Origin of the sequence: Bradyrhizobium barranii subsp. barranii (assembly GCF_017565645.3) — a bacterium.
GTDB classification, from domain to species: Bacteria; Pseudomonadota; Alphaproteobacteria; order Rhizobiales; family Xanthobacteraceae; genus Bradyrhizobium; species Bradyrhizobium barranii.
The window spans coordinates 6,316,051-6,537,167 of record NZ_CP086136.1; the positions used below are offsets into that span (position 1 = coordinate 6,316,051).

236 protein-coding genes, 2 tRNA genes and 12 pseudogenes (2 of these 250 only partly in view) are annotated in these 221,117 nt (G+C 63.6%); 103 read left to right on the top strand and 147 right to left on the bottom strand.

Translation table 11 applies throughout. The features are described from left to right. Positions 1-518 carry the final stretch of a lytic transglycosylase domain-containing protein gene (locus J4G43_RS30605; protein WP_208087255.1) on the top strand. The gene continues 1,879 nt to the left of window position 1, outside the view, so only the last 518 of its 2,397 coding nucleotides appear in the window; its start codon lies beyond the left edge, outside the window; the stop codon is at positions 516-518. Positions 519-983: 465 nt separating this feature from the next. Here J4G43_RS30605 and J4G43_RS30610 read toward each other — a convergent pair whose 3' ends face one another. The 10 genes from J4G43_RS30610 to J4G43_RS30655 all read right to left on the bottom strand — a co-directional run bounded on the left by J4G43_RS30610 (position 984) and on the right by J4G43_RS30655 (position 11,550). Then, positions 984-2,555 carry a porin gene (locus J4G43_RS30610; RefSeq protein ID WP_208087256.1) on the bottom strand — a complete coding sequence of 524 codons (1,572 nt, stop codon included), beginning with the start codon at positions 2,553-2,555 and terminating at the stop codon, positions 984-986. A 576-nt stretch (positions 2,556-3,131) separates the two neighbouring features. After that, positions 3,132-3,225: transfer RNA gene (locus J4G43_RS30615), tRNA-Ser, on the bottom strand. A 443-nt stretch (positions 3,226-3,668) separates the two neighbouring features. Beyond that, the gene (locus J4G43_RS30620) at positions 3,669-3,935 is read right to left on the bottom strand and encodes a hypothetical protein (protein WP_014494734.1); all 267 of its coding nucleotides are present in this window, start codon (positions 3,933-3,935) and stop codon (positions 3,669-3,671) included. A gap of 1,507 nt (positions 3,936-5,442) precedes the next feature. Next, positions 5,443-6,921 (bottom strand): Asp-tRNA(Asn)/Glu-tRNA(Gln) amidotransferase subunit GatB, encoded by a 1,479-nt coding sequence (gene gatB / locus J4G43_RS30625; RefSeq protein ID WP_063982826.1) that lies wholly within the window; start codon positions 6,919-6,921, stop codon positions 5,443-5,445. After that, positions 6,918-7,220: a hypothetical protein gene (locus tag J4G43_RS30630; RefSeq protein ID WP_208087258.1), complete on the bottom strand. Its 303-nt coding sequence runs from the start codon at positions 7,218-7,220 to the stop codon at positions 6,918-6,920. Before J4G43_RS30630 ends, gatB begins: the two co-directional genes overlap by 4 nt. Next, positions 7,211-8,686, bottom strand: a complete 1,476-nt coding sequence (gene gatA, locus J4G43_RS30635) for an Asp-tRNA(Asn)/Glu-tRNA(Gln) amidotransferase subunit GatA (protein ID WP_208087259.1) — start codon at positions 8,684-8,686, stop codon at positions 7,211-7,213. Before gatA ends, J4G43_RS30630 begins: the two co-directional genes overlap by 10 nt. Further along, positions 8,683-8,898 (bottom strand): hypothetical protein, encoded by a 216-nt coding sequence (locus J4G43_RS30640; RefSeq protein ID WP_014494728.1) that lies wholly within the window; start codon positions 8,896-8,898, stop codon positions 8,683-8,685. The genes gatA and J4G43_RS30640 overlap by 4 nt, the downstream gene beginning before the upstream one ends. A 79-nt stretch (positions 8,899-8,977) precedes the next feature. Further along, positions 8,978-9,265, bottom strand: a complete 288-nt coding sequence (gene gatC / locus J4G43_RS30645) for an Asp-tRNA(Asn)/Glu-tRNA(Gln) amidotransferase subunit GatC (protein ID WP_063982824.1) — start codon at positions 9,263-9,265, stop codon at positions 8,978-8,980. Positions 9,266-9,342: 77 nt separating this feature from the next. Further along, positions 9,343-10,419 carry an NAD(P)H-dependent flavin oxidoreductase gene (locus tag J4G43_RS30650; RefSeq protein ID WP_208087260.1) on the bottom strand — a complete coding sequence of 359 codons (1,077 nt, stop codon included), beginning with the start codon at positions 10,417-10,419 and terminating at the stop codon, positions 9,343-9,345. Positions 10,420-10,524: 105 nt separating this feature from the next. Beyond that, positions 10,525-11,550, bottom strand: coding sequence for an NAD(P)H-dependent flavin oxidoreductase (locus J4G43_RS30655; RefSeq protein WP_208087261.1), 1,026 nt, complete (start codon positions 11,548-11,550; stop codon positions 10,525-10,527). 97 nt (positions 11,551-11,647) lie between these two features. On the opposite strand from J4G43_RS30655, the gene J4G43_RS30660 reads away from it, so the two are divergent. Both J4G43_RS30660 and J4G43_RS30665 read left to right on the top strand, forming a co-directional pair. After that, positions 11,648-12,538, top strand: coding sequence for a LysR family transcriptional regulator (locus J4G43_RS30660; protein ID WP_208087262.1), 891 nt, complete (start codon positions 11,648-11,650; stop codon positions 12,536-12,538). 187 nt (positions 12,539-12,725) lie between these two features. After that, positions 12,726-13,661 carry a cyclase family protein gene (locus tag J4G43_RS30665; RefSeq protein ID WP_071913117.1) on the top strand — a complete coding sequence of 312 codons (936 nt, stop codon included), beginning with the start codon at positions 12,726-12,728 and terminating at the stop codon, positions 13,659-13,661. Between the two features lie 68 nt (positions 13,662-13,729). Here J4G43_RS30665 and J4G43_RS30670 read toward each other — a convergent pair whose 3' ends face one another. Further along, positions 13,730-13,945 carry a hypothetical protein gene (locus J4G43_RS30670; RefSeq protein WP_208087263.1) on the bottom strand — a complete coding sequence of 72 codons (216 nt, stop codon included), beginning with the start codon at positions 13,943-13,945 and terminating at the stop codon, positions 13,730-13,732. A 46-nt stretch (positions 13,946-13,991) separates the two neighbouring features. Between J4G43_RS30670 and ruvX the strand changes: the two genes are divergently transcribed. Both ruvX and J4G43_RS30680 read left to right on the top strand, forming a co-directional pair. Beyond that, positions 13,992-14,477 carry a Holliday junction resolvase RuvX gene (ruvX, locus tag J4G43_RS30675; protein ID WP_208087264.1) on the top strand — a complete coding sequence of 162 codons (486 nt, stop codon included), beginning with the start codon at positions 13,992-13,994 and terminating at the stop codon, positions 14,475-14,477. Positions 14,478-14,480: 3 nt separating this feature from the next. Then, on the top strand, positions 14,481-15,404 hold the full coding sequence (locus J4G43_RS30680) for an AEC family transporter (RefSeq protein WP_208087265.1): 924 nt from the start codon (positions 14,481-14,483) through the stop codon (positions 15,402-15,404). Between the two features lie 15 nt (positions 15,405-15,419). Here J4G43_RS30680 and J4G43_RS30685 read toward each other — a convergent pair whose 3' ends face one another. Both J4G43_RS30685 and J4G43_RS30690 read right to left on the bottom strand, forming a co-directional pair. Continuing rightward, positions 15,420-16,184 (bottom strand): CPBP family intramembrane glutamic endopeptidase, encoded by a 765-nt coding sequence (locus J4G43_RS30685; RefSeq protein ID WP_208087266.1) that lies wholly within the window; start codon positions 16,182-16,184, stop codon positions 15,420-15,422. 54 nt (positions 16,185-16,238) lie between these two features. After that, positions 16,239-16,988: a M15 family metallopeptidase gene (locus tag J4G43_RS30690; protein ID WP_208087267.1), complete on the bottom strand. Its 750-nt coding sequence runs from the start codon at positions 16,986-16,988 to the stop codon at positions 16,239-16,241. 205 nt (positions 16,989-17,193) lie between these two features. Between J4G43_RS30690 and J4G43_RS30695 the strand changes: the two genes are divergently transcribed. The 4 genes from J4G43_RS30695 to J4G43_RS30710 all read left to right on the top strand — a co-directional run bounded on the left by J4G43_RS30695 (position 17,194) and on the right by J4G43_RS30710 (position 21,505). Further along, on the top strand, positions 17,194-18,141 hold the full coding sequence (locus J4G43_RS30695) for an aspartate carbamoyltransferase catalytic subunit (protein ID WP_014494716.1): 948 nt from the start codon (positions 17,194-17,196) through the stop codon (positions 18,139-18,141). A 5-nt stretch (positions 18,142-18,146) separates the two neighbouring features. Then, the gene (locus J4G43_RS30700; protein ID WP_208089455.1) at positions 18,147-19,448 is read left to right on the top strand and encodes a dihydroorotase; all 1,302 of its coding nucleotides are present in this window, start codon (positions 18,147-18,149) and stop codon (positions 19,446-19,448) included. 47 nt (positions 19,449-19,495) lie between these two features. After that, positions 19,496-20,092 carry a glycerol-3-phosphate 1-O-acyltransferase PlsY gene (gene plsY / locus J4G43_RS30705; RefSeq protein WP_208087268.1) on the top strand — a complete coding sequence of 199 codons (597 nt, stop codon included), beginning with the start codon at positions 19,496-19,498 and terminating at the stop codon, positions 20,090-20,092. Positions 20,093-20,302: 210 nt separating this feature from the next. Further along, positions 20,303-21,505 carry a patatin-like phospholipase family protein gene (locus tag J4G43_RS30710; protein WP_208087269.1) on the top strand — a complete coding sequence of 401 codons (1,203 nt, stop codon included), beginning with the start codon at positions 20,303-20,305 and terminating at the stop codon, positions 21,503-21,505. On the opposite strand, the gene J4G43_RS30715 is transcribed toward J4G43_RS30710, so the two are convergent. Next, positions 21,497-22,741: an amidase gene (locus tag J4G43_RS30715; protein ID WP_208087270.1), complete on the bottom strand. Its 1,245-nt coding sequence runs from the start codon at positions 22,739-22,741 to the stop codon at positions 21,497-21,499. The two genes, J4G43_RS30710 and J4G43_RS30715, sit on opposite strands and share 9 nt — an antisense overlap. A 313-nt stretch (positions 22,742-23,054) precedes the next feature. Between J4G43_RS30715 and J4G43_RS30720 the strand changes: the two genes are divergently transcribed. The 4 genes and pseudogenes from J4G43_RS30720 (at position 23,055) to dprA (ending at position 25,688) form a co-directional block, all read left to right on the top strand. Then, on the top strand, positions 23,055-23,480 hold the full coding sequence (locus J4G43_RS30720; protein WP_408581447.1) for a DoxX family protein: 426 nt from the start codon (positions 23,055-23,057) through the stop codon (positions 23,478-23,480). A gap of 106 nt (positions 23,481-23,586) precedes the next feature. Beyond that, a pseudogene (locus J4G43_RS55385) lies at positions 23,587-23,700 on the top strand (DNA-processing protein DprA); the annotation flags it as partial. 210 nt (positions 23,701-23,910) lie between these two features. Further along, a complete protein-coding gene (locus J4G43_RS30725) occupies positions 23,911-24,615 on the top strand; it encodes an ABC transporter substrate-binding protein (protein WP_208087271.1) in 705 nt (234 codons plus the stop codon). Next, a complete protein-coding gene (gene dprA / locus J4G43_RS30730; protein ID WP_208087272.1) occupies positions 24,561-25,688 on the top strand; it encodes a DNA-processing protein DprA in 1,128 nt (375 codons plus the stop codon). Before J4G43_RS30725 ends, dprA begins: the two co-directional genes overlap by 55 nt. Here the strand turns inward: dprA and J4G43_RS30735 are convergent. Beyond that, positions 25,685-26,095, bottom strand: a complete 411-nt coding sequence (locus J4G43_RS30735; RefSeq protein ID WP_028152772.1) for a winged helix-turn-helix transcriptional regulator — start codon at positions 26,093-26,095, stop codon at positions 25,685-25,687. The genes dprA and J4G43_RS30735 overlap by 4 nt on opposite strands. Positions 26,096-26,179: 84 nt before the next feature. On the opposite strand from J4G43_RS30735, the gene J4G43_RS30740 reads away from it, so the two are divergent. Beyond that, positions 26,180-26,788 carry an FMN-dependent NADH-azoreductase gene (locus tag J4G43_RS30740; RefSeq protein WP_014494708.1) on the top strand — a complete coding sequence of 203 codons (609 nt, stop codon included), beginning with the start codon at positions 26,180-26,182 and terminating at the stop codon, positions 26,786-26,788. 58 nt (positions 26,789-26,846) lie between these two features. Here the strand turns inward: J4G43_RS30740 and J4G43_RS30745 are convergent, their stop codons facing one another. Both J4G43_RS30745 and J4G43_RS30750 read right to left on the bottom strand, forming a co-directional pair. Beyond that, on the bottom strand, positions 26,847-27,029 hold the full coding sequence (locus J4G43_RS30745) for a hypothetical protein (RefSeq protein WP_208087273.1): 183 nt from the start codon (positions 27,027-27,029) through the stop codon (positions 26,847-26,849). A gap of 175 nt (positions 27,030-27,204) precedes the next feature. Then, a complete protein-coding gene (locus J4G43_RS30750; protein WP_208087274.1) occupies positions 27,205-27,978 on the bottom strand; it encodes a glucose 1-dehydrogenase in 774 nt (257 codons plus the stop codon). Between the two features lie 123 nt (positions 27,979-28,101). On the opposite strand from J4G43_RS30750, the gene J4G43_RS30755 reads away from it, so the two are divergent. Both J4G43_RS30755 and J4G43_RS30760 read left to right on the top strand, forming a co-directional pair. Beyond that, positions 28,102-28,569: a winged helix-turn-helix transcriptional regulator gene (locus tag J4G43_RS30755; RefSeq protein WP_071913095.1), complete on the top strand. Its 468-nt coding sequence runs from the start codon at positions 28,102-28,104 to the stop codon at positions 28,567-28,569. Between the two features lie 170 nt (positions 28,570-28,739). Continuing rightward, complete coding sequence (locus J4G43_RS30760; protein ID WP_208087275.1) at positions 28,740-29,294, top strand: flavodoxin family protein; 555 nt, start codon at positions 28,740-28,742, stop codon at positions 29,292-29,294. 247 nt (positions 29,295-29,541) lie between these two features. Here the strand turns inward: J4G43_RS30760 and J4G43_RS30765 are convergent, their stop codons facing one another. Continuing rightward, positions 29,542-29,781, bottom strand: a complete 240-nt coding sequence (locus J4G43_RS30765; RefSeq protein ID WP_071913093.1) for a hypothetical protein — start codon at positions 29,779-29,781, stop codon at positions 29,542-29,544. A gap of 226 nt (positions 29,782-30,007) precedes the next feature. On the opposite strand from J4G43_RS30765, the gene topA reads away from it, so the two are divergent. Genes topA through J4G43_RS30785 form a run of 4 tightly spaced genes read left to right on the top strand, consistent with a single transcriptional unit; the run spans position 30,008 to position 36,345 of the window. Further along, positions 30,008-32,752: a type I DNA topoisomerase gene (gene topA, locus J4G43_RS30770; RefSeq protein ID WP_208087276.1), complete on the top strand. Its 2,745-nt coding sequence runs from the start codon at positions 30,008-30,010 to the stop codon at positions 32,750-32,752. A 19-nt stretch (positions 32,753-32,771) separates the two neighbouring features. Further along, positions 32,772-35,129: a ribonuclease R gene (gene rnr / locus J4G43_RS30775; protein WP_208087277.1), complete on the top strand. Its 2,358-nt coding sequence runs from the start codon at positions 32,772-32,774 to the stop codon at positions 35,127-35,129. Next, positions 35,123-35,563 (top strand): DUF983 domain-containing protein, encoded by a 441-nt coding sequence (locus J4G43_RS30780; RefSeq protein ID WP_208087278.1) that lies wholly within the window; start codon positions 35,123-35,125, stop codon positions 35,561-35,563. Before rnr ends, J4G43_RS30780 begins: the two co-directional genes overlap by 7 nt. 32 nt (positions 35,564-35,595) lie before the next feature. Beyond that, complete coding sequence (locus tag J4G43_RS30785) at positions 35,596-36,345, top strand: NUDIX hydrolase (RefSeq protein WP_135215733.1); 750 nt, start codon at positions 35,596-35,598, stop codon at positions 36,343-36,345. Between the two features lie 27 nt (positions 36,346-36,372). Here J4G43_RS30785 and J4G43_RS30790 read toward each other — a convergent pair whose 3' ends face one another. Together J4G43_RS30790 and J4G43_RS30795 are read right to left on the bottom strand one after the other, a co-directional pair. Beyond that, the gene (locus tag J4G43_RS30790) at positions 36,373-37,731 is read right to left on the bottom strand and encodes a metallophosphoesterase family protein (protein ID WP_208087279.1); all 1,359 of its coding nucleotides are present in this window, start codon (positions 37,729-37,731) and stop codon (positions 36,373-36,375) included. A gap of 77 nt (positions 37,732-37,808) precedes the next feature. Continuing rightward, positions 37,809-38,351: a hypothetical protein gene (locus J4G43_RS30795; RefSeq protein ID WP_208087280.1), complete on the bottom strand. Its 543-nt coding sequence runs from the start codon at positions 38,349-38,351 to the stop codon at positions 37,809-37,811. A 222-nt stretch (positions 38,352-38,573) separates the two neighbouring features. Between J4G43_RS30795 and J4G43_RS30800 the strand changes: the two are divergent. Both J4G43_RS30800 and rpmG read left to right on the top strand, forming a co-directional pair. Then, positions 38,574-39,898 (top strand): annotated as a pseudogene (locus J4G43_RS30800) (LLM class flavin-dependent oxidoreductase). 207 nt (positions 39,899-40,105) lie between these two features. Then, positions 40,106-40,273, top strand: a complete 168-nt coding sequence (gene rpmG, locus J4G43_RS30805) for a 50S ribosomal protein L33 (RefSeq protein ID WP_007603295.1) — start codon at positions 40,106-40,108, stop codon at positions 40,271-40,273. A gap of 94 nt (positions 40,274-40,367) precedes the next feature. On the opposite strand, the gene J4G43_RS30810 is transcribed toward rpmG, so the two are convergent. The 4 genes from J4G43_RS30810 to J4G43_RS30825 form a co-directional block, all read right to left on the bottom strand. Continuing rightward, positions 40,368-40,709 (bottom strand): c-type cytochrome, encoded by a 342-nt coding sequence (locus J4G43_RS30810; RefSeq protein ID WP_225005768.1) that lies wholly within the window; start codon positions 40,707-40,709, stop codon positions 40,368-40,370. Beyond that, a complete protein-coding gene (locus J4G43_RS30815) occupies positions 40,709-41,527 on the bottom strand; it encodes a c-type cytochrome (protein WP_225005217.1) in 819 nt (272 codons plus the stop codon). The genes J4G43_RS30810 and J4G43_RS30815 overlap by 1 nt, the downstream gene beginning before the upstream one ends. Positions 41,528-41,609: 82 nt before the next feature. Continuing rightward, a complete protein-coding gene (locus J4G43_RS30820) occupies positions 41,610-43,388 on the bottom strand; it encodes a GMC family oxidoreductase (RefSeq protein WP_208087281.1) in 1,779 nt (592 codons plus the stop codon). A 1-nt stretch (position 43,389) separates the two neighbouring features. After that, positions 43,390-44,139, bottom strand: a complete 750-nt coding sequence (locus J4G43_RS30825; protein ID WP_225005218.1) for a gluconate 2-dehydrogenase subunit 3 family protein — start codon at positions 44,137-44,139, stop codon at positions 43,390-43,392. 530 nt (positions 44,140-44,669) lie between these two features. Here J4G43_RS30825 and J4G43_RS30830 point away from each other — a divergent pair. Together J4G43_RS30830 and J4G43_RS30835 are read left to right on the top strand one after the other, a co-directional pair. Beyond that, positions 44,670-45,221, top strand: coding sequence for a hypothetical protein (locus J4G43_RS30830; RefSeq protein ID WP_208087282.1), 552 nt, complete (start codon positions 44,670-44,672; stop codon positions 45,219-45,221). A 340-nt stretch (positions 45,222-45,561) separates the two neighbouring features. Next, complete coding sequence (locus J4G43_RS30835) at positions 45,562-45,888, top strand: BA14K family protein (protein WP_063982797.1); 327 nt, start codon at positions 45,562-45,564, stop codon at positions 45,886-45,888. Positions 45,889-46,057: 169 nt separating this feature from the next. Here J4G43_RS30835 and J4G43_RS30840 read toward each other — a convergent pair. Then, positions 46,058-46,195 (bottom strand): annotated as a pseudogene (locus J4G43_RS30840) (MFS transporter); the annotation flags it as partial. Positions 46,196-47,061: 866 nt separating this feature from the next. On the opposite strand from J4G43_RS30840, the gene J4G43_RS30845 reads away from it, so the two are divergent. Next, the gene (locus tag J4G43_RS30845; protein ID WP_208087283.1) at positions 47,062-47,613 is read left to right on the top strand and encodes a hypothetical protein; all 552 of its coding nucleotides are present in this window, start codon (positions 47,062-47,064) and stop codon (positions 47,611-47,613) included. Positions 47,614-47,815: 202 nt separating this feature from the next. On the opposite strand, the gene J4G43_RS30850 is transcribed toward J4G43_RS30845, so the two are convergent. The 3 genes and pseudogenes from J4G43_RS30850 to istA (J4G43_RS30860) all read right to left on the bottom strand — a co-directional run bounded on the left by J4G43_RS30850 (position 47,816) and on the right by istA (J4G43_RS30860) (position 50,870). Further along, positions 47,816-48,511 carry a hypothetical protein gene (locus J4G43_RS30850; RefSeq protein WP_208087284.1) on the bottom strand — a complete coding sequence of 232 codons (696 nt, stop codon included), beginning with the start codon at positions 48,509-48,511 and terminating at the stop codon, positions 47,816-47,818. Further along, positions 48,508-49,371: an IS21-like element helper ATPase IstB gene (gene istB, locus J4G43_RS30855; protein ID WP_208083951.1), complete on the bottom strand. Its 864-nt coding sequence runs from the start codon at positions 49,369-49,371 to the stop codon at positions 48,508-48,510. Before istB (J4G43_RS30855) ends, J4G43_RS30850 begins: the two co-directional genes overlap by 4 nt. Continuing rightward, a pseudogene (gene istA / locus J4G43_RS30860) lies at positions 49,331-50,870 on the bottom strand (IS21 family transposase). Before istA (J4G43_RS30860) ends, istB (J4G43_RS30855) begins: the two are co-directional and overlap by 41 nt. Before the next feature lie 743 nt (positions 50,871-51,613). Here istA (J4G43_RS30860) and J4G43_RS30865 point away from each other — a divergent pair. Next, positions 51,614-52,468 (top strand): SDR family NAD(P)-dependent oxidoreductase, encoded by an 855-nt coding sequence (locus J4G43_RS30865; protein WP_210387372.1) that lies wholly within the window; start codon positions 51,614-51,616, stop codon positions 52,466-52,468. A 350-nt stretch (positions 52,469-52,818) separates the two neighbouring features. Then, entirely contained in the window at positions 52,819-53,949 is a 1,131-nt protein-coding gene (locus J4G43_RS30870; protein WP_208087286.1) for a L,D-transpeptidase family protein, read from the top strand. A 41-nt stretch (positions 53,950-53,990) separates the two neighbouring features. On the opposite strand, the gene J4G43_RS30875 is transcribed toward J4G43_RS30870, so the two are convergent. Both J4G43_RS30875 and J4G43_RS30880 read right to left on the bottom strand, forming a co-directional pair. Continuing rightward, entirely contained in the window at positions 53,991-54,347 is a 357-nt protein-coding gene (locus J4G43_RS30875; RefSeq protein WP_223154002.1) for a hypothetical protein, read from the bottom strand. A 333-nt stretch (positions 54,348-54,680) separates the two neighbouring features. Further along, positions 54,681-55,810 (bottom strand): IS3-like element ISRj2 family transposase gene (locus J4G43_RS30880; RefSeq protein WP_085967151.1). Its coding sequence is split into 2 segments (ribosomal slippage): positions 54,681-55,558 and positions 55,558-55,810, totalling 1,131 coding nucleotides; the frame shifts between segments, so codons are not numbered across the junction. Positions 55,811-55,956: 146 nt separating this feature from the next. Between J4G43_RS30880 and J4G43_RS30885 the strand changes: the two genes are divergently transcribed. Then, the gene (locus tag J4G43_RS30885) at positions 55,957-56,364 is read left to right on the top strand and encodes a hypothetical protein (protein ID WP_135217314.1); all 408 of its coding nucleotides are present in this window, start codon (positions 55,957-55,959) and stop codon (positions 56,362-56,364) included. 191 nt (positions 56,365-56,555) lie between these two features. Here the strand turns inward: J4G43_RS30885 and J4G43_RS30890 are convergent, their stop codons facing one another. Further along, positions 56,556-57,794 carry an MFS transporter gene (locus J4G43_RS30890; protein WP_208087287.1) on the bottom strand — a complete coding sequence of 413 codons (1,239 nt, stop codon included), beginning with the start codon at positions 57,792-57,794 and terminating at the stop codon, positions 56,556-56,558. Between the two features lie 129 nt (positions 57,795-57,923). On the opposite strand from J4G43_RS30890, the gene J4G43_RS30895 reads away from it, so the two are divergent. Beyond that, the gene (locus tag J4G43_RS30895; protein ID WP_208087288.1) at positions 57,924-58,532 is read left to right on the top strand and encodes a TetR/AcrR family transcriptional regulator; all 609 of its coding nucleotides are present in this window, start codon (positions 57,924-57,926) and stop codon (positions 58,530-58,532) included. 338 nt (positions 58,533-58,870) lie between these two features. On the opposite strand, the gene J4G43_RS30900 is transcribed toward J4G43_RS30895, so the two are convergent. Beyond that, entirely contained in the window at positions 58,871-60,244 is a 1,374-nt protein-coding gene (locus J4G43_RS30900; protein ID WP_028150565.1) for a PleD family two-component system response regulator, read from the bottom strand. Between the two features lie 14 nt (positions 60,245-60,258). Further along, positions 60,259-60,624: a response regulator gene (locus J4G43_RS30905; protein WP_008566616.1), complete on the bottom strand. Its 366-nt coding sequence runs from the start codon at positions 60,622-60,624 to the stop codon at positions 60,259-60,261. 228 nt (positions 60,625-60,852) lie between these two features. On the opposite strand from J4G43_RS30905, the gene J4G43_RS30910 reads away from it, so the two are divergent. Beyond that, entirely contained in the window at positions 60,853-61,164 is a 312-nt protein-coding gene (locus J4G43_RS30910; protein WP_208087289.1) for a DUF3572 domain-containing protein, read from the top strand. Next, positions 61,161-62,453, top strand: a complete 1,293-nt coding sequence (locus tag J4G43_RS30915) for a DNA polymerase IV (RefSeq protein WP_208087290.1) — start codon at positions 61,161-61,163, stop codon at positions 62,451-62,453. Before J4G43_RS30910 ends, J4G43_RS30915 begins: the two co-directional genes overlap by 4 nt. A gap of 16 nt (positions 62,454-62,469) precedes the next feature. On the opposite strand, the gene J4G43_RS30920 is transcribed toward J4G43_RS30915, so the two are convergent. Beyond that, entirely contained in the window at positions 62,470-62,625 is a 156-nt protein-coding gene (locus tag J4G43_RS30920; RefSeq protein WP_166097113.1) for a hypothetical protein, read from the bottom strand. A gap of 202 nt (positions 62,626-62,827) precedes the next feature. Here J4G43_RS30920 and J4G43_RS30925 point away from each other — a divergent pair, with 202 nt between their 5' ends. Then, complete coding sequence (locus J4G43_RS30925) at positions 62,828-63,229, top strand: ACT domain-containing protein (RefSeq protein ID WP_208087291.1); 402 nt, start codon at positions 62,828-62,830, stop codon at positions 63,227-63,229. An 89-nt stretch (positions 63,230-63,318) separates the two neighbouring features. On the opposite strand, the gene J4G43_RS30930 is transcribed toward J4G43_RS30925, so the two are convergent. Together J4G43_RS30930 and J4G43_RS30935 are read right to left on the bottom strand one after the other, a co-directional pair. Further along, the gene (locus J4G43_RS30930) at positions 63,319-63,720 is read right to left on the bottom strand and encodes a RidA family protein (RefSeq protein WP_166342131.1); all 402 of its coding nucleotides are present in this window, start codon (positions 63,718-63,720) and stop codon (positions 63,319-63,321) included. 74 nt (positions 63,721-63,794) lie between these two features. Continuing rightward, positions 63,795-64,640, bottom strand: coding sequence for a cell envelope integrity EipB family protein (locus J4G43_RS30935; RefSeq protein WP_208087292.1), 846 nt, complete (start codon positions 64,638-64,640; stop codon positions 63,795-63,797). A 233-nt stretch (positions 64,641-64,873) separates the two neighbouring features. On the opposite strand from J4G43_RS30935, the gene J4G43_RS30940 reads away from it, so the two are divergent. The 4 genes from J4G43_RS30940 to J4G43_RS30955 all read left to right on the top strand — a co-directional run bounded on the left by J4G43_RS30940 (position 64,874) and on the right by J4G43_RS30955 (position 68,023). Continuing rightward, positions 64,874-65,341: a RidA family protein gene (locus tag J4G43_RS30940; protein WP_014494672.1), complete on the top strand. Its 468-nt coding sequence runs from the start codon at positions 64,874-64,876 to the stop codon at positions 65,339-65,341. A gap of 16 nt (positions 65,342-65,357) precedes the next feature. Then, the gene (locus J4G43_RS30945; protein ID WP_208087293.1) at positions 65,358-66,104 is read left to right on the top strand and encodes a glycerophosphodiester phosphodiesterase; all 747 of its coding nucleotides are present in this window, start codon (positions 65,358-65,360) and stop codon (positions 66,102-66,104) included. Between the two features lie 197 nt (positions 66,105-66,301). Continuing rightward, positions 66,302-67,543 (top strand): GNAT family N-acetyltransferase, encoded by a 1,242-nt coding sequence (locus tag J4G43_RS30950; RefSeq protein ID WP_208087294.1) that lies wholly within the window; start codon positions 66,302-66,304, stop codon positions 67,541-67,543. Positions 67,544-67,594: 51 nt separating this feature from the next. Further along, positions 67,595-68,023, top strand: coding sequence for an HIT domain-containing protein (locus J4G43_RS30955; protein WP_208087295.1), 429 nt, complete (start codon positions 67,595-67,597; stop codon positions 68,021-68,023). A gap of 121 nt (positions 68,024-68,144) precedes the next feature. On the opposite strand, the gene tsaA is transcribed toward J4G43_RS30955, so the two are convergent. The 4 genes from tsaA to J4G43_RS30975 all read right to left on the bottom strand — a co-directional run bounded on the left by tsaA (position 68,145) and on the right by J4G43_RS30975 (position 70,901). Then, on the bottom strand, positions 68,145-68,636 hold the full coding sequence (gene tsaA / locus J4G43_RS30960; RefSeq protein WP_014494668.1) for a tRNA (N6-threonylcarbamoyladenosine(37)-N6)-methyltransferase TrmO: 492 nt from the start codon (positions 68,634-68,636) through the stop codon (positions 68,145-68,147). Positions 68,637-68,667: 31 nt separating this feature from the next. Then, complete coding sequence (locus tag J4G43_RS30965) at positions 68,668-69,018, bottom strand: AzlD domain-containing protein (RefSeq protein WP_208087296.1); 351 nt, start codon at positions 69,016-69,018, stop codon at positions 68,668-68,670. Then, positions 69,015-69,755 (bottom strand): AzlC family ABC transporter permease, encoded by a 741-nt coding sequence (locus J4G43_RS30970; protein ID WP_208087297.1) that lies wholly within the window; start codon positions 69,753-69,755, stop codon positions 69,015-69,017. Before J4G43_RS30970 ends, J4G43_RS30965 begins: the two co-directional genes overlap by 4 nt. A gap of 105 nt (positions 69,756-69,860) precedes the next feature. Continuing rightward, on the bottom strand, positions 69,861-70,901 hold the full coding sequence (locus tag J4G43_RS30975; RefSeq protein ID WP_155795150.1) for a transglycosylase SLT domain-containing protein: 1,041 nt from the start codon (positions 70,899-70,901) through the stop codon (positions 69,861-69,863). A gap of 281 nt (positions 70,902-71,182) precedes the next feature. Between J4G43_RS30975 and J4G43_RS30980 the strand changes: the two genes are divergently transcribed. Both J4G43_RS30980 and J4G43_RS30985 read left to right on the top strand, forming a co-directional pair. Next, positions 71,183-72,247 (top strand): IS630-like element ISRj1 family transposase, encoded by a 1,065-nt coding sequence (locus J4G43_RS30980; protein ID WP_011084514.1) that lies wholly within the window; start codon positions 71,183-71,185, stop codon positions 72,245-72,247. Between the two features lie 8 nt (positions 72,248-72,255). Beyond that, a pseudogene (locus J4G43_RS30985) lies at positions 72,256-73,059 on the top strand (TRAP transporter substrate-binding protein); the annotation flags it as partial. Positions 73,060-73,141: 82 nt separating this feature from the next. Here the strand turns inward: J4G43_RS30985 and J4G43_RS30990 are convergent. From J4G43_RS30990 to J4G43_RS31010, 5 genes are all read right to left on the bottom strand, one after another. Continuing rightward, positions 73,142-73,336, bottom strand: a complete 195-nt coding sequence (locus J4G43_RS30990) for a hypothetical protein (RefSeq protein WP_063982779.1) — start codon at positions 73,334-73,336, stop codon at positions 73,142-73,144. A 42-nt stretch (positions 73,337-73,378) separates the two neighbouring features. Beyond that, positions 73,379-73,621: a hypothetical protein gene (locus J4G43_RS30995; RefSeq protein ID WP_063982778.1), complete on the bottom strand. Its 243-nt coding sequence runs from the start codon at positions 73,619-73,621 to the stop codon at positions 73,379-73,381. 59 nt (positions 73,622-73,680) lie between these two features. Continuing rightward, positions 73,681-74,979: a glycoside hydrolase family 130 protein gene (locus J4G43_RS31000; RefSeq protein WP_085405552.1), complete on the bottom strand. Its 1,299-nt coding sequence runs from the start codon at positions 74,977-74,979 to the stop codon at positions 73,681-73,683. 34 nt (positions 74,980-75,013) lie between these two features. Then, positions 75,014-77,299 (bottom strand): glycosyltransferase family 4 protein, encoded by a 2,286-nt coding sequence (locus J4G43_RS31005; RefSeq protein WP_208087298.1) that lies wholly within the window; start codon positions 77,297-77,299, stop codon positions 75,014-75,016. Between the two features lie 419 nt (positions 77,300-77,718). Next, a complete protein-coding gene (locus J4G43_RS31010; RefSeq protein ID WP_208087299.1) occupies positions 77,719-77,913 on the bottom strand; it encodes a hypothetical protein in 195 nt (64 codons plus the stop codon). A gap of 298 nt (positions 77,914-78,211) precedes the next feature. Between J4G43_RS31010 and J4G43_RS31015 the strand changes: the two genes are divergently transcribed. Together J4G43_RS31015 and J4G43_RS31020 are read left to right on the top strand one after the other, a co-directional pair. Further along, a complete protein-coding gene (locus tag J4G43_RS31015) occupies positions 78,212-78,850 on the top strand; it encodes an HAD family hydrolase (RefSeq protein ID WP_208087300.1) in 639 nt (212 codons plus the stop codon). A gap of 42 nt (positions 78,851-78,892) precedes the next feature. Next, a complete protein-coding gene (locus J4G43_RS31020; protein ID WP_026192128.1) occupies positions 78,893-79,957 on the top strand; it encodes an IS630-like element ISRj1 family transposase in 1,065 nt (354 codons plus the stop codon). 9 nt (positions 79,958-79,966) lie between these two features. Here J4G43_RS31020 and J4G43_RS31025 read toward each other — a convergent pair whose 3' ends face one another. After that, positions 79,967-81,007: a phenylacetaldoxime dehydratase family protein gene (locus tag J4G43_RS31025; protein ID WP_208087301.1), complete on the bottom strand. Its 1,041-nt coding sequence runs from the start codon at positions 81,005-81,007 to the stop codon at positions 79,967-79,969. A 28-nt stretch (positions 81,008-81,035) separates the two neighbouring features. Then, the gene (locus J4G43_RS31030) at positions 81,036-82,052 is read right to left on the bottom strand and encodes a carbon-nitrogen hydrolase family protein (RefSeq protein WP_208087302.1); all 1,017 of its coding nucleotides are present in this window, start codon (positions 82,050-82,052) and stop codon (positions 81,036-81,038) included. A 213-nt stretch (positions 82,053-82,265) separates the two neighbouring features. On the opposite strand from J4G43_RS31030, the gene J4G43_RS31035 reads away from it, so the two are divergent. The 5 genes from J4G43_RS31035 (at position 82,266) to J4G43_RS31055 (ending at position 86,890) form a co-directional block, all read left to right on the top strand. Further along, positions 82,266-83,222 carry an AraC-like ligand-binding domain-containing protein gene (locus tag J4G43_RS31035; RefSeq protein ID WP_135216955.1) on the top strand — a complete coding sequence of 319 codons (957 nt, stop codon included), beginning with the start codon at positions 82,266-82,268 and terminating at the stop codon, positions 83,220-83,222. 178 nt (positions 83,223-83,400) lie between these two features. Then, a complete protein-coding gene (locus J4G43_RS31040; RefSeq protein WP_225005220.1) occupies positions 83,401-83,556 on the top strand; it encodes a hypothetical protein in 156 nt (51 codons plus the stop codon). A 116-nt stretch (positions 83,557-83,672) separates the two neighbouring features. Further along, the gene (locus J4G43_RS31045; RefSeq protein WP_208087303.1) at positions 83,673-84,698 is read left to right on the top strand and encodes an aldo/keto reductase; all 1,026 of its coding nucleotides are present in this window, start codon (positions 83,673-83,675) and stop codon (positions 84,696-84,698) included. 183 nt (positions 84,699-84,881) lie between these two features. Then, complete coding sequence (locus tag J4G43_RS31050) at positions 84,882-86,303, top strand: MFS transporter (protein WP_208087304.1); 1,422 nt, start codon at positions 84,882-84,884, stop codon at positions 86,301-86,303. Positions 86,304-86,431: 128 nt separating this feature from the next. Then, entirely contained in the window at positions 86,432-86,890 is a 459-nt protein-coding gene (locus J4G43_RS31055; RefSeq protein WP_208087305.1) for a PEGA domain-containing protein, read from the top strand. A 71-nt stretch (positions 86,891-86,961) separates the two neighbouring features. Here the strand turns inward: J4G43_RS31055 and clpA are convergent, their stop codons facing one another. Together clpA and clpS are read right to left on the bottom strand one after the other, a co-directional pair. Continuing rightward, complete coding sequence (gene clpA, locus J4G43_RS31060; protein ID WP_208087306.1) at positions 86,962-89,376, bottom strand: ATP-dependent Clp protease ATP-binding subunit ClpA; 2,415 nt, start codon at positions 89,374-89,376, stop codon at positions 86,962-86,964. 291 nt (positions 89,377-89,667) lie between these two features. Beyond that, on the bottom strand, positions 89,668-90,000 hold the full coding sequence (gene clpS / locus J4G43_RS31065; protein ID WP_014494655.1) for an ATP-dependent Clp protease adapter ClpS: 333 nt from the start codon (positions 89,998-90,000) through the stop codon (positions 89,668-89,670). Positions 90,001-90,450: 450 nt separating this feature from the next. Between clpS and J4G43_RS31070 the strand changes: the two genes are divergently transcribed. Then, positions 90,451-90,693, top strand: coding sequence for a hypothetical protein (locus tag J4G43_RS31070; protein WP_208087307.1), 243 nt, complete (start codon positions 90,451-90,453; stop codon positions 90,691-90,693). Between the two features lie 146 nt (positions 90,694-90,839). Here the strand turns inward: J4G43_RS31070 and J4G43_RS31075 are convergent, their stop codons facing one another. Beyond that, positions 90,840-91,178, bottom strand: coding sequence for a phasin family protein (locus J4G43_RS31075; protein ID WP_208087308.1), 339 nt, complete (start codon positions 91,176-91,178; stop codon positions 90,840-90,842). Between the two features lie 389 nt (positions 91,179-91,567). On the opposite strand from J4G43_RS31075, the gene J4G43_RS31080 reads away from it, so the two are divergent. Next, complete coding sequence (locus tag J4G43_RS31080; protein ID WP_208087309.1) at positions 91,568-93,418, top strand: D-alanyl-D-alanine carboxypeptidase; 1,851 nt, start codon at positions 91,568-91,570, stop codon at positions 93,416-93,418. Positions 93,419-93,636: 218 nt separating this feature from the next. Here J4G43_RS31080 and J4G43_RS31085 read toward each other — a convergent pair whose 3' ends face one another. From J4G43_RS31085 to J4G43_RS31100, 4 genes are all read right to left on the bottom strand, one after another. Beyond that, positions 93,637-94,362 carry a DnaJ domain-containing protein gene (locus J4G43_RS31085; RefSeq protein WP_208087310.1) on the bottom strand — a complete coding sequence of 242 codons (726 nt, stop codon included), beginning with the start codon at positions 94,360-94,362 and terminating at the stop codon, positions 93,637-93,639. Between the two features lie 59 nt (positions 94,363-94,421). Beyond that, entirely contained in the window at positions 94,422-95,165 is a 744-nt protein-coding gene (locus J4G43_RS31090) for a vWA domain-containing protein (RefSeq protein WP_208087311.1), read from the bottom strand. A 145-nt stretch (positions 95,166-95,310) separates the two neighbouring features. Continuing rightward, positions 95,311-96,171: an alpha/beta fold hydrolase gene (locus tag J4G43_RS31095; protein WP_071913021.1), complete on the bottom strand. Its 861-nt coding sequence runs from the start codon at positions 96,169-96,171 to the stop codon at positions 95,311-95,313. A gap of 342 nt (positions 96,172-96,513) precedes the next feature. Continuing rightward, the gene (locus J4G43_RS31100; protein WP_063982760.1) at positions 96,514-97,437 is read right to left on the bottom strand and encodes a division plane positioning ATPase MipZ; all 924 of its coding nucleotides are present in this window, start codon (positions 97,435-97,437) and stop codon (positions 96,514-96,516) included. Between the two features lie 280 nt (positions 97,438-97,717). Between J4G43_RS31100 and panC the strand changes: the two genes are divergently transcribed. Continuing rightward, entirely contained in the window at positions 97,718-98,569 is an 852-nt protein-coding gene (panC, locus tag J4G43_RS31105) for a pantoate--beta-alanine ligase (RefSeq protein ID WP_208087312.1), read from the top strand. Between the two features lie 76 nt (positions 98,570-98,645). Further along, complete coding sequence (locus J4G43_RS31110; protein WP_208087313.1) at positions 98,646-99,395, top strand: hypothetical protein; 750 nt, start codon at positions 98,646-98,648, stop codon at positions 99,393-99,395. Between the two features lie 9 nt (positions 99,396-99,404). Here J4G43_RS31110 and J4G43_RS31115 read toward each other — a convergent pair whose 3' ends face one another. From J4G43_RS31115 to J4G43_RS31135, 5 genes are all read right to left on the bottom strand, one after another. Then, entirely contained in the window at positions 99,405-99,845 is a 441-nt protein-coding gene (locus J4G43_RS31115; RefSeq protein ID WP_028155001.1) for a DUF1489 family protein, read from the bottom strand. A gap of 43 nt (positions 99,846-99,888) precedes the next feature. After that, positions 99,889-100,881 (bottom strand): hypothetical protein, encoded by a 993-nt coding sequence (locus J4G43_RS31120; protein WP_208087314.1) that lies wholly within the window; start codon positions 100,879-100,881, stop codon positions 99,889-99,891. A 156-nt stretch (positions 100,882-101,037) separates the two neighbouring features. Beyond that, a complete protein-coding gene (locus J4G43_RS31125) occupies positions 101,038-101,229 on the bottom strand; it encodes a hypothetical protein (protein WP_014494643.1) in 192 nt (63 codons plus the stop codon). Between the two features lie 205 nt (positions 101,230-101,434). Next, positions 101,435-101,803 (bottom strand): YidB family protein, encoded by a 369-nt coding sequence (locus tag J4G43_RS31130; RefSeq protein ID WP_208087315.1) that lies wholly within the window; start codon positions 101,801-101,803, stop codon positions 101,435-101,437. Positions 101,804-101,892: 89 nt separating this feature from the next. Further along, entirely contained in the window at positions 101,893-102,555 is a 663-nt protein-coding gene (locus J4G43_RS31135) for a glutathione S-transferase family protein (protein ID WP_208087316.1), read from the bottom strand. 124 nt (positions 102,556-102,679) lie between these two features. Between J4G43_RS31135 and J4G43_RS31140 the strand changes: the two genes are divergently transcribed. Next, positions 102,680-103,396: a DUF599 domain-containing protein gene (locus J4G43_RS31140; RefSeq protein ID WP_208087317.1), complete on the top strand. Its 717-nt coding sequence runs from the start codon at positions 102,680-102,682 to the stop codon at positions 103,394-103,396. A gap of 515 nt (positions 103,397-103,911) precedes the next feature. On the opposite strand, the gene J4G43_RS31145 is transcribed toward J4G43_RS31140, so the two are convergent. Further along, positions 103,912-104,061, bottom strand: a complete 150-nt coding sequence (locus tag J4G43_RS31145; protein WP_161495942.1) for a hypothetical protein — start codon at positions 104,059-104,061, stop codon at positions 103,912-103,914. Between J4G43_RS31145 and J4G43_RS31150 the strand changes: the two genes are divergently transcribed. Continuing rightward, positions 104,051-104,449, top strand: a complete 399-nt coding sequence (locus J4G43_RS31150) for a hypothetical protein (protein ID WP_135214881.1) — start codon at positions 104,051-104,053, stop codon at positions 104,447-104,449. The genes J4G43_RS31145 and J4G43_RS31150 overlap by 11 nt on opposite strands. Positions 104,450-104,694: 245 nt before the next feature. Here the strand turns inward: J4G43_RS31150 and J4G43_RS31155 are convergent, their stop codons facing one another. The 4 genes and pseudogenes from J4G43_RS31155 to mgtE form a co-directional block, all read right to left on the bottom strand. Next, positions 104,695-105,690 (bottom strand): hypothetical protein, encoded by a 996-nt coding sequence (locus tag J4G43_RS31155; RefSeq protein WP_208087319.1) that lies wholly within the window; start codon positions 105,688-105,690, stop codon positions 104,695-104,697. 49 nt (positions 105,691-105,739) lie between these two features. Next, positions 105,740-106,435, bottom strand: a pseudogene (locus tag J4G43_RS31160) (aldo/keto reductase); the annotation flags it as partial. Between the two features lie 101 nt (positions 106,436-106,536). Further along, positions 106,537-106,872, bottom strand: coding sequence for a helix-turn-helix domain-containing protein (locus J4G43_RS31165; protein WP_208087320.1), 336 nt, complete (start codon positions 106,870-106,872; stop codon positions 106,537-106,539). Between the two features lie 227 nt (positions 106,873-107,099). Further along, a complete protein-coding gene (gene mgtE, locus J4G43_RS31170) occupies positions 107,100-108,521 on the bottom strand; it encodes a magnesium transporter (protein ID WP_028150524.1) in 1,422 nt (473 codons plus the stop codon). Between the two features lie 82 nt (positions 108,522-108,603). On the opposite strand from mgtE, the pseudogene J4G43_RS31175 reads away from it, so the two are divergent. Beyond that, positions 108,604-109,409: pseudogene (locus tag J4G43_RS31175) on the top strand (polysaccharide deacetylase family protein). A 161-nt stretch (positions 109,410-109,570) separates the two neighbouring features. Then, positions 109,571-110,884 carry a polysaccharide deacetylase family protein gene (locus J4G43_RS31180; protein ID WP_208087321.1) on the top strand — a complete coding sequence of 438 codons (1,314 nt, stop codon included), beginning with the start codon at positions 109,571-109,573 and terminating at the stop codon, positions 110,882-110,884. A gap of 3 nt (positions 110,885-110,887) precedes the next feature. Here J4G43_RS31180 and J4G43_RS31185 read toward each other — a convergent pair whose 3' ends face one another. Continuing rightward, positions 110,888-111,262, bottom strand: a complete 375-nt coding sequence (locus J4G43_RS31185) for a hypothetical protein (RefSeq protein ID WP_063982749.1) — start codon at positions 111,260-111,262, stop codon at positions 110,888-110,890. A gap of 215 nt (positions 111,263-111,477) precedes the next feature. On the opposite strand from J4G43_RS31185, the gene J4G43_RS31190 reads away from it, so the two are divergent. The 3 genes from J4G43_RS31190 to J4G43_RS31200 all read left to right on the top strand — a co-directional run bounded on the left by J4G43_RS31190 (position 111,478) and on the right by J4G43_RS31200 (position 113,357). Next, a complete protein-coding gene (locus tag J4G43_RS31190; RefSeq protein ID WP_225005221.1) occupies positions 111,478-111,735 on the top strand; it encodes a hypothetical protein in 258 nt (85 codons plus the stop codon). 225 nt (positions 111,736-111,960) lie between these two features. Then, complete coding sequence (zigA, locus tag J4G43_RS31195; protein WP_208087322.1) at positions 111,961-113,175, top strand: zinc metallochaperone GTPase ZigA; 1,215 nt, start codon at positions 111,961-111,963, stop codon at positions 113,173-113,175. Next, complete coding sequence (locus J4G43_RS31200) at positions 113,172-113,357, top strand: hypothetical protein (protein ID WP_208089619.1); 186 nt, start codon at positions 113,172-113,174, stop codon at positions 113,355-113,357. Before zigA ends, J4G43_RS31200 begins: the two co-directional genes overlap by 4 nt. Positions 113,358-113,402: 45 nt before the next feature. On the opposite strand, the gene J4G43_RS31205 is transcribed toward J4G43_RS31200, so the two are convergent. Continuing rightward, positions 113,403-114,578 (bottom strand): lipase family protein, encoded by a 1,176-nt coding sequence (locus J4G43_RS31205; protein ID WP_208087323.1) that lies wholly within the window; start codon positions 114,576-114,578, stop codon positions 113,403-113,405. Positions 114,579-115,334: 756 nt separating this feature from the next. On the opposite strand from J4G43_RS31205, the gene J4G43_RS31210 reads away from it, so the two are divergent. After that, positions 115,335-115,964 (top strand): DUF1326 domain-containing protein, encoded by a 630-nt coding sequence (locus J4G43_RS31210; protein ID WP_208087324.1) that lies wholly within the window; start codon positions 115,335-115,337, stop codon positions 115,962-115,964. Positions 115,965-116,013: 49 nt separating this feature from the next. Further along, the gene (locus J4G43_RS31215) at positions 116,014-116,835 is read left to right on the top strand and encodes a DUF2182 domain-containing protein (protein WP_208087325.1); all 822 of its coding nucleotides are present in this window, start codon (positions 116,014-116,016) and stop codon (positions 116,833-116,835) included. 288 nt (positions 116,836-117,123) lie between these two features. Here the strand turns inward: J4G43_RS31215 and istB (J4G43_RS31220) are convergent, their stop codons facing one another. From istB (J4G43_RS31220) to J4G43_RS31240, 5 genes and pseudogenes are all read right to left on the bottom strand, one after another. Further along, complete coding sequence (gene istB / locus J4G43_RS31220; protein WP_011090937.1) at positions 117,124-117,885, bottom strand: IS21-like element ISFK1 family helper ATPase IstB; 762 nt, start codon at positions 117,883-117,885, stop codon at positions 117,124-117,126. Between the two features lie 18 nt (positions 117,886-117,903). Continuing rightward, positions 117,904-119,325: pseudogene (istA, locus tag J4G43_RS31225) on the bottom strand (IS21-like element ISFK1 family transposase); the annotation flags it as partial. A 29-nt stretch (positions 119,326-119,354) separates the two neighbouring features. Beyond that, entirely contained in the window at positions 119,355-119,801 is a 447-nt protein-coding gene (locus J4G43_RS31230; RefSeq protein WP_208087326.1) for a hypothetical protein, read from the bottom strand. A 137-nt stretch (positions 119,802-119,938) separates the two neighbouring features. Continuing rightward, complete coding sequence (locus J4G43_RS31235) at positions 119,939-121,207, bottom strand: IS256 family transposase (RefSeq protein WP_038952271.1); 1,269 nt, start codon at positions 121,205-121,207, stop codon at positions 119,939-119,941. A 151-nt stretch (positions 121,208-121,358) separates the two neighbouring features. After that, positions 121,359-121,697 carry a hypothetical protein gene (locus J4G43_RS31240; RefSeq protein WP_225005222.1) on the bottom strand — a complete coding sequence of 113 codons (339 nt, stop codon included), beginning with the start codon at positions 121,695-121,697 and terminating at the stop codon, positions 121,359-121,361. 88 nt (positions 121,698-121,785) lie between these two features. On the opposite strand from J4G43_RS31240, the gene J4G43_RS31245 reads away from it, so the two are divergent. The 3 genes from J4G43_RS31245 to J4G43_RS31255 all read left to right on the top strand — a co-directional run bounded on the left by J4G43_RS31245 (position 121,786) and on the right by J4G43_RS31255 (position 124,460). After that, complete coding sequence (locus tag J4G43_RS31245) at positions 121,786-122,856, top strand: ComEC/Rec2 family competence protein (RefSeq protein WP_208087327.1); 1,071 nt, start codon at positions 121,786-121,788, stop codon at positions 122,854-122,856. Next, on the top strand, positions 122,840-123,532 hold the full coding sequence (locus J4G43_RS31250; RefSeq protein ID WP_208087328.1) for a hypothetical protein: 693 nt from the start codon (positions 122,840-122,842) through the stop codon (positions 123,530-123,532). The genes J4G43_RS31245 and J4G43_RS31250 overlap by 17 nt, the downstream gene beginning before the upstream one ends. Before the next feature lie 592 nt (positions 123,533-124,124). Next, positions 124,125-124,460 (top strand): hypothetical protein, encoded by a 336-nt coding sequence (locus tag J4G43_RS31255; RefSeq protein WP_028152676.1) that lies wholly within the window; start codon positions 124,125-124,127, stop codon positions 124,458-124,460. Here J4G43_RS31255 and J4G43_RS31260 read toward each other — a convergent pair whose 3' ends face one another. From J4G43_RS31260 to J4G43_RS31450, 39 genes and pseudogenes are all read right to left on the bottom strand, one after another. Continuing rightward, entirely contained in the window at positions 124,461-124,658 is a 198-nt protein-coding gene (locus tag J4G43_RS31260; RefSeq protein ID WP_028152677.1) for a hypothetical protein, read from the bottom strand. An 11-nt stretch (positions 124,659-124,669) separates the two neighbouring features. Next, the gene (locus tag J4G43_RS31265; protein WP_208087329.1) at positions 124,670-125,965 is read right to left on the bottom strand and encodes a hypothetical protein; all 1,296 of its coding nucleotides are present in this window, start codon (positions 125,963-125,965) and stop codon (positions 124,670-124,672) included. 15 nt (positions 125,966-125,980) lie between these two features. Beyond that, positions 125,981-126,121 carry a hypothetical protein gene (locus J4G43_RS31270; RefSeq protein ID WP_208087330.1) on the bottom strand — a complete coding sequence of 47 codons (141 nt, stop codon included), beginning with the start codon at positions 126,119-126,121 and terminating at the stop codon, positions 125,981-125,983. Next, the gene (locus J4G43_RS31275; protein ID WP_028152680.1) at positions 126,121-126,372 is read right to left on the bottom strand and encodes a spike base protein, RCAP_Rcc01079 family; all 252 of its coding nucleotides are present in this window, start codon (positions 126,370-126,372) and stop codon (positions 126,121-126,123) included. The genes J4G43_RS31270 and J4G43_RS31275 overlap by 1 nt, the downstream gene beginning before the upstream one ends. Before the next feature lie 62 nt (positions 126,373-126,434). Next, positions 126,435-126,653: a hypothetical protein gene (locus tag J4G43_RS31280; RefSeq protein ID WP_028152681.1), complete on the bottom strand. Its 219-nt coding sequence runs from the start codon at positions 126,651-126,653 to the stop codon at positions 126,435-126,437. Further along, positions 126,650-127,942, bottom strand: a complete 1,293-nt coding sequence (locus J4G43_RS31285; protein ID WP_208087331.1) for a hypothetical protein — start codon at positions 127,940-127,942, stop codon at positions 126,650-126,652. The genes J4G43_RS31280 and J4G43_RS31285 overlap by 4 nt, the downstream gene beginning before the upstream one ends. Further along, the gene (locus J4G43_RS31290; RefSeq protein ID WP_208087332.1) at positions 127,939-128,274 is read right to left on the bottom strand and encodes a hypothetical protein; all 336 of its coding nucleotides are present in this window, start codon (positions 128,272-128,274) and stop codon (positions 127,939-127,941) included. The genes J4G43_RS31285 and J4G43_RS31290 overlap by 4 nt, the downstream gene beginning before the upstream one ends. Before the next feature lie 198 nt (positions 128,275-128,472). Continuing rightward, a complete protein-coding gene (locus J4G43_RS31295; RefSeq protein WP_208087333.1) occupies positions 128,473-128,979 on the bottom strand; it encodes a hypothetical protein in 507 nt (168 codons plus the stop codon). Beyond that, positions 128,976-129,875 (bottom strand): N-acetylmuramoyl-L-alanine amidase, encoded by a 900-nt coding sequence (locus J4G43_RS31300; RefSeq protein ID WP_208087334.1) that lies wholly within the window; start codon positions 129,873-129,875, stop codon positions 128,976-128,978. The genes J4G43_RS31295 and J4G43_RS31300 overlap by 4 nt, the downstream gene beginning before the upstream one ends. Positions 129,876-129,943: 68 nt before the next feature. After that, entirely contained in the window at positions 129,944-131,014 is a 1,071-nt protein-coding gene (locus J4G43_RS31305; protein WP_225005224.1) for a phage late control D family protein, read from the bottom strand. Continuing rightward, positions 131,011-131,205: a tail protein X gene (locus J4G43_RS31310; protein ID WP_225005225.1), complete on the bottom strand. Its 195-nt coding sequence runs from the start codon at positions 131,203-131,205 to the stop codon at positions 131,011-131,013. Before J4G43_RS31310 ends, J4G43_RS31305 begins: the two co-directional genes overlap by 4 nt. 11 nt (positions 131,206-131,216) lie before the next feature. Then, a complete protein-coding gene (locus tag J4G43_RS31315) occupies positions 131,217-131,603 on the bottom strand; it encodes a phage tail protein (protein WP_166342171.1) in 387 nt (128 codons plus the stop codon). 2 nt (positions 131,604-131,605) lie between these two features. After that, positions 131,606-134,164: a phage tail tape measure protein gene (locus tag J4G43_RS31320; protein ID WP_208087336.1), complete on the bottom strand. Its 2,559-nt coding sequence runs from the start codon at positions 134,162-134,164 to the stop codon at positions 131,606-131,608. Positions 134,165-134,323: 159 nt separating this feature from the next. Beyond that, on the bottom strand, positions 134,324-134,602 hold the full coding sequence (locus J4G43_RS31325) for a phage tail assembly protein (RefSeq protein WP_225005227.1): 279 nt from the start codon (positions 134,600-134,602) through the stop codon (positions 134,324-134,326). A gap of 69 nt (positions 134,603-134,671) precedes the next feature. Continuing rightward, a complete protein-coding gene (locus J4G43_RS31330; protein WP_028152691.1) occupies positions 134,672-135,175 on the bottom strand; it encodes a phage major tail tube protein in 504 nt (167 codons plus the stop codon). Positions 135,176-135,187: 12 nt separating this feature from the next. After that, positions 135,188-136,597 carry a phage tail sheath C-terminal domain-containing protein gene (locus J4G43_RS31335; protein WP_208087337.1) on the bottom strand — a complete coding sequence of 470 codons (1,410 nt, stop codon included), beginning with the start codon at positions 136,595-136,597 and terminating at the stop codon, positions 135,188-135,190. A gap of 84 nt (positions 136,598-136,681) precedes the next feature. Continuing rightward, on the bottom strand, positions 136,682-137,164 hold the full coding sequence (locus J4G43_RS31340; protein ID WP_208087338.1) for a hypothetical protein: 483 nt from the start codon (positions 137,162-137,164) through the stop codon (positions 136,682-136,684). Between the two features lie 21 nt (positions 137,165-137,185). Beyond that, positions 137,186-137,806: a hypothetical protein gene (locus J4G43_RS55390; RefSeq protein WP_208087339.1), complete on the bottom strand. Its 621-nt coding sequence runs from the start codon at positions 137,804-137,806 to the stop codon at positions 137,186-137,188. After that, positions 137,803-138,696 carry a hypothetical protein gene (locus J4G43_RS31350; protein ID WP_208087340.1) on the bottom strand — a complete coding sequence of 298 codons (894 nt, stop codon included), beginning with the start codon at positions 138,694-138,696 and terminating at the stop codon, positions 137,803-137,805. The genes J4G43_RS55390 and J4G43_RS31350 overlap by 4 nt, the downstream gene beginning before the upstream one ends. A 6-nt stretch (positions 138,697-138,702) precedes the next feature. Beyond that, complete coding sequence (locus J4G43_RS31355; RefSeq protein ID WP_208087341.1) at positions 138,703-141,909, bottom strand: DUF4815 domain-containing protein; 3,207 nt, start codon at positions 141,907-141,909, stop codon at positions 138,703-138,705. Positions 141,910-141,911: 2 nt separating this feature from the next. Continuing rightward, positions 141,912-142,430, bottom strand: a complete 519-nt coding sequence (locus tag J4G43_RS31360; protein ID WP_208087342.1) for a BW3TFN family phage tail fiber component — start codon at positions 142,428-142,430, stop codon at positions 141,912-141,914. A 17-nt stretch (positions 142,431-142,447) separates the two neighbouring features. Continuing rightward, complete coding sequence (istB, locus tag J4G43_RS31365; protein WP_208083951.1) at positions 142,448-143,311, bottom strand: IS21-like element helper ATPase IstB; 864 nt, start codon at positions 143,309-143,311, stop codon at positions 142,448-142,450. Beyond that, positions 143,271-144,810 (bottom strand): annotated as a pseudogene (gene istA / locus J4G43_RS31370) (IS21 family transposase). Before istA (J4G43_RS31370) ends, istB (J4G43_RS31365) begins: the two are co-directional and overlap by 41 nt. 92 nt (positions 144,811-144,902) lie before the next feature. Continuing rightward, entirely contained in the window at positions 144,903-145,751 is an 849-nt protein-coding gene (locus tag J4G43_RS31375) for a hypothetical protein (protein WP_208087343.1), read from the bottom strand. 94 nt (positions 145,752-145,845) lie between these two features. Continuing rightward, positions 145,846-146,607, bottom strand: a complete 762-nt coding sequence (locus J4G43_RS31380) for a baseplate J/gp47 family protein (protein ID WP_225005230.1) — start codon at positions 146,605-146,607, stop codon at positions 145,846-145,848. After that, on the bottom strand, positions 146,607-147,020 hold the full coding sequence (locus tag J4G43_RS31385; RefSeq protein WP_208087344.1) for a GPW/gp25 family protein: 414 nt from the start codon (positions 147,018-147,020) through the stop codon (positions 146,607-146,609). Before J4G43_RS31385 ends, J4G43_RS31380 begins: the two co-directional genes overlap by 1 nt. A 56-nt stretch (positions 147,021-147,076) precedes the next feature. Further along, on the bottom strand, positions 147,077-147,913 hold the full coding sequence (locus J4G43_RS31390; protein WP_145832158.1) for a phage baseplate assembly protein V: 837 nt from the start codon (positions 147,911-147,913) through the stop codon (positions 147,077-147,079). Position 147,914: 1 nt separating this feature from the next. Next, positions 147,915-148,442 (bottom strand): hypothetical protein, encoded by a 528-nt coding sequence (locus J4G43_RS31395; RefSeq protein ID WP_208087345.1) that lies wholly within the window; start codon positions 148,440-148,442, stop codon positions 147,915-147,917. Position 148,443: 1 nt separating this feature from the next. Further along, the gene (locus J4G43_RS31400) at positions 148,444-148,797 is read right to left on the bottom strand and encodes a head-tail joining protein (RefSeq protein ID WP_208087346.1); all 354 of its coding nucleotides are present in this window, start codon (positions 148,795-148,797) and stop codon (positions 148,444-148,446) included. Further along, positions 148,797-149,240: a hypothetical protein gene (locus tag J4G43_RS31405; protein WP_208087347.1), complete on the bottom strand. Its 444-nt coding sequence runs from the start codon at positions 149,238-149,240 to the stop codon at positions 148,797-148,799. The genes J4G43_RS31400 and J4G43_RS31405 overlap by 1 nt, the downstream gene beginning before the upstream one ends. A gap of 1 nt (position 149,241) precedes the next feature. Beyond that, the gene (locus J4G43_RS31410; RefSeq protein WP_166342921.1) at positions 149,242-150,300 is read right to left on the bottom strand and encodes a major capsid protein; all 1,059 of its coding nucleotides are present in this window, start codon (positions 150,298-150,300) and stop codon (positions 149,242-149,244) included. A 38-nt stretch (positions 150,301-150,338) separates the two neighbouring features. Then, a complete protein-coding gene (locus tag J4G43_RS31415) occupies positions 150,339-150,701 on the bottom strand; it encodes a head decoration protein (RefSeq protein ID WP_208087348.1) in 363 nt (120 codons plus the stop codon). Between the two features lie 11 nt (positions 150,702-150,712). Next, a complete protein-coding gene (locus J4G43_RS31420) occupies positions 150,713-152,038 on the bottom strand; it encodes a S49 family peptidase (protein ID WP_208087349.1) in 1,326 nt (441 codons plus the stop codon). Further along, a complete protein-coding gene (locus J4G43_RS31425; protein WP_225005231.1) occupies positions 152,035-153,645 on the bottom strand; it encodes a phage portal protein in 1,611 nt (536 codons plus the stop codon). The genes J4G43_RS31420 and J4G43_RS31425 overlap by 4 nt, the downstream gene beginning before the upstream one ends. Then, positions 153,642-153,848 (bottom strand): DUF6148 family protein, encoded by a 207-nt coding sequence (locus J4G43_RS31430; RefSeq protein ID WP_028181390.1) that lies wholly within the window; start codon positions 153,846-153,848, stop codon positions 153,642-153,644. The genes J4G43_RS31425 and J4G43_RS31430 overlap by 4 nt, the downstream gene beginning before the upstream one ends. A gap of 52 nt (positions 153,849-153,900) precedes the next feature. Continuing rightward, a complete protein-coding gene (locus J4G43_RS31435) occupies positions 153,901-154,173 on the bottom strand; it encodes a helix-turn-helix domain-containing protein (protein ID WP_038952973.1) in 273 nt (90 codons plus the stop codon). A 15-nt stretch (positions 154,174-154,188) separates the two neighbouring features. Continuing rightward, positions 154,189-156,135, bottom strand: a complete 1,947-nt coding sequence (locus tag J4G43_RS31440; RefSeq protein WP_208087350.1) for a phage terminase large subunit family protein — start codon at positions 156,133-156,135, stop codon at positions 154,189-154,191. 171 nt (positions 156,136-156,306) lie between these two features. Then, positions 156,307-156,885, bottom strand: coding sequence for a terminase small subunit (locus J4G43_RS31445; protein ID WP_208087351.1), 579 nt, complete (start codon positions 156,883-156,885; stop codon positions 156,307-156,309). Between the two features lie 2 nt (positions 156,886-156,887). Then, complete coding sequence (locus J4G43_RS31450; RefSeq protein ID WP_038952976.1) at positions 156,888-157,469, bottom strand: nucleoside/nucleotide kinase family protein; 582 nt, start codon at positions 157,467-157,469, stop codon at positions 156,888-156,890. Between the two features lie 972 nt (positions 157,470-158,441). Here J4G43_RS31450 and J4G43_RS31455 point away from each other — a divergent pair. Further along, the gene (locus J4G43_RS31455; protein ID WP_143279769.1) at positions 158,442-159,536 is read left to right on the top strand and encodes a hypothetical protein; all 1,095 of its coding nucleotides are present in this window, start codon (positions 158,442-158,444) and stop codon (positions 159,534-159,536) included. On the opposite strand, the gene J4G43_RS31460 is transcribed toward J4G43_RS31455, so the two are convergent. The 4 genes from J4G43_RS31460 to J4G43_RS31475 form a co-directional block, all read right to left on the bottom strand. Then, complete coding sequence (locus tag J4G43_RS31460) at positions 159,483-159,776, bottom strand: hypothetical protein (RefSeq protein ID WP_208087352.1); 294 nt, start codon at positions 159,774-159,776, stop codon at positions 159,483-159,485. The genes J4G43_RS31455 and J4G43_RS31460 overlap by 54 nt on opposite strands. A gap of 99 nt (positions 159,777-159,875) precedes the next feature. Next, entirely contained in the window at positions 159,876-160,517 is a 642-nt protein-coding gene (locus tag J4G43_RS31465; protein ID WP_060910687.1) for a hypothetical protein, read from the bottom strand. After that, on the bottom strand, positions 160,517-160,894 hold the full coding sequence (locus J4G43_RS31470; RefSeq protein WP_166342941.1) for a VRR-NUC domain-containing protein: 378 nt from the start codon (positions 160,892-160,894) through the stop codon (positions 160,517-160,519). The genes J4G43_RS31465 and J4G43_RS31470 overlap by 1 nt, the downstream gene beginning before the upstream one ends. Positions 160,895-161,021: 127 nt before the next feature. Beyond that, entirely contained in the window at positions 161,022-161,831 is an 810-nt protein-coding gene (locus J4G43_RS31475; RefSeq protein WP_060910685.1) for a DUF2971 domain-containing protein, read from the bottom strand. Between the two features lie 782 nt (positions 161,832-162,613). Between J4G43_RS31475 and J4G43_RS31480 the strand changes: the two genes are divergently transcribed. Beyond that, positions 162,614-163,195, top strand: coding sequence for a hypothetical protein (locus J4G43_RS31480; protein ID WP_208087353.1), 582 nt, complete (start codon positions 162,614-162,616; stop codon positions 163,193-163,195). A gap of 31 nt (positions 163,196-163,226) precedes the next feature. Next, the gene (locus J4G43_RS31485) at positions 163,227-163,583 is read left to right on the top strand and encodes a hypothetical protein (protein WP_208087354.1); all 357 of its coding nucleotides are present in this window, start codon (positions 163,227-163,229) and stop codon (positions 163,581-163,583) included. Here the strand turns inward: J4G43_RS31485 and J4G43_RS31490 are convergent. After that, a complete protein-coding gene (locus tag J4G43_RS31490) occupies positions 163,559-164,410 on the bottom strand; it encodes a hypothetical protein (protein ID WP_208087355.1) in 852 nt (283 codons plus the stop codon). The genes J4G43_RS31485 and J4G43_RS31490 overlap by 25 nt on opposite strands. Before the next feature lie 601 nt (positions 164,411-165,011). Between J4G43_RS31490 and J4G43_RS31495 the strand changes: the two genes are divergently transcribed. From J4G43_RS31495 to J4G43_RS31550, 12 genes and pseudogenes are all read left to right on the top strand, one after another. Further along, complete coding sequence (locus J4G43_RS31495) at positions 165,012-165,311, top strand: hypothetical protein (RefSeq protein WP_210387373.1); 300 nt, start codon at positions 165,012-165,014, stop codon at positions 165,309-165,311. Positions 165,312-165,322: 11 nt separating this feature from the next. After that, complete coding sequence (locus J4G43_RS31500; RefSeq protein ID WP_208087356.1) at positions 165,323-165,598, top strand: hypothetical protein; 276 nt, start codon at positions 165,323-165,325, stop codon at positions 165,596-165,598. Between the two features lie 45 nt (positions 165,599-165,643). Then, positions 165,644-166,111: a hypothetical protein gene (locus J4G43_RS31505; protein WP_208087357.1), complete on the top strand. Its 468-nt coding sequence runs from the start codon at positions 165,644-165,646 to the stop codon at positions 166,109-166,111. Between the two features lie 2 nt (positions 166,112-166,113). Then, positions 166,114-166,374 carry a hypothetical protein gene (locus tag J4G43_RS31510; protein ID WP_060910680.1) on the top strand — a complete coding sequence of 87 codons (261 nt, stop codon included), beginning with the start codon at positions 166,114-166,116 and terminating at the stop codon, positions 166,372-166,374. Continuing rightward, the gene (locus J4G43_RS31515) at positions 166,371-166,628 is read left to right on the top strand and encodes a hypothetical protein (protein WP_060910679.1); all 258 of its coding nucleotides are present in this window, start codon (positions 166,371-166,373) and stop codon (positions 166,626-166,628) included. Before J4G43_RS31510 ends, J4G43_RS31515 begins: the two co-directional genes overlap by 4 nt. Further along, positions 166,615-166,866: a hypothetical protein gene (locus tag J4G43_RS31520; protein ID WP_038945744.1), complete on the top strand. Its 252-nt coding sequence runs from the start codon at positions 166,615-166,617 to the stop codon at positions 166,864-166,866. The genes J4G43_RS31515 and J4G43_RS31520 overlap by 14 nt, the downstream gene beginning before the upstream one ends. Continuing rightward, complete coding sequence (locus J4G43_RS31525) at positions 166,866-167,072, top strand: hypothetical protein (RefSeq protein ID WP_038945745.1); 207 nt, start codon at positions 166,866-166,868, stop codon at positions 167,070-167,072. Before J4G43_RS31520 ends, J4G43_RS31525 begins: the two co-directional genes overlap by 1 nt. 10 nt (positions 167,073-167,082) lie before the next feature. Further along, positions 167,083-167,429, top strand: a pseudogene (locus tag J4G43_RS31530) (HNH endonuclease signature motif containing protein). 12 nt (positions 167,430-167,441) lie between these two features. Next, the gene (locus J4G43_RS31535) at positions 167,442-167,852 is read left to right on the top strand and encodes a lytic transglycosylase domain-containing protein (RefSeq protein ID WP_038945746.1); all 411 of its coding nucleotides are present in this window, start codon (positions 167,442-167,444) and stop codon (positions 167,850-167,852) included. 136 nt (positions 167,853-167,988) lie between these two features. Then, the gene (locus tag J4G43_RS31540; protein WP_129557523.1) at positions 167,989-168,399 is read left to right on the top strand and encodes a hypothetical protein; all 411 of its coding nucleotides are present in this window, start codon (positions 167,989-167,991) and stop codon (positions 168,397-168,399) included. A 116-nt stretch (positions 168,400-168,515) separates the two neighbouring features. Beyond that, positions 168,516-168,767, top strand: coding sequence for a hypothetical protein (locus tag J4G43_RS31545; protein ID WP_060910677.1), 252 nt, complete (start codon positions 168,516-168,518; stop codon positions 168,765-168,767). A 255-nt stretch (positions 168,768-169,022) separates the two neighbouring features. After that, positions 169,023-169,349: a hypothetical protein gene (locus J4G43_RS31550; RefSeq protein WP_060910676.1), complete on the top strand. Its 327-nt coding sequence runs from the start codon at positions 169,023-169,025 to the stop codon at positions 169,347-169,349. Positions 169,350-169,365: 16 nt separating this feature from the next. Here J4G43_RS31550 and J4G43_RS31555 read toward each other — a convergent pair whose 3' ends face one another. From J4G43_RS31555 to J4G43_RS31605, 11 genes are all read right to left on the bottom strand, one after another. Next, entirely contained in the window at positions 169,366-171,873 is a 2,508-nt protein-coding gene (locus J4G43_RS31555; protein WP_208087358.1) for a bifunctional DNA primase/polymerase, read from the bottom strand. Between the two features lie 12 nt (positions 171,874-171,885). Beyond that, the gene (locus tag J4G43_RS31560; protein WP_208087359.1) at positions 171,886-172,284 is read right to left on the bottom strand and encodes a hypothetical protein; all 399 of its coding nucleotides are present in this window, start codon (positions 172,282-172,284) and stop codon (positions 171,886-171,888) included. Beyond that, entirely contained in the window at positions 172,271-172,549 is a 279-nt protein-coding gene (locus J4G43_RS31565) for a hypothetical protein (RefSeq protein ID WP_225005233.1), read from the bottom strand. The genes J4G43_RS31560 and J4G43_RS31565 overlap by 14 nt, the downstream gene beginning before the upstream one ends. Beyond that, positions 172,549-174,492: a DEAD/DEAH box helicase gene (locus J4G43_RS31570; RefSeq protein ID WP_208087360.1), complete on the bottom strand. Its 1,944-nt coding sequence runs from the start codon at positions 174,490-174,492 to the stop codon at positions 172,549-172,551. The genes J4G43_RS31565 and J4G43_RS31570 overlap by 1 nt, the downstream gene beginning before the upstream one ends. Beyond that, positions 174,492-175,127, bottom strand: coding sequence for an MT-A70 family methyltransferase (locus tag J4G43_RS31575; RefSeq protein ID WP_208087361.1), 636 nt, complete (start codon positions 175,125-175,127; stop codon positions 174,492-174,494). Before J4G43_RS31575 ends, J4G43_RS31570 begins: the two co-directional genes overlap by 1 nt. After that, positions 175,124-175,381 carry a hypothetical protein gene (locus J4G43_RS31580; RefSeq protein ID WP_208087362.1) on the bottom strand — a complete coding sequence of 86 codons (258 nt, stop codon included), beginning with the start codon at positions 175,379-175,381 and terminating at the stop codon, positions 175,124-175,126. The genes J4G43_RS31575 and J4G43_RS31580 overlap by 4 nt, the downstream gene beginning before the upstream one ends. Positions 175,382-175,386: 5 nt before the next feature. Continuing rightward, on the bottom strand, positions 175,387-176,160 hold the full coding sequence (locus J4G43_RS31585) for a hypothetical protein (RefSeq protein WP_225005235.1): 774 nt from the start codon (positions 176,158-176,160) through the stop codon (positions 175,387-175,389). Further along, the gene (locus tag J4G43_RS31590) at positions 176,103-176,498 is read right to left on the bottom strand and encodes a hypothetical protein (protein WP_225005237.1); all 396 of its coding nucleotides are present in this window, start codon (positions 176,496-176,498) and stop codon (positions 176,103-176,105) included. Before J4G43_RS31590 ends, J4G43_RS31585 begins: the two co-directional genes overlap by 58 nt. A gap of 104 nt (positions 176,499-176,602) precedes the next feature. Then, entirely contained in the window at positions 176,603-177,193 is a 591-nt protein-coding gene (locus tag J4G43_RS31595; protein ID WP_208087363.1) for a DUF669 domain-containing protein, read from the bottom strand. Positions 177,194-177,236: 43 nt separating this feature from the next. Then, positions 177,237-178,019, bottom strand: coding sequence for an ATP-binding protein (locus J4G43_RS31600; RefSeq protein ID WP_208087364.1), 783 nt, complete (start codon positions 178,017-178,019; stop codon positions 177,237-177,239). A 12-nt stretch (positions 178,020-178,031) separates the two neighbouring features. Continuing rightward, positions 178,032-178,526: a helix-turn-helix domain-containing protein gene (locus J4G43_RS31605; protein ID WP_225005238.1), complete on the bottom strand. Its 495-nt coding sequence runs from the start codon at positions 178,524-178,526 to the stop codon at positions 178,032-178,034. A 134-nt stretch (positions 178,527-178,660) separates the two neighbouring features. Here J4G43_RS31605 and J4G43_RS31610 point away from each other — a divergent pair, with 134 nt between their 5' ends. From J4G43_RS31610 to J4G43_RS31655, 10 genes are all read left to right on the top strand, one after another. After that, complete coding sequence (locus J4G43_RS31610; RefSeq protein ID WP_225005240.1) at positions 178,661-179,356, top strand: XRE family transcriptional regulator; 696 nt, start codon at positions 178,661-178,663, stop codon at positions 179,354-179,356. 130 nt (positions 179,357-179,486) lie between these two features. Then, entirely contained in the window at positions 179,487-179,864 is a 378-nt protein-coding gene (locus tag J4G43_RS31615; RefSeq protein WP_456298901.1) for a DUF7768 domain-containing protein, read from the top strand. Between the two features lie 76 nt (positions 179,865-179,940). After that, positions 179,941-180,222, top strand: a complete 282-nt coding sequence (locus J4G43_RS31620) for a hypothetical protein (protein WP_208087366.1) — start codon at positions 179,941-179,943, stop codon at positions 180,220-180,222. Next, positions 180,219-181,373 (top strand): beta clamp domain-containing protein, encoded by a 1,155-nt coding sequence (locus J4G43_RS31625; RefSeq protein ID WP_208087367.1) that lies wholly within the window; start codon positions 180,219-180,221, stop codon positions 181,371-181,373. The genes J4G43_RS31620 and J4G43_RS31625 overlap by 4 nt, the downstream gene beginning before the upstream one ends. After that, the gene (locus J4G43_RS31630; RefSeq protein ID WP_028153232.1) at positions 181,366-181,857 is read left to right on the top strand and encodes a hypothetical protein; all 492 of its coding nucleotides are present in this window, start codon (positions 181,366-181,368) and stop codon (positions 181,855-181,857) included. Before J4G43_RS31625 ends, J4G43_RS31630 begins: the two co-directional genes overlap by 8 nt. Beyond that, on the top strand, positions 181,844-182,056 hold the full coding sequence (locus tag J4G43_RS31635; protein ID WP_028153231.1) for a hypothetical protein: 213 nt from the start codon (positions 181,844-181,846) through the stop codon (positions 182,054-182,056). The genes J4G43_RS31630 and J4G43_RS31635 overlap by 14 nt, the downstream gene beginning before the upstream one ends. Next, positions 182,056-182,295 carry a hypothetical protein gene (locus tag J4G43_RS31640; RefSeq protein ID WP_028153230.1) on the top strand — a complete coding sequence of 80 codons (240 nt, stop codon included), beginning with the start codon at positions 182,056-182,058 and terminating at the stop codon, positions 182,293-182,295. The genes J4G43_RS31635 and J4G43_RS31640 overlap by 1 nt, the downstream gene beginning before the upstream one ends. Continuing rightward, positions 182,292-182,510 (top strand): hypothetical protein, encoded by a 219-nt coding sequence (locus J4G43_RS31645; protein WP_155258084.1) that lies wholly within the window; start codon positions 182,292-182,294, stop codon positions 182,508-182,510. The genes J4G43_RS31640 and J4G43_RS31645 overlap by 4 nt, the downstream gene beginning before the upstream one ends. Then, positions 182,503-182,748 (top strand): hypothetical protein, encoded by a 246-nt coding sequence (locus J4G43_RS31650; protein ID WP_028153229.1) that lies wholly within the window; start codon positions 182,503-182,505, stop codon positions 182,746-182,748. Before J4G43_RS31645 ends, J4G43_RS31650 begins: the two co-directional genes overlap by 8 nt. Further along, positions 182,745-182,972, top strand: coding sequence for a hypothetical protein (locus J4G43_RS31655; RefSeq protein ID WP_049831936.1), 228 nt, complete (start codon positions 182,745-182,747; stop codon positions 182,970-182,972). The genes J4G43_RS31650 and J4G43_RS31655 overlap by 4 nt, the downstream gene beginning before the upstream one ends. Here J4G43_RS31655 and J4G43_RS31660 read toward each other — a convergent pair. The 3 genes from J4G43_RS31660 to J4G43_RS31670 form a co-directional block, all read right to left on the bottom strand. After that, entirely contained in the window at positions 182,962-184,317 is a 1,356-nt protein-coding gene (locus tag J4G43_RS31660; RefSeq protein WP_028153227.1) for a DUF6538 domain-containing protein, read from the bottom strand. The two genes, J4G43_RS31655 and J4G43_RS31660, sit on opposite strands and share 11 nt — an antisense overlap. Positions 184,318-184,462: 145 nt before the next feature. After that, a tRNA-Leu gene (locus J4G43_RS31665) sits at positions 184,463-184,547 on the bottom strand. Between the two features lie 219 nt (positions 184,548-184,766). Next, complete coding sequence (locus J4G43_RS31670; RefSeq protein WP_015685538.1) at positions 184,767-185,009, bottom strand: FliM/FliN family flagellar motor switch protein; 243 nt, start codon at positions 185,007-185,009, stop codon at positions 184,767-184,769. 82 nt (positions 185,010-185,091) lie between these two features. Between J4G43_RS31670 and lipB the strand changes: the two genes are divergently transcribed. Then, complete coding sequence (lipB, locus tag J4G43_RS31675; protein WP_208087368.1) at positions 185,092-185,829, top strand: lipoyl(octanoyl) transferase LipB; 738 nt, start codon at positions 185,092-185,094, stop codon at positions 185,827-185,829. Positions 185,830-186,029: 200 nt separating this feature from the next. After that, positions 186,030-186,743: a DNA helicase gene (locus J4G43_RS31680; RefSeq protein ID WP_208087369.1), complete on the top strand. Its 714-nt coding sequence runs from the start codon at positions 186,030-186,032 to the stop codon at positions 186,741-186,743. 45 nt (positions 186,744-186,788) lie between these two features. Here the strand turns inward: J4G43_RS31680 and J4G43_RS31685 are convergent, their stop codons facing one another. Continuing rightward, positions 186,789-187,211 (bottom strand): tautomerase family protein, encoded by a 423-nt coding sequence (locus tag J4G43_RS31685; RefSeq protein ID WP_208087370.1) that lies wholly within the window; start codon positions 187,209-187,211, stop codon positions 186,789-186,791. A gap of 113 nt (positions 187,212-187,324) precedes the next feature. Here J4G43_RS31685 and J4G43_RS31690 point away from each other — a divergent pair, with 113 nt between their 5' ends. Next, the gene (locus J4G43_RS31690; RefSeq protein WP_208087371.1) at positions 187,325-188,176 is read left to right on the top strand and encodes a LysR family transcriptional regulator; all 852 of its coding nucleotides are present in this window, start codon (positions 187,325-187,327) and stop codon (positions 188,174-188,176) included. Here J4G43_RS31690 and J4G43_RS31695 read toward each other — a convergent pair. The 4 genes from J4G43_RS31695 to J4G43_RS31710 are packed head-to-tail and all read right to left on the bottom strand — an operon-like array spanning position 188,173 to position 191,283. Continuing rightward, complete coding sequence (locus tag J4G43_RS31695) at positions 188,173-188,601, bottom strand: hypothetical protein (protein WP_208087372.1); 429 nt, start codon at positions 188,599-188,601, stop codon at positions 188,173-188,175. The genes J4G43_RS31690 and J4G43_RS31695 overlap by 4 nt on opposite strands. Positions 188,602-188,610: 9 nt before the next feature. Further along, on the bottom strand, positions 188,611-190,047 hold the full coding sequence (locus tag J4G43_RS31700; protein ID WP_208087373.1) for a TIGR01777 family oxidoreductase: 1,437 nt from the start codon (positions 190,045-190,047) through the stop codon (positions 188,611-188,613). Beyond that, positions 190,044-190,709: a DUF4166 domain-containing protein gene (locus tag J4G43_RS31705; RefSeq protein ID WP_208087374.1), complete on the bottom strand. Its 666-nt coding sequence runs from the start codon at positions 190,707-190,709 to the stop codon at positions 190,044-190,046. The genes J4G43_RS31700 and J4G43_RS31705 overlap by 4 nt, the downstream gene beginning before the upstream one ends. 16 nt (positions 190,710-190,725) lie before the next feature. Further along, positions 190,726-191,283 (bottom strand): GbsR/MarR family transcriptional regulator, encoded by a 558-nt coding sequence (locus J4G43_RS31710; protein WP_208087375.1) that lies wholly within the window; start codon positions 191,281-191,283, stop codon positions 190,726-190,728. Positions 191,284-191,434: 151 nt separating this feature from the next. Between J4G43_RS31710 and J4G43_RS31715 the strand changes: the two genes are divergently transcribed. Beyond that, complete coding sequence (locus J4G43_RS31715) at positions 191,435-192,955, top strand: PAS domain-containing sensor histidine kinase (protein WP_208087376.1); 1,521 nt, start codon at positions 191,435-191,437, stop codon at positions 192,953-192,955. Between the two features lie 67 nt (positions 192,956-193,022). Here J4G43_RS31715 and J4G43_RS31720 read toward each other — a convergent pair whose 3' ends face one another. From J4G43_RS31720 to J4G43_RS31735, 4 genes are all read right to left on the bottom strand, one after another. Beyond that, the gene (locus J4G43_RS31720; protein ID WP_014494616.1) at positions 193,023-193,322 is read right to left on the bottom strand and encodes an acylphosphatase; all 300 of its coding nucleotides are present in this window, start codon (positions 193,320-193,322) and stop codon (positions 193,023-193,025) included. After that, the gene (locus J4G43_RS31725; protein WP_208087377.1) at positions 193,319-194,185 is read right to left on the bottom strand and encodes an isocitrate lyase/PEP mutase family protein; all 867 of its coding nucleotides are present in this window, start codon (positions 194,183-194,185) and stop codon (positions 193,319-193,321) included. The genes J4G43_RS31720 and J4G43_RS31725 overlap by 4 nt, the downstream gene beginning before the upstream one ends. Before the next feature lie 157 nt (positions 194,186-194,342). After that, a complete protein-coding gene (locus J4G43_RS31730; protein WP_208087378.1) occupies positions 194,343-196,358 on the bottom strand; it encodes an acetyl-CoA carboxylase biotin carboxylase subunit in 2,016 nt (671 codons plus the stop codon). A 176-nt stretch (positions 196,359-196,534) separates the two neighbouring features. Beyond that, positions 196,535-197,605: a zinc-binding metallopeptidase family protein gene (locus J4G43_RS31735; protein ID WP_208087379.1), complete on the bottom strand. Its 1,071-nt coding sequence runs from the start codon at positions 197,603-197,605 to the stop codon at positions 196,535-196,537. A gap of 212 nt (positions 197,606-197,817) precedes the next feature. Between J4G43_RS31735 and J4G43_RS31740 the strand changes: the two genes are divergently transcribed. The 5 genes from J4G43_RS31740 (at position 197,818) to J4G43_RS31760 (ending at position 203,704) form a co-directional block, all read left to right on the top strand. After that, positions 197,818-200,295 carry a PAS domain S-box protein gene (locus tag J4G43_RS31740; protein ID WP_208087380.1) on the top strand — a complete coding sequence of 826 codons (2,478 nt, stop codon included), beginning with the start codon at positions 197,818-197,820 and terminating at the stop codon, positions 200,293-200,295. Positions 200,296-200,305: 10 nt separating this feature from the next. Next, on the top strand, positions 200,306-200,746 hold the full coding sequence (locus J4G43_RS31745; RefSeq protein WP_208087381.1) for an EamA family transporter: 441 nt from the start codon (positions 200,306-200,308) through the stop codon (positions 200,744-200,746). 68 nt (positions 200,747-200,814) lie between these two features. After that, positions 200,815-202,101, top strand: coding sequence for an MFS transporter (locus J4G43_RS31750; protein ID WP_208087382.1), 1,287 nt, complete (start codon positions 200,815-200,817; stop codon positions 202,099-202,101). A gap of 25 nt (positions 202,102-202,126) precedes the next feature. Then, complete coding sequence (locus tag J4G43_RS31755; protein ID WP_208087383.1) at positions 202,127-203,377, top strand: arsenic transporter; 1,251 nt, start codon at positions 202,127-202,129, stop codon at positions 203,375-203,377. A 93-nt stretch (positions 203,378-203,470) separates the two neighbouring features. Next, positions 203,471-203,704 carry a hypothetical protein gene (locus J4G43_RS31760; RefSeq protein WP_208087384.1) on the top strand — a complete coding sequence of 78 codons (234 nt, stop codon included), beginning with the start codon at positions 203,471-203,473 and terminating at the stop codon, positions 203,702-203,704. Between the two features lie 46 nt (positions 203,705-203,750). Here J4G43_RS31760 and J4G43_RS55670 read toward each other — a convergent pair. Then, positions 203,751-205,115 (bottom strand): annotated as a pseudogene (locus J4G43_RS55670) (MFS transporter). Positions 205,116-205,140: 25 nt separating this feature from the next. Then, positions 205,141-205,908 (bottom strand): GntR family transcriptional regulator, encoded by a 768-nt coding sequence (locus J4G43_RS31775; RefSeq protein ID WP_028152288.1) that lies wholly within the window; start codon positions 205,906-205,908, stop codon positions 205,141-205,143. A gap of 174 nt (positions 205,909-206,082) precedes the next feature. Between J4G43_RS31775 and J4G43_RS31780 the strand changes: the two are divergent. The 3 genes and pseudogenes from J4G43_RS31780 to J4G43_RS31790 all read left to right on the top strand — a co-directional run bounded on the left by J4G43_RS31780 (position 206,083) and on the right by J4G43_RS31790 (position 209,095). Continuing rightward, positions 206,083-207,258: pseudogene (locus J4G43_RS31780) on the top strand (mandelate racemase/muconate lactonizing enzyme family protein). A 12-nt stretch (positions 207,259-207,270) separates the two neighbouring features. Beyond that, the gene (locus tag J4G43_RS31785) at positions 207,271-208,038 is read left to right on the top strand and encodes an SDR family oxidoreductase (RefSeq protein WP_208087385.1); all 768 of its coding nucleotides are present in this window, start codon (positions 207,271-207,273) and stop codon (positions 208,036-208,038) included. Positions 208,039-208,063: 25 nt separating this feature from the next. Beyond that, positions 208,064-209,095: an L-idonate 5-dehydrogenase gene (locus J4G43_RS31790; RefSeq protein ID WP_208087386.1), complete on the top strand. Its 1,032-nt coding sequence runs from the start codon at positions 208,064-208,066 to the stop codon at positions 209,093-209,095. Positions 209,096-209,109: 14 nt separating this feature from the next. Here the strand turns inward: J4G43_RS31790 and J4G43_RS31795 are convergent, their stop codons facing one another. Further along, positions 209,110-209,976 (bottom strand): DUF3280 domain-containing protein, encoded by an 867-nt coding sequence (locus tag J4G43_RS31795; RefSeq protein ID WP_208087387.1) that lies wholly within the window; start codon positions 209,974-209,976, stop codon positions 209,110-209,112. A gap of 188 nt (positions 209,977-210,164) precedes the next feature. Here J4G43_RS31795 and J4G43_RS31800 point away from each other — a divergent pair, with 188 nt between their 5' ends. Both J4G43_RS31800 and J4G43_RS31805 read left to right on the top strand, forming a co-directional pair. After that, positions 210,165-211,550, top strand: a complete 1,386-nt coding sequence (locus J4G43_RS31800; RefSeq protein WP_208087388.1) for a HAMP domain-containing sensor histidine kinase — start codon at positions 210,165-210,167, stop codon at positions 211,548-211,550. After that, on the top strand, positions 211,547-212,233 hold the full coding sequence (locus J4G43_RS31805) for a response regulator (protein WP_063982664.1): 687 nt from the start codon (positions 211,547-211,549) through the stop codon (positions 212,231-212,233). The genes J4G43_RS31800 and J4G43_RS31805 overlap by 4 nt, the downstream gene beginning before the upstream one ends. Here the strand turns inward: J4G43_RS31805 and J4G43_RS31810 are convergent. The 3 genes from J4G43_RS31810 to J4G43_RS31820 form a co-directional block, all read right to left on the bottom strand. Then, on the bottom strand, positions 212,214-213,056 hold the full coding sequence (locus J4G43_RS31810) for a hypothetical protein (protein ID WP_208087389.1): 843 nt from the start codon (positions 213,054-213,056) through the stop codon (positions 212,214-212,216). The genes J4G43_RS31805 and J4G43_RS31810 overlap by 20 nt on opposite strands. 203 nt (positions 213,057-213,259) lie before the next feature. Next, a complete protein-coding gene (locus J4G43_RS31815; RefSeq protein ID WP_208089467.1) occupies positions 213,260-213,751 on the bottom strand; it encodes an SRPBCC family protein in 492 nt (163 codons plus the stop codon). Next, positions 213,751-214,140, bottom strand: coding sequence for an ArsR/SmtB family transcription factor (locus tag J4G43_RS31820; protein WP_166097165.1), 390 nt, complete (start codon positions 214,138-214,140; stop codon positions 213,751-213,753). The genes J4G43_RS31815 and J4G43_RS31820 overlap by 1 nt, the downstream gene beginning before the upstream one ends. Before the next feature lie 281 nt (positions 214,141-214,421). Here J4G43_RS31820 and J4G43_RS31825 point away from each other — a divergent pair, with 281 nt between their 5' ends. Beyond that, positions 214,422-215,477 carry a serine hydrolase gene (locus J4G43_RS31825; protein WP_208087390.1) on the top strand — a complete coding sequence of 352 codons (1,056 nt, stop codon included), beginning with the start codon at positions 214,422-214,424 and terminating at the stop codon, positions 215,475-215,477. A 67-nt stretch (positions 215,478-215,544) separates the two neighbouring features. Here J4G43_RS31825 and J4G43_RS31830 read toward each other — a convergent pair whose 3' ends face one another. Together J4G43_RS31830 and J4G43_RS31835 are read right to left on the bottom strand one after the other, a co-directional pair. Beyond that, positions 215,545-216,372, bottom strand: coding sequence for an outer membrane protein (locus J4G43_RS31830; protein ID WP_208087391.1), 828 nt, complete (start codon positions 216,370-216,372; stop codon positions 215,545-215,547). Positions 216,373-216,651: 279 nt separating this feature from the next. Then, a complete protein-coding gene (locus J4G43_RS31835) occupies positions 216,652-217,356 on the bottom strand; it encodes an SDR family oxidoreductase (protein ID WP_208087392.1) in 705 nt (234 codons plus the stop codon). Positions 217,357-217,456: 100 nt separating this feature from the next. On the opposite strand from J4G43_RS31835, the gene J4G43_RS31840 reads away from it, so the two are divergent. Further along, a complete protein-coding gene (locus tag J4G43_RS31840; protein ID WP_208087393.1) occupies positions 217,457-218,299 on the top strand; it encodes a GNAT family N-acetyltransferase in 843 nt (280 codons plus the stop codon). A gap of 18 nt (positions 218,300-218,317) precedes the next feature. Here J4G43_RS31840 and J4G43_RS31845 read toward each other — a convergent pair whose 3' ends face one another. Further along, positions 218,318-218,767 carry a hypothetical protein gene (locus J4G43_RS31845; protein WP_208087394.1) on the bottom strand — a complete coding sequence of 150 codons (450 nt, stop codon included), beginning with the start codon at positions 218,765-218,767 and terminating at the stop codon, positions 218,318-218,320. Between the two features lie 520 nt (positions 218,768-219,287). On the opposite strand from J4G43_RS31845, the gene J4G43_RS31850 reads away from it, so the two are divergent. Next, on the top strand, positions 219,288-221,117 hold the 5' portion of the coding sequence (locus tag J4G43_RS31850; RefSeq protein ID WP_063982655.1) for an alkaline phosphatase family protein. 24 nt of this gene lie beyond the right edge of the window; the window shows 1,830 of its 1,854 coding nt (coding positions 1-1,830); the start codon lies at positions 219,288-219,290; its stop codon lies beyond the right edge, outside the window.

The window sequence follows — 221,117 nt, forward strand, 5'->3', positions numbered from 1 at the left end:
ACGGCATTCCGCAGTTCACGCCGATCGGCCCCGAGGTCGAGCGCAGCATCGTCTATGCGATCGCGCGGCAGGAAAGCGCGTTCAACCCCTCCGTGGTCTCGCCGGCGCAGGCTTACGGCCTGATGCAGGTGACGCCGGACGCCGCGCGCTATGTCTGCAAGCGGCACGGCGCGACCTACGATCTGGGGCGGCTGAAGAACGATTCGGTCTACAACGCCACGCTCGGCTCGGCCGAGCTCGGCGGACTGCTCGAGGACTACCGCGGCTCCTACATCATGACCTTTGCCGCCTACAACGCCGGCCGCGGCAGCGTGAAGAAATGGGTCGACCGCTACGGCGACCCGCGCGATCCCAAGGTCGACGCGGTCGACTGGGTCGAGCTGATTCCGTTCTCCGAGACGCGCAACTACGTGCAGCGGATCATGGAGAATCTTCAGGTCTACCGCGCCCGCTTCGGCGGCGGCACACGGTTGCAGATCGAAGCTGACCTGCGCCGCGGCACCGGCAGCGTGGAATAGAGCCATCCTCCTGTGCGCTCCCGATTGACCGCCGAGAGCGTCGGCGGCGAGTGCCGCAGCGCGTCCGGACGTGAGCTGCTGAAGAAGAGCTGAAGCTCGCGCGTGATCTTCAGGTAAGCCTTGCTCGACACTGAGCCCCGAGCGCTCCCTGGTCGCAGTCCGATCGGCAAGCTCGCCGTTCCACCTCCTCGAGGATGAAGGCGTCGATTGCCGCCTGCTGCAGCGTCAGGACGATGGGGCGATTGCAAGGCCATGCCGTCAACGGCAGTCGGCCCGTTGCATACATTGCGCGGAGATGCCCGCAGCGCAGGGGCCCCTCCTCCGTAACAGCCTCGTCCAGATCGTCACGGACGATGGAGCACGGGAGCAACGCCAGCCCTCCGCGGCGTTAGAACAGCCATGCCGCCAAAAGAAAAGCCCCGGCGGTTTCCCGCCGGGGCTCTCTGTCAGGTCGTTAGACCAAACTTACCAGTTGCGCTGAGCGCGGAGCAGCAAGCTGACCGTGTTCTGATCCTTCAGCTCGTACACAGCACCCGGCTTTGCGACAACTGCCGCAGGGCCAGCAGCGAGCGTGCTGATCGTGCCCGCGAACTTCTGGTCGAGCATGGTGTAAGCCACGTCCGCCGAGAAGGTCAGGTTCTTCACCGGCGTCCAGCGGGTGATCAGACCGATCGTGCCGATGTTGAAGTTCGGGTTGCAAGAGGTGATACCCGCAGTGGCGGCACCCAACGTAGCGAGTTGGTTGCAAATGAGAGTCGCACCACCGTTGCTGTACGTCAGCTGAGCGTACGAACCGTAGATCGCGGTGTTCCAGTACGGATCCCAGTTGTGGGTGTAGGCGCCGCGCATACCCCAGCTCGTAACCGTGTTGATACCGGTTCCGTTGGCGAACACACCGTCAGCCGCACCGGCAATGCCAATGCTCTGATAGGCACCAGCCAGGTTGGTACCGCCGAACATTGCATAGTTCTGCGAAGCCAAGCTCTGGAAGTTGTAGCGGGTCGCACCGTCGGTGTAGACCGCCTGGACGTTGATCACGTCGCCCGCACCCGTCGGAATGTTCTTGATGGACAAGGCCGCCTGGACAGCCCAGCCCCACTTGTCGCCCGGATGACCGGCTGCTTCGGTTCCGACAAGCCCCGGAGTCGCGTAGTACGCTACGTGGTTGTTATGCGCCGCGGCAGACAACTGGAACAGACCCCAAGCCTGGTCAATACGGACCATACCCTGGATGTCAGGAGCCCGCGTGCCGCCGAAGGCATTGATGCCGTAGCCGCCGGTACCAACGTTCGCGACCGAAAAGCCGGCGCTGGTGTTGTACAGGTTGCTCTGATAGTAGGCCGTCGGATCCACCGCCGAAATCGCGGCAGTGATGCCCTGACCGAAGTCGGCAGTATAGGTGAACTGGTTCACACCAGTGACCGTGCCGCCGCCGCCGGTCAGACCGTCGAAGTTGTTACCCGGATAGTTGGTCCAGGGGGCGTCGAACTGGGCAACAGCTTTACCCATCGTGAAGCCCGCGAACTGGATGAAGGCGTAGTACACGCCGAGCGTACCGCCGGCGATTGCGCCTGCGTTGGCATTGTTGGGTCCGCCAACGCCCGTAGCGCCGAGCTGCGAGTAAACGGTGGAGCCGTTGCCGGTGCCGTTGCCCGTGTAGTTATCCGTCGTCCACGAGAACACCACGTCGGCGAAGGTACGAACCACGCCGTATTCGGTCGCGGTGCGCGTGTCGACGTTGAAGTCTTCACGGGCACGAGTGACGTAGTAGTTCGTCAGACGGTTCGCAGAACCGTTAACACTGCTGAAGTTACCGTTGAAATCGGTAGCGTTGATCGCGACTTCAGCACGCAGGTAACCACCCAGCTTGATGCAGGTGTCAGTGCCCGGGATGTAGTAGAATCCGGCACCGTACAGGGAGCAGATCTTCACGTATTCGACCGCTTTGGCCTTCACGGGGAGATCGGCTGCCTGTGCTCCGCCAACGGCAATCAGACCTGCCGCTGAACCGAGCAAAAGGCTCTTAACCAACTTCATGTTAAACCTCCAAGTTTGCTCTATAGGGAAGGTTCCGGATCCGCTGGGTGACGACACCCTAAGGTTGGTTCCCTTGTCCCTTAACTTACCGCTTAGTCGCTTCGCGCCTTCGGACACACCCGCTGAACGCGAGGGACTTAAGCGAACCACCTAAAACGGGACGACCTCGGGATGCCCCCCTCCGTCGCTCAGTCACAATTACCGAACGTCTTTGCACACACAACAAGAGAACGCTCCGTAGCGAGCCCATGACGTTTGTTTTCCGAAGGGTGTTGCACAAATAACACGCAGATGTGATCGAAGCGCTCTCGCAACATATTGTTTTTGCTTAGTTTTCTAGGACGGTTCCGTCTGCCGTCAAAATTCCCCACCTGAGGCGCTGTGGACGGAACTCCAGCCTGAACAGGCTTTGACGCGCACGAATCGTGGAATCAGAAGGAGACTCAAGGAGAAGGCACACAGGTCTTCCCGCGACTCTCCACCAGGCGCAGACATGGTCGCGGCAACGCTGAAGGCGCGCTGCGAAGGCTCTTTATCGATGGTGGGGATGATTGAGACCGGAGCGGACAGCTCGGCTGGCGGAGACGGAGGGATTCGAACCCTCGATAGGCCTTTACAAGCCTATAACGGTTTAGCAAACCGCCGCCTTCAGCCACTCGGCCACGTCTCCAATATGCCGGGTATGCCCGACACGGCGGCGAGCCGCAAGCGGCAGAATCAAGGTCTGTGCGTTCTTTCACCTGAAAGCGACCGCCGGACGACCGCGAAAGCCTGGCGCATGGATCAGCGCGGCACGCGCAGCCGATTCGCGCTCTCTATATATGTGTGCATCCATCCACGGGATTGCCGGATCCGCCGCTGCGAGGGCGCATTCAGCACCACCTCGCCGGCTCAGATATTGAACCAGACGCCGGAGCTGCGCCGGGACGGAAGGCCCAAGACCTCTATATCCCCGGCAAGAGGCCCGTCTTGTGCGGCCGTCCGGGTTCCAGAGCGGAATCGTCGGGCGGCGGCTCGGTCATGCCGCGCGGGTCGATGCGGCGACACGACGAAGGAACTTGATTGAGCGCAATCCGTCCCCGTGAAGACAAGGGTGTGGATGCGATTCTCGGCTCAGTGAGCCGAGACCCACGCCCTCGCCTCGCGCTGCGCGGCCGAGATCTCGGCGTCCGACATCTGCCCGGCGACTTCCTGGCGCAGCGCCACGGCGTCCTTGCGGCCCTTCAGCGCGGCGAGGTTGAACCATTTATGTGCGGCGACGAGGTCGACGAGGCCGGAGCGGCCGCTCGCCCAATAGATCCCGCGCTCGAACAACACGTCCGACAGCGCGCTCGCGTCGATCGGCGTCGCCGTCTCCAGATCGAAAGTACCCTGAAACATAACGCATCCCCTTTTTTTCTGCCGCCTCGTTCCCCCGAGCGCGGCTCCCGTCCAAAGACCTGTTCAACTCATCCCCATGCCGTTTGCCGGCTTGTTGGAGGCGATGATGGCGGGCAAATTTGAATGGCAGTTTAAGTATCGCGATGAAGCAGACGTAAACGCACCCGCACGGGGCGCGCGCGACGAATGCAAGAAGTCCCCACTTTGCAGGCACTTCTGCGATTCGTCAGATTCGGTTTACCCTGGGATTTTGGGAGAACGATAACCATCGCGCGCGGTGACGCGCGCCCTGCGGTTACAATTCGTGGGAGGGGCGCGTTGTGGGAGGGGCGCGCCGGCAAGGCCACACGGGCGCCTCGCGTGGCCACCCCGTGGCAGACAAGGCCGCGCAGCGCGAAGCGCGCGACTTTAGGAATCGGAGCGACGGCCTCGCATTGCGCCTGCGCGGCGCGCCGTCGCGGCAAACGACAGTTCGCCGCAGCCCTCGCCTGCCCCAAGGCAGCGCGGCCACGTCACGGTCAGATCAGCAATGTGGGAAAAGGGAATGCCAATACCCCGGCCTCAAAAGAACGAGGGCGTCGGCGAACACGTCAGGACCAGATTCCACGTTGGCCCGAAGGCCGCTTGTGAAATTGCGGAGCCCTTGAGAAGGAGAACCGCACCGAACGAAGAAAACTTGTTTCTTCTGCCGGACCGTACTTTGGCGAGCGAACCCGCGAAAGAGAACGATCCGACCGTTGGCCTGATGTCTCGCCGACACCCTCTATCGCCGACCAGAACCTGTTAGAAGGCGCTGATGACGTGCCGGCTCTCTAGGAGCCGGCAACTTCAGAAGCGAAGTTACTTCTTCTTCGCGACCTTGCGGGTCTTCTTCGCAGTCTTCTTCACTGCGCTCTTCGCCTTCTTCGCCTTCTTCGCCTTCTTCGCTTTCTTGGCCATGTTGCCCTCCGATGTGTGAGATGGCTGTAATCGCTGCATGCAGTCGGGGATCGAATGCACACTCATCCCGAATACACCAACACGACGAAAAAAACAGCTTCTCGCTTAAAGAAGTGTTGACGGCACAACGCGCCTGCGCTTGGCGAGCGCGATGCGGGCGCAGTGCATGACGCGTGCTTGCGATCGCGGGGAGTGCCCGCATCGTCGATGTTTGCGCGAGATGCGATTGCAGAAAAACACTACACGGCAAGTATTTTTCTGCACGCGCGCATCGCGCATGCGCGATGCGATGATGTGCATCGTCGATCCCGCGATCGCCGCGCAAGGGCGCTTCGCGGACTCTGAGTCGCGAGTTTTGGCAACGAAAATATTTTCATGCTTAACGGCGCAAGCGCTCGTCAGCGCGTGTGGAAGCCGCCGTTTTGCGCGAATCGCGTGGCGGCGATTCGGCCGCCGCATCGCCGTCGGTCGGGATGGAGTTTGCCGCCGAGGGTGCGCGCGAGCGTCGCAGCGCGAACCGGAAGCGAGGTGACGAAGCGTATCCGTCACCTCGTTCGAACGTGTGACGTCAGATGCCGAGCTTCGACTTCAAGAGGTCGTTGACGCTCTGCGGGTTGGCCTTGCCGCCGGACGCCTTCATCACCTGACCGACGAACCAGCCGAGCGACTGCGGCTTGTCCTTGACCTGCGCGGCCTTGTCGGGATTGGCCGCGATGATGTCGTCGACCACCTTCTCGATCGCCGAGAGGTCGGTGACCTGCTTCATGCCGCGGCTTTCGACCAGCGCGCGCGGATCGCCGCCCTCCTGCCAGACGATCTCGAACAGATCCTTGGCGATCTTGCCGGAGATCGTGCCCTCGCCGATCAGGTCGATGATCGCAGCCAACTGCTCGGCGTTGACGGGAGAGGCCGTAATATCCCGGCCTTCCTTGTTGAGACGGCCGAACAGCTCGTTGATCACCCAGTTCGCCGCCATCTTGCCGTCGCGGGCGCGGTTGCCGAGCGTGTCCAGCACCGTCTCGTAGAACACCGCGCTCTCGCGCTCGGCGACCAGCACGCTCGCATCGTAAGCCGACAGGCCGAAGTCGGCGACGAAGCGCGCCTTCTTCTGGTCCGGCAGCTCCGGCAGCTCTGTCTTCAGCTCGTCGACGAAGCTTTGCGAGAATTCGAGCGGCAGCAGGTCGGGATCGGGGAAGTAGCGGTAGTCGTGCGCCTCTTCCTTGGACCGCATCGATCGCGTCTCGCCCTTGTTGGGGTCGTAGAGCCGCGTTTCCTGGTCGATCTCCCCGCCGTCCTCGAGGATCTCGATCTGGCGCCGCGCCTCGTACTCGATCGCCTGGCCGATGAAGGTGATCGAGTTCATGTTCTTGATCTCGCAGCGGGTGCCGAGCGGCGCGCCCGGCTTGCGCACGGAGACGTTGACGTCGGCGCGCAAGGATCCCTTCTCCATGTCGCCGTCGCAGGTGCCGAGATAGCGCAGGATCGAGCGCAGCTTGGTCACATAGGCCTTGGCCTGCTCGGCGTCGCGGATGTCGGGCTTGGAGACGATCTCCATCAGCGCCACGCCGCAACGATTGAGATCGACATGGGACATGGCCGGCGACTGATCGTGCAGCAACTTGCCCGCGTCCTGCTCAAGATGAAGGCGCTCGATGCCGATGGTCGCGGTCTTGCCGCCATCCAGTTCGACCACGACCTCACCTTCGCCGACGATCGGCGACTTGTACTGGCTGATCTGGTAGCCCTGCGGCGAGTCCGGATAGAAATAGTTCTTGCGGTCGAACACCGAACGCAGATTGATCTGCGCGTTCAGCCCGAGCCCGGTCCGGACAGCCTGTCTGACGCATTCCTCGTTGATGACGGGCAGCATGCCTGGCATCGCGGCATCGACCAGCGACACGTGGCTGTTCGGCTCGCCGCCGAACGTGGTGGACGCGCCCGAGAACAGTTTTGAGTTCGACGTCACCTGGGCATGGATCTCCATGCCGATGACCATCTCCCAGTCACCGGTGGCGCCCTTGAGAAGCTTGTGCGTGGCCGTGCTCATGTCCTGCTCCCGAGCAGCGTGGCAGCGATCCGCTCCCACTCCGCCTCCAATGAATCCTTTGCCGTGGGTTGGCCGGCCTGGCGATACCAGTAGCCGGCATTGCCGAGATCGCCTTCGACCCGGTGCAGATAGGCGTGCACCCAGGCGGCGTCGCGGCTGCTCTCGTCCTGAACGATCTTGTGCGCCTGATCCCAGTCGCCCTTCGCGGCCCACCAGAGGCCGGCGAGCGGCGCGTTCAGATCCGGCGCGGGCGCCGCGCCGTCGAGGCTCGCGATGAACGCGGCGACATTCACCACCACCTCGCGGGCGTGAAGCGGCCGGCGGCCTGCTCGATCACCTCGCCGAGCGAGAACAGCGTCTCCTCGTCGAACGGACGTCCGATCAGCTGCAGGCCGAGCGGCAGGCCTTGCGCGTCCTTGCCGGCGGGCACGGCGATGCCCGGCAGACCCGCCATGTTCACAGTCACCGTGAAGATGTCGTTGAGATACATCTCGACGGGATCCGCCCCGCCCTTCTCGCCGATGCCGAAGGCTGCCGACGGCGTCGCCGGCGTCAGGATCGCGTCGACGCCCTTGGCGAAGCAGTCCTCGAAATCCTTCTTGATCAGCGTCCGCACCTTCTGCGCACGCAGATAATAGGCGTCGTAATAGCCGGCCGAGAGCACATAGGTGCCGATCATGACGCGGCGCTTCACCTCGGCGCCAAAACCCTCGGCGCGGCTGTTCTCGTAGAGCTCGATGATGTTCTTGCCCTGCTCGCGCAGTCCGTAGCGCACGCCGTCATAGCGCGCGAGGTTGGAGGACGCCTCCGCCGGCGCCACGATGTAATAGGCCGGCAGCGCGTATTTGGTGTGCGGCAGCGACACTTCGACGAGCTCGGCACCGGCCGCCTTCAGCCAGGCCGCGCCCTCGCTCCAGAGCTTCTCGATCTCGGCCGGCATGCCGTCGAGGCGATACTCCTTGGGGATGCCGATCCTGATGCCCTTCACGGACTTGCCGATCGCGGCCTCATAGTCCGGCACGGCAATATCGACCGATGTCGTGTCCCTCGGATCGTGCCCGGCCATCGAGCGCAGCAGCATCGCGCTATCGCGCACGCTGCGCGCGATCGGACCGGCCTGGTCGAGCGAGGAGGCGAAGGCGACGATGCCCCAGCGCGAGCAGCGGCCGTAGGTCGGCTTGATGCCGACCGTCGCGGTGAACGCCGCCGGCTGGCGGATCGAGCCGCCGGTGTCGGTCGCGGTCGCGCCCATGCACAGCAACGCCGCCACGGCCGAGGCCGAGCCGCCGGACGAGCCGCCCGGCACCAGCGTCGTGTTGCTTCCCTCACGCCGCCAGGGATTGCCGACGGGGCCGAAGCACGAGGTCTCGTTGGCCGAGCCCATCGCGAACTCGTCATTGTTGAGCTTGCCGAGCATCACCGCACCATCGCGCCACAGCTGCGAGGTCACGGTGGATTCATAGGTCGGCACGAAATTGCCGAGAATCTTCGAGCACGCCGTGGTGCGCACGCCCTTGGTCGCGAACAGATCCTTGATGCCGAGCGGGATGCCGGCGAGCGGGCCGCCCTCCCCCTTGGCGATCTTCTCGTCCACGGCCTTCGCCATGTCGCGCGCGCGATCGGGCGTCTCCATCACGAAGGCATTGAGCACGCGCGCGGCTTCGATCGCGTTCAGATGCGCGTCGGTCAGCTCGAGTGACGTGAAAGTTTTTGCCGCGAGACCCTTGCGGGCCTCGGCGAGCGTCAGCGATGTCAAATCGGTCATTTATTGATCGGGCTGCAGAAGAACGGAGACAGGGTTTTGTCGTTGGCCGGGTCGTCTTTTTTCTTGGCGGCGGCGTTCGCGGCGGCCTCGATCTCGTCGAGCACGGCATTGACGGCGACGTTGGGATCGGCAGCCTTGCCCTGCCGCTCCATCTTGTCGAGATAGTTCATGTAGGCCTGATAGGCCTTCTCATCGTCGCAAAGCATGCACATCGGACTTGGTCCTAAGGCTCTTTAGTTTGACGCGTTTTCTTGACGCGAACCGGCTTCCACTTCGCTCGAAAACGCCACGTCACTCGACCACCTTGGGCACAAGAAAGAAGTGACCTTCGGTCGCGGGCGCGTTGGCAACGATATCGTCGGCGATCTCGCCGTCATTGACCACGTCCTGCCGCTTCTTCATCTGCATCGGGGTGACCGAGGTCATCGGCTCCACGCCCTCGACGTTGACCTCCGAGAGCTGCTCGACAAAGGCGAGCATGGCGTTGAGCTCGCCCTGCAGATGCGGAACCTCGCCCTCGGAAACCGCAATGCGCGCCAGATGCGCGATGCGGCGGACGGTAGCGTCGTCGACGGACATTATATAAGGCCTCTCACGGCAAAATCTAACTGCCGTATAGCAGAGGCCGGTTTTGCGCCGCAACCGGCGGCGCGACCTTAGCCAGCCAGTCCCTTCATGCGGGCCAGGGCCGATTTGGCAAAATCCCGGGTCAATTCGGCCGCGGGGACCTCACGGCCCAGGGCCACGGCCTGGCCGGCCCAGAGATTGGTGAAATCCACCCTGCCCTGCTTTTCGGCAGCTGCCTTGAGCGGCCCCAGCGCGGTCGCGGCATGGGGAAACGGCGGCGCCTCGGGCGAGATCGGGCCGGCTTCGCGCATCAGGCGGTTCTGGACGCCGCGCGCCGGACGCCCGGTCATGACATTGGTGATGACGGTGGAATCGTCCCGCGCTTCAGCCAGCGCCTTGCGCCCGCCCGCGCTGACCTTGGATTCCGGGCAGCGCAGATAGGCGCTGCCGATCTGCACGCCGGATGCGCCGAGCGCAAAGGCTGCGGCGATGCCGCGCCCGTCGGCGATACCGCCGGCCGCGATGACAGGCACCTTCACGGCGTCGGCGACCTGCGGCACCAGCGCAAAGGTGCCGGGCTGCTCGGAGATCTTGTCGGTCAGGAACATGCCGCGATGGCCGCCGGCCTCGGCGCCCTGCGCAATGACGGCATCGACGCCGCGCTCTTCCAGCCAGACTGCTTCCTTCACCGTCGTAGCGGACGAGATGACGAGGCAGCCGGCAGCCTTGACGCGCTTGAGCAGCGCCTGATCCGGCAGGCCGAAATGAAAGCTGACGATCTCCGGCCTCAGCTCCTCGACGACCTCGCAGAACGCGGCGTCGAACGGCGCACGGTTCGCGGCGTTGATGGGCGCGGCGGGATCGAGGCCGTGCTCGGTGTAATAGCCCGTGAGCCGCTGCTTCCAGCGCGCTTCGGCTTCGGCCGTGAGGTCAACCGGCGTGTGGCAGAAGAAGTTCATGTTCACCGGCGCCTTCACGCGCTGGCGAATGATGTTGACCTGCTCGCGCGCCTTCTCCGGCGACAGCATCGCGCTCGGCAGCGAGCCGAGCCCGCCGCCCTCTGCCACGGCGATCACCAGTTCGGCATCCATCACACCGGCCATCGGCGCCAGCACGATCGGGAATTCGGTCTTGAAGAGATCGATCAGTCGACGGTCAGGCCACATAATTCTTGCCTCATGTTCGCTCTTCCCTCTCCCCTTGTGCGAGAGGGTGGATCGCCGCGCAGCGGCGAGACGGGCGAGGGGTTTGCATCCGCGGAGACAGACCCCTCATCCGGCGCGGATTGCATCCGCGCCACCTTCTCCCACAAGGGGAGAAGGAAAAGAAGAAACCGAGTTGCGCCTGCCGGCGAGCAATTGCTCCGCTTCAATCGCAATCCGCTCCACGATCTCGGCGGCCGGTGCAATATCATGAATCAATCCGACCGCCTCGCCCGCGATCACCGCCGCGACGTCGAAATTGCCGGCGGCCTTTGCCGCGACATAGTCCGCCGCGACTGCGGCAACATTCTGCATCAGCTCGACCTCGCGGCCGATCCAGCGCCTGGCGTGGTCGTTGATGAGACACCTTCCCGTGAAAGGCGCCGGCCAGACATTGTTGCGCGAGAGATCGAAGATGATGCTGCGCACGGTCGTGCCGCTGTTCGCTGCGCAGATACGCCGCTTGGCCTCCTCCGCGCCATCAGCCTCCCGGCTCGCATAGAAGCGCGTGCCGAGCAGCACGCCGCTCGCGCCCAGCATCATCATGGCGGCGAGACCGCGCCCGTCGGCGATGCCGCCGGCCGCGACGACAGGCACGTGGCCCGCGGCAAGATCGACGATTGCAGGCACGAGATCGACGGTGGTGCGGGAGGCGCCGTGACCGCCCGCCTCCGTGCCCTGCGCGATCAGGATGTCGGCGCCGGCATCGAGCGCCTGCCGCGCCATGGCTTCATCCTGCACCTGGCAGATCAGGCGTGCACCTGCGGACTTGATCTTCGGCGCGAACGGCGCGGGATCGCCAAACGACAACATGATCGCAGACGGTCTTGCGGCGAGTGCGACATCGAGAAGCTCGGGCCGCTTGGCGAGGCTCCAGGTGATGAAGCCGATCCCGAATGGCGCCGACAACCCCGCGAGCTTCGCAGTCTCCTGCTCCAGCCACACCTTCTCGCCATAGCCGCCGCCCAGAATGCCGAAACCGCCGGCACGGCTCACAGCCGTCACAAGCCGGCTGCCGGCAACGATGTCCATCGGCGCCAGTAGGATAGGATGCTCAATCTCCAGCAGCCTGGTCAGCGACGTCTCAATGGGCATAGCCCCTCCCTGATCTGGACAGGGAGACTAGGCGCGACTAGCATTCTCGAAAAATGAATTGTTGCGAACGCTGCCATCACAAAAGCGAAACGACGCCATGGAACTCAGCGATATCCAGACCTTTGCCGCCGTCGCCCGCACCGGCGGCATCACCCGCGCCGCCGAAGAGCTGAACACGGTGCAATCCAACGTCACCCAGCGCGTGAAGGCGCTGGAAGCGGAGATCGGCACACCGCTGTTCGAACGCCACAGCCGCGGCATGACGCTGACCGGCGCCGGCAAACGCCTCCTCCCCTACGCACAGCGGATGGCCGCGCTATCGCGGGAGGCCGTGCTCGCCGCGCGTGACGACGGCGAGCCGAAGGGACCGCTCGCGATCGGCTCGATGGAGACGACGGCAGCCGTGCGCTTGCCGTCCCTCCTCGCCGATTTCCACCGCAGCTTCCCTGCCGTGCGGCTGAGCCTGCGCACCGCGACCACCGCCGACCTCGTCGCGGGCGTGCTCGAAGGCGCGCTCGACGGCGCCTTCGTCGCGGGTCCCATCGCACATGCCGACCTCACTGCGACGAGCGCGTTTCGTGAAGAGCTGGTGCTGGTCAGCGCGCGGCGCTGGGCCTCACTTGCCGAGCTGCGCGCCGGCACGCCGGAGTCCGGTCCGACCGCGCTGGTGTTCCGCACCGGCTGCACCTACCGCCAGCGTCTCGAACAGATCTTTGTCGAGTTCGGCTGGCCGTCGGCGGCGCGCTTCGAGCTCGGCACGCTCGACGGCATGATCGGCTGTGTCGCCGCCGGCATGGGCGTGACGCTGCTGCCGCGCGCCGTGGTCGAACGCAGCGCGATGGCCGGCAGCGTGTCGATCCACGCGCTGGGCCCGTCACATGCGCGCGTCGAGACGCTCTTCATCCAGCGCAGCGCCGGACATCAATACAGCGCGCTTCAAGGTTTCATGTCCTGCCTGAAGAAAGACAACGACGTCATCGCGGCCTGACACCGGCGCAGCGTTCCACGCGGCGAAATTCGTCACAAATCCATCGCGCTTGAATTAGTCTGCGCTGCGTTCAGCCGCCGCAGCGCAGCAGCTCGAAATGCTTTGAAGCACGCATCCGTTCTACGTTAGGATGTGTCACTGGCCAGCGCAAAAACACAACGAAGCCAAAACATCGGGAGGACTATCGATGCGCAATACGCTCGTGTTGTGCTGTGTCGCCGCGTTGTCGGCGATATCAGGAACTGCAAGCGCACAAGACTGGACCAAATCGAAATGGGGACCGAACGACGAGATCGGTGCCGCCAATTACATGACGCCGGAGCTGGTGGTGAAGGCCGCCTCGCTGGTGAAGACCGGCAAGACCTACGCCCTCGGCATTCCCGTCACGCCACAGACACCCGCCTATCCGCCACGCACATTCAAGCTCACCATCGTTCAGCCCGGACAGGCCGGCAGCCCGGGTCTCGGTCCAAACAAGGCGACCTATAACGACGACATCCTTGATACGTGGGTCGGCATCGGCAGCCAGCTCGACGGCCTCGGCCATCTCGGCGTCGAGCACGTCTATTACAACGGCAACAAGCTCGCCGATTTCGCCGATCCGAATGGCTTGAAGAAGCTCGGCATCGAGAAGGTCCCACCGATGGTCACGCGCGGCGTGCTGCTCGACATGGCCGCCTATTTCAAAACCGACATCGTGAAGGAAGGCACCGCCTTCAACGTCAAGGAGATCGAGGAAGCCGCCAAGCAGCAGAACGTCGAGATCCGCCAGGGCGATGTCGTCATCTTCCACACCGGCTGGCTCAGCCTGATCGGCAAGGACGACAAGCGCTACTCGGCCGGCGAGCCCGGTCTCGGCGTCGAAGGCGCGAAGTACCTGACCGGCAAGGGCGTGGTCGCCATCGGTGCCGACACCTGGGCGCTCGAGGTGCTGCCGTTCGAGTCCAAGAACGTATTCGAAGTGCACCAGATCCTGCTCGCGATGAATGGGACCTACATTCTCGAGAACATGGACACCGCCGCGCTCGCTCGCGACAAGGGTTACGAATTCCTGTTCGTGCTCGGACAGCCGCGCTGGACCGGCGGCGTGCAGGCGATGATCAACCCGATCGCGATCCGCTGATCGGCGACGTACTCAGCGGGCGAGGATCGGCCTGCCGCCCCGGCAGGCGCCCTCGCCCGACCTGTCCGTCATCGCGGCCTCAGATGCCATCGCCGCAATGCAACGAAGGCCCAGATGGCTTCGACGAGGCCAAACGGCCAAGCGCCCTGCAGGAAGCCGTAAGCCGAGCCGAACGCGCAGGACGCCGCGAACAGCAGCACGAACCAATGGCTGCGATCCTCAAGGGCATAGCAGACCAGCATCGCCGTCACGGCAAACAGGCCGAATAGTGTCAGTGCATCCATGTTCCGGGTTCACTCCGCGGCGCGACGCGTGATATGCGCTAACACCATGCCGGCTCTTATCCTGCCTCTCGTCGATGCTGCAACCCACTGGCCCGAACGCGGCGGGTTGGTCGGCCTTGACCTCGGCACCAAGACCATTGGTGTTGCCGTGTCCAATCCGGACCGGCGCCTCGCGACGGGCGTCGAGACCATCCAGCGCAAGGCGTTCAAGCAGGACGCGGCGCGGCTGCTCGCGATCGCGGCCGAGCGCAAGGCGGTCGGCTTCGTGCTCGGCCTGCCCATCAACATGGACGGCAGCGAGGGCCCGCGGGCGCAATCGACCTGCGCCTTCGCCCGCAACCTTGCCGGGCTGACCACACTCCCCATCGGCCTCTGGGACGAGCGCCTGTCGACCGCAGCGGTCGAGCGCGAGCTGATCGGCATGGATGTCAGCCGCGCCAAGCGCGCCGAAGTGATCGACGAGCACGCCGCGATCTTCATCCTGCAAGGCGCGCTCGACCGCCTCGCCAATCTTCGCGCGGCATCGGGCTGATCCATGGCCGTCGTGATCGCGGCGCTGCTGCCGGTCTTCATCCTCATCGTGCTCGGCGTGGTGCTGAGGCGCACCCTGATGCGGCTCGACACGCAATGGCATGGGCTGGAGCGGCTGACCTATTTCGTGCTGTTCCCGATGCTGCTGATCCAGACGCTGGTGAAGGCCGACCTCTCCAGGGTGCCGGTCGCCGGCGTCGGCGGCGCGCTGTTGCTGTCGGTGCTCGCGATGTCACTGCTCTGCCTCGCGCTCCGCCCGGCGCTCGCGCGGTTCGACGTCGACGGTCCCGCCTTCACCTCGATCTTCCAGGGCGCGACGCGCTGGCAGACCTATGTCGCGCTCTCGGTGTCCGCCAACATGTTCGGCGATGTCGGACTGGCGCTGGCGTCGGTGGCGATGGTCGCGATCATTCCGCTGGTCAACGTGTTCAGCGTTGCCGTGCTCGCGCACTATGCTTCGCCCGAGAAGCAGTCCGCCCGCGCCATCGTCATGACGGTGGTCCGCAATCCCCTGATCTGGGCTTGCGTGATCGGCCTCGTCATCAACGTCATCCATCTGCCGCTGCCAAAGATCTGGCACGAGGTCGCGGATGCCCTTGGCCGGTCCTCGCTCGCCATCGGTCTGCTCGTCACCGGCGCCGGCCTGCAGCTCAAGGGCCTGCTCCGCCCGAGCGTGAGCGCAACCATCGGCGTGGCGTTCAAGCTGGCACTGATGCCCGTGCTCGCGCTGGCGCTCGCCGCCTGGTTCGGGCTCTCGGGCGACAGCCTGGCGATCGTCGCAATCTGCGCGGCGGTACCGACCTCGCCCAGCGCCTATGTGCTGGCCCGCCAGATGGGCGGCGATGCGCCGCTGCTGGCGCAGATCATCACGCTGCAGACGATCTTGGCGGCGGTCACGATGCCGATCGCGATCGCGCTGGTGGCTTAGGCCTCGTGCGAGGCCTCAGCTCCCCAGCCACATCGTCAGCACCACCGCCGTCAGATTGTTCAGCGCATGCAGCACGATGGTGAGCCAGAGCGAGTTGGCGCGATAGCGCATGTAGCCGAACCACAGGCCGATGGAGAAGACCTCCGCGAGGAAGTACATGTCGTACTGCAGGTGCACGACCGTCCACACCAGTGACGACAGGATGATCGCGCCGGGCACGCGCAGGAAGCTCGCCGACCAGCCGCGAAACAGGAAGCCGCGCGCCAAAACCTCTTCCGACATCGGCGCAGCGACACTGAACGCGAACAGCAGCATCACAGCCGCGCCCTTGTCGCGGCCCGATTTCAACAGATCGGTCATGAAGCCCGGCGTCGCCTCGCGGCCGAGGCTCCGCGACATCGTCTCCCAGGCGACCACGATCAGGACAAGCCCGATGGCGCCGAACAGCATTTGCTTCCAGGACGGCCAATGCAGCGCGAGGTAATCGACGAACGAGGCCTTCTTGATGCGGATGGCGAGCCATACCGCGGCCAGCGTCGCCGGCAGGCCCATGGTCACCGACAGCGCGAGCGCCGCGGGCTCGCGACCGACACGCTGGATCGACATCAGGTCGAGGGGATCGCCACGGTCCCAGGCCAGATAGAGGATGGCACCGATCTGGCCGACAAACATCGCGACGAAGATGAGCAGGCCCCACACCGCCGTGCCCCAGAACTTCCAGACGCGCGGTGCGGCTGGCGTCACGGTCATCGGCGGGAGATCGGGATTGAGGGAGTCCATTCAAGCGCTTTCGTTGGGACGGCACCGTCATTCCGGGGCCGTTCGCACGACGATCTACTTCGTTCGCGGCGGAATCGGGAAATCATAGGCCGCCCCGCCCGCCCCCGGCAGGGAAAAATGCCACCACTCCTTCGCATAGTTCACAAAGCCTTGCTTCGCCATCGCGGCCACCAGCCGCTTGCGCCAGGCGCGCTGGTCCGGATTGATCGACGGTGCCGCAGTGTGCCCCTTCGCGTCCGTGCAGTCGTAACCCGTGCCCATGTCGACGCTGCCCTCCGGCAATCGCGCGTCGACCGGCGCCGTGCAATCGGCATAGGTTTTCGACGGGTCGTATCTGGCGGAATTGTCAGCCTTGAGATCGACCAGCGTGAGATCGAGCGCCGCGCCCGTGGAATGCTGCGAGCGGCTCGCGATGTAGCCGAGGCGGAACAGCTCGGTCTTCGAGATCTTCGGATTGTAGCGCCGCTCGGCCGCCGTCTCGAAGCCGTTCTGCGACCACCTCACCATGTCGAGCGAGGCCCGCGCCGGCCGGTAGCAGTCGAACATCTTCAGCGACAGGCTTTGCGCCGCCAGCTCCTGCTGAACCGCCTTCAGCCGCAGCCCCACCTCCCGCTTCACCACGCATTCGCCGGCGCCGTAACCGGCGAGCGGACGGCCGACGAAATTGTTCGAGGTGGCGTAGCGGATGTCCTGGATGATGCCGGGATCAATGTCGCGCAAATAGACGAAGCCGCCGGGGAGCGATTGGGCATGGGCGGAGCTGATAACGGTTGCTGCCAAGAGCACGGTCAAAATTGTTTTCAACTGGAGCTCCCCACATCGTCATGGCCGGGCTTGTCCCGGCCATCCACGGCCTTTTACGTCAAATGCGAATGAAGCACGTGGATGCCCGGGACAAGCCCGGGCATGACGGAGAGGATGAGCCCAGACCGACAGATCAGGGGATAACTCCCCGCCCCGGCATTGGCCCTTGCCCCCCCAGCCATCCCCGCCTATAGCTCTCGTTTTAATGACATCGAAATCGACCTTCGTCCTCGGCCACCGGCATTTGCTGGGCATCGAGGGCCTTTCCGCGGCCGACATCACCGGCCTCCTCGACCTGTCCGAAGAATATGTCGAGCTCAACCGCCAGGTTGACAAGAAGCGCACCGTCCTGCGTGGACGGACGCAGGTAAATCTGTTCTTCGAGGCCTCGACCCGGACCCAGTCCTCGTTCGAGCTCGCCGGCAAACGGCTGGGCGCCGACGTCATGAACATGTCGGTCTCCTCCTCGTCCATCAAGAAGGGCGAGACGCTGGTCGACACTGCGATGACGCTCAACGCCATGCACCCGGACATTCTGGTGGTTCGGCATCACGCGTCCGGCGCGGTGGAACTGCTGGCGCGCAAGGTCGACGGTTCCGTGATCAATGCCGGCGACGGCGCGCATGAGCATCCGACGCAGGCGCTGCTCGACGCCCTGACCATCCGCCGCAACAAGGGCCGGATCGAGGGCCTCGTGGTCGCGATCTGCGGCGACGTGCTGCATTCGCGTGTGGCCCGTTCCAACATCATCCTGCTCAACACCATGGGCGCCCGCGTCCGCGTCGTCGGCCCCTCCACGCTGCTGCCGCCCGGCATCGAGCGGATGGGGGTCGAGGTCGCGCGCGACATGCGCGAAGGGCTCAACGGCGCCGATATCGTCATGATGCTGCGGCTCCAGCGCGAGCGCATGAACGGCTCCTTCGTGCCGTCGACCTCCGAATATTTCAACTATTTCGGGCTGGACCAGAAAAAGCTCGCTTACGCCAAGCCGGACGCTCTCGTCATGCATCCCGGTCCGATGAACCGCGGCGTCGAGATCGACACCGCGGTCGCCGACGGCGCGCAATCGCTGATCCGCGAACAGGTCGAGATGGGCGTGGCGGTACGGATGGCCGTACTCGAAGCGCTCGCCCGCAACTTGCCGAACGCGTGATGCTCATGCTGACTGACCGCCGTCCCATCCTGCTTGCCAACGCCCGCGTCGTCGATCCCAGCAGGGATTTCGACGGCCCCGGCGATGTCCTGATTGCCGATGGCATCATCCGCGAGACCCGCCGCGGGATCGGAGCGGCCGGCGTCCCCGAGGGCACCGACGTCGTCAACTGCGCCGGCAAGATCGTGGCCCCCGGCCTGGTCGACATGCGCGCCTTCGTCGGCGAGCCCGGCTTCAGCCATCGCGAGACCTTTGCCTCCGCGAGCCAGGCGGCTGCGACCGGCGGCATCACCACCATCATCTGCCAACCCGACACGTCTCCGGTGATCGATAATTCGGCGACCGTCGACTTCGTGATGCGCCGCGCCCGCGACACCGCGATCGTCAACATCCTGCCGATGGCGGCGCTCACCAAGGGAATGCACGGCGAGGAGATGACCGAGTTCGGCCTCCTCAAGGCCGCCGGCGCGATCGCCTTCAGCGACAGCGACAAGAGCGTGATCAACGCGCAGGTGATGCGCCGCGCGCTGACCTACGCGCGCGATTTCGACGCGCTGATCGTGCATTACACCGAGGATCCCGATCTCGTCGGCGAAGGCGTGATGAACGAGGGCGAGTTCGCCTCGCGGCTCGGCCTGATGGGCATCCCGAACGCGGCGGAGGCCGTGATGCTGGAACGCGACATGCGTCTCGTCGCGCTCACCGGCGGGCGCTATCACGCGGCGTCGCTGACCTGTATCGACTCGCTCGACGTCCTCAAGCGCGCCCGCGACGCCGGCCTCGCCGTGACCGCCTCGGTCTCGATCAATCATCTTGCGCTGAACGAGAACGATATCGGCCCCTACCGATCGTTCCTGAAGCTGTCGCCGCCACTGCGGACCGAGGACGACCGCCGCGCGCTGGTCGCGGCGGTCGCCTCCGGCCTCGTCGACGTCATCATGTCCGACCACAATCCGCAGGACGTCGAGGTCAAGCGCCTGCCGTTCGCGGAAGCCGCACCCGGCGCCATTGGGCTCGAGACCATGCTGCCGGCGGGCCTTCGCCTCGTGCACAACGAGGAACTCGACCTGAAGACGCTGATCCGGGCCATGTCGACGCGGCCGGCCGAGATCCTGGGCCTGCCGGGTGGAACCCTGCGCACGGGCAGCCCGGCCGATGTCATCGTGATCGATCCCGATGTGCCCTGGATCGTCGATCCCGCCGACCTCAAATCGCCCTGCAAGAACACGCCGTTCGACGAGGCCCGCTTTACAGGCCGCGTGGTGCGCACCATTGTCGGCGGACGGACGGTCTACGAACATGTCTGACGGGCAAATTCATGCGTGGCGTCGCAGTTCAGCATGGAGATGCGGCCATGGGGCTTGAAGCCTTCCTGCCGGTGGCCTTTGTCATCGGCTACCTCCTCGGCTCGATTCCGTTCGGGCTGGTCCTGACCAGGCTCGCCGGCACGCAGGATATTCGCTCGATCGGCTCCGGCAGCATCGGCGCCACCAACGTGCTGCGCACGGGACGCAAGAGCCTTGCCGCGGGCACCCTGCTGCTTGACGCGCTCAAGGGCACGGTCGCGGTGGTGATCGCCGGCTACATCGCGGGACCCGATGCCGCCATGGTGGCCGGGCTCGGCGCCTTCCTCGGCCATCTCTTCCCGGTCTGGCTGAAGTTCAAAGGCGGCAAGGGTGTCGCCGTCTATATCGGCATCCTGCTCGGCCTGTTCTGGCCCGGCGCGATCGTGTTCTGCCTGCTTTGGCTCGCCACCGCCTTCACCACCCGCTACTCCTCGCTGTCCGCGCTGGTGGCGGCGTTCATCACCCCGATTTTCCTGTGGTGGTTCGGGCACCTCGCGCTCGCATCGCTGTTCGCCGCGCTGACGCTGCTCTTGTTCTACGCGCATCGCGAGAACATCAAGCGACTGCAATCCGGCAAGGAAAGCCGGATCGGCGAGAAGGCCTAGAGCGTTTTCGAGCGAAGTGGATACCGGTTCGCGTCAAGAAACGCGTCAAAACAAAATCCAAGGCCGGAAAAAGTACGGATATCGCCGCACCGCCTCCGCATTATGTGCCAATTCCTGTTCGCAACTCGGAAGCTGCTCGCGGCCGGAGTGGCGAACGAGTTCCACGCCTGTCATCCTGACAGCGGAAATGGCGTTACGCGGTTGCTCAGAATGAGCGAGAAGATTGTCGGCACGCATGACGGGTCCGGTTCGCACGGTGCTTCCAGCACCGCAGCAAGCCGGCTGCTCTCGATGACCAATGTCTGGTCCGATGCGCCATCGCCGCTGCCCGCGCCCGAGCCTGCTCCCGTACCCCCGCCAGTGACCCGGCCTGCGCCCGTCGCGCAATCCGCCGCGCCAGTCGAGATCGTGACCATTGCCGCGCCGGTCGCGCCCGTGCAGCCGCACTCCGGCCAATGGCCGCCGCAAAGATTGTCGCTGGCCCTTCAGGGCGGCGGCACTTTTGCAGCCTTCACCTGGGGCGTGCTGGAGCGGTTGCTCGAAGAGCCCTCAATCGAGATCGACACCATCAGCGGCGCCAGCGCCGGCGCCATCAATGCGCTCCTGCTCGCCACCGGCCTTGCCGAAGGCGGACGCGAAGGCGCCCATTCGCGGTTGAACCGGTTCTGGGCCCGCCTGATGCACGAGGCCTCGTTCCGCTCCTTGATGCTGGTCGGCGGATTCTCGCCGGCGGGAAGCTCGGTCGCGTTCGGTCCGACGCTGCGCTCCGGCCAGTTCGATCCGTTCGATCTCGATCCACTGCGGCAGGCGCTGTCGCGCGACATCGATTTTGCCGCCTTGCGCGACGCGGCCTGCCCAAAACTGCTGATCGCCGCGACGCGAATCCGCGATGGGCAGCAGCAGATCTTCCGCAACGATTGCATTACCGCCGACGTCGCGCTGGCCTCGACCTGCCCGCCTTTGGTTCACTGCGCCGTCGAGATCGACGGCGAGGCCTATTGGGATGGCGGCATTGGCGGCAATCCGCCGCTGGTGCGCCTGGCGCAGGAATCGACAGCCTCCGATCTGCTGCTCGTCCAGGTCACGCCCACGCGCGACAGCTACGTGCCGATCACGCTCGCCGCGATCGACCGCAGGCTCGACCAGATCGCAGCCAACGCCGCCCTCAACGCCGAGATCGCGGCACTCGAATGGGCGCGAGCCACGGCTGCACCTTCGCTGCGGCTCTCCAGGATCGCGGCCGAAGACTCCGTTGAGGGCCTGGCGCAGCGCTCATCCACGGATCTCGGCCGCGGCTTCATTCGTACGCTGCACCGGAGTGGCCGCGAGGCCGCCGAGCGTTGGCTCGGACAAGGCGCGACAGGCGCCGAGGCCGAACGCGTGCTGCCCGCCGCTGAGCCTGCGCTAGCCTGATTTCGCCAGCGCATCCTCCAGGAACCACGCCGCCGCAAGCGCGCCCAGATCGTTGCCGAAGCGCGCGATCACCTGCACGCCGATCGGCAGGCCTCCGACCTTCAGCACCGGCACGTTGACGCAAGGATTGCCCATCAGCGTCCAGAGCCGGTTGTAGCGGGGCGAGCCGGTCGAGGCGAGCTCCTTGGCCGGCGCGGTGCCCGCCGCCGAATAGGTCAGCAGCACGTCAAAACCCTCGAACAGCTCGCCGAGCTCGCGGCGGCCACGGCGGGCGATCCGACGCGCGTCGTCATATTGCTTCGGCGTCAAGCCGACGGTGTCATCGAGGCTGGCACGCAGCATCGGCGCGATCTCGTCGTGATGCTCCGAAAACTCCCAGGCCAGCGCGCGATGCGCCTCGAAATCCTGGATGATCGGGTGGATGCGCCAGGCTTCCTGCACCGACTCCGGCAGATCGATGGTCTTGACACTGGCACCGGCCTTCTCGGCCGCCTTGATCGCAGCCTGCAAGCCCTCTTCCGCCGCCGGCTCCACGGCCTCGGCAAACTCCTGCCTCACCACGCCGATGCGCGGCGCCTTGGCCGCGGCGATGCCATCGAATTCAGTGCGGCCGGTGATCGCCAGCAGCCCGCGCGCGAGATCTTCCGCGCGCGATCCGAACAGGCCGACAGTATCAAGCGCCCATGAGTAGCACTTCACGCCGATGGTCGGCAGCATCCGGAACGACGGCTTGATCGCGGCAGCCCCGCAATAGGCGGCGGGCCGGATCACCGATCCGCCGGTCTGGGTGCCGAGCGCCAGCGGAATCATGCCGGCGCCGACGGCCGCGGCCGAGCCCGAGGACGAGCCGCCCGGCGTATGGCCGAGATTGTGCGGATTGAGCGTCGGGGTCGGATCGCGCGAGGCGAACGCCGTCGTGGTGGTCTTGCCGATGATGGTGGCGCCTGCCCGCTTCAGCATCATCACGACCGGCGCGTCGGAGCGCGGCTGCCAGCCGCGATAGATCTCCGAGCCCATCTCGGTCGGCATGTTGGCGGTGTCGATGATGTCCTTGATGCCGACGGCGATGCCGCGCAGCGGGCCGGAGGCTTGCGCCTTCGCGGATTTGTCGTGACGGACGAAGGCGTGGACGTCCTTCTCCCTGGCCTCGATCGCCGCGTGCGACTGGGCGATTGCGTCATCGGGCGAAAGCTCGCCCGCTTCGATGCGGCGCTGGAGGTCGGCGAGTGAGATCATGGCAATACCCTTCTTATTGCCATCGCTTTTAGCATCGGGACGAGGTCGCGCAAGCGCACGTGGACGCGGTCGATCCATGCGTGCAGTCGACCGGGACCAGCGGCTCGACCAGAGCATCCGCGTCCGCGGGCGCCGCGCGGATGAGATCAAAAATGGAAACAGTATCTTTCAATTATTTCTATTTTTATCGCGATTCAATCGAGCCAGTGTGAGGTCACAACGCAAGGGCCCTGCGGCGCGCACTCTCTTACGAACCACAAACGCCTGGTGCGTCACCGCCGTCGGACCTCAACCAAGCACAGGAGCGATGACCATGGATACGACCCGTTATGCTTCCCTCGTTGGCCGCCTGCTGATCGGCCTCCCGTTTGCAATGAGTGGCTTCAGCAAGCTCACCGCTTATGGTGCGACGACCGCTTACATCGCCGCTGCGGGATTGCCGGTGCCCCCGTTGGCATATGCGATCGCAGTTCTCGTCGAGCTCGGTGGCGGTCTCCTGCTGATCGCGGGCTATCAAGCCCGCTCGGTCGCGCTGGCGCTCGCCATATTCTCGCTGGCCGCGGCAGTCTCGTTCCACAACAACTTTGCCGACCAGAATCAGATGATCCACTTCCTCAAGAACGTGATGATGGCAGGCGGCCTGCTCCAGATCTTTGCCTTCGGTGCCGGTGCGCTCAGCCTTGACGCTCGCGTCTCGCGGAGCGGCGTCGCTGTCGCTCGGGCGGCCCACGCGCGTTGAATCGACGACCTTGCGGAAGACCCGTCGACCACGTCGGGTCTTCCTGCAGCGCCTTTGAAGCCCGATCAAGCGCACGCAACTGTTGTCCACGCCCTCAGGTTGTTCCATGCTGCCTCCACAAGGAGACGCCGTGGACGCCATCAATCCGAGCGTTGAGCTGACCGAGGCTGAGCGGATCGACCGCCTGCGGCTGATCCGCTCTGACAATGTCGGGCCGCGTGGCACTAACGCGGAAACGCCGCAACCTTTGCGTTAGTTCTAAATTGCCCCGACAATCAAGGCGATGAGATTCGAATTGCCGGACTGTTGGACGCTCACGCCGTCTCGGCTTAGGCTGTGCGCCTTCTGACCCAACCTGTTCATTGACGCGGCTGGACCAATGTCGAAAAATGCTTACTCTCTGCCAGAGGATAAGCGATTTAGCGGTGCTATGAAACGACGCGGATTCATCACTTTGGCTGGCGGGGCGTTGGCGTGGGCAACGGCCGCACGCGCTCAGCAAGTGAAGCGCGTCTCGCGGATCGGCCTTTTCCTCCCCCCACCGCGAAATTCGGAGGTCGATGCGTTCCTCGTTGCGCTTCGCGGTCTCGGTTGGGTTGAGGGCGAGAACGTCCACGTTGAATATCGCGACGCCGACGGCGACGATAACCGACTTCCGGCGCTGGCTGCTGAACTGGTCGCCCTCGGCGTCGACGTCCTCGTGACAGCCACATTTCCCGGGGTTCTTGCCGCGCACCGTGCGACGACCACAATTCCAACCGTGATGATCGTGGGTCCCGATCTGGTGACCTTGGGCCTTGCAGCCAGCATGGCTCATCCCGGTGGCAACATTACGGGACAGACCTTTTTCCTTACAGAACTAGCTGCGAAGCGGTTAGAGGTGCTTGCGAGCATAGCTCCCTCGATGACCCGCGCAGGGGTGCTCATGCAACGAGGCACCCCCCTGAACAACGGCACAATGAATGCCATGACGAACGCCGCGCGGGCAATGAAGGTTGAGCTGCGACCGATCGAGCTTGACATCCCCGGCGACCTCGACAACGCGCTACGCCACTGTTGCCCACGCCCTCAGGTTGTTCCATGCTGCTCCCACAAGGAGACGCCGTGGACGCCATCAATCCGAGCGTTGAGCTGACCGAGGCTGAACGGATCGACCGCCTGCGGTTGATCCGCTCCGACAATGTCGGGCCGCGCACCTTCCGTTCGCTGGTCGATCATTTCGGCACGGCGCGCGCCGCGCTGGAGCGGCTGCCCGATCTGGCGCGCCGCGGCGGCGCGGCCCGTTCCGGGCGCATCTGTAGTGCCGATGAGGCGAAGGCCGAGCTCGCCGCGAGCCGCAAGTTCGGCATAGCTTGGCTCGCGCCCGGTGAGGACGGCTATCCATCGCGGCTCGCCACGCTCGACGATGCGCCGCCGCTGCTCGCCGTGCGCGGCGACACCACGACGCTGATGCGTCCGATGATCGCGATCGTCGGCTCGCGCAATGCCTCTGGCGCGGGACTGAAATTCGCCGGTCAGTTGGCCCGTGAGCTTGGCGAAGCTGGCTTCATCGTCATCTCGGGGCTCGCCCGCGGCGTCGATCAGGCCGCGCACCGCGCCAGTGTCGAGAGCGGCACCATCGCGGTGCTCGCCGGCGGACATGACTGCATCTATCCGCCCGAACATGGCGACCTGCTCGCCTCTATCCTCGATCACGCGGGCGCTGCGATCTCGGAGATGCCGCTCGGCCATGAGCCGCGCGCCCGCGACTTCCCCCGCCGCAACCGGCTGATCTCGGGCGCCGCGCTCGGCGTGGTCGTGGTCGAGGCGGCGCATCGCTCGGGCTCGCTGATCACCGCGCGCATGGCGGCAGAACAGGGCCGCGAGGTGTTCGCGGTGCCCGGCTCGCCGCTCGACCCGCGCGCCGCCGGCACCAACGATTTGATCAAGCAGGGCGCAACGCTCGTCACCGAAGCGTCCGACATCATCAACGCAGTCGCACCGATCATGGAGCGGCCGCTGATGCATCGGGCGAGCGAGCCCGATAGCGAACCGTTCGAGAGCGATCCGCAATCACACGACCGCGACCAGATCACCGGCCTGCTCGGCCCTGCCCCGATCTCGATCGACGATCTGGTGCGGATGTCCGGCGCATCGCCAGCCATCGTGCGCACAGTGCTGCTGGAGCTCGAGCTTGCGGGGCGGCTTGAACGCCACTCTCTTCTCTAGGTGTCGTTGCGCTCATCGAACCGCGTGCGTGCCGCCGCGATCTGCGCCTGGTGCTCCTTCGCCCATAGCCCAAGCGCCATCACGGGCTGCTGGAGCCCGCGGCCAAGATCGGTCAGCTCATAGTCCACACGCGGCGGAATGGTCGGGAAAATCGTGCGCGTGACGAGGCCGTCGCGCTCCAGCCCGCGCAGCGTCAAGGTCAGCATCCGCTGCGAGATGCCGTTGATCATCCGCTTCAGTTCATTGAAGCGCTTGGGCCCGTCGCTCAGCATCATGATGACGAACACGCTCCATTTGTCGCCGACGCGCGCCAGGATCGAGGCGACCCCGCGGCAGTCCGCGTGGTCGCGATCCGGCATCTGGGGCGCAGGAAAATCGGTGTGTGCAGGTCTCAAAGATGTGCCCATGGCTCAAAAAAGTGCGTTCTTGCGGGGGAATCGACAGTCACTCATGTAGTGCGGGTTACAAATCTATACCATAGGTAAACCCCAATGAAACTCCTCCATATCGACTCCAGCGTGCTCGGCCCCCACTCCGTCTCACGGCAGGTTTCCGCCGCCATCGTCGACCGTCTCAGGCAGGCGACACCGTCGCTCGACCTCGTCTATCGCGATTTGACGCAGATCCCGCTCGCCCACCTCTCCGGCTCGCACCTCGCGGCCGCGCAAGGCGCGCCGGCGCCGGCGGAACTCGGACCCGACCTTGCCGCGAGCGCGGCCGTGCTCAACGAGTTCCTCGATGCCGATATCGTCGTGATCGGCGCGCCCATGTACAATTTTACGATCCCGAGCCAGCTCAAGGCCTGGATCGACCGCGTGCTCGTGGCGGGGAAAACGTTCAAATACGACGCGAACGGCCCGCAGGGTCTTGCCGGCAACAAGCGCGTGATCGTGGCGATCTCGCGTGGCGGCTATTACGGCCCGGGCACGCCGGCCGCCTCGCTCGAGCACCTCGAAACCTATTTGCGCGGCGTGTTCGCGTTCATGGGCATCACGAGCCCCGAATTCATCGTCGCCGACGGCATCCAGGTTGGCCCTGAGCATCGTGAGAAAGCGCTGGCCGGAGCGCTTCAGGCTGCCACCAGCCTGCAGGCGGCGTAACACTTACGCCAACGCCAGCCGCTGCCGGACTCCGGCGGCGGCTGAGAGTTCGACAGCGCTAAAACCAGGCGCCCTGAACGCCAAGAATGACGGCGACGAGCGAAATGAAAAGCCCGATGCCTGAGAAAAGTGCCACCCCGATGAACTCGGACGTGTCGGAGCGCTTGGCGGGAATGGCGGAACGTTCGGTGTAAATACGCGGTTCTGAAATCGACGAAGAAATACGAGCTGCTTTTGACATCGCGGGCTCCCTGAAAGTGAGTCTTATGACCCCTGCCCGCAAAAGTGTCTTGGCAGCGCAAGCGAAGGTTCAACACCTCACGCAAGGTTCAGAGGAATACAGCCACCGAGGTGTAGGAACCGGCCGGCGCAACCGATGTCATCGCGCCGACCGATTCAATTTTCGCAAACGTTGATCAGCCGCGATAGATCGGTGCGCCGCTCGGAGACGCCACCGCGCCGCCGTCGACGAAGATCTCCTGGCCCTGGATGTGCGCTGAATCATCCGAGGCGAGGAACAGCACCGTCTTCGAGATGTGATCTGGTTCACCAATGCGCCCCAACGGGGTCGACAGCGCGATGCGCTTCTCGAACTCCTTCTCCGCTTCGGGCGTTGCGATCGCGGCGCCCCAGATCGGCGTGCGGATCGCGCCGGGCGCGACGACGTTGACGCGAATCCCGCGCGGCGACAGTTCCGACGCCATGATCCGCGCCATCGCGCGCACGCCGGCCTTGGCGGCGCCATAGGCCGAATAGCCGGGAATGCCGAGCACGGAGATCACCGAGCCGTTGAGGATGATCGAGGCATTGTCGTTGAGATAAGGCAGCGCCGACTGCACCGTGAAGAACACGCCGGTGAGGTTGGTGCGGATGACCTTCTCGAAAACCTCCAGTGTCGCCGAACCGAGCGGCGTGCCGCCGGGAATGCCGGCATTGGCAAACACGATGTCGAGCTTGCCGAATTTTTCGGCGCCTTGCTTGATCGCCGCATCGGTCGCGGCAATGTCGGTGGCGTCGGCTGCGACCGCGAACCCGTTCGGGCCAAGCTCCTTCGCCGCGGCCTCCAGCGTCTCCTTGTTGCGCCCGGTGATGATCACCTTCGCGCCCTCGGCCACGAACAGCTTTGCCGTTGCCAATCCAATTCCGCTGTTGCCGCCGGTGATGAGTGCCGTCTTGCCGCTCAGTCTCATGCTCGCCTCTCCAATAGTTTCATTATGAAACCATATTGCAATCTAGGCGGATGGTTTTATGATGCAACCACACAAGCGCGTGATTGGCGCCGACATCGTGCGAATGTGAGGGGACCTCAGACGATGGTGAAACGAACGAGTTTTGAGGGTGACGGCTGCCCGGTCGCGCGGTCGCTGGAGGCGATCGGCGACTGGTGGACGCTGCTGATCATCCGCGAAGCGATGCTCGGTGTGCGCCGCTTCGGCGAGTTTCAGGGCAAGCTCGGCATGGCCAAGAACATCTTGTCGGCGCGCCTGCGCTCAATGCTCGAACACGGCATCCTGGCGACCGCCCCCGCCTCCGATGGCAGCGCCTACCAGGAGTATGTGCTGACGCCGAAGGGACTTGGCCTCTTCCCGATCCTGGTCGCGCTCCGGCAATGGAGCGAGGAGTTCGACGACACGCCCGAGGAGATCGACACCGTCATGGTCGATCGCGTCAAAGGCCGCCCGGTGAAGAAGCTCGAGTTGCACGCCGAGGATGGACGGTTGCTCAGCCTGGCCGACATCACGCTGAAGCCACGGCCGGCCCCGCGACGGCGGTCAGCCTGATCGCGGCACGCTGCCACCACACCGTCATTGCGAGCGCAGCGAAGCAATCCAGGATTTCACCGCGGAGGGATTCTGGATTGCTTCGCTGCGCTCGCAATGACTGCGTTGGGGGACTTGTACAAAATATCGACGGCGTCAAAGATGGCTGAACACCCCCAAGTGGCACCGCCATGCCCCTGCTCGCTATCGTCTATTTTTCCATCTCCGGCACCACTGAGAAGCTGGCGCATGCATTGGCGCGCGGAGCGGATGGCATGGCAGACGTCGCGCTTTGCCGAATCACAGGCAACGACATCGTGTCAGGCCGGTTTCAGAATGAGAGGTTCCTGGAAACGATTGACGGCGCTAGCGCCGTTGCATTTGGCAGTCCCACCTACATGGGCGGACCTGCGGCCCAATTCAAAGCTTTTGCGGACGCTTCGAGCGACAGATGGAGCCAGCAAGCCTGGGTCAACAAGATCGCAGCCGGGTTCACCACGGGCGCCTGCGCAAGCGGCGATCAACTCCACACATTGACCTACTTCTCGATTCTGGCCGCGCAGCACGGCATGCTCTGGTGCGGACTGGATATTCCGGGTGGGGAGGATCTGAGTGGCCGGAATCGCTTAGGCAGCCAGCTTGGCCTGGCGACACACTTGGTCGACGCCTCGTTACCGCAGAGCGACCTCAGCACGGCCGAATATCTCGGCCGGCGACTGGCGAGAATGGCGGGCCGTAGCGGCTGATCCCCTTGTCATTGCGAGCGCAGCGAAGCAATCCAGAGTCTTTCCGCAGAGGGATTCAGGATTGCTTCGCTGCGCTCGCAATGACGACGTTGATGCGGCGCGCCTCCATGTATCGCCGTCACCCTGAGGTGGCCGCTTCTTCAGCGGCCCTCGAAGGGCGACGGCCCGGCTGCGGCATCTCGGCCGCTCATCCTTCGAGGCTCGCTACGCGAGCACCTCGGGATGACGGATTGGATAGTGAGCGCCGCTACGACAGCTTGCGCTTGCTCCGCAGCCGCAGATGCTCGTCGGCCTCTAGCTTGGTCATCCCCAGGAGATAATGCAGCACATCGAGCTTGTGGCGCTCGGCGAGCTTGCGCAACGCCCCGACCTGCTCGGCAATGAAGGCAACGGCCTCATCGACGCCGCCCTCCCCTGGTTCCTCACCGCGCGAGCCTCCCGCCACGCCTGACGCGGCGCGCGCCCGTTTCTTTCCTGGCTTAGTCACCAGACCCCACCCGAATCCATGCCCCGGGCGACTCTACGCTGACATTGACCGCAACTCCAAGGTGGTATTCTGCAACTTTCTCGATATGAAACTTTTCCCATTCGGGGTGCTTTCAACACCCCTCGATTTGACAGCGAGGGCCTCACCACCCATGTTCGGGTCGAAACGGCCGATCCGAATCTCATCGAAAGCGGCTCGTAATTTCCCCGTAAGTTACTGGAACTACATGAATATCGTCATTGTGGAGTCGCCGGCGAAAGCCAAGACGATCAACAAGTATCTGGGCTCGTCCTACGAGGTTCTGGCCTCGTTCGGCCATGTCCGCGACCTCCCGGCGAAGAACGGTTCCGTCGATCCGGACGCAAATTTCAAGATGATCTGGGAGGTCGACCCCAAGGCGGCCGGCCGGCTCAACGATATCGCCAAGTCCCTGAAGGGCGCCGACCGCTTGATTCTGGCGACCGACCCTGATCGCGAGGGCGAGGCCATCTCCTGGCACGTTCTGGAGGTGTTGAAGGAAAAGCGCGCGCTGAAGGATCAGAAGATCGAGCGCGTGGTGTTCAACGCCATCACCAAGCAGGCCGTCACGGACGCGATGAAGAATCCGCGCCAGATCGACGGCGCGCTGGTCGACGCCTACATGGCGCGCCGTGCGCTGGACTATCTGGTCGGCTTCACCCTCTCCCCCGTGCTCTGGCGCAAGCTGCCGGGCGCCCGCTCGGCCGGCCGCGTGCAGTCGGTGGCGCTGCGGCTGGTCTGCGACCGCGAGCTCGAAATCGAAAAGTTCGTGCCGCGCGAGTACTGGTCGCTGATCGCGACCCTGCTGACGCCGCGCGGCGAAGCCTTCGAGGCGCGGCTCGTCGGCGCCGACGGCAAGAAGATCCAACGGCTCGACGTCGGCAGCGGCGCGGAAGCCGAGGACTTCAAGAAGGCGCTGGAAGCAGCCGCCTATGCCGTGACCGCGGTCGATGCCAAGCCGGCCCGGCGCAATCCGCAGGCCCCTTTCACCACCTCGACGCTGCAGCAGGAAGCCAGCCGCAAATACGGTTTTGCGCCGGCGCACACGATGCGCATCGCCCAGCGCCTTTATGAAGGCATCGACATCGGCGGCGAGACCACCGGACTCATTACTTATATGCGTACCGACGGCGTGCAGATCGATCCGTCCGCGATCACCCAGGCGCGCAAGGTGATCGGCGAGGATTACGGCAACGCCTATGTGCCGGAGGCCCCGCGCCAGTATCAGGCCAAGGCCAAGAACGCCCAGGAAGCGCACGAAGCGATCCGCCCGACCGACATGTCGCGCCGCCCCGACAGCATGAGCCGCAAGCTCGATGCCGACCAGGCGCGACTCTATGAGCTGATCTGGAAGCGCACCATCGCGAGCCAGATGGAATCGGCCGAGCTCGAGCGCACCACCGTCGACATCACCGCGAAGGCAGGCTCCCGCACGCTGGAGCTGCGGGCGACGGGTCAGGTCGTCAAGTTCGACGGCTTCCTTGCGCTCTACCAGGAAGGCCGCGACGACGAGGAAGACGACGATTCGCGCCGCCTGCCCGCGATGAGTGCGGGCGACGGCTTGAAGCGGCAGTCGCTCGCCGTCACCCAGCACTTCACCGAGCCGCCGCCGCGCTTCTCGGAGGCCTCGCTGGTCAAGCGCATGGAAGAGCTCGGCATCGGCCGTCCCTCGACCTATGCCTCGATCCTCCAGGTCCTGAAGGACCGCGGCTACGTCAAGCTGGAGAAGAAGCGCCTGCACGGCGAGGACAAGGGCCGCGTCGTGGTCGCCTTCCTCGAAAGCTTCTTCAGCCGCTACGTCGAATATGACTTCACCGCCAATCTGGAGGAGCAGCTCGACCGCATCTCCAACAACGAGATCTCCTGGCAGCAGGTGCTGAAGGACTTCTGGACCGGCTTCATCGGCGCCGTCGACGAGATCAAGGATCTGCGCGTCGCCCAGGTGCTCGACGTGCTCGACGACATGCTGGGCCAGCACATCTATCCGCCCCGCGCCGATGGCGGCGATATCAGGCAGTGCCCGAGTTGCGGCAACGGCCGGCTGAATCTCAAGGCCGGCAAGTTCGGCGCCTTCGTCGGCTGCTCGAACTATCCGGAATGCCGCTATACCCGCCAGCTCGCCGCCGACAGCGAGACCACCGCCGACCGTTCGCTCGGCCAGGACCCCGACACCGGTCGCGATGTCTGGGTCAAGGCCGGCCGCTTTGGGCCCTACATCCAGCTCGGCGAGCAGAAGGATTATGAGGAAGGCGAGAAGCCGAAGCGCGCGGGCATCCCGAAGGGCACCTCGCCGGGCGACGTCGAGCTCGAGCTTGCGCTGAAGCTGTTGTCGCTGCCGCGCGAGATCGGCAAGCATCCGGAGACCGGTCAGCCGATCACGGCAGGATTCGGCCGTTTCGGGCCGTTCGTGAAGCACGAGAAGACCTACGCCAGCCTGGAGAGCGGCGACGAGGTCTTCGATATCGGCCTCAACCGCGCGGTGACGCTGATCGCGGAAAAGGTCGCCAAGGGCCCGAGCCGCCGCTTCGGCGCCGACCCCGGCAAGGCGATCGGCGATCATCCGACGCTGGGCACCGTCACGGTGAAGAGCGGCCGTTACGGCGCCTATGTCACGGCAGGCGGCGTCAACGCGACGATCCCGGCCGAGTTCGAAAAGGACACCGTCACGCTGCCGCAGGCGATCGCGCTGATCGACGAGCGCGCGGCCAAGGGCGGCGGCAAGAAGCCGAAGAAGGCGGCGAAGCCGGCCAAGGCCAAGAAGGCTACAGAGAAGGCCGCCGACGGCGATGACGCCGCGCCGAAGCCGAAGAAACCGGCCGCCAAGAAGGCGGCCAAACCCAAATCCGAATCCACCAGCAAGGCGCGCGCCGCCGTGTCGTCGACCGCAAAAACGTCGCCGACCAAGGCCGCCGCCCCCAAGGCTCCGGCCAAGAAGAGTGCCGGCAAGACCTAGATCAAGAATTAGAGGTTAAGTGAAACGCAAGAATGACCATGGCTTTCCCGACCGGAGCGCCATCGTCGCCTTCATCAAGGCAAATCCCGGAAAGGTCGGGACCCGCGAAATTGCGCGCGAGTTCGGCCTGAAGAACGCCGATCGCATCGAGCTCAAGCGCATGCTGCGCGAGCTCGCCGACGACGGCACCATCAAGAAAAAACGCCACAAGGTTTCCGAGCCGGACGCGCTCCCGTCGACGCTGGTCGCCGACATCACCGGCCGTGACAGTGACGGCGAGCTGATCGCCTCCCCCACCGAATGGGACGAGGTCGAAAGCGGTGAACCGCCAAAAATCCTCATCGTCATGCCGCGCCGGCCAAAGCCCGGCACCGCGGCCGGTGTCGGCGATCGCGCGCTGCTGCGCGTCGAGCGCTCGGATGAGAACGAAGGCCCGGCCTATCGCGGCCACATCATCAAGGTCTTCGACAAGACGAAGAGCCGCATCCTCGGCGTGTTCCGCGAGCTTCCCGAAGGCGGCGGACGGTTGGTCCCGGTCGACAAGAAGTCCGCCGACCGCGAGCTGAACATCGCCGCGGCCGACACGCACGGCGCCCGGGACGGCGACCTCGTCAGTGTCGATATCGTCCGCACCCGCAGCTTTGGGCTGGCCTCCGGCCGGGTCAAGGAGAAGCTCGGCTCGGTCAAGTCGGAGAAGGCGATCAGCCTGATCGCGATCTACGCGCACGACATCCCCCTGCAATTCCGGCCCGCGGCGGAGCGTGAAGCCGAAGCGGCGGAGCCGGCCAATCTGAAGGGACGTGAAGACTGGCGCGACGTCCCGCTCGTCACCATCGATCCGCCGGATGCGAAGGATCACGACGACGCGGTGCATGCGCAGCCCGATCCTGATCCGAACAACAGACGCGGCTTCATCGTCGATGTCGCCATTGCCGATGTGAGCTTCTACGTGCGGCCGGGCACCGCGCTCGACCGCGACGCGCTCGATCGCGGCAACTCGGTGTATTTCCCGGACCGCGTCGTGCCGATGCTGCCCGAGCGCATCTCCAACAATCTCTGCTCGCTGGTGCCCGGCGAGCCGCGCGGCGCGCTCGCAGTGCGCATGGTGCTCGGCTCCGATGGTCGCAAGCGCTCGCACAGCTTCCACCGCATCCTGATGCGCTCGGCGGCGAAGCTGAACTACGCGCAGGCGCAGGCCGCGATCGACGGCCGGCCCGACGACACCACCGGCCCGCTGCTCGATCCGATCCTGAGGCCGCTCTACGCCGCCTATGCCTGCGCCAAGCGCGCCCGCGACGAGCGCGATCCGCTCAATCTCGATCTGCCCGAGCGCAAGATCCTCTTGAAGAGCGACGGCACGGTCGATCGCGTCGTCGTGCCTGAACGTCTCGATGCGCACAAGCTGATCGAGGAGTTCATGATCCTCGCCAACGTCGCGGCGGCCGAGATGCTGGAGAAGAAGTCTCTCCCGCTGATCTACCGCGTGCATGACGAGCCGACGCTGGAGAAGGTCCACGCGCTCGCGGAGTTTCTGGAGACGCTGGACGTTCCGTTCGCGAAAGGCGGCGCGCTGCGGCCCGCTTTGTTCAATCGCGTGCTGGCGCAGCTCGAAGGCCACGACCACTTCCCGCTGGTGAGCGAGGTCGTGTTGCGCGCCCAGGCCCAGGCCGAATATTCCGCCGAGAATTACGGTCATTTCGGCCTGAATCTGCGCCGCTACGCGCATTTCACCTCGCCGATCCGCCGCTATGCCGATCTCGTCGTGCACCGTGCGCTTGTCCGCGCGCTCGGCCTCGGCGAAGGCGCCCTGCCCGACAGCGAGACGCCGGAAAGCCTCGGCGAGGTCGCAGCCCACATCTCCGTGACTGAGCGGCGCGCGATGAAGGCGGAGCGCGAGACCGTCGACCGCCTGATCGCCCATCACCTCGCCGACCGCATCGGCGCGAGCTTCCAGGGCCGCGTCTCCGGCGTCACGCGCGCCGGCCTGTTCGTGAAGCTAGCAGAGACCGGCGCCGACGGCCTGATCCCGATCCGATCCCTTGGCACGGAATATTTCAACTATGACGAGAGCCGGCACGCGCTTGTCGGCACGCGCAGCGGCACCATGTATCAACTCGGCGACGTCGTCGACGTCCGCCTGATCGAAGCGGCCCCCATCGCGGGCGCGCTGCGCTTCGAGCTGCTGTCGTCCTCCAGCGAGACCGCGCCGCGCGACCGCAGGCGTCCCGGCCCGCAACGCCGCCCCTCGTTCAAGGCACATCCTGGACGCAGTCCGGATAAAAAACGCAAGCCGCCGAAGCAAAAGTCCGGCAAACCCAAGAAGGGCAAGGGCAAGAACAAAGGAAAAGGCGGGGGTCAGAAGGGCAAGGCATGGTGACGACGAGCACGGCCCCAAAGATCTGGACGCGCGAGACCGGTCTCGTCGAGAAGCGCGACGTCTGGACGGCCATGAAGCGCGGTTTCCGCAGCCGCTGCCCGCGCTGCGGCCAGGGCAAGCTGTTCCGTGCCTTTCTCAAAACCGCGGACAATTGCTCGGTCTGCGGCCTCGATTTCACGCCGCACCGCGCAGACGATCTGCCGGCCTATCTCGTGATCGTCATCGTCGGCCACATCGTGGTGCCCACGATCCTCTGGATCGAGACCAACTACACCACGCCGGTCTGGCTCAGCTTCGCGGCTTATCTGCCCTTCACCTTCGTCGCCTCGCTCGCGCTGCTCCAGCCGGTCAAGGGAGCTGTGGTCGGCTTGCAATGGGCTCTGCGCATGCACGGCTTTGACGACAACCCTCCGGATGGTATTCCGCCGGTCTAAGCAAATAATCAAAAAGCGGTTTGGGTGAGGACATGACGGATACGTCGCAGGGAGCCGAGAAGGCCAAGATCCACGAGGGCAAGGAAGCCGACCACCATCCCTATTTCCGCCCCCGCGATGCGGCGACGCTGATCCTGGTCGATCGTAGCGGCAACATTCCAAAAGTCCTGGTCGGCAAGCGCCACGACAAGGTGGTGTTCATGCCCGGAAAGTTCGTCTTCCCCGGCGGTCGTGTCGACAAGGACGATTACCGCGTACCGTGTGCTGCACCCATCACCGCCGAGCTGGAAGCCAATCTCGCCAAGGGCAGCCCGAAGACCCCGGCCTCGCGCGCCAAGTCGCTGGCAATTGCAGCAATTCGCGAGGCCTGCGAAGAGACCGGCCTCTGCCTCGGACGCAAGACCGAGGGGAAAGCAAAACTCGAGGGTGCCTGGAAGCCGTTCGCGGATGCGGGCCTGCTGCCCGACCCCTCCAGCCTGTTCCTGATCGCACGCGCGATCACCCCGCCCGGCCGCGTCAAGCGCTTCGATACCCGCTTCTTCACCGCGGACGCTTCCGCGATCACCCACCGCGTCGAGGGGGTGATCCATGCGGATGCCGAACTGGTCGAGCTGGTCTGGGTCGAGCTCGGCTCAAAGCCGCTCGCCGATCTGCATCCGATGACACGCAACGTGCTCAACGAGCTCGACACGCGCCTTGCCACAGGGCCGCTCCGCCACGATGCGCCGGTGCCGTTCTTCCATTTCTACGGCGGCAAGATGCAGAAGGATATTTTGAGCTGATCCGGCCACCGAACTCTCCAGGCTCGTTCACGCGATCAGCAAACTCAGCGCGGCACCTCTGAAGGCGCGGTCTTCGCTGCCACCTTGTCCGTGACCGATCGCCCAGTGCTGTGGCCACACCAGCTGCTCCAACCCTCGCGCCGTCGCAGACGTGAAGGACGACCAACGCGTGGAATCGTGACGACGATACAAGAGACCGCCCGGGCCCATGTCCGGGTAGATCGCGACGTGAATATCGAAACCCTCGCCCGCCGGAAGATCAGGTCCAAACCAATAGGTTGGGCTTCGCCCCGGCTCACGAGCAACGATGGCTGTCAGGGTTTGCCTCGGTCCCCGAAGCCCAAGCCAGAACGGCGCGATCGAACCCGGCGCGAAAGCCGTGAAAATCGTCTGGGCCGCTGCGACATCGGTCGCAGCACTTTGCCCCACGAGCCTCAGCTCGATCCGGCGCCCGCTTTCCACACGTCCGCTGAACGGCGCTTCGACATCTCCGGGCCGCAGCTCTCTCCATTTGGCGGGATCAGGATCCGGTAGCGGCCATTCCATCCTCTCCCTGACAACGCCGTCAGTATCGAGCACCTGATAACGCAGGCCTTCCTCGTCAAGCGCGGCCTGAATGCAATGCAGATACTCGACGCCTTCCGGCATCCTGTGAGCCGTTCCCGCGCCGGCAGTGCAGATCTGCAGGACACCGCGATGCGCCTGGACGTCGAAGGCGAGGATGTGGCTGCACAGATAGGCGAGCACGTTTTCGTTCACCAGGATGTCCCAGAACGGGCGAGCATATTCGTGGCCGATCTCGCGCTGATACGTCCCGGTAAAGCCGTTGACGGGAAACACCGGGTGATGACCAAGGACGAGCTTGTGCCGGGCGTCGCCATGCGCTCTGAGCGTTGTTTCGAGCCACGCGAGCTCGACATGGCCCTCACCTCCCAGGCCGCTCCAGAGCGTGTTGACGAACACCATCAGGAGGTCGCCGCGTCGCACGAAGTAGGAGAGGCCCGCCTGTCCCGGCGGCCCATTTTTCGGCAGCTCGAGCACGGCGCGAAACACCGCCTCGCTCATCAAATCATAGGTCGTGTGGTTGCCGGTTGTATGCCACATCGGAATGGCCGCACGGTCGAGCCATGCCATTTCCGTATCCAGCCAATAGCGCCACTGCGCGCGGAGCGCGTCGGGATCCGGCGTCAGCCCGATAATCTCATCGCCCGGAAAGAGAATGAATTCAGGCTGAGGTCTCAAGCGCTGAACGACCGCGTTGACCGAGGCGAAGGTCTTTTCGTGCAAGGCACCCGGCACACCCGAGCAGGAGTCGCCATACAAGAGAAACTGATGGCCCTTGCCGCGCGGCAGAAGCGCGGGAATGGAGTTATTCGCTGAGGTCATGGCCTTCCATTGCGGTGTTCGGCCGCGAGGATGGCAATTTCCGCAACGGGTAGCAACAGGTCGTGGCTGGACCTCAATCAGGAAGCATCAGGCTCGGTACCGACATAGTCGCGCGCCGGCAATTTCAGGACGCGGCCGATCTCGCTTGCGAGCCTGTCCGCCTCCTCGCGCCTGGTGAAGCTCTGAAGCGTGATCGGCTCGGTGCCCCTGTTGCCGCAGAGATTGACGTCGTAGGTCGTCAGATCCGCATCATAGTCGTCGGTGATGCTGACGAAGTGATAGTCGGCGAGATCGCGGTGCTTGCGAATATTGAGCGGGCCGAACTGCCTGGTGATGACGATCTGGCGCAGCGTCTCGTTGAGCACGACGAAAGTGCGGTACGTCAGCAGGATGATTCCGGGGATGCCCACGAGCAGTCCCAACCCCGTGAACACCAGCACCGGTACGAGGTCATCGGCGAGCCGGCCGAAACCGGAAAAATCCTGGCGCAGGCCGAGCGCGACATTCCACAAGAGATAACCGCTCGCGGCCAGCAGCGGCAGCGACAGCAGGCGGCCGACCCAGGGCATGGGCCGGTCGATGCGAACGGCGCCGCCGTCCACGGTCATTGCGCCTGCCATTGAAGGTCTCCTCACGGGTCCTGGCTTGGTCGGGGCGAGCGCGGGATTGGTTCGATGGTTCCCCCTTGTCATTCCGGGGCGCCGCGGAGCGGCGAGCCCGGAATGACGGAAACATGCTGAGCGTGTCGCGAAAAACGAAAAAATCTTCCCGCCTCCCCCAATGGCGGAGTTCCCGCGCGCACCTATGTCTTCCCTAACGACACCCAGAACGGATACGGGGCGATGGCACAACGGCAACTCAAGCTTGGCGCGTTCATGCGCCCGATCAGCATCCACACCGGCGCCTGGCGCTATCCCGGGGCTTGGCCGGACGCAAATTTCAACTTCGGCCATATCAAGACGCTGATCCAGAAGCTCGAGGCCGGCAAGTTCGACGCCTTCTTCATGGCCGATCACCTCGCCGTGCTGAACATGCCCGTCAATGCACTCAAGCGCAGCCACACCGTGACCTCGTTCGAGCCGTTCACGCTGCTGTCGGCGCTGTCCGCCGTCACCGAGCGCATCGGCCTGATCGCGACGGGCTCGACGACGTTTGACGAGCCCTACCACGTGGCGCGCCGCTTCGCCTCGCTCGACCATCTCAGCGGCGGGCGCGCGGGCTGGAACATCGTCACCACCTCGAATCCGGACGCGGCGCTGAATTTCGGCCTCGACGACCACATGGAGCATGCCGAGCGCTACAAGCGCGCCCGCGAGTTCTACGACGTCGTCACCGGCCTCTGGGATTCCTTCGCCGACGACGCCTTCGTGCGCGACGTCGAAAGCGGCGTGTTCGTCGATCCCGCGAAGATGCACGTGCTCGACCACAACGGCAAATATCTGAAGGTGCGCGGCCCCCTCAACATCGCGCGGCCCGTGCAGGGCTGGCCGGTGATCGTGCAGGCCGGCGCATCGGAGGACGGCAGGCAGCTTGCGGCAGAGACGGCGGAAGCCGTGTTCACCGGCGGCGGCCCCCTCGCCGACGGCCAAAAACTCTATGCCGACATCAAGGGCCGCATGGAGAAGATCGGCCGCGATCCCGAACATCTCAAGATTCTTCCCGGCGCCTTCGTCGTGGTCGGCGACAGCGTCGATGAGGCCAAGGAGAAGCGCGCGCTGCTCGACAGCCGCGTGCATTACGACAGCGCCATCGCCTCGCTCTCGGTCATCCTCGGCACGGACGCCTCGGGCTTCGATCCGGACGGGCAACTGCCGGAGATTCCGGAGACCAACGCCAGCAAGAGCGGCCGCCAGCGCATGGTCGACCTCGCCAGGCGCGACAAGCTCACGGTGCGCCAGCTCGCCCAGCGCGTCGGCGGCTATGGCGGGCTGTCCTTCGTCGGCACCGCCAAGACCATCGCCGACCAGATGGAGGAATGGCTGGTCGGGCGCGGCTCCGACGGCTTCAACATCATGTTCCCGTTCCTGCCGCCGGCCTCGACGATTTCATCGACAAGGTGGTGCCGGAGCTGCAGCGTCGCGGGATTTTCCGCAAAGAGTATGAAGGGGCCACTTTGAGGGAGAATCTGGGCCTGCCGCGGCCGAAAAACCGGTTCTTCGAGGCGTAATGGGACCGTTTTGGGTGGTTTTCCGCCCTAGAGCCCCGTTCGGGGCTCTAGGTTGTTGTTTTTGACGCGTTTTCTTGACGCGAACCGGTGCCCACTTCGCTCGAAAACGCTTCGAAACCTTGACATCAGGCGGTTTCTGGCTAGGTTGCCGGCCAACGCGGGCCGTTTGGCCGGCTCCAGATTCCCTTCATTCCTGAGGTTCTGAACATGGCCAAAGCGGTCACCATCAAGGTCAAGCTCGTGTCCTCGGCTGACACCGGCTTCTACTACGTCGCCAAGAAGAATTCGCGCACCATGACCGACAAGCTGGTCAAGAAGAAGTACGATCCGGTCGCGCGCAAGCACGTCGAATTCCGCGAAGCCAAGATCAAGTAAGAAGATCAAGTAAGATCGCGGAATAAGCTACGGACTTTTGACGGGGCCTCACGGCCCCGTTTTTATTTTGCGGCTCACGTCTCGGACGGCCGGCTCAGTCGTTGCGTAAAGCGGTGTCGGACCGAACACGCGTCACTTCGGCTGCATCGATCGGGGCAGCGGCACCACCCCAGCTATTTCTGACAAAGCTGAGCACCGCCGCGACCTGGCGATCATCGAGCTGCCAGCCGTAGGACGGCATGCCGGGTGCCGTCGGCTCGGCCTTGGTGCCGACGCTTCGCGCACCACGGAGCACCATTCGGATTGCCGTTGTGGGATCATTTGATTGCACCATCGTAGACTCTGCGAGGGCGGGAAACAGGTGTGGAACGCCCTTGCCTTCGATCCCGTGGCAGGCGGAACATTGGTCTCGGTAGATCGCGCCTCCGGCCGCCATCACGTTCGCACCCCCGGGGCAAGCCTCGCCTCATCCTTGTTGCCCGGCAATGATTTCAGATACGTCGCAATAGCCTTCGTATCCTCATCCTTCATCCTGGACGTCGACAGCTCGACGGCCTCCGCCATCGGCCCTGTCGCAGCGGTAGCGCGATTGTGCCCCGTCTTGAGGTAGAGCGCGACATCGTCTGCCGTCCAACTGCCCAGTCCTGTCCGCCGGTTGTTGGTGATGTCAGGCGCCGACCAGCCCTGGAGATTTGCGCCCTGCAAGTATTGATCGGTGCGATCGCCTCCGAGCAGCGTCTTTGGCGTATGGCAGGCTCCACAATGCGCTGGCCCATCGACGATGAACTTGCCGCGATTCCATTCGCCGGATTTCGTCGGATCCGGTTTGTATTCACCCGGCGTGAAGTAGAGTGCGTTCCACACAATCATCGCTGAGCGGATATTGAATGGGAACGGAAGCGTATTTGCATTGCGTGAACTCCGAACCGCCTCCAGCGAATTCAGATAGGCCCGGATCGCCATCACATCATCGCGCGACAATCGGGTGTACGCGTTGTAGGGCATGGCTGGATAGAGGTGCGCGCCTGTTCGGCCGATACCCTTTCTCACCGCGACATCGACTTGATCGTCGCTCCAGGCTCCGATGCCCGTGTCCAGATCGGGCGTGAGGTTGGGCGACACGATGTTGCCGAACGGCGTCTCAATCGGCCGCCCGCCCGAAAACGGTTTGCCCCCGGGAACGGTATGGCAACCCGCGCAGTCCGACAGGATCGAAAGATATCGGCCTCGTTCGATCTGAGTGAACTCTTGCATGTTGGCGGAACCGGCATATGCACGGCAAACCGCCGACGCCGAAAGCAGCACTCCGTAGACGAGCGTGCGTACGTGAGGACTCCTACGCATCGACCAGCCTTCCAGGATTCTTAAGGTACTGGTTCCGGATCGCGGCCGCCGACCAATAAGCGAGCGCGCCGACCGTGAGCGTCGGATTATAACCGGCGTTCTGCGGGAATGCGCTTGCCCCCATCACGAACAGATTCGGGACATCCCAGCTCTGCAGATATTTGTTGAGGACGCTTGTCTTGGGATCGGCCCCCATGATCGCACCGCCGTTGAGATGCGTCGTCTGGTAGGTCGTTATGTCGTATGGCGCGGTCCGATACTGCACGGCGAGCTTTTCAGCGCCCATCGCCTTGATGATCTCGGCGAACTTGTCGGTGAGAAACTTGTTCTGCTTGATCTCGTTCTCCTTGAGATCCATCGTGATCCGCATCAGCGGACGCCCGAACCGGTCCTTATAGGCGGGGTCGAGATCCAGGTAGATATCGCGGTAGGCGTAGAAGCTGCCATGCACACCGGTGCCGGGCTTGACCGTGCTGAGATAATTGTCCTTCACCGCCTTCTTCCAGTCGGCGCCCCATGCCGGCGTTCCCGGCGGCACCAGGGTGCTTTCGATCGGACGAGCACCTGTCTGCACCTGGCCGACATAGCCGCCGCCCACGAAACCATGCGGCCCGTGATCGAAATTGTCGCCGTTGAACTCGTCGACGCACATCCCGATCGAGCCTGACGCGATGAACGGGTTGAAGTTGAACTTCTTGTTGTCGAAAAAGCCGTTGACCGACGAGATCGTCTGGTGGGTGTAGTTGCGGCCGACGACCCCAGTGTTGGTGACGGGGTCGTAGGGCTGCCCGATTTGCGAATGCAGGAGAAGCTGGACGTTGAACATCGTGTAAGCCGACAGGATCACGAGGTCGGCCTGCTGCTCCCATTCTTCGCCGCTCGAGTCCACGAATGTCACGCCGGTGGCGCGCTTGCCTGAACGATCGACATTGATCCTGACAACCTCGGAATTGTCGCGGAGGCTGAAGTTCGATTTTCGAATGAGATGCGGCAGGATGGTTGTTTGCGGGCTGGCCTTGGAATAATTGCCGCAGCCAAACCACTCGCAGAAGCCACAATAGGTGCAGGGGCCAAGGCGCATGCCCAGCGGGTTCGTATAGGCTTGCGAGAGATTGCCCGAAGGCTGCGGGAACGGCTTGTAGCCGAGCTCGCGCGCGGCTTTCCCGAACAGCGTATGGCTGAACGGCTGGGCCTGCGCCGGGGTCGGATAAGGACGGGACCGCGGCCCTTCGAACGGATTGCCGCCGTCCATGATCTTGCCGCTCAGATTTCCGGCCGTCCCCGACGTACCGCACAGATATTCAAAGCGATCGTAATGCGGCTCGAGCTCGTCATAGGTCACGCCCCAATCCTGGATCGTCATATCCAGGGGCAGGAACGCCGCGCCATAGCGTTCGGTCAGATGTGTCTTCAGCACGAAATCCGACGGGAGAAACCGCCACATTTCGGCATTCCAGTGCACGCCCCCGCCGCCGACGCCGTTCGGCGGCATGAACGCGCCCCAGCTCCGGATCGGCAGCGCCGTCTGGTCCATCTTGTTGCGGAACGTGAACGTCAGCTGGTCCGGACGCAGGAACAGCTCGTGCCGGATGCGATAACGAAGTTCGTCCTGCATGTAGCCCGGCGGAAAATCCGTCGGCGCGTCGCGCCATGGACCGCGCTCGAAAGCGATGACCTCGAGCCCCTCGTCGGTCAGCTCATTAGCCATGATCGCGCCGGTCCAGCCGAAACCGACGATGACGACGTCTTTCCTGGGAAGCCTTCGGGACATGCTACGACCTCGTCCATTGCGCGTTGCCGGTCATGCCAACCGGCGGCAGCGGAAAGCGCTCGTTGTGGCGGTTCACCCAATCGAGATAGTTGTAGCGCGCGCCCGGATAGCCGATCATCTTCCACGCGACCATGTCGCGGTTCCCGCCATAGATCGGGTCCGCGAAAAATCCCATCTGGGCGTCCTTGACGAGTTGCGTGAAGAACGCCTTGCCGTCGACGCCGTCGAGCTTGAGCTCGCCCTTGTCGACCGCCTTCAGAAGCGCGATCCTGTCGTCGCCGAAGAGCTCGGCGAAGGGCTTTCCACCACTGTGCTGCTTGCACGCACGATCGAATGCAGCGAGACCGTCCCGATAATCCTGTGCCGGACCGTTCGCCGACTGATGGCCCTGATTCTTCAGGCCGGCCTGAAACGGTGGGCGCACATACAATCCCTCCTGCCGGCCGTAAGGCCCAGCCAGCTGCCGGTCGATGAACACGGCGCAGCCGGCATCCTTGCCGCCCGGCGTCTCCGGATCCGGCGGGATGATGCAATCAACGAGTGCCTCCATGGCTCTGCCTTCTTCGCCGTTGAAGAACTCCCACGGCCCAAGCTTGATTGGCGGCGGCGGATTTCCCGCATTTGGAGCCCAGGGCAACCTCCCTGCGATTGTGGCGGCTTTGACGGTCGTCGCGCTGAACAGCAGCAGGGCCGTCCCAGCAAGAAATTCCCTGCGTCGCAGGCCGATCATTGTGGGCGTCCCCTGTTTCATTTTTTCTTCCTCGTCGGTCCACCGCGCTGGAACTTCGATGAGCTTTCGGAGGAGTGAAACGCCTCCACGTCGCTCACGACCTGCATCTATCGGTCATGATCGACAACAATTGCCCGTGAACACCTCACCGACTCTCAACGCGCGGCTTCTCGTTGTACGATCGCAAATTGATCGCGTATTTCACGAAGCCGGCGCGTTTCCAAAAAAACACGGAGCCGATTGCTGCGAGCAGGCAGCGGAATCTCGCGGCAAGTCTCCTGTGTCCCGGACGCGCTGCAGTGCGCAACGTTGCTGCGCTGCGTCCGGGGCACGAGACCGAAGTTGACGCGCTGCTCTTTCTCCACGCCGTCGTTGCGGGGAGTTCTTGCGACGGAGCAATCCAGAGCCGTTCCGCCGAGGGCCACGCTTTGTGTGGATGGCGAGTTTATAGGCAGATGCCCCCTCAACCCTCGGTTGCCCAATCCGAAATGTATGTTACCGTGCATTTACCGGGGCGGCATCTCCGTCCCGAATTTGGGAAGGACATGCTCATGAAATTCTCGTCAAGCTTTGTCGTGCCCTCAGCCGTCGCTGTCTTATCAACTGCCTTGCTGTGCGCCCCGGCAGCGTCGCAAATCCCGACTGGCTCCGCCGCCACGATTCCCCCTGTCACGGTCGACGCGCCGAAACAGGTGGCAAAGCCGCACGTGTCGGAGCGGGGAGCAAACACAACGGCGCCGCGTCGGACTGCGCCAACCGCTCGAACGTCAACCGCGAACACGCCTTCGTATGCGCCGGGTTCGGTGATGGGGAGGCTTGCCAGCCTGGAGAAAGTCGCCAGCAGCTGCAACGGTGGCTGTGCATCAAGCTTCCCAAGCGGCAAAGATCCCTGGGTCGGATGCAGCGAGTCGGGCGGCGGTACGGACTATGGACCTTTCTCGCCAACGTGCCGAGACACCATCACCCATAAATCCTACCTGGATTGCGTTGAAACCAAGGTGTTCCTGGGCGAAAACCGAAACAAGGCCCACTGGTTTTGCAGCAGCCTGGCCGCCGGCAACAGGTTTAAGGTCGCCGAACTCAAGCGATCAGGACGTCGCTAGTCCATACCGCCCGCTGGCTTTCTGTTTCAGTTGAACCTGGACCCGATGTCGGCCAGCGCTGGCCGCTGCTAGCCCCAGCGTCGCCCGCCGGTCGCGCGCAAGCGCACCGTCGAGGTGACGCTGCGCTGTGTCCGGGGCACGAGAGCAAAGACAGGCGCGCTGCTGGCGGCCGTGGCCCATTCTTTTGCGTTCCACAAGCAAACGATTCTTTCTGCATTTGAACGACGAGACCGCGTCAGGTCGCGGGTATGCGATCAAGCGCGCTTGTTCAGCGCAGATGTCGATCCAACTCCTCTCGCACCGGCAGCACGATTGCACCGGGCAATGATGGAGATGGATCATGACTGGACTTAAAATTCTTGCTGCCGTGGCTTTGTTGTCGGGCCTGACCGCAAGCGCCGCCTACGCGCAATCCGGCTTTGCGAGCAGCCATCCTGATACGTACGAGGCCGAGAACCCCAATCGCAACCTGAACGGCACGCTGACGCCGGCCGGTCGGCTGGGCCTCGAGTTGCCGGATGGCGCAGCTCCTGCGCAAGGCGCGGACAGCGCCATGGCTCGCGCAGATGGCACTGCTTCACGTTCCTGCGCGGAGCGTTATCGATCCTACGATCCGGCGACGAGCACCTACCTCGGGTGGGACGGCAACCGCCATATTTGCAGGTAACGCAAAGCCGCAAGCCCGGTTGGATTCGAGGCGCCGTCGAGATGGCGTCTCGAACTTTCCTTGACGCGTTGCGCATCACGATCAACGCGTGACTCTCCTCGGGTCCTCATGCTCATCGTTCTGCCGGAGGAGACGCCTCGGGTGCCGACGCTCGTGACAGCGCGCCCCGCTACGCCGTGCGCAGCACCGGCGGCTGCGACGGCCGGATCAGCGCGAACGCGACCTGGATGATGCCGCCGGCAAGACCGAGCGCCACGCCGATGCGCCAGGCCATCGTGTAGGAGCCGAGCGCTTCGTACACCGCCCCGTCGCAGACGCGCCGCGTTGCGTTCAAGGCACGAGCGGCTCCTGAATTGTCGCGCCCGCCACGCGCATAGAAGACTACGTGACACCTAGTCGTTCCATGTCAACGATGGGCCAGGAGCTGCAATTTGAGAATGGCACCGCACCGCCAAATCTATTGGGCGACGCCCATCTGATACCTAGAATGTAAGACCACACCTAACGTGAAGATCGCCCCGGACGATCTGAATGATGACGTTCTGCGCCACGGGGACTGGGCCGTCTTTCGTAACCCATGTAAGCGTAACGCTATCGGGCCGATAACGGTTATCAAATGTCGGTTTACCGAACCGCTCAATATAGGCATTTCTGGTATCTTGGATGGCATTCGGGCCTGCCGCCCTCGGTTTCTTCACCTGATAGGCTTGGTCAAGGCCATCGACGTGAGTGCAGATGCCGCTCTCGGATATAGGGAGCGCCATGATTTTGCTTGGCAGTAGCGCAAAAACAAGCGCGCATTTCAGATTACGAGTTATGACCACGAGAGCCAACCTGTTGATTCGATGCATTGAACTAAGATCGACACGTCACGAGCTAGTCTAACAAGAATACTGCTCAATGTCCTTTATGGGTCACAAGCGGCGGTCGATGCCTGCACGAGACAGGTTCAATTTACCGGTGATAGCTGACGTGCGGAGAGCTCAGAGCGTCTTCGGGTCAGGGCCACAACCCGGCATCCTGCCCACCGATGAATTTCGGCGTTTCGGATAGGCCGAGGGAAACCGGAAAATTACCCGTCACGCTAGGCTTTTTGAACCGCCCGCGGTGTCAACAATACCAATTGTAATTATCGTGCATTGCAACTAGTGGAGAACACTAAGAGGTACGGGCATGAGCACTCAGTCAGGCAACGGTACTGACCTAAAATGGTCCTCCCCTGTGCTGGATCTCCTTCTCAAGTATGGGCCAGTCGCCGTAGTAGTTGTCGGCGCCGCTTGGGCCGCATTCACGTGGATTGCTCAAAGATCGGATCAAGCCGGGCGAGAAGAAACGCGACAAGCGGAGGCGGCGCGAGTCGCAATTCGTGAATCTCAGAAGCCGTTTCTAGAGAAGCAATTGGCCTTTTATTTTGAGGCCGCGAAGGCGACAGCCGCGCTGTCTACAAGGGACCCGAAGGATCAAGAGTGGGCTTCGGCTCGCAAGAGATTTTGGGAGCTCTATTGGGGCGAACTAGGTGTGGTGGAAAGCCCGCAGATCGCCAGTGGTATGGTCGCCTTCGGGCAAACTCTAAGGGAGCTAGAAAAGTGTGTTGACGATGGTAAGACCTGCGACGGCTTGCAGAGACCACTTACCGGAGCCTCTTTAGCGCTAGCGCATAGCATCCGGGAATCTATTGAAGCAGGCTGGGGCTATCGACTTGACGAGCTACCTGCCAAGAAATAGTTGGCGCACGAAAGCGTCTCGGCGCTTCCGGCCCCCATCGGAGCGGATCACAACTCCAGAACCTGAACTCAGCAGCTTCCGGCCGAATGTCCGCTGAGGGGGCAAAGGCAGTCCCCGACCGAATCGACCCGGCAGGCCAGCTTTGGGCCATAAGCGGAAGTCGAAACGTGAAGCTTCAAGACGCGACGTCGGTCACCGAAACTCAGTCGAAGACTGCCAAAGTCCTGTCATCGCGGACCTCGAAGAACCGAGCCGCGATGACCTCACGCTCCGAGCCGCGGGCCTTTGTCGCCAGCATACAGGCGACATAGTCGGGACGTTTCGCATCCGACTGCGACATCATCGATTCGACCCAGGATGCCGCTAGAATGCGGCACACTTTGCGGGAGAGCAGACGCACCCAGAAACTGGCGTCGACGCGCGCAAAGCCGACCAACGCGGTATGCGGGCTCCGATCTGATTGCATCAGGCAAATCGAGCTCGTATCGACACGAAGGTCCGAAGCGTACAACGGAAACCCGAACTCAGGTGGTTTGGGGGAATGGCAGTGAGCCGGCCGCCATTCACGGTTGCCGAATTCAAGCGCCTCCGCCGGGGCCGTCTTCGCGAAGCTAGCCTTGACCTTGTCGACAGTCTTGTCCGGCTTAACAGGATCTTTTGGTTCGATCGAAAGCTCGAACGGAAAGCTCTCCACGTTCGACACCATGAACACGCCAAGAAAGCCGTAAACGGAAAATCCAAAGGGACGTGTTTCGACAACCTTGTCTCCGACACGGGCCACCCATGTCAGCCCATGGGAAGACATCAACGCATATGTCGATGCATCCGGTCCATACTTGGCTTTGGCCGCGCGATTCCATTCGTCGATGTGTGAGAGGTCCGCCTTTTCCGATGTCAATCGGCGTTGGACTGGGACCCCCGATCGGCGTCCAAAGGGGACCCCTTTGATCGGCGAGTCTTGATGGTAGCGCTCGCGGCGTCGGAGCTGGCCGGGGTTGCGGAGACGGCGCGAGCGCGGGTTGTTTGATCGTCGTCGCGGCTTTTAAAGCGCCAGCTGTCGTTACCGGTCTCGACGATGTCGCAGTGATGAGTCAGCCGGTCGAGCAGCGCGGTCGTCATCTTGGCATCGCCGAACACGCTCGGCCACTCGCCGAATGCCAGATTGGTGGTGACGAGGACGGAGGCGCGCTCATAAAGCCGGCTGACGAGGTGGAAGAGAAGCTGACCGCCGGACTGGGCAAAGGGCAAATATCCGAGCTCGTCCAGGACAATGAAGTCCATGCGGGTTAGGTGCTCGGCAAGCCGGCCCTGTCGCCCGTTGCGGGTCTCGGTCTCGAGGCGGTTGACGAGGTCGACCACGTTATAGAAGCGGCCACGGGCGCCGGATCGGATGCAGCTTCGCGCGATAGCGATGGCCAGATGGGTCTTGCCGGTGCCCGTTCCACCGACCAGGACGACGTTGCGTTGCTGGGCGATGAAGCCGCCGCCGGCGAGATCATTGACAAGCGTCTGGTTGATCGGCGTGGCGTCGAACTGGAAGTCTGCGATGTCCTTTGCAAGCGGCAACTTGGCGATGGTGAGCTGGTATTTGATCGAGCGGGCCTGCTTCTCGTTGATCTCGGCGGAGAGCAGATCGCCGACGATGCGCTGGGGTTCGTGCTGGCGTTTGACGGCGGTCGCCATGATCTCGTCGAAGGCGGCCTTCATGCCGTAGAGCTTAAGCTCGCCCATGAGATCGAAGATTTGGGTTCGTTCCATCAGTTTGTCCTCCGGAGGTTGTCGTAGCGGGCACAATCGGCGATCGGCGCATGGCGAAGCGTCAAGGCGGCCGGCGTCATGATGTTGGCCGGTGGGGCAGGTTCACGTTGACGAGCCAGGATGTTGAGCACGACATCGGCGGAATGAACGCCATGAGCGACCGCCTCGGCGCAGGCGGCTTCCACCGCGGGCAATCCGTCTGTCAGCACCGCATTGAGGATATCGACCATCTGTCGATTGCCATCGTCGGCACCGGCGAGTTTGCGCCGTACACGCTCAATCGCTGCGGGCAGCACCCAGTCCTTGAAGGGAGCGCCATTACGCAAGGCACCGGGCTTGCGCACAAGCACGGGCACATAGTGCCAAGGGTCGTAGACCGTCTCGCCGCGACCGAATGATCGCGGATGTTCGGCAACGACCCGGCCGTCCTGGCGGATCACGATGCGGTCCGCATAAGCCTGGACCTCAATGGGCCGCCCGACCGCGCTTGCCGCAACCGAGTACTTGTTGTTGTCGAAGCGCACCAGGCAGGTCTTGGAGACCGAGGCCGGGACGGCATGGAAGCCATCGAACCGACCTGCATAAGGCACGAGATTGGGTCGCTCGGCCTCGAAGATCTCCCAGACAGTCCGGTCGGCGAACTCTGGATGCCGATGCGCCTTGGCGTAGGCGATACATTTATCGAGCAACCAGGCGTTCAGCTCGTCCAATGTCTTGAAGCGCAGTCGCGGGGTGAAAAAGCGTTCGCGGACCAACCCGACCTGGTTCTCGACCTGTCCCTTCTCCCAGCCCGACGCTGGCGTGCAGGCAACCGGATCGACCAGATAATGGCTACACATCTGCAGGAAGCGCTGATTGTAGAGGCGGCCTTTGCCGACAAAGATCGTCTCCACCGCCGTCTTCATGTTGTCGTAGATGCCGCGCCGGCAAGTCCCCTTGAACAGTGCGAACGCCCGGTCGTGGGCGTCAAACACCATCTCCTGCGTCTCGCGCGGATAGGCCCGAACAAACAGCATCCGACTGTGGCAAAGCCGGACATGCGCCGCCTTCACGACCACCGTGGTTCCGCTCAACAGGACGACTTCGTGGCTCCAATCAAACTGGTAGGCTTCGCCGGGCGCAAAGCTCAACGGCACATAAGCTGAGGTCGTCGAGGCGCCACGCTCTCGGCTCCACCGCCGCGCATAGCGACGAACCGCGTCGTAGCCGCCGGCATATCCGAGGCCGCGAAGCTCTTCGAACAAGCGAATCAGCGTCAGCCGTTCGCGCGTCGTCTTGCTCTCGTTCGCCGCCAGCAACCGGTCAAGCTCGGCACTCCACGGGCCCATCTTCGGAAGCGGCTGCGTCTCTCGCTCGTACCGGAACTCCGTCGCCTCCGAGCGGATGACCTTGCGGACCACCTTGCGCGATACGCCAAGCTCCCGGCAGATCGCCTTGATCGGCTGACCATGAACAAAATAAGCGCGACGGATCTTCGCAATCGTCTCCACCACCAGCATCCCAACCTCGGCTTCCATGACTTGATGGAAGCCACTGTGGACCCTTGTCCCGGGGTCCCGATTGGATGCCGATTACCCCGAATACGGGGTCCTTATTCCATGCCGAAACACATTTTCCGATGTTGTAACATCGAAATAACCAGTCCGGCGCGAATGCGGGACAGGCCAATCCGTCACCAGGAGGGCAGCGGAGATTGCTGCCGCCCCGCAAAGCGCTGCCGCCACGATCACTTTCTTAAGCACCGGCGTCACCGATTGACTGAGCGACAAGACCATTGCGGCAGCTGAGATTCCCGCCGAACGTTGCATGCCCCTTTCGTTGATTGAATCCGTCAACCTAGGCAACCAAAGGTTAAGGTCCGGTATCTGCAGCATGTGACGGTGCTGATGGCCGCTCTGGCTCACAAGCTGCCATCGCGAAGAACCAGCACGGCGTCCGCTGTAAGCTCCCAAGCTGAAGTTAGTGAGCACCGCCCCGCCTCCGCCGTCGGCAACACCGGCGCCGGCGGCCGCGACGGCCGGATCACCGTGAGCCAGATCCCGGAGATATTGAACGCATTTTAGAAGCTCTCAGCGAAGCAGGAATTTGGATTGAGGGAGAGTGAAACAGGTGACCCTGGCGATGTAGACAGTTGACCACGAACGGACATCCGGCACGCTTCCCAATCGCTCGGAAACGCGGTCATATGGCGTCCGGGGACACTTGGCGTTTTCGCGCGAGGGTGTCCGCCTGCACAGGGAGAATGCGCGTGAAGGAACTCGCTGGAAAGACTGTGTTCGTGACCGGTGCAGCGTCAGGCATTGGACTGGGGATCGCGACCGCCTTCGCCCAAGCGGGGGCGAAGGTCATGCTTTGCGACATTGAAGAAGCGGCTCTGTCCGCAGCGCTCGAGCAACTGAGGCTCACCAACGTCGATGTCGACGGCGTGAAAGCAGACGTTTCGCTCAAAGCCGAACTCGTGGCGGCCGCCGAAGCCACGACTGCCCGTTATGGCAAGGTGCATATCCTCGTCAACAACGCGGGCGTCGGCGCCGGTGGGCCTTATGGCGCCTGGACCGAGGCGTCGTGGAGCTGGACCATGGGCGTCAACCTGATGGCGACCATTTGGGGGATCGAGATTTTCGGGCCGTTGATCGAGCAGCATGGCGAGGGTGGACACATCGTCTCCACAGCCTCGATCGCTGGCCTCATTTCAGGGGAGAGCAATGCATACAACGTCTCCAAGTATGGCGTTGTCGCGCTGTCCGAGGGCCTGCGGCGTGAACTCGCGCCCCGAGGGATTGGCGTATCGGTGCTGTGTCCAGGGATCATCCGCACTCAAATCATGAACTCGAGACGCAATCTCCCCAAGCGCTTCGAGGGGGCGCTCCCTCCCTTGCCGACTTCGGGCCCACGTGCCGAGTGGATCAATATGCTCCGGGAACGCATCTCTCAGGGCATAGAACCCAACTATGTCGGTGAACTCGTCCGCGAAGGCGTCGAAAAGGACTTGCCGTACATCTTCACCGACCTCGAATTTGAGCCGATGATCGAAGCGCGCTTCGCCGCAATCAAGCAAGGCTTCGACCACATCCGCGGGCGCACCCCGAAACGTTGAGCGCGCAGCCCTTCCACCAGCCTTAGCGGCTAACACGAATATTCGGATAGGGCTGAAACCGGCTTCAAAGCCGTTGCGCAGTGGACCGCCAATGTCTCAGTTGGATCAAAATGCGAAGAACTCAGAGTGAGCAAAGTCAGTCCGCTCTACCTCACCAGGCGGACCTCAATGAAAGGTGTCGCCACTTCGCTGATGGGCCAGAAGCGGACGACGAGACCGAGCGTCTTGGCATCCCCAAGGCCAACGATAAGCTCGAACTTCTCCGGTGACTGCGTCCATCTGGGCTTGCCTTACGAACCCACTGACTACACGCTACCCAAATGAGCAGATTCCACGCCCGAGGTAAGGTCATGATCGGCGCCACGGCACTCCGTGCGCTTGTGCTGACTGCAGCTTTTTTCGCGACGTTGTCGCCGGCCACCTGCCTTGGCGAAAACAGCAACCGCTTGCCGGCCAAGGCTACAAAGGAGCTACCACCCGAGTTGCTCTCGCTGCTCCGACAAAAGAAGATGCCAAAATACTCGCCCATCCTTGTGCGCGTCTTCAAGCAAGAGGCGGAGCTCGAAGTCTGGAAACAGGACACCACCGGCCTCTTCAAAATCCTCAAGGTGTACCCGATCTGTCGGTGGTCGGGGGATCTCGGGCCGAAACTGAAGGAGGGTGACCGTCAGGCTCCAGAGGGGTTCTATACGATTACTCCCGAGCTGATGAATCCCAACTCCGATTACCATCTCGCGATCAACGTCGGCTTTCCCAACAGCTTCGACAAGGCAAACAATCGCGACGGCAGCTTACTCATGATCCATGGCGACTGCTCGTCGAGCGGTTGCTATGCCATGACCGACGAACAGATAAGCGAGATCTATTCGCTAGCGCGGGACTCCCTCGGCGGCCGACCGTCCTTTCAGGTCCAGGCTTATCCATTCCGCCTGACGCCGGCAAACCTGGCGCAGCATCGAAATAGCCCGAACCTCTCCTTCTGGAAAATGCTCAAAGTCGGCAACGATCACTTCGAGACGACGCATCTCGAACCTAAGGTGGACGTGTGCAATCGACGCTATGTGTTCGATGCGCAAGCTCCACCAAATTCGCCGTATCCTCTCGTGTTCAGTCCCACCGATAAATGCCCCGCGTTTGTTGTGGATTCCAAAATTGCGCGGCGGGCGCTTGAGAAGCAACGTACCGACGAACTCGAGTTCGCGCGATTGCTCAATGACAACGTGCCGGCAGCCCCGATCTATAGCGGACTGGACGGCGGAATGAACGAGGCTTTTCTAGCAAAGTATCTGGTCAGAGTGACGCTTGCGAAAGTGATGCCGTATGCATCTTATCTGCCGCAACTGCCGCCAATCCCCTGGGTCACCAACGATGGTTCGTTGACGAGTAGATGGTTTGGCACCTCGTTCTCGAAACCGATTGCATGTGATCTGGCTCGTTCCAGCTTCCTGTCGACCGTCGTGGAAGGAGACGACGGGTGCTAGAGCGCCCGGTCTACTTCAGGCATGCATCCCTGCGCTCGCTATCAGCCCATGCTCCCCGGCATGAAGCAGCGCGGCTTCGGATGACCATCTAGGTAGTAAGGCCAGACCATCGTACGGCCAGCGCGGTTCGGTCCATCCACGACAGCTTCGTTCGGAACATCAACCCACTCGCCATCAAGGCGTACGCGATAGTGACCGTCCTTAGTTTCCCAATCGGCGTCATCAACTCGCTTCGCATCACTGCCATCGCAGCAAGGCCCTTTGCCACTGTGCAAGCTCTCATACCAGCTGTTCAACTCGGGGTGCTGATAATCGTGGGCGCGAGCGTGACCGATTGTAAAGATCGGCAGCATGACAGTGAATACAGCAAGCGCTGCATGCCGAAGGTGATTGTTCATCTTACTCCTAATCCCGCAGTGGAAGTCCCACACGCCGAACACGTCAAGGCACGCCAAACTTTGGCCCGTAGTAGCCACTCCAGGGCCACACACATCGCCGCCCCGGTACCGCAGAGTTTAAGCTTGCTCACTCACCACCGGAATGAAAGGCCAACAGTGCTTGTGTTCTCTATGGAGATGGAGAATCAGAGCTGGCCCCGGTTGTTTGGACAGCGCCCCGCTGGATTTAAGTGGATTCCTGCCGGGTTATGCTGAACGCGGGGCTTTACGGTTTTGTCGTTGCGTCGGGAGGGCGTAGCCCGACCAGAGCGACGACAAAACCGTCGGCGACGGTCATGCGGCCATCACCATAGCTTGCGTGCCGAAGTAAGCCTCGTCGGGCGTGCGCCCGTCAAGGCTCGAGTGAGGGCGTCCCTGATTGTAGAAGGCCAGATACTTGGCAATTGACGCTCGCGCCTCGGACACGCTGTCGTAGGCGCGGAGATAAACTTCTTCGTATTTGACCGTGCGCCAGAGCCGCTCGACAAACACGTTGTCGCGCCAGGCGCCCTTGCCGTCCATGCTGATGGCGATCTTCGCGTCCAGCAGCACATCGGTGAACTCGAGGCTGGTGAACTGGCTGCCCTGATCCGTGTTGAAAATCTCGGGCCTGCCGTGCTTCGCCAACGCCTCCTGGACCGCTTCGACGCAGAAGGCCGCCTCCATTGTGATCGAGACGCGATGGGCCAGGACCCGTCGGCTGAACACATCGACGACCGCCGCGAGATAGACGAAGCCACGCCGCATCGGAATGTAGGTGATGTCCATTGCCCACGCATGGTCGGGCCGCTCGATCTTCAATCCGCGCAACAGGTACGGGTAGATCTTGTGACCCGGAGCCGGCTTGCTCGTGTTCGGGCGACGATAGACCGCCTCGATCCGCATGCGCTTCATCAGCGTCGCGATGTGGCGGCGACCGGCGTATACGCCCTCCCGCCGCAGCAACGATCGCAGCATACGCGCTCCCGCGAAGGGATAATCGAGATGCAGCTCATCGAGCCGACGCATCAAGGCAAGGTCCTCGGCCGAAACTGGCCGAGGTTCATAGTAGACCGTGCTGCGAGCCAGCTTCAGGACCTTCGCCTGGCGCACGATAGAAAGATCATGATCGCGGTCGATCATCGCTTTGCGCTCAGCAGGCCCGCCTTGGTGAGCGCGCCGGACAAAAAATCGTTTTCCAACGCCAGCTCGCCGATCTTGGCATGTAACGCCTTCAAATCGACCGGCGTCTCGGCCGATGTCTTGTCATGCCCAAACACGCCGGCGGCGCCTTCCAGGAGCTGGTTTTTCCAGATCGTGATCTGGTTCGGATGAACATCAAACAGTTGCGCCAGCTCCGCCAGTGTCTTGTCGCCTTTGACCGCAGCCAAAGCAACCTTCGCCTTGAATGCCGGAGAATGCGTCCGGCGGCTCTTCTTCGTCATCTTCGCTCCTGATTCGCAGCGAGAATCCTCGCCGCTGTCAGGCAGAAAATCCACTCAAGCTACTGTCCGAATTTGCGGGGCCAGCTCTCCACGAACTTTGCGCGCTGCTTATGCGGCGGCTCGTTCGGTAACGTCGGGAGAAAGCGATGAGCAAGATCGATCGAAGGTCCGCACTGGGAATCGCGTTGGCAGCGGCTTCGGCTGCCATGGTCAGGCCAGCCGCCGCTCAAGCCACAGGCTACAAGGATATGACGCCTTGGCCAGGTGTCGTGGTGCGTGAATATGAAGGCGAGACACCATCCCTGATCCCAGGTTTTAAGACCGTCTCAATGCGCGATGTCATCATGCAGCCGGGGGCGAAAACCATGGGGCCCCCGATGATGAATGCCATGATCTGCCATATCACCGAAGGGGAGCTTCGGCTTGAGCAGGACGGAAAGACCTTTACGGGCAAGAAGAATTTTGTCTGGACCTGCAACAAGGAAACAAAAGAACAGGCGTACAACGACGGGAATGTGGTCGCGATTATGCGGATCACGGACCTGAAAGCTTAAGGCCCATGAGGAGGAGCGGATGGCGCACGCGACGACGCGCCATCCGCCTGCAGGATCATGGATTGTTGCAATGTCACAGCCGGAGAAAAGTTCGTCCGCGCGCCAAGCTTCGGGTCACACGCTGCCATCACGACGAAACAGCACGGCATCCGCTGCAAGCTCCCAAGCTGACGTTCGCGAGCACCGCCCCGCTACGCCGTCCGCAGCACCGGCGCCGGCGGCTGCGATGGCCGGATCAGCGCGAATGCGACCTGGATGATGCCGCCGGCCAGACCGAGCGCCACGCCGATGCGCCAGGCCATGGTGTAGGAGCCGAGCGTGTCGTAGAGCACCCCTCCTCCGTAGGCGCCGAGGAAGCTGCCGATCTGGTGGCTCATGAAGGCGAGGCCCTGGATCATCGCCTGCCAGCGCAGGCCGAACATTTCGGCGACGGCGCCGGCGACCAGCGGGCCGACCCCCATCCAGAGGAAGCCCATGATGGCGCCGAACAGCAGCGTCGAGGACGACGTCGCCGGCAGCGTGAAGTACCAGGCAAGCGCGAGCGACCGCAGGATGTAGATGCCGCCCAGCAGCGCCAGCTTGTTCCAGCGCTGGCCGGCCCAGCCGAAGAACAGCGAGCCCAGCACGTTGAAGCCGCCGATCATGCCGAGCGTCTGCGCACTCAGCATCGGATCGAGGCCGCAGATCGCCAGATAGGACGGCAGATGGGTGGTGAGAAACACGAGCTGCATGCCGCAGACGAGATAGGCGCAGGTCATCACCACGAAGGACGCGTTGCCGAACGCCGTCTTCGCAGCCGTCGCGGCGGTGGCATCCCCGATGTCGTCGGCGGCCGGCTTCGGCAGCGGAATGGTGTCGATACGGCCGGCATACCAGGCCGCAGGGATCATCAGCACCGACATGATCACGAAGCCGGCGAGCCCGACGCGCCAGCCAAATCCTTCGTTGAGCAACTGCCCGAGCGGCGCCGACAGCAGCGCGCCGAGCGAGCCCGCGCCGGAGACGATACCGAGCACGGTGGAGCGGACGGTCTCGGGCACAGCGCGCGCGGCCACCGACATCGCGATCGCCGCCGCGGTGCAGGCGAGCGAGGTGCCGATCAGCGCGCCGGCGCCGATCATGATGCTGACGAGCCCGTTCGCGGTCGCCATCAGAATGAGGCCCGCGATGTACATCAGCGCGCCCACGATCATGATCGGGCGGAAGCCGTAGCGCACCGTCATCGCGCCGGCGAGCGGCTGGAGAAAGCCCCAGGCGAGGTTCTGCACGGCGAGCGCCAGCGTGAAATCCGAGATCGAGATGTGGATGTCGTGCGTCAGCGGCTGCATGAAGATGCCGAGGCTCTGCCGCAGCCCCATGCTCAGCGTCAGCATGATCGAGGCGCCGATCAGGATGGGCAATGTCGGACGCAGGACCTGCAAAAGGGGCATATTTTTCTCCCTCGTCGGCGCGACGCGCGTGCCGGCGTCTGCAATTCTCGATGTTTTTAGTTACACAGACCTGTGTACTTAGGCTATGAAAGGTGCACGCTGTCAAGCGAACAGGACGCACGCTGCCGCATGGCTCCCCCGCCCACACCACAGACGATGAAGGAGCGGATCCTCGAGACCGCCGACAAGCTGTTCTATCTGCAAGGCATTCGCGCCATCGGCGTCGACACCATCGCGGCTGAGATCGGCATCTCCAAGCGCACGCTCTACAACCACTTCCCTTCCAAGGACGCGCTGATCGCGGCCTATCTGGAGCGGCGCTTCGTCAAGCCGCGCCCCTCCGACAAGCCCCCGGCCGAGCAAATTCTTGGCACCTTCGATTCGCTGGAGCGGCGCTTTGCGGCCAAGGATTTTCGCGGCTGCCCGTTCGTCAATGCGGTCGCCGAGCTTGGCCCAAAGGACCGCGCCGTGAAGAAGATCGCAATCGCCTTCAAGGAAAGCCGCCGCGTCTGGTTTCGCGAGCGGTTGAACGAGCTAGGTGTTGCGGATGCGGATGCGCTCGCGACACAGCTCGTGCTCCTGGTCGACGGCTCGATCGCACAGGACCTCGTGCGCGACGACCCCGCGATGGCGCGTGCCGCGAAGGAAGCGGCGAAGGTGCTGTTGCGGAATGCGGGCGTGGATCTGGGTGATGCGGAGAAGCAAGTCGCGACGCACAGCAAGCGCACGCCGCACTAATCACCATGGCCGTATCGTTCGGTGTCATCACCCGCGAAAGCGGGTGATCCAGTATTCCAGAGGCGGTTGTGATTGAACCGAGAGGCCGCGGCGTACTGGATTCCCCGCCTTCGCGGGGAATGACAGCGGAGCGTGTGGAACAGCGGAGTTTGGGGAGAGGGCTTCGCGCAACAACCGCGCCCTGCCCGATCCTATCAAAATGCTCCTGTTTTGCCCGACGTGTCAAACGCCCGGGCAATCGGCTTAGCCCGCCTAGCTCTACCCGCATAAGCCATTGATCCGGCTAACGCCGGCTACTGTGCATGGGGTTGTTTTCGCAGTTTTTGTTGCAGGCGGCCTCACGCCGCCTGCGACACCACGCGATTGCGGCCGTCGTGCTTGGCGCGGTAGAGCGCGGTGTCGGCGCGCTTGAGGACGTCGGCGACCGCCTCGCCCTTCTGCTCCAGCGTGGTGAGGCCGATCGAGATCGTGACCTCGATGCGCTTGGTGCCCTTGTGGACGGCGAACGGCTCGCCCGCGATCGAACGGCGCAGGCGCTCGGCGACCATGCCGGCGACGTGGAGATCGGTCTCCGGCATCACGATGACGAACTCCTCGCCGCCGTAGCGGCAGGCCAGGTCGATGCCGCGGATCGACTTGCGCACGCGCACCGCGAACTCGCGCAGCACGTCGTCGCCGGCATCATGGCCGTAGTTGTCGTTGATCGACTTGAAATAGTCGATGTCCAGAATCATCAGCGCCAGGGGCTTGCCGCGGGTCGAGGCTTGGTCAGCGAGCGTCGCCAGATGGCTCTCCATGTAGCGGCGATTGTGCAGGCCGGTGAGCGCGTCCGTGATCGCCATCTCGATCGAGTTCTGCACGTTGTCGCGCAAATGATCGGTGTAACGGCGGCGGCGGATCTGCGTGCGGGCGCGGGCCAGCAGCTCGGTCTTGTCGATCGGGCGCAGCAAATAGTCGTTGACGCCGATCTCGAGGCCGCGGAGCAGCCGCGTCGAGTTCTCGGGGTCCGCGATCGCCAGGATCGGCACGTGGCGCGTGCGCTCCAGCGAGCGCGCCTGGCTGCACAGCCGCAGACCATCGAAATTGTTGAGATCGAGCGAGACGATCAGCAGATCGTAATTGCCCTCGGCGGCGTGGAACAGCGCCTCTGTCGGGTTCGGCTCGACGTCGATGGTGTGCTCCGCGGCGAGGATCGTCGCCAGCCGCTCATAGGAGGACTGACGGTCGTCGACCAGCAGAATGCGGCCGCCCCGGCCGGTGTCGGCCACGGCGCTGCGTTCGGGCGCCTGCATGCCGATCTCGAGCGAGGTGATGGCGCGCATGCGCAGCTCATCGGTCATCATCTTCAGCCGCGTCAGCGAGCGCACGCGCGCGATCAGCACGACGTCGGAGACGGGTTTTGTCAGGAAATCGTCGGCGCCGGCTTCCAGCCCGCGATTGCGGTCGGCGGGACTGTCGAGCGCGGTGACCATCACGACGGGGATGTGGTGCGTCGCCGGATCGGTCTTCAGACGGCGGCAGACTTCAAAGCCGTCCATGTCGGGCATCATCACGTCGAGCAGGATGATGTCGCATTCGGCGCGGCTGGCCAGCGCCAGCGCCTCGGTGCCGTTCGAGGCGGTCATAACGTCGAAATATTCGGCGGACAGGCGAGCTTCGAGGAGTTTGACGTTAGCGGGAACGTCATCGACAACCAGGATACGCGCGGACACTTTGAACTCACTTCCTATCCGATAAAACGCCGGACCGTCTCAATGAATTTGCCGACCGAGATCGGCTTGGACAAATAGGCCTCGCAGCCGCCCTCGCGGATGCGCTCTTCGTCGCCCTTCATCGCGAACGCCGTGACCGCGACGACGGGAATGGCGCGCAACTCCGGATCGTCCTTGATCCAGCGCGTGACCTCGAGGCCCGAGACCTGCGGCAATTGGATATCCATCAGCACGAGGTCGGGCCGCATCTTGCGAACGAGGTCGAGCGCCTCGTAGCCGTTGCTGGTGCCAGAGGTCTGGTAACCGTGCGCCTCCAACAGGTCGCGGAAGAGCTTCATGTTGAGCTCGTTGTCTTCCACGATCAGGACGGTCTTAGCCATCCCGCCCTCCTGATTGGCACGAAGCCCTATACATGTGACGCCTCAGGCGCCGCTCGCCGGCGCTTCGAAAACTGGATTCAAACTAGCCTCAGATTCGCTTGAGTTTCGTTAAACTCGAGGGCCGACTTTCTGCGATGTGGTTTCCAGTTGCTTGTCGGCGGTCTTGAGACTCGGGCATGATGGTTTCAAAGTAGACACCGAAAGTTAACGGAAAGGCAAACCGAACCGTTGAAAAAGCCTGTTCACAACCCTCGCGAAGTCGCTGAAATCGTTGCGATTCAGGCGCTCTCCTTCGTGGCCGGCGATCCGGAGCGGCTCGGCCTGTTCCTGGCTGAGACAGGCGTCGGTCCGGAGACCCTGCGCAATGCCGCCTCGGACCCGAATTTCCTCCTCAGCGTACTCGATTTCGTGATGCGCGATGACGCCACCGTAAAGGCCTTTGCCGCGACCGCGGAGCTGCATCCGACCAACGTTGCTGCGGCGCGGCAGGTGCTGGGCGACGCGCTCGGCGACCCCTCCTGGGAGCGCGACGTGCCGTGACCGTCCCTGATACGGCCGGACCCCGCTGCTTCTGCCGGGATTGTCTGGCCGATCTGGATATGGGCGTGCGGCGCTGCTCCGCCTGCGGTTCCCCTCGCCTCGTCCGCCACCGCGCGCTCGCAGGCCTGACCATCGCCCATATCGACTGCGACGCCTTCTATGCGACGGTCGAGAAGCGCGACAACCCTGATATCGCCGACAAGCCCGTCATCATCGGCGGCGGCAAGCGCGGTGTGGTGTCGGCCGCCTGCTACATCGCGCGGACCTATGGCGTGCGCTCGGCCATGCCGATGTATAGGGCGCTCGAGGCCTGCCCGCACGCGACCGTGATCCCGCCCGACATGGCCAAGTACGTCCGTGTCGGCCGCGAGGTGCGGCAGGCCATGCAGGCGCTGACGCCGCTGGTCGAACCGCTCTCGATCGACGAGGCCTTCCTCGATCTCTCCGGCACCGAGCGGGTGCACGGCATGGTTCCGGCCAAGGTGCTCGCGCGGTTCGCACGCAACATCGAGCGCGACATCGGCATCTCTGTCTCGGTCGGCCTGTCCTGCAACAAGTTCCTGGCCAAGATCGCCTCCGACCTCGACAAGCCGCGCGGCTTTGCCGCGCTCGATCAGGAGGAAGCCCGTTCGATGCTGGCGGAGAAGCCGGTCGGCTTCATCTTCGGCGTCGGCCCGGCCACGCAGGAGCGCCTCGTGCAGCGCGGCTTCCGCATCATCGCCGACCTGCAAAAGGCCGACGAGATCGAGATGATCCGTCAGTTTCCGAGCGACGGCCGCAGGCTGTGGCGGCTCGCCCGCGGCATCGACGACCGCCGCGTCGAGCCCGATCGGGGCGCCAAGACGATTTCGAGCGAAACCACCTTCGAGACCGACATCCGCGATTTCGCGACGCTGGAGAAGATCCTGTGGCGCCTCTGCGAGAAGACGTCGTCGCGGCTCAAGAGCAGCGAGCTTGCCGGCTCGACCGTGACGCTGAAGCTGAAGACCGCCGATTTCCGCCAGCGCACCCGCTCGCAGTCGATCGCAGGCCCGACGCAGCTTGCCGCCAAGATCTTCTCGATCTGCCGCGAGATGCTGGCGAAGGAGATCGACGGCACCGCCTTCCGCCTGATGGGCGCCGGCGTCAGCGCGCTGCGCGAAGGCTCGCCCGCCGACGACACCGACATGCTCGACCGCCGTGCTGCGCATGCCGAGCGCGCGGTGGACAGTCTGCGCAAGAAGTTCGGTAACTCCGCCGTCATTCGCGGCATCGCGTATGATGGCCCTGAAACAGGACAGCAGGAGTGATCGAGTCCTGCTCAATTCAGTCGCGTTCGAAGATCCGTGCACCCGGATAGACACGCCGGGCATACTGAATGACCAACTGCCGATCCTGACTCGCCAGGAACGGCGTTCGGATCTGACAAGACCCGACGATGAGGTGCCACAGGCCGTTGAGCTTTCCAATCATGACGTTCATTTGAGCTTCCTCGCAGTGACCCGAGTAGACTCAAATTGTAAGAATCTCCGGCCGTCGCTCAATTGTACCAGCGTAAGGTCAGCGTATGAGAAGGATTGGAAGAGATATACAAAGGTATGTTGGCGAGGCCCCTGTCAGGTTCCGGCGTTGATGGGTTTCGCAAGGGCTGTACCCATCCGAACGCGCTGAGAGGCTGGCCATCGTGACAGGCGAACGCGACCTCGACACGCTGTTGAGAAACATGAAGCCGGAGCTGCTGGACGGCACCTTCGTGTTTTGCACGATCCCACCCAGCGAGCCCGTTCCCGCAGCGGTCAACCCGCTGCTGACGTTCCGCGAGCAGGAAGGAACCACGCTGGTGATCCCGCGCGAAGAAGCCGAGGCGTCAGGCTTACGCTACGCGTTCGCCTCTCGCCTGATCACCCTGACGGTTCACTCCGCACTCGATGCGGTGGGCTTCCTGGCTGCGGTGACGGCCCGCCTGGCCGAAGCCGGCATCGGCGTGAATGCGGTTTCGGCCTTCCACCACGATCATCTTTTCGTGCCTGCTGAGCGTGCCGATGAGGCGATGACAGTTTTGCGAGCTATGTCCGCGGCAAAGTAGGATGGGTAGAGCGAAGCGAAACCCATCGAGCTCTTCCCGCGCAACAAGGGTGATGGGTTTCGCTTCGCTCTACCCATCCTGCGGTCGTCTCAATCCGCGACTGCGATCGCCTCGATCTCGATCAGCCATTCCGGCGCAGCGAGCGCGGAGACGCCGACAAGGGTGCTGGCGGGCGGCTCCATGCCCTCGAAGAAGGCCGAGCGGGCCTTGCCGATGATCGGGCGCAGCTCCGGCTTGTAGTTCACCACGAAGGTCGTGATCTTGACGATGTTGGCGTAGGTCGCGCCGGCCGCCTTCAGCGCATGGCCGAGATTCTGCATCACCTGCGTCGTCTGCGCGGCAATATCGCCCTCGCCGACGATCCGCCCTTCCTCGTCCACCGACACTTGGCCGGAGATGTAGATGGTGCGCGCACCGGAAGCGGTGACGACGTGGGAATAGGCCGGGTTGTGATGCAGGCCGCTGGGGCGGAGATGGTCGAGCTTGGGCATGGTGCTTGCCTCCCGGAAGTTTGTGGTTGGGAGGGAGCGTAGCTGGAGAGCGAGCGGAGGGCTAGCCTCGCCCCTCAATTACAGGGCTTGCTGTCCTTGGCGTCGAACTTGCCCATCGCGCCGGAAATCACGAAATCGTTGTAATCGAGCACGAGCTGGCGCGAAACGCCGTTTTCGTAGAGCTCGAACGCCATCGCGTAGACCGGCGTCTGCTCGCCTTCCTTCTGCTGGGACTCGCGGTCGAAATAGCTGACGGTAACCGGCCAGCGCTTGAGCGGCTTCATGTGCTCGTCCGTGGTCGATGCATCGGGCGAAGCAGTGCGGTCGGCGGGAATCGGCTGACCGATCACGGTCAGCGTGTTGTAGACCTTCTGGCCGTCGTCGGAGCCGTCATAGACCGACAGCTCGAGCAGCGACTTGCCGTCCTTGGCGGCGGCAATGATGCGCTGGATCTGCTCGGTCGGGAACACGATCTTGCCGTCGAGCGTGAAATTCTTCGGCGCCGGCAGCTTCAGCTTGACGTTGATGTGGTCGCCGTCGCGCTCGGCCGAACCGTCGACCCGGCCGGCATCTGTCTCGTTCATCCGCGTCTCGATCTTGAAGCGGTAGCTTTTTCCCGCGGCGTCCTCCCAGGAGTTCGAGCGGAGGTCGCTCAGCGTGATCTTGCCCTCGCCGCTGTCGAGCTCGGAAACCTGGCGGAATTCGGAGGTGTAGCCCTCGCACGAACTTCCCGTGAAATTGTAGAGGATGCGGCCGCGCGCGCTGTTGATCGAATTGGAGCGCGATTTGACCAGGCTGAGGTCATAGAGCGCCTGGTGCGCAAGGAACGGACCGCTGGCCGCCTGCGCTCCACCGCCTGCGCCGAAAGCAGCCGCCGCGAGCGCCATCACACCGATCGAAGTCCGGAAAAGGTGCACCATGTGTCATCCCTGGGGAAAGCGCAGATTCGACATTTTAATGACCGTTCCATTGCGTCGCAACTGAGGCCGTTTCACGTAAAGTTGCGGCCCCCGCCTTGAACCTGCTGCCTGGCCACAACAAAATGCAGTCGCTCCGGTTGCTTGCATGTGACGGCACGATGGGCGAAACAGGGCGCGCCCGGCCTCCAAACGGACGCAGCCGGGCGGATGAAATTTGGACAACGAGGTCGAACATGGCGGGCACGGTCGAGCAGAAACTGGCGGAACAGGGCATCAAGCTGCACGAGGCCCCTACCCCTGTCGCCAATTACGTGCCGTTCGTGCGCACCGGTAACCTGCTGTTCGTCTCCGGCCAGGTCTGTTTCGACCCCGCCGGCAAGCTGATCGCCAAGGGCAAGCTCGGTGCCGGCGTTTCGATCGAGGACGGTGCCGCGGCGGCGCGCGGCTGCGCCGTCAACCTGCTGGCCCAGGTCAAGGCGGCGCTCGGCGACCTCGACAAGGTCGTGCGCGTGGTGCGCCTCGGCGGCTTCATCAACTCGGCGCCCGACTTCCTGGACGGGCCGAAGGTGCTCAACGGCGCCTCCGACCTGATGGTTGCCGCCTTCGGTGACAAGGGCCGCCATGCCCGCACCACCGTCGGCGTCGCCTCGCTGCCCGCGGATGCGGCGGTCGAGGTCGAAGGCGTGTTCGAGGTCGCCTGACACGGAGCTGACGGCGTTGCGCGCTCCTGATTGGCTGACAGCCCGGCCGGTCGCCCATCGCGGCCTGCATGACATTTCCCGCGGTGTCGTCGAGAACATGCCGGGCGCGATGCAGGCGGCGATCGCAGGCAATTTCTCGATCGAGGTCGACATCCAGCTCTCCGCCGACGGCGAGGCCATGGTGCACCATGACCACGCGCTCGGCCGCCTCACCGAGGCCACCGGCGAGGTGGTCGATAAGACCGCGGCCGAGCTAAAGGCGGTCAAGTTCAAGGACACGGACGAGCGGATGATGTCGCTGTCCGATCTCTGCGCCATGGTCGCCGGGCGCGTGCCGCTGGTGATCGAGGTGAAGAGCCATTTTGGCGGCGACCGCAAGCTGGTGAAGCGGATGGCCGAGGTGCTGGCGTCCTATCAGGGGCCCGCCGTCGGCATGTCGTTCGATCCCGACCAGGTGCTGGCGCTGCGTGAGCTGTTGCCGTCCCGCCCGCGCGGCATCGTTGCGCAGCGGACCTACGAGGACGAGTACTGGGCGAAGCTGACGCAGGCGCAGCGCGACAGCATGCTGTATCTGCGCCACGGCTTTCAGACCCAGCCGCATTTCGTCGCCTTCAAGGTCGACCACCTGCCGGCCCCCGCCCCCTGGATCGCCCGCAACGTCCTCGGCTGTGCCCTGCTCGGCTGGACCGTGCGCACCCCGGAGCAGCGGACGCGGGTCGGACAATATGCGGATCAGATGATCTTTGAGGGGTTCGTGCCGTAGGGCTTGCGCACGCCCGCTCTCGTGTCCCGGACGCGCAGCGTTGCTGTGCAGAGCCGGGACCCAGAAGGCGGCACGCTATGCGGAGAGATGGGCCCCGGCTCTGCATCGCACCGCTGCGCGCTGCGCTGCGTCCGGGGCACGAGAGAGCCAGTTCCCGCCTCTTGAAGTCGCTGCTGCAATGCACGATCTTGGGCACGATGGCATCATCTGAAATCACACTCGAGGCTGTACCCTCGATTGGCGAGGTATCTGCCGAGGATTGGGACGCCTGTGCCAATCCCGACAAGGCTTGCAACGGGCATGGCGCGGGAACTTCATCCGGGCCTCCAGGCGATTCCCTCGGCCTCTCAAAACCCGCTTATAACCCGTTCGTCTCGCACGCGTTTTTATCCGCGATTGAGAAATCGGGTTCAGCAACCATCCGCACCGGCTGGGGGCCCCGGCATCTGGTGGCCAAGGTCGATGGGCGCGTCGCCGGGGTCGTGCCCTGCTATCTGAAATCGCATTCCCAAGGCGAGTACGTCTTCGACCGCGGCTGGGCGGACGCCTATGAGCGCGCAGGCGGACGGTACTATCCGAAACTCCAGGTCTCGGTTCCCTTCACCCCGGCCACAGGGCCCCGGCTGCTGGTCCGCGACGGCGTCGATCGCGAGCGCATCGCGGAGACGCTAGCGAGCGGGCTGGTGGCGCTATGCGGCGTCAGCGAGGCCTCCTCGGTGCACGTCACCTTCGCGCGCGAGGCGGAGTGGAAACTGCTCGCCGGGCACGGTTTCCTCCAGCGCACCGATCAGCAGTTCCACTGGCACAACGAGGGATTTGCGACCTTCGACGATTTCCTCACCACGCTCAATTCGCGCCACCGCAAATCGATCAAGCGCGAGCGGCGCGATGCGCTTGCCGGCGGCATCACCATCCACTGGCTCACCGGCAGCGACATCACCGAGGATGCCTGGGACGCCTTCTTCGAATTCTACATGGAGACCGGGTCGCGCAAATGGGGCCGGCCTTATCTCACGCGCGAATTCTTCTCGCTGATCGGCGAGACCATGAGCCAGGACGTGCTGCTGGTGATGGCCCGCCGCAACGGCCGCTGGATCGCTGGCGCGATCAACTTCATCGGCTCGGATACGCTGTTCGGCCGCAACTGGGGCGCGGTCGAGCATCATCCGTTCCTGCATTTCGAGGTTTGCTACTATCAGGCGATCGATTTCGCGATCAAACACGGCCTCGACAACGTCGAGGCCGGCGCGCAGGGCGAGCACAAGATCGCGCGCGGCTACCTGCCGCGGACGACCCATTCCGCCCACTTCATCGCCGATCCCGGCCTGCGCCGCGCCATCGACGATTACCTCAAGCGCGAGCGCGCCTATGTCGCCGAGGCCGGACGGGAGCTGGCCGAGCTCGGCCCGTTCCGCAAAGGCGTCGACGAGGCGCCTTGACGGTTTGCCACGGCTGATGACAGTAAGCGCAAAATTCGAGGAGCCGCCGCCATGACCGCCTACGACCCCAACAACATCTTCGCGAAGATCCTGCGCGGCGAGTTTTCCTGCCAAAAGGTCTATGAGGACGAGCATGTGTTTGCCTTCCTCGACATCATGCCGCGGGTATCGGGCCATACGCTGGTGATCCCGAAGGCCCCTGCCCGCAACATCCTCGACATCAAGCCTGACGACTACGCCCACGTCGCCCGGGGCGCGCACAAGATCGCGGCCGCTGCAATGAAGGCGTTCGAGGCCGACGGCATCACCGTGCAGCAGTTCAACGAGCCCGCCGGCGGCCAGGTGGTGTTTCATCTCCACATGCACGTGATGCCGCGCCACGACGGCGTGGCCATGCTGCCGCCCGCCAGCCGCAAGGAAGACGTCAAGGTCCTGGAAGAGAATGCGGCCAAGCTGATCGCGGCGCTGAAGGCGGGATAGCGCCAGATACACTCCGTCATTGCGAGCGCAGCGAAGCAATCCAGACTGCCTCCGCGGAAACAGTCTGGATTGCTTCGTCGCAAGAGCTCCTCGCAATGACGAGGTCAGGGCGGCGCGCCCCTCACTCCGTCTGAAAATCCCCTGCCTGCGGGGCGGCCAGCGGCGTGAATTCGCAACGATCTGGCTTGATGTCGATCAGCGGCGTGTTGTCGATGCAGTCGAGCCCGCGCACCAGAATGGCATTGCCCTCGATGCCGACGAGCTTGACGATCGAGGTGCCGATCGGGTTGGGCCGGACCGGTGAGCGCAGCGAAAACGTGCCGCGGGTCTTCTCGTTGTTCTTCGGGCTTTGCAGGACGATGTCGCGGCGCGACTTGTCGAGCCAGTAGAGCACCTCGAGATTGCTGTAGAAATCGACGCCCTTGATGGCCGGCACGAACGGCTCGAAGATCTCGAGCCGGCACACCGGGCCGTCCTGACGCCCCTGTCGCGGCGTCTCCATCCGCGAGGTCCAGGGCGTGCGGATGCGGCCGATGAAGACGAGGCCGGCATCCTCCGTCGACGGCAGCTCGATGGCGACCTCGCCCTCGCGGAGCTCGTTTTCGCGAACCATATTTCCCGTTCCTTGCTGTTCGCCGGTGGTTTTAGCCTAACCACCACTTTCCGGCCAGCATGAAGACTTCGCCTGTCACCACGCCTGCGAAGATCGAGCGGCGGGTCAGCAGGAAGGCGACGAGGCCTGCGCCGACCGCGCCATAGCGCAAGACGTCCGGCACGCTGGCGAGCGCCCCCGGCGGGTCCACCACGATCTGGGCGATGACGCCGGCCAGGATGGCGGTGGCGACCGCCCTCACCCAGACCAGCAGCTCCGAGCCCTCGTCGATGCCGCCGCCGAACCACAGGCCCAGCATGCGCCATATCTGGTTGGGAACAACGCCCGCAACGAACAGCACGACGAGTGCGTGCCAGTCGCCGATGAGCTGCGCAAAGCTCATGCGCGCACCTCCCGCCACCAATGCACGCCATAAGCGATCGTGCCGGCCACCAAACCGCTGACGAGAATGTCGAGCCCGGAGTTCATCTTCGCGGCCAGCGGATAGAGCAGAACCCCGAGCGTCAGCGCGACGACGTCGGCGACCTCGCGACTGTTGCGCGCGGTCGAGAACAGGAACGACAGCGGCGTCAGCATCAGGATCGCGGCGCCGAGCGTCTGCGTCAGGTTGGCGGCAAGGAAATAGCCGACCGTGTTGGCGGTGAGACACACGGAGACCAGACCAAAACCAAGTCCGTTGACGAAGGCGATGCGCCGCTCGCGCGGCACTTGCGGCAGGAAGCGATGGCATTCGACCCACAGTGTCACCGCCGTAAGATGCGCGGCGAAGAACAGCTCGCGCCGCTTGGTCGTCGACGTGCGCATCAGGGGCAGCACCGAGACCACCATGGGAAACAGCCGGATCGCGCTGACGGTGACCGCGATCGCCGATTGGATGATGGTCGCGCCGGAGCCGAGCGTGGTGATCAAAATGATCTGCGCGGGGCCGGCCCAGACGAACAGCGTCGAGCAGAGCGCCCAGAGCAGGCTGAAATGGGTGTCATGGGCGAGCGCGCCGATGCCGAGATAGGTCGCGAACAGGACAAGCGTGAGGATCGTCTGCGTGATCGAACGCAGTCCCCACGCAAACGCGCGCCAGGAACTTTGCCATTGAGGGGAATCGAGCGGAGGAAGCGCCACGGGAGTCTTTGGCCGGATTGCGGAATCGTGCCCGCATAACGGGCAATGCTGTGGCTGGCGTCAAGGAAGCGCGCGGCGGGCTGGCATGCGCGCGCGCAGACGCGCCTACCCGCTCACACCCCGGTTCTTCAGCACGAAGCAAGCACCGCCGGCCTTGCGGATGCGGTTGCACAGATCATCCGCCTCACTCCTCGTGTCCGCGCCGATGCGCACCTGGTAGAAGGCGCGCGTACCACGGCTGCGCATCACCGAGCTTAGCAGGCTCGGATCGCGGTCGCCGATCACGGTGTTCAGCCGCGTGACGGCGCGGGAATACATCGCCAGCGCCCTGTTGCGGTCGAAGCCGGCAGCGAGCTGTACGCCCCAGACCTTTGCGGCGGCGAGCTCCACATGCTGCTCAAGCTCGGCGACGAAGGCATTCGGCGCGCGCTTCAGAAGCGCCATGAGATCGCGGCAGCTCGTCGGCGGCGAACTCGGCGGTCCCTTGCCGGTCGCTCCCGCCTTGGCCCACGCGTCAACGCTCGTGCCGGTGATGGCATAGACGTAGTTGCGGGTCTGCTCCGGCATGCCGCCGGTGCCGGCGAGCCATTCCTGCACCCGGCGCGGCCCGGCGTTATAGGCGGCTGCGGCCAGACCGAGATTGCCGAACTGGTTGCGCAGCTCGTTCAAAAATTCGGCCGACTTCGGCAGCGCCTGCACCGGGTTGAAGGGATTGAGCAGCCCGCGCTCGCTGGCAGTGCCCGGCATGAACTGCGCGATCCCCTGCGCATGCTCGCCGCTGCGCGTCATCGGCCCCACGGCATCGGCCTGGAATCGGCTTTCCTGCCAGATCACGCGGGCGAAGAATTCCAGCGGCAGATTGGCATCCCGTGCGGCGGCCTCGACGATCAGGCAGATCGATTCCCGCGTATCGCTCTCGCGCGCAGCGACCGGACTCGCCGGTGGCATCGCAAGCTCCTCGACGCTGGGGACAGCAATATTGGTCTTCGCGGGCGAACTGTCCCACGCCGCCACCCGTGTCGCCGAGACGAGCAGTGCGGCGATGATGAGTGATGCAGTTCGCGTCAGCCGTGCCCAAGCATCGCTGTGGCGTGCTCCGGCGCGGCATGCAACAAGATGATCTGCCATGTTGTGGCATCGTGCCATGGTTCGACGAGTTGCCAATATATGCTGTTTGACCCGCTTCTCCCAATGCGCTGCCCCGCCCCAGGGATCCGCGCGATCCTCGTCCTCGTAGCCCTCGTCCTGTCCGCCGCGCCCGCCATGGCGCAAGTCAACTGGCGGATGACCACGGAATATCCGCAAAACAACATTTCCGGGATCGGGCTCACCAGTTTCGCCGATCGCGTCGCGGCGCGCACAAACGGTTTCGTGACCGTAGCTAGTACCCACTTTTCTTGGAACGTGAGTCGTGATTCAAGGTCGGGATGATACCCGAAGCAAGAGAAGTCCACCTTTCGAGGAAAGATCGCAAGGTGCTTGAGGCGTGCTGTCGCTCACCGGTGACGTTGCAGCGCGATTTGAAGCGGGCGCGGATAGTTCTGTTGGCGGCGGATGGGCGCAGCACCCGGTCGATCGCCAAGGAAGTTGGGGTCCAGCCGCGGATTGTCAGCCTTTGGCGGCATCGCTATGCCGACCATGGCCTTGAAGGGCTGCAAGACAAGCCGCGGCCTGGCAAGCAGCCGATCTATACGAAGACGACCGACAAGCGGATTCTGAAGCTGCTGGATAAGCCGCCACCGCAAGGGTTTGCGCGCTGGACCGGCCCCCTGCTGGCCGAGGCGCTGGGCGATGTCGATGTCCAATATGTCTGGCGGTTCCTGCGCAGCCACAAGATTGACCTGGTGGCTCGCAAGTCCTGGTGCGAGAGCAACGACCCGAACTTTACGGCCAAAGCCGCCGATGTTGTCGGCCTCTATGTCGCGCCGCCGGCGAAGGCCATTGTGCTGTGCGTGGACGAGAAGCCCTCGATCCAGGCTTTGGAGCGAGCGCAGGGTTATCTGAAGTTGCCCAATGGCCGCGCCTTAACCGGCCAAAGCCACGATTACAAGCGGCATGGCACCACAACATTGTTTGCGGCGCTCGAAGTCGCCACCGGAAAGATCATCGCGACCCATTCAAAACGCCGGCGCCGCGTCGAGTTTCTCGATTTCATGAACAGCGTCACCGCGACTTTTCCGAACCGCAAGCTTCACGTCATCCTCGACAACCTCAACACCCATAAAAAGAACGAGGACTGGCTCAAGGCCCACCCCAACGTGCAATTTCATTTCACGCCGACAAGTGCGTCATGGCTCAATCAGGTCGAAGTATGGTTTTCCATCTTGCAGGGGCAGTCGCTCAGCGGCACCTCCTTCACGAGCCTCAAGCAGCTTCAGGAACACATCGATGCCTACGTCAACGCATACAACGACAGAGCCGAGCCCTTCGTCTGGACCAAGAAAAAGGTCCGTCAACGCCGTTTCAAAGGCCGCCGTATCACTCAGCTCTGATTCCGGGTACTAGCGCTTTCGACAACGAGCTCAAGATCAACTCGGGCGAAATGCCGGGCGCCGCGCTGGATGGTCGCATCGCCGGCGGCGACGCCTTCGCGGGCGCGCTTTCGGGCCTCGACCCGGTGCTCGGATTGTCCACCCTGCCCTTTCTGGTGCAGTCCGTCGACCTCGCCCGCGCCACCAATCTGCGGGCGCGCCCGCTCTACGAGAAGGCGCTCGCGGCGCGCGGCCTGAAGCTGCTCTATGTCACGATCTGGCCGGCCACGGGCCTCTGGTCGGACCATGCGCTCGAAGGCGCCGACGCCCTGCCGAAACTGAATTTGCGGGCCTACGACGCCAACTCCGGCGAGGTCATGCGCGCGGCCGGCGCGAATGCACAGTTCCTGCCGATGGACGCGGCGCTCGCTGGCCTCAGGGAGCACCGGCTGAATGCGTTCCTCACCTCCGGCGACGGCGGCGCGGGACGCAAGCTCTGGGACTTCCTGCCCTACTTTACAGCGATCAACTACGCGATGCCGGTCTCGATCGCCTTCGTCCGCAGCGACGCATTTGCCGAACTGTCCGAGCCGATGCAGCGCGAGGTGCTGGCCGCGGCGGCCGAGACCGAGCAAAGCCAATTCGCGCTATTGACCCATCGCACCATCGAAAATTATGCGCGCATGCGCGACAACGGCGTCCGCATCGCCGAGCCGGCGCCGGCGTCCCTCGTCGCCGCGCTCCGGAAAGCGGCAACGCCCGCGATCGCCACCTGGGAGACGCAGGCGGGCGCCGATGCCGCGGCGATCGTCGAATGGGCGAGACAGCAATAGGGCGAGCCGTGGCGGCCGCCGGCTTGCCACAGCGGTGCTGCGTTGAAATGTCCGCCAGCCCCGCCCTTCACTCGCTTCGGTCCTATGCCGAGGCCGGCTTTTCTGCGCTGATTGCGCGGTCCAGGGCATCGATCAGCGTTTGAAGCTCGACGAATTTGTTCCGTGCTCGCTCGGCATTGTCGCGATCAAAGGGAGCGGCCAGCACCTTCGCATGCGTGTCTCTGTCCTCGATCATGCGATCGCGGGCCTTCTTCAATATGTCCAGTCGCTCGTTCATCTGTGCCTCTCCGCCAATATCTGCTCGACCACGATCAGGGCCTCAGTCGAAACCAGCCGGAAGCTCGCCCTTTCGGAAGAACACCGTAGGCTCATCGTCATAGTCGCCCATTTCGGGATCGCCGCTGGACGAGAACGCGACGACGCCGAGTTTGCTCAAGGCCAATCTCTCTGCCGTACGTAGCGCGCCGCTTTCCGACTTGCAGACGATGGGAGAGTCGGCCTTCAGATTTCCACCCTTGCCGGCGTTGAACGCCTGCACCACGTAGGTTGTTTCGCGGACCATGACGGCACCTCTGACCTGTTGACACACGGAGTTGACGTCAACGACCGCGACAGCCGCGCTCAGCCGCGCATCGCTTCGATGAGCGCGGAAATCCTGATCGTTGCAAAGCTGGAGAAGGTGTCCGACACGGCATATGGCAGGATGATCTGGTCATTGTGCCTCATCGCACCGCAGGTATAGACGACGTTGGGGACATACCCTTCGCGTTCGGACGGTTCAGGCCGCAGCAGCGGCTCGGCCGAGCGAGCCAGCACCCTGGACGGGTCGCGCTTGTCGAGCAGCGCCGCTCCGATCGAGTATTTCCGGATCGGGCCGACACCGTGCGTCAGCAGCAGCCAACCTTCGTCAAGTTCGATGGGTGCCCCGCAATTGCCGATCTGGACGAACTCCCAGGGAAATTGCGGTTTCAAAAGCACCCGGCCGCCCTCCCATGTGTAGAGGTCGTCCGAATAGACCAGATACAGGTTCTCATTGTCCTGTCGCGCGATCATGGCATAGCGGCCGTCGATCTTGCGTGGGAACAGCGCCATGCCCTTGTTGTGTGCCGCAGCCCCCCGCAAAGGCGTTAGCCGAAACGACATGAAGTCGCTGGTCTCGATCAATTCAGACCGGATCGCACGTCCGCTATAGGCCGTATAGGTCGCGTAGTAGATCGCCCGATCACCGTCGTTGAATTTGACGAAGCGCGCATCCTCAATGCCGTTAGATTGGGATTCGGTCACGGGAAAGATGACCCGCTCGCTGAGGTCTTCCTCGGGCCTGAACACCAGTTCCACACGGTCGCCGTCCGATCCGGATACGCGATGGCTGATCCGGGGCACCGAGGCGAGGCGCGCCGTCGGATCGACGGCCAGGCTTCCGTCAGCCGCAATCGTTCCGGTTCGAAACGTCAGTGACGACACATGCCCCTCGCCGATCGCCCGGAGGCTGACGATGAATCGCGAACCTCCGTTCGGTGCTCCCGATTGATCGGGGTGCGGGACGATGCTGGGGTTGAACAAGGCAGAGGCTTCGAACGAATACTCACTGAGAAAATAGGCACCAATCAGCTGGCGCTGCGTCTTCGAGAAGACGCCATGCGTGGCGAAAGCGTCCTCCATTTCATCCGCTCGGGTCTCGAACCGCTCCAGGAGGTTACGATGTCGCCCCTGGAAATTGTCGAGCACATCCGCAAGCTGAACTGCAACGGCCTCCGAACTGAGCGCCAGAACCCGGTCGACGATATGATTTGCACGCATCTTGTCGGTCGGGTTCAGGTCGCGGGGTTCGGTTGCCGGCTTGAAGGGCCGCACGATGACTCGCGCTGGATCGGGGCGCAGATTAAGCCCCTGCCGGTTCAGGAAAGAAGCTTGTGACACGGTATCCTCGGCGTGCTGAATGAAAAGATGAAGTTCAGGCGCTCACGGCGCGCAAGGCTGTGGGCCTCGTCAAGCTCGGGTTGACGCGCGCAAGCTGGCGCATCTCGGCAAGCCCGAGGAGATAGCAAACAACGGACTCGCCCCCGCGGTTTTCGTTGGCGCGATCAGCGTGCAAACCATCCCGGCAACTGCCAGTGAGCGGATCGACCAGCGCCACTGAGAGATCGTTGCTGCCTAGGAACCAGGCGAAGGCCCGAGTTGCCATGGCTTTCCATTCGGCATCGCCATCGGCACGCCACGCGGCGAGGCAGGCGGCGATCGTTGCCGTTGCCTCCACGGGCTGCTGATCAAATGCACGGGGATGTTGCCGCCGCTCGCCGAAGCCGGCGGTGCCGACCGGCCGGAAATGCCCTGCCGCGGTCGTCTGCTGCGTCATGAGCCAGCGGAGAGACCTCAATCCGGCATCGAGATATTGGGGCGCCTGCGTCGCCATGCCTGTGAGGATCAGCGCCTGCGGCAGCCGCGCGTTGTCGTAGGCCAGCCCTTCCTCGAACCACACCCAGTCCGACGTCTCGACCGACGCCAGACACGCCATCAACCTGCCGGCAAGGGAATGCCGGACGTCCCTGGCGTGGAGATCGTCCGGAGCCACAGCGCAATAGGCGTCCAAGCCCAGCAGCATGAATGCCCATGCGCGGGGCGAACGAAAGCTCGCCGCGATCGACAATGCCTGGGCGAACAAAGCAGCGGCCCACAGGCGCCGGGCCGGGCTGGCGTCTCTGCGTGCAGCCTCGCCCAAAGCCCATAGCGTCCGCCCGTGACTGTCTTCTGACCCTCTGTCCTCAAGCCAGGTCCGATTGAACCCCATGAAGTTGCGAAATTGCCCGGTGTCGGGATTCCAGGCGTGCTGCACGAATGCCGCAAACCGGCTCGTTAGGATTTCCGACAGCGGCTGTTCGCCTGGACCATTGAGGGCGCAGGCCAGCAGCAGCGCTCGGGCATTGTCGTCGACGCAATAGCCGTGCGCGCGATCCGGCACCGAATGGACCGCATGCTGGAACAGGCCGACATCATCGCACATCGACAGGAAATGGCCGATCTGCATATCGGGCGATGCGGGGCTACGTGGCTCCGGCACATTCATGTCCGAGCCCGCGAAGAGTTTAAGCCGATGGCCTTGCCGTACATTCTCGAAGACGGACACGTAGCGCTCGGCCACCCGTTCCCATGTCATCATCCGGCTCGCCGCATAGGCGCGCCGCGACATCGCCTGCCGGCGGGCGTCGTCGGTCAGCAGGCCTGCGATCTCGTTGCCGATCGCCGCGGCGTCGCTGAAAGGCACCAGCACGCCGCACCCGTCGGCAAGCAGCTCGCGGGCGTGCCAGTAAGGCGTCGAGACGACCGGCTTCCCCAATCCGAAGCTGTAGGCCAGGGTTCCCGAGGTCATCTGGGCCTCGTTGAGATAGGGCGTGACATAGACGTCGCACATCGAGATGAATTCGAGCAGCGTGGCGAGATCCGCGAACCGGTCGAAGAACACCACGTGGTCGTCAATTCCGAGTTCGCGCACCCGCGCCATCAGGCTCTCGCGATAGGCCTCGCCCTGGTTTCGGACTAGGTTGGGGTGCGTTGCGCCAAGCACGACATACACCGCATTCGCGCAGCGCTTCAGAATCGACGGCATGGCGTCGATCATGATTTCGATGCCCTTGTTCGGTGACAACAGGCCGAATGTCAGGATGACCGATCTTTGCTCAAATCCAAGCTTGGCCTTCGCTGCATCAGGCTCGACGAAGGCGACATCCGGAATGCCGTGGGCGATGACCTCGATCTTGTCATCGGCCACCCGGTAGACGTCGCGCAGCAGTTCGCGGCCCTTATTGGCCATCACCACGACCTTCGACGACGCCTCGACGATGCGCTCCATGACCGTCCGCTGCGCAGGTGTCGGATCGGCGAGCACGGTATGGAACGTCGTCACCACCGGCATGGCAAGGCGGGACAACAGCACGAGGATATGGGCCCCGGCCTCACCACCGAAAATCCCGAACTCGTGCTGCAAACACACGGCATCGAACCGGCCGGCATTGAGGAAATCCGCGGCCCGCATGTAGTCTTCGATATTGCCGTCCTTGATCTGGAACGCGACCGCCGGAGGATAATCATAGGCTTGACCGCGATCGGTCATTGCCACGATGCAGGTCTCCAGATCCTGGCGCGAAATCGATATCGCGTTCTTCAGGTCGGTCGTATAGGTCGCAATTCCGCATCGTCGAGGCAGCGAGTTGCCGATCACGGCGATACGGCGGAGCGGCGTCATGTCGGCACCTCTATGATTTCGCTTGATGTCGGAGCGTGCACGGCGGGCGGACGCGCCGGCGATTTCTGTCGTCCGTCACCCCTGCCACGCGCTGCTTGATTGCAAACCTCAACAGCCGCGACAGATATTCTTCAGCTTCGCTGCGGTTCTGGCCTCTTCCGCAATGAAGGGGTCCTTGTAGGCAGCCCGCGCGGCGTCTTGTTCGGCAGCAGTGGGTTGCTTCGGTTTCGGCGGAAACGCAGCGTCGTAGCATGCGAGCCGTCCGCTCGTGCTCTCGATTGCGCGGCAGTCCGGCTCTTTCTCTTTCGCGACTGCGCTTTGCACGAATGTGCCAAGCGCCAATGCGACAATAAGCATTTTCATACGGGTATCGTTCCTCGCGGAGGATCCGGGCGCGCCGTTTGACGCCCCTGCGCTCCTCATGCCTCGAACTGGTCGAACTCGTCAGACAGCAGAACCCGGCCCTGCGGCGTGCATATCCGCACGTCGACATAGCCTTCCTGCAACAGCTCCCTCGCCTTCCTCAGAGCGGCGGCCGTCGTGGTGCGGGCCAGGCTGACGTAGCCGCTTTGATCGCGTCCGCTCACCAGATATTGGAGCGGCGTCCTATCCATGCAGAAAAGCCGCAGCGGCCACCAGGAGCAACAGAAACAGCGGGACGATCACCGGCGGCACGATCCAGTCGGCCAGATTAAAGCGAGGCATGCGCGCTCCTCCTCGTTCGGCGGGAGCGCTAGTGACCCTCAGTCACCGATGGATGCCATGGGAAGGGCGGTGATCGCAGGACCCTACGCTTATGCCCTGCCAATAGCGAGCTTAAAAACGGCACGCGACATCGACGCGGCGGCGTTGCCTTGAGCAGCCGCGTCGTTTAGGTCAAACAACGGCGGTATCAACACGGGCACGACTGGCATGGCTACAATCTTCTTCGATCTCGACGGCACGCTGACCAACCCGAAGCCCGGGATCACCCGCTCAATCCAATACGCGCTGGAGCGGCTCGAACTTGCCGTGCCGAGCGAGGACGAGCTGACCTGGTGCATCGGACCGCCCCTGCACGCCAGCCTGAAGAAGCTCACCGGAAGCGACGAGCTCGCCGACCGTGCGCTACTGCTTTATCGCGAGCGATTTGCCGATATCGGCCTGTTCGAGAACGAGGCCTATGCCGGCATCATCGACACGCTGACGACGATCGCCGCAACCAGCCAGCGCATGTTCGTCGCCACCAGCAAGCCCGCGGTCTACGCCATCCGCATCGTCGATCATTTCGGCCTGAAACCGTATTTCGAGCGCATGTTCGGCTCCGAGCTCGACGGCACGCGTGTCGACAAGCGCGACCTGCTGCGCTACGCGCTCGACGAAACGAAGGTCGATCCCGGCAGCGCGATCATGATCGGCGACCGCAGCCACGACGTGATCGGGGCCCGCACCAACGGCATGACCGCGATCGGCGTGCTCTATGGCTATGGCAGCGAGGCCGAGCTGCGGGATGCCGGCGCGCATCACATCTGCGCCGCGCATCCCGAACTGCTCAGTCACTGCGCAGCCTAGTACCCACTTTTCTTGGAACGTGAGTCGTGATTCAAGGTCGGGATGATACCCGAAGCAAGAGAAGTCCACCTTTCGAGGAAAGATCGCAAGGTGCTTGAGGCGTGCTGTCGCTCACCGGTGACGTTGCAGCGCGATTTGAAGCGGGCGCGGATAGTTCTGTTGGCGGCGGATGGGCGCAGCACCCGGTCGATCGCCAAGGAAGTTGGGGTCCAGCCGCGGATTGTCAGCCTTTGGCGGCATCGCTATGCCGACCATGGCCTTGAAGGGCTGCAAGACAAGCCGCGGCCTGGCAAGCAGCCGATCTATACGAAGACGACCGACAAGCGGATTCTGAAGCTGCTGGATAAGCCGCCACCGCAAGGGTTTGCGCGCTGGACCGGCCCCCTGCTGGCCGAGGCGCTGGGCGATGTCGATGTCCAATATGTCTGGCGGTTCCTGCGCAGCCACAAGATTGACCTGGTGGCTCGCAAGTCCTGGTGCGAGAGCAACGACCCGAACTTTACGGCCAAAGCCGCCGATGTTGTCGGCCTCTATGTCGCGCCGCCGGCGAAGGCCATTGTGCTGTGCGTGGACGAGAAGCCCTCGATCCAGGCTTTGGAGCGAGCGCAGGGTTATCTGAAGTTGCCCAATGGCCGCGCCTTGACCGGCCAAAGCCACGATTACAAGCGGCATGGCACCACAACATTGTTTGCGGCGCTCGAAGTCGCCACCGGAAAGATCATCGCGACCCATTCAAAACGCCGGCGCCGCGTCGAGTTTCTCGATTTCATGAACAGCGTCACCGCGGCTTTTCCGAACCGCAAGCTTCACGTCATCCTCGACAACCTCAACACCCATAAAAAGAACGAGGACTGGCTCAAGGCCCACCCCAACGTGCAATTTCATTTCACGCCGACAAGTGCGTCATGGCTCAATCAGGTCGAAGTATGGTTTTCCATCTTGCAGGGGCAGTCGCTCAGCGGCACCTCCTTCACGAGCCTCAAGCAGCTTCAGGAACACATCGATGCCTACGTCAACGCATACAACGACAGAGCCGAGCCCTTCGTCTGGACCAAGAAAAAGGTCCGTCAACGCCGTTTCAAAGGCCGCCGTATCACTCAGCTCTGATTCCGGGTACTAGGCGCTGACGGTCTCGACCGCCGCCAGCATGCCGGTCTTCGAATGGCAGTTCAGATATTCGAAGAACTGCTCGTCCGCGGCGGCCACCGTGACCTCGTGATAGAGCCGTAGCTTTGCCGACGGCCCGAGCGTCGACAGGTATTTCATCGCCGCGCCGAATATCTTGACGTGGGTCGGATGCGACTCCGCCCAGCGCTCAAGTGCGGCGAGGCTCTTCCACCAGCTCTGGCCGTAAGACTTTTCGCTCACGCTGCCGTCGGCGGAGAGCACCTGCATGTAGCGGTTGGCGTAGCAGCCGATGGCTAGCCCGTCGTCGCGCAGGAAATCCATGCCCTCGCGTAGCACCGGCTCGACATCGTCGAGATAGAGCTTGCGCTCCGACGCCTCCGTATCGCTCCAGTCCTGCCCGGAGCGGATCAGGCAGAGATTGTCGTGCGCCTTCACGCGCAGCCGCGCGCCGTCGCGGATCAATTCCGGCGCGCCGCCCGGCGTCATCGGATCGGTCTGCGACAGCGGAATGCGATCGCGCATGCCGCCCCAATAGGCGTGCTCCTGCACCTCGCCGCTCATGCCGTCGGCGATTGCGGCCACGCCCTCGGGCCGGTCCAGCGAGGAGAACAGCGTCTCGTGCCGGGCGACTGTGGGACGCAGCACCTCGATGAAGGTGCCGATGCCCTCGCGCGCCTTCACAGTCCACGCCTCGCGTGCCGGCGCGAACCATGCGTCGAAGCGCGCGACGTCGTCCCAATAGGCGACCGACACGACGGTCTCATAACCGGCGCGGTCGACGTAGCGGGCGCGGTCCCAATGCGAAGGCCGGCCCTCGGCAGCAAATCGCGCCGCGATCTCGGCGAGTGCCGCCGTCGCAGCCGCCGGCGCGGCGCCGCGATACTGCACACCGAAATAGGCCATCACGACGCGGCTCACGGCGGGCTTGTAGCGCGCCACGAACGATGGATATGGCGGCTGGTAGTCGTCCGGCACGCGCTTGTGGCGCGTGCGCTGGGTCTCGAGATGCAGAGGAATTGCGGATTCCATGATCGTACCCTCCCCTTGATCCCGGCGATCAGCTCGCCGCCGCCGCGATGTCCGTGGGCTCAATGGTGTCGACCGGCAGCGCGAACTGCTCGACGCGCTGGTATCGCTTCTTGTTGAGCAGGAGCCGCGTCACGTCGGGCCGCGAATAATGTCCGGCGGGATCGGCAGCGTTCTTGGCAATACCGATGGCGCCGAGATCGATCTCGGCAATCAGCAGCCCTTCCTGGTCCGGCGCCAGCTTGTCGCCGATCTGGCTGCCGTCGGGACCGTAGATCGCGGCGAATCCGCCGCCCACATGCAGCAACGCATTCTTGTCCGGCCGGTCGCAGAGCTCATCGATCATGGCCTGCGAGACCGTCGCGCAAGGCGCGAGCACGAAGCAGGAGCCCTCCACCGCATAGACGCGCGAGGCGGCATTGTTGACCTCGGCGCCGAGCGCCGGCGCAAAGGGATCGTAGAGCGAGAAGCTCGGCCAGGCCGCGACATGCACCTGCTCATTCTGGGCGTACATCGCGTATTTCGACAGTGGCTGGAGATGCTCCCAGCAGCACAATGCGCCGATGCGGCCGATGTCTGGTCTCGCGTGGACGGCGAGATCGCTGCCGTCACCCTCGCCATAGACCGTGCGCTCGGCATGGGTCGGCCGCAGCTTGCGGCGCTTTGCGATGGTCTCGCCGTCCGGCCCGATCAGCCATTGCGCGAGATAAAGGCTGCCGCCGTCGCGCTCGGACAGGCCGAGCACAGCGGTGAGCTTTGCCTTACGTACGGCGTCGCGCAGCCGCTCGGCCTGCGGACTATCATAGGACAGCGAGTTGTCGAAGTAGCGCTGCACGAAGCCGCGGCCGATCGCCCAGGCAGGCGAGTCCATCCAGATATGCCAGGGGTAGCCGGGGATGAAGGCCTCGGGAAAGGCGATCAGCTTGGCGCCCTTCTCGGCGGCGTCCCTGATCAGCGCGATCGACTTGTCGATCGACGCGTCGAGATCCAGCCAGGCGGGCGCCGCCTGCACAACCGCGACCTTGTATTTCGGATGTTCGATGCCCATTGCCACCTCCATTGCCGGTTGATCGGAAGCCACGTCCGATGCAGTCTATTTGGCCAAGCCACCCGGCCGGGCGCTCGACCGCGGTGGAACAAAAACTCGACTGGCCGGGATCGCCGACGGGTACGGGACTTGCCTTCGGTCTGGCTGGATCTGCGGTCTGGCTGGATCTGCGCCAACATGCGGTTTTCAGGATGTGAAAGGGAGGCTGTCCAGATGCCAATCCAGTTCACGACGGACGGCAGCCCCGGCTACCGGCGGCTGGCGCTCTGGCAGGACATCGTCTGCGACGTCTTCGTCGGGCTCGACTGCAAGTCCGACCTCGGCAGCGCCTTTCGCGGCTCGGTCACGCAGGCCCCGCTCGGCAAGGCCGTGTGCTCCGAGGTCTGCTCCGACCGCCAGCACGTGTTCCGGACGCCGTCCCGCATCGCGCGTTCGGATCAGGATTTTGTCCTGGTTGCGCTCGGCAATCGCGGCGACGGAGGCGTGGTGCAGGACGGCCGCGAGACCGTGATCCATCCCGGCGAGTTCGCGCTCTACGACACGACGCGTCCCTATGAGCTGAAGTTCAACCACGCCTTCACGCAGACCATCTTCAAGGTGCCGCGCGAGATGTTGCAGCGCCGGCTCGGCGCCACCGAGACACTCACCGCGATGTCGTTCGGCGCCGATGTGCCGCTCGAACGGCTCGCCTATGATTTCATCTTCAGGCTTTGCCAGAGCGCGGACCGACTTGCCCCGGACAACGCTGCGGCGTTGTCGGAGCAGGCCGTCGATCTGCTCGCGATGGCGCTGAGCGAACGGCTCGGCAAGACATCGCTGCCGTCCTCCACCCATCGCTCCGCCCTGCTCTATCGCTTGAAGGCCCACATCCGCGCTCATTTGGCGGATCCCGACCTCTCGCTGTCGGAGGCCGCGGCTGCACTCGGCATCTCGCCGCGCTATGTGAACGATCTCCTCGCCGACGAGGATACCTCGTTCCAGCGCCATGTGCTTGCCGAGCGTCTGGCCCAATGCCGGCGTGACCTCGCCTCGCCCGTGCTGGCCCATCGCCACGTCAGCGAGATCGCATTCGCCTGGGGCTTCAACGATCTCTCGCATTTCGGCCGCGTTTTCCGCGAGCATTTCGGAATGTCGCCACGCGACTTCAGGCAGAGCCAGTTACGGCACTGAGATCCAGCCAGCCATCACCTCGAGCCTTCGCTGCAGGCGAAGGCAAGGCTCGTCAATTCCAGATTGCCTTGTCCGGCTGCGCGCATCAGGCTGGCGTGCATGAGGACTCACGCCACCATAAGCGGATCGGAGCTGTTGCTGGGTGTGATCGCGATCAGGCTCGCGGTGCTGGTCCCTGGTGGGCTGGGGCCTGACGCTGCTGCCGCAGGCGCGTGACGGCGAAGCCGCCTGCTTCCCCTCGCCCGCAACCAGGATCGAGGTTCAGTCATCGGTGAAGACGCCAGGCGCGCGCCTTGCCGATGCAGCATTCGATGACATGCGTCTGCACGACTAGGCCATTCCCGAGCAAGGCCGGTATGTGAGCACGTGATAGGACGCGGCCCGCGCTTGCATTACCATCGCACCCCAAGGCCGCATCGATCAACCAGCGGCCAGCCGAGGAGCATATCAATGGAATACCGACGCTTGGGCCGATCCGGCCTCATGGTGCCCGCTTTGAGCCTGGGAACAGGCACCTTCGGCGGCGTCGGCCGCCTTGCTGCGTGGGGTACGACGGACGCGGCCGAGGCGCGGCGCCTTCTGGATATCTGCCTCGATGCCGGGGTGTCGATGTTCGACACCGCCAACGTCTATTCGCTCGGCGAATCCGAGCGCGTCCTCGGCGAGGCCATCAAGGGCCGCCGCGACAAGGTTCTGATCTCGACCAAGGCCACCTTCCGCTTCGGCGATGGGCCCAACGACATCGGCTCGTCGCGGCAGCATCTGCTCGCGGCCATCGACGGTTCTCTGAGCCGGCTCGGCACCGATTACATCGACCTGTTCCAGCTTCACGGCTTCGACGCGTTCACCCCGCCTGAAGAGGTGCTTGCGACTCTCGACGTGCTCGTGCGCGCCGGCAAGATCCGCTATGTCGGCGTCTCCAACTTTTCGGGCTGGCACCTGATGAAGTCGCTCTCGGTTGCCGACAAGCATGGCTTCCCACGCTACGTCGCCAACCAGACCTACTATTCCCTGATCGGGCGCGACTACGAATGGGAGCTGATGCCGCTCGGTCTCGACCAAGGGCTCGGCGCTGTCGTCTGGTCACCGCTCGGATGGGGACGCCTCACCGGAAAAATCCGACGGGGTCAACCGAAGCCCGAGGTCAGTCGCCTGCCCAAGACCGCCGATTTCGGCCCGCCCGTGCCCGATGAGCACGTCTATCGCGTCGTCGAGGCGATCGACGAGGTCGCCAAGGAGACGGGCAAGACCGTCTCGCAGATCGCGCTGAACTGGCTGCTCCAGCGTCCGACGGTCTCGACGCTGATCATCGGCGCGCGCAACGAGACGCAGCTGCGCGAAAATCTCGGCGCGGTCGGCTGGACATTGACCCAGGACCAGATCGCAAAGCTCGATGCCGCGAGCAAGGTGACCTTGCCCTATCCCTACTGGCACCAGCGCACCACCTTCACCGACCGCAATCCGCCGGCGGTGTAGAGACAGCCAACTGCCCGACCGCTCGGCTCCCCGAGCTCTCGCGAAAGCGGTCCCGACCCGTTTTCCTGTGCCGGAAGGCCGGCTTCCGGCACAGGAACCGTCCGGGTCCTGCCGGGTTGCGATCCATCCTGCAATTTCCTAATCCGGGGATGAATCACGGCTCCAATCAGGCGCGCCTCCATCATGTCGTCTGCCCCGATCGAGCATGCCGACGGCCTGCCGCAGCCGCAGCGCAACCAGGCGGTGCTGACGATTGCGCTCGGCATCATCATGGCGGTCGTCGACAGCGCCATCGCCAACGTGGCGCTGCCGACGATCGCAGCCGACCTTGATGCGAGCCCGGCCTTCTCAATCTGGATCGTCAATGGCTACCAGCTCGCGATCACGATCTCGCTGCTGCCGCTGGCGTCGCTCGGCGAGATCGTCGGCTATCGCCGCGTCTATCTGGCCGGGCTCGTACTGTTCACGCTCGCATCCGCGTTCTGCGCGCTGGCGCATACGCTGCCGCTGCTGACGATCGCGCGCATCATCCAGGGTTTTGGCGCGGCCGGCATCATGAGCGTCAACGCGGCGCTGGTGCGTTTCACTTACCCGCGCAGCCAGCTCGGCCGCGGCATCGGGATCAACGCGCTCGTCGTCGCCTTCTCGGCCGCGGTCGGCCCGACGCTCGCCGCGGGCATCCTGGCGATCGGAACCTGGCCCTGGCTGTTCGCCATCAACGTCCCGCTGGGTGCGGTGACGCTGGTGCTCGGCCTGCGCAGCCTACCGCACACAAAACCCGCCGGCCATTCCTTCGACTGGCAGAGCGCAGGGCTATCCGCGATCACCTTCGGCGTCGGCATCGCGGCCGTCGACAGCGTCGGGCATGGCGAGGCCGCCATCACCTGTCTCGTTCAATTCGCCATCGCCATCGTCGCGGGCGCGCTGCTGATCTACCGCGAAACCCACATGACCTCGCCGCTGCTGCCGGTCGACCTGTTGCGCATCCCGGTGTTCGCACTGTCGATCGCCACTTCGATCGCCTCGTTCTGCGGACAGATGCTGGCCTTCGTCGCGATCCCCTTCTACCTCCAGAGCCGCTTCGGCTATTCCGCCGTGCATATGGGGCTCCTGATCACGCCATGGCCGATCGCGGTGGCGTTCGCAGCCCCGCTCGCCGGCCGCCTGGTCGAGCATTATCCGGCCGGCCTGCTCGGCGGCATCGGGCTCACGCTGTTTGCCTGCGGCCTCGGCGCACTCGCCTTCCTGCCTGCAAGCCCGACGCCGCTCGACGTGATCTGGCGGATGGCGCTGGCGGGGGCCGGCTTCGGCCTGTTCCAGACCCCCAACAACCGCACCATGATCGCGGCCGCCCCGCGCGAGCGCGCCGGCGGCGCCAGCGGTATGCTGGGCACGGCGCGTCTGCTCGGCCAGACCACCGGCGCGGCGCTGGTGGCGCTGCTGCTCGGCCGCTATCCGACCGAGGGAACCAGGATCGCGCTCCTTGTCGGCGTCGGATTTGCGCTGTGCGGTGCAGTGCTGAGCATGCTGCGGCTCTCTCCCGCGGGCGCGCGCGGTGCCGAGCACGTCCGGGTACAGGACGACCAGCGCCTGCGCGGCGAATAGCTCACGTCCAGGTTCTGCTGCTCTCGCGCGCAACTTGTGCGTGGCTTAACTATCTGGACCAATGACGTATTGCCCTCCGCTCCGGTTGCGCTTCATTGACGCGGGGAATAAGGAATAAGGGGCATTTCATGCGTTCATTTGGAATTGTGGCGCTCAGCGTCATGCTGGGCGGCTGCGCGTCTGTCACGCGTGGTACGACCGAAAACATCAGCATCTCATCGACACCATCGGGCGTAGAAGCCATCGTCAGCGGAATGGAAGTTCCGACCACCTGCACGACGCCGTGCTCCGTGGTCGTCAAGCGGAACGCCGACATTTCGATCACCTTCCAGAAGGAAGGCTACGAACCGCAGATCGTGCCGCTCAGCCGGGACATACCGACCTCCGGGGCCGCCGGCTTCGCGGGAAATCTTTTGCTCGGCGGTGTCGTCGGCATGGGCGTCGATGCTGCCACCGGGGCGGCAACCGATCACAAGCCGAATCCTGTCATCGTGACCATGCAGCCGTCAGCCCCTGCCCGCGCACGGCCACCCGCGCCGAGGAAGCCGCGGCCGCCGGCGGCGCCTGCGCCTGACACCGGCACGTAGCGCCCCGCAACTGCCACGCAAACAAAAAGGCCGGCTTTTCAGCCGGCCTTTTCAATTCATATCGCTCGCAATCAAGCCTTGACCAGCGGGCCCTTCGAGGTCGGCCCCTTCGAGCCGCCGGAGCCACCACCGCCCGGCTTGGACTTGCCCGGCGGACGCTTGCGGGCGCCGGGCAGCTTCTCCTGCTTCGGCGTGATCGGACCGTCGAGGAACTCGAACCCGATCTTGTCCTTGGTCTCGTCGGCCTCGTCCTTGACCAGGACGACGCGGACGTGGCCGCCACCCTTGAGCTTGCCGAACAGCACCTCGTCAGCCAGCGGCTTCTTGATGTGCTCCTGGATGACGCGGGCCATGGGCCGTGCGCCCATCTGCTCGTCGTAACCATGCTGGACCAGCCAGGTCTTGGCGGGCTCGGACAGTTCGATCGTGACGTCGCGATCGCCGAGCTGAGCCTCGAGCTGAAGCACGAACTTCTCCACGACCGTGCCGATCACCTCGACGCTGAGATGGCCGAACGAGACGATGGCATCGAGACGGTTGCGGAATTCCGGCGCGAACTGCCGGTTGATCGCCTCGTGGTCGTCGCCTTCTCGCTTCGAGCGGGTGAAGCCGAACGCCTGCTTGGCGAGATCCGAAGCACCCGCATTCGTGGTCATGATCAGGATCACGTTGCGGAAGTTGACCTGCTTGCCGTTGTGGTCGGTGAGCCGGCCGTGATCCATGATCTGGAGCAGCACGTTGTAGAGGTCGGGATGCGCCTTCTCGATTTCGTCGAGCAGAACGACGCAATGCGGATGCTGGTCGACGCCGTCGGTGAGCAGGCCGCCCTGGTCGAAGCCGACATAGCCGGGAGGTGCGCCGATCAGGCGCGACACCGTGTGCCGCTCCATGTATTCGGACATGTCGAAGCGCAACAGCTCGACGCCGAGCGACGCCGCCAGCTGCTTCGCGACTTCGGTCTTGCCGACGCCGGTCGGACCCGAGAACAAATAGCAGCCGATCGGCTTCTCCGGCTCGCGCAGGCCGGCACGCGCCAGCTTGATCGAAGCGGCGAGCGACTCGATCGCCTTGTCCTGGCCGAACACGGTGCGCTTCAGGGTCTGCTCGAGATGCTTGAGCACCTCGGCATCGTCCTTCGACACGCTCTTCGGCGGGATCCGCGCCATCGACGCGATCGTGGTCTCGATCTCCTTGATGCCGATGGTCTTCTTGCGCTTGTTCTCGGCCACCAGCATCTGCGCCGCGCCTGACTCGTCGATCACGTCGATCGCCTTGTCGGGCAGCTTGCGGTCGTGGATGTAGCGCGAGGAGAGCTGCACCGCGGCCTCGATCGCCTCATTGGTGTACTTCAGCCGATGGTAGTCCTCGAAGTAAGGCTTGAGACCCTTGAGGATCGCGATCGCGTCCTCGACCGTCGGCTCGTTGATGTCGATCTTCTGGAAGCGCCGCACCAGCGCGCGGTCCTTCTCGAAGTGCTGGCGGTATTCCTTGTAGGTGGTCGAGCCCATGCAGCGGATCGTGCCCGAGGCAAGCGCCGGCTTGAGCAGGTTCGACGCATCCATCGCCCCGCCCGACGTCGCGCCCGCACCGATCACGGTGTGGATCTCGTCGATGAACAGGATGGCGTTGGGATGCGCTTCGAGCTCCTTCAGCACCTGCTTCAGGCGCTCCTCGAAGTCGCCGCGATAGCGCGTGCCCGCAAGCAGCGTGCCCATGTCGAGCGAGAACACGGTCGCAGCCGCAAGAACCTCCGGCACCTCGCTGTCGACGATGCGCTTGGCGAGGCCCTCCGCGATCGCGGTCTTGCCGACACCGGCCTCGCCCACGAACAGCGGATTGTTCTTCTGCCGGCGGCACAGCACCTGGATCGCGCGGTTGATCTCGGAATTGCGTCCGATCACCGGATCGATCTTGCCGTCGCGCGCCTTCTTGTTGAGGTTGACGCAATAGGTATCGAGCGCTTCGCCCTTCTTCTTGGCGTCCTCGGTACCCTTTGCCTCGGTCTCTTCGTCGACGCCGCGCACCGGCCGCGCCTCGGAGACGCCCGGCCGCTTGGCGATGCCGTGGCTGATGTAGTTGACGGCGTCATAGCGCGTCATGTCCTGCTCCTGCAGGAAGTACGCGGCATGGCTCTCGCGCTCGGCGAAGATCGCGATCAGCACGTTGGCGCCGGTCACCTCTTCGCGACCGGACGACTGCACATGGATCACCGCGCGCTGGATCACGCGCTGGAAACCGGCGGTCGGCTTGGCGTCGTCGGCGCCATCCGTCACCAGATTCTCGAATTCGGTTTCAAGGTAATTGACGAGGCTCGTGCGGAGCTTGTCGAGATCGACGCTACAGGCGCGCATGACGGCGGCTGCATCGGAGTCGTCGATCAGGGAGAGCAAGAGATGCTCGAGCGTCGCGTATTGGTGATGACGCTCGTTTGCGATCGCCAGCGCACGATGCAGGGATTGTTCAAGGCTTTGGGAAAAAGTCGGCATTCGCGTCCTCTATGGCCCCCACCATCATGATCGCCATCGCCCGGTCAGGCAACAACAACCTTTGTCACATATAGTTATACAAGACCGCGGCGAAAGACCGGTTCCGCGACTCAAATGGGCATTACGCGCCCACGGCATGCTCGATGCAAAACCCGTTCCGATTTGGGCAGAACTACCCATTTGGGCAGGATTGACGGCGCTGATTTTCGCGGGATCACGCAGCAGGATGTGCTGTCGTCACATACCGCGCGACCAGAACCGATCTAAATAACTCTGGATGTGAACGCGCAGTTATTTCTTTTCCATCACGCATTGCAGCGGATGCTGGTGCTTGCGGGCGAAGTCCATCACCTGCGTCACCTTGGTCTCGGCGATCTCGTAGGTGAATACGCCGCACTCGCCGATGCCGTGATGATGGACATGCAGCATGATCTTGGTCGCGGCCTCGATGTCCTTCTGGAAGAACTTCTCCAGCACATGGACGACGAATTCCATCGGCGTGTAGTCGTCGTTCAGGATCAGCACACGATACAGGTTCGGCCGCTTGGTCTTCGGCTTGACCTTGGTGATGACAGACGTATTCGGCCCCGTCGGTCCGCCCGAACGGTTCTCGTCATTGCTCATACGAGGAGCGTGGGCAGCGGCTTGCGCGGACAGGTCTAGTCTGAAAGTCAGGTGCGGCATGGCTCAGGCGTTCAAATTCCCCACGGAAGCGAGTGACGGTCAGCCGCGCGGCCCCGCCCTTCAGAGCTTTGCACGGGCGCGCCGCCTTGTTGGATCACCGCTTCCAACCGGTCCGGTCAAGCCCGGCTCGATTGTAGGGAATATGGGCCCGCCCCCGGCTCGCCGCAAGCGTGCAACGGTCTGGCCAATATGGTCGAGGCAGTCCCGATTCCCGGTCCGGCGATCCAGACCAAGGTTAGTCAATCCGGACCGATTTGACAAAAGTTTCGGCCGGCACCGTTTAGAACATCTTCACCAGGAATCCGGCCGTTAAGCGGCAGCGGCGGTTTCGCGGGATACCTCCGGTTTTCTACGGTCCAATCGAGCTGCCGTTCAATCGCGTGGCCCCTGGTGCGCATGCGCGTCGCCATGCTGCTCGACAACGCCGGCTCGATGGCCCAGGACGGCAAGATGTCGGCGATGCAGACGGCCGCGAAGAACCTGGTCGATCAGCTCAGTGGCCTCGTGCTCCTCGCCGGCGTTCTCGATGCGCAGAATCGCTGGTGGTACAGCAATGCCTCGCAGATCGACACGCGGCGGAAGAAGCTGCGCGACGACGCCAAGGTGAGCGGCATCGACACGTTCTGCCGGTGATGTCGGCGAGTCAGACCGTGTGGGGTTGACGTCGGTACGTCGCTGTCGAAGCTGCGCGTGGCGCGCTGAACCGGATCTCTCTCGCGACAACAAAAAAGCCCGGCTGAACCAGCCGGGCTTTTCGATTCCAGGAGTTCCAGAGGAAGTTAGTTGGCAGCCGGGGTGAACTTCGAAACGATGGTCTCGACCGGCTTGAACGCCTGCTTGGCGAGGTCGCTGTAAAGGCCGGCGATCTTCTGCGATTCCGCGACGAAGGTCTCGTAGCTGGAACGGGCGAAGTCGGTCTGCGCTTCCACGGCCTTGTCCAGCGACTTCACGCCGGAAAGCTTCTCGACGAAGGACTTGGTGTCTTCAAACGACTTCTTGGTGTAGTCGCCATACGCGCTGGCGATCGCCTGGAGGCCATGCTGCATCGAGGTCGCGGAAGCAACGCACTGCTCGAACTGCTCTTTCCCGTAGCTCTGAAAGTCTTCAACCCTGAACATTTCGGAATCCTTTTTCCCTGGCTTTGGTCCGGAAGCCCCGGCTCCCTGACTCCGCCCAAAAATAGTGCAGCGCACAAAAAAGTCAAGAATCTTGTGCGGCGCACAAAATTAGATGCAAATCGCTGAGATTCCCGGGGTTTCCCGCAATGGTTCCTTAAGCTTTTGGAAACCGCGGACCCCTACCCTGATTCCCTGGACGTGTTCAGCTTCCGCGAACGGTCAAAAGCCGTTCGAGAACATCACCTTAGCCAGAACAGCGGCTCAGGCCCAACGTTTCCCGCAGCGAACACCAGCGGAGAGACAGCCTGAGCAGGTAATGATCCCGGGTCGAGTGGGCACAATTTCGCCTCACGGGCCGGTGATCAAGTCAGAAACGGGGACGGGGTTTCATGCTTCGTAAAAACTTGTCTTCCTCGCGCTTGGCGCGGGTTGGCGTTTTCGGGCTTCTTACGGTCACCGCCGTAGTCATCTTCACCGATGCTGCCGAGGCACGGCGTCACCGGCGCAATTACGCGCACCACCGGGTGCAGCGCGATGTGTCCGACAGCTCCAGCCCGAAATTCGCATCGATCATCGTCGACGGCAATTCCGGCTCCGTGCTCCAGGCAACGAGCCCGGACGGAATCCGCCACCCCGCCTCGCTCACCAAGATCATGACGCTCTATCTGCTGTTCGAGCGCCTCGAGTCCGGCAGGATGAAGCTCGACACCGAGATGCCGGTCTCGCAGCACGCCGCCGATCAGGATCCGACCAAGCTGAACCTCCGTGCCGGCCAGACCATCCGCGTCGAGGACGCGATCAAGGGCCTCGTCACCCGCTCCGCCAACGATGCGGCCGTCGTGATCGCGGAAGCGATCGGCGGCGACGAGGACGACTTCGCCCAGATGATGACGCGCAAGGCGCGCTCGCTCGGCATGTCCAAGACGGTCTACCGCAACGCCAACGGCCTTCCCAACGACGAGCAGGTCACGACCGCGCGCGACCAGGCCACGCTCGGCCGCGCCATCCAGGAGCGCTTCCCGCGCTACTATCGCTATTTCGCGACCTCGACGTTCAATTGGCGCGGACAGTCGATCCGCAACCATAACCACCTGCTCGGCAGCGTCGAGGGCGTGGACGGCATCAAGACCGGCTACACCCGCGCCTCCGGCTTCAACCTCGTGACCTCGATGCGCCGCGGCAACCGCCACCTGATCGGCGTGGTGCTCGGCGGCCGCAGCGGCGGCTCGCGCGACGCCACCATGCGCAACCTGCTCGCGGAGAACCTCGAGAAGGGCGCCACCACCCACACCGTCGTCGCTGTCACCGAGCGCAACGGCGCAGATGCCAATACCGACGTCGCCGATGCATCGGAGACCGCGGCCCGCCCCGCTCCGCAGGTCCAGCAGGCTGCGGCCGCCCCTGCCCCCGAAACGGCCCCGCAGCGCCTCGCCTCGCGCCTCTCAGCGCTGGCGGCTGCGACCGCCGCGATGCCGCCGGCTCAAGCCAGGCCGGACACCAGCAAGCCCGAGGTTCGGCCGACTGAATCCAGGATCGAGCCTGCGCCGCTCACCAATGGCGTGATCTCGAGCCAGCCGCTCTCCATCATCCCCGGCTCGTCCGAGCCGATGAAGCCGGTCCGGGTGAAGACCGTTCAGGTCAAGGCCGGCACCGTGAAGGTCGCCTCCGCCGCGCCGGCTCAGGTCGCACCGCAGGTCACGAGCACGATTGCGGCCCGCTCCGACGTCGCGGAGACCTCCGGCGCCGTCGTCGCCCGCGCCGATCTCATCAACAAGCCCGAGATGGCGAGCCAGCCGGAAGCGCCGAAGGCCGAGCTCGCCCGCACCGAGATGCCCCGTCAGCCGGCGGGCTTCGGCACCGGCAACGGCATCCTCGGCGTGCTGCCGGCCGCAACGGCCGCCGCGCCCACTCCGGCTGCTGCGAAGCTCGCTTCGGCCGATCCGGCGCCGCAGCCGATCCAGATGAGCGCCACCACCAAGCCGGTCGTCACCCATAGCGGCTGGATCGTCCAGGTCGGCGCACTCGAGAGCGAGAACGAAGCCCAGCAGCGCATCGACGCCGCCCGCAGCTCGGCCCGCGGCCTGCTCAGCAAGGCCGACCCGTTCACCGAGCCGGTCCTCGCCAAGGACAATCGCAAGCTTTACCGGGCCCGTTTCGCCGGGCTCGAGCGGGACCAGGCCGAAGCCGTCTGCCGCGCCCTGAAGCGCGCCGACATCTCCTGCATCACCGTCCGCAACTGATCTGTCTCACCGGTCCAATCAAAATGCCCGCGCCTTGCGCGGGCATTTTTGTTTGGGGGATGCGGCGATGCCAGTTCCGCGACAACCTCTCGTCAAGGATTTACGGTTAAAACTTTACTCAAGGGATCGACCACGCCGACAAAGGCGGGCATCGGGGCGACGGCAGACAGAGCAAGCGGAGCTTACGCGGTACGGGCGTTTGTAGCGTAGTGCCGGAGTTAGCCGTTATGCGTGCGAAGCAGAGTATCCTTGGCCTCGTTCACACGGGCAGCGAGATACGTCGAGCCCCCCTGGTCGGGATGGAGTTTCTTCATCAGGGACTTGTGCGCCCGGCTGATGTCGTCGCGCCCCGCGCCCGGCTGCAGGCCAAGGATCTGATAGGCTTCCTCCGCCGTCATTTTGCCGCTCGGCGCCGTGCGGCGCTGCCGCCCTGCCGCATCGCCCTGCGCGTTCTGACGCCAAGCGGGAAACCGGCGGTCCAGATAGCTTTCAAGTAGGGCCACGCTCTCGGCGTCGAACGCCGGAGCCATCGCCAGCAGGCCAGCGAGATCGAACTCCTGGAGATCGCGCCCGGCGTGAGGACCGGCGACGATCTGGCCGGCGAGCTGCCCCGAATCGTGGTCAAGCCGCATGTCCAGGAATTGCGATCGTACGCGCGAGGCCTGTCCGGCCGGGCGCGTTGCGCCACCGCCGAACAGCCCGCCGATATTGCCGAAGCCGGCATTCGCCAGGGGCGTCCAGCCCAGGAGCCCGGCGCCGAAAATCCCGAGCGGGATCGCCACCGCCAGTTCGCCCCGCAGGCCAGTGAACGCTGCGACCGCGAGCGCCACCACGCCGCCACCGAACTTGATGGTGCGCGCCAGCACCGCCGGATTGGCGGAGCGGAACATCTGGAGCAGCAGATAAATCGTGATAACGGCGACGGCGCCGGCGATCAGGGTCATGGCCGGAATATAGTCGCCCTCACGGCAAAATGCATGGCGTCCGTCTCCGACGCGGGCCGCTACTTCATCTGCCCGATCAGCTTGGCCGCACCGCTCGCGCTCTCGGCGAGTTTCAACAGCGCCTCGCGGCCACCGGCGGCATAAGCCGCGGCCGCGCGCAGCAGCTCGCGAAGCTGCGCCGCCGCGCCGGGATCGAACCGGCACCAGGCCCCGCCGGTCAGCCGCGCGATCTCGCGAAAGGCCTGCTCGGCCACGGCGTCGGCGCCTTCCTGAAACACGAACACGGGGACCTTGAGCATGCCGAGCTCGCCGGCCTTGGCGCAGAGCTCGTCGACCTTCTCCTCCATGGCATCGCCGACGAAGACGACCGCACGCACGCCCGAAGCGACCGCCTCGCGCCGCACGTCGCTCAGCACCTTGCCGATCTGGGTGTCGCCGCCGCGACAGTCGATCTTGCTCATCAACGTCGCGAGCTTCGCGCTGTCGGAGATCCAGCCCGTGGCGCGACACTCGTTCAAGCCGCGATAGTAGACGAGCCGGATGTCGAGGCTGCCGATCGCTGCGGCCTCGCGGAACATGTCTGCCTGGAGCGCGCAGGCCATGTCCCAGGTCGGCTGCCGGCTCATCGTCGCATCCAGCGCGAAAATCAGCCGCCCCTTCGCGCCGGGGGCATGCGGCGACAGCGCACGCGCCTTGGCGACGAACGCGGCGATGTCCTCCGCGGTGCTGGCTTGAGGCAGCGTGCCGCCGGTTTGGCTCGAGACGGCATCACGGCCACGCGGTTTGACGGGTTCGCCGGACATCCCTGCTCGCTTCTTGCGTGAGCGCCTAATGTGGATAGCGCCTGCGGCCCGGTCAATGTGCAAAGCCTCCGCGGGCGGATGCCGGCGGAGGCTTTGCAGGTCGTGCAGACGATCGGAGCGGTGTCGGTGTCAGCCTGTGTCGGTGTCAGCTCTTGGCAGGCGCCATCAGAGCGACCGGACCGGGCTCCAGGATATTGGGCGGGGCCGAGCGCGTATCGACGGGCGCCACGGCGCTGTCGCCGTCGCTCAGGAACTTGTCGAGCATGCTCTGGATCGAGTTCTTCGCCGCATCCGGACCGGTGTCGCGCATGTCGTTGTGCTGGAATTCGGTCTTCACGACCTGGATGCCGGCCTTCTCGCATTCCTCATCGGTCGGGATGACACCCGCGTCGGTCTTGAACTGCGGATCCTGCGAACGGAACGACAGGATCTTGAACTTGCCGGCAGTGACGAAGGGCACGCGCAGATTGTCGAGCGTGACGACCTTCTTGACCTCATCGGGATACTGCTTGGCGAAATACATCGTGATGTCGCCGCCCATGGAGTGGCCGACCATCGTCACCCTGTCGTAATCGGCGTTGGGCTGAACCTTCTTCATCTCCTGCATGGCGAGATGGATGTTGGCAACGCCGCGCAGGATCTGCGGCAGCCGGCCGACATAGAGCTCACCGGGCTTCGTCACCATGGGAGGATCGGTCGGCAAATCATGCTGCGGGCTTACGACCATATAGCCGCGCGCCGCGAAGATGTTGGCGAGGAAGCCGTACTCGGTATTCTTGACGGTGTTGCCGTGATTGATCACGGCAACCGGCAGCGTGATCATGCCGGCATTGGCCTGCATTTCCTTGTCGCGGCGGACCGCGATATCGACAGGCACGGGACGGTTGTCGCGCGAGGCGTCGTAGAAGGTGACGGTCTCGTGCTTGATGGCCCACTTGCTCGCCGTGACATAGGCGACGCCGAAGAGGGCACTAACCGAAACCAGAACGGCAATTCCACGCTTCATTTTCGTCCTCAGCCTCAGGCTCTTGCGGCCTGAATCCCTGTTGAAAATCGTGTTCTTCCGGGGCTCTTCGGCCCCTGGTCGCCTATTCCCTAATATATGTCACAGCCGCGTGACAGGAAGCTTAAATATTGTGAACCTTCAGCCCTTTCATTGTGCGGCGCACGCGTTTCTTGGGCATCCCGTTCTCAGGCGGCTACGTCAGGTGCAGGCTACCATCCGACGCAACCGGTCTCGATTGGCTTCAATTTCACGGTAAACACAGGGTGAAACGGCCAAGCCCGCACTCAGTTCCGGCGGGAACCGGCAGCTTCAATCGGCTGGAAGTAGCGATATACCGCCGCCTCAGGCGCCGAGGATGTCGTGGACCTCGAGCGGCTTGTCGACCTGGCTGAACCACTCGGCGCGATTTGCCGCACGGCGGCGGCCACGTTCGTCGAGCGGCAGCTTGAGCTGGCGGAGCAGGCCCGTCACCTCTTCCCGCGCGGTGAGATGGCCAAGGTTGGGCCGCATGCCGAGCGTGGCCTCGTCGATCTCGTCGAGCGCGGTCAGGCCGCGCGGAAAAAATTCGCGATAGACGACGCGCTCGGCAAAGCCGTCGACGTAGCGGAAGCCGAGCCGCAGCGACAAATCCTTGAGGCCCTCGGCGACGAGCTGCTTGTTGCGGGAGCCGAGCATCGACAGGCGGTTGCGCACGACGATCCAATCGGTGCTGGAGCCGTCGAGCTGGCGCCGCTTGCGCCTGACATCCCGCACCATCTCGGCATAGTGGCTCTCGCCAGTCACTGCGTAGTTGGCGGGATCGACGGTGCCGAGCACGTCGAAATCGAGGAAGCTGTCGTTGATCGGCGTGACCAGCGTGTCCGCCATCGAGTGCGCCAAGCGCATCAGATAGCTGTCGGTGCCGGGCGTATCGATGACGATGAAGTCGAAATTGCTCTCGACCGCCGAGACCGCCTCCATGAACTGCTGGAACTCGGAATTCTCGTTCTCGGCGATCTGCATGGTCTCGCCGAGCTTGATGCAGCGATGCACCGGCAGCTCGAGGCCGAGGCCGGTGCGGCGCGCCCAGGCGGAACGGTTGCCGATGTAGCGGGTAAAGCTCTGCTGACGGCAGTCGAGGTCGATAGTGGCGACGCGCTGGCCGGCCTTCAGCAGCGCGACCGCGATGTGCAGGGCGGTGGTCGACTTGCCGGAGCCGCCTTTTTCGTTGCCGAGCACGACGACATGCGCCGAGCCGGATTGGCCTTGGCTAGCCTGCACAAGCATAGCGATCCTCAACACCCCTGATGAATATCTTCGAGTTGGCCGCGTCTGCGGTCAAGTGAAATGCGTGACAGTAAATGCAAATCGCAGCGCGCCGTGTTCGAAATGAATCACGGCACCATCTCTCGCTTGTGATTCAGCCATGTCGCGACATCGTGCGCGGCCTCGCGCGGGATGCTGTGCCGCATCCGAATGCATGGCGTCCACGATCGGCGCTTGTTAAGGTTAGCCGGCCGGGCGCCGGGACGCGCCCGCTTCCAATTCCCAACCCTGTCGAGTCCTGATGTCACGAAGCCCCTTGATCGCCCGCACGGTCCCCGCCTTGCGACGCGCCGTCGACAATCTTCGCAAGCGAAAGGCCACGATCGCGCTGGTCCCGACCATGGGGGCCCTCCATGACGGGCATGTGTCGCTGGTGCGCCTCGCCAAGCGGCGCGCGAGTCGCGTCGTGGTGTCGATCTTCGTCAACCCGACCCAGTTCGCCCCGACCGAGGACTTTGGTGCCTATCCGCGCACCTGGAAGTCCGATCTCGCCAAGCTCGCCGCCGAGGACGTCGACGTCGTCTGGCACCCCGGCGCCGAGGCGATGTATCCGGAAGGCTTTGCGACCCGCATCGTGCCGGAGGGGCCGGCGCTGGCCGGCCTCGAGGATCGCTTCAGGCCGCACTTCTTCGGCGGCGTCGCCACCGTCGTCGGCAAGCTGTTCACGCAGTGCCGGCCGGACGTCGCGATCTTCGGCGAGAAGGACTTTCAGCAGTTGCGGGTGGTGACGCAGATGGCGCGCGACCTCGACCTCGGCGTCAAGGTGACCGGCTCCCGCACGGTCCGCGAGCGCGACGGGCTCGCGATGTCCTCGCGCAACGTCTATCTCTCGCCGGAGGAGCGGCAGACCGCGACCACGCTTTACCGCGCCATGAAGGACAGCGCCGGGCGCATCCGTGCCGGCGAAGCGATCGCATCCGCGATGGTGCGCGGCGCCGGGACGATCACGGCGGCCGGCTTCGCGCTCGACTATTTCGAGGCCCGCCATGCCGAGACGCTCGCGCCGGTCACCTCGCGCAAGGACGGCCCGTTGCGGATCCTGGTGGCGGCCAAGCTCGGCACGACCCGGCTGATCGACAATATCGCGGTGTAACCGCCAGGGTCGATCTTGCGCGTTCCCTCGCCCAGATGGATGATCGGCGCGAGGAAACGAGCCGGCTGGCAGGGGCATGTCATTCATCCGCACGATGATCGTGAACGGCGTGCTGGCGCTTGTCGCCGCGACTGGCGCCCAGGCACAACAGCGCCCGCCGATCGGCCTGTACGGCTCGCCGCCGGATGCGATGATCTTCTACGTCGCCCATGGCCCCGCCGGGGCCTGCGGACCGGGCTGCTCCGACTGGATCGCCGCCGAGGGCACGGTGCAATGGGACAGCTACAAGCGGCTGATCGCGATTCTCGATCGCCAGGCGGGACACAAGCTGCCGCTCGTCATCCATAGCTGGGGCGGCTCCAACCTCAATGTTGCAGTCAGCATGGGCCGCATCCTGCGCGACCGCGGCCTGGATGCCACCGCCGGCGCGACCGAGGTCGAGGTCTGCGCCGGCAGGCCGGAGGCGGATTGTTTTGCGCTGAAGCGCCCGGGCGGACCGCTCGACGCCAAGGTATCCTTGCCGGATCCGGCGTGCGATTTCGCGTGCGTCCTCATGCTCGCCGGCGGCGTGCATCGCAGCCTCCCGCAAGGTGCGACGGTGGTGCTGACCGGCCGTTCCATCCGCAATCGCCGCGCGCCCAACGTGGCGCCCGAACAACGCGAGAGCCTGACGACGATCTTTGGCGAGCAGTATCGCAAGTACCTGCTCGAGATGGGCGTCGAGCCCCAACTGGTCAACATCATCGACGCCATCGGCGAAGGCGGACGTCCGGTCGTGATGCCGTCCTCCGACTGGGCGCGGCTGCACATCGTCACGCCGCCATGAGCGGCCGCGTCAGAGCAGTCCGAGATCGCGCAGCTCGCGCCGCATCGGCTCCGGCATCGCCGCGATCGAGCCGGCGGCCGACTTGCCGAGATCGGGCGGCACGGAATCGTCGCTGAGGTAGCGCCAGCCCTGGAACGGCCGCATCGGCCGCGGCGATACCGAGATCACCTTCGGCTGCATCACGATCCGGCAACGGCCGATGCCGTCCTTGTCGCGGAACGGCTCGATGCCGATGATCTTTTCACGCGCGGCGATCTCGCCCTTGATCACCCAGTAGAGCGATCCGCCCGCCAGGATCTCGGCGTCGCGCTTGGGCACCATGCGGGTGATGTGGATGTGATGTTGCGGCAGACCCTTCTTCTTGGCGGTCTGCATCCGTTCGGCGACCCACCCCTTCAATTCCTTGACGGAGTCGCAACCGACGGCGAGCTTGATCAGATGTAGCGGCATGCGCCCAGCATTAGCCGGGCGGCCACGCATTTGGAATGCCGAACTATTCGTTATCCGCAGCTGCAGGAGCCGGGGCCGGAGCCGGCGGGGCGAGCGGAACTGGTGCTGCGGCCGGCGCACGTGCGGCCTTCGGTGCCGGCGGCTTCTTCGCAGCCGGCGCCGCTGGAGCAGCGGCCTGCGCAGAGGTCGGAGCGGACGCGCGCGGCGCCGCGGCTGCGCCTCCGGCGGGCGCTGCCTGTCGCACCGCCGCCGTGGGCGGCTCCGGATTCATGATGCTCACCGGCGGCGTCGATGACGCGCTCGGGAACTCCGCATTGGTCGGCCTGCCCGTCGGCATCGATGGCGGCATCCCGGCAAGCGCCGCGGTGGCCGGCATCGCCGGGGCCGTTGCGGGCGCGTTCCAGCCCGGCGCATAGCGCGCGACCAGCGTGTCGTAGAGATGGGAATCCATGTTGGCGGCGACCCGCTGCTGATCGGTCAGCGAGCGGAAGGCGGGGCAGTCGAACTGTGTGCAGCCGTCGCGCGCAACCAGCACCTGCGCGACGAGGCCGTAGCGGTCGCGCTCCAGCGCCTTGCGCAGCACCTTCATGTCCAGCGTCAGGCTCTTCTCGGCGGTCGCGGCATCGCCGAGCGCGGTGAGCCGGTCGATCCGTGCGGCGGTGTAGGAGACGGCCGCAGCCGCCGCGTCAGGCGAGCCGAACAGCGCCTTCTCGCAACCGATCGCCACGGCATTGCCGGCGAGATCGTCGAGACAGGATAGCGCCGGCAGGCTGGCGACAACCGCGCTCTGCGCGCGCGCCTCGCCCGGGGCTGCCTCCTCCGCCGGACCATAGACGCGCACGGTGGCAGCCACGGCGATGGCAATGGAAAGCAGCGTGATGACGGTCAGCGCGCCGTTGGCAACCGACCTTTCGGCGCGCACCAGCGTAATCAGGAGAATCAGGCCGAGGAAGCCGGCGGCTACCAGGATCATCCACATCGGAAAGGCCTGCGGGCGCGAGATTTGGTCGAACGAAGTGGCCCATGCCCAGTTCATGCGCGACGTCCCCTCACGCGAGCAAAGAGCGAATGGTCAAAGCGAGCCCCGCGAGTCGGCAACTGCCCCCGGTTCACCATGTCGAGGCGAAGGGGGCCTTTTGACGGCGAGCGAAGCGAATTCGTCCGCGATGTCAACGCGCGGCACCGTCATCCGTCAGGATTGGGCGAGCTGGCTTTCCTTGGCGACGCGCTCGAACGCTTCAGTCGAACTCTTGATGCGGTACTGGCAGTCGTCGCCATCCGTCGGCAGCAGGCGGATGATCTCGTATGAGCCACTCGCAGCCGGGCGCGCGACGTTGCTGGCAGTGAACAGTACGCGCGTTCCCACGGGGAATTTATGCTTCAACGCCCATCTCCATGACTCAAACAGCGCCGGCTGTGCCCAGGGTCCCACTGCGACGGACCGGCTGAAAACCCGGCGTGACATATAGCACGCAATGCGGCGTTTTGGCCAGCGGTATACAGGCATGGCAAATAGGCCGATCCGGCAGTATTTTCAGGACGATAGTGCAGGAACCGGCGAGTGGAGGATACCGCTGGAACCGGCTCCCTCAGGCGGTGTGGGGCAGATGGCCCTCCGGGCTTGCCTGGTCCACGGCCTTGGGCAGTTCCTGGGCCAGAATCTGGCCGAGCTGGTCGACTGGGATGTTGTAGCGCGCCGCGAGCTGGCGAACGGTGTCGTTGCCGAGCACCGCGCGGAGCTGGTCGGCCGAGATCGGCAGGTTCTGGCCATTGCCGAGCCAGGATTTGACCTGCTCACCGAAACCGGACTGCTGGAGCTTGGCGACGATTGCGCTGAGGCCGCCCTGATTGTTGCTGCCGACCACCTCGTTCAGCACCGCCGGCAGGACCGCGGCGCCGAGCTGGCCGAGCGCGCTGCGAAGCGCGGGGTTGTTTTCCAGCGAGTCCAGAATTCCCATGCCCCTGCCCTCTCCCAAGCGGTCCTTCCGCCGCGATTGAGCGCCGCCAGCCTGCACATCGTCAAGCGGCGCCCGATCACATTCGCGGGTCAGACGTTCTCGAATTTCTCGATGACGAGCGTTTCGGCGATCCCGTCGCGGGTCCATTCCTGGAACGCTGGCAACGCCATCATCGTGTCCAAGTAGGCCCTGGTCTCCGGCGTGACCTCGATCGCGTAGGTGCGGAAACGGTGCACGACCGGGGCGTACATCGCATCCGCCGCACCGAAGCGGCCGAACAGGAACGGTCCCTTGGCACCGTAGCGCGCCCGGCACTCCCGCCAGATCTCCTGCACGCGCGCGATGTTGGCCCTGGCGTCCGCCGACAGCGTCACGGCGCCCACGGGGCGGTGCAGGTTCATGCCGCATTCGTTGCGCAAGGCCATGAAGCCGGAATGCATCTCGGCGCACACCGAACGGGCGTGTGCGCGGGCGGCGACATCGTCGGGCCACAGCTTCGCTTCCGGATAGCACTCGGCAATGTACTCGATGATGCTGAGCGAATCCCACACCGTGATGTCGCCGTCGACCAGCACCGGCACCTTGCCGGCACGGCTGAAGGACAGGATCTGATCCTTGTCCGCGGGATTATCCGTGTAGAGCGGAATGACGGTCTCGACGAACGGGATGTCATTGGCGCGCAGTGCGAGCCATGGCCGCATCGACCATGACGAGTAGTTCTTGTTTCCGATCGCGAGCTTGAGCGCGGCCATGTCGCTGGTCCTTCCCTAGGTCCTCTGGATGCGGCTGCTTTTAGCGCCATCGCCTGCCGCCAATCAATCGTTGCCGCACCCGGCCGCGCGTGGCAATCGTTGCGATCTTCGCGAGGAGTGAGACATGGGCAGGCATTGGGTCGACATCACCGCGGTCGGCTTCTTCATCATCGAATGGCTGGTCTATGCCCTGACGCTGGAGCACTCGGCCTATGGCCGCGACAGCCTGTCGGCGCGCATGAACCGCTATCGCGAGGTCTGGGTCCGCCGCCTGCTCGACCGCGACACCCGCATGGTCGACATGCAGATCATGGCCTCGCTCCAGAACGGCACCGCCTTCTTCGCTTCCACCAGCCTGTTCGCACTCGGCGGCGCGCTGGCATTGCTGCATGCCACCAACGACGCCATCACGATCCTGAGCAAGCTGCCGATCGACCTCAGCACCTCGCCCGCAATGTGGGAGCTGAAATGCGTCGGCCTCGTGCTGATCTGCGTCTACGCCTTCTTCAAATTTGCCTGGGCCTATCGCCTGTTCAACTATGTCGCGATCCTGTTCGGCGGCATGCCGCCGGCTGACCGGCGCGACACGCCCGAGGCCGAGGCCCACGTCATCCGCACCTCGCGCCTGTTCGAATCCGCCGGCCGCCACTTCAACCGCGGCCAGCGCGCCTTCTTCTTCGCACTCGGCTATCTCGGCTGGTTCGTCAGCCCCTGGGTGCTGTTCGTGACCACGGCGGCGGTGGTGATCGTGACCTGGCGAAGGCAGTTCGCGTCGAGCGCATGGGCGGCGATGGCGCCGGAGGAGATGGATGGTACGGAGACGCGGAAGCGCGGCTATTGAGGCATCTGCTGCGCGCGTGGCACGCGTTCTCCACATCGTCACTGCGAGCGCAGCGAAGCACTCCCGAATCTTTTCACGGTGACAGTCTGGATTGCTTCGCTACGTTCGCAATGACGACACGACTGGCGCCGTCATCCCAAGACGCGAGGCTCGCCCACTCGGCGATATCCCGGCTTACTTCCTGCGCATCGTCCCGGACCGGCAATCGAATCTGGCCACAGGCCGATCCATCTGCCAGAGCTCCACGTCGCGACCGTCGACGAGCCGCTCCGCGGAGCTGATCGCGGCTTCATCATCGATGCAATCCATGTGGATCATTCTGATGGGACGATCGTGTAGTCCCACGATCAATGCACGATAGGCCGACATTTATGTCTCCAAGGCAAGGCGCGACAGCACGCGCGGACCGGAAGAATGGCGCTGACGGCATTTGAATGCGATGGGGAGCCCGTCGTCTGTTTATAAGCGCGGCATAAGTTGCCGGCAGCCCGGCCGAGGTCGGTCCTATGCCGATCCTATGCAACCGCGATCGCGCCAATCTCGAAATCATACAGCATCCGGCACCATATCCGCTCCGTCGCGCAAGCTCGCGCGGCGTAGCGAACTGGTGAAATGATGTCGAATTCAGGGGTCAGCGACAGGATCATCGATCCGATGATGGCCATCGCGAACTGCTCGACGCGGCAGCGCATCGTCGTGGTCGGCGCGAAGAGCATGGAATTGGTGATTGAGCTGCATCGTCGCGGATATCTGCTGGCGGCGGCGGCGGGTAATTGCGGCCGGCCGGCAGGTCAATATGAAGTCGCGCTCGTGGATTGGCGGCGACGCACGCTTCACGCACTCGATGCGACAGTGGATTGGCTCGACGATTTCCTGAGCCCCCGCGCCGTGCTGGTGATCTGGCTCGACGCGCAGAAGGCAGCTGCGAAGGACACTCTTCGTGCCGCAGTGACGAAGCGCGGCTTCGTCGTCCTGCAAGGCGCCGAGCATCCATGTGGCAGCGTGCTTCTGGCGCGGCGCTCGGAGGCCATCCCCCTTCGGCAGGCCGCGTGAACATCCACCCGAACTCATGGATTTGACCCGATGCCAAAATCGAAAATTCGACGTGCCGTCATTCGCGAGTGGATGGCTCTCGCGCCGGCGCAGCGAGGCTCCGCCGAGCAAGCCGGCGCGTTTGCACGGCGCACCATCGAAAGACATAGCTTGCCACGCAGCCGGAGAACGCCGCAGGCCGTGATCATGGCATGGCTGAAGCCGCGAACCGGGAGGCCTTAGCTCGCAGGATGGGTACGAGCCGCCTACCCTCCGCCAAAATCCCGCGGCGAGAACGGCAGGTCCAAGATCTTCCATTCACCATACTTGTCGGGCGGCAGCATCTTGTAGGGCTGGCAGGCCTGGAGCGCGGCGGTCGCGGATTTCACGATGGCCACGCCCTTCGCGGATGGCGGAGCTTCGATCAGGATCGGCGGGCGGGCCAGCGTGCCGTCGGTGGCGAACACCGTGCGCAGCTTGATGTTGACGTTGTCGGTCGGGTCGACCCCGGCCGGCAGTTTGGCGCAGCTCTTCAGGTGGCGACGCAGCGCGGCGATGACCTCGGATGGCAGCTTGGCTGCGATCGAATCCTTGGCATCGCCGCCATCGTCCTTGGGGGCGTCTTTCGGCAGCTCCGGCGGCAATTCCGGCGGCAAGCCCAGCATGACGCCGTACTTGACGGTTACGTCAGGCTCCGGCGCCTGATAGGCCGGCGGCGCGGCTTGCGGCTGCTGCATCGCTTGTGGCGGCGGCTGTTGCGACGGCGGCTGCGGCATCGCCTGGGGCGGCGGTTGTTGCTGGGGTTGCGGAGGCGGCTGTTGCGACGGCTGCGGCTGTTGAGGCTGCGGCTGCACATTGGCCTCCCGCTGCTTCGGTGCCTGTGAGGGTTGCGGCTGCGGCTGTTTCTGCTGCGGTTCAGGCGAGGCCTGCGGCGAGGGCGCCGCCGCCTGCTGCTGGGTCGCAGGCTTCGGCGCGGGTTCCGCCTTGTCCTTGTCGGTGAAATCCAGCTTCGGCAATTTCAGGTCCGGCAGCGGCTCCGGCGGCTTCTCCTTCGCCTGCTCCTGAGCCTTCTCCTCGGCCTTGGCCTTGGCCTTGGCCTCCTCCTTCACTTGCTCCGGCGTGACGATGTCCACCGAAACGGTCTCGGGCGCCGCGGCGTGAAACGGATGGACTTCGCTGATCAGGATGATCAGCGCCACCAGCGTCAGATGCGCGACCGCCGACGCTGCAATGTCCGTCCGTATGATCTTCCGCAGTTCCATCGATCGATCTTGGGTTGCCACGCCGGTCCTAGCATACAGCGGCCCCCTCTCAATCCCATTTTGGCGCGAAGCCGAAATCGGTCAGGCGGCCCTTGGGATTTGCCAGCGCGGCGATCTGGGCCATCTCGTCGTCCGAGAGCTCGAAATCGAAAATATCGATGTTTTCCGACAGACGTTCGACGCGCGAGGTGCGCGGGATCGCAGCGACATTCTGTTGCACCAGCCAGCGCAGGCAGATTTGTGCCGGCGTCTTGCGATGCGCGCGGCCGAGCGCAGCGAGCGTCTGGTCGGCCTTGACGCGGCCCCTGGCGATCGGGCTGTAGGCGACCAGCGCGAGGCCATGCTGGTCGCAGGTTGCCCTCACCTTCGTCTGGTCGAGATAAGGATGATATTCGACCTGGTTGCAGACGAGCGGCTCCGGCGAGAGCGCCACCGCCTGCTCAATCAGCGCCACCGTGAAATTGGAAACGCCGATGTGGCGGGTCAGGCCCATGCGCTTGGCATGCGACAGCGCACCCAGCGTCTCCTCCAGCGGCACGTGCGAATTGGGCCAGTGCAGCAGCAGGAGATCGACGGAGGAGAGCCGCATCCTGGCGAGGCTCTCCTTGACCGAGCGTTCGAGATCATGAGGCGCGAAATGGTTGGTCCAGACCTTTGTCGTGAGGAAGATGTCGTCGCGGCGCACGCCCGAGCCGCGCAGGCCGTCGCCGACCTCGCGCTCATTGTCGTAGACCTGCGCAGTGTCGCCATTATGGACCCGGCCCGTAACACTGCCAACGGACGACGCCGGCGCCGGGCCGGATATTCAGCGCAATGCTAACGGGAGGTTCGCGCTTGGCCCTGACGTCAGGCTTTGGCGAGCGCCTGGAACACGGTGTCCGGCGCATGCGCAATCACGGCGAGCAGCGCGCGGGCGGGTCCTCGCGGGGCGCGCTTGCCCTGCTCCCAGTTCCGGATCGTCTCGACGGGAACGCCGAGCTTGGCGGCGAACTCCATCTGGGTGAGGCAGGCGCGACGGCGCAGAGCGCGCACGGCGAGCGAGCTGGCATCATCGCCAGGGGCGGCATTGGCCGCCGGCTGAACCGGCAACGGCTGGACTGAAAATGACTGGACCGGAAGCTCCTGCCCATCCCGCAACTCGACGACCCGTCCGTCCGCCTTCAGCCGCAACCGCATGTTCATTCCCCCAAGCACGGGCAATGATGCAGCAGGTCGCTTAAGTTCGGATTAAAGATGATGGTGGGCGAAGACGGTCTCGTGCCCCGGACGCAGCGCAGCGCGCAGCGGTGCGCTGCTGAGCCGGGGCCCATTTCGCCACCACGTGCCGTGCTGCTTTCTGGGTCCCAGTTCTGCGCAGCAACGCAAAGGGCGTTGCAGCGCGCCCGGGACACGCGAGGACATAGCGCGCCTTACCTCAACCCGAACCACAACGTCGCGATGCCGAGGAAGGAGAAGAAGCCGACGACGTCGGTCACCGTCGTGACGAACGTGCCTGACGCGACCGCCGGATCGGCCCTGACACGTTCGAGCGCCATCGGGATCAGGATGCCGCCGAGCGCGCCGGCGACGAGGTTGCAGATGATCGCAAGCCCGATGACGATGCCGAGGCCCGGGATCTTGAACCAGGCCACCGCCGCGATGCCCGTGATCAAGGCGAAGGCAAGGCCGTTGACGAGCCCGACCAGGCCTTCGCGCATCACCACGCGCCAGGCGTTGGAGGAGCCGAGCTCGCGCGTCGCAAGCGCGCGCACCGCGACCGTCATGGTCTGGGTCGCTGCATTGCCGCCCTGGCTCGCGACGATCGGCGCCAGCACCGCGAGCGCGACCATCTTCTCCAGCTGCCCCTCGAACAGGCCCAGCACTGAGGATGCAAGAAAGGCGGTGGCGAGATTGACCAGCAGCCAGTTGAACCGCGCCCGCGCAATGGTGAACACGGTGTCGGAGAGTTCTTCGTCGCTGTTGACGCCGCCGAGCGCCTTGAGGTCCTCGTCCGCCTCCTCCTCGATCACGTCCACGACGTCGTCGACGGTGATGACGCCGACCAGGCGATCCTGGGTATCGAGCACGGGTGCCGCGACGAGATTGTACTTGCCGAACATGCGCGCCACCTCCTCCTGGTCCTCCAGGACGGAGACGCGGCGGCGATCCTCGTCGGTCAGCTCGGCAAGCGCCACCGGGCGGCGGGCGCGGAGCAGGACGTCGAGCGAGACCGCGCCCTGCCAATGCTGGTCCTTGTCCACGACGTAGATCTCGTAGAAGCGGTCGGGCAGATCCGGCGTCTCGCGCATGTAGTCGATCGCCTGCCCGACGGTGAAATCCTGCGGCACCGCGATGAACTCGGTCTGCATCCGGCGGCCGGCGGAATTTTCGGGATAAAGCAGGCTGCGCTCGAGCGCGACGCGCTCCTGCAACGGCAGCTTCTCGAGGATCTCCTCCTGCTCCGCCTCGTCCAGGGTTTCCAGCAGCTCGACCGCGTCGTCGGATTCGAGCTCGCGGACGCCTTCCGCAACGGTCTCCGGCGGCAGCTCCTCGAGGATCTCCTCGCGCACGCCCTCGTCGAGCTCGTTCAGTGCCGAGAAGTCGAAGTCGCGCCCGGTCAGCTCGACCAGGCGAACGCGGTGGTCGGGCGCGAGAGCTCCGATCAGATCGCCGAGATCGGCCTCGTGCAGCTCGGCAACGCAGGCGCGCAGCGCGGCGCTGTCGCCGGCCTCGATCGCATGGGCAATCTCCTCGACGAATTCATGACGAATTTCGCCGTCTTCATTGCGCATCGGAACGTGGTCGAGTACCGAGGCCTCGGCGGATGGGGCACCGTCCATATGTTCATCCATGGCGCGCCTCGCCGTTTGACAGGTTGGAACGAGCGGTCTGAGCTGACGGTCAGGCAATACCCACAAGCGAACTGCGAGCGCAATGGCAAAGATGCTTCGGCTGAAATGGATGTCGATCTCGGTGGGCGCGGTCTTCGCGGGCCTCATCGGCATCGCCGCTTCGGAGGCCGCGGACTGCCCGCGCAAGGACGCGCTCGGCACCTCGCGCGTTCTGAGCGTCGACGCCAAGACCACGCCGCGCGTGGGCCTGAAGAGCTTTCCGCAGACGCTGCCGCTCGCCGATCACGAGGTCGTGCTGACCTTCGACGATGGCCCGCATCCGCCGACGACGTCGAAGGTGCTGGCGGCGCTGGCGCAGGAATGCGTGCGCGCGACCTTCTTCCTGATCGGCCTGCACGCCTCCGAACATCCTGACATGGTCAAGCGCATCGCGCGCGAGGGCCACACCATCGGCCACCACACCTGGTCGCACCCGTTCATGGCACGGATCCCGTTCGAGAAGGCGAGGAGCGAGATCGACCGCGGCATCGCAGCCGACGAGACGGCGCTCAAAGGCGTGTCGACGACGACGCCCTCGACGCCGTTCTTCCGCTTCCCCTATTTCGAGGGGACGCCAGCGCAGCTCGACCTGCTCCAGTCGCGCGGCATCGTCGTGTTCGGGGCCGACCTCTGGGCCAGCGACTGGAACGAGATCACACCGGAGCAGGAATTGAGCTCGTCACCGAGCGCCTCGCCGCTGCCGGCAAGGGCATCATCCTCTTCCACGACCCCAAGGCACGCACGGCCGCGATCATGCCGGCCTTCCTGCGATACCTCAGGGACAACGGTTATCGCGTCGTTCACGTCGTGCCGGCGGGCACATCACAGAAGAGCGCCGATGCGCATTGATGCCGTAATGTCACGGCGGTGCAAAATGGGGTGATTTGGGCCCTATTAACAGTCTGTTCATGCTACGGCATGCAAGGATGTAGAGGGTATTGCGCCTGAACCGTTTCTGGGCGTCTCCGACCAATTAAGGTGGCAGTCGCGTAAGGAGGCAGACGAGGTTCATGATCGGAAGTAGCGTTGTTTTTCGGACGCGATCGTGGATCGTCCTGTGTCTGGGGCTGTTGGTCGTCGGTTCACCGGCGGCCCTTGCGGCGGACTGTCCTGGCCATCCGGACGCGCTCGGGACCTCCCGCACCCTCGTGGTCGACCCGCGCGAGCATCCGCGCATCGGCACCATGCAGTACCGCGAAACGCTGCCGCTGAAAGACCATGAAGTCGTCCTGACCTTCGACGACGGTCCGCTGCCGAAATATTCGAACCAGATCCTCAAGATGCTCGACGACGAGTGCATCAAGGCGACCTTCTTCATCATCGGCGAGCAGGCCAAGGCGAACCCGGAAGGCGTGCGCAAGCTGATTGCCGCGGGCCACACTGTCGGCACGCACAGCATGAACCATCCGCTGACGTTCGACCGGATGCCGCTGGACAAGGCCGAGACGCAGATCAACGGCGGCATCGAGTGGACCTCGGCCGCGATGACCGATTCGTCCAAGCTCGCGCCGTTCTTCCGCATTCCCGGCCTGATGCGCGCCGAAGGCGTCGAAAACCTGCTGATCTCGCGCGGCATCCAGGTCTGGAGCGCCGACTTCCCCGCCGACGACTGGCGCCATGTGTCGTCCGACCGCGTCTACCAGCTCGCGATCCAGCGGCTGGAAGCCAAGGGCAAGGGCATCCTGCTGCTGCACGACATCCAGCCCCGTACGGTGGCGGCGCTGCCGAAGATCATCCGCGACCTCAAGGCGCGCGGCTATCGCATCGTGCATGTGGTGCCCGCGACCGCCGATCGGCCGGCAACGCCGACCACGCCGGTGGAATGGCTGCTGCATCCACCGACCGAGACCGTGCCGATCGCACGCTGGCCGTCCGTGCCGAACTTCGTGTTCGCGCAGACCCAGACGCTGCCGGCGCCCTCGCTTGCCGACCTCAACGCGCAGACCGAGCATCAGCCGCTGCTGCCGCGCAAGACGATGGCGCTGGCGAATGTCGCGGCCACCCTGCCCGTGCCCGACCGCGATCTCTTTGCCATCCCCGAGGGCTCGGTCGAGGTCCTGCTGTCGACGACCTTGTCGCGGCGCGCCGCGATGCGGCTGGCAATGGCGGCCGAGACGCCCCATGCGGCCAAGGGCAAGGCCGGCAAGTCGCGCGGACATCGGACCGCACATACGGCGCCGGCCGGAGCGAAGCACACCGCGCAGGCTACGGGCACCGCCCCCAAGAGCATTGCCCCCAAGAGCACGGCGCCCAAGGGCGCCACACCGCGGAGTTCCGCGACGCATCCGACCCGCGTCGCCAGCCTGAAGAAGCGCGCGCAGTAAGCTCTACTGGCGCATGATGTTGGCGACACAGAGCAGCACGATCAGCGCCAGGAAGAACAGGTCCATATAGGACTTGAGCTCGCCGTCGCGGCGCAGCCGGCCAACGTCGGCCACGACCTGCTTGCGCGCGTTCGTTGCGCCCGAACCGTCATTGATCGGAGCCTGCAGGCGCTTGGTCTCCGCCTCGAGCTTCTCGATCTTCTGGAAGAAATAGAACGCACGCAGCGTCGAGGCCGCGCGCATGCCGGCATAGACCAGCACCAGGATCGCGAGGATCGCCCGGTTCTGGTATTTCTCCATGAAATTCAGGCTGAAATAGACCATCGCCATGAAGGCGAAGTTCGTCACGAAGCGGTAGACGAAGCTAAGAAAGACCATGCTGGCTCCAGCCCTGAGCGGTGCGATCCGTCTACGCCATCTTTATTTCGACAAAGATACGATCGCCGGCCGCCTTTTAGCCACGCGCGTTCATAATGCAAGCGAGAGTACCGGGGCCTGCCTGTTCCACGTAAACGCAAGGTTGCCAGCTGCGCGATGGAGATTCGCCGGAAGCTACGGTACATTGGCACAGCCACCGCATGTGGGGTCTGCCGATGCCGAAGAAGGGAATCACGGGCCACGACGACTGGGTTCTGACCGAGGCCCTGGCGACCGCGCTCGTCGCGCTGGAGCAGCTCGAAGCAAAACACCAGCCGAGCGCGCATATGGACGACATCCGCAAGATGCTGGCAAACGGCAAGGAGCCGTCGGCGGTGAGCCTGCACCTCGCTCAGGCCAAATGCCGCCTGTTTCCGGACACGGATCCCCTCGAGATCTACCGGGAATACGGGATCGGCGACGAATATGGCTGAGAGGCCCGCGCCGGTCCTTCGAGCGCGCTGCTGCCTGGAGCTGAGCGGCAGCCGATCGCTACAACGATCATCCACCTCAATGTTCGCGTGAATTTCAGCTGAGCCGCAAAACGGCTTGACGTCGGCGCCGCCAGCGAATGTAATGTTATAACATTACATATTCGGTCCCAATGCCCATCCCCAAGCGTCACCGCCCTATCCCCTTGAAAAGGCTCTTCGATCTCCATGCAAAAACTCCCCGTCACCGTCTTGTCCGGCTTCCTCGGGGCTGGAAAGACCACTTTGCTGAACCACGTCCTGAACAACCGGCACGGCCTGAAGGTGGCGGTGATCGTCAACGACATGAGCGAGGTGAACATCGATGCGGATCTGGTTCGCGATGGCGGTGCGAACCTGTCCCGGACTGACGAGAAGCTCGTCGAGATGACGAATGGCTGCATCTGCTGCACACTGCGAGACGACCTCCTGAAGGAGGTGCGCGCCCTCGCAGAAAATGACCGCTTCGATTATCTCTTGATCGAATCCACCGGCATCTCCGAACCGCTGCCGGTTGCGGCGACCTTCGATTTCCGTTCCGAAGACGGCGATAGCCTCTCCGATGTGGCGCGTCTCGACACCATGGTCACCGTGGTCGACGCCGTGAACCTGCTCAAAGACTATTCATCGACGGATTTTCTCGATCAGCGCGGCGAAGCGCTGGCGAACGACAAGCGCACGCTGGTCGATCTCCTCGTCGAGCAGATCGAGTTTGCCGACGTCATCGTTCTCAACAAGGTCGATGACGCGTCGCCCGCACAACGCGAGGCAGCGCGAAAGATCATCCGCGCGCTCAATCCGGACGCGGATCTGATCGAAGCCAACCACAGCCGGGTCGCCTTCGATCGCATTCTCGACACCGGCCGGTTCGACTTCGAGCGGGCGCAGCAGCATCCGCTCTGGTTCAAGGAGCTCTACGGCTTTACCGATCACGTGCCGGAGACCGAGGAATACGGCGTGACGAACTTCGTCTATCGCGCGCGCCAGCCGTTCGATCCCGAAAAGTTCGACAAATTCGTCAGGGAGCCCTGGCCCGGCGTCATTCGCGCCAAGGGACATTTCTGGCTGGCAACGCGCCCGCAATGGCTTGGCGAGATCAGCCAGGCTGGCACGATCACGCGCACGCAGGCGCTTGGCTTCTGGTGGGCAAGCGTACCCAGGGAAAGATGGCCGGATGATCCGTCCTGGCGGAAACAGCTGCGCGCGAACTGGAACGACATCTACGGCGATCGCCGCCAGGAAATCGTGTTCATCGGCACCAGTATGGATGAAGGTTCGCTCCGCGCCCGTCTGGATGCCTGCCTCGTCCCGGGAAAGCCGGCGATGAACGTCACGGAATGGGCGAAGCTCGCAGACCCCTTCCCGGTCTGGCGCCGCGCGGACGAAGCCGCGGAACGCAAATGACCAACGTCGTTCGATTCGTTCCGAAATCCGAGCTCGAGCGGCAGCGCCTCATCCGTGAGGCGCGTGCGATCTACGACAGCATATTCCCGCCGGTCACTTTGACCGGCGGGCAAGCTGATGATCGCTTGGACCAACAAGTACCGCGCGAGGCAGTCGGCGAAATCCAGCCAAAACAGCGATAAGGATGAAGGTGGTGCGCTCGGAGGGCGCACGCAGTCCTTCCCGGCTCAGCCGCCATATTGCTGCTTCATGTATTTCAGGTAGTTGCCGAGGTGGTGCTGCCAGAAATAGTCCAGCTTCTGGCATCCCGGCGTCCCATCGGTCGGGTTGCCGCCCGGGTTGGCGAAGAGCGGCAGCAGCGCGCCGACGTCAGCATAGTTCAGCGAGGCCTGAAGCTGGTCGAGGATCTGTTGGATCAAGTCCGAGATCGTTGATCCCGTGATCGGTGCGGCGGTTGCCGCGACGAGATCGGCGGCGGTCAAATGGATCGTCTCGGATATCAGTCTCAGAGAAAGACTCTCGACCCGCTGCTTGAGCCGCCTCACCGCATCGTCGCGAACGCGATTGACTGCGTTCTCACCATCGGTGACCACGCTGCCGAGCGCGATCGTTGCTTCAGGATTGGGACTGCCGCCGAACCCACGCAGCGGATTTGGCGTGTTGAGGTCTGATATCCACTCCAGGGCAAACGGTGCCTGCGGCACCCAGTCCTGCGTCGACGTCACGGCCCAACCGTATCCGTCAACGGCGGCAAGCCGCGCGTAATCGTATGCGTAATGGTCGTTGCCCGCCTTGGCAGGCGCGAAGGTATAGGTCTTGTAGGCCGGCCCCTTAAAAACATCCGTCGAGTGCCGGACCAGCGAGGTCAGCAGCGTGGCGATCGAGGCACCCTGGCTGTGCCCGGTGATGTAGACGTCGTTTCCCTGCTCCGCGAGCAGCCCCAAGGTTACGAACAATGGGCTATCGGTGGTGAACAGCATGAGCAGCAAACTCAGAGCGAAGCCCGAATGCACACCGGCTTTCACCGCACTGTCACCCTCATCGCGGGCAAGATAGAACGGCAGCGAGATCGGACCGAGCTTCACGTCAAAGCGCGCGTTGATCAGGGGGAACAGCAAGTCGGCCAACACGCTGGCCGCACTTGCGACCGTGCCGCGCACTGCGATCGCGTATTGGGTGGTGTCACTCTGGTTCTGCCAGACCTGCCAGTAATTATCCAATAGCGTGGCACTCGTCGGGGTGAGGTCCTTGCGGATCGCCCAATTTGAGCTTGGATCGGGCACGGAGGGCAGGCCGCAGGTTGCCACCGCTTCGGTCAGCGATGGCGTGCCGGCGTAGGCACGCTGCGCCATCTCAAGCAGAAGTTGCGCCTCCGCGAATTGGAATCCCGACTTGAGCGTCATGCTGCCCTCCTTGCAAAGGCGCTCGACTCCAGCCGCCCGTGTTCGGACCCGGAAGCCAGCGACCGATATTTCGTGTCTCTCGGAGTTCATCAATTATAAGATGTGATATCATAGAAACGCAATAAGAAGGTGTCGATCGACCAGCGCCCCTGGCAGACTACGTCCGGGAACAATTGCGTGAGCAGGGAGGATCCCGCGGGGTGGCCGGTGTTCCAGGCTTTGCCCGCTCCAACTCATTCCAACCGGACGCGCACTGTTCTATCGAAAGCGGCCACAGGTTTCGATGATCACGCCGGAGGAAGTCTATAATTTCAGTTTCAACACAATCGATTGGGGACCGCCGCCGCGCCAGGCTGCCGTGGTCAATCTCGGCAAATCGGATTGGCTGAATAGATTCGCTCAGACGCATCTCGTCCGATGCAGCCACTTTCGTCTGATGTTCTATGATCAGATCATCGACTTGATCAGAGAGGGCACTTCTGCAGAAACAGGCCCCTACCCCGGCTAAACGGCGCGATCCGCCGTTTGGCGCGTTCGGAGGGCGGTCGCATTTATTGAAGTTTCAATGGCTTGCGGAAATGGGCAAAGAGTTTGGGTGGATCTCCAGCTGATAGGTGCTTTTTCCAGTCGATTGACCGAGCCTCACAATAGCTTGCGGGACTTCAGCTTGCGGGACTTCGCCACGCAGCGTAACTTTCAACTCCACGTAGCTCATTCGAAAGTGATCTAACGGGTTCGGCCTAGCGGGAGATAGCGATGGCAGATGTCCCATGGCACCTTTCCGGCGACTACTTCGAGAATTGCAGTTGCAGCATCGTGTGTCCCTGCCTCGTGTCGGCGGCTCCTCCACTGACCGCGCGACCGACCGAGGGCTTTTGTAACGTACCGCTGATCTTCCACGTCGAGAGCGGCCGCTACGGCAACATCGAGCTCGATGGACTCAATGTCCTGGTCATCCTCCACGCGCCGGGGATCATGGCAGACGGAGATTGGTCGGTGGCCGCCTATATCGACCAGCGCGCCAACGATGAGCAGACCGAGGCTCTAGCTGCGATCTTCACCGGCGGCGCCGGTGGTCCGATGGCCGCGTTCACACCGCTGATCAGCAAGAACCTGGGGGTTCGCAAGGTCCCGATCACATTCCGAATCGAGGGCAAGACGCGGTCCGCGGAAATCCCTGGCATTCTGCACATGTCCGTCGACCCGTTGCCGACCATGCATCCGAGCGGGGAAATGTGGGCCAACATCGGCCATCCAGTCAGCCCTGACAGGATGGTGATGGCAGTCGGCGCCGCCGGTAATACGTTCAGCGACCATGGCATGCGCTGGGACAATTCCGGCAAGAACGGCCTCTATGCGCCGATCCGCTGGTCGAACCAGGCGTGATGCAACTCCTGACCCGGCCTTGCGAGAAGGCCGGCAACACTTATCGCAAATGACCGACGGCCCCCTGGAGACCGTGCTGCGGCGCGATCGCTGGATCGTCGGCGGCGCGATCGGGATCATTGTCGCGCTGGCATGGGGCTATGTGCTTTGGCTCGCCAAGGACATGGACATGGGCGGCATGGACATGACCGGGTTCCGCATGATCCCGGCCGGGATCGGAATCATGTTACCGGCGAGCGAGCCATGGCGAGCGATCGAGTTCTCGTATGTGTTGCTGATGTGGGTGGTGATGATGGTCGGAATGATGGCACCCTCGGCAGCGCCCATGATCCTCATGTACGCCCGCGTGGGTCGACAGGGGAAAGCGCAGGGCAAGCCGTTCGCTGCGACCGGCTCGTTTGCGGCCGGTTATCTCCTCGCCTGGGGCGGCTTTTCGCTGGCAGCAACCCTACTCCAATGGGCGATCGAGCGGGCAGTCCTGCTGGATTCCCGGATGACGATCGCCAGCAATCTGCTCAGTGCAATCGTGCTGATCGCGGCGGGAGTCTATCAATGGACACCGCTCAAGGACGTCTGTCTCGCCCAATGCCAGTCGCCATTTCTGTTCCTGATGCGCCACGGTGGCTTTCGCGACGACCTGCGAGGCTGCCTGCTGCTGGGGCTCCGGCACGGAGGCTATTGTGTCGGCTGCTGCTGGGTCCTGATGGCGCTTTTGTTCGTAGGCGGGGTGATGAACGTGCTTTGGATTGCGCTTTTGGCCCTGCTCGTCCTGTTGGAGAAACTTACGCCGATCGGACGATGGATCGCGCGCGCCGCCGGCATTGCGTGTGCGGCCGCCGGCGTCTGGCTACTGGTGTCGTTGCCGCGGTGACGAGCAACCTGCGTGATGTTCAGTTGGAGTGCCCTGTTGCAGACGGCGATCACGCCGAGCCGCCAGCCCTACACTCGAACCGTCAGGCGGGGACGGCCGAACGGCGAAGACCTGGGCTCCCTGAGCCGGTCTCTCCATCGATCGGCTTTCGAGGTTGGTGCGCTCGGAGGGAACCATTTGGCGACGTTACCTGCGGATTTCACGGATCGTGAGCATCGATTTCGCGCGATCGTGAGCACTGAATTCAGACGATCGTGAGCAGCCCGCTACGGCCGATGGGAGATAGAGTCAGTGTTCTGGTTGGCCGTCAAGGGTGATGGTTTTGGCGCTGCGTTTTCGCATGCTTTCTCCGGTGAGCTGGAGGCGGTGGGCGTTGTGGACGAGGCGATCGAGAATGGCGTCGGCGACCGTGGGGTCCCCAATGGCTCCATGCCAGGTGTCCACGGGGAGCTGACTTGTGACGATGGTGGATGCGCGGCCATGGCGGTCCTCGAGGATTTCGAGCAGATCGCGGCGTTCCGCGGCGGTGAGCACCGATAGTCCCCAATCATCCAAAATCAGAAGCTGAGCGCGGCCGAGGCTTTTGAGGAGCCGGGCGTAACGTCCGTCTCCGCGCGCGAGCGCGAGCGCCTCGAACAGCCTTGGAACGCGATGATAGAGGACTGATCGGTTGTCGCGGCAGGCCTTGTGGCCGAGCGCGCAGGCTAACCAACTTTTGCCCAGGCCGGTTGCCCCGGTGACGAGCAAATTCTCGTGGCGATCGATCCAGCGACCTTCGACGAGTTTGGCGAAAACGGCGCGGTCGATGCCCCGCGGGGTGCGCAGATCGACGTCCTCGACGCAAGCAGTCTGGCGCAGTGCGGCGATCTTGAGGCGCGTGGTGAGCCGCCTGGTGTCGCGTTCGGCGGCTTCGCGGTCGACCAACAGGCCGATGCGATCTTCGAACGGCAGGGCTTCGAGATCGGGCGATCGGCGCTGCTCCTCGAAGGCCTTGGCCATTCCGGTCAGGCCAAGCTCGATCAGCCGTTCGTGGGTTGGGTGGTTAAGCATGCCGGGTCTCTCCTTGCTTCAGTGGAAGTAGTCGCGTCCGCGGATATTGCCGTGGCGCAGGGGCTGGTGCTCGAAAGATTCGTCGAAGAACGTGCGATCGAGGCCGTTCTGGAGGATCGATCTAATCGAGGCGACGGAGCGCGCCTTGATGAGGATGCCCCTCCGGCAGGCTGCGTCGAGGCGTTCGGCGCCGTAGCTTTTGACGAGCGCCAGAATGCCAAGGCAGGTTCGAAAGCCTTGTTCTGGATGGGGCCGGGCGTCGATCACGGCCTGGAAAAACGCTGCTGTCGAAGGACCGATCCGCTCGCCGGCGGCGATCACCGCGGCGGGGGTCCATTTGCCGTAGCGGCGATGGGCGCTCGGCATGTGGTCGGCGATGGTGGTGTGTCCGCGTCGGTTGGGCGCGCGGGCATGGCTGGCGATCCGCTGGCCCTTGTGGAAGATCTCGACCGTCCGATCGTCGATACGGGCATCGACCAGCTCGCCAATCAGACGATACGGCGCGGAGTACCAATGGCCGTCGACCTCGACATGATAATCGGGAGCGAGGCGGCAGCGCTTCCAGCGTGCGAAGGCATAAGGCTGATCTGGCAGCGGGGTTAGCTTGGGTTTGTCGAGTTCGGCAAACAGTTCGGCGCGGCTTGAGCCGAAGCCACGCATTTGACGAGCATTGAGTTCGTCGACGAGTGTCTTGATGGCGGCGTTGAGCTCGGCCCGGGAAAAGAAGCGCTGATTGCGCAGCCGGGCCAGAATCCAGCGCTGGGCGATTTGCACCGCGACCTCGACCTTCGCCTTGTCTTTTGGGCGCCGCGGCCGTGCGGCGAGAATGGCCGTGCCGTAATGGCTCGCCATCTCGGCATAAGTGCGATTGAGGCCGGGATCGTAGCGGTCGGGGTTGCTGACGGCGGCTTTGAGGTTGTCGCAGACCACGAACGTCGGCGTTCCGCTCAAAAACGTGAACAAGTTGACGTGGGCCCGGATCCAGTCGGCCAAGCTCTCGCTGGGGCAGGCCTCGGCGTAGGTGTAGTTCGAAGCGCCCATCGCCGCGACGAACAGCTTCATCGGCTGCACTTCCCCGGTCAGGGGATCGACGATGTCGATGGTGTCGCCGGCGAAATCCACGAACACCTTCTCGCCGCCCAGATGAATCTGCCGCATCGAAGGTCGGACCCGCCCCTTCCAGGCCTCGTAGGTAGTGCAGAACCACGTGTACCCGAAACCGTCGGGATTAACGGCGCGATACTCCTCCCAGAGCAGGCGACGGGTTACGTTGCGCCGGCGGAGCTCTTTATCGATGTAGCTCCAGTCGGGCACCGGCCGCTGCGGGCTCTGAGACGCTGGTCGTGGGGCCGGGAAAAGCAAAAGCTCCAGGTCTTCATCGGTCATTCCCTCCGGAAGCGGCCAGCTCAACCCAGCAGAGCGGGCGCGGCTCAGGTAGGCGCTATAGCCAACAGCTAGTTTTGCACTCATCACTGCACGCTGAGCACGTCTACAAGGGGCTTACATTGAGCTTCCAACTTTACTCGACGACAAATGCCTTCGAGCATTGTTACTAGAGTGCTCTTCGGCGCTTTTTCAACGAACTTCGCAGTTTCTTGGTCCACGGCCTTCTGAATCTCGGCGAAGTTGACCGGCAGCCGAGGGCAGAAATGCTGCATATATTTGTCATATAGCTTCGATGTGTATTGGGTAGTCATATCGATGCAATGGGTGTTGCTGTCGCCCCAGGTCTGGTCCGCATTACAAATCAAGCGACGGCTAGTGATGTGGCTGTTGTCACCCTGCCAATCTACGTTTTGAGCTTTTACGCTCGGGCACTCACAGATCGTGGCACCTACAGAGAACGATTGTCCCGCATACTCGCAGGATTTCTGTTGTGCGCTTGCCACGCAAGTGGACGCAGCAAGAGCGGTCATCAGCAATAAGCACTTCCTCATGATTCGCCCCTCTCAGTAGAGGTCTCTTTTATCCGATTCAATGAACGGTGCGCAGCCGATCTGCCGCTACAGATAAGTCAGCAGAGCTATGGCTGATTTTGGGTGACGCGGCCTGATCAGGCGGCGTGGCTTTCAGTGTTCGGAATGACTTCGATTCCGTCGATGAACTTTACACCGGCGATGACTTTCGGCAACTGGTTCGTGCTCTTCAATCGCCGCCAGGTCTTCGATGCGGCGTCGATGAGCTTGAACACCATCAGCTTTGCAGTTTGTTGCGACAGCGATCCCTTGGTCCGCACCGTTCGGTGGCGCACCGTGGCGAAGACGCTCTCGATCGGGTTCGAGCTGCGTAGGTGGATCCAGTGCTCAGCAGGGAAGTCGAAGAAGGCGAGCAGCGCATGGCGATCCTTGATCAGGCACTCCACCGCACGTCCGTATTTGACGTGGTATTTCTCGACGAAGACGTCGATCGCGGTTTCAGCTTCGGCCCGGTGTGGGGCCAGATAGATGTTCCGCAGGTCGTTCTTCATGGGGCCCTGCACGGATTTGGCGACCTTGTCGAGTACGTTGCTCACTTTATGGCACCAGCATCGTTGGTGCCGCGTGCCGGGAAAGGCCTCGTCCAGTGCCTTCCAGAAGCCGAGGGCGCCGTCGCCGATGGCGAGTTGCGGGGCAATCCGTAACCCGCGTTGCCGCAGGTCGATCAGGAGTTCGCGCCAGCTCTGCGCGCTCTCGCGCACGCCGACCTGGAAGCCGATCAGCTCCTTCTTGCCTTCCGGCGTGGTGCCAATCAGCACCAGCATGCATTCGCTGTGATCTTCCATGCGGGCCTGCAGGTACACGCCATCGGCCCAGATGTAGACATAGCGACGCGCCGACAGATCGCGTCTCTGCCAGCGTTCGTACTCGACCTGCCAATCGGCCTTCAGGCCGGCGATCACCGAAGGCGACAGGTTCGGCGCATCCTTGCCGAGCAGCGCCGAGAGCGCCTCCTGGAAGTCGCCGGTCGAGATGCCGCGCAAATAGAGGACCGGGATCAAGGCATCCAGGCTCTTCGTCCGCCGCGCCCATAGCGGCAGGATTGCCGAACTGAAGCGGAGGCGGTCGCCTGGCCCGCTCGCTCCGCGGTCGCGGACCTTGGGACGAGCGACCTCCACCGGACCGATGCCGGTCGCAATCTCGCGCACCGGACCGTGCCCATGTCGGACCAGGCGCGCTCGACCGTCGGGCAGCGTCAGATTGGCCGTGCTGGCCAGAAACGCGCCAACCTCGATCTCGATCGCCCTGGCAAGCAGGTCCCGCGCGCCGGCACGAACGATATCGGTCAGTGGATCATCAACCGCGGACGGCTGACGGAAAGCAAGAACATTGGTAGTCTCGGTCATGGCGTATCGCTCTCCTCGAGAGGTTCTGGCAGGCTCGTCACCCGCCTCGATACGCCGCCTTCCTCACACCGTCATCACCCAGATTCCGCCATAGCTCAAGTCAGCAGGCCATGAGTCGTAATCGGATTACGTCGGCTCGCGAACTCCGGGGTCACCCGGCCCTCCTGGCTTTCTTGACCTGCGGTTCTCGTGGCATGTGAAAGACGAGCGCCACACGTCGCGATCCGCAGCTCGGGCATTTGAGTCTAGTCGGAAGGTCCGAAATGGGAAAGGCCGCGCCGCGCGTCCAAATCAGCGTTCTGAGATCGAGATCGTACTGATAGATGCACGACCGGATCGAGCGCATGCCGTCGTTATTGCCGAACGCGCACCGCGCGGTGATGCGCCAGCCGAGCTGCCAAGCCTCGCCGATTGTTTCCACAGCCATGAGAACAAATCGAGAACAATCGGGGAAAGGGTCAAGGCTGTGAACAGCGGGTGTAATTTCCATCCGGAAATCGCCGGGGTTGCAAACCGGAAACGGAACTCCATATAAAGGGGGCCAGGAGGCCATTAACCACTAAATATGGGGCGACTTGGTGGCGGATTTTTACGAGATAGATTTTATCCCGGTTCATACTTCAAAAAGCGGCGACTGCATCACGATCCGGTACTCCATCGGCGGCATGCCGCCGGTCCTGCACGTCGTAGATGGTGGATATACCAGCACCGCAGCGGAACTAGCTGCGCACATCGATAAGTGGCACGTCCCGTACATCGACCACATGGTCGTGACGCACCCGGATCAAGATCACGCCGAAGGTCTGGCACCGATCCTGGAATACTATCCGGTCGGTACGCTCTGGATGCTGAGACCGTGGATTTACGCGGATCAGCTCATTCAGCACTTCCCGCGCATGCAGTCGGTGGCCACGCTGCAGCAGCGTCTCCGCGACGACTATCCGTACATCGCCGAGCTAGAGAAGATCGCGCAGAAGCGCGGTATCAACATCCAAGAGCCGTTCCAGGGACGGAAGATTGGCGCCTTCACTGTGCTGACTCCCTCGCCTGCGCGATACGGCCGGTTGATCCTGCGGTCCGATCGCACGCCTCAACTCGCGCCCGGACTGGGAGGCGCTCTCGCTGGCTTGGTGCAGCCGATAAAAGCCATGGCCCGGATGGTCCGCGATGGTTGGGGCTCCGAACGGTTCTCAAGCGAAGACACGAGCGTCGAAAATGAAATGAGTGTTGTGCAGTGGGCCAACATTGCGGGCGACAACATTGTTCTTACCGGTGATGCGGGGCGCGAGGGAATGACCGAAGCGGCGGACCATGCTCCCTACGAAGGCTTGTTCTTGCCCGGCGTGCAGCAGTTTCAAGTCCCGCACCACGGCGGACGGCGCAATCTATCGACTGAGATATGTGATCGTTGGCTCGGTCAGCGCCTGCGTGCGATGGTCCCAGAGGGCAGCGAGACCTTTTACGCTCTCATCAGCTCTGCCAAGGAAGATACCGACCATCCCCGTAACGCGGTGATCCGCGCGATGCGTCACCGTGGCGCTTTCATAGCAACGACCGAGGACAGCGCATTTCGCGCGCACAAGAACTCGCCGAACCCTTGGCCTGGCAAACTGACAAACGTGGCATATCCCGGTGAGCAAGAAGAGTAGAGGCATTACCAAACTGAGCTTTTACGAACAGGTCGGGATCATCATTCCCGGCAGTGCGATGTTGTTCGGCTTGTTCTTCTTCATCCCCGATCTGCGCGGTGCGCTGACGAAAGACGGCGTGAGCGTTGGCCAACTTGGCATCTTTGTCTTGCTCTCGTATGCCGCCGGTCACCTCGTTGCTGCGGTCGGCAATGCAGTCGAATGGCTTATGTGGAAGGCGTTCGGCGGAATGCCCAGCGACTGGATCGTGCGAGAGGATCAGACTCTTCTTGCTCCGGAACAGCTCAACCAGCTCAGAGAAAAGTTGCAGGTGTTGATGGGGTTCTGCGTCGAAAAGGTCACCGGCATGGATGTGAAGACGTGGAAGCCGATCTCACGGCAAATCTACGCCAAGGTGATGAAGGACGGGCAGACGAGCCGGATCGATACGTTCAATGGGAACTACGGGCTTAACCGAGGTCTCGCGAGCGCCATGCTGGTCCTCACCGTCTTCGCTCTTACGCAGTCCCTCTGGTGGGCCGCCTTCGGTCTGATAGTTGTGGGAAGCGTCTTTCTGTACCGCGCGCACCGCTTCGGCGTGTATTACGGCCGCGAACTCTACCTGCAATTTCTAATTATGAGCGATCAGCCAAAGCCGCCGCCGAAGATATCAAGGAAAAAGGAAGAGACGGCCTGAATCAACTCGGATTCGTTTTGGACCGCTCCCCGAGTGCCGCTAGGCTCGCAGAGGGGGAAACATGGCAAACTCACCACTTGGCGTAATCAAAATCCCGGTAGATGGATCATGGGATATTGAGAACCTGCGCGATCTATCCGAAAGCCTTTCCGAGACGTACGGGCTTTTTTACCCACTCGTGGCGGCCGAAGAGGATACCGGCTCATGGTGCGCAAGCACGATGATCGCGTGCGCTTGTACAGACGCCGCACCGCACACGGGCAGACCAGATCATTTGTGGTCAACGGCCATAAATACATGAGACCCGCGCGGGTCTCCCCGGCGGGTCTCTCAAAGCCGTGTCGCCCACGGCCCCCTTATCGTTCTCAAGGCATTTTTGCGGATCGCGGTCGTCGGAACGAGTGCGACACTTTTGCATTGCCGGGCGGGTACGAAGGCCGCCGTCAGAACGAGATCGGGTCTCGGATTTAACAGGCTCGATTAAGGTGACATGAGAAGGGGTTTACTTCTTCATGACTGTGCTCCAAGTCAGTTGCGGAAGTCGTCCGCCTCAACGGCGATGGCTTACAGTAGCGATTAGGAGGCCCGTGACATGCCCATTCGAGTAGCCCTCATTGCCGCCGCCCTGCTCGCCGCGACTGCCTCTGCGCACGCGGCGAAGCGATTGGAAGTCGGCCAGTCTGGCGTCCTTCACACGACCGCCCTGGCCTGCCCGACGCTCGATGGCATGCGCGCCGTGTTGCAGACTGCGAAGGCTGACTTTGAAGCTGGGGTTGCGAAGGGTGCGGCCGAAGGATGCAAGTCGTTCGGCAAGGGCACGGAGGTCTTCGTGGTCGAAGTGCCGAACGCGGTGCTTGCCTGCGTTCGGCCGAAGGGAGAGAAGTCCTGCGTGTGGACCGCGCAGGATCGCGTTCACGCGCTCGACTGATCAGACCGGGATTTCGTCGGTGTAGCTGAACACCATACGCATCGGCTCGTCATAGGTGACGGTCCCGCCGTTGTCGTCGAAGATCACGTCGAAGCTTTCGTCCGCGTGCGTCTCGCCGATCTTGCCAGTGCGCCCGTCTTCGCGGGTCACAGCACGTCCCTCGTTCGTCGCCGTGTTCGTAATCATCGGAATCATCATGGTCGTTCTCCTTACCGGCTGGCGATTTCCGCCCACCACTTGCGCAAAATGATCGTCGCTTGCCCGGCACCATTGAAGTTGCCGCCGAAAGCGAGGTTCGTGAACGGCGTCCCGGTGAACGCCGGAATGACCATGCCGTCCGGCTCATAGACGATGCCGGTGAAGCCCCTGCCGGGATCGTTACCCAGGTTCGAAGCAGCGAGCATGTCATAGACCGGGCCGTAGCCGCCGGTGGACGGAAACCATTCGAGATCGGCGAGCACAGACGCGAAGCCGGTTGCGCCGGGCGCAAGATCGACTTCGCCGCCACCGCGCACGACGACGCCCTGCTTGACGCCGGTGCGGTCGAGCGCGGCGTAGCAGCCGAACGCACCGGCGGCGGTAGCAGTCGCGACGATCTTGATTTCCTGACCGAAGGTGTTGCCGTTCGCGTCGGCCTGCGTCGGCTGGACCGAATACACGACGGTCACGCCGCCGGTGCATGCCTTCGTGATGATGCCGGTCGGCACGTTGCCGCTGTTGCCGTTGCCGGTCGCAGCGACCGAGCCGGGGAAGCCAGCTTGCGAGAACATCGAGCGCGCGCCATAGCCGGACTTTGACTGATTGACAGCGCCCAGGCGATGGCCGGGGATCGGGCGAAGATGCGGCAGGATGATCGTGCCGCAGCCGAGACCGATGATCTGGCCTGCGGCGGTGTCGTCGTGCGTGCCATCATAGGTGTTTTTGAGCGCGATGGTGCCGTTGCTCGCGGTGTTGTTCGAGAACGGCGTCTGGTCGAGCACCAAGACATCAGGCGGGCCGCGACCATCGTCGTCGCCGTACTGAATGAAATCGACCATGAGACGATTGTAGTCGTTCATGTTCGCGATGTGCGTCGAGTTGAAATTGTTCGCGCCGCGCTCCCACCAAAGCACAGCGGTCGAGCCCGCGTCGTTGACCTGCTTGATGTACTTCTTCATCAAGTCGAGGTTGCCCTGGACGACGTTACCGACCGGGGTCTGTTGCGCGATGGCGTTGATGATGCCGGTGAAGCAGATGAAGCGCGCGCCCGAGGCAATGGCCGCATCGACCTGCGCCTGCCATTGAGACGGGAAGGTTCCCGAGACGGCGACATTGCCGAGACAGATCAGCGGACGCCCCTGCGAACGGCAGTAAGCCTCCATCCAATTCGCCCAGCCGTTCGCCGCCTTGTTGTACTTGAGCGGATCAAGATACTTCATCGCGTTGCGGCTATCGCCGACGTAGAAGATCGTGTTCAGAAAACGCTTGCGAAGGCTAAGCGCGAAAGCTGCGTTGCGGGTCTGCATGTGCGGGCCGTTCTCTTAGGCTTTGTCGATCAGGAAGGCCCCGTCGCTATCGACGAGAATGAACCCGTCGCTATCGACGACGAAGACATAGCCCGGCGGCGGCGCGAGTACCGTTCCCGTGGAGCGGACGATTCCGAGTCCGAGACCGAGACGCATTAGATCGCGCCTTCCAATCCGGTCGCGGTCGCGGCGGTGACGTGCGTCGCCCAAAGGGTCCGCGTTTCACCGGCGACGAAGTTGAGCGTCCGGCTCGCGCCGGTGCGCTTCATGGTGACGGTAACGGTGCCATCGGTGTTCGCGCGGATCGCGCGGATGGGCTGCGCCAGAGCGGTCGCGCTCGGGACAATCGGCACCCAATCGAGGGCGGGACCATCGAAGGGAACGGCGTAAGGGTTCTCGCGGGACACGGGCTTTTCCTGTGAAAGTCAGAGACAGGAGAGCCCGCTTTGCACCGCAGCGCGAGATCGGTTCAGTAGCCCTTATTCCAGTCTTCGTCGGGCTCCACCGAGTCGATGAAGTGATCGTAAAGCCAGACCGGCCAAGGCACCGTCGATGCCCAGCCGCCCTTCAGGATCGACTTGCCCAGGCGGCTCGAAATCGTCTCGTCATGCCAGCCGCCGAGCAGCGCGTTGCCAAGCTGATCGATGGCGATCAGCACGTTCCAGAAGTACGCGCCGACCTGCTTCATGCCGCCATGTCCTTCGGCATCGAGCTTGCCGGGCGCTTCGGCACGGCCGGGGTTTCGAGCTTGATCTCGCACCGCTCGCGCACGCCCCAGGTCTCATGGATCAGGAAGAACCATTGCTGCGGCAGTTCGAGCGAGGCGCGCAGGCCGTTGCCGTACTCGCTGTAGCCGGGGAACGCGCCGTTCGAGAACACCGGGCCGGGATTGGCCGAGTGGTGATAATGGCCGTGCATGATGATGTCCGGCCGACGCTGCGCCCTGGCTTGCTGCGCCTCGACCTTCTTCGTGCCGCGCACGATGGGGAGAAGCGGACCGGCGAAGCCCTGCCCGCCGCCGGTGCCCATCTTGTCTCCGTGCGTCAGGAAGGCCGTGTAGCCCAGCACGGGGATGATGGCGTCGTTGGACACGCCGATCTGGAAAGTCACGCGAGCGTCGCCCTTAAAGGCGTCTGCGACCATGTGAGCAATGAGGGTGTCATAGCTCAGCTTCGAGTACAGCTTCGCGGTCGGCTTGAACGTGGTGCGGGCGTGGTTGCCCGGCACCGACGAAACGTGGATGCGCTTGTAGACCTTGAGCAGTAACTTGATGCCCGCGATGATCAGCGCCACCACCATGCGAACCTGCTCATGCGAGGTCAGGCCGTTGGTGATCCGCAGTTCTTCGTGGATGTCGCCCGAGATCAGGTCGCCGCCCAGGTTGAGCAGAAGGCCCTCGACCTTGCAGTCAGCCGACCAACGCGGGCCGATCTCGCACACCGCGTCGAAGAAGCGCCGGATGCGCGTCGCCGCGATCTGCGGATTGAAAGCGTTGAGCCCGAGGATTTCGTCGGGATCGACGACCTCGCCCATGTGAAGATCGGTGAAGAGCATCGAGAGGACGGCGCGGTTGCGCTTGCCCAGGCCGTGCTTCAACAGCCATTCCGGCGGCGCGACCTGAAGGTTGCGGATGCCGCCGATCTCTTCAAGCATCTGCTCGACGGCGGCCAGTTCCTTCTCGACGCCCTGCGCGCGCCGACGCCAGTACGCGCTATCGTGAAGCTCGCGCCGCGACGGCGGCTGCTTGTCTTCCGGCACCGCGTACAGCGACCAATCCGGCAGATGGTTCTTCTCGCCCCGGTTGGCGAGAGCGTCCTGCGCCCGCACCCAATCCGTCAGCGTGTTCTTGTTCAGCTTCAGGCGGCGCGTCGCTTCGAGAACGGCCGAGCCCTTGCCGCGATGCTCGGACCGATACGGCACGAACCCATCGCGCAGACAGGTCTCGATGGTTTCCTTACGCTGTTTGTCCGTGGTCACTTTGCTTTGCCTTGGGTCGAGAGAAACTGATCGAAGCGCTCGCCGATGCGATCCAACGCGCCGACCAACCGCTCTTCGATCCGGTCGAGCAGTTGGACGGTCGCGTACTCGGTTGCGACTTTCTCGCGGAAGTGCGCGAGGTCGCGTTCGGTCGCGGCGGCGAGCCGCCGCGCTTCGGCGGCTGCCGCCTTCGCCTCATTGGCAATGGCCTGCCCCGCCTTCGCAGACGCCTCGTTCTTCGCGTGCGCCACCGCATTGCGGATCAGCAGAGCGATGATTGCGCCGGCGCCGCTGCCGAGCAGGCCGATGAGCCATTCAGGGATCGTGATCATTTGACTTGGGCCGATGCTTTGAGGCGCACGTTGCGCACGTTGGAACGAGAGATGCGGAGCCGCTTGTTCGCTTCCTTGCGCGCTGCTTCTTCGAGCTTCCATGCCACTCGCGCGTCCATGCCGGGGGCAGTCTTCGGCGCGGGCACTTCGTCGAGAACGAGCGTGGATTCGTGCGGGACGCTGAAGTCCGGCGACGGCCTAACGCTTTCGGTGGTCTTGCACGCCGTCAGCGAAATCGTCAGGAGTGAGCAGGCAAGCAGCGTTCGGGCGACCCTTGAGGCGTTTTTCATATTCATCGATTTGGTCCTGAGCTTCTTGGGCGCGCTGCGCCGCTTCGTCACGTTGCTTCACTGCGGTCTCGGCGGCGTCGAAGACCATGTCGAGGCTCTCGCGCTGCCCGGTGATCACACCGTCGCGGACCGAGATCGCCTCACGCAATACCTTGGCTTCGACTCTGCCATCCGCGAAGCGGTAGCCGACAAGGAACGCCTGCGCAGAGAGGAAGACGTAGACAAGAGCCGCCGCCACGCTCGCGTAAGGCGCAATGAAACTGAGCTTGCTGATGATCGGGAAGTGGCCGACGATCATGCAGACGAAGACGAGAGCCGCGAGCGTAATGATCACGACGTCGGAGGCGGCGATCTGCCAAAGCAGATCGCCGAGCCCGAGCTTGTCGTTCAAGCTCACAAAGAACTGCCTGATCACTTCTTTTCCATCCAAATCCAGAGTGCGAGGCCGATCAGGATGAAGGTGCCCAGGGCGACGATGACCTTCCAATCCTGAAGCACACCCAGGAAGGACGTGATGGACAGGCCGCCGAACAGGCCGGACACGGCCGTGAACTTGCTCTTGATGAACGCCTTCAGCTTGCCCGGTGCGGTCTGACTCTCGTCACGCACATCGCTCTGAGGATCTAGCGCGACGTGCTCTTCACCGGCTTCGTCGGTGTCGTGACGCTCGCCTTCCTCCGGGGTCGAGAGAAGGCCGACCGGATGGTACGGAAGCGCCGAAGTCTTCAACTGATCGAGCGGGTTCGTGTCGATCTTCCGACCGGGCGAGATCATCCAATGCGTGATGATGTCCTCGATCTTGAAGGTCTCCGCGAGCGCGGCGCACAGATCGGTGACGGCCGCGATCTGCTCGGGGCTGTAGTGCAGCCAATAGCCCGCACCGTGCGCCGTGGTCTTCGCGTACTCGACCTTCAGCGACGGGTTCTTGTTCGTGTCGATGGTGCAGATTTCGTTCTTGTAGACGCCCTCCGACACCTTCTGAAGCTTGCCGGGGTTGTCGATCTCGATGCCGACCGCGTAGCTGTTCATGAACTTCAGCCCCTTCCATTGGGAGTGCCCGGCGTGCCACGCCACGACGTTGAACGGCACAAGCTGGGTGATCTTGCCCTGGCGGCTCACGACGACATGCGCCGAGACCTTCGCCGCCGGGTTGGTCAGCCACGAAATGTCGCCGTCGTCCTTGAGGCCCGAGGCGGTATCGTGGATCACGATGAAGCGCGGCTTCAGAGCGCCGCCGTGGTTCGGGCTCTTGACGAACGGCATCGCCGCGCCATTCCGAAAGCCCATTCCGTTCTTGATGCTGATCGACATCACGTTCTCCAATTGTTGAGAACATGATTGCCGAGCGGAACGAATTGCGCAGGGCCGTTCGAGTCGCCCTACTCCCCGCCCCCGCCGCCCCAATAGTCGTCGCTTCCTTCGCCGGAAGTCTCGCAAGAGATGCGCGTCGAGAGCCCCTGATCGTTCAGGCGATGCGTCGCCGACTTGATCGTGTAGCTGCCGTCGCAGTCGGGATCGAAGCCGATGGCCGTGAGACCGGCACCGGCGAACATCTCAGTGCGACCGAGGAAGTTGGCGGCAAAGACCTTCTTGCCGCGAGCGAGCGCGCCCTTCGTGGCCTTGGCCTGCGCCTCCGCTTCTTCCTTGGTCTTAAACAGCTTGCGGCTGCGGAAGACCGGCGAGCCGCCGCCCTCCTTCACCCACTCGCGCTCGCCCTTCTTGATGTTGTGCCACGCGGCCTCGACCGACTTGTAGTCGCCGCGCGTCGAGCCGGTGCAATCCCAATCGGTGACGCCGATCTCGGTCAGCACGAAGGTAGGGGCCGCGCCGCCGCTAGGAAGGCTGCCAGAGCCCGCTTTGTTGAAGATGACCTTTTCATCGGCGAGCTTGAAATTTGCGCCCACGCGGCCCGCCAAGCGCGTCAGGAAGTTCAAATCGGACTCACTCGACTGGTCGATGTGGTCGATCTTGATCCCGCCGACCTCGCCGTTGACGATGGCCGACAGGCCGTTGCGTCCGGCGATGTACTGCACGATGTCATCGACGCTCTTCTCATGATACGAGCGCGACTTCGGCGACTTGATTTCCGTGGTCAGACCTGCGGCCTTCGCCGTCACGGTCATGATCTTGGGCCGCCCCTTCTTCGTCCATGAGTCGATGAGGAAGGTCCCCATGTAGTTGACGCCGGTCTCGACGAAGCCGAGCGAGACCTGAAGCTTCGAGCCCTTGCCCGGCGCAGGGATGTACTCACGATTGTCGATCTCAAGCTCGCAGCTATCGGACTTCTTGCCCTCATTGTCCTGAACGGTCAGCGAGAGCAGCGGGCCGCCACCCAGGACGCCGCCGGGAATGACGTGGCCGCCGCCTTCCAAGGGCAGGCCGAAGGGTGCCGGGATCAGGTTGGCCGTGATGTCCCGGCCGTCGAGCAGGATGCGGGCAGCGGGCGTCACGACCAAATCCTCGCGGCCGTGTTCGCCTTGTTCACAGTGAAGGCCGGAATGTTGATGGACATCCCCTGGGGCAGCTTCGTCCCCGCCGCAGCGAGGCCGGGGTTGGCGCGCAGGATCGCCTCCGTCGCGCCGTGCGTGACGCCGAAGCGGTTGTAGGCGATCAGGTCAACTGTATCGCCTTCGATGGTCAAATACTGCTCCATCAGACATAAGCCTTCAGATCAATCGTGAACTCGATCTTACGGGGCGCGCCGTCAGACATCAGGGTCTCTTGCCCCTCCCTGATCTTCTCGATCACGTAGTTGCCAAGATATCGTCCGAACCCGGTAACGAGCGGGAGCGGCTGCCCGAGACCGGCCTGCGCGCGCATCTGATCGACCTGCCGCAAACCGCCGCGATAGTGCGGATAGATTACGCCATCGAGCGTGATCGTGTCTTCGCCGGGGCCGACGTACTGCGGTGCCGGGGCCATGCCGATCCGCTCCGTGGACGGCCAGCGCCAGGCGGAAGTCCGGTCGAACTTCTGATAGGCGCCGGTGTTGATCGAGAAGCGGTACGCGCCGAGCGCGAGAAGGACGGTGCTCTGCATGATCAATCACTCAAGAGTCCACGCTGCTCGGACTCGAGCCGCGCGAAGGCCGCGTAAACCGCGTCTTCAGCCGCCCGCCGAACGTCGTTGGGGTTGCCGCCGTTCACTTCGACGGTGATCTGCGCCGTGTTGGTGCGCGACACGGCCGTGTTGTTCTCGCTCGCACTAGCGACCGCTGCCGCGCCGTCCGAGGTCAGGCTGCGCAGCTTGTCGTTCGACTCGATGCGGCCGGACATGCCGGGCACGAAGAGCTCGGGGCCTTGCTCGCCAACGAGATACGGCTTGCCGTAGCTCACGGGGCCGCCCAGCGCGCGAGCGCCAGCGATAGGCGCAGGGGCCGCACCGCCCGCCGGGGCACCCTTGCCGCCGCCGCTGCTAAAGATGTTCTTGATCGCGCTGCCCAGCGACATCGCCTTGTCGATGGCTGCGCCGAAGAAGCCAATCAGGCTTTGGATCGCGGAGATGACCGACCGCACGCCCGACGCTGCAACGCCGCCAACGGTCTGGCCCCACTCGCGCCACTTCGCATTGGTCGCGTCGAGCGGACCGAGCAACTGCGACATCCAATTGTAGACCGAGGCCAAGCCGTCCGAGATTGCCTTCACGGCCGGACCGGCGGGGCCGAGACCTTCCATGAAGCCCTGACCGAACCCGGCGAAGAACTCCTTGATCCCCGCCCAATTGTTGTAGACCCACACGCTAAGAGCCGTCAGAGCGACGACCAGCGCCGTGATGATCAGACCGACCGGGTTGGCAACCAACGCCCACATGGCGACGCCAATGGCGCGCAGCGCCGTCAGCGGGAAGAGCAGGATCGACCGCCCCAGGGCGAGCAGAGAGCCGCCGAGAGCCGACAGGGTCGCCGCTGCCCCAAGCGCGGTCAGCATGCGGAAGCCCAGGGCCATCGCCGCCAAGCGGCCTACAGCGGCCGTCGCCACGCCAGCGATGACGCCGCCGAGCAGACGGAACGGCAACAGCACACCGAGCAGAGCGAGGTTCAGACCGCGCATCGCGAGCAGCCCAACGCGGCCGAGCGAGCCCAGGACGAAGAGCAACGGACCGGCAGCCGCAGCCGCAGCCGCGAAGTAGACGCCGGTCTTCAACAGCGCCGGGTTCGTCTCCGACAGCTTCTGCAACGTGTCCGCAAGCTTCGTGAAGGCGTTGGCGATGTCGTTGCCGACCGAGTCCACAATCGTGTTGCGGAACTTCTCCCAGGCAGCGCCGAGCTTGAGCAAGATCGCGGGCAAGCCTTGGTTGGCGATCTTGTATTGCCGCTGCGAATAGCCGTCCGACTTCTCTTCGACTTCCTTGATCATCGCGGGCAGATCGGCCTTCAGCAACGCCATGTAACGCGAGATATGGCGCGCTTCGAGGATCTGCGCGATGTCGCCGGTCGTCGCGACACCGTCGTCCATCTTCTTCTTCAGGTCGGTCATGAACTTCGTGATGTCCACCTTCGACCCCGCCGCAGCGACGGCGTCGTTGACCGAGTCCGAAATCTTGTCGGCATCCACCGCCGACGAACTGCCGATGGCACCCTGAACCGCCTTGGTGATCGCGGCCGACAACCCGGCGTGATCGCCCTTGTTGTTCTTGATGGCGTCGGCGATCTGCGTCTTCACGCCGCTCGCGTCGATGCCGTCCGCCTTCAGGTTCTCAAGAACCGTGTCGGCGGTGACGGGGCGCGCCTGGGTGTAGTCGCTAAGGTTCATGCCGATGCGGCTCAATGCCTTCATGCCGCCCTTCGGCATTTTGACGAGACGCACGATGGCAGAGCGCAGCGCGACGCCCGCTTCCGATCCGAGCACACCGGCCTTGGCGAACGCCATCACCATCGCCGTGACGGAGTCGAGCGAGTTGCCGGTCGTCGAAGCGACGCCGCCCGCATACTTGAACGACTCCGAGATGTCCTTCATGGACGCGACCGTGGACACGGCGGCGTAGACCATGCGGTCGGTGACGACGGTCGAAGACTTGACGGCCTGCTCATAGGTCTTCATGGGCATGCGGAATTGCGTGATGGTCTTGCTCAGTGACGCGCCGACATCGGCAGGCGTCATATCGCCCGCCAGCGCAGACGCGGCCAAGACCTGTTCAAGCGCGCCCTTCGCCTGCTCGAACGTGAAGCCCGCCTTCAGAAGCTCGGTCGCCGACTTCATGATGCCGGTCGCGCCACCGGCGTCGAACCGACCCGCCAAGTCCTGCGACATCTTCGAAAGCTCAAGGCGCTGCTCTTTCGTCGCTTCGCCCAACGCCTCGACCATGTTGCCAGCCTTGGCGAACTCTGCGGCGTCCTTGATCATGTTCGCGCCGAACCACGCGGCGGGCGTCGTGACTCCGAGCGTCGCGTTGCGGCCATGCCGCTGCATCACGGCCATACGCTTCGAGGTATCGGCGAGATGCTTGTTTACGGCCGCGAACGGCGCGTTCATTTTTGCAGCCATGCCAGCGAGCGAAGCTCCCAGGCTGTTGACCTGGGTCTTCGCTGCGTTGACTGCGGCGTTGAGGCTGGGGCTAACCTTGCCCCCGATGTTGACGAATACGGAGAAGCCGGTCGCCATGTTACTTTGCCTTCATCGCCTTGTTGATGTCGGCCTGAAGCTTCGTGGCGTCTTCAAGCCAGCCGTAGAAATCGTCGAGGGACATTTCCTCGACTTCAGAGATCGAGACGCCGCCTTTGGTCAGCCGAACGAGCGTCAGAATCCCCTTTCGGAGATCGCTTAGCTCGACTGACCCCCACGAAAAGCATCGAGTTGGTCGCTCAGCTTCTTCGCGTCGATCTCGTCAAGCTCTTCGATCACGTCCGGCGAGACGTTGCAGAGATCGGACAGGAGCAGGATGCCCTTGTCGGCGTCGTGGCCCCTGAACTTCGCGGCCTTCAGCGAGTCCTTCGTCTTCGGCCGACGCATGGTCATCGTCTTGTAGGTCTTGCCATCGACCTCGAACGGAAAGTCGAGCGTGATTTCCGCCGACAGCCGCATGTCTTTCTTCTCAGTCACAGTCTAGTTCTCCCGCTAAGTTGAGGACCGACCCGTGCGCTTGCGCGTAGAGGGGTCGGCCATGTTGCCCTACATGCCCATCGCAGTGCGAATGGACGCAAGCTGATCCACGCCGTTGACGATGCGGATCATGTTGTCGATGTCGATCTCGACAACGACGGTGTCCTGAATCTGGATCTTCAGATACCGGATGGACATCTCGGCTTCGTTCTGCGTCAGGTCGCCCGCTTTCCAGGTGCCCAACGTGTTCTTCTTGAAGCCGCCGTGCAGATCGACGGTCATCGGGACCGCAGTCTCGCCGTCACGCTGAAGCGCGCCGCGAAGCTGGATACGGGCGGCGTTGCCGTCCATGTTGCCCCACAGACCGAGAATCTGGTTGGCATACTCGCCGAAGGTGAACTTGGCGGTCAGCGTTTCGAGGCCCATGTCCAACTCGACATTGCCGTCCATGCCGCCGCCACGATACTCTTCCGTCTTCACGGAGAGCTCGGGCAGTTCGACTTCGGAGATGCGACCGGCGTAACCGACGCCGTTCACGAAGCTGTTGAAGTTGCGAAGTACGCGCGGGATCATCTTTCGTCCCCGTTATGCGAAGAGGTTGCGGATGTAGTCCGAGACGAGATGCGACCGGAAGGTCACACGCTCGGCCGGGCACGGCGGGGTGAAGTCATACGAGAACGTCACATGACCCTGCGAGATGTCGGCTTCGGTGTTGAACTCGGGATCGACCCAGCAGTCACCACCGAGGATCGCACCGCGCACGCGAAGCTGGCGCATGTACGCCTTCACCGATGCGGTCACGTCCTCGAAATACTGCTTGGTGATCGAGCGATCCACCGCCCAGCGATGGGCCTTCGCGATGGAGATGTCGATCATGTCGCCGGTACGCGAGACGGACAGGAAGGCGAACTTCGGATCGGCCGAGCAGGTGCGGTTGCCCCACAGATACCAACCTTCGTCGCGGATGAACGTCGCGATCTCATTCTCGTTGAGAATGTTCGCGCGGCTGTTCTTGTCGCCGTAGGCGTAGTCGATGGGACGGCCCAGGCCGCCGATGCCATAGACCTCCTTGTTCGACGGCGACTCCCAAAAGCCCTTCTCGTTGTCCACGCGCGAGATCAGGCCCGCCACTCGGGCGGACGAGTGTTCGAGCGCGTAGGTGCTGGTCTTCACGGACCAACCCGAGACGGTCGGATCGACGATGAACACGCGGCGCGTGCCGTGGTCGTTGCGATAGGCGAACGCAGCGGCATCGGTGGTCGAGGGACCATCGGCGATGATGTGCGCCTTGAAGCCATCAGCCAGTTGCTTCAACTCGCTGACGACCGGGTTCGCCGAAGCGCCGATCTGGATCGTGATGGTCGCGCCGGTGCCGTCGCCGGTGACGGTCGCGGTCAGCGGCGAGACGATGCCGAAGCCGAGCGAGTCGAACTCAAGTCCCGTGATCTTGCCGCCGGTGATGATCGGCTTCGCGGTCGGCAGCACCGCGCCCGCACCGCCGCCCGTGAAGGCCACGGTCGCCTGGGTGTAGCCGTTGCCCTGCGCGGTCACGGTATGACCGGCCACGCCGAGCGGACGCTGATGCGTGAAGCCGGGCGCGATCAGGATCATCGGGGACACGCCGCACTCGGCTTCGGCCGCGCGGAAGACGTGAATGCCGGTGAACGCGCCGGTGTCGGCGTCAACACCGCCGATGATCTTGGAAAGCTGCTCGTTCTCGGTCTGCGCGTCTGCGACGCGGACCACGACGATGAGCGCACCGCCCTGATCGTAAATCGAATCGATGGCCTGCGGCAGACTGCCGGTCGCGCCGATCATGGCCGCCGCCTGACGACGGTTGACGAGTACGGGAGTGTCGAGGGGGAACGCCACTTCGTTCGCGGCCTGCGCGGTGCCGATCAATCCGATGACGGACGAGCGGACGGTCTGGATCGGCCGGGGGCCGCTATCGACGACGACAGTCTCGACGCCGTGAAGGAAATCGGTAAGGGACATCTGTTCTCTCAATCCTCAGTATTGGGATTGAGCGTACCCTAGCGACCGCCCTGCCCGGCGTCGGGACCGTTTCGGTATCCCTTGTTACAGGGTTTGTGCGAGCGTGAAGAGGCCGACAAGCTCCGCTTCGCTCTTGTTCAACTGCTCAGCGCAGCCGACGACGAACGGATGATTCATGTCGAACTCCGTCGTCCATTGCCAGCTATCTTGCACGTCCCGCGACTGCGAAGCGACGTACTCTTCGATCTCGTCACGAAGGCCGAGCATGTTCATCGCGAGACGGATTTGTCGGGCGCTCGCCTTCAGCGGCGGTTGCGGGATCGGCCGGGTAACGAGTACCTGGGCCACGACGCCGTTAACGCGCTCGAAGCTCGCGCTCACGACCTCTTCGCCAGCGGGAGGCACCGCAGGGCTCACCCGGAAGATGCCGATGCTCGCGAGGTCTCCGTCTGACCAAAGCTCGGCAACCTGCCAGCCATGCAGTACGTTGCCCGCCCTGAACGACTGCCCGGCGAAGATTTGAGTGAAGGCCCCGGCCGGGGATTCTTGAACGACGATCTTGTCCACGATAGCTCCGATTGATTGTTGTTAGGTCCAAGACACGCTTGCGGACGCATCGGCACCGGCGTTTCCATTGCAAGGGACAGTGCCTAACTCTCCGTCGTTGAAGAAGCCTGCACCGCCGCCACCGCCGCCACCGCAGGTCAGCGTGAGAGTGGAGCCAAAGGCAGGCGCACCGGCGTCATACCAGTTCCAAGTCCTAGAAACGAAGCCACCCCTGCCGCCAGGGCCGCCGGACGCTGAGATAAGGATGGCTCCGCCGCCGCCAGAGTTGCCGCTGCCCGCCGCGTTCGTACTGCCGCCGCTGGCGCCGCCAATACCGCCGCCAGCCCCATTAGTCGGCCCGAACTCAGGGTCATAAAGTCCGTTGCCGCCACCACCGCCGCCATACGCGATAAGGGTGCCGCCGGGAAATGAAAACCACGATGCGCCGCCAGTACCGCCGAAGTAGGCGTTGGCACCGCCTGCGCCTGCAAGGGTGTTATTCGCACCGCCGCCGCCTCCACTCGATCCCCAAATTTGCACGGTGAGCGTGGTGTAGACCGGGTTAAGAACTCCGCGCGATCCGACACCGTAGTTCGCCGAACCGGGCGTCGAGGGCGGCTTGGTTGACATCGGCCCCATGCCACGAAGGAAAGGAAGGATCACGTCAGCTTCCCTCCCGACACGGCGATGGCGACGCCGGCATCAAAGCCAACAGCGTAGGACAAGGCGTTCCATGCGCCGCCCCCGGTGTTGAACAAGGGGACCAAGCCACCAATCGGGTAGATGCTGCCGCCGAGTGATACCGTGAAAGCTCCGCCGTTATTCCATGAGACCATGCCCGTTTGTCCGCTCTTGGCGTTCGCGAATACGAGAGTCACGTTTCCGACAGTGACGAACTTGAAGTTGACGCCCTGGGACAGGTCGATGGTCACGTTGCCGCTGACGTTGCCGAGGTTGACCACAGCAGCCGCAGACCACGCCTGATCGGTCGTGACGACATCAGCGCCAGTGTTCGCCTTGAGGTTCGCGGCGGTTGCAATGGCCTTCAGAGCCGCCGCAGCGAGGCCGAGATTGGCTCGACCATTGGCCTGCATGGTGCTGTTCAATCCCTGCGCCGCCGTGTCGATGCGGAGTCGGTTCGCGAGAGCGGACAGGATCGCGTTGATCTGCGTCATGTCGGTAAGCTTCGCGGCAATCACGACAAGGGTGTCATAAGCCGGATCGACGCTGCCCTTCAGATCGTTGATGGCCGTCGTGATCGCGGCCCCGTACTGATCGACGATGGTCGTGTGCAGTGCGGCCGTTGCCGACGTGATCATGTCCATGACGCGCTTCACAACGGGCACGGCGACCTGTGTCGTGCCCGCAGTTGCTTCGGCCGCCGATGCGAGCCGCACGATGCCATTTTCCGTCTCGGACGCGGGGGCCACGACCATCGCTTCCATGTCTTCGCTGATCGCCGTGATGGCGTCACGAATCCGCTGCGCGTCCTCACGCGCAACGTTGTCGGGATGCGGAAGCGGATAGCCGCGCTCGGTGGTATCGTTCGGCATGGTCGATTAACCCGTGGTGGACTTGACAGCGACTGCGCGGATGTTGCGTGCGTTCGAGCGAGCGGCGGGGCCGCCGCTGATCTTCACATACGCGCGCGAGGTGGCGAGGTTGACATGATCGAGCATGTACTGGCGCTCTTCCCAACCGTCGCCGAGAGGCGTCGCCTTTTCGAGCGAGAGCGCGTTCCACACCGGAAGGCCAGCGCTGACGCCCGTCTGGATTTTTGCCTCGAACGTCGCAGTGCCGGGCAGATACACGTCGAGGATCAGGCGGACCTTCGAGTCGGTGCCCGCCTCGAAGGCGCGCGTGATGTAGTCGCCGTCCGCCTGGATCGCGCCCGCCACAACCTGCACATAAGGCAGCATGATCGGCCAGAGATTGGCGGACCCGGTGACGCGCAGACGGACCTTCAGCGTGCCAGTGATGGCCTGCGGGAGCGAGACGTTGACCGCCGGGGCAGTCACATACTTCGTGCCGTTCGGGGCCTCGAACTCGACCTCGATAGCCGTGCCTTCGGGGCGCTCGGCCGCGAGCAACGACATCAGGTCCGAGCAGGCGACGACGGGCAGTTCGCCGACCTCGATGGTCCGCACCGCTTGGGCGAACTTGGCGCAGCGCAGGCGGAAGCCCAGCGAGCGGCCCGGCTTCGGCAGCCAGGTACGCGAGTCCGAGCCGTCGAGGAAGGTGCCGAGCGGGAAGGCGTTGCTCGTCACCCATCCGTTGATCTGGTCGAAGCCGCCCAGGTCGGCGATGGCGACCGAATGGTTCGTGTCTTCGGTCAGAAGCGTGATCGCATAGCTGCGATCCTCGCGCAGCGTGACGGGACGTTCGAAGGCGGCGAAGGTCCAATCGCTTTCGACGCGGGGCGCAACCGAGAGCGGGTCGATGACCTTCACGGTGTTCATGTCGAGGATCGACTCGGCGACGACGCGCTCGGTCGGAAGGCCAAGCTCGACCTCGCGGATTTGGACTCGCACCGGCTTGCTCTTGTCGCCGACCTTGGTGAACTTCACGTCCACGCCGAGCGCCTGCCGGGGCTCGCTCAGACGGAAGGTCTGAGCAAGCGGGTCGGCGCTATACCAATAGGTGGTGACGATGGTGCGTTCATTGGTGATCGTAGTCAGCCAGCCGTATGCGGTATAGAGCGCGTTCGCGGTCGAGCCGCCGACGCCCTCGAAGGCGACGTGCTTCACACCGACCGGGACGCCCGCCGGAATCTGGAACGCCGAAGTCAGCGTGCCATTGCCGTCCGCGCGGATAGTGCCCGCCGGGGTCACGTCGATGTCGTCGAACGTCACCTTCTTCAGGACTTCGTTGTAGCCCCACTTGTGGATCGTGAAGCCAACCGAGCGCTGGCGGATCGTCTCTTCCGCGACAGTCGCGTTGTTGACGATGCGATCCGTCGTCTCCGTCGTGGTGCCGATCAGCGGGCCAGCGGCGAAGTTGGTGCGCTGCCACGCGACGCGCGACGTGAAGACCGAGGTCCAAACGTCCTGGGTGTCGGTCCAAAGATCGACGGACGGATCGAGCGCAACATCGGTCGCCGGGGGACCGAACGAGGCATAGGGGTTGATCTTGGATTCGCCGGTGATCTGGCGCTGCTCGAACACGTTCTCGAACGTGTACGTGAGCGCCGTGTCGGCAGGCATCGTCGTGACGGTCGGGATGATCGGCAGCCAGAGCAGGCCGCCAAAGATCGCGCCGGTCTGAGGAAGGCCCTGATCGCGCATGTCGTCGTCGAGCATCGGATCGACGAACACGCCGCGCTTCGAGGCGACTTCCTTCCGATCCACGTCGCGCTGAAGCCGCTCTTCGGCAACCAGTGCGTAGAGGTCGCTGACCATCGTTTCGAGGCTGCGCAGATCGGCGAACGGCATGCGGACGGTCGCGACCTGCTTGATGGCCGGGACGAGACCCCAATTGTTGTAGACATCGGCCAGCTTGTGCAGCGTCGGCGCGACGGTCGTCGGCTGCGGCGCGTACAGCGAGCTAATGCCCTTCAGGTAGGAGATCACGCTCTGCTGATCGACCACGATGGCGTCATAGCGCGGCAGCTTCGTCTCGTACTTGATGAACGCGGTCGTGTCGTCGGCCGCGCCGGTGATGTCGAACCCATCGCGCGTGATGTTGGTCGGCTCGGCGTTGGTCAGGTAGCGATACGTGACCTGATAGGTCGAGCCCGGCGCGATCTCCGCACCGCTCGGCGACCAATCCACGGCCGCGCCGGTCAGCTTATAGTCGGAGGTCGGCGCATAGGTGGTCGCGCCCTGCTTGACCTGACGGATCGAGAGGACGGTGGGATCGGGCAAAGTATCGGAGGCCCCACTGAAGTTGCCATGCGTCAACGTCACCGTCTTCTCGGCGATGATCGTGACTTCCTTGATCGAGGCGATGGGCGCGAACCGCACCTTGATCGTCTGCGTGCCGGAATTGACGGCATGCGGCTCGTCATCGAGCAGCATGATCTCGGGCTCTTCGGTAACGCGAAGGCGCGCGGAGGCAGGCCGGGTCCGCTTGTAGCCCCAAACGTTGATGGTGCCTTCCGAGATCGTGAAGGTCTGCTTGCTGGACTCGTCGAGGCCGAGCGCCTTGACGTTGAAACCTTCCACGACATAGCCGCCGTGCGCCTCGCGGTCATAGCGCGCGAGCAGGTTCACCCAGGCGTCATCCATGCCGGGCTCGTTCGGAGTGTCGATAGTGCCGTCCTTGACGGTATAGATCGGGAAGAAGTCGCCTTCCTGGCCGTCGCCTTCATAGCCCCAACGGCCGAGCATCGCGAGCGCCGATGCGCCCGGCTCGCCCTGCGCCCGCGTGCCCGGAGCCATACCCTTGAGGGTCGGATCGTTCTCATAGGTCGCGGTGAAGGTGCGGAGCCAGATGCCGATGACGACAGTGCCAACGGCCGAGATGACGAAGCTGCGGGCGTCGATGCTATGCACCGCGCCGCGAATGTAGACCTTGGCCGCCGCCAACTGCGCCTCGACGGTTGCATTGATGATCGGCCCGAGCACGATTGAACCGCCGCTGACGAGAGAACCGTCACGCCAGAACGCATCGGCGACGCCCTTCAGGCGGTTCGCTTCGATGTCCTGAATAACGTTCAGTTCGTTGCTCGTCAGGAAGCGATCATAGTGGGCCACCATCCGCTGATAGCCCTTCGCCGGATCGAAGGTGTTGATGTATGCCGGGAGGGTATCGCGAGCGTCAGCCATTTTCAGATCACCAGAACGTAAGAGAATCCCTGCCGCTCACTCGGGGAGCGAACCTTGCCCGCGAAGCGGTCGAGCAGGAGCAAGTATCCAGGTTCGGCGACCTGATCGGGAGTCAAGTACAGTTGCCCTTCAGGCACCCCGGCCTTGCGCGTGCCATCGACGAAGATGCCGACTTCGCGGATCGTTTCGGTTGCCGCTTCGAGGTAATCGAAGAGCACGCTGCAATAGAGATAGCGAGTCGCCGTCGTCGAGATCGTCCAACGCGCGCCGTCCGGCGTGCTGATGTTTCCGTTGTCATCCGGCACGACGAACTCCACCGACGACGCGATGCGACGGCCCACTTCGTTGACCAAAGCGGTCTCGTCGGAACCAAGCTGCGGCGTTCCATAGACGACATGCGGCTGTACGGTAGCGCTGGCCACGATCTGACCACCATTGACGCGCGTCACCGCGCCGGTGTTGGCGTTGTACGTGTAGTCACGCGGCGTCTCGAACGTGAGGGCGCTATCGACGCTCTTCACGGCCAGCGTCGAGACTGTCAATCGGCGTTGGACTGGGACCCCCGATCGGCGTCCAAAGGGGACCCCTTTGATCGGCGAGTCTTGATGGTAGCGCTCGCGGCGTCGGAGCTGGCCGGGGTTGCGGAGACGGCGCGAGCGCGGGTTGTTTGATCGTCGTCGCGGCTTTTAAAGCGCCAGCTGTCGTTACCGGTCTCGACGATGTCGCAGTGATGAGTCAGCCGGTCGAGCAGCGCGGTCGTCATCTTGGCATCGCCGAACACGCTCGGCCACTCGCCGAATGCCAGATTGGTGGTGACGAGGACGGAGGCGCGCTCATAAAGCCGGCTGACGAGGTGGAAGAGAAGCTGACCGCCGGACTGGGCAAAGGGCAAATATCCGAGCTCGTCCAGGACAATGAAGTCCATGCGGGTTAGGTGCTCGGCAAGCCGGCCCTGTCGCCCGTTGCGGGTCTCGGTCTCGAGGCGGTTGACGAGGTCGACCACGTTATAGAAGCGGCCACGGGCGCCGGATCGGATGCAGCTTCGCGCGATAGCGATGGCCAGATGGGTCTTGCCGGTGCCCGTTCCACCGACCAGGACGACGTTGCGTTGCTGGGCGATGAAGCCGCCGCCGGCGAGATCATTGACAAGCGTCTGGTTGATCGGCGTGGCGTCGAACTGGAAGTCTGCGATGTCCTTTGCAAGCGGCAACTTGGCGATGGTGAGCTGGTATTTGATCGAGCGGGCCTGCTTCTCGTTGATCTCGGCGGAGAGCAGATCGCCGACGATGCGCTGGGGTTCGTGCTGGCGTTTGACGGCGGTCGCCATGATCTCGTCGAAGGCGGCCTTCATGCCGTAGAGCTTAAGCTCGCCCATGAGATCGAAGATTTGGGTTCGTTCCATCAGTTTGTCCTCCGGAGGTTGTCGTAGCGGGCACAATCGGCGATCGGCGCATGGCGAAGCGTCAAGGCGGCCGGCGTCATGATGTTGGCCGGTGGGGCAGGTTCACGTTGACGAGCCAGGATGTTGAGCACGACATCGGCGGAATGAACGCCATGAGCGACCGCCTCGGCGCAGGCGGCTTCCACCGCGGGCAATCCGTCTGTCAGCACCGCATTGAGGATATCGACCATCTGTCGATTGCCATCGTCGGCACCGGCGAGTTTGCGCCGTACACGCTCAATCGCTGCGGGCAGCACCCAGTCCTTGAAGGGAGCGCCATTACGCAAGGCACCGGGCTTGCGCACAAGCACGGGCACATAGTGCCAAGGGTCGTAGACCGTCTCGCCGCGACCGAATGATCGCGGATGTTCGGCAACGACCCGGCCGTCCTGGCGGATCACGATGCGGTCCGCATAAGCCTGGACCTCAATGGGCCGCCCGACCGCGCTTGCCGCAACCGAGTACTTGTTGTTGTCGAAGCGCACCAGGCAGGTCTTGGAGACCGAGGCCGGGACGGCATGGAAGCCATCGAACCGACCTGCATAAGGCACGAGATTGGGTCGCTCGGCCTCGAAGATCTCCCAGACAGTCCGGTCGGCGAACTCTGGATGCCGATGCGCCTTGGCGTAGGCGATACATTTATCGAGCAACCAGGCGTTCAGCTCGTCCAATGTCTTGAAGCGCAGTCGCGGGGTGAAAAAGCGTTCGCGGACCAACCCGACCTGGTTCTCGACCTGTCCCTTCTCCCAGCCCGACGCTGGCGTGCAGGCAACCGGATCGACCAGATAATGGCTACACATCTGCAGGAAGCGCTGATTGTAGAGGCGGCCTTTGCCGACAAAGATCGTCTCCACCGCCGTCTTCATGTTGTCGTAGATGCCGCGCCGGCAAGTCCCCTTGAACAGTGCGAACGCCCGGTCGTGGGCGTCAAACACCATCTCCTGCGTCTCGCGCGGATAGGCCCGAACAAACAGCATCCGACTGTGGCAAAGCCGGACATGCGCCGCCTTCACGACCACCGTGGTTCCGCTCAACAGGACGACTTCGTGGCTCCAATCAAACTGGTAGGCTTCGCCGGGCGCAAAGCTCAACGGCACATAAGCTGAGGTCGTCGAGGCGCCACGCTCTCGGCTCCACCGCCGCGCATAGCGACGAACCGCGTCGTAGCCGCCGGCATATCCGAGGCCGCGAAGCTCTTCGAACAAGCGAATCAGCGTCAGCCGTTCGCGCGTCGTCTTGCTCTCGTTCGCCGCCAGCAACCGGTCAAGCTCGGCACTCCACGGGCCCATCTTCGGAAGCGGCTGCGTCTCTCGCTCGTACCGGAACTCCGTCGCCTCCGAGCGGATGACCTTGCGGACCACCTTGCGCGATACGCCAAGCTCCCGGCAGATCGCCTTGATCGGCTGACCATGAACAAAATAAGCGCGACGGATCTTCGCAATCGTCTCCACCACCAGCATCCCAACCTCGGCTTCCATGACTTGATGGAAGCCACTGTGGACCCTTGTCCCGGGGTCCCGATTGGATGCCGATTACCCCGAATACGGGGTCCTTATTCCATGCCGAAACACACTCCGTAAATCGTGTACTGTTCAATGTTGGAGTAGGAAACGCTCGGCCACGGCCCGCGCGGCCAAGGCATCGGAACGTCTTTCGCGTAGTCGATCTGCTCGCCCGAGAGGGACGCCTGGATAGCGACGACGGAGGGCTCGACGACCTCGCCATCTAGCATCGAGCGGTCGAGCACGAAGCCTTCCTCGAAGCGCGCAACGCCCTCCACGGTGCCGTAGAGACCGCCGTCCATCTCGACGTTGAAGTCGATCTCCCCGCCGTGCTGCTTGCCGAACGAGAGCTTGGGCTTGATGCCGGGAAGATAGACGCCGGACCAATCGTCGAGCAGCGCGCCGTCGAGGCGCATCATGTCGAGACGCATCGGCCGGATGTCATAGCCGCCATAGATGCGGCCCAGGACGCTCGACGCCTTCTTCGAGAGGTTCGCCAGCCCGATCAGGTTGAGCAGCGTGTCTTGGTCGGGTCGCTCCGTGAGCCCGATCTGGAACAGGCCCCAGCGCACGGCTCCGTGGTCGCCACGCTCATAGAAGCCGTCGAGGCCCAGCCAATCGAAGACGATCTCATATGCTTCCACGCGGCCACGGAGCGTCTGCCAGCGCTTGCCTTCCTTGTAGAGCATCTGATGGTCAGCGGCGAACTCTGCCGCGTCTTCGAGGCCCCAATGGCGCAACAGCCACGGCAGAACGTCTTCAGGGATCACGTCGAGGTAGCGCACGTCGATGATCGACTGCACCAACGCGGCATAGCGCGAGCGCGAGTCGATGGTTCGGACAACGGACCGCTGAAGCGGCGTCGTGTTGCGCGGGACAATGTCGATCAGGTCGGTCATCAGTAGGACCGACCCTTGAAGTTGAGCTTGACGGTGCCGAGCGCCACGGCCTCATTGGGCTCCGCGCGCGTGTAGTCGTCGGCGGCGGGCGTAATCATGACGTCCGGCGGACGCCGGACGTGCGCAGGGACGCGATCACGAAGTCGGCCGTGAAGTCCCACCCCAGGCGGCGCGCCGCAGCGAACTCGGTCTTGAGGCGATCTTCGGCCGTCTGCAACTCGCTCGCCGGGGCTTCCGGCAAGAGCCATACATCCGCCTCGACATTGACGACGCGGATCACGGCCGGAACGACCGCGATGTGATCGTTGTCGCCGCGAACGAGCGGGTCGTTGAGCGCGGCGGTGACGGTCGCAAGCAGATCGGCGCTGGCGACGCCGTCGCCTTCGCTGGACAGGATCGATACCTTGACCCCGCCCATAGCATCGCCCGTAATGCCAACGTCCGCCACGCGGAGCGGGTCGGCAGCGAAGGCGTACCTTTTGTACCAATTGTCGGTGAAGCCGCCCTGCCCCTTCTTACGCTCGCGCAGCCGGCGTCGCAGATCGTCGAGGGACTCGCCATCGGCTTGCGTCATGTTCCAATCGGACGCCTGCGCGATCAGGTCGGCGCCCTGCCCGAAGTCAAGCAGCGTCGCGCGGAAAGTGTCGTTCAACGACGTGACGTAGAGCAGGTCGCCGTAGGCGGCGTGGCGGCAGAAGTTGTTGATCGGGTCCGAACGCAGCATGTACGTGTCCCAATCGAGACCGGCGGTCTCAAGCAGGCCGCGCATCTGCGCAATGCGGGCGTCGAACAACGCCTGGAACGCGGGCTCGCCCTCGATGACAGGCAGCGGCAGGTTCGGCAGCGGCGCGTCCATCAGACGTAGCTCCCGACGACCATGTTGGCAGAGAGGACCACGCGGCCACGCGCGTCACGGGCTTCCGAGTAGTCGCCGAGATGGCCGCGCGGGTAATAGATGCCCTCGATATCGAATTGGGCGTTGCCTTGGTCGGTCATGTCGGCAAGCTCCATCTGAATGATGCGGAAGCGAGGCTCTTCCGCCATCAGGGACTCGGGGTTCTTGCGATTGATCGCTTCCGGCACGGCCGCGTAGAAATCGATCAGCGTGACGGGCGACACGGCATGGTCAACAAGGCGCGGCATCTTCGAGCCGAAATCGCGGGCCATAACGAGCGACTTCAGCGAAGTGCTCAGAATGGTCGCAATCGACTGCCAGACATCGTCGATGCCTTCGAGAGGCTTGCCGGTGTTGAGGTCAATGGTCGCCATAAGGCGCACCGTGCCGCGTCGGCACGGTCGCTTACAGCCTGATCGGGTCGCCTATATCAGCCCTTCTTGGCGAAGGTCTTCAGGGTCGGGATGTCGCTGACGACTTCGACGCGATCCTGCGGGCGCTCGCTGGTATCGTCGAGGCCAAGGAAGGTCGCGGCGGCGACCGCAAAGATGTCGGACTCGTGGAGCGCCTGCCCGGTCTTCGTCTTGATAGTGTCTTCCGCCTCGATCTCGACGTTCTCTTCCATCTCGATCTTCAGGTTCTTCGCCTTCAGCGTGATCGTGCCTTCCTTCATCACGATTGAGCAGCCCGTGCCCTCAATCGTGATGGTGCCCTTGTCCTTAAGTCCCTTGATCAGCCAGTCGCCCGTCGAGCGGTCATAACTGATCTCGCCAAGGATTTCGTCTTCCTCGCCGTCCTGCCCGTCCTCGCCACCTTCGCCGCCGTCTTCGCCACCCTCGCCACCCTCGCCGCCCTGACCGTCATTGCTCTTCGGCTTCGCGAAGATTTTGCGCCAGACGCCCGCTTTGTCGGTCGTTTCCTTCTCGTCTTCGTTCTCAGGCGTGTACGTTCCTGCCGGATAGACCTGCGCCGTCGCAAGCTCGCCGCCTTCGGCAAGCAGAACGACCTTTTCGCCCTTCTCAAGGAAGTGCGTCTCGCGGTCGCCCTTGGCGCGCATGCCGCCAGCCGGGAGCCAATCCGTGATGTTGTGGTTGTCTTCGTCGTTCTCGTCACCGATCAGGACGCGGTACGCCGGGGGCTGCCGCTTGTAGTCCACTTCCTTGATCTTGCCGAACTTGACGACATCCTGCGCGCGCCGATCGATGTCGGTCGCCTCCGGGTCGGACACGCCGCCGGTGCTCGCTGGATCGCGCAGAAACTTGACCATGCTACTTTCCCGCCAGGAAGTCCGCCATGTCGGCGTCGAGGTTGTCCGCCGTGGCGCGGGGACGCCATGCGGTGCGATAGATGACCTGCCAAACGAGGCCGATAGCGCCAATGGGGCGCTTGACCTGCTCGGTGATCACGTCGATGTCGGACTCGAGCAGCCGCATGCGCGCGGACTCGAAGCCGGGGATCACGAAGCCTTCAAAGGCCGCTTCCATCTGCTCTGCGATGTCGTCGAGCTTGTCGTCAACGGTCTCGCCGCCGAGCAGCATAGCCTCCGTGACAAGCGTCAACTCGCGCTCGATATAGGTCGCGTCGCCCTCGACCCCGTAGTCCTTCTCGGGGTTGTACTTCTCCATGCGCGCGTAGACGAGAATGGCCGGGCCATCCTCTTTCAACTCTTCCTCGCTCACGGGAGCCATACGGCTCGCGAACACGCGGCTCTGCGCGGCCGTGCGGTACTCGCCGTCAACACTATCAGCGAGCCGGGCTCGGAATGCGTCGCGGATGCGCTTGCGAGGATGGGCCACGTCAGTCGTTCGCCATGAGCAAGAACAAGGTCAGGCCGGTGCCGTCCGGTCGCTTGTCCTCGATCCGATATTCTTGGCCCTTGATCGTCAGCTTCTCGCCCTTGCGACCGCCCTTGTTCAGATCGGACGTGCGGCAGAGAAACGTCGGGCCGGATGACGTGACGCTCGCGCCCATCTGCATTTGGAATTGCGTCCCGTTCCAACGGTTCGGATTCCAATTGCTGCCTTCGTCGTCGAACTGGCCGGGGATGTCCTTCGGCTCGACGGCTGGATCGCGGCTCACATAAGACGCCTCAACCCCGAACTCGTCGGGGTTGAGGAAGATCAGCAGATCGTTGTCGGTCTCGACCGGCATCAGACGCCCGATGCGCGCAATGCCAGAGCAGCGTCGATCTCTTCGTCGGTGATGTCGAACCCGACGATCTCTTCAATCGGCCCCTGCTTCGGCTTGCCCTGACGATGGCCGGACTTGAAGAAGTCCTTCTTTTCGTCGAGCAGGTCGATTGCGGACGCGATGTCCACGACGCGAGTGCTCGCGCCGTCCGTCTGATGCGAGGCGGGAGGGACTTCATCAGCGGACGGCGCGTCGCCGGGGGCATCACCGGCGGACTCGATACCAGCGAGCGTGCTGGCGGAATCCGGAGCAATCTCGGCCACGGCCGAAACCGGGTTCTGATCGAGAACGACGCGAGCAGGCCCGAGGGCTTTCGCTTCGTTCTCGGTCATTTCGACCGGCGTGCCGGGCGGAATATACCGCCCGTCACGCTTGATCGTTACGAGGCCGCGATACAACGGCATCTCACTTCACCTTCGCGCCCAGGGTGCCGTTCACGCGGTAGGGCGCGATCAGCGGGGCGGACTGGCCGAGGATGTACCGCACGGACGGGTCCTCTTCCTCCCAGGACTTCACGAAGAAGTCGCGGGGCTGGATACCGGCCTTGAGGTCCATGATCGCGCCGAAGTGGCGGACGCCCTCGATCTCACGCGAGGCCATGACGATCTCGCCAGCCGGGAGCACGTCCTTCTCGACGTTGTCGAGCGGATCGACGTACTTGTCCGCGTGAACCCACAAACGGTAGTCGCCGAACTGAGCGACCAGACGGATGCCGGGGGTGATCAGGATCGGGCCGAGCGAGGCGCGAGCCGATTCCAGAGTCGCGGCGGTCATGTCGATCTGAAGACGCATCGCCTTAGCGACCGCATCGCTGTCGGGACCGGCCAGCTTGGCGCGGATGGTCTTCCACACGTCGCTCGCCATGATCACGTCACGGCAGGTCAGGGACGAATGATCGAAGATCATCTGGCCCCAATCTTCGATGTCGTCGAGCGGGTTGACGGCGGCGTTGTCCCACTTGTCGGTGCCGGTCAGGACGATGCTCAGTTCGGCATCGCGGCCGAAGTCAACAAGCTGCTCGGGATAGTCGTCGCCCTTCAGGACGAGCTTGCCGGTACGCAGCACTTCGGCCGACATGACTTCCAGGCGGCGGGTCCACATATCCAACTGCTCGCTCACGGCGAAGCCGATGGACGCAGCAAGACGCTGCTCGGGCGACAGGGAGCCGCCGATCTTCTCGCCTGCGCGGCGCTTGAACTGGCCGCTCGGCTTGAAGACGCGCTTGTCCTTGATGTAGGCCGGGGCGAGCGACTGAGTCTTGTAGCCCTTCTCGCGGATCACCTTGCCCGCGACGATGGGCGAGACGAGCGGCGAGATCAGGCGACGGCCCTTGACCGAGTCGAACTTGATGTCTTCGGTCTCGGAGGTCTCGGCGGTGGTGAAGAAGGTGTTGAGGAAGAACGCCGGGTTGAGCGGCAGTTCCTCGACAACACGGTTCAGGGCGGTGGTCGAAAAGAGGTCCATAGGTCGGGCTTCCCGTTTTGCTTTCGTGGTTGTCTCGGTTAGCCCATCGGCTTAACGAGCCAGATCGACTTCGTGCGGAAGACCGCATCCACCGACCCGAGGGTGTGACCGGCGCCGAGGATCAGCTTTTCCTGATCGACTTCGCCAGCGATGTAGACGACGACCTCCACGTCAGCGGAGGTCGCATCGACCTGCTCACTGAGGATCGCGTCGGGGACCTGCGAGCCGTCCGTCGCAGCCGCGATGGACTTGAGGTACTTCTTGTCGGCCGTGATCTGGCCGAGCACGGTGCCCTTGCCGAGAACGCCAGCGCCCGACTTGACCGTCACCTTGCGGGCGCGGTGATGGCCGAGCATGAGCATGCTCGGGACGTACTCGCCTTCGTTCTGAAACTTCGCCACGTTGCGGCTCCTTACTTGCCGGTCGCGAGCTTCATCGCGCCGAGAATTGCGTTGACAGCGGCCTCGTCGCCCTGCGCCCTTTCCTGACCGCTCGACGGGGCGACGCCAGAGTTGGCTTCGGTGTCCGTCTTGATGTCAGCGGCGCGCTCGGTGCGCTTCGCCTTTTCAGCGGTTACGATCATGGCCGAGAACTCGTGAGCCGAAGAGCCCGTTTCGATAGCCTTTGCGGCGGCGGCCTCGTAACCGGGCAGGGTCAGGCCCATGATCTCGGTGACGCGCTTCCGCTCGACGACGACCGGATCGCTCGCGGCGGCGGCTGCGGCGGCTTCTTCGTCGGCCTTCGCCTTGGCTTCGGCTTCGGCCTTTGCCTTGGCTTCGTTCTCGGCCTGCACTTCAGCGCGAATCTGCGCTGCGAATGCAGCCTTCTCTTCATCGGTCATCTTGACTTCTCCACTTTGGCCGGTCGCGGCCGGGTTAAAACCGAAGGACGCCTTCGGACTTTCGCCGCGAGCCAAGCTCGCGAGAACCTGTTCGAACGTCGCAACGCCATCGGCCATCCCGGCATCGACAGCCGCTTGGCCGATCAGGACATCGCCCTGCCCGAAACGTTCGAGTGCATGTTCGACGCTTACGCCGCGATACTTCGCGACGGTCTCGACGAACACGGCGGCCATTGCGTCAACGCGCGCTTGCACGCGGTCGCGGCCTTCCTGGGTGTTGATGTCCACGCGCTTGTAGGGCGACTGCGAAGACACGAACTCGATGGTCTTGATGCCGCGCGCCGCGTCCTGCGCAGACGTGTCTCGATAGCCCGCCACGACGCCCATGGAGCCGAGCGCGGCGGTCGGCCCGATAATGAACTCGTCCGACGCGGTGCCCAACCAGAACGCAGCGGAGGCCGCCTGATCGCCTGCATACGTGACGATGGGTTTCTTGCCGCGCACTTCGTTGATCGCCGTGGCAAGCTCCGCAACGCCAGCGGCCTCGCCCCCAGGCGAATGAATGTTGAGCAGGATCGAGCGAATGGACGCATTGTCCATCGCGGCCTGAAGGTCGCGGCGCACGGTCTCGTAAGCGGTCGCGCCGCAAAACGTGGTCATGAGGTTGGCGCGCTTGAACAAGGGGCCAGCCACGTCGATCACTGCGACGTTGCCGCGCCGCGTCGCGCGCTCGGACCGCTCAAGCTCTTGGCCGCGATAGGCTTCGAGCATCTGCGGCGTGATCTGACTCTCGCGCGCGGCGATCTCCATGACCTGACGCAGAGCCCCCTCTTCCATCGCCCAATTGGCCGTGAGAGCGGCGTCGAAGATCAGCGGGTTGCGGACGTTGATGGTCATTGCTTCTTCTCGGCCTTCTTAGGCTTGGGCTTGTCGGTGCCGTCGCCCTTCTGTTCGATGTCTTCGTTGACGCGAGACCCCATGCCGGACGGCGCCAGAACTTCGGGTTCGAGCTTCGCCGCCGCGCGAGCGATGTGCTCGCGAGCGCGTTGCGCCGTGGTATGTTCGAAGTCGTCGCCACCGCGCTCGATGATGACCTGCTCGATGGTGCGAGCGCCCAGGTTGACGGCTTCGGTCTCGGCCTTCCATTCCTTGAGCGGGTCGAGGATGATCCGCGCCGGGCCGATCCACTGAGCGCCGAGCCATGCCGCGCGCTTGACGGGATCATTGAAGAAGCCGGGCGCGTCGATCAGACCGGCGTTGATCGCATCGGTCAGGAACCACTCGTAAACGGGCGCGCAGAAGTTGCGGACGAGCCAAGTGCGGCGGTCGCGGAAGAACTGCGCGGCCATTTCCAGAGATGCCCTCGACGCGCTGTAGCTCGCCGTGAAGTGCATCATGAGCAGTTCGAACGGGATGGACAGAGCGACGCCGATCTGCCTCACGACCGATTGAAAGAACGGGTCGAAGTTCGCAGTGTTCGCGGGCTGCGCGGTCTGAATCTCTTCGTCGGTGCCGATATCGACGATGGTGCCCGGCCCCATGGTCACGTCGTTCGCGCACATCCCAGGAAGGCCAGGCGTAGCGCCTGCAAAGCCGTCGTCGCCCGTGGTCTTCAGGAAGACGGTGAAGAACGAAGACACGACGGCCTTCATCAACTCGGCTTCGCTGTAGCGGTCGAGTTGCTTCAGGATTTCGATGACCGGAGCGAGCGCAGGAATGCCACGGTTCAGGCCGGGCCGCATGCGCTCGAAGATATGGAGCACCATCTGCTCGCCCGACTTCTTGCCGAAGGCCGGGATTTCGGTGAAGCCGTTGACCGTATAGGTCTGGCGCTCGCCGGGGTGTTCGTTCAGGACGATGTAAGCGACCGGAGCGCCGTCTTCGTCGATCCTGACGCCGTCACGGATTAGATACTCGCCTTCCAACTCGCTCGGGGTGGCGACGCGGTCGGCCTCGATCACGTTGAGCGCGAGCGGAACGACGGCGTTGGGGCGCTTCGGCGTCCGGCGCAACACGAAGGTGTCACCGGATTCGAAGACGGCACTGAAAACGAGGCCCTGAAGCTCATAGAAGTTCTGCGTGAGCGTGATGTCGCAGAGCTTCGACTGCGCCCAAAGGTCAAACAGCGTCTCGGACTTGCGCTCCCACAACTCGGCGGCTTCCGGCGACATGCCGAGCAGCTTCGGGTTCAGCTTCGAGCGCACGCGCAGGCCGGAGCCAACAACGTTGCTCTTCGAGGTCTGCCTTGCGCCGGTGGCGATGGGATTGTTGCGGCCGAGATCGCGCGAGCGGCTGCGCAACGCGGGAAGGTCGCCCAGGGTGTCGGAGTCGGCCGAGCCGGGATGGGTCCTCCACGCCTTCAGGGCGGCGCGGTTCGAGCGCGCACCGGCGTATTGGCCCATGTAGTTGAGCGAGAGGCGCGCATGATAGCGGCGCGTCGCGAAGTTCGGTGCGACGCCCGCCAGGAAGCGGTCCATAAGGGTCGGTGCGACGGGCTTAATCACAGCGGGATCACCCGCTGGGTACGAATGCCGCCGCGCTTGGCCCGAGCGGCCTGCTTTTCGAGGCGTTGAGCGCGCTGATCGAGTTGGCGCAGATCGGCGCGCCAAAGCTCACGATCCTTGATCGTGTAACGCTGACCGTTCTGCTCGACCGTGTTGATCGAGTTTAGGGTCTCTTCAAGCTGCTCTTCGACGGTCTTTGCCATGCCCCGAAGCTACGGGACATGGATCGTTCGAGATAGAGCGTTCCGATCTCCCTTAGCGCGCTCGCTTTGGAGCGTCCTTGAAGATCACGATATCGTCAGGCGGCACTCCACCGGCGAGATAGATGCGCAAAAGCATCTCGATAGTGCCGGAAACGGCCGACTTGCCCTTCTCCATGTTGTAGACGTGGTCGGTGCCGTGGTCTTCGGAGAGCCCCAGGGCGCGCACGAGCTCTTGGGCCGTCAGCGGGGCACCGCCGGGCTTCCACATCTTGCCCAGGGCGGTACGGGCGGCGCGGACATCGTCCTTGGTCATCATGCTCTTCATCTAGCCGCTCAATCCTTAACTTTCAACGCCACGGCTGCGGACGCGACGCCTCCCAGGAAGAGCCTGGGGAGCCGCAGGGGCCGGTTCTTCGCGCGCGACGGGCATTTGCGGGGCAGCATTCAGCGCGTTCGCCGCTGCCGCCCGCAGAGCCATCAAACGACGCTCCATGTTGATGCCGAGCGAGAGCCGCGCTGCGATATTGTAGACGCGGAGATCCAGCGGTTCATTGCGCTGATGGACTTTGTGCCATTCCTTCGTCACGAAGCCGCGCCTATCGGTCTTCAGCACCGCTTTTTCGGCGGTCAGGCCCTCGAAGAACTTTTTGGCATAGTTTTCGAGCAGCGGGTAATGGCAGTAGCCGGGACCGGGCTCCTTCAGTTCGAGCCGCTTGTAGTGCATGTCCTTCGCCTGATCGACGCCAAGCACGAAGATCGTGACGTTCTTCGCCTTGTTGACGGTGCCCTTCACCGGCCAGATCGGGCGGCCGGGTCCGCCGATGCCCTTAATAGCGTAGACGCGGCGAGCGATGCGCGGCCGAACGAAGTTGTAGACGTGCTGCGTGAAGTGGCCGCCAGAGTCGATGCAGGCCGCTTCCACACGCATCTCGACGCCGGACGGATGCTTGAACGTTCGCATCAAGGCGTTGTCGATGACCTCCCAAAAGCCGGGGGTGTTCGGCGCGCCATAGTGAACCTTGTAGTCGAGCGACCACGATTCATCGTCCTGGCCCCAACCGCACCACTCGACTTCGGCGCGGTCGTCCTGAATATCGACGGAGCCGGTGATGCAGCCGACGCCGCTCGGCAAGATGATCGCGGCGTCATACTCTTCACGGCGCGCAAAGATCGAGTCGGGGTTGGCTCGCTCGCCGCGCTCTTCCCACGTCTCCGCAAGGCGCGTGTTCACCCAGGTCTTCAGACGCTCGGGGTGCTTCTTCACCAACACGAAGTCGCGTGCCATCTCGCCGAGAGCGCGCCACGGCGACGCGATGCGGTTCAAGTGGAAGCCCGCGTGACCCTTCACTTCGGGCCGCGTCGCGATCCACACGCCGCGCTGGATCGCCTTCAGCCGCTCTGCCTCGCTCCACCCGTGGTCGCACAGTTCGCCGGTGTCGGGGTCGCTGTATTCGCAGTGATAGCGTGCCGCCAACGGATCGTTGTCGGGCCATCGGACTTGCGCCCAGCGCAAATGCTGCATGTGAGCGCACTTCGGGCACGGCACGAAGAAGCGGCGCTGATCGCTTTCCTCATAGGATGACTCGATGCGCGACGCGCCCTTGATGGTCGGCGTCGAGACAAGTGCGATCTTGCGATTCCAGAACGTCGTGGTTCGCTCGATGGCGAGCGAGACGGGATCGCCTTCCTTACCGGCGCTCGCCTCATAGCGATCAACTTCGTCGCAGAGCAGAATGCGGATCGGGCGCGATGCGAGCGATGCGGGCGAGTTTGCGCCCGCCATGGTGATGTGGCCGCCCGCATATTTCTTGTGAAGGATCGTGTCTTCGGAGTCGCGCGCGCTGTTGCCGAGCTTCGCCGAGAGAGGCGGCGTGTCGCGGATCATCGGCGCGAGACGATCCTTCGAATATGCTTCGGCCATCTGCAACGTCGGTTGCAGAATGAGCATCGGGCACGGATCGAGATGGACGTGGAAGCCCGCCACGTTGTTGATGACTTCGGTCTTCACCGTCTGCGCCGCGACCATACAGGTGATGATCTCGATCTCGGGATCGGCGAAGGCATCCATGATGCCGCGCGACGGCTCGACGCGCGCAGTAGACCACTTGCCGGGCTCGGAAGACGCTTCCGGCGAGAGCACGCGGTATTCGTCCGCCCACTCGGAGACGGTCAGCTTCGGCGGCGGGCTGAAGCTCTGCGCGATGATTTCGCGAACCTGCGCGCGAAGCCGAGCTTCATACGCGGCATCGTCACTGTATTCATCGACTACGGCGACGGCGGCGGTCATGCTCAATCCGGCTTGCGCTGATACTCAGGGCAGCGCTGACGTGCGTCGGTCGGTTGCTCGAAGTTGATCGAGGCCGTGCGTTGACAAACGCCGTGCCACTCCCCTTCCCGCTTCCATCCGGTGCAGACTTCGCAACTGTTGGGCGGCCACTTCATCCACGAAGGCTTAAACTCACTCGTCATTTTCTTCTTCGTCTTGCTCGATGTGTTCGACCGTCGGCTCGACGTGAGGTTCTTCCTCGACGGGCTCCGTGGTCATCTTGATTTCGTTCAGTGCTTCGAGGATCAACCGCTCAACTTCGTTGACCAGCTTCTTCGTGCCTTCAGGCGCGCCGACTTCGAGTTGAATGGCGGGCCGGAGCTTGGATGGGATGCCGAGCAGCCGCGCGCGTGCGTTGGCGATTTCGTTCGAGAGCACCTTGACGATCATTTGGATGGGGCGAACAAGCTCCATCTTCGTCGCCAATTCCAACTCGGACAGTTTCGCCTTCGCGATCTCATTGCGGAGGCGCGCCTTGTCGATGGTGATCTCTTCGCCGCCTTCCTTAAGCGTCGCGGCCGTATGCGCCCTGCGCTCTGCACGTTCGCGCGCGAGCAGCCACTTCAGCACGTCTTCGGTGTCGAACTCGAACTGCTTGCCACGGCCGCCGTGCGACTTGACCGGCATCCCGTTCTCGACCCATGCGGAGATCGTCGGCAGCGAATAGCCGAAGATGTCCGCAAGCTCTTGTCGGTTGACGGTCTTGCCCATGATCAGTCGATCACGTTCAGCCGGTCGGTCCGCGCCGCCAGATCGGCGACGACGATGTCCATCTGCCGGAAGGTGGACGCCATATCGCCCTGGTAGTTCATGACGGAGCGATGGGCCTTTACTTCGGCCTGCGCCTGCTCGGTGCGGTGTTCCTGGGGGATCAGGCCGGGGCGAACGATCTCGATCACCCAACCGCCCATGCGGTCGATGGCTTCGCCTTCGTTTGCGTGGCGCACGTCCTCGAACACGACGCGCTTCGGCGCGCTCATGTAAAGCACGTCGGTCTCGGTGCCGATCCAGAACTCAGAGCCCATCCAATCGCGGCCCCAATGGCCGCCGAGCCCTTCCATGGCGTGGCGCGGCGACTGGCCGCCCAGCCAGGGCGTCGGCACTTCCTTGAGATCGCCGTCGATCATCCGCTCGATGGTGGCTTCGTCGCAGCGCCGGTAGCGCAGGTAGGCGCGCAGCATGTCCTTGAGCGCGCCAGCGAACCGGCCGCGCACAAACCCGTGGTTCTCGATGAGATGGCGGGCCACGGTGGTCTTGCCGGACCCGATAAGGCCCTTGAGGCCGATGACGATCATGGATGGAGGCTCCGATTGGGAGCCATACGGTCTCAATCGGTATAGTTTCTTTCGAGCGTGTTTCGGTATCCCATCGCAGCGCCGGACCGCAGCCGGATCAAAATATCAATTTCGGGCTTGGAAATCGCCAATCTGATGTTTTCAGGGGCAGGCCGGGGTGGGATCGACCCCCAGGTTCCACAACCGATCCGAGAACAGAAAGTCACTTTTTAAAATTTTGTATCTGCGAGAGTCGGGCGGTCGCGCGTTTACCCGCGTGGGAAGGGCGCTGGTAGGACCCAAAGTGTTACAACTCTGCGAAATGTTCGAAGCTGGCGACAGGTTCGAGTGGCTAGATCATTGAAAAAAAGCCTGATCCTGAGCGATGTCGGTTCCGAGTTTGGCCGGTGCGACCGCTACGCGACCATGGCCACGTCAGGTTCTCGAAAGCTGGCCCGAGTAGGAGACTTGGTTCAGACGATCTTGAAACGTGAGGCTAACGTGGACCCGCAAGACTGTGATCCATTTAATGTAGCAGCTTGGTCGCAGATGCAGCACGCCGCTTCGGAAGAGCCGCAGACGGGCCAAGCCGGTCAATTTGAGCAGCACGTGGCGCAGGCAAGCCAGGCCGCTTACGTTGCCAGCGGGCACCGGTCCCCAGCGAAGCACGCATGTAACGATGTCCAACAATCCCTTGGCGAAAGGACGGATGCAAGCGCCGGGAGCAATCTCCTGCAAAGCGAAGGGGTCCTTATCAATCATGAGCGTGACGCGGCTCAATCGAGAGCAGCGAAGAGACGGAGGACGCTGCCCGATCTTGAAGAGGTTGTGATATACCGACAGTCAAGCGCGAACGCCGCTTCGGGAGAAAGTAGCGGTGCGCCGCGGGTTGCCTCAACAGGCGTTAGAATCCGGGGGCATTCGGACGAGCGGCCTCTTTATGCCGAGGATGCTGCCCTCCTGAGGCTTGAGCACGCCCTCATGGAGGGCGGCATGAGTAGCAGAACGGCGCATGAGCATGGAAGCCGCCTGATTGATTATAGCCGTTGGCTGTTCGAAAATAACCGACCGAGCATTGTTGCTCGGCTGGACAGCAAGTCGCTGATCGACGACGGCGCCATACACAAGTACACTGGAGGGCGTAGTGCGATTCTCCTTAAATCCATAGATCATTTCCGGACCTTTCGGGCGACAGGAAGACCCGTCGTGCGTGCAGTGCGCCGTAGCGCTGAGCGCAATCATTCCTTCCAGAACGCGCTCATCAATCCCGAAACCGCGGTGCAGATGAAACCGCAGCGCATTGACGACACCGTTGGCAGCAGGGGCCATGGCTATCGTGACACCAGTCATTTAGTTTCTCGCGAGGACCCTCCGGGAGTGCTGGATCATCTCGATGAACAAGCCATGCCGTCGGCAGTCTCCGACCCTTCAGAGGAGCTTCAGCGACTGGAAAATCAGTTGCAAGACGAGCGTCACGCACTGGGAGACAATCATCCTGCTCCGTCGTTTTCCATCGATCCGGAAGAGTTTACTTTGGATCGCGAACTGTTCTCTCCAGAGGAGCTTCGGGAATGGCTAGATGATCAACCCGTGCCGTCTCCTTTCATTCAGGAGCAAACCGCATTCCATTCAGAGCACCTCCCGCAAGGGGAGCTTGAGCGAGTGCTGGGTCATCTGGATGATCAAGCGATGCCCTCGGCAGTCTCCGTTCCTTCAGAGGAGCTTCAGCGACTGGAAAAACAGTTGAATGACGAGCTTCACGGACTAGGAGACAAGCATCCTGCTCTGTCGTTCTCCATCGATCCGGAAGAGTTTACTTTTAATCCCGAGCAGTTCTCTCCAGGGGAGCTTCGGCGACTGCTTGATGCCGAATCCGCAGAGGAGCTTCAGGAAAGGCCAGATGATCACCCCGCCCCGTCGGCTTTCATTCAGGAGCAAGCCGCATTCCATTCAGAGCAGCTCCCTCAGGGGGAGCTTCGGCGAGTGCTGGATCATCTGGATGATCAAGCCATGCCGTCGCCAGTCTCCGTTCCTTCAGAGGAGCTTCAGCGACTGGAAAAACAGTTGAATGACGAGCTTCACGGATGACGGGACAATCATGCACACGATGCGCCATCCACGCATGTAGCGAATAATCGGCGCGACATTGCCTGACACGATCCCGTCGATGACGTCCGCCCCAGCACAGTAATGCGGCGCGCTGATCCTTAGCAGGCCCGAGGTCTTGGTCGAAGGGGCTGACATCGCTGGTATGGCCCTAGTCCGAGTTGTTTGCATTTTCTGCAAAGAGATATCTTGGTCGCTGTGCAGTTCGTCGGTCAGAGCCATGGGGACCGTCGTGCTCAAGATCGCGAAGATCGCGAGCGCGAGTAGAACCGTGCGTCGCCTACGTCCGAGGGGGGTGGGAGTCGTTCGCTCATGGCCCCTCTATCGCGTCGCTGCATTGACCACCGCCCGATAGAAATGCTGCGGGAAGCGCGCCTGGACGACGCCGGACACGGTCCCGAGGAAATCCCAATGCTCATTGATCGTCGCGCTCCCTTGCAGCACGGCGAGCGTTTGCAGCGGCAGACGCTTCTTCGTGCGACGACGCACAATGAGCACCTTGCCGTTGCTCACGATCTGGAACGTCTTGCGCTTCTGACCGTCCACGCGCTTCAACTGGCGACGCACCACGGTATGCACCGGGGCGCTGCCAATCGACCCGTAGGGTTTGATCAGGATGCCGCCGGTCGCGAGACGGCCGCTGCTATTGCGCTTCGAGTGGATCGAGAGCGCGTTGTCGGGATACTTCTCCTTGCCCGCACCGATGACATGGCGCTCCATGTACTTGTCGATGGAGCCGACCACGGACGTGAGGTTGCCGCCGTTCGCGGGACGGATGCGGATGCCACCGACGACCCACGGGCGGCGCAGCACGAACACGCCTGGGATTTGCGTGCGCAACGCTTGCTGCGCGTCTTGCGCGGTGAACGTCAGGGCCTTGGCGGTCGCGGTGTTGACGCTGCGATCACGAAGCTGATCCAGCCGGTCGAGCATTCCCTTCGTGAGCTTGAGCGTGATCTGCACTATAAATAGCTCCGCACGATCCGCTCGACTTCATCGGCGAGCTCTTCCGAGGTGGGAGCCTTCGCCGTGATCACGGTGAAGCCGAGAGCCTGAAGCTTCGGATGACGTTCCTTCTGCGCCTTCGAGCGCGATCCCTTCGGCGTCTTCAGTTCGATGCTGAGCAGAAACCCGCCGGTGATATAAACACGAACGTCGGGTTCGCCCGCCGTGAGGCCCGTGACCTTCGCTTCCATACGCTCGCGTCGCGAACGCTTAGCTCGGTTCATATCGCCGGCGCAGGTGATCGGAAGCCCTGCATCTTCGAGCGCATGAAGGCGAGCGATAACTTCCGCCTGATAGCGCCACTCGGGAATGGTATCGACGATGCGGGTTTCCATGCGCGAATGCTCGCGCGGTTGGATGCGCAGGTCGAGACCAGTTCGGCAGCCGCAACGCCTCGCTCGCTTCGGGAAAAAGGGCCATAAAGAGCGCCCCTGAACCAACTCTTCGTAGCAGCACAGGCGTTCAGTCCGCTACATAGGGTATCGCCGACCGCTTGATCGTGAGACGCATGCCGTGTGAAGCCAATAGAGCGTCCACCGCGCAGGTCTGCTGATGCGCCAAAGCGGGGCCAATGATGATTTCCTCGATGCCCCAGTTATTGGGGTGCGTGGCTGCATTGTTGATGACGACCTTGTTAAACTGACAGGCACGGTAAGGAACTAAACCGGCTGGTGAGAAGCGCGTCTTTAGTCCAGCGGGCCAGGAAACACCAACCCAAACCAGGCGCCACTCGCGCTCCTCTTGGAACTGCCCGTTCTTGAGAACGAGAGCTGTCTTCAGTGCATGCGACCACCATGTCTTGACTTGTGCGCGGGCGCCCTCCGGCTCATCCGTCCCTTCCAACAAGCGGTCGATGAGCAGGGTTACTGCCCCGTCAGCCGCCGCTCGTTGGCTCTCTGGGTCATAGAGGACGGGCGTGATATCAAATCCCTGCGCCGCGGCGTTCTTCAAAAGCCAGTCTGCGTTGAATCCGATCGAGAAGCCTTGTCCACGATTGTAGCCTCGCCATTGCGAGAGCAGATCGCCTTTAGACGTCAATGACCCGACGAACCCATGAATTTCGTCACTGTGTTGACGAAACAGTGCGATCGTCTCCCAGGCAAGCGATGAGAGTTCTCTGATTTCGGCGCCGCGACGGTCGAGGGCCTCGATCACGATCTTCCTGCCGTGCTGAAACTCCGACGTGTCGTTGAGGAAGCGGTAGTGTGAGGTCCACAGCGATCTGCTGGCTATGATGCCATGTAAACCTGCGGCGGACGTGTAGTGGTACAAAGGCATATTTGAGGGCGCGGCCCATCTTCGTCTTCGCCTTCTTGCCGGTGTGGGCGAGCGCGCGCTTCAAGGCGAGGGGGAAGTTCTTACCGGCAGACGCGACCCTCTGCTCCAGGTTGACCCACTGGCTCGGATCGATCTTGATCTCGACGGTCATCAGCGCCGACCCAGCTTGAGACGCGCAGCGGCAACCTTCGCCTTGAAGCCATCGGCGGCCGATCGAATATCCTGCACGGTCGACTTCACGACGAAGTCCATCTACTCCTTCGCGACCTTCGCGTCGCCGGAGGTCACAGCCGTTCGGATGGCCGCCCTACGCTTGGCACAATTGCACATCGATCAGTACCTCTCAGCCACCCCGCCTGCAACGCTACCAGCCCACATGACGTAATCTGAGAAGTCTATCGTGTGTTGAAGCCCGGCGGGCATCTGGCGGCGTTCAGCGCGAGCCGGACCTATCACCGCATGGCGGCCGCGTTCGCCAAAGACCCCAGCAACGCCGAAACCGACGTCATGTCGCAATCGGCCACGTCTCCGGGTTCCGTTATGACGTTCCCAGTGACGAACGGCTGCCGCTTTGCAAGCGCTCGGTTTTGTCGTCAGGGCAGAGACCGAGGAACAGGCGCGCAGGTTTGCGGACGCCGCGGCCGGCGACGAGAAACGCTACTGCGAGGACGCGTGGCTGTCCCGCATGTTCTCCACGTGCGAGGGGATTACCGCAGACGGAGACCCCGGCATTGTCATTCACGACTTCGCCTCAGCTTAACGAGGGGTGCACGAAAATGGAAATGTTCATCCTGTTCTGGTTCCCGCTGTCCATCGCAGTCGGGGTCTACGCGTCCAACAAGGGCCGCTCCGGGTTCGGGCTGTTCCTGCTGTCCGTGTTCCTATCCCCGATCGTCGGGCTGCTGTTCGCGCTCGCGCTGCGCAACAAGGCGGCCGACCAGCGGCATGCCGAGCTCCTCGAAGCGCTTCGCAAGGCGACCCCGCCGCTCCCCGCCCAGTCGATCAGCACGCCGGAGCCCGCTGTTAAGCTGTTCACGCTCAAGGACGACACGTCGCCCGTCAACCCGCACCGACGGAATACCAAGGGGTGGATCATCGCCCTGGCAGTCGTCGCGGCCGTCGTTGCCGTGTTCACTTTCGTCGCCTCGCAGGGTTCCGTCGTCAGGCTCGCGGAGCGGCAGGTTACCGCCTGGTACGTCGAGAAGGGCTACAAAGTCGAGCGCATCGCGTTCCGCGTCACATCGCCGAGCACCATCGAGGGCTCGCTAATGACGGTAGACGGCGCCGGCAAGACGAAGTTCTTCGAGTGCACGGGCGTGTCGGCCAATGGAAGCTCGTACCAGATCACATGCAAGTGACGGAACCGCCGCAACCTTGAAGGAGGACCAAATGACCCGCCCCAAGCGCACTAAAGACCCCAACCAGATCGCCAAGGCGGTTATCGATACCGCGACGGCACGCATATTTCCGTCTGACATCGCAGCGGCGCGGGCCAAGAAAATGCGGGGCTTCCACATTCGAATAGACGACGGCACGGAACAGTTCTTCTCAATCATGTCAACGGCCTATCGCGATGCCGCAGCTGCTGTGCCGGCGATTTATGACCGCTCTCTGCCGTGCGCTCGTCGAGCTTTGATCGGCACATCACATCCCTGCGGTCGCAAGCGCTTGCGGTGCTTGCAGCCAATCAGGCTCGCGCGGCCGATCAGCCTATGTGCCTATCAGATCGCTAAGTCGCGACAATAAAGTAGCCGGCCGCCCTCGCCGATCACCGGCTCGCCGTACTTCCGCATGAAGTACCGCGTTCCCTTGCGCCCACGATCAGACGTGCGGACCACTGCGGAGCGGATCGTGCCCATGTTCTCGAACATCTCGCCGATGACGGCGACCCGATCGCGAGCGATCTTGCCCTTGTTCACGATCTCATAGACGGCAATGCCGGATGCGCCGGCGGCCTCGATGTAGGACATCATCCGCTCTTCGTCGGTCAGGTGCTTCGAGAGCCGCGCCTTCCCCTTCGGCTGCTCGGCGAACTGCTCTGAGCCAGCCGGGGCGAGATCGGGCTGCGTCTGCGCGACGATGGGCATGGTGTGCGGCCTATCGAGCCAGAGCGCATCACGGAGCGCCGCAATGGGGATGGAGGGATGTTCCTTGGTGAACCTGCGGCAGAGCGTCATTAGGTTCGTCGCCTCGACCGAGAGGGCGAACTTGATCTCGGCCTTGACCGCCTGGTTCTCGTTCCATGCGCCGCCGGGATCGCGACCGAGCAACAGCCTGATCTTCAGGAACGTCGGATGCGCCTGGGTGAGGAAGCCAGCCAGTTGCGGGTCGATCAACGGCGGCTGCTCGACTCCCCTCGCCTTCGGCCGACCTCGACCGGGACGCATCGCCGCCGGGAAGACCCTGCCGTGCCCAGCGCGCATCGAGAGCCAGATCATCCGCTTCCGGTGCAGATACCGAGCGATGGCCTCTGCCTCGCTAGGATGGCACGGCAAGGCGTTGGCGAAGCCAACGAAGGACCATCCATCGTCCGGTACGTTGAGGAACGCCGCCTTGGCGTCCCACTGCGACATGACCGCGCATCGGATAATATCAACTCCATCCGTCGAAATGACGGACCCATCCGTCATCGGGCAAAAACATCCAACTGCCGGTTAGAGGGGTTTCGCCCCTATATATAGTAGTAACCACCTACAGATATATCTTCTACAGAATATATTACAAGTATATATTACTACTATATATATATAGGAGAAACCCTTCAATGGTCGGCCAGAGCCTATCGAAAATGAGGGGTTTAGTTTTGCGACGGTATTCCTCGAAAACCCACCCCCCCCCTCAAAAGAATAATATGGAGTTGGTGATTTCCATGCGCGAGATCGGCTTGCTCTCAACCGCTGGCTAACCATCGGCCTGCGGCCATCCGTCAACATCCCCTATCGAAACCCTTGCTCGACGGATAATCCATCGTGCATCCGTTGATTCCAGCGGACCCGGCCTGATTCAGGCCGGACGGGACGGGAAATCCACACCGCACATCTCCGATCTGAAAACCGCCCTTCGGGGCGAACGGGAGAGCTTTGTCTATGTCTCAGAACTATCCGAACAACGCCGGGATCGAAGGGCGGTGGCGCTTCGAAGGACGCCGCCGAGAAGGTCGTCAGCCGGGCAGCGATGCTCCGCATCGCGATCATCGAACTGATGCTCAACGGCTACCGCCTGACGGCGGACGAGATCGCCAAGCAACTGAAGGAAAGCGTCCTCGCGATCCGTCCCCGCGTCTCGGAACTCGTCAAGCTCGGCACGCTCGTCAAGCTGACCGACCGCCGCATCAACGTCAGCGGCATGACGGCTCACGTCCTCCGTCACAAGGACAGCCTGACCGCCGTCGATCTCCCCCAGGCGATCCCCGCAAAGCCGCGTCGCTCCGCGCCGCAGGCATTGCACACCGACCAGAACGCCTTGTTCGGTTGAGGGGGAGCGCCATGACTGACTTCCTGCTCACGCACTGCGAACGGATGCTGACCCGTAAGGCGCCCGGCCTCGAACACGGCAACTCGGTCAACCGCAACCGCGTCGCCTGCCATCTCAACGGCGAAGACATCGGCGTAGCCAATCGCCTGATCGGCAAGGGCTACATGGTCCGCGATCCGGCACGCGACTTCGGCTCGATGCGCGTCTTCGTCGTCGCGCTCGCGGGGGCCAAGGCCATCGGCAAGAAGCTGCCGCCCGCCTTCGTCCTTCTCCCCGCCGCCGCCTGAACCCCTTCCCCAACCTGCAAGCGATCCTTGCAGGTTCACCCTCCCATGAAAGCCATCACCATGCTTCGTCTCTTCGCCGTGCTCGTCACCGGCGGCTTCGGCCTCGCGCTCGCACTCGACGCGACCCTCAATGGCTACGCGCCGACCGCCTGCGTCTTCACCACCGCCGCCATGATCCTCATGCTCTTCGGTTGGTTCGATCTGCGCGCCTCGATCTCGTCCAAGGCGCACAACGATATCCTTCGCGGCAACATCGACACGCTGATCAAGCTCAACGGAAAGCGCTCGGCCGATGCCGCGCACTACGTTCACGCGCTCGTCAGCACCCGCTCGGGGCTCCACGACGGTATGGGCCGCGAAGCCATGATGGCGATGATCGACGACGCGCTCGCCGAGTTTCACGATCCGGCTTCCGCCGCGCAGTTCTGCGTCGACTGGCTGAAGGACATGGGCGTTCCGCCGATGGTCTCCATCCCCGTTCGTGCTCCCGCGACTGACGGAAAGGCGGTCTGATCATGGGCCAGTCTCAAAACGGCCTGCTCGCGCTCGCCCAGGCGTTCGTTGACCGGACCTATGTGCAGCAAGCCGATGCCCGGCAGAAGTCCATGGGCCTCGCCTACGTGACGGCAGAGCGCACCGACCTCGCTCGCGAGATCGCCGCGTTCACCGAGCGCGCGCAGAACGCACGGATCGCAGAACTCGAAGCGAAGCTCGCCGAGAGCGAGAAGCGCATCAACGCCCTGCGCTCGGCCGTGCGAGCGGAGGGCTACGCATGAGGACGCTCGTCCGACTCCCGATCTCCCAGGCGGCGTTCGCCGAGATCGCCGCCAAGCTGCGTGCCGCTGACTACGGCCACTGCTTTCTGACCACCGGCGAGATCGCGATGGATGGCATCGCGGTCGAGCCCGATCCGAACGCCTTCGTGCCGCCGGGCGTCGTCGAGGTTGATCCGAGGCACATCAGCCGCGACTGCTTCCGCGAAATCTATGGACTCGACAACTTGGGGAACGACAACAGTGAAACTCGCTAACTTCAACGCTGTCGCCGAACTGATCAAGGAACGCGACTACCTGCAAGGATTGCTCGTCCGCATTGGCGCGGAACTGAAGATCACCCTGAAGTCGCCGATGCTCAGCACGCAGGATGTCCGTCCCGATCTGGTCGCGCGCATGCTGCCCGAGATGAAGGCTGTCATCGATCAGGGCATCGCCGTCGTTGACGAGAAGCTGGCCGTGCTCGGCGTCTACAGCGACAAGGAAGCCGCGTGATGGCGCGCAACCTGACCAGCGTGGACGTGAAGATCGTCAACCGCACTCGAGCGAACGGCGATCCGTTCGCCGAGTTGCTGCATACCTGGGTCGAAGGCGGCCAGCCCCGCAACGCTCTGTCTCGCGTGCCGTGGCCCGTCGATGACACGCCCCACAACCGCGCCTTCCACATTGCAGCGCTCAAGACGCGGCAGGCGCGCGCTTAGGGCGATCAAAATGAGCACGCGCAGAGACCGGATTCGCGACAAAGTTATGGCTCGCGTCGAGATCGTCGAAGGGCCTCTCGATACGCCGTGCCACTTGTGGACCGGACCAACGTCGGGTAGCAAAGGCAGGGGGAAGACTACGCGCGCATGTCTCTCGATGGCGGCACCATGGCCGTCCATATCGTGATGTACGTGCTTGAACACGGTCCCATCCCTCCACGCAAGCAACTCGATCATCGCTGCCGGACACGCCGCTGCGTGAATCCGGATCATCTGGAAATGGTGACGCACAAAGAGAATATGCGTCGCCGAGACAAGGCCAATCGCTTCGAGTGTGAAGCCGTAGCGGCCTTTTAGGAGAACGACAACATGAAGTGCCTTCTGAGCGCGGCAGCAATCGCGGCCGTGATGGGAACCTCTTTGCCTGCGCTCGGCTCCGACCTCCGCTCAATCATCGACGCCGCCGCAGACGCCCAGGGCATCCCTCGCGCCCTCGCCCATGCCGTCGTCAAGGTCGAAAGCAACTACAACTGCCATCTTCGCGGAAGCGCAGGCGAGCGCGGGATCATGCAGGTCAAGCCTGTCACTGCCCGCGAGGTCGGTGTTACCGGAGACCTGTTCGACTGCGCCACCGGTGCGCGCGCTGGCATGGCCTACCTCCGCATCGCGATCTCGCGCGGCGGTTCCGGCTGCGATGGCGTGAGTCTCTATCAGCGTGGCGTCTACGCAAAACCGCGCTGCACTGCCTATGGTCGGAAGGTGATGGCAGCGATGCATTAGCGCACCGGCCCGCTGCACTTTCTGCACATCCGTTTCAATACGGAGACATTTTGCCTATGAATTAACCGCGTGTTTCATTGACGGATCATCCAATGAAACATTAAGACATCCAAGCCACGGCGGAAATCGCCGTGACTTGGTCATCACACCAAGAAAAAAGAGTCGGGGGCTGCCCGACAGAAAAGGACCGTTAATCGTGAATAACCGGGGCAACGTGCTCGCGCTTGCATCAGCGTTGAGCGCAGGGGAAGAGGTGACTCTTGGGCCGACCGACATGGCAATGTGCGTCGCAGCGCTCAAGTTCTATGCGAACGAGCACCGCAAGGCGGATGCCTTGAGGATGATGAAGATTCCGGCGCTGATCGCCGCTGGATTGATCGGGACGATGGCGGTCGGTGGATCATCAATCGGCAACACCGATGTTTCAATGATGGAACTCCCGGCTCCCCACTTCGAGCATTTCGTCCGCCGCACGATCAAACCCCTTCCGCACATCTCGCCTGAGTCGCTTGCGGCTCAACGCATGGCCGCATGCTTTCCCCAATGACGGCTAGTCGTCCACACCCCTTCGAAAAGATCATAGCCCGCTGCGAAGCGGGCTTTTTTTATGCGCTCGATCCGAGGTTGTGTTAGCTTCCGGCCCCCGGAACTGGAGCATCCTAGATGACCAAGAAGACGACCGAATTGGACAATGTGAAGAAGGCCACCGCCATCATGTTCGCGGCGCTAGTGAAGTCGTTGGAGGATACGGCTCCAGGCCTGAACGAAGGATTCGTCGTCAACCTCGATACCGCTTACACGAAGATTCGTGAGGACAGCGACGATCTGAACGCACTCGAAACGATCTCATGGACCCGCTCTATGATCACCGGATTCGACATAGTATCGGGCCAAACGAAGCCGTTCTTTGACTAGCCGGATATTGAGGGGCGCATGGGCAACGTGCTTTATCTGATATTGATCGTCGGCTGCGTGATTGCGGGTTGGGGCGGCCTCGAACTTTGGACGATCCCGCTCTAGGCGCGGCAGCGACCGTCCTTTTCTTCTTGGTCAATCCCCGCGCTGCGGGCGTTGGCCTTAAAGAGCACGGCGTGATCTATCCGGTCATCATGGTGGTCGGCAGTAGCGTACCGTGCGCGATATTGTACGGCTTAGGCCCTTTGGCTCGCCATGTTTTTGCGGGAGCGAGTTGGCCGCCCCATCTATTTGATGGTTTACTCATTTGGAGGGTTTGATTTGCCTATTGCCCACGTTCATCCGACCGAATCTGAAGACTTCGAGAACCTTGTGAAGCGCGAAAAGCGCTCGCTCGATGAGTTCGAGATTTCGGCAACGCCCGAGCAGCCTGTCACCCGCGAGGCAAACGTGATCTCCCCGGTCTCGGGGAGCATCACGATCAAGAGCAAGAAGACAGGGCAGAGCCGCACCTACAGGACCGGCCACATGTCCGGTTGGGTAATGGAGGCTTACGGCGATGTGAAAGCCGGAGTGCTGTAAGAAGCACTCCGCTCCATCACAGTGCGAACCACCGATGCGAGGGGCGACCGCCGGTCTTGGTCGAGGCGAACCGCTGCTCGATCTGCTTGGACTCGAGAAGCTGTTGGGTGATGTCGTTCAGACGGCGCAGGTCGAACTCGCCGTTGACCATCTTCTTCAGCGTCGAGCTAGTCACGCCGTCCGATCCGGCTTCCTTGATCCAGCGGCGGACCTTCAGGTACTCGGCCTGCTTATCGTTGAGGGCCAGCCGGTCGCTGACCTCGACGATGCAGTGCCGGGTCGAAAGCTCCATGAGCTTGGCCGCCCAATCGACCAGATCGCGCGTGAGCACCGGCCGCTCGGGATCGACGCCGATGGCGACGATATGGGCGACGCGCAGGGCCACTTCCATGGTGCGGGTCCACAAGGCCGCCAGATCGGGCGAGCACGCCTCCCCTCGCCGCTTGAACGCCAGCCGCAGTTCCATCCAACGTTCCTTCGCGCCGACGCCCCAATCGGCCACGCGAGGCCGCAGGATCGGACGCGACGCCGAGTCCGGCAGGTTGCCAGCCCCGTTGTGGGTGATGATCGCCCGGCAATCCTCGATCAGCTTGGTCGGCGGTTCGAGCGATGCCTTCGGCTCGATGCCGTCCGCCGGGTCGCCGGTGATCGTCAGGACAAGCCAGCGCGGCAGGAAGCCGTCCGAGATGCCCTTGCCCGACATCGACGGCCAAAAGTCGTGCGGCGTGGACGTGCCATAGACCGAGAAGTTGGGGTTATAGATCGGCACGGCGCTTTCCGCCGCCGACGCGGTGCCCTTGTAGAGCGAGTCCGCCGAAGTGAACATCTGCATGAGCATCTGACGAATGCTCGACTGATGCGTCCCGGCGCGCCGGTCCATGATCTTCGCGATGAAGGCACCGAACTCGTCCATGAGCGACAACTGCGACGGGTTGTGCTCGATGGTCTTGCGGAGCGCCGAGTCAGACAGGAAGCCTTCCGGCCCGAGATAGCGATCGAGGCCCGACTCCACGGCCAGCCGGGACAGTGCCTTGCGAGGATGGTCCTTGCCGTAGCCAGCGGGGGCCAGCGCGACGATGTAGAGATTGGTGCGGAGATTGGTAGGCCCGGCGTGATGCCGCCCACCGAGCGTCCCCACGAAGCCTAGCGCCGGTCCCAGGGCGAGCGGACGCGACGGGCTCGACGTTGACGCGGCGATCCAATCCATGATGTCGCCGACCAATCCCGGCGGATGGCACAGGGCCTCCAATTCCGCCATCGTGGGCGTGATTTCGTTGTGGTCGGCATCCGTAGAAGGATCTTCAGCGGCCCCGCCAGCGGGCTCCGCAGGCACCGTAGCAGGCACGCCGTTGATCGTCGCGAGCGCCGCGACTTCATAGGGCTGCGGGTTCGTCTTGACCCACTGGGTATTGCCCGCCGCCATCTGGCGCTCGACCCACGAACCCGGCTCCATGCTCGGCGCGGCCTCAAGGATGGCCTTCTCGCGCTCCGCGATCCGGGCAGCGTCACGGTTAGCGGCTTCCGCCATCTGCGCGGCTTCCTTCCGACGCGAGCGCAGGTCGATCTCGACGCCGAAGTTATAGCCAAGCTGCTCGCCCAGCCATTGCACGGCCGCGTCACGCTGCGCCTCGCCAAGCTCCATCGTCTTCATGACGACGTTGATGGGCGTGAAGGTCTCCATGGTGCCGAAGTCCTGAATGCCGCTCGGATCGAACGACAGGTTCGGATGGCGCTTCGCCATCGTGCGGCCCGAGCCGGACGAACGCCACGGAGCGACCGCGCGGTACTTGGCCCCGAGCCAACGGCCCTTCGGCAGCGCAAGCTTGCCGACCCACGCATGCAGGTTTGACAGCGCGTCTTCGTTCAGCTTTCGGAAGAAGTCCGTCGAATGATACTGGCTGACATCGGGGACTTCGCTCGGCGGCTCATAGCGCCGGTCGGCTTCCGGGTTGTAGCCATACGCCTTCAGGACTTCGCCGATGCGCTCCGCGATGTCGTCGGGCAACTCGGTCAATTGATCGAGGCTCACGTCGAGCAGCGTGTCATCGGTCCACCAATAGTAAGGCTCGCCGGTGCCAGGATGGATCGAGGGCGGCAACACGGTCTGCTTGCCTTCCGCGAGCAGATCGACAAGGCCGACACGCTCGGGCGTGCGGAAGTTGCGCGACCGGATGGAGTCGGTGTTGCCGCGATAGAAGAGCGAGATGCCCTTGCGGCCTTTCTTCTGCACATTCGAGTGCGGCAGCATCGCGAGCAGCGCTTCCATCGCGGGCTCGAAGTCGATGTCGATGCAGATCAGACCAAGGCCGCAGGCCACGCCGACACCGGCGTTCGGCCACTTCGACCAATAGTTGATCTGCAACTGGCTCGGGCGCGTAGTGCAGTAGTCGTTCCAACCCTTGTAAGCGCGCCAACTATCGTCGGCGTATTGCCCCGGCAACTTGCTGTTCGGCATGATCGGGATCGGGTTGTAGCCGTTCTCATAGAGGCCCGGTCCGGTTTGTGCGAATGGTGACTCGATCATTGACGTGATGCCTTAGAAGGGAGCGGTAGCCTGGGTGACACGCTTGCGCATGTTCTCGCCGTAGGAGTTGAGGATCGTGGTCAGGAAGTTGCCCCACTCCTTCTCGGACAGTTCGGACAGGTTGAACTTGCCCAGGCGTTCGAGGTACGCGCCAGCGTCAGCGCCAGCGTCAGCGCCAGCGTCAGCGCCAGCGTCAGCGCCAGCGTCAGCGCCAGCGTCTTGGAGCGCGAGAGCTTCGGTCGCAGTGAGAGCCTTCGGGACCATATGGAACACGGCCTTTCCTAGTGAGATGCATGCGGGCTCTTCGCAGAGCCAAAGGATCGGCTTGCCACCCTTTGGGGCGAAGCCGATGCCGGTTGCCTCGCGGCGGCAGACGCCGCAGCAAATCGGTTCAGGGTCAAACACGCGCATTGTTGTCGTTGCTCGCAAGGCGTTGGCGGATCGCGCGCTTGATCTGCGACACGGCATTGTCGGCAGACCGGCAGTCACCGGCGCTCGACGGGAAGAAGAACTTCAAGGACTTCCCCTCGCCTAGCTGCACAACAACATACGGATGCTTCGCTGCGTGGAACGGCTCGAACGAGTAGCCGTGTTGCGTCAGGTAGGCACTTAGCTTCTGGCACGACTCATTGCGCCGCATCGATCTCTGAAAGTTGTTCCCCATGTCGTTCCCCATCAAAACGGAATGTCGTCGTCGAGATCGGTGTCCCAAGGCGCACGCGACTTCGGCAGCGGCGGCGCGATCTGCGCGTTCCACGGAGCCATGGGACGGATCATCGCTGCCGGTTTGACGTGCCCAGGCATCACAGCGCGATTGTTGTCGTTCGCGACGGGAGCCGTCTGCCAAGGCTCCGGCCTCGCAGCCACGGCCGCGCGATATGCCGCCGCCTCTTGCTGCTTCCCGTTCAGTTCGAAGTTGCGAGCGATCATGTCGTCGCGGCTCGGCGGCGGGGCCGAGACGAACGATTGCGACTGACCTTCCGGCGCGATCTCGCCCAGCTTGCGCGCGACGATCTCCCAATGCTTGCCGTTCGCCTTGATCATGATCTCGGCGGTCTCGCGAAGCTCTTTCGCGCGGTTGAATGTGTCTTGGATCGTGAACGGCGCGTCGTCCTTGCCGCCGTGCTGCCGCCACCACTTCTCGAACCTCACGCGGGCGTAACCCTGATGCTCCGGGCAAATCCATTCCTTGTGAGAGACGGAGCCGCACAAATATTCGACGCGGATGCTCGGCGTGCCACCCGGCTTGTCGTGCCGATAGAACGTGCGTCGCTTCACCGGCACCCAATCGGGCTTCGACGTTGATAGGATCGGCGTCACGTCGGCGGTCTGCTTGATGTTCTTCTCGACATCGCGCTCGAACTTGTGACCGCAGTCGGGGCACTCGCTAAGACCCGCGAAGATCAGCGAATGGCACGTCGGACATTCCTTCACCGGGGCCTCGCCACCGCCTTTCCCGGGCCTCTTGACCGTGACGCGATCAATGGGGCCATGGCGTCGGACATTGCCGCCAAAATCGAGAACGAGGCAGTCTTCCTTGCCGTTGCGGATGGACTCTTCGTAAGTGTCGCCCAGGAGCCGCGTTCCGCGTCCGCACATCTGAACGTAAAGCTGCGTGCTATCCGTCGCGCGCAACAACGCGATCAGGTCGAGGCGCTTGATGTTGGTGCCGGTCGTGAGCACGCCGAAGTTCGTGACTGACGTGAGTTTGCCGGACTTGAGGTCTTCGAGAATCTGGTTGCGATCACCCTTCTCCATGCCGCCGTGGATCGTCTCGCACGAATAGCCGCGCTCGCGGATCGCATCGCGGACATTGAATGCGTGCTCAACGCCAGCGCAAAACAGAAGCCATGACCTTCGCGGCCTCTCGTTGCTGGCGGCGTAGCCAATGATCTCATCGACCGCCGCCTTCGTGATCTCGCCCTGATCGAACACCGCCTTCAGCGACTTGTCGGTGAACTCGCCGCCAGATCGGCGAAGCTTGCTCAAATCGACCATCGTCTTCGCGGTGGCCGTGGCCTTCGAGACCAGCGGACAGAGGAAGCCCTTCTCGATCAACTCGCGGATCGAGATTTCGTAAACGATGGCGTCGAACATGGCATCGTCGCCATCCGTGAGCATGCCGGAATTAGTGCGATACGGCGTGGCTGTCAGGCCCAGGATCAACATCTTCGGGTTGATCAACTTCAGCGCGGCAATGAACTTGCCATACATGGTCTCCGCATCCGGCGGCAGCATGTGCGCTTCGTCGACAATCAGAAGGTCAACGTGCCCGATGCGGGCAGCGTGCCGCCACATCGTTTGGATGCCGCCAAAGACGATCTGCGCGTGCGCTTCTCTGCGGCCGAGGCCGGCCGAGAAGATGCCTGCCGGGGCGAACGGCCAAAGCCCCATAAGTTCGGCGTAGTTCTGTTCGATCAATTCGGAGACGTGCGTAGCCATGACGATGCGCGTCTGCGGCTCGAACCCGATCATCTCTTCTGTGATGGTACCGAGCACCGGCGACTTGCCGCCGCCGGTGGGGATCACGATGAGCGGGTTGCCGTCCGGTTTCTCGCCCCAATAGTCATAGACAGCGTCGATTGCGTCGCGCTGATAGTAGCGAAGCTGGAACGGCATCAGAGGGCAGCCCCAAACAGTGAGTTGTCGTTGGCTGCGCGAGCCGGATGGCCGGGCAGATGAAACAGGTTCGGGGTGCCGCCGGTCTTGCCGACTTCGTTGCCCCATTGGTGCCAACCGGCGCGAGCGTGGCGCGCGAACAGTTCGATGTACGGGCCATCGAGCAGGCGTTCGATTCGGTTGTAAGCTTCGAGCGGCTTGGCCGAGTGCTCGCCGCGCGGCGCGAGGATGGTCTTCTCGCTTGGATCGAGATCAAGGATCAGGCGCTCGACGCCCTTGCCGTTGCGCTTCGGTTTACCGCGCGTGCCGAACAGGCAAATCTCAGGATTGGCGCGCGTCCAATACCCCATGCCCATATGCGGGCGCAGGCCACGCCCGACCTTCACGTAGTAGAAGAGCACCGTCTTGTAGGTGAAGCCCCACTCGGTTAGCACCTTAATGCCTTCGTCGATCATCGTGTCGATGACCCAAAGGCCGCACGCCGCGTCTTCCGGCACGATCTGGCGAACAGGCAGCGCCTTGATCTCGTCAAGCGGCATGCATTCATAGTGCTCTTCGGGCGAGCGATCCTTGCCTTCCTCGCTCCACGTCTCGAACTGCCAAGCCGGGTCGGCGTAGACGAACGGAAAGCTCACTGAAGAACCTCCGTCAGATCGGGCTCATGGTCGGTGTCGTTGTCGATCGAGGCCGCTGACAGATCGAAGAAACTGATCTTCGCCTTCTTGACCGGTTGATGGGTCGCCTTGTGGTGGCAGTCACAGTACGACTTGTCGTTGGTCGTCGGAGCGCCACAGACGAAGCCGTACATGCCGGATTGCCCAGGCAGGAAGTACATGCACTGACCCTTCTTCGTTTCGGCAAAGCGGGTCTTGAACGAATAGGCTGACATGCGCGTTACTCCCCCTGCGCTGCGTAGTGGTCGGTGAGCTTGATGAACTCGGCGAAGCTGATCTCTTCGCAGAGGGGTTCGGTGTCGCGAGGATCGGGTTCGCCGGGGAGCGTGGCGAACAGGCTGCCGCTTTCGGGGTGGTGCCAGTAGCGACGCTCGGGCTCAGGCTTCACGCCATCGCGCCACTCGCGGCCGTCATGCAGCGTGTAAAGCGCCCACTCTTCTTCATCGCTCGCGTCGATCAATTCGCCTGGGACAAGCGATGGGAGAAAGAGATGCGCGGGACACGCCTGCTTCTGCTCGGCGAGCGCGAGCGGCTTGTTCCAACGGGCACACGACCAAGCAGCGTCGCCGAACATCTCGGGCGTCGCGTGGATGCAGGTCCGGCACGAAATGCGAGCGAACGAATGCTCATGACAGTTGGCGAGATGGTTGCACATCGTCCGGCACTTGAAGGCCATCTTCGCGTTGGGATCGTCGTGCAGACGCGGCGGCGGGTTCGCGTACTTGATGATCCGTTCGGCGCGAGCGAGCAGCCGGATCGCTTCCGCGTGGTCCGTCTCGATACGCTCGCAATGGACTTCGCCGGTGTTCTTGTTGCGGCAGATGTAAAGGCCGCGTTCGAAGCCGAAGAGATGGCAATAGGTGTTCAACTGAACCCAATGCGTGAAGTAGCCCTCGCGGACTCCGAGCTTCTTCACCTTCTCCCAATAGGTGTCCTTCATCGACTTGGCTTCGACAACGTGCCAAGTCTTTGGAGCTTCCGGCAGGCCGAGCACCTTGCCGTCCGTCTTGCCGCGAACGTGGCCCGAGATCGCCGTTGCGCGATACTGCTTGCCGCGCGGTCGAACTCGTCCACTTCGCAGCCGATCATGCGCAGCGCATTGAGCAGCCGCGTCTCTTCGATCTCGCCGGTCTCGAACGTGATGGCCTTCAGTCCGTCGATCACTTCGGGCTTCGAAGCCCAGCGGAAGGTGTACCAAAGCGCGCGCTCGCACTCTTCGCCTAGCAGCGAGATCGAGATGCCGAGAGAGTCCCAAGCTTGGCTGCGCGACTTTGCATAGGCCGCATAGATGGCTTCGGTGGTGGCGCTAAACGGTCTCGGCAGCGGGGCCATCAGGCAAGCCTCTATCGTTCGCGCCGAAGCGCGTTTTGCAGACTGAAATGTCAGGGGGGGGAGGAAGAAGGTGCCGGGGCCGAAGCCCCGGCGTTAGTCGCGTCTTAGGCGGTGCGCTGCCAAGGCATCTGCCGACCACCGCCACCGGCGGCGGGCGCGGGCTTCGTCGCCTGGGTGGAGGTCGCCTGGGTCTGCTTGACGTTGTCGTTGGCGGCCGAGTTGGCCTTCACGTTGTCGTTCGCAGCGGCCTTGCTCGGCGGCGGCTCGTTCGCGTTGCCCGCATGGATGAACTTCTTCACCGTCATGCGTTCCTTGTCGCTGCCGTCGCGCCCCTTGTAGGACTCGACATCGAGATCGGCATAGAACGGCTGGAACAGAAGCTGATCGGTGTCGGTCAGGTTGGCCTTGCCGATGCCGGTCGCTTCGGCGAGCGCCGCCAACTGAGCCTGACCGATCTTCTGCGCGGTCACGGTCTGATGGGTGACGTTGATGTTGCCGAAGATTTTCACGCCAGCGAAATCGCCCTCGACGACTTCCGCCTTGTACTCGAACAGATCGCCGGTGTTCTTCGAGTTACGCTTGACCTCGCCTTCGACGATGTTGAGCAGATAACGGTCGCGCGGGATGATTTGTCCGCCGCCGCCTTCTGCGTCCTTTTCGTTCACGTCGGCGAGGCTCACGTTCAGTTGTGCCATGTTTATCTCCTATGGCGTTCGAGTGTTCGGTGATGGTTGGTGGTTAGGCGGCTTCAGCGAGAGGCGCAGGCAGGAACTTGGCGAGCGCCGCGTAGCCTTCGCCCTTCTTGAACTGCAACTCCGGGGGCATGCTGAAGCGGTTGCCAGCGATGAAACCGGGGCGCTCTTCGAGGAACATCCAACGCGCGCCGCCGCCTTCAGCGTGCGTAAGCTGCTTGTTGAAGCCCGCATCGACCTTCTTGATCGAAGCCTTGAAGTTGAGGAACGCGATCACGTCGCTGTTCGCCTCGATGATGTCGGCCGCGTCCTTGTGCAGGTTGACGCGATAGCGCGAGTACGGGTCGGTCGTCGGCGATTCGAAGCGGCTGATATCGCAGTGACCGAGTTGCACCACGGCCATCTGGCGATGCGAGCGCAGCGTCATGATGCCGTCGATGTATTCGAGGAAGATCGTCGCCGCGATCTTGTAGCCCTTGCCATAGCCGGGCTCTTCGATGGTCTTCCAACCGTTGCGGGCGCACGCTTCGGCGCGGATGATGTTCTCCAAGCCGGTCGTCGAGTCGAAGATCGCCGTGGCGTAGTTGTGCTCTTCGTTGACGAGCGCGCCGATGGCTTCGCAGAGGTCGTTGTAGTTGCGGACTTCGATGGTGTCCGCGACGATGCCCGCCGGGACGCTTTCGCCAGCCGCCGTCTGAATGAACACCGGACGCGGAAACTCCGCAGCCAGCGACGACTTGCCGATCTTCGGCACGCCATAGATCGTGATGATCGGTTGGTCTTCGGCAGCCGACTTCTTCTTGACGCTGCCCTTCAGTGAGATTGCCATGCGGCTCCCCGGTTAGTGCTCGACGGCGTCGAGCTTCAAAGTCTTCGTCCAGACAAGCCGGTAGCCGGTGCGATTGATCGTCTCGATCTTCACGGAATGGGGCTCGGTCTTCGACCGGATGCGCGACATGAACATCGCGACGCTGTGATCCGGGCGATCTTCAGTGCCGTACAGAACGAGCATCGCCATCTCTTTCGTGACGGTGTCGTTCGCGAGCAGAGACAAGAAGAGATCACGTTCCTTGGGGGTCAACCGCCAGTTGGTGGGCAGAGCGGCGGACGCGCGCATAGAGTTGCGCAGATCGGCGAATCTCTGTTCGAGCGCCCCGACGCGCGCGACCAGTGCCTCTTTCGTTTCGTTAACCAATTCCATCCGTCGATACCGCTTGACATCCGTCGCCCATCCGGCTTTATGCCGAATCGGTTGGCAACTTTTCCGTGAAACCGCTGAACTTTCGGTAACGGACGGAGTTAGGGATGTCAACGGATCGCAACGGATGAAGAACATAATTCATCGAACGATCCGTCGCCGGACATTGGTAACAGGGCATTTGGGTCGTCGAGTGGCGATCCCGAGACAGCTAGTTTAGAGATTAAGGGGCTATCGGAATGGTGATCAGCAAAGTGCGTAGGGGGTTGGGAATGAAGTCGCGAGCAGATGAGAAGCGCGCCAAAGCGCATCCGGCGCTCGAAACCATCAAGGCGAGGATTGCGGAACGTCTAGTGGCCGCCGGACTATCGGGAAGAGAGGCTTCGGTTCGAGCGAAGTTGGGACTCACATACGCGAACGACATCCTTTCGGGACGTTCGCTCAATCCAACACGCGAAACACTCGCTAAGCTTGGAACTGTTTTAGACACCGACGCAGACTATTTCTTCGGGACTCAGGCCAGCCCACGAAACCTTCCCCCTTCCAACCCACTCCCAATGCGTGAGTCGGCCGCGCCGGAAGCGCCCTCGCCCGCTGGAACGATTCCATTGTTCCAGATCGGCTTGACCGATCCTGATGGCTTCTTCCCCCTGAGGCCGGATCGTCGGACAGCATGGACCTCGTCGGTCACTTCGAGTCGCGATGCCTACGCCATCACTGTTCCCGACGACTGCATGGCTCCGCGCTACCGAATCGGTGAAGTCGTCCTCGTGAGCCCGAGCAAGCCCGTGGTGCATGGAGGCTTCGCGCTAGTGCGGCAGACTGACGACCGCGTTGCGATTCGTCAGATCGTCACCATCGCAACCGACAAGATCACAGTGCGGTGCCTCAACGGGGAAGCCGACATCGACATCCCCCGTTCCCAGGTGAAGGCGCTGGAACGCATCATCGGTTCTTGTGAATTTTAGTTTGAATTAGTTCGATTGTTTTGTCCGTTGCCATCCGTCGCAATCCGTTGACATAACGGATAGAAGCCCATATGGTCCGTTGCTGCTCGGGAGAGGCAACGGACCATGCAAAGCATCAAAATTAGTAGTTTTGGAGTCGCCCTACGCTGGGGCGGTTGACGACAATGTCGCCTATGCGCGGCGTTGCTTGAAGGATTGCGCACTGCGCGGCGAGAGCGCCCAGGCGTCGCACCTTCTGCTCACTCAAGTTCTCGACGACACGAAGCCGGACGAGCGCGCGCTGGGGATCGCGCTCGGTCTCGCTTGGCGATCCGTCGCCGCATACTCGGTCTTCTACACGGATCGCGGATGGTCGAACGGCATGAGAGCGGCGCTCGATAGCGCCATCCTCGAAAACCGCCCGTTCAAGCTTCGCGCCTTCGGCCGCGTGCAGTTTCCGAGCCGCTTCTTTCTGCCGCTGAACATCTATGAGGCCGTGGATCGCACGAAGGCTCCCGCCCATGCGTGAGCCCTGCCCCAACTGTAGCGGCGATTGCGGCTCCGCGAACCCGCCCGTTTTCAATTGCCCGATGGATGGCGGCTCCGTGAAGCCCAGCGTGTCCTATGACGACTATCTCGCGCTTCTGCGCGCAGAGGCCGCGTTGAGCGAAGGCGACACGATGGTCGCTCGCCGCCATATCGCGACGCTCGAACAAGTCGGCATCCGTGACGAGATCGACGCGGTGATCCGCGCCGGTCTGTACGACGACGCGATCCATCGCATGCGTCTCTTCACCCATCCGAAATACCCGAGCGATGACGCCTGCGCGGCGCACGTCGGCAACGTCCACCACTTTCGACCGGCCAAACAAGGGAGCCTTCTGTGAAGTTCAAGATCAACCGTGACACTCTCGCCGACATTGTAACGCGCGGCGTATCCAGCGCACCGAAGAACTCGCCCGCCGTGATCGCGAACAACGCGCGCATCATTGTGCAGGATGGCGCGATCTCCATCGCCACGACCGACTTCGAGATGATGGTCGAGGCGACCGGCGCGTGCGAGGTCGAGACCAACGGCGCGACGACCGTCGATGCGATGAAGCTGAAGGCCGTCGTGGATCGTCTGCCGAAGGGCGTCGATGTCACCTTCACGATGGACACGGCGAAGTACGAGCTGATCGCCAAGGCAGGCCGGTCCCGCACCACCTTCCCGACGCTCGCCGCTGAAGACTGGCCTGCTCGCGACTACGCCATGGACGGCGCACAGTTTGCGCTCGAAGGCTCCGATCTCGTTCGGCTGTTCGGCCATACCGCCCAGGCGCTTTCGACCGTTCCCAACTCGCCGATGCAGGGCGTCTTCCTCCATGTCGCCGACGACGGCAAGCGGCTCGCCGCCGTTGGCACCACCGGCACGATCCTGTTCAAGGCGACCGTCCCCGCGCCGGACGGTGCCGACGACATGCCGATGAACGACAACCGCCCCGGCGTGATCTTGTCGGCCGAGACCGTCAACGCCGTGCTGCGACTCTATCGCAGCGCCGACGTTGTGAACGTCATCGTCAACGCCAACTCGGTCTTCTTCTATACCGACGCGACTCGCTTCTGCTCTTCGCTGTTGGTCGGCACCTATCCGAACTACCTGCCGCTCGTTTCGAGCCCGGCGGCCGAGAGCATCGTCGTCAGCCGCGAATCGTGCGCGAGCACCGTCGCTCTGCTCGAAACCTTCGCCTCGAAAGAATTGGGCCACCGCTTGCAGTGCGCCGGTTCGGAAGACGGCTTCGTGATCGCGGTCGGCAGCCAGACCGGCGGCAGCGTTGACGTTGTCGAGGCGACGATCAACGGCGAGATCGCTGCGTTCGGCATCAACGGCATGTTCATGAAGACGATGCTCAACTCGTTCCGGGCGAGCAGCATTGCGCTCCATCCCGATCATCGCAACCGTCGCATCATGTTCCAGGCGGATGACGAGCATCTGACCGGCGTCATCGCCATGATGAACATCACGACCGAACTCGCGTCGGGTCCGAAGCATGAGTAGGACCCGTGACCGCGCCAATCGGCGCACGGTGACGATGCCGGACCGCGTCGGCCCTCATGTGAAGCTTGTCTTCGCAGAGATGGCGCGGCTCCGCGTCACCTATGACGAGACCGAGGAAGGTTCTGGCGTCCGCCGCGCTTCGATCAAGGCGTGGCGGCGCAAGAATAAGCCGGGGCTCGAGTCCCTCGAAGCAGTGCTCGGCTTCCTGGGGTGGGACTTCGTCGCGGTGCCCCGCGCGAAGGTTCTGCCCGAGGAAGTCCGCGCGGAGCTTCAGCCCATCGCCGACAAGCTCGGCCTGACCATGCCGCAGACGGTGACGGCTCTGATCGAGATCGTCACCGGCATCCACGAACGCTTCCCCTTCCTGCGCGACCCGACTGCGGTTCGGCCGGTGCGCTTCAAGGGCAAGCGAAAAGAACGGCCGACGATTCACCCCGACCAACACTCGCTCTTGCAGGAAGCACCGACCAATGTCGCCCACTGACATCAACGACATCACCACCCAGCGCATGATCGAGGCGTGCAGGTCGCGCAAAGCGAAGCCGGACATCGACTCCGTCGCGCTCGCTCTGCTCGATGCTCGCTTCCGCGCGTTCGAGATCACCATGCGGATTGACGCCGTTATCGCTGGGGTGCGGGCCGTCCGTAGCACCGTCGCCCTTCCCGTCTTGGATGTCGCCTGATGGCGAGCCGGGTCGCGCACAACTTCGCGTGGCTTGGAGACTGCCGCCTGATCGGCGGGCAAGTCTTCGTTGCTCGCCCCAAGCCTGCCTCGCGCCTCGAAAACGAGGCGCTGAAGGAACAACTTCGCCGGGACGCAGTCGATCCGGCGAAGGCGGAAGAGCGTCGCGTCGCGCTGGCGGCGAAGCAGGCCAAGCGCATGCGCAACGTCGTCGTCGAGATCAGGAGGAAGCGGCCATGAGTTGGACTCGTGCTGCCCGCGTGCGCCGCATCCGCGACACGCTCGAATGTGGGATGGACCGCGCCGTCGAGATCGAGCGCGGCACGTTCCTGCTTGACTACCTCGACCGCGCGAAGGCGCTCGGCTCGAACGATGGTCTGACCGACGTGCTGCGCGAAGTCGTGCTCGACCAATATGCAATCCGTGGAATCGACCTGGGGAAGATCAATGGGTAAGAAATACGATGCGCTCCTCGTCGAGCACGTCAAGTTGCAAGAGCGGTTCAAGGTCATCGACGAAGTGAACTCGATCCTTCAGGCGAACATGACGCCCGGCGAATACTTAGCGAAGATCGCGCTGGCGCATCTTTGGGAACTGCTGGGTGCCGAGCATCAGACCGGCGCGTCTCAGGCGCTTCGCGATCTGATCGCGGAGCGCGACGCCCTGAAGCGCGCGATCAAGAGCGCGTCATGAAGGCCGCCAACGACAATCGACCCATCGGCAAGATTCCTGCCGATGGCGAGATCACAATCGAAGTGCTCGAACGCTGCCTAGACCGGCTTGCAATCGCCATGGAGCGCGCGCCCCAAGGCGGCGAGGTCTATCTGCCGATCTTCGAACGGCTTGAGGCCGAGATCGAGACGAAGAAGGCGAGCGAGTCCACGATGGCTCGCGCGCTCCGTCGCGTCAGACGATAGCCGGGTCGAACGGATACACGATCTTCATCAACTCTTCCTGATACAGCTTCAGCGATCCGCCCGACCCGTACTTCTCGCGGTCGATGCTGTGCCCCATCAGAATCTTCCGCAGTTCGTCGTCGATCCGGCCTTCCTTCAGGCGATCCTCGAACGTGTGCCGGAAGCCATAGAGCGTTTCCTTGCCGGTCGGCTGTAGCTTGTTCTCCTTGAGGAAGCTGTTCACGGTCGCCGACAGCGTGTTGCCATTCTCCCGGTAGCGCTCGAAGCCGTCAGGGTGGAGCTTCATCGCTTCGAGCGCGACGCCCACCAATGGGATGCGGCGGACCGACGACACGGTCTTCACTTCATGCGGCTCGTCAGGATCGAACGAAGGCTCGACAAGGATGTGCGGCACCTTGTCGTGAAGCTTGATGCGTTCTTTCCGCAGGTAGCGTAGCTCGATTGGGCGAGCGCCGGTCTCGATGCAGACCAAGACGATATGGCGCGCGTCGGCGTTCAGGCCCGCGAGCGCGCCGGGTTTCAGGATCACGTCGCGCACCCACTCAATCGGGAACGGCAGACGGCTCTTCTTGAACTTCTGATTGAAGGTCAGGCCCTCGAATGGATTGGGCCTACCCTCGACGCCGATATGGGCGAAGTAGCGCTTGTAGAGAATGCTCATGTCGCCCATGCGGCGCTTGCCGAGCGAGGCCGACTTCTTCGCCGCCTTGGCGTCCTTCGGCGCGATCATCCCCTTGAAGTGGTCGTGCATCTTCTTGGCGTGGTCGCGAGTGATGTCCTCCATCGCGAGGTCTTCGCCGACGACCTTGGTGAAGACTTCGATGGCGTACCGCTTGACCTTCTTCCACGACTTCTTCTGCTCTTCGCTCTTGCCGACGATCTCGACGGCCGCGATCTCATTGCAGTAAATCTCGAAGGCTTCGCTGACCTTGACCCTTGGCCGATCCACGCCGCCCAGGACGGCCGTCTCGACCGCCACCGGCGTCCGCAGGTCAGAGATCGCAGCGAAGCGCCTGACGAGGTCTTCTATGGGAAGCTGCGCCACTTCCACCGCCGGGCGGTAGGCGAACCCAAGAGCCTCTGCACGGGCTCGGGAGACCTTGTGAGCGGCCATCGCCGCGTCGGTCTTGCCGTCCGTGAGCATGGACGCCCATAGGACGTTGTCGGCTTCTTCGAGGATGTCCCGCTGCGCCCTGGCCTTCGCCAGATCGTCCGTCTTGAGCGATTGCCGGATCACCGGCGCACGGTCTTCGAGATGCACGACGACCTTCGGGACTCGCCGCCAGTAGTAATAGACGCCGTCCCGCAAGAGCAGAAAGCGATCCTGATTTTCCTGCCTTACCAAGGTGCGCTCCCCGCCCGTGTATCACAGAACATATCCCGATCTGTATCACAGAAAACACGAAAACAGAAAGAGAAAGAGCCGGAAACGCGCCGCGAGGATTTCGCTTCGATTTCAATCGGATAGCAATTTGGGAGAGAGATGTCCTTGGTGCGCTCGGAGGGACTCGAACCCCCACGATTTTACTCACTGCCACCTCAAGGCAGCGCGTCTACCAATTCCGCCACGAGCGCTTTGGGGATGCCGGCTTAGGGCTTGAGGCCTGCCGGATCAACGGCGCCGATCTAACAAATCCATCAGAGGGGTACAAGCCTGCAAAGGCCCAGAATTCCACAAGCTTGGCAGGAAAAATCCGGACCCCTGCCCGGATCGGCCCTATCGAGGGCCCCGGCCCGGCCGGCTACCCCGGGGCCGCTCCCGCGTGCCCAGGCCGTTACCGCGTGCCCGGGCCGCTACCGCGTGCCCGTCGTGCGCGGCAGCATCTGCTTGACCTCGACCGCGATCCGGTTGCGGTCGACCAGCACGACGCCGGAGGCGACCGGCAGATTGTTGGCGAGAACCTTGACCTCGTCGGCCTCGGTTGCGTCCAGCTCGATGATGGCGCCGCGGGAAAGACGTAATACTTGATGGATCGGCATGGTGGTCGTCCCGAGGACGACCATGAGATCCACGGTGACTTTATCGAGAGTGGGCACTGTCAGGACCGCCGCAACTTGGGACTTAAGCCAAAGGACTTGGCATTTGCTCCTGAGATGATCACCACGTTATGGTTAGCCAATGGTTAATTCGCCTCAAAACCCCCGCCAAGACCTCGATTTGACGTCGTTTTCCGCCTCCACCGGCGAGCCCGTGGAGTGGCGGATCTCGGACGCGCCGGTGCCCTATCCGGAGGCCGTGGCCACCATGGAGGCGCGAGTCGCTCAGATCGCCGCCGGCGAGGCGCCCGAGCTGGTCTGGCTGCTCGAGCACCCCCCGCTCTACACCTCCGGCACCTCGGGCAAGGAAACCGACCTGCTCGATCCCCGCTTCCCGACCTTTGCCACCGGACGCGGCGGGCAGCTGACCTATCACGGGCCCGGCCAGCGGGTGGCCTATGTCATGCTCGACCTCAAGCGGCGCCGGCCGGACGTTCGGGCCTATGTCGCGAGCCTGGAGGAATTGATCCTGCGGACGCTCGCCGCCTTCAACGTCCGCGGCGAGCGGCGCGAGGACCGAGTCGGCGTCTGGGTGAAGCGCCCCGACAAGGGGCCCGAGCACGAGGACAAGATCGCCGCGATCGGCGTGCGGCTGAAGCGCTGGGTCTCGTTCCACGGCATCGCCATCAATGTCGAGCCGGAGCTGTCCCATTTCGCCGGCATCGTGCCCTGCGGCGTCGCCGATCCCCGCTACGGCGTCACCTCGCTGGTCGATCTCGGCCAGCTCGTGACCATGGCTGATGTCGACGTGGCGCTGCGCCAGGCGTTCGAGGAGCTGTTCGGACCAACCCGCGCGCTGGTGGCGGAAGCGGCCGTCTAGCACTTTTTCTGTTTGAGCCCCACCGCGCCTGTTCTCGGCCAGTCGCGGAATCGGTTACGCTTGCTTCTGGTGCCGCCCACGCCTCCCCCCTCCGCCGGGAAAGCAGACATCATGCCGGGCGAATGATCATCGGACCGACTGTTCGAGCGCCAGGCATAAGGAGGGATTGCGCTTTCTGCTCGCAATGGGAGGTTTTGACGATGAGACTCTCTGCGCCGATCTATCATCTGAAGCGACGAGCCAAGCGCCTGTCGCGCGAGGAAAGCATTCCGCTCCACGACGCGCTTGACCGCATCGCTGCGACGGAAGGGTTTTCCGCCTGGAGCATGCTCGCGGCAAAGGCCGCCGCACTGACGCCCGCCAATCGCCTGTTCCCGCAATTCCGGCCGGGTGATCTGGTGCTGGTGGGCGCGCGCCCCGGTCAGGGCAAGACCCTGTTGAGCCTCGAACTCGCCGTGGAGGCCATGAAGTCGGGCCATCGCGCTGCGTTTTTCTCGCTCGAATACACCGAGAAAGACGTCTTCGACCGCTTGCGCGCGATTGGCGTGGACCCCGCGCAATTCGCTGACATGTTCGAGATCGACTGCTCCGACGCCATCAGCGCCGACTACGTCGTCAAGCAGATGGCCGCGGCGCCTCGTGGCACGGTCGTGGTGATCGACTATCTGCAATTGCTCGACCAGAGGCGGGAAAATCCAGATCTCGCTGTTCAGGTGCGCGCACTAAAATCCTTCGCGCGCGACGCGGGGCTGATCGTCGTCTTCATCTCGCAGATCGATCGATCCTATGATCCTTCGGTCAAGCCGTGCCCAGACCTCGACGATATCAGGCTGCCGAACCCGCTGGACCTCAAGCTGTTCGACAAGACGTGCTTCATCAACAACGCCGAAGTCCAGTTCCGCGCGGCGAGCTGACGGCTTCAGGCCGCGGGTGAGTTTCTTCACCCGCGGCTTGTGACCTCACGCCGCCTGCAACGCAACTTCGAGCTTGCCGGCAATGTAGCGCCGCTCCTGGGTCAGGCCACCAAAACCGTAGGCATCGCCCTTGACCTCGTCGACATGCAGATACGTCTCGGGATGCAGCGGGCCCAAAATCTCGGCCATGCGCTTGAACATCGCGGCGAGATAGGCCGCCTTCTCGTCCTTGGTGTTGGTGCCTTCGCTGACATGGATGTCGATCCAGTAGCTGGCCAGTTTCTGCTCGGCGAGCGACTTGCCGCCGGCGAACCAGTCGCTCGCCTCGACCGATTTCACGATGATGGCGGTGACCCTGGGATCCTTGTGCAGGATTTTTGCGGTCAGCTCCGACACGGCGTTGGCGATATCGGCTTTCAACGACGGCGACTGGCGGGAGGTGATGTAGGACACGGTGATCAGGGGCATGGTGGTTCTCCTCAAGATGCAGCGCGGAGTTTGCGCGGCGTTGGTGAGAAGCTAGACCTTGCCCAGTCATTTTGGTATCTTATCTCTATTGATACCAGTGATAACCATTCATAATGACAGCCACACTCGACATAGCCACCATCAAGGCCTTCCTGCTGGTCGCCGACCTCCAGAGTTTTACGCGTGCCGCCGAAGCGCTCGGCACGACGCAGGCCGCCGTCAGCCTGAAGCTCCAGCGGCTGGAGACATTGCTGGGAAAACGCCTCGTCGAGCGCTCGCCGCGGGCGGTCCGGCTCACCGCCGACGGCGCCGCGTTCCTCGATCGCGCCCGCGCGCTGATGGAGGCGCATGACCGCGCGCTGTCGGGCGAAACATCGACTGCGCAATCGCTCTCGCTTGGCATCTCCGACCATGCCGCGGGCCCCGAGCTGGTGCCGCTGCTCGAACGCCTGCACGCGATGTCCTCAAGCCTCACCCTCGCCGTCACCATCGGCTTCTCGCGCGAGATGCAGGACGCTTACGACGCAGGTCAGCTCGATGCCGTGATCGTGCGCCAGGAAGGCAGCCGCCGCGGCGGCGAAAAGCTGGCCGAAGACGAGTTCGGCTGGTTCGCGTCGCGACGCTTCACCCTGCCGAAGGGGGAGCCGCTGCCGCTCGCAACCCTCGCCCCGCCCTGCGGCGTCCGCGCCATCGCCATCCGCGCGCTCGACAAGGCCGGCATCGCTTGGCGCGAACGCTTTGTCGGCGGCGGCGTCACCGCGGTGGTCGCGGCCGCGCTTGCTGGCCTCGCGATTGCGCCGCTCGCGCGCCGGATCGCGCCTCCCGGGCTGATCGACATCGGGCCTGCACACAAGCTGCCGAAGCTTGGCAGCTCGAAGGTAATGCTGCATTCGAAGGTCAGCGATCCCGCCAAGCTCGCGGCGCTGCGTGCGGTGGCGGCGACGTTTCGGAGCGTGGCAGCCTAGCGCTCAGGCTGCCCCTCCTCGCCCGCATACTTGCCCGCGGCGAACCAATAGGCGATTCCCGCGAGAGCTCCGGCCAATACAAAGAGCAGCCCCAACGGATGGTTGGCCCCAACGGTGATCCGCCAAATGAATGCACCGATCGCCGCACCGGCAGGAACGTAGAACAACACAGAGCGAATGCGGAGCGCTTCCCCGAACAAGATCACGAGTGCGGCCGGCATCCCACTGAGCAGGCAGACCAGGATCAAGATCAGCGGCAAGACAAACAAGACCAAGGTGATGATACCGCCGAGGTTCTCCTCAAGACCCCGGTACGGCAGGGACAGGATCATCGCGATGACCGGCAATGCCGCCAATGTCGTCGCTGCCGTCAAGCATCCCCGAAACCAACCGTTCACCACGCGCGGGCAGGTCTCGCAAGCCATGACATCACCTCACAGGATCGCCTCGAACGCGCTGCGCAGCGTCTCGTGCCGAAAGACAAACCCGCGGCTCAGCGCCTTGTTCGGCAGCACGCGCTGGCCGCCGAGCAGGAGTTCGTCGGCAAAGCCGCCGCCGATCCGGCGCAACAGGCCGCCGGGGATACGAAACACCGCGGGCCGGTGCAGGCGGCGGCCGAGCTCTTCGGTGAATTTTGCGTTGGTGACGGGGATCGGCGCGGTGGCGTTGACGGGCCCAGTGAGATCGGGCGTCGCCATCACATAGGCAATCAGCCGGATCAGATCGTCGCGCTCGATCCAGGACATCCACTGCCGCCCGGTGCCGATCGGACCGCCAAGGCCGAACTCGAACGGCGTCAGCATGCGCGTGATGAAGCCGCCTTCGGTGCCCAGCACGAGGCCAATGCGCAGACAGACCACGCGGACGCCGAGCTCTTCCGCCGGCCGCGCCGCTTTTTCCCACGCCGCGCAGAGCTCGTGGCTGAAGCAGGCGTGAGACTTCGCCGATTCCGTCAACACCTGGTCGGCCCACAGGCCGTACCAGCCGATCGCGGAGCCACTGACGAGGATCTCCGGCTTGCGCTCGAGCCGCGCGATCAGTTTGACGACCTCACCGGTCATGTCGATGCGGGAGCCGAGAATTTTCGCGCGCTTCGCCGCGGTCCAGAGGCCGTTGCCGATCGGCTCGCCGGCGAGATTCACGATGGCGTCGATTGACGTGTCCGCGGCGAGCTGATCGAGGCTGGTGATCAGCGTGACCGGCGGCGGCAGAATCTCGGCTTTCGCAGGGTTACGGATCAGCGCGATGACGTCGTGCCCTGCCCCGCTGAGGCTCGCGGCAAGGCGGCTGCCGATGAAGCCGGTGGCGCCAGTGATCAGCACGGTCTTGCGGCCGGGGAGCTTCTCGACGAGCCCGTGCGCGGGCACGCTTCGCATGCGGCCGAGCCGGCGCATCGCGGCAAAGTCCCTGACGCCGCAGAGCGCTGCACCGACTGCGCAGGCAGTGGCGGCGATGCTGAGCAGGCCCTGATACACGACACTCACGCCGAACGGCTGCATCGCCCATTCGATCAGCACCGGCAGCAGCAGCACCAGGATGGCGCCATAGTTGATCGCGAGCAGCGTGTGGTTGATCCGCTCACTCGGCGGCAGCTTTCGGCTCAGATCTTCCTCGACGAAATCCATCAGCGTGATGACGATCTCGGCGACCAGCACCGCGACGATCAGGATCGCCAGCACGCCGTAAACCTCCAACCAGCCGAGCAGCAGGAACAGAAGCGCATAGAGCATGTTGCGGATACCGTGCAGCTTCAATTCGAAGCGCTGCGACGGGCGCCAGGCCAGGCGCTCGGTGAATTCGTGGTGATAGAAGGTATCGAATACGCCCATCACGACCTGGATGGCGATGAGGGTCCACAACAGCGGCGTCATGATACGGCCTCCCTGAATACGGCGGACTGATGGATCAGCGCGCCGTAACGCGGGTGAGTGACATCGAGGGTGAAACGAAAGGCGCCTTCGCCGAGATCGCTATGCGTCACCGTGAGATCGCCGGGCGTGAGCCATTGCGGCAGCGGGATCCACAAGCGTCCAAGCTGGAGTCCGTAACCGGCACTCCGGAAGGTCAGCGCCTGATCCTCGACAGCGATGCGGAGCGCCATCGAGACGCCGAAGCCGACATACTCTTCGAGCCCGGTCGGACCGGCGAAACGCTTGGCGGAATGAATCACTTGCGGAAAGCCGCGCTTGCGCGCGCAGATGCGGGTCCAGGTCTGGCCGCCGGTCGCGACGTCCTCGGTGACAGTCACGATCATGGGGACACCGGTGTCGCGGCCGGTCGGCAGCGGTCCGCCGATCAGGCGGGCGGCTTGCGCGAACCACCAGCCGATGTCGCTGAAGCTGATTTCGTCGACGACGCCGACATAGACGACACTGTCGCCGTCAGCGACGCGTTTTGAAAAGCGCCGCCAGGTCGCGAGCGGCAGCCGGCCCCAATCCTCGTCCGACAGCAACGCGCGGAAGCGGCGGTCGTCGAGTAGTTTGACGTGAACGGAGGGAGATGCGCTGGAGCCTGATAATCGAGCCGACGTCATCGCACCCTCCTCAACGCTATTTGGCCTTGCCCAGCGGCAGCAGGTTGGCGATCTTCTCGCCAAGCCGCATCAGAGCGACCAGCCGCGGCCGCGGCACCTTCAGCATCTGCATGAACCAGTGGTCGGCGAGCTCGGTGAAGGCGAGCATCTCCTTCAGCCGTTTGGCTGCGACCGGATTGATGGTCGGATCGTCCGCGGCATCGGACACGCAGGCCCGGAGCGCCGTGATCGCCGGATCGAGCTCCCGCTCCTTGCGCCGTGCCGCGATTCTCGCGGCGACCTCCCAGATGTCCGTCTCGGCCTCGTAATGGTCGCGGCGGTCACCGAGGATCGGCACCCGCCGGATCAGGTTCCAGGCGAGCAGCTCCTTCAGCGAGTTGGAGACGTTGGAGCGCGCCATGCCGAGCGTGTCGGCGATGTCCTCGGCCGTTATCGGCGCCTCGGCGAGATAGAGCAGCCCGTGGATCTGGCTGACCGAGCGGTTGACGCCCCACCCGTCCCCCATGTCGCCCCAATGCAGGATGAAGCGCTCGACGGCGGCAGGCAGTTTCTTCTTTCCGGTTATTTCTGTCATAACAGAAATATCTGACGAACGCGACTGATTGTCAAGAGCGCTCGGCGGCTTACGTCCTGTATACCGTCCGTCGTATTTGCCTAAAAACGGCCCAGAGAACGGGAACCAAACGTCCTTCCGGGCGTTTGCCCCGGTTCCAGGCGGGTTGAGAATGACGACAAAGTCCAGTCAACAGAGAGACTTGTTCGAAAGCGAGCGCAGTTTTCGGCTGTTGGTGGAAGGAGTCGCGGACTACGCGCTCTACATGCTCGATCCCACCGGGATCATCACGAGCTGGAACATCGGCGGCGAGCGGATCAAGGGCTATTCGCCCGAAGAGATCGTCGGCCAGCATTTCTCGCGCTTCTACACCGAGACCGACCGCGCCAACGGCAAGCCCGCGCGTGCCCTCGGCATCGCGCGGGACCATGGCCGCTACGAGGAGGAAGGCTGGCGCGTTCGTAAGGATGGCACATTCTTCTGGGCGAGCGTCATCATCGATCCGATCTACGAGCACGGCAGCCTGGTCGGCTTCGCCAAGATCACCCGCGACATCACCGAGCGGCGCAATTCGCAGCTCAAGCTCGAAGCGATGCAGAGGCAGCTTGCCGAGTCGCAGAAGTTCGATGCGCTCGGGCAGCTCACCGGCGGCGTCGCGCACGATTTCAACAATCTCCTGATGATCATCAGCGGCAGCCTTCACATCCTCAAGAAGCGCGATGAGGACGACGCCAAGATTCAGCGCGCGATGTCCGCGATCGAGACCGCAACCAAGCGCGGCGCCGCACTGACCGCCCAGCTCCTGACCTTCGCGCGGCGGCAGAGCGTCAATCCCCAAGCGATCCGCTTCGGCGACCGCATCGAGGCGATCCGCGAAGTGCTTCACGCCGGCGTCGGGAGCGCCGTTCGTCTCGCCTTCGACATCGACCGCGAGGTCTGGTCGGTCAAGGCTGATGTCTCCGAGCTCGAGACGGGGCTGCTCAATCTCGTCATCAACGCTCGCGATGCCATGCCCGACGGCGGTACCGTGACGGTCGGCGCACGCAACGTCGTCCTGGATGATCCGCTCTACCGCGGGGAGTTCGTCGCCATCACCGTCGCCGATACCGGGCTTGGCATCCCCTCCGACGTCGTCAACAAGATCTTCGAACCGTTCTTCACGACCAAACCCGTCGGAAAAGGCACCGGCCTCGGCCTGTCGCAGGTGCACGGCTTCGCTCATCAGGCGGGCGGCACGGTCAGGGTCGCAAGCGAGCTCGGCAAGGGCACGACCTTCACCATCCTGCTGCCGCGCGAAACCGCGACCGCACCAATCGATATCCCTGAAGCAGTGCCGGTTCCCGGTAGCGGCACCGTGCTGCTGGTCGAGGACAATCCCGACGTCGCGCTCGTCAGCATCGGATTGCTGGAGCAGCTCGGCTATCGCGTGCACCGGGTTGCCGACGCCGAGTCCGCCTTGCGCGAGCTCGAGAAGAACGGCGTCGACTTCGTGTTCACCGACATCGTGATGCCCGGCAAGATGGACGGGCTCGGTCTCGCCCATCATCTGCGCCAGATCCACCCTGGCCTGCCGATCCTGCTCGCCACCGGCTACAGCGAAGCCGCCGCCGATGTCCGCGGCGACTTCCCGATCCTGCGCAAGCCCTACGAGATTCACGAGCTGAGCGAGGCGATCTCGAAGCTGCCGCGGTGATTTTTCACCTCTCTCCGTAAGAACGGGGCGAGGGAGCGCACCGCCCGCGCGGAAAGAGAATCCGCTCTCACACCGTCGGCAACACCGAAAACGCTTCCCCTGCCCTCCGCAGGTTCAGCTCATCCGCACCGGCCGTCTCGCTGGTGACGCTGTCCACGCGCGAGGACGGCGGGCCGTGGCGGCACAGCGCGACCATATCGGCGACATGCTTCGGTGTGCCTGCGAACAGCGCTTCCACGCTGCCGTCGCGGCGGTTGCGAACCCAGCCCTCGAGGCCACTCGTTGTCGCCTGGTACTCGACCCAGGCCCTGTAGCCGACGCCCTGCACGCGGCCGCGGATCATGACCTGGAGGATCGCCCGGCTCATTTTTTCAGCCCGAGAAGATCGGCGCTGCGCGCCTTGACGTCGGCCTCGCGCATGACGCGGCTGGTCAGGTCCGGCGATGGGAGGCCCTTGAGGTTCTTCGGCGGCGTGCCCTCGCGCAACGCTTTCTGCGTCTCGTAGACGGCCTGCATGGCAGCCGCGATCGGCGCGTGGCCCTGAAGCGCGATGCGGACGCGCTGGCTCGCGAGATAGTCGATCGCGTTCAACTCGTCCGGCGCACCGCCGAGCACGATCGGCAGGCGCGTAGCGGCGACGATCGCCTCGAGCTCGGCGCGCGATTTGATGCCGGTGAAGAACAGCGCGTCGACGCCGGTCGCCTCATAGGCCCTGGCCCGGCGGATCGCATCCTCGATCGAGGTGACCGAGGCAGCTCCAGTGCGGCCCATGATGACGAGCGAGGGATCGCCGCGGCCATCCAGCGCCGCCTTCATTTTGGCGACGCCTTCTTCCAGCGAGATCAGCTGTGTCTTGGCCTCGCCAAAGGCGGCCGGCAGCAGCGTGTCCTCGATGGTGAGGCCGGCGGCGCCAGCGGTCTCCAGCTCTTGCACCGTGCGGCGCACGTTGAGCGCATTGCCATAGCCGTGATCGGCATCGACCAGCACCGGCAGCGGCGCCGCGCGCGACATCCGCCGCATCTGCTCGGCAAGTTCGGTGAGTGTGATCAGCGTGACATCGGGGTCGCCGAGCACCGCGAGCGAGGCCACCGAGCCGCCGAACATGCCGAGCGGAAAGCCGAGATCCTCGGTGATACGGATGGAGATCGCGTCATAGACCGAGCCGGGATGAACGCAGGCCGAGCCCGTCAGGATCGAACGCAGTTTTTCGCGGCGGGAACGAAAGGCCATGGTGCCCTCTCAACTGTTGCGACGCAGCCGCAACATACTCCGTCATTGCGAGCGCAGCGAAGCAATCCAGAATCTTTCCGCAGAGGCAGTCTGGATTGCTTCGCTGCGCTCGCAATGACGGTGTTGGTGGGGCCAGTGAGGGCCCCACTCACTTGCTTTACGCAAACTCCAGAATCAGCGCGTCCACCGCGAGCGTCGCGCCCGCGCTGGCGTGGATCTTCTTCACCGTACCGTCCTGCTCGGCACGGAGCTCATTCTGCATCTTCATGGCTTCGATCACCGCGAGCGTCTCGCCGACCTTGATCTCCTGCCCTTCGGTCACCGCGATCGAGACCACAAGGCCCGGCATCGGGCAGAGCAGCTTCTTGCCGCTGTCGGAGGCCGTGGTCACCGGCATCAGCCGCGCCGAGGCTGCTTCCGCCTCGGTCCAGACATAGACCGGCACCTCGACGCCCTGATGCGCCAGACGGATGCCGTTGGCGATCGGGCGCGCCTGCACCGCGACGAAATGGCCGTCGATGGTGCCCTGCCAGACCGGATCGCCCGGCTTCCACGGCGACTGCAGCAGATGCGCGTTGCCGGCCTTGCCTTCGGCATCGACGAAGCGGATCGCGATCGCCTCGCCCTCGCGTCCGACCTCGAGCAGAATCTCCTGCCGGTCGAGCCAGACCGCGCGGCGACGCTCGCGCTGCACGATGCGGCCGCCCATCTGGCCCGAGATCTGCCGCTTGCGCTCCCCTAACACGTGGTCGATGGCGGCGCCGACCGCAGCGATCCGCCGCGCGACCTCGCCTTCGGGCACGCGCACGGCAAAGCCCTTGGGGAATTCCTCGGCGATGAAACCGGTCGAGAGCCGTCCCTCGCGCCAGCGCGGATGGTGCATCAGCGCCGACAGGAACGGGATGTTGTGCCTGATACCCTCGACATAGAACGAATCCAACGCGGTGGCCTGCGCCTCGATCGCAGCCGCGCGCGACGGCGCATGCGTGACGAGCTTGGCGATCATCGGATCGTAATAGATCGAGATCTCGCCGCCCTCCTGCACGCCCGTGTCGTTGCGCACGGTGATGCCGTCCTGGCTGGCTTCGGCCGGCGGGCGATACTTCACGAGGCGCCCGATCGAGGGCAGGAAGTTGCGGAACGGGTCCTCGGCATAGAGGCGGGATTCCACCGCCCAGCCGGTGAGCGTCACGTCCTTCTGGCTGATCGCCAGCTTCTCGCCGGCGGCGACGCGGAGCATTTGCTCGACGAGGTCGATGCCGGTGACGAGCTCGGTGACGGGATGCTCGACCTGAAGGCGCGTGTTCATCTCCAGGAAGAAGAAGCTCTTGTCCTGCCCTGCGACGAATTCGACGGTGCCGGCGGAGTCGTAATTCACCGCCTTGGCCAGCGCGACGGCCTGCTCGCCCATCTTGCGGCGGGTGGCCTCATCGAGCAGCGGCGACGGCGCCTCCTCGATGACCTTCTGGTTGCGGCGCTGGATCGAGCATTCGCGCTCGCCGAGATAGATCACGTTGCCGTGCTTGTCGCCCAGCACCTGGATCTCGATGTGGCGGGGATCGACGATGAACTTTTCGACGAAGACGCGGTCGTCGTCGAACGAGGCTTTCGCCTCGGCCTTGGCAAGGTTGAAGCCCTCGGCAACCTCGCTCTTCGAATGCGCGATGCGCATGCCCTTGCCACCACCGCCGGCGGAGGCCTTGATCATCACGGGATAGCCGATCTCGTCGGCGATCTTCATCGCGTGCTTGTCGTCCTCGATGACGCCGAGATAGCCCGGCACGGTCGAGACCTTGGCCTTCGCGGCGGCCTTCTTGGATTCGATCTTGTCGCCCATCGCGGCGATCGCGCCCGGGTTCGGGCCGATGAAGACGATGCCGGCGGCCTCCAGCGCGCGCGGAAAGGCCTCGCGCTCGGACAGGAAGCCGTAGCCGGGATGCACGGCCTCGGCGCCCGTCTTGCGGCAGGCCTCCACGATCTTCTCGATCACCAGATAGCTCTCGGCGGCTGCGGGCGGGCCGATCAGAACGGCCTCGTCGGCCATCTCGACATGGAGGGCATCGCGGTCGGCCTCGGAATAGACCGCAACCGTCTGAATTCCCATGCGGCGAGCGGTCTTGATGACCCGGCAGGCGATTTCGCCGCGATTGGCGATCAGGATGCGTTTGAACATGCTTTTCTTGAGTCTCGACCTTGGGCGGGACCCTTCCCTGGCCGTTGGGGCCTATCGGATGGGCCGTTGTGGCTCCCGTGGTACATCAAAATCAGCCGGAGGCAACGGTCTAAATCCGCGGCCCTCTGGCGTACCAGCGCAAGACCGAAATCGGCCCGGTGAGCCCATGAGCGGACCTACGGCTTCGCGGCCTTGGCCACGTCCCTTACCAAGTCGTGAATGAAGCCCAGCTTGCCGACCACCGCCGGCGACAGGATGAACGGATAGAGATCGCGCAGCCCCATGGCGCGGTTGACGCTGTTGATGGCGAAGGTGAAGGGCAGCCATGCGTTGACGAGCGCCTCGACGTCCCTCGTCTCATAGGGGTTGAAACGGATGCGTGCCGTCAACTCCCCGTCGCGATCGACCCTGGGGCGCACCTCCATGCCAAACTCCGAGGCCATCTCCAGGGTGTCGACGATGTGGAGGTAGTGCGCCCAGGTCTCGGCGAAATCCTCCCAGGGATGCGTGGTGGCGTAGGCCGAGACGTAGGTCTGCTGCCAGTCCGGCGGCGCGCCTTCGGCATAATGGAGCTGCAAGGCCTGGCCGTAATCGGCGGAATCGTCGCCGAACACGGCGCGGCATTGCTCCAGCCTGCCACCCTCGCGCACCAGCACGTCCCAGAAGTAATGGCCGACCTCGTGGCGAAAATGCCCGAGCAGCGTGCGGTAGGGCTCGCCCATCTCGAGCCTGCGCCGCTCGCGCTCGATCTCGTCGGTCTCGGTCAGCGCGATCGTGATCAGGCCGTTATCGTGGCCGGTCATGATCCTCTGGCCGCTGTTCGGATCGTCGGCGAGGAAATTGAAGATCAGCCCATGTTCGGGATTTTCCTGCCGCGTCTGGAGCGGCAGCTTCCAGCGGATCAGGGAATAGAACAGCCGGTGTTTCGCCACCTCCAACTCGCGCCAGCCGGCGAGCTGAACCGGATCGGACAGATCGGGCACGATGCCGTTGTGGCGGCAGGCGCGGCAATAGCCGGTGGTATCGCCCGCATCCGTCAGCCAGTTGCACGCATCGTACTCGGCGTTGCGGCAGAGCATCCGCCCCTTGCCCTTGTCGGCGAGCGTCATCCAGGCCTCGCCGTCGGGCTCGATCGCCGACATCGTCTCCTTCTCCGGCAGGAACGCGACGCGGTGGCCGCAGCGTTCGCAGGCGCGGTTCTCGAAATAGAGAACGTTGCCGCAGTCCTGGCAGACAAAGAGCTTCAAGATTTAGCCTCTTCGGGAAGGGAGTCTTATGATTAAGAGTTGCGACGCCTCGCAAATACGCGCGCGGGGGCTCATCGTTCCAACATTCGGGAACAAATAGCCAGACCCGGCGTTCGTTCATACCCGCCCCTGCGATCGGTGGCCCTTTCCGTCCTTATTCTTTTTTCAGCAATGGCTATCACGCTTTGTCTGTGGGAATATCGGCCCGGCACGTGCGCTCTTGCATCACAACGGCCGACACCTTGAACGATCCCTTGCCCGATACCACCGCCGCCGAAGGGCTGCGCCAGCACCTCGAAGAGATCGCGCGCGAGCGCGACAACGCCTATCACGCGCTCCAGGAGCGCGAGGCAGAGCTGGCGCGTATCCAGCGCATCGGCAAGGTCGGCGGCCTCGAGGTCGACTTCCGCGAAGGCTTCAAGAACCGCCGCTCGCCGGAATATCTGATGCTCCACGGGCTGCCGGCGGATGCCACCGACGAGTCGCATGAGGATTGGGTCAACCGCATCCATCCCGAGGATCGCGACGCCGCGGTCAAGCACTTCCTCGATGCGCTGGCCGGGACGAACGAAGACTACACCGCCGAATACCGCATCATCCGCCCCAACGACGGCGAGACCCGCTGGATCCGCGTCGTCGCCAAGTTCGAGCGCGACAGTGACGGCCGCGCCATTCGCCTCGTCGGCGCCCATATCGACATCACCGCCCAGGCACTCGCGCGCGAGACGCTGCGCGAGAGCGAGGAGCGCTTCCGGCTGATCGCCGACAGCGCGCCGGTGCCGATCTGGGTCACGAAGCTCGACCGCACGCGCTCCTTCGCCAACCAGGCCTATGTCGACTTCGTCGGCCTGCCTTACGACCAAGCCATCGCCTTCGACTGGCGCAAGGTGCTGCATCCCGACGACCTGCCGCAGGTGCTGCAGCAATCGGTCCAGGGCGAAGCGTCGCTGAAACCGTTCGTGCTGGAGGCGCGCTACAGGGACGCATCCGGCGAATGGCGCTGGCTGCGTTCGGAATCGCAGCCGCGCTGGGACCCGACCGGCAAGCATATCGGCTTCATCGGCGTCGCCCACGACATCACCGTCGCCAAGCAGGCCGAGATCGAGCTGCGGCAACTCAACGAGACGCTGGAAGAGCGTATCGTGGAACGCACCGCCCAGCTCGAATCCAACGAGGCGCGGCTGCGCGCCATCCTGGAGACCAGCAACCAGTATCAGGGCCTGGTCAACCTCGAGGGCGAATTGCTCTATGCCAACAAGACCGCGCTCGACGGCATCGGGGCGAGCGCCGCGGACGTGATCGGCAAGCCGTTCTGGGACACGCCCTGGTTCACCGGCACCCATGGCATGAGCGAAACCGTGCGCAAGGCCTTCGACACCGTGCTCAGAGGCGAAGCGGTGCGGCTGGAGATGCGCCTGCGCCTGCCCATCGGGGAGCGCGATTTCGACTTCGGCATGCGTCCCGTGCTCGACCGCCACGGCAACATCACTGGTGCGGTGCCCGAGGCCGTCGACATCACCGAGCGCCGCCGCGGCGAGGAAGCGCTGCGCCAGTCGCAGAAGATGGAGGCGATCGGCCAGCTCACCGGCGGCGTCGCCCACGACTTCAACAATCTCCTCACCATCATCCGCTCCGCGACCGACTTCCTGCGCCGCCGCGAACTGCCGGAAGAACGCCGCCGCCGCTATGTCGACGCCATCTCCGACACCGTGGAGCGCGCCTCCAAGCTCACCGCGCAGCTTTTGGCCTTTGCGCGCAGGCAGCCGCTGAAGCCGCAGATCTTCAACGTCGGCAGCCAGGTCGAGGCCGTGGCGCAACTGGTCCGGCCACTGGTCGGCGGCCGCATCGCGATCGCCGTCGAGGTGAACGATGCCGACTGCTTCACGGTGGCCGACATCGCGCAGTTCGAGACCGCGCTGATCAACCTCGCCATCAACGCCCGCGACGCCATGGATGGCGAAGGCCGACTCACCATCGCCGTGCGCAAGGTCGCGGGCATCCCGAGCCTGCGTGCGCAGTCGGCGCGCGGCGGCGACTATGTCGCGATCTCGGTCGCGGACACCGGCAGCGGCATCGCCCCTGAAAACATCGACGCCATCTTCGAGCCGTTCTTCACCACCAAGGAGGTCGGCAAGGGCACCGGCCTCGGCCTCAGCCAGGCCTTCGGCTTCGCAAAGCAGTCCGAGGGCGACATCGCAGTGACGAGCACGCACGGCGAAGGTGCGACCTTCACCATCTACCTGCCGCAGGCGCACAGTCCCGCCGCGGAGAAGGACGCTGCGGCACTGACCAGCGAGGCCGCCACCACCGGGCGCGGCTATCGCGTGCTCGTGGTCGAGGACAATGACGACGTCGGCCAGTTCTCGACCGAGCTGCTGGAAGATCTCGGCTATGTCGTCCGCCGGGTCGCCAACGCCAATGCGGCGCTCGGCATTCTCGGCGAGAACGAATTCGCCGTCGACCTCGTCTTCTCCGACGTCATCATGCCCGGCATGAACGGCGTCGAGCTCGCCGGCGTCATCCGCGAGCGCTATCCGGGCCTGCCCGTCGTGCTCACCAGCGGCTACAGCAACGTCCTCGCCGAGAACGCGCATCGCGGGTTCGAGTTGATCCAGAAGCCGTACTCCGTGGAATCGCTGTCGCGTATCCTGCGCAAGGCGATCACCGAAAAGTTGGCGGCGGCAAGGTGAGAGATAACCGATGAAACCCGCCCTCCTCTCGGCCTGGCAGACCTGGGCGCTGCTCTCGGCCTGCTTTGCGGCACTCACCGCGATCTTCGCCAAGGTCGGCGTCGAGAACATCAATCCGGATCTGGCGACGTTCATCCGCACCATCGTGGTACTGCTCGCCTTCTCGGTGCTGCTGTTCTTCACCGGCCAGTTCGCGGTGCCGTCGGCGGTCTCGTCGAAGACCTGGCTGTTCCTGGTGTTGTCCGGGCTTGCGACCGGCGCGTCCTGGCTGTGCTATTTCCGTGCGCTGAAGCTTGGCCCGGCGACGCTGGTGGCGCCGATCGACAAGCTCAGCGTCGTGCTGGTGGCTCTTTTCGCCTTCACCTTTCTCGGCGAGCGTCCGACCCCACAGGGCTGGCTCGGCATCGCCATGATCGGCGCCGGTGCGGTGCTGCTGGCCGTGAAGTTTTGAAGAGTGGAACAAAGGTGGCGTGAGATCGGTTTCTGGCCGGTCGCTTCCCAGCCTCGATCGAGAGACCGATGTCGAGCCAGGCCTCCCATCACCCCACCAACCAGACGAGACGCGCCGGCCGCGCTCTGGATGCGGCCAATTTCTTCCTCGCCGACGTCCGCGACGGGCTTGGGCCCTATCTCGCCGTCTATCTCCTCACCGAGCAGCACTGGGACGAGGCGCGCATCGGCCTCGTCATGTCGATCGCGACCATTGCCGGCATCGTGGCGCAGACGCCGGCCGGCGCACTGGTCGATGCGACGCGGGCGAAGCGGCTGGCGATGGTCATCGCCGCCATCATGGTGACGCTGGCGTCACTGTCGCTGCCGCTGTTTCCCAGCTTCCTGCCGGTCGCGGTCTCGCAAGGCATCGCGCAGGCCGCGGCAGTGATCTTTCCGCCGGCGATCGCCGCCGTCTCGCTGGGCATCTTCGGTCATGCCGCCTTCACCCGGCGGATCGGCCGCAACGAGACCTTTAATCACGCCGGCAATGCGGTCGCGGCCGGGCTCGCGGGGCTCAGCGCTTATTGGTTCGGTCCGACCGTGGTGTTCTACCTTCTCGCTGCCATGGCGGTCGCAAGCCTCGTGAGCATTCTCGCGATCCCCGCCCGCGCCATCGACCACGACCTCGCGCGCGGGCTGCACGACGCCGATACCGGTGACCAGCCGGAACAGCCCTCAGGTCTCGCGGTGCTCCTGACCTGCCGCCCCCTCCTCGTCTTCGCGGTCTGCGTCGTGCTGTTTCACCTGTCCAACGCGGCCATGCTGCCGCTGGTCGGGCAGAAACTCGCGCTGCAGGACAAGAACATGGGCACCAGCCTGATGTCGGCCTGCATCGTCGCAGCGCAAATAGTGATGGTGCCGTTCGCGATGCTGGTCGGCGCGAAGGCCGACCGCTGGGGCCACAAGCGCTTCTTCCTCGCCGCATTGTTGATCCTGCCCATTCGCGGCGCGCTCTATACGCTCTCCGACAATCCGTTCTGGCTGGTCGGCGTGCAGCTTCTGGACGGTGTCGGCGCCGGCATCTTTGGCGCGATCTTTCCCGTCATCGTCGCCGACCTCATGCGCAACACCGGCCGTTTCAACGTCGCGCAGGGCGCCATCATCACCGCCCAGAGCATTGGCGCGGCGCTATCGACGACGCTTGCGGGCCTCGTCGTGGTCGGAGCCGGCTACAGCGCGGCGTTCATCACGCTCGGCGCGGTCGCCGCGATTGGTGCCATCGTCTGCCTCCTCGCCTTGCCCGAGACCCGGCGTGGCACCTTGCAGGCACAGGGGAAGACAGCGGCTCCAGCATCGGTTATCGCTGCCGAATGAACCGACCCAACCTCAAGGACTGAACGTGCCGTCTGACGCCATCTGGGCCTGGAGCATCATCGTCGCCGCGACCGCAGGCGTCATCATCCGGCCTTTTCGCCTGCCCGAGGCGATCTGGGCCGTGATCGGCGCCGGCGCCCTGGTGCTGCTCGGCCTCCTGCCGTGGCAGGACGCGCTCACGGGCATCGAGAAAGGCGTCGACGTCTATCTCTTCCTGATCGGCATGATGCTGATCGCCGAGCTCGCCCGGCTCGAAGGCCTGTTCGACTATCTCGCCGCTCTCGCCGTCGAATATGCAGCCGGCTCACCTCAGCGGCTGTTTCTGCTGATCTATCTCGTCGGCACCGTCGTCACCGTGCTGCTCTCCAATGACGCCACCGCGATCGTGCTGACACCCGCCGTCTACGCTGCGACGCGCGCGGCCGGCGCCAAGCCGCTGCCCTATCTCTTCGTCTGCGCCTTCATCGCGAACGCCGCAAGTTTCGTGCTGCCGATCTCGAACCCCGCCAATCTCGTGGTGTTCGGCTCGCGCATGCCGCATCTGACCGAATGGCTGCGTCAGTTCGCCCTGCCCTCGCTCGCCTCGATCGTGCTGACCTATGTCGTACTGCGCATCACCCAGCAACGCGCGCTGAAACAGGAGGTCATCGAGCGCCGCGTGCCGCACAAGGTGCTCAGCCGCGGCGGCAAGCTGACCGCGATCGGCATTGCTGCGATCGGCGTCGTGCTGATCACGGCCTCCGCGCTCGACAAGCAGCTTGGCCTGCCGACCTTCATCTGCGGCGCCGTGACGACCGGCCTCGTCCTGCTGCTCAGCCGTCAGTCGCCCATGCCGGTACTGAAGCACGTGTCCTGGAGCGTGCTGCCGCTGGTCGGCGGGCTTTTCGTGATGGTGGAAGCACTGGTGAAGACTGGCGTGATCGGCCATCTCAGCGCACTTCTGCACGAGGCCGTCGCGCAGTCCGTACCCGGGGCCGGCTGGAGCGTTGGGATCGCCACCGCCATCGCCACCAATATTGCCAATAACCTGCCGGTCGGCCTCGTCGCCGGGTCGATCGTGGCCGCCGATCACCTGCCCACCTCGGTCGTCAGCGCCATCCTGATCGGCGTCGACCTGGGACCGAATTTCTCGATCACCGGTTCGCTCGCGACCATCCTGTGGCTGGTTGCGCTTCGCCGCGAAAAAATCGAGGTCGGCGCCTGGCCGTTCCTCAAGCTGGGCCTGCTGGTGACGCCCCCCGCCTTGATCGCAGCACTTGCGGCTGCGATCCGGTAATCGCGCGCAATTTGCGGCGCATCAATGTCGCCGGCAAAGCCGGACCTATGCTTGACCTCGTCGCGCAGCTACGGCGCGGCACGGAGGTCCATCATGCAGATTCAGTCAAAGGCATTGCCGCAGAGTTTTTCCCTGCGTCGCTCGTTTCGGAGCTTCACCGCGCCGGAACAAGGTGGCGGGACATATCACCCCCTGCTCGTCGTCTCGGTCGTGGTGCTGCTGACCCTGTTCGCGATCGTGGAGATCGACCTCCACAGCGCCCAGCTTCAGGCGATCGGCCTGCTCGGCCATGGGTCGGGCATCGATCCCGTCTTCCTGAGCCCGTAGCGGGAAAAGCCCGATCGCGGCCACAAGGCCGCGATCGGGCAACGCGTTAGTCGTTCTCGTAGCCGTAGACTTCCGGCAGGATGAAGATTGCGGCGAGCAATCCGATCAGCGGGAAGATCGCGACCATCAGCGTGGCATTCGCCTGGCCGATCGCCGCGAACACCGTCGGGAACAGGAAGATCGCCAGGAACGACGGCAACTTCACGAACATGTAGGCGAAGCCGCTGGCCGTGCCGCGATACTTGGGCTTCGCAACCATGGTCGGGATCGTCATGCAGTTCGACGCGTCCCAATAATGGCCCCACAACATGGCGGCCGCTGCGAACGGCAGCAGGATCTTGTTGTCGGTGTAGAGCGCGAAGGCCGCGACCAGCAGCGAGGCCAGCACGATGCTGAAACCGGCGATCGAGATGCCGCGGTGGCCGATCTTGGGCGTCAGCAGCGGACCGACCCAGCCGGACAGAGCCGCGAAGGAAAACAGCGCCATCGTCACCAGATTGAATGCCGAGCACGCTCGACACGCCAACCATCACGAACAGCACCGGCAGATAGAACGCAAAGGTCGAGAACTCGCTGCCTTGCGCGAAACAGGCGATCCAGCCGTAGATCGTGGCGCGCCAGCGGATCGGGTCCTTCCTGAGGTCGGCGATGAAGGCACGTGTGCTGACCTTCGGCACCTTTACGTCCTGGTCCGGCAACATGTCGAGATTGTCGTTGAACATCTCGCGCGCGACCTTCTTGGCCTCGCGGTAACGTCCCTTCTGCACCAGCCACACCGCCGTCTCCGGCACGTCGTGACGCATGATCAGGATGATCAGCGCCGGCACCGCGCCGAGACCGAGCGTCACGCGCCACAGCATCTCGTGCTGCATGTCGATCAGCAGGAAGATCACGATAACACCGATGGTGAGAACTTCACCGACGGCGAACATGAATTGCCAGCGATTGCCCATGACCTCGCGCTCACCCTTGGCCATGGATTCCATGATGTAGGTGTAGCCGTCGAAATATCCGAGCCGAGCGGAATGCCGAGCAGGAAGCGGATCACGATGAGCCAGGTCACGTTCGGCACGAAGGCCTGCGCCAGCGCGAGCACGATGAACAGCACCATCGTCACCAGGAACATGACGCGGCGGCCGATCTTGTCGGAGAGCCAGCCGCCGAGCAGCGCGCCGATCAGGGCGCCGCCCTGCGTGCCGGCTGCAGCGAGACCGAGCATCAGCGGATCGGGATTGTACTGCTCCTTGATGAAGATCAGCACGAAGGCGATCGAATAGAGATCCCAGGCTTCGACCAGGATCGAGGCCATCATCAGCCAGCCGACCTTGTTGCCCTTGGGACTGTAGTTCGTGATGAGGTAGCGGACCGCGGCTTCGCTCGCGGTCGGTTGTGGCATCGCCGTCGTTAACATCTTTGGTCCTCTCTTCAAAACTTTCTTACGTGCCGAGCAGCGGCTCGATGCTGCAATCGAGCAGGCGCGGATCGATCCCCGCCTCCATGCCCGTGAACATGTGGTCCATGTAGTCGATCAACGCATCGCTCGCCTTCACGGCGTCCTCGACATGGCGGCCGGCGACCGCAACGAGAATGGCGAGGTGGCGATCGATCGTGCCTGACAGTTCGGCCTGCCCCGGCATGAAGCGATGGTGGATGTAGCCGATGCGGCGGTACAGCGTGTGTAACGGCCGCAGCGTGTGCACCAGGAAGGGCTCGCCGGCGGCTTCCAGCACCAGCGCGTCGATGCGGCGATCGATGCTGTTGAATTCGTCGAGGGTCAGGGTGGCGCGGCGTTCGCGCAGCAGACGCTCGATGTGCAGCGCCTGATTGCGATGCGACAGGCTGGCGCGATCGGCCGCGAGCCGCACGACAAAGCGCTCCATGTCGCGGCGCAAGGCCAGCAGCATCCGCTCGCGCGCAAGATCGATCGGCGCGATGTGCAGGCCGTGGCGCGGACGGATGATGATGAGCGTGTCGGCGGAGAGACGATTGACGGCGTGATGCACTGGTGTGCGCCCGAAGCCGGTGATGTGCTGCAATTCCAGCATCGTCATGAATTGTCCGGGCTTAAGCTCGCAGTGGACGAGCAGCTCTTCGATCCTCTGATAAGCCAGCTCGAAGAAGTTGAGCCGGTTGCGCCGGGAGGGCTTGCCCTCACCGTCGTCCTCGTTTCTCACCACCTCGAGCGCGCGCTTGCGCCGTGCCATGTCGTCCTCCTGTCAGCCGCGCTCTCATTGCTGGGTGGCGCCTTAGTTGTGGGACCCTTAAAACATGTTGTGATATATTACAAGCAAGCGTAAGACGTTCGCGCGACCTGCAACATGCTGCAGTGCGAAATGAGACGTCAGGCGCGAGGCGCCTGTGATGGGAGGATTATTGCCGTGAAGATCACGTCAATCGAGACGCTGCGCACCGAGGAATTTTCCAACGTCATCTGGGTACGCGTTCACACCGACACGGGCATGATCGGTCTCGGCGAAACCTTCTATGGCGCGGGCGCGGTCGAAGCGCAGATCCACGACACCTTTGCCGGCCGCCTGCTCGGCCGCAATCCGCTGCACATCGAGGCAATCCATCGCGACATGCTGAACCTGCCGATGGCGCAATCCTCGACCGGCGTCGAATACCGCGCGGCCTCCGCAATCGACATCGCGCTATGGGATCTGTTCGGCAAGGTCTGCAATCAGCCTGTACACCAGATGCTCGGCGGCCTCTGCCGCGACAAGCAGCGCATCTACAATACCTGCGCCGGCACCCAATATGTCCGCTCCACCAATATCAGCCCCGTCGCCAACTGGAATCTCGGCGCCTCAAAAGGCCCCTACGAAGACCTCGACGGCTTCATGCACCACGCCGACGCGCTGGCCGAAAGCCTGCTGGAGAGCGGCATCTCCGCGATGAAGATCTGGCCGTTCGATCCGGCGGCCCAGGAGAACAAGGGCCTCTACATCACCGCAGCCCAGATGAAGCGGGCGATCGGAGATCATGGTCGAGCTCCACTCGCTGTGGAACCTGCCGACCGCCAAGCAGATCGCGCGCGCACTCGAGCCCTACAAGCCGACCTGGTACGAAGACCCGATCCGGATGAACTCGCCGCAGGCGCTGGCCGAATATGCCCGCTCCGACCGATGTCTGGGTCTGCGCCAGCGAGACGCTGGGCTCACGCTTCCCCTACAAGGACATGCTCGACCGCGATGCCCATCTTGTCGCCGACGGCCTTGCGGATCTTCTCGAACGGTTGCTGGACCGGTGGCCTCACCGAGGGTCGCAAGATCGCGGCGATGGCCGAGACCTATCACCGCCCGTTTGCGCCGCATGACTGCATCGGCCCGATCGGCTTCATCGCCGCCATCCACATGTCGTTCAGCCAGCCCAACACGCTGATCCAGGAATCGGTGCGCGCCTTCTACAAGGGCTGGTACAATGAGCTCGTCACCACCATGCCCACGATCAAGGACGGCTTTGTCTATCCGATGGAAGGACCCGGCCTCGGCGTCGACCTTCTGCCCGCCGTATTCGACCGCTCCGATCTGACCGTGCGTCGCTCCAACGTCTGAGGATTTTTTGAGATGAGCACCGCCCTCTTCGACCTTTCCGGCCGCACCGCGCTCGTGACCGGCTCCTCCCGCGGGCTCGGCCGTGCCATTGCCGAGGGCATGGCCAAGGCCGGCGCCAAAATCATCATCAACGGCGTCGACCCCAAGCGCGTCGAGCAGGCCGTCGCCGAGTTTCGCGCCGCCGGTCATCAGGCCGAGGGCGCCGCGTTCAACGTTACCGATGAGCCCGCGATCGTCGCGGCCTTCGAGCGCTTCGACCGCGAAGGGCTCGCGGTCGACATTCTCGTCAACAATGCCGGCATCCAGCACCGCAAGCCGCTGGTCGAGTTCACCACCGACGAATGGCGCAAGGTGATCGAGACTGACCTCACCAGCGCCTTCGTGATCGGCCGCGAGGCCGGCAAGCGCATGATCCCGCGCAAGCGTGGCAAGATCATCAATATCGGTTCGCTCGGCAGCGAGCTCGCGCGTCCCACCATCGCGCCCTACACCGCGGCCAAGGGCGGCATCAAGAACCTGACCCGCTCGATGGCGGTGGAATGGGCCCAGCACGGCATCCAAGCCAATGCGATCGGCCCCGGCTACATGCTGACCGACATGAACGAGGCGCTGGTCAACAACACCGACTTCAACAACTGGCTGATGGGCCGCATCCCCAGCAAGCGCTGGGGCAAGCCGGACGAACTGGTGGGCGCCGCGATCTTCCTGGCGTCGGACGCTTCGACTTACGTTAACGGACAGATCATCTATGTCGATGGCGGCATGATCGCCGCGATGTAATCGCGAAAGCCAAGGGAACGAGACCATGCGCGCCGTCGTCATCCACGCCCCGAAAGACCTGCGGATCGACAGCTATCCCGATCCAGCCCCTGCCCCGGGCGAAGTCCGCGTCAAGATTGCGAACGGCGGCATCTGCGGCTCCGACCTGCACTACTACCATCACGGCGGTTTCGGCGTCGTGCGCATCCAGCAGCCGATGGCGCTGGGCCATGAGATCGCGGGCGTGGTCGCGGCCGTCGGTGACGGCGTCACCAATGTGAAGCCGGGCACGCGCGTCGCCGTCAATCCGAGCAGACCGTGCGGCCAGTGCCTGCATTGCCAGGAAGGCATGCGCAACCAGTGCCTCGACATGCGCTTCCTCGGCAGCGCGATGCGCTTCCCCCATGTCCAAGGCGGCTTTCGCGAGTTCATCACGGTCGATGCCACGCAGGCCGTGCCGATCTCCGACAAGCTGTCGCTGGCGGAGGCCGCGGTCGCCGAGCCGCTCGCGGTGTGCCTGCATGCCGGCAAGCAGGCCGGCCCCCTCCTCGGCAAGCGCGTGCTGATCACGGGTTGCGGGCCGATCGGTGCGCTGATGATCCTGGTCTCGCGCTTCGGCGGCGCGTCCGAGATCGTGGTGACCGATGTCGCCGACGCGCCGCTCGCGGTCGCAAAGAAGCTCGGCGCCACCCACGCCATCAATGTCGCGACCGATGCCACAGCGCTCGATCCCTGGCGCGCCGGCAAAGGCGTGTTTGACACCCTGTTCGAGGCCTCCGGCAACCAGGCCGCGCTTCGCACCGCGCTCGACGTGCTTCGGCCCGGCGCGACGCTGGTGCAGCTCGGTCTCGGCGGCGAGATGACGCTGCCGATCAACTCCATCGTCGCCAAGGAATTGCAGCTCCGCGGCACCTTCCGCTTCGACCCCGAATTCGAGCTCGCGGTGCGGCTGATGGGCGAAGGGCTGATCGACGTGAAACCGCTGATCACGGCCACCATGCCGTTCGAAAACGCGGTCGCCGCGTTCGAACTCGCCAGTGACCGCTCGCAGTCGATGAAGGTGCAGCTGACGTTCTAGGGCGAGTATCGCGGTTACTGGCTCCCGATCAGCTTATCGCTGACCAGCCGGACCGCGCCCCGTTTCCACGAATAGTCCGCGCCCATCCGCAGGCCGCTGTCGCCACGCGACAGCACCGCACCGGTCCTGGCATCGCGGACCTGGAAGCCGAGCGTGTATTCGGTGCGGCTGACCCGCCGCACCACGCCGATCAACGACTGATCCGCGCCGAGCTTTTGCGCGATCGCCGCCTCGCAGCCGCCGCAATCCCGCAAGGCGCGCGCCTTGACCGCCTCGCCGCCGGCATCAACGATGCGGTAGCGGCCGGATTGGCCCAGCGCCTCGCGCACGCTGCCGGTGACCTCGGCCAGATATGACGCATCCGACGTGGCTGAAGTGCCAGTCGAGGCGGCGGTCGTGTCCTCGAGCTCGAAATCGAACACGGCCAGCGCGACCGGCGCGGGCGTGGCGAGCGCGGCCATGACCTCGCGAGACACGAAAATCTCGGCACGCTCCCATGATTCATCATTGTCGCCGCGGAAGGTGTAGAGCTTGTCCATCACGAGCTTCTTGGCGCCGACGTCGATGACGGCGACCTTGGCCCATTGCACCAGCGTGCTGGTCTTCTGGATGCCGCCGATGACCTTGAATGCCGCGCCGTCCTGGGCAGACGGCACCGGCCGGTAGCGGCCGTCCGCACTGATATCCCGCCTGAGCGCGGCCATGAACGCCGACAGCCGCCGCTCATGGGCGGCGGTCTGGTTGGCCGGCTCGGCCGACGTATCGGTGTAGCTGAAATCGTCCATGGCAACGCCGATGGCATCCTCGGCGCCGGCAGGCGAAGAGGCCGCCGGGAGGACGAAGAGGAGGAAAGCAGAGAGGATCAAGCTGATACGGCGCATGCGGGCCTCGTGTGATGGAGCGGCGGCGCAATCTGGACGGCAGCCTCAGGTCATGCAGCTGCGCTGGTCCCGACCAAGGCCGGGAAAATTTCACGACGTTGCACCGCGGTAAGCGCGGCGCTTTCCGCCGCTTGCGTTCTGCCGTTTAATGCTGGGGTGACAATTCCGTTCGCGCCAGGTGCCCGCCGATGTGGAACCGCCCGAGGTTCGATCTCAAGGTCCGTCTGACGTTGCGCGTGGCCGCCATATCGGCCGCGTGCTTCGCCGCGATCTCCGCCTATTTCCTCATCACCGCCGACCGCGCGGCCCATGCGCGCCTCGACGACATCGCCGCCATCGTGGCCAAGACGCTGGAGCTGCAACAGGGCAAGATCCAGTGGGTGGCGAGCCCGCGCTCGGACTTTCCCAACCTCGACCCCGTTTCGGCCTATGTGATGACGCCCGGCCTGTGCCTGGCGTTCCGCGGCGTGAGCGGCGACATCATCCAGCGATTCTGCAGTGGCGCGCCGATCCCGGCGAACCCGCCGCCGCAAGTCTTCGCGGCCTTCTATCGCAGCTTGTTCGACCCCGGCCGCGAGGCGACACGGCCCGTGATCGTGCGCGGAACGAAGCTCGGCGAGACCGTGGTCTCGGTCGACCCGGCCGTGCAGACGGCCGACGCCTGGCACGAGGCCGGCCGCCTGATGCTCGCGCTTGCGATCGCACTGCCACTGTTGTGCGTCCTGGTCTACGCCGCACTGGCGCGTGCGCTGCGCCCCACCCGCATGATCCGCTCCGGCCTCGAGCGGATCGCCGCCAATGACCTGTCGACGCGGCTGCCGCCGTTCGATCTCGCCGAGCTGTCGGCGATCCGCGACGTCTTCAATCATCTCGCCGAAAGCCTCGACACCGCGCTGGCCGAGCGCAGCGAGCTGACGCGGAAACTGATCGCACTTCAGGACGAGGAGCGCCGCCATCTCGCGCGCGAGCTGCATGACGAGTTCGGCCAGTCGCTGGCCGCCATCCGCGCGCTCGCCTCCTCTGCCCGCCAGACCGCCGTACAGGACTGCCCCTCCCTGCTTGGCGAGTGCGACGGCATCGCGCGGACCGCAACGGGCATGATGGAGACGCTGCGCGGCGCGCTGTTCCGGCTGCGCCCGCCTGATGTCGAGGAGCTCGGGCTCGTGGCGAGCCTCGAAGGCCTGGTTGCGGGCTGGAACGGGCGCAGCCGCGGCCAGACGCGGTTTTCGATCCGTTTCGACGGTGCGTTCGCGACCCTGCCCGCCACGATCAGCGCGAGCCTGTACCGTATCGTGCAGGAGGCACTCACCAATGCCGCCAAGCATGCCGGCGCCACGCGGGTAAGCCTGGAGCTTGCGATGCGTGCCGACGAGATCGCACTTGCGATCGACGACGACGGACGGTCGAACGATCCCGTCGCAAAATCCGGAATGGGCCTGCTCGGCATGCGCGAGCGCGTTGCGGCCTTGCGCGGCCAGTTGAGCTTCGAGGCCGCGCCGAACGGCGGCTCCGCGCTGCGCGTGGTCATTCCGCTTGCAGGCCTCGATCGGCAGCCACTGGAGCGCGCGGCATGAGCGCGGCCGATGCGACCATTCTACTGGTCGACGACCATTCCGTCGTCCGCGAAGGCTATCGCTCCGTGCTCCAGAAGCAGCCCGGGCTTCGCGTCGTCGCCGAAGCCGCCGACGGCGCCGAGGCGTACCGTCTGTTCAAATCCGAGGCGCCCGACCTCGTCATCATGGATCTGAGCATGCCCGGCATCGGCGGCATCGAGGCCGTCAGGCGCATCAGGCAATGGGACAAGGCGGCACGGATCCTGGTCTTTACCATGCACGAGAATGCCGGCTTCGCCGTGCAGGCGATCCGCGCCGGCGCGCGGGGCTATGTCACCAAGACCAGCCCGCCCGAGACGCTGGTGCGCGCCGTGATGGACGTGCTCGCCGGCAAGATCGCCATCAGCCCCGACATCGACCACGAGCTCGCGCTCAGCCGTATCAGCGGCGAGAGCTCGGCCGCCGACGTCCTCACGCCGCGCGAGTTCGAGGTGTTGCGGCTGCTGCTCGCCGAGAACACGACGGAGGAGATCGCCGAGACGCTGCATGTCAGCCCGAAGACGGTGGCGAACCTGCACTCGCTGATCAAGGACAAGCTCGGCGTCGGCTCCGACATCGAGCTGGTCCGGCTGGCGCTGCGGCAAGGCCTGCTGACGCAGGCCGATCTCGGCGAAGCCCGGTCGCTCAGGCCAGATAACGCGTGAGATAGCCTTCCATGGCGTAGAGCGCGCAGAGCGCGAGGCTCGACCACACCGCCGCGGTGAAATACAGGAACATCCAGGTCAGCTCGCCCTTCCAGTGCGCGATGTCGTGGGTCACCACCCAGCGCGTCGCGACGTCATGCAGGCCTTCGAGGAAGCCGAGGAGCTTGTTGCCCTCTTCATGCCCCGCCCGCCAGCGGCTGAGATACATCGGCACATCGACGGTGACGAGGAAGGCGAGGAAGCAGGCGATGCCGATGATGCCGGCGCTCAGCGCCCAGCGCACCGGTCCCTGGAATTCCGGCATGAGGCGGCACAGCGCGATGCCGGCGAGGAAAAACGTCACCGCCCACAGCGAGTTCTCGATCGCGTTGTAAAGGAAGTTCGTGGTGACGACCGCGTACCAGGAGAAGCACTCCGCGATGATGATGATGGGCACGATCACCAGCGCGATGCTCACCGCGGTCTCCGCCCCCGTCATGCGACCCAGCTGATGCAGGATGATCGCCCATTGCGCGACGAAGCACAGCTCGGCCACGGTCGCGACGGTGCGGCCGACGAAGACGCTGGAGAGCCAGGTGTCGAACAGGCAGATGCGCTGCACGTCGGCGCGCGGCAGAAACGATCGGAACGCGCAGCCGAACACATAGCCGGCGCAGAGCAGGAACATCAGCCCGATATCCGAACCGCCGCCGGCGCTGCCGGCAACCGTCGGATAGAACTCGCGGTACAGCATGAACCAGACGAGGATGTTGGCCGCACTGACAAGCGTCAGGGACCCCCACCACCACGCGAGGGGATTTGACCGCGCCTGCCACTGCAACATGAATCGCTCCGCCGTAACCGATATGACATTTAGTGGTAGCAATTCTGTCATAAATCGGCGGCACGACGCGACAAAAATCTACGTTATGGCGCTGTCATAATTGAGCTGCGCGCTGTCATATTCGCGAAGGCGACTGCTCTCCCCATGCGTTTCCGAGCTTATTCCGGGGCGCCTCTTCGAGGCCCCCGGAATAACGCGGGACTCTATTTCTTCATCCCGGCAACATACGCCGCGAGCTTGTCCATCGTCTGGTAGCCATACTCGACGGCACCGAAGCCGATCATGCCATCGCGCTGCTCGGTGCTCGAGGCCAGTTGCCGCATCATCAGCACGGTCTTGCCGTTGCTCTGCTCGGCAAAGGTGAGGGTGAAGCGGAACATGCCGGGATCATCGTCCTGGTCGACGCCGTGATCCATCTCCATCAGCGACGGCCGCTCGATGCGGCGGAAGCGCATGCGGTTCGGATAGACGGTGCCGTCAGGACCGATCATGTTGAAGCGCCAGACGCCGCCGACGCGCACGTCGATCTCGAAGGTCTCGATCTTGAAGCCCTTCGGCCCGAACCATTGCGGGAGATGTTTTGGATCGGACCACGCCTCGAACACCAGATCGCGCGGCGCGTCGATCACGCGCGACATCACGATCTCGCGGTCGATCGACCATTGCGACAGAGCGGGATTGGCAGAATTCGTCATCACTCAGAACCTTTCCGTTTGGTTGTGCGGGACGGTCGCTTGGCGGCCGCCCTCTCCTTCTCTTTCTTCAGTTGCATGACGTAAGCCTCAAACCGGTCGAGCCGCGCCTCCCAGATCGCGCGCTGCTGCTGGAACCAGTCCTCCGCGCCGACGAGCGCGTCTGGGCTGAGACGGCAGGTGCGTACGCGGCCGGATTTCTCCGACTGAACGAGCCCGCTCGTCTCCAGCACATGGATGTGTTTCATGAAGCTCGGCAGCGCCATCTCGAACGGATCGGCGAGCTCGCCGACCGACGCCTCGCCGGCGCAGAGCCGCATCACGATCGCCCGCCTTGTGGGATCAGCGAGGGCTGCGAAGATCTGGTCGAGCTGGGATAATTGGTTAGCCATGAAGCTAACTATAGGCCCGCCACCGCCCTGCGTCAATAATTGTTAGCTCACAAGCTAAGTAATTTTCCGCAAGGCCCCCACCGACGGAACCCACAACGCGCAATCGTGAATTGGGACACGCAGCCCTCGCCGTTAGAAGAGAGAGGGGGCGCATCGCATCATGCGTCAGAGCCGTGCCGTCTGTTGTCACCTCATCATACCTCACCCGGCGGGCCCTCGCGCGGGCTGCGCTGGTTCCCCTCGCGTTGGCCTGGCCGCGCCGCGCATCCGCGGATTCCGACATGATCGCGCAGATGCGCGACATCGTCGCCAACGAGCTGGCGCCGACCGCGACGCCGGACCAGCCGGGCGGCCTCGCCGCCGCGCTCTATGCCGGCCGCCATGTCGAGTTCTTCAACTACGGCTTCGCCGACGACGGCACGCGACGACCGGTCACACCGGACACGCTGTTCAACCTTGGTTCGCTGCGCAAACCGTTCGAGGCGACGCTGGTGGCGCTGGGCTCGCTCCGGAGTGAATTGCGGCTCGACGACCGCCTGCCGAAATATCTGCCCGAGCTCACCGGAGACTATGTCCGCCGCGTCACCGTCGGCCAGCTCGCCACGCACACGTCGGGCATGCTGCTGTCGACCGACCATCCACCCTGGCCGAACGACTCGTTCTCGCAGGCGCAGTTCATCGACATGTTCAATGCCTGGGAGCCGCAGGCCGGCGAAGCGCCCGGCAAGCAGCGCATCTACAGCCATGCCTGTTACGTGCTGCTTCAGCTCGTGCTCGAGCGCTGCTACGGCGCTCCGATCGCAACCCTGTTCGAAGAGCGCATCCTTCGGCCGATCGGCATGAATGCAACCTCTCTGCCGGAGCGCGGCGAGGACAACCGCGCCGTCATGGACGCGGCGTGGATGCAGCGCGTCGTGCAAGGCTATTCGGATCAGGGCATGGCGATCGGCCCACCCGGCAACCAGCAGAGCTATTTCGACTTTCCCGGCGCCGGCCAGATGTTTTCGTCCGCGCGGGATCTCGCGACCTTCGTTGCGGCCTGCGTCGACGGCCGCTCGGTCGATCCACATTTGCGCGAGGCGCTGCGGATGACGCAGCGCGAGACCTTCCGCGTCGATGACAAGTTCGGACAAGGCATGGCATGGGAGACGGTCCACCTCCCCGACGCCACCATCGTCGACAAGCCCGGCGGCCTCAACAATGCCTCCGGCTATCTCGGCCTCGTCCCTATCAGGCAGATCGGCTTCGTCCTGCTCGCCAGTCGCGGCGAATATCCGCACGAGATCGTTCGCTACAAGATCCTGCCCGCGCTGGCGAAGCTCGTCGCCTTGCACTGAACCGTCCCTCGCAACAGAAAGCCCCGGCAGAGCCGGGGCTTTCCGCGCCAGATCAGGAACGGGATGCTCAGTACCTGGCGACGACCGGTCCGCCGAACTTGTAGTTCACGCCGACACGCACGATGTTCGACTTGAGATCGACCGAGTGGGTGTAGACGTTGCTCGGATATTGCGTTACGCCGCCGACCAGATTGGTACTGGTCGCGCTGGCGCGGCCGAGATCGACGTAGAGATATTCGGCCTTGAGCGACCAGCCGCCGCCGAAGGCATATTCGGTGCCGACGCCCGCGGTCCAGCCGAGGCGCGTGTCGCGGATCGCGGCCGACTCGGTCGCGGCTGAGAACGTGTCGGTGAAATTGAAATTGCCCTTCACCTCGGAGATCGCCGCGCCGCCCGTCGCGTACAGCAGCCAGGTCGGAGCCGCGAGGAAGCCGATGCGACCGCGGATGGTGGCGAGCCAATCGGCCGAGACCTGCGACGACACGGTAAAGCCTGTCGGCGCGCAGCAGGGATAGAGCGCAGAGCCCGTCGCGCTGCCCTTGAAACCGAAATAGTTGATGTCGCCTTCGAGGCCGAGCACGGCGTGGTTCACCTGCCAGTTATAGCCCGCGGTGAAGCCGCCGGTCACGCTGGAGCTATTGACGCCTTGGGCGCCGACCGTGTTGATGGCGGGGACGCTGCTGGCGGCGAAATAGCCGGCCGGCGTCCAGATGGTCGAGGTGTTCAGATCGGCGTTGCCCCACTGCCCGCCGACATTGCCGCCGACGTAAAAGCCGGTCCAGTTGTAGGCCGGCGCCATCACCGGCGCCTTGGTATATTGCGCGGCGAGATCGGCGGCCTGCGCGGATGCGGTGCCGAGCACAATTGAAGCGACCGCCAGCAAAAACTTGTTCATTCCGAGTCTCCATGCCCCACGCGATCGACGCTCGCGTTTCAATTGCGCACCGGTGGGAGCCATCCGGCGCAGATTGGGGATAGGGAGTGGACCGCTCGCCGTCTCGGTCTGCGGCGCAGTTCGTATGGACTGTGACGTAGTCCGTGACTTATCGCGCAAGACCAGTGACGAGTGTGACCCGAACGCCACGCGTCGCCCCGCCGCAGCGGCGCACCGCGCAGGCCGCGCGTCGCGTTACGACAAGTGCACCAGAATGGCGGAGCGAAGCCGCGCGCCGACTCACACCGAGCGCGTCAGTCCGCCGTCGACGCGGATATTCTGGCCGGTGATGTAGGCGGCACCCTCGGACGCCAGGAACGACACCGTCGCCGCGACCTCCTCGACCTTGCCGTAACGCTTCATCGGCACGCTGTCGCGCCGCGCATCGGTCTGCGGCAGGCTGTCGATCCAGCCCGGCAGCACGTTGTTCATGCGGATGTTGTCGGCGGCATGGGTGTCGGTGAAGATCTTCGTGAAGGCGGCGAGGCCCGCGCGGAACACCGCGGAGGTCGGGAACATCGCGCTCGGCTCGAACGCCCAGGCGGTTGAGATGTTGATGATGGCGCCGCTCTTCTGCGCCTGCATCACCGGCGTCACCAGCCGGGTCGCCCGGATCACGTTGAGGAGATAGGTGTCGAGGCCGGTGTGCCACTGCTCGTCGGTGATCTCCGTGATCGCCGCGCGCGGCCCGTGGCCGGCGCTGTTGACGAGCACATCGATGCGTCCCCATTTGGCCATCGCCCCGTCGACGAGCCGCTTCAGATCATCGTTCGACTTGTTGGAGCCGGTGACGCCGAGGCCACCGAGCTCGACTGCCAGCGCCTCGCCCTTGCCGGAGGACGACAGGATCGCGACGCGAAAGCCGTCGGCCGCGAGCCGCCGCGCAGCCCCTGCCCCCATGCCGCTGCCGCCAGCCGTGACAAGTGCGACCTTCTCTGCTGCCATGACCGATCATCCCTGTGTTGAGGCGAGCCCCGGGCCCGGCCTATCATGAGGCCTTCTACCGCCGGACCTGCCGCCAGGTCCACCGCCGAAGGCATCCGTCATGAGCGATCTGCAGATCCGCAATTTGCGCCCGGAGGAGATCGCCATCGCCGTCGACTGGGCCGCAGCCGAGGGCTGGAATCCGGGCCTCGGCGACGCCGCCTGTTTCGCGATCCCGGACGCGAAGGGCTTCTTCGTCGGCGAGATCGACGGCCAGCCGGTCGCAACAATCTCCTGCGTCAATTACGATGATCGCTTCGCCTTCCTCGGCTTCTACATCGTGCGCTCAGGCTTTCGCGGCGCGGGCCACGGCCTGCGCATCTGGAACGCCGCGATCGCGCATGCGGGCGCCCGCGTGATCGGGCTCGACGGCGTCGTCGCGCAGCAGGATAATTACAAGAAGTCCGGCTTCCAGTTGGCCTACGCCAATATCCGCTACGGCGGCATCGTCGCCGCGCCGCCGAATCCGCCCGCCGAAATCGTCGCGCTCGACAATGTCCCGTTCGCGCTCGTTGAAGCCGACGACGCGACCGTCTTCCCGGCCGCGCGCAGCACCTTCCTGCGCGCCTGGATCAACACATCAGGCCATCTCGGCGGTGCTCTGCTGCGGGACGGCGAGCTCGCGGCATGGGGGGTGATCCGGCCCTGCCGGACCGGCCACAAGATCGGCCCGCTCGTCGCCGACGACCGCGGAGCGGCGGAAGCGATCGTGCAGGCCCTGCTGGCAAGCGCAGGCGGCGGCGAAGTCTTCCTCGACGTCCCCGCGATCAATCGCGAGGCCATCGCGCTCGCGGAATCGCTCGGGCTCAAGCCGGTGTTCGAGACGGCGCGGATGTACACAGGGCCGATCCCGCCGCTGCGGATCGACCGCGTCTTCGGCGTGACCAGTTTTGAACTGGGCTAGCTGGGCGGACGACGCCGCTCAGTAGCAGCGCATGATGTTGACGGTGTGCTCGCCGCCGCCGCGGCCGGGCACCGTCACCTGCTCCGTCGGGCAGCTCGGCACATAGGGCCGGTCGGACGGCACCACATTCGGCGGGAAGCGATGGGTCCAGTCCCAGGGAACGTCGTACGTATAGGTGTAACGCACGTCGGTGGAGGCCGGCTGCCCGGAATCGACGAAAGGCTGGTTATAGCCTGCGTTGTCGTAGAACCCGCCGCCGCCCGGCCAATAGACCCAAGGCGTGTTGCGGCCGCGGAACCGGGCGCCAGGACCGATCTGCGGACGCGCGATCGCGCCGGAAGGCGCGGCGGCCATCCCGTGCGCGACGGTGGCGGTGGCGCCGGGCCTGGCAAAACCGTCATTGGCAGAAAGGAGCAGCGCGGCTGCGCTGAGCGAGGCGAAGAGCGCCCCATATGATCTGGACATCATGATACGCACCAACTCGTTTTGGCTTCGGCGGCTCCCCACCGCACGCTAGGCCGGGCCGTCGCCCACCCGCAAACGTATAATTAATTGTTGGTTAAGGCACGGGATTAACGGGGTACCTGGTGCGGCAAGTCGCCCGGGATTCTGTGCTGATTTCAGACACTTCGTTCCGGGGTAGTCCTCATGACCCGTTGATCGGAGTTGATCGCGCTCGTCGAATTGGCGGCGGCAATTTTGCTTGAAGTCGCCTCCTCCGTCATTGCGAACACAGCGAAGCAATCCAGGGTTTTGCCACGGAGGAATTCCGGATTGCTTCGGTGCCCTCGCAGTGACGGCGTCGAGGCGGCTGAGCGCAATAACTGTGATCTCGTGCCCGACAACGCCCCATCCGTGGGTGCCTGGTCACCTCCCCGTCACTTCTGCTTGCTCCCTGGGTCTTGTAACAAAACTGTCATGCAGCAAAACTAAACGATGGCCTGGGGCCGCGGTCGCGGCCATTGCCGCCTCACCGCAGGAGATTTCGATGCGCCGTTCACTGGTGTTGCTGTCCGCCGGGCTGACAGTCTTGTCCACCGGACTTGCCTCCGCCCAGAACAACACACCCCGCAACCTGATCCTCTTCATCCCCGATGGTCTGCGCGCGCTGAAGGTGACGCCGGAGACCGCGCCGGCGATGGCCGAGGTCCGTGACAAGGGCGTCAACTTCAAGAACCCGCACTCCCTCTTCCCGACCTTCACCATGGCCAACGGCTCGGCGATGTCGACCGGCCACTATCTCGGCGACACCGGCGTGTTCTCCAACACGATCTGGACCAATTATACGTCCGTCCCCGCCGGCGACACCGTGGTCCCCTTCATCGAGAACGACGCCGTGCTCGGCGACATCGACGAGCATTTCAAGGGCGACTATCTCAACGAAGAGACGATTCTGAAGATGGCCCGCGACAAGGGCTTCAGCACCGCGGCGATCGGCAAGGTCGGTCCAACCTACCAGTTCGACCACACTGACAAGCCCGAAAAGGCCGGCCTGCATTCGGTCGTGTTCGACGACTCCACCGGCGGCAAGAACGGCGTGGCGCTGTCGGACGAGGTGAAGGACGCGCTGACCAAGGCCGGTCTGCCCCTCGCCACGCCGCCGCGCGGCGACAATTCCAAGGCGGGCGATGCCAAGACGCCCGGCACCGTCGTCGCCAACGTCGCGCAGCAGGCTTATTTCGCCGACGTCGCCGCCAAGGCCGTGCTGCCGATGTTCAAGGCGCGCAACAAGCCGTTCGTGCTGGTGTTCTGGTCGCGCGACCCTGACGGCACCCAGCACAACCAGGGCGACAGCCTCAACCAGATCAAGCCGGGCATCAACGGCCCGAGCACGATGGCAAGCATCAAGAACGCCGACAACAACCTCGCCCAGCTCCGCAAGGCGCTCGACGAGCTTGGGCTGGCCGCGAATACCAACATCATGATCCAGGCCGACCACGGCTTCTCGACCATCTCCAAGGAGAGCAAGACCAGCCCCTCGGCCAAGGTCAGCTATGACGACACGCCGAAGGACTTTTTGCCGATGGGCTTTTTGGCGATCGACCTCGCCAAGGCGCTCGACCTGCCGCTGTTCGACCCCAACGACAAGAACGCCGCCGTCACCGGCAACGCCCATCCGAAGGCCGGCAACGGCGTGCTCGGCAAGGATCCGACCAAGCCTGACCTCGTCATCGCCACCAATGGCGGCTCGGACCTGATCTACCTGCCGAACAAGGACAAGAAGCTGGCGGTCAAGACCGTCAAGGCGCTGCTCGAGCAGGATTACGTCTCCGGCCTGTTCGTGGACGACTCGCTCGGCCGCATCCCCGGTACCCTGCCGCTGTCGAGCATCAATCTGCGCGGCAAGTCGGCGACGCCAACGCCGGCGATCGTCGTCAATTTCCGCTCCTATGCCAGCGATTGCGGTGAGGCGCCGACCAACTGCTCGGTGCAGGTCGCAGACACCGTGCTGCGCCAGGGCCAGGGCATGCATGGCAGCTTCAGCCGCGGCGACACCATGAACTTCATGGCCGCGATCGGTCCGGACTTCAAAGCCGGCTATGTCAGCCAGATCCCGGTCAGCAATGCCGACGTCGGCATGACGGCCGCCCAGCTCATGGGCCTGCGCGGCCCGCAGAACGGCGGCCTTGTCGGCCGCGTGATGTCGGAGGCCCTGCCCAACGGCATCGTGCCGAAGGCCTATACCGGCACGCTGAAGTCCAAGCCCGCAGAGGGCGGCCTGGCGACCGTGCTGAACTTCCAGCGCGTCGGCAGCCAGCGCTATTTCGACGCCGCCGGTTTCCCGGGCCGCACGCTCGGGCTTGAGCCGGACGCCGGC

Excerpts from the sequence above, each read along its gene's own strand:
- J4G43_RS31705 (WP_208087374.1), bottom strand. The coding sequence starts at position 190,709 with ATGACGTCGGCTCGATTATCAGGCTCCAGCGCATCTCCCTCCGTTCAC.
- J4G43_RS31330 (WP_028152691.1), bottom strand. The coding sequence starts at position 135,175 with ATGATCCCGCGCGTACTTCGCAACTTCAACAGCTTCGTGAACGGCGTC.
- J4G43_RS31335 (WP_208087337.1), bottom strand. The coding sequence starts at position 136,597 with ATGTCCCTTACCGATTTCCTTCACGGCGTCGAGACTGTCGTCGTCGAT.
- J4G43_RS31155 (WP_208087319.1), bottom strand. The coding sequence starts at position 105,690 with ATGGAACTGCGGAAGATCATACGGACGGACATTGCAGCGTCGGCGGTC.
- J4G43_RS31600 (WP_208087364.1), bottom strand. The coding sequence starts at position 178,019 with ATGGCAATCTCACTGAAGGGCAGCGTCAAGAAGAAGTCGGCTGCCGAA.
- J4G43_RS30660 (WP_208087262.1), top strand. The coding sequence starts at position 11,648 with ATGGAACTCAGCGATATCCAGACCTTTGCCGCCGTCGCCCGCACCGGC.
- J4G43_RS31845 (WP_208087394.1), bottom strand. The coding sequence starts at position 218,767 with ATGATGTCCAGATCATATGGGGCGCTCTTCGCCTCGCTCAGCGCAGCC.
- J4G43_RS30980 (WP_011084514.1), top strand. The coding sequence starts at position 71,183 with ATGATACCCGAAGCAAGAGAAGTCCACCTTTCGAGGAAAGATCGCAAG.
- J4G43_RS31085 (WP_208087310.1), bottom strand. The coding sequence starts at position 94,362 with ATGACCCTGATCGCCGGCGCCGTCGCCGTTATCACGATTTATCTGCTG.
- J4G43_RS31390 (WP_145832158.1), bottom strand. The coding sequence starts at position 147,913 with ATGGTCAAGTTTCTGCGCGATCCAGCGAGCACCGGCGGCGTGTCCGAC.
- J4G43_RS31235 (WP_038952271.1), bottom strand. The coding sequence starts at position 121,207 with ATGACCGAGACTACCAATGTTCTTGCTTTCCGTCAGCCGTCCGCGGTT.
- J4G43_RS30955 (WP_208087295.1), top strand. The coding sequence starts at position 67,595 with ATGACCGCCTACGACCCCAACAACATCTTCGCGAAGATCCTGCGCGGC.
- J4G43_RS31240 (WP_225005222.1), bottom strand. The coding sequence starts at position 121,697 with ATGGAAATTACACCCGCTGTTCACAGCCTTGACCCTTTCCCCGATTGT.
- J4G43_RS30810 (WP_225005768.1), bottom strand. The coding sequence starts at position 40,709 with ATGGCGGCCGGAGGCGCGATCTACCGAGACCAATGTTCCGCCTGCCAC.
- J4G43_RS31590 (WP_225005237.1), bottom strand. The coding sequence starts at position 176,498 with ATGGCCCCGCTGCCGAGACCGTTTAGCGCCACCACCGAAGCCATCTAT.
- J4G43_RS31725 (WP_208087377.1), bottom strand. The coding sequence starts at position 194,185 with ATGGCCTTTCGTTCCCGCCGCGAAAAACTGCGTTCGATCCTGACGGGC.
- J4G43_RS30640 (WP_014494728.1), bottom strand. The coding sequence starts at position 8,898 with ATGTGCATGCTTTGCGACGATGAGAAGGCCTATCAGGCCTACATGAAC.
- mgtE (WP_028150524.1), bottom strand. The coding sequence starts at position 108,521 with ATGGATGAACATATGGACGGTGCCCCATCCGCCGAGGCCTCGGTACTC.
- J4G43_RS30890 (WP_208087287.1), bottom strand. The coding sequence starts at position 57,794 with ATGCCCCTTTTGCAGGTCCTGCGTCCGACATTGCCCATCCTGATCGGC.
- gatB (WP_063982826.1), bottom strand. The coding sequence starts at position 6,921 with ATGAGCACGGCCACGCACAAGCTTCTCAAGGGCGCCACCGGTGACTGG.
- J4G43_RS31455 (WP_143279769.1), top strand. The coding sequence starts at position 158,442 with ATGAGTAGCAGAACGGCGCATGAGCATGGAAGCCGCCTGATTGATTAT.
- J4G43_RS30895 (WP_208087288.1), top strand. The coding sequence starts at position 57,924 with ATGGCTCCCCCGCCCACACCACAGACGATGAAGGAGCGGATCCTCGAG.
- J4G43_RS31410 (WP_166342921.1), bottom strand. The coding sequence starts at position 150,300 with ATGGACCTCTTTTCGACCACCGCCCTGAACCGTGTTGTCGAGGAACTG.
- rpmG (WP_007603295.1), top strand. The coding sequence starts at position 40,106 with ATGGCCAAAGCGGTCACCATCAAGGTCAAGCTCGTGTCCTCGGCTGAC.
- lipB (WP_208087368.1), top strand. The coding sequence starts at position 185,092 with ATGGTTAATTCGCCTCAAAACCCCCGCCAAGACCTCGATTTGACGTCG.
- J4G43_RS31190 (WP_225005221.1), top strand. The coding sequence starts at position 111,478 with ATGCCGAAGAAGGGAATCACGGGCCACGACGACTGGGTTCTGACCGAG.
- J4G43_RS31090 (WP_208087311.1), bottom strand. The coding sequence starts at position 95,165 with ATGTCCGGCGAACCCGTCAAACCGCGTGGCCGTGATGCCGTCTCGAGC.
- J4G43_RS30650 (WP_208087260.1), bottom strand. The coding sequence starts at position 10,419 with ATGTGGCCTGACCGTCGACTGATCGATCTCTTCAAGACCGAATTCCCG.
- J4G43_RS31180 (WP_208087321.1), top strand. The coding sequence starts at position 109,571 with ATGATCGGAAGTAGCGTTGTTTTTCGGACGCGATCGTGGATCGTCCTG.
- J4G43_RS30715 (WP_208087270.1), bottom strand. The coding sequence starts at position 22,741 with ATGATCTCACTCGCCGACCTCCAGCGCCGCATCGAAGCGGGCGAGCTT.
- J4G43_RS31630 (WP_028153232.1), top strand. The coding sequence starts at position 181,366 with ATGAGTAGGACCCGTGACCGCGCCAATCGGCGCACGGTGACGATGCCG.
- J4G43_RS30815 (WP_225005217.1), bottom strand. The coding sequence starts at position 41,527 with ATGCAAGAGTTCACTCAGATCGAACGAGGCCGATATCTTTCGATCCTG.
- J4G43_RS31010 (WP_208087299.1), bottom strand. The coding sequence starts at position 77,913 with ATGGATAGGACGCCGCTCCAATATCTGGTGAGCGGACGCGATCAAAGC.
- J4G43_RS31535 (WP_038945746.1), top strand. The coding sequence starts at position 167,442 with ATGAAGTGCCTTCTGAGCGCGGCAGCAATCGCGGCCGTGATGGGAACC.
- J4G43_RS30665 (WP_071913117.1), top strand. The coding sequence starts at position 12,726 with ATGCGCAATACGCTCGTGTTGTGCTGTGTCGCCGCGTTGTCGGCGATA.
- istB (WP_011090937.1), bottom strand. The coding sequence starts at position 117,885 with ATGCTTAACCACCCAACCCACGAACGGCTGATCGAGCTTGGCCTGACC.
- J4G43_RS31785 (WP_208087385.1), top strand. The coding sequence starts at position 207,271 with ATGAGCACCGCCCTCTTCGACCTTTCCGGCCGCACCGCGCTCGTGACC.
- J4G43_RS31030 (WP_208087302.1), bottom strand. The coding sequence starts at position 82,052 with ATGGGCATCGAACATCCGAAATACAAGGTCGCGGTTGTGCAGGCGGCG.
- J4G43_RS30755 (WP_071913095.1), top strand. The coding sequence starts at position 28,102 with ATGGTGAAACGAACGAGTTTTGAGGGTGACGGCTGCCCGGTCGCGCGG.
- J4G43_RS31830 (WP_208087391.1), bottom strand. The coding sequence starts at position 216,372 with ATGAACAAGTTTTTGCTGGCGGTCGCTTCAATTGTGCTCGGCACCGCA.
- J4G43_RS31185 (WP_063982749.1), bottom strand. The coding sequence starts at position 111,262 with ATGGTCTTTCTTAGCTTCGTCTACCGCTTCGTGACGAACTTCGCCTTC.
- J4G43_RS31560 (WP_208087359.1), bottom strand. The coding sequence starts at position 172,284 with ATGCGCGTGTTTGACCCTGAACCGATTTGCTGCGGCGTCTGCCGCCGC.
- J4G43_RS31215 (WP_208087325.1), top strand. The coding sequence starts at position 116,014 with ATGACCGACGGCCCCCTGGAGACCGTGCTGCGGCGCGATCGCTGGATC.
- J4G43_RS30820 (WP_208087281.1), bottom strand. The coding sequence starts at position 43,388 with ATGTCCCGAAGGCTTCCCAGGAAAGACGTCGTCATCGTCGGTTTCGGC.
- J4G43_RS31350 (WP_208087340.1), bottom strand. The coding sequence starts at position 138,696 with ATGCCGAACGATACCACCGAGCGCGGCTATCCGCTTCCGCATCCCGAC.
- J4G43_RS30990 (WP_063982779.1), bottom strand. The coding sequence starts at position 73,336 with ATGAACGAGCGACTGGACATATTGAAGAAGGCCCGCGATCGCATGATC.
- J4G43_RS30725 (WP_208087271.1), top strand. The coding sequence starts at position 23,911 with ATGAAACGACGCGGATTCATCACTTTGGCTGGCGGGGCGTTGGCGTGG.
- J4G43_RS31005 (WP_208087298.1), bottom strand. The coding sequence starts at position 77,299 with ATGACGCCGCTCCGCCGTATCGCCGTGATCGGCAACTCGCTGCCTCGA.
- J4G43_RS30735 (WP_028152772.1), bottom strand. The coding sequence starts at position 26,095 with ATGGGCACATCTTTGAGACCTGCACACACCGATTTTCCTGCGCCCCAG.
- J4G43_RS31315 (WP_166342171.1), bottom strand. The coding sequence starts at position 131,603 with ATGCAGAGCACCGTCCTTCTCGCGCTCGGCGCGTACCGCTTCTCGATC.
- J4G43_RS30720 (WP_408581447.1), top strand. The coding sequence starts at position 23,055 with ATGGATACGACCCGTTATGCTTCCCTCGTTGGCCGCCTGCTGATCGGC.
- J4G43_RS30975 (WP_155795150.1), bottom strand. The coding sequence starts at position 70,901 with ATGGCACGATGCCACAACATGGCAGATCATCTTGTTGCATGCCGCGCC.
- J4G43_RS30745 (WP_208087273.1), bottom strand. The coding sequence starts at position 27,029 with ATGTCAAAAGCAGCTCGTATTTCTTCGTCGATTTCAGAACCGCGTATT.
- J4G43_RS30950 (WP_208087294.1), top strand. The coding sequence starts at position 66,302 with ATGGCATCATCTGAAATCACACTCGAGGCTGTACCCTCGATTGGCGAG.
- J4G43_RS30995 (WP_063982778.1), bottom strand. The coding sequence starts at position 73,621 with ATGGTCCGCGAAACAACCTACGTGGTGCAGGCGTTCAACGCCGGCAAG.
- J4G43_RS30935 (WP_208087292.1), bottom strand. The coding sequence starts at position 64,640 with ATGGTGCACCTTTTCCGGACTTCGATCGGTGTGATGGCGCTCGCGGCG.
- J4G43_RS30685 (WP_208087266.1), bottom strand. The coding sequence starts at position 16,184 with ATGGACTCCCTCAATCCCGATCTCCCGCCGATGACCGTGACGCCAGCC.
- J4G43_RS30785 (WP_135215733.1), top strand. The coding sequence starts at position 35,596 with ATGACGGATACGTCGCAGGGAGCCGAGAAGGCCAAGATCCACGAGGGC.
- J4G43_RS31555 (WP_208087358.1), bottom strand. The coding sequence starts at position 171,873 with ATGATCGAGTCACCATTCGCACAAACCGGACCGGGCCTCTATGAGAAC.
- J4G43_RS31080 (WP_208087309.1), top strand. The coding sequence starts at position 91,568 with ATGCTTCGTAAAAACTTGTCTTCCTCGCGCTTGGCGCGGGTTGGCGTT.
- J4G43_RS30940 (WP_014494672.1), top strand. The coding sequence starts at position 64,874 with ATGGCGGGCACGGTCGAGCAGAAACTGGCGGAACAGGGCATCAAGCTG.
- J4G43_RS30965 (WP_208087296.1), bottom strand. The coding sequence starts at position 69,018 with ATGAGCTTTGCGCAGCTCATCGGCGACTGGCACGCACTCGTCGTGCTG.
- J4G43_RS31300 (WP_208087334.1), bottom strand. The coding sequence starts at position 129,875 with ATGTCGATCAGCATCAAGAACGGAATGGGCTTTCGGAATGGCGCGGCG.
- J4G43_RS31805 (WP_063982664.1), top strand. The coding sequence starts at position 211,547 with ATGAGCGCGGCCGATGCGACCATTCTACTGGTCGACGACCATTCCGTC.
- J4G43_RS31405 (WP_208087347.1), bottom strand. The coding sequence starts at position 149,240 with ATGCCGTTGTATCGCGGCCTCGTAACGATCAAGCGTGACGGGCGGTAT.
- J4G43_RS31100 (WP_063982760.1), bottom strand. The coding sequence starts at position 97,437 with ATGCTTGTGCAGGCTAGCCAAGGCCAATCCGGCTCGGCGCATGTCGTC.
- J4G43_RS31385 (WP_208087344.1), bottom strand. The coding sequence starts at position 147,020 with ATGGCGACCATTGACCTCAACACCGGCAAGCCTCTCGAAGGCATCGAC.
- J4G43_RS31800 (WP_208087388.1), top strand. The coding sequence starts at position 210,165 with ATGTGGAACCGCCCGAGGTTCGATCTCAAGGTCCGTCTGACGTTGCGC.
- clpA (WP_208087306.1), bottom strand. The coding sequence starts at position 89,376 with ATGCCGACTTTTTCCCAAAGCCTTGAACAATCCCTGCATCGTGCGCTG.
- J4G43_RS30710 (WP_208087269.1), top strand. The coding sequence starts at position 20,303 with ATGAGCGAGAAGATTGTCGGCACGCATGACGGGTCCGGTTCGCACGGT.
- J4G43_RS31790 (WP_208087386.1), top strand. The coding sequence starts at position 208,064 with ATGCGCGCCGTCGTCATCCACGCCCCGAAAGACCTGCGGATCGACAGC.
- J4G43_RS31820 (WP_166097165.1), bottom strand. The coding sequence starts at position 214,140 with ATGGCTAACCAATTATCCCAGCTCGACCAGATCTTCGCAGCCCTCGCT.
- panC (WP_208087312.1), top strand. The coding sequence starts at position 97,718 with ATGTCACGAAGCCCCTTGATCGCCCGCACGGTCCCCGCCTTGCGACGC.
- J4G43_RS31565 (WP_225005233.1), bottom strand. The coding sequence starts at position 172,549 with ATGGGGAACGACATGGGGAACAACTTTCAGAGATCGATGCGGCGCAAT.
- J4G43_RS31495 (WP_210387373.1), top strand. The coding sequence starts at position 165,012 with ATGCTCCGCATCGCGATCATCGAACTGATGCTCAACGGCTACCGCCTG.
- J4G43_RS31015 (WP_208087300.1), top strand. The coding sequence starts at position 78,212 with ATGGCTACAATCTTCTTCGATCTCGACGGCACGCTGACCAACCCGAAG.
- J4G43_RS31320 (WP_208087336.1), bottom strand. The coding sequence starts at position 134,164 with ATGGCGACCGGCTTCTCCGTATTCGTCAACATCGGGGGCAAGGTTAGC.
- J4G43_RS31500 (WP_208087356.1), top strand. The coding sequence starts at position 165,323 with ATGACTGACTTCCTGCTCACGCACTGCGAACGGATGCTGACCCGTAAG.
- J4G43_RS31140 (WP_208087317.1), top strand. The coding sequence starts at position 102,680 with ATGGGCAGGCATTGGGTCGACATCACCGCGGTCGGCTTCTTCATCATC.
- dprA (WP_208087272.1), top strand. The coding sequence starts at position 24,561 with ATGCTGCTCCCACAAGGAGACGCCGTGGACGCCATCAATCCGAGCGTT.
- J4G43_RS31485 (WP_208087354.1), top strand. The coding sequence starts at position 163,227 with ATGACCCGCCCCAAGCGCACTAAAGACCCCAACCAGATCGCCAAGGCG.
- J4G43_RS31580 (WP_208087362.1), bottom strand. The coding sequence starts at position 175,381 with ATGTCAGCCTATTCGTTCAAGACCCGCTTTGCCGAAACGAAGAAGGGT.
- J4G43_RS31605 (WP_225005238.1), bottom strand. The coding sequence starts at position 178,526 with ATGTTCTTCATCCGTTGCGATCCGTTGACATCCCTAACTCCGTCCGTT.
- J4G43_RS31400 (WP_208087346.1), bottom strand. The coding sequence starts at position 148,797 with ATGCCGGTCGAGACCGACAACGATCTGCTGATCTTCCTCAACCCCGAC.
- J4G43_RS31810 (WP_208087389.1), bottom strand. The coding sequence starts at position 213,056 with ATGTTGCAGTGGCAGGCGCGGTCAAATCCCCTCGCGTGGTGGTGGGGG.
- J4G43_RS31110 (WP_208087313.1), top strand. The coding sequence starts at position 98,646 with ATGTCATTCATCCGCACGATGATCGTGAACGGCGTGCTGGCGCTTGTC.
- J4G43_RS31095 (WP_071913021.1), bottom strand. The coding sequence starts at position 96,171 with ATGAAGCGTGGAATTGCCGTTCTGGTTTCGGTTAGTGCCCTCTTCGGC.
- J4G43_RS31115 (WP_028155001.1), bottom strand. The coding sequence starts at position 99,845 with ATGCCGCTACATCTGATCAAGCTCGCCGTCGGTTGCGACTCCGTCAAG.
- J4G43_RS31130 (WP_208087315.1), bottom strand. The coding sequence starts at position 101,803 with ATGGGAATTCTGGACTCGCTGGAAAACAACCCCGCGCTTCGCAGCGCG.
- J4G43_RS31260 (WP_028152677.1), bottom strand. The coding sequence starts at position 124,658 with ATGATGATTCCGATGATTACGAACACGGCGACGAACGAGGGACGTGCT.
- J4G43_RS30760 (WP_208087275.1), top strand. The coding sequence starts at position 28,740 with ATGCCCCTGCTCGCTATCGTCTATTTTTCCATCTCCGGCACCACTGAG.
- J4G43_RS30610 (WP_208087256.1), bottom strand. The coding sequence starts at position 2,555 with ATGAAGTTGGTTAAGAGCCTTTTGCTCGGTTCAGCGGCAGGTCTGATT.
- istB (WP_208083951.1), bottom strand. The coding sequence starts at position 49,371 with ATGGAACGAACCCAAATCTTCGATCTCATGGGCGAGCTTAAGCTCTAC.
- J4G43_RS31145 (WP_161495942.1), bottom strand. The coding sequence starts at position 104,061 with ATGGCCATCATCGGATCGATGATCCTGTCGCTGACCCCTGAATTCGAC.
- J4G43_RS30780 (WP_208087278.1), top strand. The coding sequence starts at position 35,123 with ATGGTGACGACGAGCACGGCCCCAAAGATCTGGACGCGCGAGACCGGT.
- J4G43_RS31745 (WP_208087381.1), top strand. The coding sequence starts at position 200,306 with ATGAAACCCGCCCTCCTCTCGGCCTGGCAGACCTGGGCGCTGCTCTCG.
- J4G43_RS31480 (WP_208087353.1), top strand. The coding sequence starts at position 162,614 with ATGGAAATGTTCATCCTGTTCTGGTTCCCGCTGTCCATCGCAGTCGGG.
- J4G43_RS31835 (WP_208087392.1), bottom strand. The coding sequence starts at position 217,356 with ATGGCAGCAGAGAAGGTCGCACTTGTCACGGCTGGCGGCAGCGGCATG.
- J4G43_RS31460 (WP_208087352.1), bottom strand. The coding sequence starts at position 159,776 with ATGGCTCTGACCGACGAACTGCACAGCGACCAAGATATCTCTTTGCAG.
- J4G43_RS31505 (WP_208087357.1), top strand. The coding sequence starts at position 165,644 with ATGAAAGCCATCACCATGCTTCGTCTCTTCGCCGTGCTCGTCACCGGC.
- J4G43_RS31435 (WP_038952973.1), bottom strand. The coding sequence starts at position 154,173 with ATGAAGAGCATGATGACCAAGGACGATGTCCGCGCCGCCCGTACCGCC.
- J4G43_RS30825 (WP_225005218.1), bottom strand. The coding sequence starts at position 44,139 with ATGAAACAGGGGACGCCCACAATGATCGGCCTGCGACGCAGGGAATTT.
- J4G43_RS31545 (WP_060910677.1), top strand. The coding sequence starts at position 168,516 with ATGACCAAGAAGACGACCGAATTGGACAATGTGAAGAAGGCCACCGCC.
- J4G43_RS31135 (WP_208087316.1), bottom strand. The coding sequence starts at position 102,555 with ATGGCCGCGCTCAAGCTCGCGATCGGAAACAAGAACTACTCGTCATGG.
- J4G43_RS31045 (WP_208087303.1), top strand. The coding sequence starts at position 83,673 with ATGGAATACCGACGCTTGGGCCGATCCGGCCTCATGGTGCCCGCTTTG.
- J4G43_RS30920 (WP_166097113.1), bottom strand. The coding sequence starts at position 62,625 with ATGAACGTCATGATTGGAAAGCTCAACGGCCTGTGGCACCTCATCGTC.
- J4G43_RS31355 (WP_208087341.1), bottom strand. The coding sequence starts at position 141,909 with ATGGCTGACGCTCGCGATACCCTCCCGGCATACATCAACACCTTCGAT.
- J4G43_RS31210 (WP_208087324.1), top strand. The coding sequence starts at position 115,335 with ATGGCAGATGTCCCATGGCACCTTTCCGGCGACTACTTCGAGAATTGC.
- J4G43_RS31515 (WP_060910679.1), top strand. The coding sequence starts at position 166,371 with ATGAGGACGCTCGTCCGACTCCCGATCTCCCAGGCGGCGTTCGCCGAG.
- J4G43_RS31290 (WP_208087332.1), bottom strand. The coding sequence starts at position 128,274 with ATGATCACGATCCCTGAATGGCTCATCGGCCTGCTCGGCAGCGGCGCC.
- plsY (WP_208087268.1), top strand. The coding sequence starts at position 19,496 with ATGGGGCTTGAAGCCTTCCTGCCGGTGGCCTTTGTCATCGGCTACCTC.
- J4G43_RS31525 (WP_038945745.1), top strand. The coding sequence starts at position 166,866 with ATGGCGCGCAACCTGACCAGCGTGGACGTGAAGATCGTCAACCGCACT.
- J4G43_RS31050 (WP_208087304.1), top strand. The coding sequence starts at position 84,882 with ATGTCGTCTGCCCCGATCGAGCATGCCGACGGCCTGCCGCAGCCGCAG.
- J4G43_RS31255 (WP_028152676.1), top strand. The coding sequence starts at position 124,125 with ATGCCCATTCGAGTAGCCCTCATTGCCGCCGCCCTGCTCGCCGCGACT.
- J4G43_RS31570 (WP_208087360.1), bottom strand. The coding sequence starts at position 174,492 with ATGCCGTTCCAGCTTCGCTACTATCAGCGCGACGCAATCGACGCTGTC.
- J4G43_RS31440 (WP_208087350.1), bottom strand. The coding sequence starts at position 156,135 with ATGACCGCCGCCGTCGCCGTAGTCGATGAATACAGTGACGATGCCGCG.
- J4G43_RS31270 (WP_208087330.1), bottom strand. The coding sequence starts at position 126,121 with ATGCGTCTCGGTCTCGGACTCGGAATCGTCCGCTCCACGGGAACGGTA.
- J4G43_RS30885 (WP_135217314.1), top strand. The coding sequence starts at position 55,957 with ATGAGCAAGATCGATCGAAGGTCCGCACTGGGAATCGCGTTGGCAGCG.
- J4G43_RS31760 (WP_208087384.1), top strand. The coding sequence starts at position 203,471 with ATGCAGATTCAGTCAAAGGCATTGCCGCAGAGTTTTTCCCTGCGTCGC.
- J4G43_RS30620 (WP_014494734.1), bottom strand. The coding sequence starts at position 3,935 with ATGTTTCAGGGTACTTTCGATCTGGAGACGGCGACGCCGATCGACGCG.
- J4G43_RS31650 (WP_028153229.1), top strand. The coding sequence starts at position 182,503 with ATGGGTAAGAAATACGATGCGCTCCTCGTCGAGCACGTCAAGTTGCAA.
- zigA (WP_208087322.1), top strand. The coding sequence starts at position 111,961 with ATGCAAAAACTCCCCGTCACCGTCTTGTCCGGCTTCCTCGGGGCTGGA.
- J4G43_RS31730 (WP_208087378.1), bottom strand. The coding sequence starts at position 196,358 with ATGTTCAAACGCATCCTGATCGCCAATCGCGGCGAAATCGCCTGCCGG.
- J4G43_RS31380 (WP_225005230.1), bottom strand. The coding sequence starts at position 146,607 with ATGGACGCGCCGCTGCCGAACCTGCCGCTGCCTGTCATCGAGGGCGAG.
- J4G43_RS30875 (WP_223154002.1), bottom strand. The coding sequence starts at position 54,347 with ATGAACAATCACCTTCGGCATGCAGCGCTTGCTGTATTCACTGTCATG.
- J4G43_RS31680 (WP_208087369.1), top strand. The coding sequence starts at position 186,030 with ATGAGACTCTCTGCGCCGATCTATCATCTGAAGCGACGAGCCAAGCGC.
- J4G43_RS31200 (WP_208089619.1), top strand. The coding sequence starts at position 113,172 with ATGACCAACGTCGTTCGATTCGTTCCGAAATCCGAGCTCGAGCGGCAG.
- J4G43_RS31655 (WP_049831936.1), top strand. The coding sequence starts at position 182,745 with ATGAAGGCCGCCAACGACAATCGACCCATCGGCAAGATTCCTGCCGAT.
- J4G43_RS31640 (WP_028153230.1), top strand. The coding sequence starts at position 182,056 with ATGGCGAGCCGGGTCGCGCACAACTTCGCGTGGCTTGGAGACTGCCGC.
- J4G43_RS31645 (WP_155258084.1), top strand. The coding sequence starts at position 182,292 with ATGAGTTGGACTCGTGCTGCCCGCGTGCGCCGCATCCGCGACACGCTC.
- J4G43_RS30695 (WP_014494716.1), top strand. The coding sequence starts at position 17,194 with ATGACATCGAAATCGACCTTCGTCCTCGGCCACCGGCATTTGCTGGGC.
- J4G43_RS31055 (WP_208087305.1), top strand. The coding sequence starts at position 86,432 with ATGCGTTCATTTGGAATTGTGGCGCTCAGCGTCATGCTGGGCGGCTGC.
- J4G43_RS30870 (WP_208087286.1), top strand. The coding sequence starts at position 52,819 with ATGATCGGCGCCACGGCACTCCGTGCGCTTGTGCTGACTGCAGCTTTT.
- J4G43_RS31700 (WP_208087373.1), bottom strand. The coding sequence starts at position 190,047 with ATGACGCCGCTGTTGTGGACCCTCATCGCCATCCAGGTCGTGATGGGC.
- J4G43_RS31750 (WP_208087382.1), top strand. The coding sequence starts at position 200,815 with ATGTCGAGCCAGGCCTCCCATCACCCCACCAACCAGACGAGACGCGCC.
- J4G43_RS31825 (WP_208087390.1), top strand. The coding sequence starts at position 214,422 with ATGATCGCGCAGATGCGCGACATCGTCGCCAACGAGCTGGCGCCGACC.
- gatC (WP_063982824.1), bottom strand. The coding sequence starts at position 9,265 with ATGTCCGTCGACGACGCTACCGTCCGCCGCATCGCGCATCTGGCGCGC.
- J4G43_RS31685 (WP_208087370.1), bottom strand. The coding sequence starts at position 187,211 with ATGCCCCTGATCACCGTGTCCTACATCACCTCCCGCCAGTCGCCGTCG.
- istB (WP_208083951.1), bottom strand. The coding sequence starts at position 143,311 with ATGGAACGAACCCAAATCTTCGATCTCATGGGCGAGCTTAAGCTCTAC.
- J4G43_RS31020 (WP_026192128.1), top strand. The coding sequence starts at position 78,893 with ATGATACCCGAAGCAAGAGAAGTCCACCTTTCGAGGAAAGATCGCAAG.
- J4G43_RS30835 (WP_063982797.1), top strand. The coding sequence starts at position 45,562 with ATGACTGGACTTAAAATTCTTGCTGCCGTGGCTTTGTTGTCGGGCCTG.
- J4G43_RS31840 (WP_208087393.1), top strand. The coding sequence starts at position 217,457 with ATGAGCGATCTGCAGATCCGCAATTTGCGCCCGGAGGAGATCGCCATC.
- J4G43_RS30700 (WP_208089455.1), top strand. The coding sequence starts at position 18,147 with ATGCTGACTGACCGCCGTCCCATCCTGCTTGCCAACGCCCGCGTCGTC.
- J4G43_RS31420 (WP_208087349.1), bottom strand. The coding sequence starts at position 152,038 with ATGACCATCAACGTCCGCAACCCGCTGATCTTCGACGCCGCTCTCACG.
- J4G43_RS31150 (WP_135214881.1), top strand. The coding sequence starts at position 104,051 with ATGATGGCCATCGCGAACTGCTCGACGCGGCAGCGCATCGTCGTGGTC.
- J4G43_RS31690 (WP_208087371.1), top strand. The coding sequence starts at position 187,325 with ATGACAGCCACACTCGACATAGCCACCATCAAGGCCTTCCTGCTGGTC.
- J4G43_RS30670 (WP_208087263.1), bottom strand. The coding sequence starts at position 13,945 with ATGGATGCACTGACACTATTCGGCCTGTTTGCCGTGACGGCGATGCTG.
- ruvX (WP_208087264.1), top strand. The coding sequence starts at position 13,992 with ATGCCGGCTCTTATCCTGCCTCTCGTCGATGCTGCAACCCACTGGCCC.
- clpS (WP_014494655.1), bottom strand. The coding sequence starts at position 90,000 with ATGAGCAATGACGAGAACCGTTCGGGCGGACCGACGGGGCCGAATACG.
- J4G43_RS31025 (WP_208087301.1), bottom strand. The coding sequence starts at position 81,007 with ATGGAATCCGCAATTCCTCTGCATCTCGAGACCCAGCGCACGCGCCAC.
- J4G43_RS31205 (WP_208087323.1), bottom strand. The coding sequence starts at position 114,578 with ATGACGCTCAAGTCGGGATTCCAATTCGCGGAGGCGCAACTTCTGCTT.
- J4G43_RS31165 (WP_208087320.1), bottom strand. The coding sequence starts at position 106,872 with ATGAACATGCGGTTGCGGCTGAAGGCGGACGGACGGGTCGTCGAGTTG.
- J4G43_RS31715 (WP_208087376.1), top strand. The coding sequence starts at position 191,435 with ATGACGACAAAGTCCAGTCAACAGAGAGACTTGTTCGAAAGCGAGCGC.
- J4G43_RS31490 (WP_208087355.1), bottom strand. The coding sequence starts at position 164,410 with ATGTCGCAGTGGGACGCCAAGGCGGCGTTCCTCAACGTACCGGACGAT.
- J4G43_RS31445 (WP_208087351.1), bottom strand. The coding sequence starts at position 156,885 with ATGGGCAAGACCGTCAACCGACAAGAGCTTGCGGACATCTTCGGCTAT.
- J4G43_RS31035 (WP_135216955.1), top strand. The coding sequence starts at position 82,266 with ATGCCAATCCAGTTCACGACGGACGGCAGCCCCGGCTACCGGCGGCTG.
- J4G43_RS31610 (WP_225005240.1), top strand. The coding sequence starts at position 178,661 with ATGAAGTCGCGAGCAGATGAGAAGCGCGCCAAAGCGCATCCGGCGCTC.
- J4G43_RS31775 (WP_028152288.1), bottom strand. The coding sequence starts at position 205,908 with ATGGCACGGCGCAAGCGCGCGCTCGAGGTGGTGAGAAACGAGGACGAC.
- topA (WP_208087276.1), top strand. The coding sequence starts at position 30,008 with ATGAATATCGTCATTGTGGAGTCGCCGGCGAAAGCCAAGACGATCAAC.
- J4G43_RS30680 (WP_208087265.1), top strand. The coding sequence starts at position 14,481 with ATGGCCGTCGTGATCGCGGCGCTGCTGCCGGTCTTCATCCTCATCGTG.
- J4G43_RS30830 (WP_208087282.1), top strand. The coding sequence starts at position 44,670 with ATGAAATTCTCGTCAAGCTTTGTCGTGCCCTCAGCCGTCGCTGTCTTA.
- J4G43_RS31265 (WP_208087329.1), bottom strand. The coding sequence starts at position 125,965 with ATGCAGACCCGCAACGCAGCTTTCGCGCTTAGCCTTCGCAAGCGTTTT.
- J4G43_RS31075 (WP_208087308.1), bottom strand. The coding sequence starts at position 91,178 with ATGTTCAGGGTTGAAGACTTTCAGAGCTACGGGAAAGAGCAGTTCGAG.
- J4G43_RS31550 (WP_060910676.1), top strand. The coding sequence starts at position 169,023 with ATGTTTTTGCGGGAGCGAGTTGGCCGCCCCATCTATTTGATGGTTTAC.
- J4G43_RS30795 (WP_208087280.1), bottom strand. The coding sequence starts at position 38,351 with ATGGCAGGCGCAATGACCGTGGACGGCGGCGCCGTTCGCATCGACCGG.
- J4G43_RS31375 (WP_208087343.1), bottom strand. The coding sequence starts at position 145,751 with ATGACCGACCTGATCGACATTGTCCCGCGCAACACGACGCCGCTTCAG.
- J4G43_RS30790 (WP_208087279.1), bottom strand. The coding sequence starts at position 37,731 with ATGACCTCAGCGAATAACTCCATTCCCGCGCTTCTGCCGCGCGGCAAG.
- J4G43_RS30905 (WP_008566616.1), bottom strand. The coding sequence starts at position 60,624 with ATGGCTAAGACCGTCCTGATCGTGGAAGACAACGAGCTCAACATGAAG.
- J4G43_RS30655 (WP_208087261.1), bottom strand. The coding sequence starts at position 11,550 with ATGCCCATTGAGACGTCGCTGACCAGGCTGCTGGAGATTGAGCATCCT.
- J4G43_RS31595 (WP_208087363.1), bottom strand. The coding sequence starts at position 177,193 with ATGGCACAACTGAACGTGAGCCTCGCCGACGTGAACGAAAAGGACGCA.
- J4G43_RS31510 (WP_060910680.1), top strand. The coding sequence starts at position 166,114 with ATGGGCCAGTCTCAAAACGGCCTGCTCGCGCTCGCCCAGGCGTTCGTT.
- J4G43_RS31120 (WP_208087314.1), bottom strand. The coding sequence starts at position 100,881 with ATGAACTGGGCATGGGCCACTTCGTTCGACCAAATCTCGCGCCCGCAG.
- tsaA (WP_014494668.1), bottom strand. The coding sequence starts at position 68,636 with ATGGTTCGCGAAAACGAGCTCCGCGAGGGCGAGGTCGCCATCGAGCTG.
- J4G43_RS31795 (WP_208087387.1), bottom strand. The coding sequence starts at position 209,976 with ATGCGCCGTATCAGCTTGATCCTCTCTGCTTTCCTCCTCTTCGTCCTC.
- J4G43_RS31470 (WP_166342941.1), bottom strand. The coding sequence starts at position 160,894 with ATGGAAACCCGCATCGTCGATACCATTCCCGAGTGGCGCTATCAGGCG.
- J4G43_RS31450 (WP_038952976.1), bottom strand. The coding sequence starts at position 157,469 with ATGATCGTCATCGGCCTCAAGGGCCTTATCGGGTCCGGCAAGACCACC.
- J4G43_RS31635 (WP_028153231.1), top strand. The coding sequence starts at position 181,844 with ATGTCGCCCACTGACATCAACGACATCACCACCCAGCGCATGATCGAG.
- J4G43_RS30845 (WP_208087283.1), top strand. The coding sequence starts at position 47,062 with ATGAGCACTCAGTCAGGCAACGGTACTGACCTAAAATGGTCCTCCCCT.
- gatA (WP_208087259.1), bottom strand. The coding sequence starts at position 8,686 with ATGACCGATTTGACATCGCTGACGCTCGCCGAGGCCCGCAAGGGTCTC.
- J4G43_RS31710 (WP_208087375.1), bottom strand. The coding sequence starts at position 191,283 with ATGACAGAAATAACCGGAAAGAAGAAACTGCCTGCCGCCGTCGAGCGC.
- J4G43_RS31430 (WP_028181390.1), bottom strand. The coding sequence starts at position 153,848 with ATGGCAAAGACCGTCGAAGAGCAGCTTGAAGAGACCCTAAACTCGATC.
- J4G43_RS31695 (WP_208087372.1), bottom strand. The coding sequence starts at position 188,601 with ATGGCTTGCGAGACCTGCCCGCGCGTGGTGAACGGTTGGTTTCGGGGA.
- J4G43_RS30865 (WP_210387372.1), top strand. The coding sequence starts at position 51,614 with ATGCGCGTGAAGGAACTCGCTGGAAAGACTGTGTTCGTGACCGGTGCA.
- J4G43_RS31720 (WP_014494616.1), bottom strand. The coding sequence starts at position 193,322 with ATGAGCCGGGCGATCCTCCAGGTCATGATCCGCGGCCGCGTGCAGGGC.
- J4G43_RS31815 (WP_208089467.1), bottom strand. The coding sequence starts at position 213,751 with ATGACGAATTCTGCCAATCCCGCTCTGTCGCAATGGTCGATCGACCGC.
- J4G43_RS31230 (WP_208087326.1), bottom strand. The coding sequence starts at position 119,801 with ATGACCGCTCTTGCTGCGTCCACTTGCGTGGCAAGCGCACAACAGAAA.
- J4G43_RS30750 (WP_208087274.1), bottom strand. The coding sequence starts at position 27,978 with ATGAGACTGAGCGGCAAGACGGCACTCATCACCGGCGGCAACAGCGGA.
- J4G43_RS30740 (WP_014494708.1), top strand. The coding sequence starts at position 26,180 with ATGAAACTCCTCCATATCGACTCCAGCGTGCTCGGCCCCCACTCCGTC.
- J4G43_RS31280 (WP_028152681.1), bottom strand. The coding sequence starts at position 126,653 with ATGAAGCAGGTCGGCGCGTACTTCTGGAACGTGCTGATCGCCATCGAT.
- J4G43_RS30930 (WP_166342131.1), bottom strand. The coding sequence starts at position 63,720 with ATGCCCAAGCTCGACCATCTCCGCCCCAGCGGCCTGCATCACAACCCG.